The 227626-nt window shown below is 62.6% G+C and carries 204 protein-coding genes, 4 tRNA genes, 3 pseudogenes and 1 riboswitch (1 of these 212 cut by a window edge); of the genes and pseudogenes, 123 read left to right on the plus strand and 88 right to left on the minus strand.

Annotation, left to right across the window (positions count from 1 at the left end; all coding sequences use genetic code 11):
- The first annotated feature begins 1083 nt into the window (after window positions 1–1083).
- Window positions 1084–2967 (plus strand): caspase family protein, encoded by a 1884-nt coding sequence (locus AC1D05_RS08390; protein WP_477439970.1) that lies wholly within the window; start codon window positions 1084–1086, stop codon window positions 2965–2967.
- Between the two features lie 628 nt (window positions 2968–3595).
- On the opposite strand, the gene AC1D05_RS08395 is transcribed toward AC1D05_RS08390, so the two are convergent.
- Complete coding sequence (locus tag AC1D05_RS08395; protein WP_477439972.1) at window positions 3596–4318, minus strand: hypothetical protein; 723 nt, start codon at window positions 4316–4318, stop codon at window positions 3596–3598.
- 304 nt (window positions 4319–4622) lie between these two features.
- Window positions 4623–4697: transfer RNA gene (locus tag AC1D05_RS08400), tRNA-Asn, on the minus strand.
- Between the two features lie 222 nt (window positions 4698–4919).
- Between AC1D05_RS08400 and AC1D05_RS08405 the strand changes: the two genes are divergently transcribed.
- From AC1D05_RS08405 to AC1D05_RS08425, 5 genes are all read left to right on the plus strand, one after another.
- Complete coding sequence (locus tag AC1D05_RS08405; protein WP_477439974.1) at window positions 4920–5207, plus strand: hypothetical protein; 288 nt, start codon at window positions 4920–4922, stop codon at window positions 5205–5207.
- Window positions 5208–5697: 490 nt separating this feature from the next.
- Window positions 5698–5771, plus strand: a tRNA-Cys gene (locus tag AC1D05_RS08410).
- A 91-nt stretch (window positions 5772–5862) separates the two neighbouring features.
- A complete protein-coding gene (locus AC1D05_RS08415) occupies window positions 5863–6531 on the plus strand; it encodes a protein-L-isoaspartate O-methyltransferase family protein (RefSeq protein WP_477439976.1) in 669 nt (222 codons plus the stop codon).
- 187 nt (window positions 6532–6718) lie between these two features.
- Complete coding sequence (locus AC1D05_RS08420) at window positions 6719–8095, plus strand: TolC family outer membrane protein (protein ID WP_477439978.1); 1377 nt, start codon at window positions 6719–6721, stop codon at window positions 8093–8095.
- Between the two features lie 213 nt (window positions 8096–8308).
- Entirely contained in the window at window positions 8309–9202 is an 894-nt protein-coding gene (locus AC1D05_RS08425; RefSeq protein WP_477440555.1) for a PopZ family protein, read from the plus strand.
- A 59-nt stretch (window positions 9203–9261) separates the two neighbouring features.
- Here the strand turns inward: AC1D05_RS08425 and AC1D05_RS08430 are convergent, their stop codons facing one another.
- Window positions 9262–9894: a bleomycin resistance protein gene (locus AC1D05_RS08430; protein ID WP_477439980.1), complete on the minus strand. Its 633-nt coding sequence runs from the start codon at window positions 9892–9894 to the stop codon at window positions 9262–9264.
- A gap of 308 nt (window positions 9895–10202) precedes the next feature.
- Here AC1D05_RS08430 and AC1D05_RS08435 point away from each other — a divergent pair, with 308 nt between their 5' ends.
- From AC1D05_RS08435 to AC1D05_RS08450, 4 genes are all read left to right on the plus strand, one after another.
- Window positions 10203–12986: a valine--tRNA ligase gene (locus tag AC1D05_RS08435; protein ID WP_477439982.1), complete on the plus strand. Its 2784-nt coding sequence runs from the start codon at window positions 10203–10205 to the stop codon at window positions 12984–12986.
- 358 nt (window positions 12987–13344) lie between these two features.
- The gene (locus AC1D05_RS08440) at window positions 13345–14583 is read left to right on the plus strand and encodes an outer membrane protein transport protein (protein ID WP_477439984.1); all 1239 of its coding nucleotides are present in this window, start codon (window positions 13345–13347) and stop codon (window positions 14581–14583) included.
- 289 nt (window positions 14584–14872) lie between these two features.
- Window positions 14873–16597, plus strand: coding sequence for a dihydroxy-acid dehydratase (gene ilvD / locus AC1D05_RS08445; protein ID WP_477439986.1), 1725 nt, complete (start codon window positions 14873–14875; stop codon window positions 16595–16597).
- Window positions 16584–17435 carry a tetratricopeptide repeat protein gene (locus tag AC1D05_RS08450; protein ID WP_027043784.1) on the plus strand — a complete coding sequence of 284 codons (852 nt, stop codon included), beginning with the start codon at window positions 16584–16586 and terminating at the stop codon, window positions 17433–17435. Before ilvD ends, AC1D05_RS08450 begins: the two co-directional genes overlap by 14 nt.
- 179 nt (window positions 17436–17614) lie before the next feature.
- Here the strand turns inward: AC1D05_RS08450 and AC1D05_RS08455 are convergent, their stop codons facing one another.
- From AC1D05_RS08455 to erpA, 5 genes are all read right to left on the minus strand, one after another.
- Window positions 17615–17989: an endonuclease domain-containing protein gene (locus tag AC1D05_RS08455; RefSeq protein WP_477439988.1), complete on the minus strand. Its 375-nt coding sequence runs from the start codon at window positions 17987–17989 to the stop codon at window positions 17615–17617.
- 100 nt (window positions 17990–18089) lie between these two features.
- Window positions 18090–18407 (minus strand): hypothetical protein, encoded by a 318-nt coding sequence (locus tag AC1D05_RS08460; RefSeq protein ID WP_477439989.1) that lies wholly within the window; start codon window positions 18405–18407, stop codon window positions 18090–18092.
- A gap of 82 nt (window positions 18408–18489) precedes the next feature.
- Window positions 18490–19284 (minus strand): exodeoxyribonuclease III, encoded by a 795-nt coding sequence (xth, locus tag AC1D05_RS08465; RefSeq protein WP_477439991.1) that lies wholly within the window; start codon window positions 19282–19284, stop codon window positions 18490–18492.
- 6 nt (window positions 19285–19290) lie between these two features.
- Complete coding sequence (locus AC1D05_RS08470) at window positions 19291–19683, minus strand: VOC family protein (RefSeq protein WP_477439993.1); 393 nt, start codon at window positions 19681–19683, stop codon at window positions 19291–19293.
- Window positions 19684–19687: 4 nt separating this feature from the next.
- Window positions 19688–20035: an iron-sulfur cluster insertion protein ErpA gene (erpA, locus tag AC1D05_RS08475; RefSeq protein ID WP_172228236.1), complete on the minus strand. Its 348-nt coding sequence runs from the start codon at window positions 20033–20035 to the stop codon at window positions 19688–19690.
- 90 nt (window positions 20036–20125) lie between these two features.
- Between erpA and AC1D05_RS08480 the strand changes: the two genes are divergently transcribed.
- The 14 genes and pseudogenes from AC1D05_RS08480 (at window position 20126) to AC1D05_RS08545 (ending at window position 36198) form a co-directional block, all read left to right on the plus strand.
- Window positions 20126–21340 (plus strand): deoxyguanosinetriphosphate triphosphohydrolase, encoded by a 1215-nt coding sequence (locus AC1D05_RS08480; RefSeq protein WP_477439995.1) that lies wholly within the window; start codon window positions 20126–20128, stop codon window positions 21338–21340.
- Between the two features lie 62 nt (window positions 21341–21402).
- Window positions 21403–23160 carry an arginine--tRNA ligase gene (argS, locus tag AC1D05_RS08485; protein WP_477439997.1) on the plus strand — a complete coding sequence of 586 codons (1758 nt, stop codon included), beginning with the start codon at window positions 21403–21405 and terminating at the stop codon, window positions 23158–23160.
- 103 nt (window positions 23161–23263) lie between these two features.
- On the plus strand, window positions 23264–26623 hold the full coding sequence (locus AC1D05_RS08490; protein ID WP_477439999.1) for an SPOR domain-containing protein: 3360 nt from the start codon (window positions 23264–23266) through the stop codon (window positions 26621–26623).
- Between the two features lie 151 nt (window positions 26624–26774).
- Entirely contained in the window at window positions 26775–27794 is a 1020-nt protein-coding gene (nagZ, locus tag AC1D05_RS08495) for a beta-N-acetylhexosaminidase (RefSeq protein WP_172228244.1), read from the plus strand.
- Window positions 27795–27857: 63 nt separating this feature from the next.
- Window positions 27858–28658 carry a segregation and condensation protein A gene (locus AC1D05_RS08500; protein WP_477440557.1) on the plus strand — a complete coding sequence of 267 codons (801 nt, stop codon included), beginning with the start codon at window positions 27858–27860 and terminating at the stop codon, window positions 28656–28658.
- The gene (gene scpB / locus AC1D05_RS08505; RefSeq protein ID WP_477222263.1) at window positions 28655–29422 is read left to right on the plus strand and encodes an SMC-Scp complex subunit ScpB; all 768 of its coding nucleotides are present in this window, start codon (window positions 28655–28657) and stop codon (window positions 29420–29422) included. Before AC1D05_RS08500 ends, scpB begins: the two co-directional genes overlap by 4 nt.
- A 179-nt stretch (window positions 29423–29601) precedes the next feature.
- Window positions 29602–29823, plus strand: a complete 222-nt coding sequence (locus tag AC1D05_RS08510; protein ID WP_013895102.1) for a twin-arginine translocase TatA/TatE family subunit — start codon at window positions 29602–29604, stop codon at window positions 29821–29823.
- 29 nt (window positions 29824–29852) lie between these two features.
- Window positions 29853–30659: a Sec-independent protein translocase protein TatB gene (tatB, locus tag AC1D05_RS08515; protein ID WP_477440001.1), complete on the plus strand. Its 807-nt coding sequence runs from the start codon at window positions 29853–29855 to the stop codon at window positions 30657–30659.
- Window positions 30656–31531: a twin-arginine translocase subunit TatC gene (tatC, locus tag AC1D05_RS08520; protein WP_477440003.1), complete on the plus strand. Its 876-nt coding sequence runs from the start codon at window positions 30656–30658 to the stop codon at window positions 31529–31531. The genes tatB and tatC overlap by 4 nt, the downstream gene beginning before the upstream one ends.
- A 102-nt stretch (window positions 31532–31633) precedes the next feature.
- Window positions 31634–32362, plus strand: a pseudogene (locus AC1D05_RS08525) (serine--tRNA ligase); the annotation flags it as partial.
- Window positions 32363–32485: 123 nt separating this feature from the next.
- Window positions 32486–33088 (plus strand): annotated as a pseudogene (gene serS / locus AC1D05_RS08530) (serine--tRNA ligase); the annotation flags it as partial.
- Window positions 33088–33846, plus strand: coding sequence for a 5'/3'-nucleotidase SurE (surE, locus tag AC1D05_RS08535; protein ID WP_477440005.1), 759 nt, complete (start codon window positions 33088–33090; stop codon window positions 33844–33846). The pseudogene serS and the gene surE, both read left to right, overlap by 1 nt.
- Window positions 33843–34496, plus strand: coding sequence for a protein-L-isoaspartate(D-aspartate) O-methyltransferase (locus AC1D05_RS08540; RefSeq protein ID WP_477440007.1), 654 nt, complete (start codon window positions 33843–33845; stop codon window positions 34494–34496). The genes surE and AC1D05_RS08540 overlap by 4 nt, the downstream gene beginning before the upstream one ends.
- Before the next feature lie 181 nt (window positions 34497–34677).
- Window positions 34678–36198: a peptidoglycan DD-metalloendopeptidase family protein gene (locus AC1D05_RS08545; protein ID WP_477440009.1), complete on the plus strand. Its 1521-nt coding sequence runs from the start codon at window positions 34678–34680 to the stop codon at window positions 36196–36198.
- A gap of 116 nt (window positions 36199–36314) precedes the next feature.
- Here the strand turns inward: AC1D05_RS08545 and AC1D05_RS08550 are convergent, their stop codons facing one another.
- A complete protein-coding gene (locus AC1D05_RS08550; RefSeq protein WP_477440011.1) occupies window positions 36315–37205 on the minus strand; it encodes an NAD-dependent epimerase/dehydratase family protein in 891 nt (296 codons plus the stop codon).
- A gap of 111 nt (window positions 37206–37316) precedes the next feature.
- Here AC1D05_RS08550 and AC1D05_RS08555 point away from each other — a divergent pair, with 111 nt between their 5' ends.
- On the plus strand, window positions 37317–38138 hold the full coding sequence (locus AC1D05_RS08555) for a helix-turn-helix domain-containing protein (RefSeq protein WP_477440013.1): 822 nt from the start codon (window positions 37317–37319) through the stop codon (window positions 38136–38138).
- Between the two features lie 152 nt (window positions 38139–38290).
- Here the strand turns inward: AC1D05_RS08555 and AC1D05_RS08560 are convergent, their stop codons facing one another.
- Window positions 38291–39166 (minus strand): ATP-binding protein, encoded by an 876-nt coding sequence (locus AC1D05_RS08560; protein ID WP_477440015.1) that lies wholly within the window; start codon window positions 39164–39166, stop codon window positions 38291–38293.
- A gap of 289 nt (window positions 39167–39455) precedes the next feature.
- On the opposite strand from AC1D05_RS08560, the gene yajC reads away from it, so the two are divergent.
- From yajC to AC1D05_RS08590, 6 genes are all read left to right on the plus strand, one after another.
- Window positions 39456–39797 carry a preprotein translocase subunit YajC gene (gene yajC, locus AC1D05_RS08565; RefSeq protein ID WP_027043763.1) on the plus strand — a complete coding sequence of 114 codons (342 nt, stop codon included), beginning with the start codon at window positions 39456–39458 and terminating at the stop codon, window positions 39795–39797.
- A gap of 51 nt (window positions 39798–39848) precedes the next feature.
- Window positions 39849–42395, plus strand: a complete 2547-nt coding sequence (gene secDF / locus AC1D05_RS08570) for a protein translocase subunit SecDF (protein ID WP_477440017.1) — start codon at window positions 39849–39851, stop codon at window positions 42393–42395.
- A 28-nt stretch (window positions 42396–42423) separates the two neighbouring features.
- Window positions 42424–42816, plus strand: coding sequence for an Mth938-like domain-containing protein (locus tag AC1D05_RS08575; protein ID WP_477440559.1), 393 nt, complete (start codon window positions 42424–42426; stop codon window positions 42814–42816).
- 1 nt (window position 42817) lies between these two features.
- Complete coding sequence (locus AC1D05_RS08580) at window positions 42818–43669, plus strand: phytoene/squalene synthase family protein (protein WP_477440561.1); 852 nt, start codon at window positions 42818–42820, stop codon at window positions 43667–43669.
- A gap of 79 nt (window positions 43670–43748) precedes the next feature.
- Window positions 43749–44183 carry a hypothetical protein gene (locus tag AC1D05_RS08585; protein ID WP_477440019.1) on the plus strand — a complete coding sequence of 145 codons (435 nt, stop codon included), beginning with the start codon at window positions 43749–43751 and terminating at the stop codon, window positions 44181–44183.
- Window positions 44183–45133, plus strand: coding sequence for a sterol desaturase family protein (locus tag AC1D05_RS08590; protein WP_477440563.1), 951 nt, complete (start codon window positions 44183–44185; stop codon window positions 45131–45133). The genes AC1D05_RS08585 and AC1D05_RS08590 overlap by 1 nt, the downstream gene beginning before the upstream one ends.
- Before the next feature lie 12 nt (window positions 45134–45145).
- Here AC1D05_RS08590 and AC1D05_RS08595 read toward each other — a convergent pair whose 3' ends face one another.
- From AC1D05_RS08595 to AC1D05_RS08625, 7 genes are all read right to left on the minus strand, one after another.
- The gene (locus AC1D05_RS08595) at window positions 45146–45478 is read right to left on the minus strand and encodes a type II toxin-antitoxin system RelE/ParE family toxin (protein ID WP_477440565.1); all 333 of its coding nucleotides are present in this window, start codon (window positions 45476–45478) and stop codon (window positions 45146–45148) included.
- Window positions 45462–45752 (minus strand): type II toxin-antitoxin system ParD family antitoxin, encoded by a 291-nt coding sequence (locus AC1D05_RS08600; RefSeq protein ID WP_477440021.1) that lies wholly within the window; start codon window positions 45750–45752, stop codon window positions 45462–45464. Before AC1D05_RS08600 ends, AC1D05_RS08595 begins: the two co-directional genes overlap by 17 nt.
- 61 nt (window positions 45753–45813) lie before the next feature.
- Window positions 45814–46086, minus strand: a complete 273-nt coding sequence (locus tag AC1D05_RS08605; RefSeq protein ID WP_477440023.1) for a hypothetical protein — start codon at window positions 46084–46086, stop codon at window positions 45814–45816.
- Window positions 46083–46382, minus strand: coding sequence for a hypothetical protein (locus AC1D05_RS08610; RefSeq protein WP_477440025.1), 300 nt, complete (start codon window positions 46380–46382; stop codon window positions 46083–46085). Before AC1D05_RS08610 ends, AC1D05_RS08605 begins: the two co-directional genes overlap by 4 nt.
- Window positions 46383–46385: 3 nt before the next feature.
- Window positions 46386–47795 carry a methylenetetrahydrofolate--tRNA-(uracil(54)-C(5))-methyltransferase (FADH(2)-oxidizing) TrmFO gene (gene trmFO, locus AC1D05_RS08615; protein WP_477440027.1) on the minus strand — a complete coding sequence of 470 codons (1410 nt, stop codon included), beginning with the start codon at window positions 47793–47795 and terminating at the stop codon, window positions 46386–46388.
- Window positions 47796–48369: 574 nt separating this feature from the next.
- Window positions 48370–48510, minus strand: coding sequence for a DUF1127 domain-containing protein (locus AC1D05_RS08620; RefSeq protein ID WP_477440028.1), 141 nt, complete (start codon window positions 48508–48510; stop codon window positions 48370–48372).
- 49 nt (window positions 48511–48559) lie between these two features.
- Window positions 48560–48700 (minus strand): DUF1127 domain-containing protein, encoded by a 141-nt coding sequence (locus tag AC1D05_RS08625; protein ID WP_013531315.1) that lies wholly within the window; start codon window positions 48698–48700, stop codon window positions 48560–48562.
- Between the two features lie 236 nt (window positions 48701–48936).
- Between AC1D05_RS08625 and AC1D05_RS08630 the strand changes: the two genes are divergently transcribed.
- The gene (locus AC1D05_RS08630) at window positions 48937–50055 is read left to right on the plus strand and encodes a DUF2157 domain-containing protein (protein WP_477440030.1); all 1119 of its coding nucleotides are present in this window, start codon (window positions 48937–48939) and stop codon (window positions 50053–50055) included.
- Window positions 50052–50636 carry a GDYXXLXY domain-containing protein gene (locus tag AC1D05_RS08635; protein WP_477440032.1) on the plus strand — a complete coding sequence of 195 codons (585 nt, stop codon included), beginning with the start codon at window positions 50052–50054 and terminating at the stop codon, window positions 50634–50636. Before AC1D05_RS08630 ends, AC1D05_RS08635 begins: the two co-directional genes overlap by 4 nt.
- A gap of 181 nt (window positions 50637–50817) precedes the next feature.
- Here AC1D05_RS08635 and AC1D05_RS08640 read toward each other — a convergent pair whose 3' ends face one another.
- Window positions 50818–51858: a COG3904 family protein gene (locus AC1D05_RS08640; RefSeq protein WP_477440034.1), complete on the minus strand. Its 1041-nt coding sequence runs from the start codon at window positions 51856–51858 to the stop codon at window positions 50818–50820.
- Between the two features lie 114 nt (window positions 51859–51972).
- Window positions 51973–52057, minus strand: a tRNA-Leu gene (locus AC1D05_RS08645).
- Between the two features lie 377 nt (window positions 52058–52434).
- On the opposite strand from AC1D05_RS08645, the gene tig reads away from it, so the two are divergent.
- The 5 genes from tig to AC1D05_RS08670 all read left to right on the plus strand — a co-directional run bounded on the left by tig (window position 52435) and on the right by AC1D05_RS08670 (window position 57506).
- Window positions 52435–53916, plus strand: a complete 1482-nt coding sequence (gene tig, locus AC1D05_RS08650) for a trigger factor (protein WP_477440036.1) — start codon at window positions 52435–52437, stop codon at window positions 53914–53916.
- A 14-nt stretch (window positions 53917–53930) separates the two neighbouring features.
- Window positions 53931–54605, plus strand: coding sequence for a hypothetical protein (locus AC1D05_RS08655; RefSeq protein WP_477440038.1), 675 nt, complete (start codon window positions 53931–53933; stop codon window positions 54603–54605).
- A gap of 152 nt (window positions 54606–54757) precedes the next feature.
- A complete protein-coding gene (locus tag AC1D05_RS08660) occupies window positions 54758–55138 on the plus strand; it encodes a c-type cytochrome (protein ID WP_096446724.1) in 381 nt (126 codons plus the stop codon).
- Between the two features lie 160 nt (window positions 55139–55298).
- Entirely contained in the window at window positions 55299–56234 is a 936-nt protein-coding gene (locus AC1D05_RS08665; protein ID WP_477440040.1) for a heme o synthase, read from the plus strand.
- A 453-nt stretch (window positions 56235–56687) separates the two neighbouring features.
- Entirely contained in the window at window positions 56688–57506 is an 819-nt protein-coding gene (locus AC1D05_RS08670; protein WP_475450440.1) for a DUF2189 domain-containing protein, read from the plus strand.
- 56 nt (window positions 57507–57562) lie between these two features.
- Here AC1D05_RS08670 and AC1D05_RS08675 read toward each other — a convergent pair whose 3' ends face one another.
- The 11 genes from AC1D05_RS08675 to AC1D05_RS08725 form a co-directional block, all read right to left on the minus strand.
- Window positions 57563–58036, minus strand: a complete 474-nt coding sequence (locus tag AC1D05_RS08675; RefSeq protein WP_477440042.1) for an aminoacyl-tRNA deacylase — start codon at window positions 58034–58036, stop codon at window positions 57563–57565.
- A gap of 180 nt (window positions 58037–58216) precedes the next feature.
- A complete protein-coding gene (locus tag AC1D05_RS08680; RefSeq protein WP_477440044.1) occupies window positions 58217–58609 on the minus strand; it encodes a cytochrome C oxidase subunit IV family protein in 393 nt (130 codons plus the stop codon).
- Window positions 58610–58618: 9 nt separating this feature from the next.
- Window positions 58619–59341, minus strand: a complete 723-nt coding sequence (locus tag AC1D05_RS08685; protein ID WP_477440046.1) for a heme-copper oxidase subunit III family protein — start codon at window positions 59339–59341, stop codon at window positions 58619–58621.
- A gap of 9 nt (window positions 59342–59350) precedes the next feature.
- Window positions 59351–60055 (minus strand): cytochrome c oxidase subunit 3, encoded by a 705-nt coding sequence (locus AC1D05_RS08690; RefSeq protein WP_477440048.1) that lies wholly within the window; start codon window positions 60053–60055, stop codon window positions 59351–59353.
- Window positions 60052–61821, minus strand: coding sequence for a cytochrome c oxidase subunit I (gene ctaD, locus AC1D05_RS08695; RefSeq protein WP_477440050.1), 1770 nt, complete (start codon window positions 61819–61821; stop codon window positions 60052–60054). Before ctaD ends, AC1D05_RS08690 begins: the two co-directional genes overlap by 4 nt.
- A 21-nt stretch (window positions 61822–61842) precedes the next feature.
- The gene (locus tag AC1D05_RS08700; RefSeq protein ID WP_477440052.1) at window positions 61843–62727 is read right to left on the minus strand and encodes a cytochrome c oxidase subunit II; all 885 of its coding nucleotides are present in this window, start codon (window positions 62725–62727) and stop codon (window positions 61843–61845) included.
- 177 nt (window positions 62728–62904) lie between these two features.
- Complete coding sequence (locus AC1D05_RS08705; protein ID WP_477440054.1) at window positions 62905–64077, minus strand: NAD(P)/FAD-dependent oxidoreductase; 1173 nt, start codon at window positions 64075–64077, stop codon at window positions 62905–62907.
- A 58-nt stretch (window positions 64078–64135) separates the two neighbouring features.
- Window positions 64136–64918: an ABC transporter ATP-binding protein gene (locus AC1D05_RS08710; RefSeq protein ID WP_477440056.1), complete on the minus strand. Its 783-nt coding sequence runs from the start codon at window positions 64916–64918 to the stop codon at window positions 64136–64138.
- On the minus strand, window positions 64915–65637 hold the full coding sequence (locus AC1D05_RS08715) for an ABC transporter permease (protein ID WP_477440058.1): 723 nt from the start codon (window positions 65635–65637) through the stop codon (window positions 64915–64917). The genes AC1D05_RS08710 and AC1D05_RS08715 overlap by 4 nt, the downstream gene beginning before the upstream one ends.
- On the minus strand, window positions 65637–66350 hold the full coding sequence (locus AC1D05_RS08720) for an ABC transporter permease (RefSeq protein ID WP_477440060.1): 714 nt from the start codon (window positions 66348–66350) through the stop codon (window positions 65637–65639). Before AC1D05_RS08720 ends, AC1D05_RS08715 begins: the two co-directional genes overlap by 1 nt.
- Before the next feature lie 125 nt (window positions 66351–66475).
- Window positions 66476–67336: a transporter substrate-binding domain-containing protein gene (locus tag AC1D05_RS08725; RefSeq protein WP_477440062.1), complete on the minus strand. Its 861-nt coding sequence runs from the start codon at window positions 67334–67336 to the stop codon at window positions 66476–66478.
- 248 nt (window positions 67337–67584) lie between these two features.
- On the opposite strand from AC1D05_RS08725, the gene AC1D05_RS08730 reads away from it, so the two are divergent.
- Window positions 67585–68490, plus strand: a complete 906-nt coding sequence (locus AC1D05_RS08730) for a LysR substrate-binding domain-containing protein (RefSeq protein WP_477440064.1) — start codon at window positions 67585–67587, stop codon at window positions 68488–68490.
- 14 nt (window positions 68491–68504) lie between these two features.
- Here AC1D05_RS08730 and AC1D05_RS08735 read toward each other — a convergent pair whose 3' ends face one another.
- On the minus strand, window positions 68505–69185 hold the full coding sequence (locus AC1D05_RS08735) for a GntR family transcriptional regulator (RefSeq protein ID WP_477440066.1): 681 nt from the start codon (window positions 69183–69185) through the stop codon (window positions 68505–68507).
- Window positions 69186–69404: 219 nt separating this feature from the next.
- Here AC1D05_RS08735 and AC1D05_RS08740 point away from each other — a divergent pair, with 219 nt between their 5' ends.
- The 7 genes from AC1D05_RS08740 (at window position 69405) to AC1D05_RS08770 (ending at window position 77883) form a co-directional block, all read left to right on the plus strand.
- Window positions 69405–70532 (plus strand): sugar ABC transporter substrate-binding protein, encoded by a 1128-nt coding sequence (locus AC1D05_RS08740; protein ID WP_477440068.1) that lies wholly within the window; start codon window positions 69405–69407, stop codon window positions 70530–70532.
- A 94-nt stretch (window positions 70533–70626) separates the two neighbouring features.
- The gene (locus tag AC1D05_RS08745; protein WP_477440069.1) at window positions 70627–72159 is read left to right on the plus strand and encodes a sugar ABC transporter ATP-binding protein; all 1533 of its coding nucleotides are present in this window, start codon (window positions 70627–70629) and stop codon (window positions 72157–72159) included.
- A complete protein-coding gene (locus AC1D05_RS08750; RefSeq protein ID WP_477440071.1) occupies window positions 72156–74231 on the plus strand; it encodes an ABC transporter permease subunit in 2076 nt (691 codons plus the stop codon). Before AC1D05_RS08745 ends, AC1D05_RS08750 begins: the two co-directional genes overlap by 4 nt.
- Before the next feature lie 13 nt (window positions 74232–74244).
- Window positions 74245–75051 (plus strand): SDR family oxidoreductase, encoded by an 807-nt coding sequence (locus AC1D05_RS08755; protein ID WP_477440073.1) that lies wholly within the window; start codon window positions 74245–74247, stop codon window positions 75049–75051.
- 10 nt (window positions 75052–75061) lie between these two features.
- On the plus strand, window positions 75062–76009 hold the full coding sequence (locus AC1D05_RS08760; protein WP_477440075.1) for a 3-hydroxyacyl-CoA dehydrogenase: 948 nt from the start codon (window positions 75062–75064) through the stop codon (window positions 76007–76009).
- Window positions 76006–76968 carry a 3,5-dioxohexanoate:acetyl-CoA acetone transferase gene (gene kce, locus AC1D05_RS08765; protein WP_477440077.1) on the plus strand — a complete coding sequence of 321 codons (963 nt, stop codon included), beginning with the start codon at window positions 76006–76008 and terminating at the stop codon, window positions 76966–76968. The genes AC1D05_RS08760 and kce overlap by 4 nt, the downstream gene beginning before the upstream one ends.
- A gap of 36 nt (window positions 76969–77004) precedes the next feature.
- On the plus strand, window positions 77005–77883 hold the full coding sequence (locus AC1D05_RS08770; protein ID WP_477440079.1) for an SMP-30/gluconolactonase/LRE family protein: 879 nt from the start codon (window positions 77005–77007) through the stop codon (window positions 77881–77883).
- Between the two features lie 18 nt (window positions 77884–77901).
- Here the strand turns inward: AC1D05_RS08770 and AC1D05_RS08775 are convergent, their stop codons facing one another.
- The 7 genes from AC1D05_RS08775 to AC1D05_RS08805 are packed head-to-tail and all read right to left on the minus strand — an operon-like array spanning window position 77902 to window position 85012.
- Complete coding sequence (locus tag AC1D05_RS08775; RefSeq protein ID WP_477440081.1) at window positions 77902–79221, minus strand: M20 family metallopeptidase; 1320 nt, start codon at window positions 79219–79221, stop codon at window positions 77902–77904.
- Complete coding sequence (locus AC1D05_RS08780; RefSeq protein WP_477440083.1) at window positions 79218–80177, minus strand: ABC transporter permease; 960 nt, start codon at window positions 80175–80177, stop codon at window positions 79218–79220. Before AC1D05_RS08780 ends, AC1D05_RS08775 begins: the two co-directional genes overlap by 4 nt.
- The gene (locus tag AC1D05_RS08785) at window positions 80174–81121 is read right to left on the minus strand and encodes an ABC transporter permease (RefSeq protein ID WP_477440085.1); all 948 of its coding nucleotides are present in this window, start codon (window positions 81119–81121) and stop codon (window positions 80174–80176) included. The genes AC1D05_RS08780 and AC1D05_RS08785 overlap by 4 nt, the downstream gene beginning before the upstream one ends.
- Before the next feature lie 46 nt (window positions 81122–81167).
- A complete protein-coding gene (locus AC1D05_RS08790) occupies window positions 81168–82154 on the minus strand; it encodes an autoinducer 2 ABC transporter substrate-binding protein (RefSeq protein ID WP_477440087.1) in 987 nt (328 codons plus the stop codon).
- 34 nt (window positions 82155–82188) lie between these two features.
- Window positions 82189–82959: an ATP-binding cassette domain-containing protein gene (locus AC1D05_RS08795; RefSeq protein ID WP_477440089.1), complete on the minus strand. Its 771-nt coding sequence runs from the start codon at window positions 82957–82959 to the stop codon at window positions 82189–82191.
- Window positions 82960–82993: 34 nt separating this feature from the next.
- Entirely contained in the window at window positions 82994–83770 is a 777-nt protein-coding gene (locus tag AC1D05_RS08800; RefSeq protein ID WP_477440091.1) for a glutamine amidotransferase, read from the minus strand.
- A 60-nt stretch (window positions 83771–83830) separates the two neighbouring features.
- A complete protein-coding gene (locus tag AC1D05_RS08805; RefSeq protein ID WP_477440093.1) occupies window positions 83831–85012 on the minus strand; it encodes a carbohydrate kinase family protein in 1182 nt (393 codons plus the stop codon).
- A 566-nt stretch (window positions 85013–85578) separates the two neighbouring features.
- Between AC1D05_RS08805 and AC1D05_RS08810 the strand changes: the two genes are divergently transcribed.
- Window positions 85579–86670, plus strand: a complete 1092-nt coding sequence (locus AC1D05_RS08810; RefSeq protein WP_477440095.1) for a hypothetical protein — start codon at window positions 85579–85581, stop codon at window positions 86668–86670.
- A 217-nt stretch (window positions 86671–86887) separates the two neighbouring features.
- On the opposite strand, the gene AC1D05_RS08815 is transcribed toward AC1D05_RS08810, so the two are convergent.
- From AC1D05_RS08815 to map, 3 genes are all read right to left on the minus strand, one after another.
- Window positions 86888–87712: a hypothetical protein gene (locus tag AC1D05_RS08815; RefSeq protein WP_477440097.1), complete on the minus strand. Its 825-nt coding sequence runs from the start codon at window positions 87710–87712 to the stop codon at window positions 86888–86890.
- A gap of 301 nt (window positions 87713–88013) precedes the next feature.
- Window positions 88014–88775, minus strand: a complete 762-nt coding sequence (radC, locus tag AC1D05_RS08820; RefSeq protein WP_477440099.1) for a RadC family protein — start codon at window positions 88773–88775, stop codon at window positions 88014–88016.
- A gap of 56 nt (window positions 88776–88831) precedes the next feature.
- Window positions 88832–89659 carry a type I methionyl aminopeptidase gene (gene map / locus AC1D05_RS08825; protein WP_477440100.1) on the minus strand — a complete coding sequence of 276 codons (828 nt, stop codon included), beginning with the start codon at window positions 89657–89659 and terminating at the stop codon, window positions 88832–88834.
- A 195-nt stretch (window positions 89660–89854) separates the two neighbouring features.
- On the opposite strand from map, the gene AC1D05_RS08830 reads away from it, so the two are divergent.
- The 4 genes from AC1D05_RS08830 (at window position 89855) to AC1D05_RS08845 (ending at window position 91570) form a co-directional block, all read left to right on the plus strand.
- A complete protein-coding gene (locus tag AC1D05_RS08830) occupies window positions 89855–90271 on the plus strand; it encodes a hypothetical protein (protein ID WP_477440102.1) in 417 nt (138 codons plus the stop codon).
- 76 nt (window positions 90272–90347) lie between these two features.
- On the plus strand, window positions 90348–90623 hold the full coding sequence (locus tag AC1D05_RS08835) for a hypothetical protein (RefSeq protein WP_477440104.1): 276 nt from the start codon (window positions 90348–90350) through the stop codon (window positions 90621–90623).
- A 182-nt stretch (window positions 90624–90805) separates the two neighbouring features.
- Window positions 90806–91102: a DUF982 domain-containing protein gene (locus AC1D05_RS08840; RefSeq protein WP_202322056.1), complete on the plus strand. Its 297-nt coding sequence runs from the start codon at window positions 90806–90808 to the stop codon at window positions 91100–91102.
- Window positions 91103–91306: 204 nt separating this feature from the next.
- Complete coding sequence (locus AC1D05_RS08845) at window positions 91307–91570, plus strand: DUF6074 family protein (RefSeq protein WP_477440106.1); 264 nt, start codon at window positions 91307–91309, stop codon at window positions 91568–91570.
- Window positions 91571–91948: 378 nt separating this feature from the next.
- Here the strand turns inward: AC1D05_RS08845 and AC1D05_RS08850 are convergent, their stop codons facing one another.
- On the minus strand, window positions 91949–92428 hold the full coding sequence (locus AC1D05_RS08850; RefSeq protein WP_477440108.1) for a hypothetical protein: 480 nt from the start codon (window positions 92426–92428) through the stop codon (window positions 91949–91951).
- A 646-nt stretch (window positions 92429–93074) separates the two neighbouring features.
- Between AC1D05_RS08850 and AC1D05_RS08855 the strand changes: the two genes are divergently transcribed.
- Genes AC1D05_RS08855 through AC1D05_RS08865 form a run of 3 tightly spaced genes read left to right on the plus strand, consistent with a single transcriptional unit; the run spans window position 93075 to window position 95151 of the window.
- Window positions 93075–94304, plus strand: a complete 1230-nt coding sequence (locus tag AC1D05_RS08855) for a pilus assembly protein TadG-related protein (RefSeq protein WP_477440110.1) — start codon at window positions 93075–93077, stop codon at window positions 94302–94304.
- Window positions 94305–94325: 21 nt separating this feature from the next.
- On the plus strand, window positions 94326–94751 hold the full coding sequence (locus tag AC1D05_RS08860) for a TadE/TadG family type IV pilus assembly protein (protein ID WP_477440112.1): 426 nt from the start codon (window positions 94326–94328) through the stop codon (window positions 94749–94751).
- Window positions 94741–95151 (plus strand): TadE/TadG family type IV pilus assembly protein, encoded by a 411-nt coding sequence (locus tag AC1D05_RS08865; RefSeq protein WP_477440114.1) that lies wholly within the window; start codon window positions 94741–94743, stop codon window positions 95149–95151. Before AC1D05_RS08860 ends, AC1D05_RS08865 begins: the two co-directional genes overlap by 11 nt.
- 980 nt (window positions 95152–96131) lie before the next feature.
- Here the strand turns inward: AC1D05_RS08865 and AC1D05_RS08870 are convergent.
- The 3 genes from AC1D05_RS08870 to phaC all read right to left on the minus strand — a co-directional run bounded on the left by AC1D05_RS08870 (window position 96132) and on the right by phaC (window position 99944).
- Window positions 96132–96206 (minus strand) — tRNA-Glu (locus AC1D05_RS08870).
- A gap of 433 nt (window positions 96207–96639) precedes the next feature.
- Entirely contained in the window at window positions 96640–97893 is a 1254-nt protein-coding gene (locus tag AC1D05_RS08875) for a YcbK family protein (protein WP_477440116.1), read from the minus strand.
- 215 nt (window positions 97894–98108) lie between these two features.
- A complete protein-coding gene (gene phaC / locus AC1D05_RS08880; RefSeq protein WP_477440118.1) occupies window positions 98109–99944 on the minus strand; it encodes a class I poly(R)-hydroxyalkanoic acid synthase in 1836 nt (611 codons plus the stop codon).
- Between the two features lie 98 nt (window positions 99945–100042).
- Between phaC and AC1D05_RS08885 the strand changes: the two genes are divergently transcribed.
- The 8 genes from AC1D05_RS08885 to recJ all read left to right on the plus strand — a co-directional run bounded on the left by AC1D05_RS08885 (window position 100043) and on the right by recJ (window position 107191).
- A complete protein-coding gene (locus AC1D05_RS08885) occupies window positions 100043–100438 on the plus strand; it encodes a hypothetical protein (protein WP_477440120.1) in 396 nt (131 codons plus the stop codon).
- A 45-nt stretch (window positions 100439–100483) separates the two neighbouring features.
- Complete coding sequence (locus AC1D05_RS08890; RefSeq protein ID WP_027045888.1) at window positions 100484–101701, plus strand: LL-diaminopimelate aminotransferase; 1218 nt, start codon at window positions 100484–100486, stop codon at window positions 101699–101701.
- Window positions 101702–101737: 36 nt separating this feature from the next.
- The gene (locus AC1D05_RS08895; protein ID WP_477440122.1) at window positions 101738–103051 is read left to right on the plus strand and encodes a homoserine dehydrogenase; all 1314 of its coding nucleotides are present in this window, start codon (window positions 101738–101740) and stop codon (window positions 103049–103051) included.
- 126 nt (window positions 103052–103177) lie between these two features.
- Entirely contained in the window at window positions 103178–103537 is a 360-nt protein-coding gene (locus tag AC1D05_RS08900) for a hypothetical protein (protein WP_477440124.1), read from the plus strand.
- A 64-nt stretch (window positions 103538–103601) separates the two neighbouring features.
- A complete protein-coding gene (locus AC1D05_RS08905) occupies window positions 103602–103769 on the plus strand; it encodes a Thivi_2564 family membrane protein (RefSeq protein WP_172228433.1) in 168 nt (55 codons plus the stop codon).
- A gap of 204 nt (window positions 103770–103973) precedes the next feature.
- Window positions 103974–104957, plus strand: coding sequence for a class II fructose-bisphosphatase (gene glpX, locus AC1D05_RS08910; RefSeq protein ID WP_477440126.1), 984 nt, complete (start codon window positions 103974–103976; stop codon window positions 104955–104957).
- A gap of 73 nt (window positions 104958–105030) precedes the next feature.
- Complete coding sequence (locus AC1D05_RS08915; RefSeq protein WP_477440128.1) at window positions 105031–105255, plus strand: DUF6434 domain-containing protein; 225 nt, start codon at window positions 105031–105033, stop codon at window positions 105253–105255.
- A 154-nt stretch (window positions 105256–105409) separates the two neighbouring features.
- Window positions 105410–107191 (plus strand): single-stranded-DNA-specific exonuclease RecJ, encoded by a 1782-nt coding sequence (gene recJ, locus AC1D05_RS08920; RefSeq protein ID WP_477440567.1) that lies wholly within the window; start codon window positions 105410–105412, stop codon window positions 107189–107191.
- 7 nt (window positions 107192–107198) lie between these two features.
- On the opposite strand, the gene AC1D05_RS08925 is transcribed toward recJ, so the two are convergent.
- From AC1D05_RS08925 to folE, 3 genes are all read right to left on the minus strand, one after another.
- A complete protein-coding gene (locus AC1D05_RS08925; protein WP_477440130.1) occupies window positions 107199–108170 on the minus strand; it encodes a patatin family protein in 972 nt (323 codons plus the stop codon).
- A gap of 84 nt (window positions 108171–108254) precedes the next feature.
- Window positions 108255–108716, minus strand: coding sequence for a phosphoribosyl-AMP cyclohydrolase (hisI, locus tag AC1D05_RS08930; RefSeq protein ID WP_477440132.1), 462 nt, complete (start codon window positions 108714–108716; stop codon window positions 108255–108257).
- Window positions 108717–108758: 42 nt separating this feature from the next.
- Window positions 108759–109394: a GTP cyclohydrolase I FolE gene (gene folE, locus AC1D05_RS08935; RefSeq protein ID WP_183451676.1), complete on the minus strand. Its 636-nt coding sequence runs from the start codon at window positions 109392–109394 to the stop codon at window positions 108759–108761.
- A 240-nt stretch (window positions 109395–109634) separates the two neighbouring features.
- Between folE and AC1D05_RS08940 the strand changes: the two genes are divergently transcribed.
- Both AC1D05_RS08940 and AC1D05_RS08945 read left to right on the plus strand, forming a co-directional pair.
- Window positions 109635–110081 carry an iron-sulfur cluster assembly scaffold protein gene (locus tag AC1D05_RS08940; RefSeq protein WP_477440134.1) on the plus strand — a complete coding sequence of 149 codons (447 nt, stop codon included), beginning with the start codon at window positions 109635–109637 and terminating at the stop codon, window positions 110079–110081.
- Window positions 110082–110146: 65 nt separating this feature from the next.
- Window positions 110147–110572 carry a cell envelope integrity TolA family protein gene (locus AC1D05_RS08945; protein ID WP_477440136.1) on the plus strand — a complete coding sequence of 142 codons (426 nt, stop codon included), beginning with the start codon at window positions 110147–110149 and terminating at the stop codon, window positions 110570–110572.
- Between the two features lie 24 nt (window positions 110573–110596).
- Here the strand turns inward: AC1D05_RS08945 and AC1D05_RS08950 are convergent, their stop codons facing one another.
- Entirely contained in the window at window positions 110597–111514 is a 918-nt protein-coding gene (locus AC1D05_RS08950; RefSeq protein ID WP_477440138.1) for a LysR substrate-binding domain-containing protein, read from the minus strand.
- A 334-nt stretch (window positions 111515–111848) separates the two neighbouring features.
- Here AC1D05_RS08950 and yidD point away from each other — a divergent pair, with 334 nt between their 5' ends.
- Complete coding sequence (yidD, locus tag AC1D05_RS08955) at window positions 111849–112223, plus strand: membrane protein insertion efficiency factor YidD (RefSeq protein ID WP_477440569.1); 375 nt, start codon at window positions 111849–111851, stop codon at window positions 112221–112223.
- A 150-nt stretch (window positions 112224–112373) separates the two neighbouring features.
- A complete protein-coding gene (gene blaOXA, locus AC1D05_RS08960; RefSeq protein WP_477440140.1) occupies window positions 112374–113201 on the plus strand; it encodes a class D beta-lactamase in 828 nt (275 codons plus the stop codon).
- A gap of 5 nt (window positions 113202–113206) precedes the next feature.
- Here blaOXA and AC1D05_RS08965 read toward each other — a convergent pair whose 3' ends face one another.
- The gene (locus AC1D05_RS08965) at window positions 113207–114043 is read right to left on the minus strand and encodes an SAM-dependent methyltransferase (protein ID WP_477440571.1); all 837 of its coding nucleotides are present in this window, start codon (window positions 114041–114043) and stop codon (window positions 113207–113209) included.
- A 203-nt stretch (window positions 114044–114246) separates the two neighbouring features.
- Between AC1D05_RS08965 and thrS the strand changes: the two genes are divergently transcribed.
- Window positions 114247–116223, plus strand: coding sequence for a threonine--tRNA ligase (gene thrS, locus AC1D05_RS08970; protein WP_477440142.1), 1977 nt, complete (start codon window positions 114247–114249; stop codon window positions 116221–116223).
- A gap of 82 nt (window positions 116224–116305) precedes the next feature.
- Window positions 116306–117244: a lysophospholipid acyltransferase family protein gene (locus tag AC1D05_RS08975; RefSeq protein ID WP_477440144.1), complete on the plus strand. Its 939-nt coding sequence runs from the start codon at window positions 116306–116308 to the stop codon at window positions 117242–117244.
- A gap of 3 nt (window positions 117245–117247) precedes the next feature.
- Here AC1D05_RS08975 and AC1D05_RS08980 read toward each other — a convergent pair whose 3' ends face one another.
- The gene (locus AC1D05_RS08980) at window positions 117248–118210 is read right to left on the minus strand and encodes a hypothetical protein (protein WP_477440146.1); all 963 of its coding nucleotides are present in this window, start codon (window positions 118208–118210) and stop codon (window positions 117248–117250) included.
- Window positions 118211–118365: 155 nt separating this feature from the next.
- Between AC1D05_RS08980 and AC1D05_RS08985 the strand changes: the two genes are divergently transcribed.
- Both AC1D05_RS08985 and AC1D05_RS08990 read left to right on the plus strand, forming a co-directional pair.
- Complete coding sequence (locus AC1D05_RS08985) at window positions 118366–118950, plus strand: nitroreductase family protein (protein WP_477440148.1); 585 nt, start codon at window positions 118366–118368, stop codon at window positions 118948–118950.
- 1 nt (window position 118951) lies between these two features.
- Window positions 118952–119560, plus strand: coding sequence for a flavin reductase family protein (locus AC1D05_RS08990; RefSeq protein WP_477440150.1), 609 nt, complete (start codon window positions 118952–118954; stop codon window positions 119558–119560).
- Window positions 119561–119590: 30 nt separating this feature from the next.
- On the opposite strand, the gene AC1D05_RS08995 is transcribed toward AC1D05_RS08990, so the two are convergent.
- Window positions 119591–120289, minus strand: a complete 699-nt coding sequence (locus tag AC1D05_RS08995; protein WP_477440152.1) for a TetR/AcrR family transcriptional regulator — start codon at window positions 120287–120289, stop codon at window positions 119591–119593.
- A gap of 144 nt (window positions 120290–120433) precedes the next feature.
- Between AC1D05_RS08995 and AC1D05_RS09000 the strand changes: the two genes are divergently transcribed.
- The gene (locus tag AC1D05_RS09000; protein ID WP_477440154.1) at window positions 120434–121108 is read left to right on the plus strand and encodes a methyltransferase family protein; all 675 of its coding nucleotides are present in this window, start codon (window positions 120434–120436) and stop codon (window positions 121106–121108) included.
- Window positions 121109–121275: 167 nt separating this feature from the next.
- On the plus strand, window positions 121276–123177 hold the full coding sequence (locus tag AC1D05_RS09005; protein ID WP_477440156.1) for a CASTOR/POLLUX-related putative ion channel: 1902 nt from the start codon (window positions 121276–121278) through the stop codon (window positions 123175–123177).
- On the opposite strand, the gene AC1D05_RS09010 is transcribed toward AC1D05_RS09005, so the two are convergent.
- Both AC1D05_RS09010 and AC1D05_RS09015 read right to left on the minus strand, forming a co-directional pair.
- Window positions 123174–124055: an HpcH/HpaI aldolase/citrate lyase family protein gene (locus AC1D05_RS09010; protein WP_477440158.1), complete on the minus strand. Its 882-nt coding sequence runs from the start codon at window positions 124053–124055 to the stop codon at window positions 123174–123176. The two genes, AC1D05_RS09005 and AC1D05_RS09010, sit on opposite strands and share 4 nt — an antisense overlap.
- On the minus strand, window positions 124055–124549 hold the full coding sequence (locus tag AC1D05_RS09015) for a MaoC family dehydratase (protein ID WP_477440160.1): 495 nt from the start codon (window positions 124547–124549) through the stop codon (window positions 124055–124057). The genes AC1D05_RS09010 and AC1D05_RS09015 overlap by 1 nt, the downstream gene beginning before the upstream one ends.
- A 111-nt stretch (window positions 124550–124660) precedes the next feature.
- On the opposite strand from AC1D05_RS09015, the gene AC1D05_RS09020 reads away from it, so the two are divergent.
- Window positions 124661–125785 (plus strand): DUF2336 domain-containing protein, encoded by a 1125-nt coding sequence (locus AC1D05_RS09020; RefSeq protein WP_477440162.1) that lies wholly within the window; start codon window positions 124661–124663, stop codon window positions 125783–125785.
- Here the strand turns inward: AC1D05_RS09020 and AC1D05_RS09025 are convergent.
- Together AC1D05_RS09025 and parE are read right to left on the minus strand one after the other, a co-directional pair.
- The gene (locus AC1D05_RS09025; RefSeq protein ID WP_477440164.1) at window positions 125782–127848 is read right to left on the minus strand and encodes an FUSC family protein; all 2067 of its coding nucleotides are present in this window, start codon (window positions 127846–127848) and stop codon (window positions 125782–125784) included. The genes AC1D05_RS09020 and AC1D05_RS09025 overlap by 4 nt on opposite strands.
- A 45-nt stretch (window positions 127849–127893) precedes the next feature.
- Window positions 127894–129948, minus strand: a complete 2055-nt coding sequence (parE, locus tag AC1D05_RS09030) for a DNA topoisomerase IV subunit B (protein ID WP_477440166.1) — start codon at window positions 129946–129948, stop codon at window positions 127894–127896.
- 237 nt (window positions 129949–130185) lie between these two features.
- Here parE and cpaB point away from each other — a divergent pair, with 237 nt between their 5' ends.
- From cpaB to AC1D05_RS09085, 11 genes are all read left to right on the plus strand, one after another.
- On the plus strand, window positions 130186–131118 hold the full coding sequence (cpaB, locus tag AC1D05_RS09035) for a Flp pilus assembly protein CpaB (protein ID WP_477440168.1): 933 nt from the start codon (window positions 130186–130188) through the stop codon (window positions 131116–131118).
- A 30-nt stretch (window positions 131119–131148) separates the two neighbouring features.
- Window positions 131149–132594: a type II and III secretion system protein family protein gene (locus AC1D05_RS09040; RefSeq protein WP_477440170.1), complete on the plus strand. Its 1446-nt coding sequence runs from the start codon at window positions 131149–131151 to the stop codon at window positions 132592–132594.
- 4 nt (window positions 132595–132598) lie between these two features.
- On the plus strand, window positions 132599–132868 hold the full coding sequence (locus AC1D05_RS09045) for a hypothetical protein (protein ID WP_477440172.1): 270 nt from the start codon (window positions 132599–132601) through the stop codon (window positions 132866–132868).
- Window positions 132869–132904: 36 nt separating this feature from the next.
- Window positions 132905–134119, plus strand: coding sequence for a CpaE/TadZ family protein (locus tag AC1D05_RS09050; protein WP_477440174.1), 1215 nt, complete (start codon window positions 132905–132907; stop codon window positions 134117–134119).
- Window positions 134116–135537 carry a CpaF family protein gene (locus AC1D05_RS09055; RefSeq protein ID WP_477440176.1) on the plus strand — a complete coding sequence of 474 codons (1422 nt, stop codon included), beginning with the start codon at window positions 134116–134118 and terminating at the stop codon, window positions 135535–135537. Before AC1D05_RS09050 ends, AC1D05_RS09055 begins: the two co-directional genes overlap by 4 nt.
- 5 nt (window positions 135538–135542) lie before the next feature.
- Entirely contained in the window at window positions 135543–136508 is a 966-nt protein-coding gene (locus AC1D05_RS09060; protein ID WP_477440178.1) for a type II secretion system F family protein, read from the plus strand.
- 1 nt (window position 136509) lies between these two features.
- On the plus strand, window positions 136510–137475 hold the full coding sequence (locus AC1D05_RS09065) for a type II secretion system F family protein (RefSeq protein ID WP_477440180.1): 966 nt from the start codon (window positions 136510–136512) through the stop codon (window positions 137473–137475).
- 89 nt (window positions 137476–137564) lie between these two features.
- Window positions 137565–138389 carry a PA3715 family protein gene (locus AC1D05_RS09070; protein WP_477440182.1) on the plus strand — a complete coding sequence of 275 codons (825 nt, stop codon included), beginning with the start codon at window positions 137565–137567 and terminating at the stop codon, window positions 138387–138389.
- A 158-nt stretch (window positions 138390–138547) separates the two neighbouring features.
- The gene (locus AC1D05_RS09075) at window positions 138548–139648 is read left to right on the plus strand and encodes an acyltransferase family protein (RefSeq protein WP_477440184.1); all 1101 of its coding nucleotides are present in this window, start codon (window positions 138548–138550) and stop codon (window positions 139646–139648) included.
- Between the two features lie 115 nt (window positions 139649–139763).
- The gene (locus AC1D05_RS09080; protein WP_477440186.1) at window positions 139764–140237 is read left to right on the plus strand and encodes a hypothetical protein; all 474 of its coding nucleotides are present in this window, start codon (window positions 139764–139766) and stop codon (window positions 140235–140237) included.
- Between the two features lie 175 nt (window positions 140238–140412).
- Window positions 140413–141588, plus strand: a complete 1176-nt coding sequence (locus AC1D05_RS09085; RefSeq protein ID WP_477440188.1) for a GGDEF domain-containing protein — start codon at window positions 140413–140415, stop codon at window positions 141586–141588.
- 6 nt (window positions 141589–141594) lie between these two features.
- On the opposite strand, the gene gcvP is transcribed toward AC1D05_RS09085, so the two are convergent.
- From gcvP to gcvT, 3 genes are read right to left on the minus strand one after another with little or no spacing between them, the layout of a single operon-like run.
- Window positions 141595–144405, minus strand: a complete 2811-nt coding sequence (gene gcvP / locus AC1D05_RS09090; protein ID WP_477440190.1) for an aminomethyl-transferring glycine dehydrogenase — start codon at window positions 144403–144405, stop codon at window positions 141595–141597.
- A gap of 18 nt (window positions 144406–144423) precedes the next feature.
- On the minus strand, window positions 144424–144792 hold the full coding sequence (gene gcvH, locus AC1D05_RS09095) for a glycine cleavage system protein GcvH (RefSeq protein WP_172228497.1): 369 nt from the start codon (window positions 144790–144792) through the stop codon (window positions 144424–144426).
- A gap of 5 nt (window positions 144793–144797) precedes the next feature.
- Window positions 144798–145898, minus strand: coding sequence for a glycine cleavage system aminomethyltransferase GcvT (gene gcvT / locus AC1D05_RS09100; protein ID WP_477440192.1), 1101 nt, complete (start codon window positions 145896–145898; stop codon window positions 144798–144800).
- A gap of 149 nt (window positions 145899–146047) precedes the next feature.
- A riboswitch (glycine riboswitch) is annotated at window positions 146048–146135 on the minus strand.
- 196 nt (window positions 146136–146331) lie between these two features.
- On the opposite strand from gcvT, the gene AC1D05_RS09105 reads away from it, so the two are divergent.
- Window positions 146332–147333, plus strand: coding sequence for a hypothetical protein (locus AC1D05_RS09105; protein ID WP_477440194.1), 1002 nt, complete (start codon window positions 146332–146334; stop codon window positions 147331–147333).
- A 114-nt stretch (window positions 147334–147447) separates the two neighbouring features.
- Window positions 147448–147876 (plus strand): hypothetical protein, encoded by a 429-nt coding sequence (locus AC1D05_RS09110; protein ID WP_477440196.1) that lies wholly within the window; start codon window positions 147448–147450, stop codon window positions 147874–147876.
- 84 nt (window positions 147877–147960) lie between these two features.
- Here AC1D05_RS09110 and AC1D05_RS09115 read toward each other — a convergent pair whose 3' ends face one another.
- From AC1D05_RS09115 to AC1D05_RS09140, 6 genes are all read right to left on the minus strand, one after another.
- Complete coding sequence (locus tag AC1D05_RS09115; RefSeq protein ID WP_477440198.1) at window positions 147961–148752, minus strand: molybdopterin-binding protein; 792 nt, start codon at window positions 148750–148752, stop codon at window positions 147961–147963.
- Between the two features lies 1 nt (window position 148753).
- Window positions 148754–149635, minus strand: a complete 882-nt coding sequence (locus AC1D05_RS09120; RefSeq protein WP_477440200.1) for a cytochrome b/b6 domain-containing protein — start codon at window positions 149633–149635, stop codon at window positions 148754–148756.
- Between the two features lie 97 nt (window positions 149636–149732).
- The gene (locus AC1D05_RS09125) at window positions 149733–150410 is read right to left on the minus strand and encodes a DUF1345 domain-containing protein (protein ID WP_477440202.1); all 678 of its coding nucleotides are present in this window, start codon (window positions 150408–150410) and stop codon (window positions 149733–149735) included.
- A gap of 31 nt (window positions 150411–150441) precedes the next feature.
- Window positions 150442–150909, minus strand: a complete 468-nt coding sequence (locus AC1D05_RS09130; protein ID WP_477440204.1) for a YaiI/YqxD family protein — start codon at window positions 150907–150909, stop codon at window positions 150442–150444.
- Window positions 150910–150972: 63 nt separating this feature from the next.
- Window positions 150973–151542: an S-(hydroxymethyl)glutathione synthase gene (gene gfa / locus AC1D05_RS09135; RefSeq protein ID WP_477440206.1), complete on the minus strand. Its 570-nt coding sequence runs from the start codon at window positions 151540–151542 to the stop codon at window positions 150973–150975.
- 68 nt (window positions 151543–151610) lie between these two features.
- Complete coding sequence (locus tag AC1D05_RS09140; RefSeq protein WP_477440208.1) at window positions 151611–152738, minus strand: S-(hydroxymethyl)glutathione dehydrogenase/class III alcohol dehydrogenase; 1128 nt, start codon at window positions 152736–152738, stop codon at window positions 151611–151613.
- A 198-nt stretch (window positions 152739–152936) separates the two neighbouring features.
- Between AC1D05_RS09140 and AC1D05_RS09145 the strand changes: the two genes are divergently transcribed.
- Window positions 152937–154949 carry an acetyl-CoA carboxylase biotin carboxylase subunit gene (locus AC1D05_RS09145; RefSeq protein ID WP_477440210.1) on the plus strand — a complete coding sequence of 671 codons (2013 nt, stop codon included), beginning with the start codon at window positions 152937–152939 and terminating at the stop codon, window positions 154947–154949.
- 106 nt (window positions 154950–155055) lie between these two features.
- Window positions 155056–158583 carry a DNA polymerase III subunit alpha gene (gene dnaE / locus AC1D05_RS09150; RefSeq protein WP_477440212.1) on the plus strand — a complete coding sequence of 1176 codons (3528 nt, stop codon included), beginning with the start codon at window positions 155056–155058 and terminating at the stop codon, window positions 158581–158583.
- A gap of 107 nt (window positions 158584–158690) precedes the next feature.
- Here the strand turns inward: dnaE and AC1D05_RS09155 are convergent, their stop codons facing one another.
- Window positions 158691–159572: a DMT family transporter gene (locus AC1D05_RS09155; protein ID WP_477440214.1), complete on the minus strand. Its 882-nt coding sequence runs from the start codon at window positions 159570–159572 to the stop codon at window positions 158691–158693.
- Between the two features lie 189 nt (window positions 159573–159761).
- On the opposite strand from AC1D05_RS09155, the gene AC1D05_RS09160 reads away from it, so the two are divergent.
- Window positions 159762–160268: a hypothetical protein gene (locus tag AC1D05_RS09160; RefSeq protein ID WP_477440216.1), complete on the plus strand. Its 507-nt coding sequence runs from the start codon at window positions 159762–159764 to the stop codon at window positions 160266–160268.
- A gap of 13 nt (window positions 160269–160281) precedes the next feature.
- Here AC1D05_RS09160 and AC1D05_RS09165 read toward each other — a convergent pair whose 3' ends face one another.
- Entirely contained in the window at window positions 160282–161610 is a 1329-nt protein-coding gene (locus AC1D05_RS09165; protein WP_477440218.1) for a DNA polymerase IV, read from the minus strand.
- A gap of 66 nt (window positions 161611–161676) precedes the next feature.
- Between AC1D05_RS09165 and AC1D05_RS09170 the strand changes: the two genes are divergently transcribed.
- Window positions 161677–162264, plus strand: coding sequence for an N-acetyltransferase family protein (locus tag AC1D05_RS09170; protein ID WP_477440220.1), 588 nt, complete (start codon window positions 161677–161679; stop codon window positions 162262–162264).
- 93 nt (window positions 162265–162357) lie between these two features.
- Complete coding sequence (locus tag AC1D05_RS09175) at window positions 162358–163920, plus strand: hypothetical protein (protein WP_477440573.1); 1563 nt, start codon at window positions 162358–162360, stop codon at window positions 163918–163920.
- A 9-nt stretch (window positions 163921–163929) separates the two neighbouring features.
- On the opposite strand, the gene AC1D05_RS09180 is transcribed toward AC1D05_RS09175, so the two are convergent.
- Both AC1D05_RS09180 and AC1D05_RS09185 read right to left on the minus strand, forming a co-directional pair.
- Window positions 163930–164583: a hypothetical protein gene (locus AC1D05_RS09180; protein WP_477440222.1), complete on the minus strand. Its 654-nt coding sequence runs from the start codon at window positions 164581–164583 to the stop codon at window positions 163930–163932.
- Window positions 164580–164879: a DUF3572 domain-containing protein gene (locus AC1D05_RS09185; protein ID WP_172228527.1), complete on the minus strand. Its 300-nt coding sequence runs from the start codon at window positions 164877–164879 to the stop codon at window positions 164580–164582. Before AC1D05_RS09185 ends, AC1D05_RS09180 begins: the two co-directional genes overlap by 4 nt.
- 201 nt (window positions 164880–165080) lie before the next feature.
- On the opposite strand from AC1D05_RS09185, the gene AC1D05_RS09190 reads away from it, so the two are divergent.
- The 3 genes and pseudogenes from AC1D05_RS09190 to AC1D05_RS09200 all read left to right on the plus strand — a co-directional run bounded on the left by AC1D05_RS09190 (window position 165081) and on the right by AC1D05_RS09200 (window position 168933).
- A complete protein-coding gene (locus AC1D05_RS09190; RefSeq protein WP_477440575.1) occupies window positions 165081–165497 on the plus strand; it encodes a response regulator in 417 nt (138 codons plus the stop codon).
- Between the two features lie 33 nt (window positions 165498–165530).
- Entirely contained in the window at window positions 165531–166904 is a 1374-nt protein-coding gene (locus AC1D05_RS09195; RefSeq protein ID WP_477440224.1) for a PleD family two-component system response regulator, read from the plus strand.
- 533 nt (window positions 166905–167437) lie between these two features.
- A pseudogene (locus AC1D05_RS09200) lies at window positions 167438–168933 on the plus strand (FAD-dependent monooxygenase).
- 15 nt (window positions 168934–168948) lie between these two features.
- Here AC1D05_RS09200 and AC1D05_RS09205 read toward each other — a convergent pair.
- On the minus strand, window positions 168949–169896 hold the full coding sequence (locus AC1D05_RS09205; RefSeq protein ID WP_477440226.1) for a GlxA family transcriptional regulator: 948 nt from the start codon (window positions 169894–169896) through the stop codon (window positions 168949–168951).
- Window positions 169897–169984: 88 nt separating this feature from the next.
- On the opposite strand from AC1D05_RS09205, the gene AC1D05_RS09210 reads away from it, so the two are divergent.
- The 8 genes from AC1D05_RS09210 to AC1D05_RS09245 all read left to right on the plus strand — a co-directional run bounded on the left by AC1D05_RS09210 (window position 169985) and on the right by AC1D05_RS09245 (window position 177808).
- Window positions 169985–170680, plus strand: coding sequence for a DJ-1/PfpI family protein (locus tag AC1D05_RS09210; RefSeq protein ID WP_477440228.1), 696 nt, complete (start codon window positions 169985–169987; stop codon window positions 170678–170680).
- A gap of 139 nt (window positions 170681–170819) precedes the next feature.
- Window positions 170820–171554 (plus strand): FadR/GntR family transcriptional regulator, encoded by a 735-nt coding sequence (locus AC1D05_RS09215; protein ID WP_477440230.1) that lies wholly within the window; start codon window positions 170820–170822, stop codon window positions 171552–171554.
- Window positions 171551–172738, plus strand: a complete 1188-nt coding sequence (locus AC1D05_RS09220; RefSeq protein ID WP_477440232.1) for a PLP-dependent transferase — start codon at window positions 171551–171553, stop codon at window positions 172736–172738. The genes AC1D05_RS09215 and AC1D05_RS09220 overlap by 4 nt, the downstream gene beginning before the upstream one ends.
- A 29-nt stretch (window positions 172739–172767) precedes the next feature.
- Complete coding sequence (locus AC1D05_RS09225; protein ID WP_477440234.1) at window positions 172768–174045, plus strand: ABC transporter substrate-binding protein; 1278 nt, start codon at window positions 172768–172770, stop codon at window positions 174043–174045.
- A 182-nt stretch (window positions 174046–174227) separates the two neighbouring features.
- Entirely contained in the window at window positions 174228–175151 is a 924-nt protein-coding gene (locus AC1D05_RS09230) for a carbohydrate ABC transporter permease (RefSeq protein WP_475450581.1), read from the plus strand.
- Window positions 175151–175999 (plus strand): carbohydrate ABC transporter permease, encoded by an 849-nt coding sequence (locus tag AC1D05_RS09235; protein ID WP_477440236.1) that lies wholly within the window; start codon window positions 175151–175153, stop codon window positions 175997–175999. The genes AC1D05_RS09230 and AC1D05_RS09235 overlap by 1 nt, the downstream gene beginning before the upstream one ends.
- Window positions 176000–176003: 4 nt before the next feature.
- Window positions 176004–177071: an ABC transporter ATP-binding protein gene (locus tag AC1D05_RS09240; protein ID WP_477440238.1), complete on the plus strand. Its 1068-nt coding sequence runs from the start codon at window positions 176004–176006 to the stop codon at window positions 177069–177071.
- 428 nt (window positions 177072–177499) lie between these two features.
- Window positions 177500–177808 carry a hypothetical protein gene (locus AC1D05_RS09245; RefSeq protein WP_477440240.1) on the plus strand — a complete coding sequence of 103 codons (309 nt, stop codon included), beginning with the start codon at window positions 177500–177502 and terminating at the stop codon, window positions 177806–177808.
- A 791-nt stretch (window positions 177809–178599) separates the two neighbouring features.
- Here AC1D05_RS09245 and rpmG read toward each other — a convergent pair.
- From rpmG to AC1D05_RS09285, 8 genes are all read right to left on the minus strand, one after another.
- Entirely contained in the window at window positions 178600–178767 is a 168-nt protein-coding gene (gene rpmG, locus AC1D05_RS09250; protein WP_006201775.1) for a 50S ribosomal protein L33, read from the minus strand.
- A 154-nt stretch (window positions 178768–178921) separates the two neighbouring features.
- Window positions 178922–179380: a YqfO family protein gene (locus AC1D05_RS09255; RefSeq protein ID WP_477440242.1), complete on the minus strand. Its 459-nt coding sequence runs from the start codon at window positions 179378–179380 to the stop codon at window positions 178922–178924.
- A gap of 92 nt (window positions 179381–179472) precedes the next feature.
- Window positions 179473–180651: an MFS transporter gene (locus tag AC1D05_RS09260; RefSeq protein WP_477440244.1), complete on the minus strand. Its 1179-nt coding sequence runs from the start codon at window positions 180649–180651 to the stop codon at window positions 179473–179475.
- A 77-nt stretch (window positions 180652–180728) separates the two neighbouring features.
- Window positions 180729–181469, minus strand: a complete 741-nt coding sequence (locus tag AC1D05_RS09265; protein WP_477440246.1) for an NUDIX hydrolase — start codon at window positions 181467–181469, stop codon at window positions 180729–180731.
- A gap of 73 nt (window positions 181470–181542) precedes the next feature.
- Window positions 181543–181995 carry a DUF983 domain-containing protein gene (locus AC1D05_RS09270; RefSeq protein WP_477440247.1) on the minus strand — a complete coding sequence of 151 codons (453 nt, stop codon included), beginning with the start codon at window positions 181993–181995 and terminating at the stop codon, window positions 181543–181545.
- A complete protein-coding gene (gene rnr / locus AC1D05_RS09275; protein ID WP_477440249.1) occupies window positions 181995–184301 on the minus strand; it encodes a ribonuclease R in 2307 nt (768 codons plus the stop codon). The genes AC1D05_RS09270 and rnr overlap by 1 nt, the downstream gene beginning before the upstream one ends.
- Before the next feature lie 6 nt (window positions 184302–184307).
- Entirely contained in the window at window positions 184308–186929 is a 2622-nt protein-coding gene (topA, locus tag AC1D05_RS09280) for a type I DNA topoisomerase (RefSeq protein ID WP_477440251.1), read from the minus strand.
- Between the two features lie 372 nt (window positions 186930–187301).
- Entirely contained in the window at window positions 187302–187679 is a 378-nt protein-coding gene (locus tag AC1D05_RS09285) for a COG4315 family predicted lipoprotein (protein ID WP_477440253.1), read from the minus strand.
- A 179-nt stretch (window positions 187680–187858) separates the two neighbouring features.
- Between AC1D05_RS09285 and AC1D05_RS09290 the strand changes: the two genes are divergently transcribed.
- The 4 genes from AC1D05_RS09290 (at window position 187859) to AC1D05_RS09305 (ending at window position 193011) form a co-directional block, all read left to right on the plus strand.
- Complete coding sequence (locus AC1D05_RS09290) at window positions 187859–188605, plus strand: cytochrome c biogenesis CcdA family protein (protein WP_477440255.1); 747 nt, start codon at window positions 187859–187861, stop codon at window positions 188603–188605.
- Between the two features lie 156 nt (window positions 188606–188761).
- Complete coding sequence (gene glmU / locus AC1D05_RS09295; protein ID WP_477440257.1) at window positions 188762–190138, plus strand: bifunctional UDP-N-acetylglucosamine diphosphorylase/glucosamine-1-phosphate N-acetyltransferase GlmU; 1377 nt, start codon at window positions 188762–188764, stop codon at window positions 190136–190138.
- 201 nt (window positions 190139–190339) lie between these two features.
- Window positions 190340–192163: a glutamine--fructose-6-phosphate transaminase (isomerizing) gene (gene glmS / locus AC1D05_RS09300; RefSeq protein ID WP_477440259.1), complete on the plus strand. Its 1824-nt coding sequence runs from the start codon at window positions 190340–190342 to the stop codon at window positions 192161–192163.
- Between the two features lie 95 nt (window positions 192164–192258).
- Window positions 192259–193011, plus strand: coding sequence for a DUF502 domain-containing protein (locus AC1D05_RS09305; RefSeq protein ID WP_038647021.1), 753 nt, complete (start codon window positions 192259–192261; stop codon window positions 193009–193011).
- Here the strand turns inward: AC1D05_RS09305 and recG are convergent.
- Window positions 192963–195071 (minus strand): ATP-dependent DNA helicase RecG, encoded by a 2109-nt coding sequence (gene recG / locus AC1D05_RS09310; protein ID WP_477440262.1) that lies wholly within the window; start codon window positions 195069–195071, stop codon window positions 192963–192965. The genes AC1D05_RS09305 and recG overlap by 49 nt on opposite strands.
- A 92-nt stretch (window positions 195072–195163) precedes the next feature.
- Between recG and AC1D05_RS09315 the strand changes: the two genes are divergently transcribed.
- The 3 genes from AC1D05_RS09315 (at window position 195164) to AC1D05_RS09325 (ending at window position 200530) form a co-directional block, all read left to right on the plus strand.
- Window positions 195164–195451 (plus strand): succinate dehydrogenase assembly factor 2, encoded by a 288-nt coding sequence (locus AC1D05_RS09315; protein ID WP_477440264.1) that lies wholly within the window; start codon window positions 195164–195166, stop codon window positions 195449–195451.
- A 71-nt stretch (window positions 195452–195522) separates the two neighbouring features.
- Complete coding sequence (gene mfd, locus AC1D05_RS09320; RefSeq protein ID WP_477440266.1) at window positions 195523–199020, plus strand: transcription-repair coupling factor; 3498 nt, start codon at window positions 195523–195525, stop codon at window positions 199018–199020.
- 136 nt (window positions 199021–199156) lie between these two features.
- Window positions 199157–200530, plus strand: coding sequence for a class II 3-deoxy-7-phosphoheptulonate synthase (locus AC1D05_RS09325; protein WP_477440268.1), 1374 nt, complete (start codon window positions 199157–199159; stop codon window positions 200528–200530).
- A 110-nt stretch (window positions 200531–200640) separates the two neighbouring features.
- On the opposite strand, the gene AC1D05_RS09330 is transcribed toward AC1D05_RS09325, so the two are convergent.
- Entirely contained in the window at window positions 200641–201711 is a 1071-nt protein-coding gene (locus tag AC1D05_RS09330) for a diguanylate cyclase domain-containing protein (RefSeq protein ID WP_477440270.1), read from the minus strand.
- A 414-nt stretch (window positions 201712–202125) separates the two neighbouring features.
- Here AC1D05_RS09330 and AC1D05_RS09335 point away from each other — a divergent pair, with 414 nt between their 5' ends.
- From AC1D05_RS09335 to AC1D05_RS09345, 3 genes are all read left to right on the plus strand, one after another.
- Complete coding sequence (locus AC1D05_RS09335) at window positions 202126–202542, plus strand: GFA family protein (protein ID WP_477440577.1); 417 nt, start codon at window positions 202126–202128, stop codon at window positions 202540–202542.
- Between the two features lie 78 nt (window positions 202543–202620).
- On the plus strand, window positions 202621–202980 hold the full coding sequence (locus tag AC1D05_RS09340) for a diacylglycerol kinase (protein ID WP_027029167.1): 360 nt from the start codon (window positions 202621–202623) through the stop codon (window positions 202978–202980).
- A gap of 40 nt (window positions 202981–203020) precedes the next feature.
- Window positions 203021–203608, plus strand: a complete 588-nt coding sequence (locus tag AC1D05_RS09345) for a hemerythrin domain-containing protein (RefSeq protein WP_477440272.1) — start codon at window positions 203021–203023, stop codon at window positions 203606–203608.
- Window positions 203609–203611: 3 nt separating this feature from the next.
- Here the strand turns inward: AC1D05_RS09345 and AC1D05_RS09350 are convergent, their stop codons facing one another.
- Both AC1D05_RS09350 and AC1D05_RS09355 read right to left on the minus strand, forming a co-directional pair.
- Entirely contained in the window at window positions 203612–204199 is a 588-nt protein-coding gene (locus AC1D05_RS09350) for a DedA family protein (RefSeq protein WP_477440274.1), read from the minus strand.
- Window positions 204196–204759 (minus strand): DUF1003 domain-containing protein, encoded by a 564-nt coding sequence (locus AC1D05_RS09355; RefSeq protein ID WP_477440276.1) that lies wholly within the window; start codon window positions 204757–204759, stop codon window positions 204196–204198. The genes AC1D05_RS09350 and AC1D05_RS09355 overlap by 4 nt, the downstream gene beginning before the upstream one ends.
- 95 nt (window positions 204760–204854) lie before the next feature.
- Between AC1D05_RS09355 and AC1D05_RS09360 the strand changes: the two genes are divergently transcribed.
- The 5 genes from AC1D05_RS09360 to gltX all read left to right on the plus strand — a co-directional run bounded on the left by AC1D05_RS09360 (window position 204855) and on the right by gltX (window position 212686).
- Window positions 204855–205571 carry a DNA-3-methyladenine glycosylase I gene (locus AC1D05_RS09360; protein ID WP_477440278.1) on the plus strand — a complete coding sequence of 239 codons (717 nt, stop codon included), beginning with the start codon at window positions 204855–204857 and terminating at the stop codon, window positions 205569–205571.
- Between the two features lie 90 nt (window positions 205572–205661).
- Window positions 205662–207338 (plus strand): NAD+ synthase, encoded by a 1677-nt coding sequence (locus AC1D05_RS09365; protein ID WP_477440280.1) that lies wholly within the window; start codon window positions 205662–205664, stop codon window positions 207336–207338.
- 378 nt (window positions 207339–207716) lie between these two features.
- Complete coding sequence (locus AC1D05_RS09370) at window positions 207717–209522, plus strand: ABC transporter ATP-binding protein (protein WP_477440282.1); 1806 nt, start codon at window positions 207717–207719, stop codon at window positions 209520–209522.
- Between the two features lie 363 nt (window positions 209523–209885).
- Window positions 209886–211067 carry a hypothetical protein gene (locus AC1D05_RS09375; protein ID WP_477440284.1) on the plus strand — a complete coding sequence of 394 codons (1182 nt, stop codon included), beginning with the start codon at window positions 209886–209888 and terminating at the stop codon, window positions 211065–211067.
- Window positions 211068–211312: 245 nt separating this feature from the next.
- The gene (gene gltX / locus AC1D05_RS09380) at window positions 211313–212686 is read left to right on the plus strand and encodes a glutamate--tRNA ligase (protein WP_477440286.1); all 1374 of its coding nucleotides are present in this window, start codon (window positions 211313–211315) and stop codon (window positions 212684–212686) included.
- Here the strand turns inward: gltX and AC1D05_RS09385 are convergent.
- The 3 genes from AC1D05_RS09385 to AC1D05_RS09395 form a co-directional block, all read right to left on the minus strand.
- Window positions 212604–213809, minus strand: a complete 1206-nt coding sequence (locus AC1D05_RS09385) for a DUF2865 domain-containing protein (RefSeq protein ID WP_477440288.1) — start codon at window positions 213807–213809, stop codon at window positions 212604–212606. The two genes, gltX and AC1D05_RS09385, sit on opposite strands and share 83 nt — an antisense overlap.
- Window positions 213810–213866: 57 nt before the next feature.
- Window positions 213867–216209: an NADP-dependent malic enzyme gene (locus AC1D05_RS09390; RefSeq protein WP_477440290.1), complete on the minus strand. Its 2343-nt coding sequence runs from the start codon at window positions 216207–216209 to the stop codon at window positions 213867–213869.
- 176 nt (window positions 216210–216385) lie between these two features.
- Window positions 216386–217165 (minus strand): SDR family oxidoreductase, encoded by a 780-nt coding sequence (locus AC1D05_RS09395; RefSeq protein ID WP_477440292.1) that lies wholly within the window; start codon window positions 217163–217165, stop codon window positions 216386–216388.
- A gap of 119 nt (window positions 217166–217284) precedes the next feature.
- Here AC1D05_RS09395 and AC1D05_RS09400 point away from each other — a divergent pair, with 119 nt between their 5' ends.
- Both AC1D05_RS09400 and AC1D05_RS09405 read left to right on the plus strand, forming a co-directional pair.
- Window positions 217285–218100 (plus strand): UDP-2,3-diacylglucosamine diphosphatase, encoded by an 816-nt coding sequence (locus AC1D05_RS09400; RefSeq protein WP_477440294.1) that lies wholly within the window; start codon window positions 217285–217287, stop codon window positions 218098–218100.
- Window positions 218101–218224: 124 nt separating this feature from the next.
- On the plus strand, window positions 218225–219490 hold the full coding sequence (locus AC1D05_RS09405; RefSeq protein ID WP_477440295.1) for an MFS transporter: 1266 nt from the start codon (window positions 218225–218227) through the stop codon (window positions 219488–219490).
- On the opposite strand, the gene dgcA is transcribed toward AC1D05_RS09405, so the two are convergent.
- On the minus strand, window positions 219410–220393 hold the full coding sequence (dgcA, locus tag AC1D05_RS09410; RefSeq protein WP_477440297.1) for an N-acetyl-D-Glu racemase DgcA: 984 nt from the start codon (window positions 220391–220393) through the stop codon (window positions 219410–219412). The genes AC1D05_RS09405 and dgcA overlap by 81 nt on opposite strands.
- A gap of 76 nt (window positions 220394–220469) precedes the next feature.
- Between dgcA and AC1D05_RS09415 the strand changes: the two genes are divergently transcribed.
- The 4 genes from AC1D05_RS09415 to AC1D05_RS09430 are packed head-to-tail and all read left to right on the plus strand — an operon-like array spanning window position 220470 to window position 224546.
- Window positions 220470–221657 (plus strand): ABC transporter permease, encoded by a 1188-nt coding sequence (locus tag AC1D05_RS09415; RefSeq protein WP_258583542.1) that lies wholly within the window; start codon window positions 220470–220472, stop codon window positions 221655–221657.
- Between the two features lie 3 nt (window positions 221658–221660).
- The gene (locus AC1D05_RS09420; RefSeq protein WP_477440298.1) at window positions 221661–222470 is read left to right on the plus strand and encodes an ABC transporter ATP-binding protein; all 810 of its coding nucleotides are present in this window, start codon (window positions 221661–221663) and stop codon (window positions 222468–222470) included.
- A 14-nt stretch (window positions 222471–222484) separates the two neighbouring features.
- On the plus strand, window positions 222485–223858 hold the full coding sequence (locus AC1D05_RS09425) for an MlaD family protein (protein ID WP_477440300.1): 1374 nt from the start codon (window positions 222485–222487) through the stop codon (window positions 223856–223858).
- 37 nt (window positions 223859–223895) lie between these two features.
- Window positions 223896–224546 carry an ABC-type transport auxiliary lipoprotein family protein gene (locus tag AC1D05_RS09430; RefSeq protein WP_258583545.1) on the plus strand — a complete coding sequence of 217 codons (651 nt, stop codon included), beginning with the start codon at window positions 223896–223898 and terminating at the stop codon, window positions 224544–224546.
- Between the two features lie 37 nt (window positions 224547–224583).
- On the opposite strand, the gene AC1D05_RS09435 is transcribed toward AC1D05_RS09430, so the two are convergent.
- Together AC1D05_RS09435 and AC1D05_RS09440 are read right to left on the minus strand one after the other, a co-directional pair.
- Complete coding sequence (locus AC1D05_RS09435; protein ID WP_477440303.1) at window positions 224584–225198, minus strand: 3'-5' exonuclease; 615 nt, start codon at window positions 225196–225198, stop codon at window positions 224584–224586.
- 136 nt (window positions 225199–225334) lie between these two features.
- Window positions 225335–227626 carry the 3' end of a kinesin gene (locus AC1D05_RS09440; RefSeq protein ID WP_477440305.1) on the minus strand. The gene runs 4302 nt beyond the window's last position, so 2292 of the gene's 6594 nt are visible here — the last part of the coding sequence; its start codon lies beyond the right edge, outside the window; the stop codon is at window positions 225335–225337.

The raw sequence follows: 227626 nt of genomic DNA on the forward strand, positions 1-227626 counted from the left end.
TAATCGCGTCGAGCACGACATTGGGCGCCGTTTCGCCAAGTTGCAGCGGGCCTATGTTGAGACGTTCTGACATGCTGATCCCTCCTCGCGGGTTCAATCCACAACGGATGTGCGGGCGGGTGGCTTGAGCCCATGTGCTGCACATACGTCCTTGGGCATGCTAAAATGGCGGTCGGCCTTAGGACGCGTCGAGGTCGGCGTCGATAATCAAATTTATAGCACGGAGAGGGCGGACGCTAGTTCTTAGGGAGGGCAACGCTTTTACTAGRTGGCGCCCCACGAGCCGAGCAGGCTYTTGATACCCAGGTGCRCCAAGGTCYGGAAGTGCCCGACCGCTTATRGCCGAGCGTTACAGTGTAACCAACGGCAGCCTGCCGAGAAARACCCTAAGCGCCCTTAGCGGCGAACAGCCGCTTTGGGTCGSAAGCRGAACGTCTGCTTCCGAGATGATAGAGCCAGAAAGCCGACCTTTGTATTCAGCGTAGTGGGCCAACTGCAGGCACGACGAACGGAGCGACGGGCCTTACTTCACCGTGATGGCCATACCGCTGAGATCGGCATTGACTTGCAGGCCTACCTGCTTGCCTGAGAGTTCGAGTTGGGCGCCCTTTCATTGGTCCTGACGATCACCTGGGCCGCCTTGCCGAGCGCGCCGCCACCGCCCGCCGCACCGTAGAGCCAGTCGCTCCGGCATTCGCGGCGTTGGCTCCTGGCCAATAACCTATCGCTGTTTTGTCGCAAGTTGACGCACCAAGGCCAACGCTTGGCGTTTGCAACCGCTGCTCAGATGCGGCAATTCCACTCCGCTTCAGGCTCACGATCTGGCCAAGTGTCCGCACGCCGAAACACACCCCTCAGGCCAGGACAGCGCAGCTCGCGAGCAGCATACTCATTCACGTCAAGCAAGGAAATGCCTACCCGGTTTGGAATAGCAGAAATAGGCATGCACGGTCCGGTTGCACCTGCTGCATCCGCCAACGGCCATTGCGGAGCCGCTAATCGACGTGGCCGCAATCGGCAGGCCATGACCCTTTTCGGTTGCATTAGCCTCTGCTACAGTTCCCTTGGGGAGCCGTATCTGCCATGCGCAGCGCAGTCATCTTCCTCATTGTCGCGTTTGCTGCTGTTTCGGGACAAGCCTGGGCCGAAAAGCGCGTTGCGCTGGTCATTGGAAATTCGGCCTACCAGCACGCCGTCCAACTCGCCAATCCGAAAAACGATTCTTCCGACATGGCTGCCAAGCTGGAAAGCCTCGGCTTCGAGGTTGTCAGCGGCCAGGACCTCGACCTGGCAGGAATGCGTCGCACGGTGCGCGAGTTCTTGGAAAAGCTCGACGGTGCCGATATGGCGCTGTTCTTCTATGCTGGGCACGGCCTGCAGGTTAATGGCAACAACTACATGGTGCCGGTCGATGCCCAGTTATCCGGCTACAATGACCTCGACTTCGAGGCCCTTCCGATGGACCTCGTACTTTCGGCGATGGAACGCAGCACCAAGGTCAACCTCGTCTTCCTCGATGCCTGCCGGGACAATCCGTTCACCGAGAAGCTTTCCCGATCGATGGGGACGCGCTCCGGTTCCGTGAGTCGGGGTCTGGCCAGACTTGGGAGCGGCGTCGGTTCGCTCATAGCATTCGCAACGCAACCGGGTAACGTCGCCATGGACGGAGCAGGGCGGAACTCGCCGTTCACGACTGCACTGCTCGCTCACCTCGGCACGCCGGGGCAGGATATCACGCGCGACCTCATCGATGTGCGCCGCGATGTGCTGGCTGCGACGGAGGGCAAGCAAGTGCCATGGGAAAACTCCTCGCTCACGGGCGAGATCATATTGAAGCCTCTCGCGACCGAGCAACCGAAGGCGGTATCTGCTCCCACACCGCAGGTGGCGGCACCGGACAATGCGGTCGAGCTTGCATATTGGGAGTCGATCAAGGGAGAGCGATCACGGTCTTATTTCGAGACCTACGTTAGTCGGTTTCCGAAAGGGCTCTTTGTCGATATTGCAAAGCTTAAGATTACGGAACTCGAATCGGCCGAAAAATTCGGTGATGTAGCCAAGCCGAACACTACCTCGGAGACGCCTAAGCGGGAACTTGAGGCCTCGTTGGGCACAAATGATGGTCACTCGCTATCGAAGCCTGGCCAGGCGCAAGGTCAGATGGACGACAAAAAGCCCTACTATGATCCGGAAAAGGCGCGCAGGGTTGCGGTGTCCGAAATTCCTTCTGATGCCGACACTCGGCTGAAAGCAGCACTCAAAGCATTATATCCATATCAATACGAGATCCGGTACGGCTTCTTTCGCGGCAATCTGTACATTGCAGCTCTCGGCCTCGGCGGTACCGACTGGGAGACCGCGCGCGGATTGGCCGATGCGACAGGGGGGCATCTCGCAACGATTTCCGACGATGAGGAAAACAGATTTGTCTATGACTTGTTCGCGACTGACCATCGCTTTGTACAAGTTGGCCTGAAGGGAATGGATCTAAACGGTCCCTGGATAGGCCTCTTCCAGCCCGTTGGCTCCAGGGAACCGGGTGGCAACTGGATGTGGGTCACAGGTGAGGCGCTACGCTACAAGAACTGGAACAACGGCCAACCGAACAATTACGAAGGCAATGACAACGCCGCGCTATTCTATAGCTATGGTACCAGGGTACCGAAGGACGAGCAGCGTCCGATCAGATGGGATGACCAGCCGGGACAGCGACTCGGAACCGGATTCATTGTTGAGGTCGAAGGCGACGCCGACAAACAGCAGGCTTATCTGACTTTCGAAACTCAAACAGAACTGGTTCGCCTCGGGTGCCTGGTCGGCAAAATAGACGGCAGTTGGGGTTCGAGTAGTAAGAAGGCGTTGTTGAATTTTGAGGAAAGACGAGGCGTAGAGCCCTCTTCCAATGTACCAAGCAATGACACACTCGTGGATTTGCGAGCCATCAGGAAGCCGGTTTGTTCGCATTAGACAAAGCGCATCGTCGCGCGCTGCGCTCTTGCGGTGCATTCGGAAAACTGGAAAGCGCCTCACTGGGCGCGATCACGTCCAAATTCCTGTCAGTCACAGCTCAACGTCGTCATCTTCGCCTTGGTCTGCATCCTTCTCGCGCTTGGGCTCGGCTATGTCATCTCGTGGGCGCTGATCGAGCCGGTCAATCAGATCGAGGCGCGGCTTCACCGCATGGCAGCCCTTGGGACACTTGATAGCCCGCTGCCTCACGGTGGCGGGCTTTTTACTTTTTGTGCGGCACGATGTAGGTACTGCTGACGCCGTTGCCCCCAATGCCCCGCGTGACAACGACTGTTGAATAGGTGTTCGACAGCGAACCTGTCACTGTCGCGTCGATTCTGCGGCAGCGGCCGACAATTTCGCCCCTAGGAGCGCTAGCCAGCCTGCTCTTCAATGAAGCCCGGCACTCGTCAAGCGACGAATATACTACCGGAGGCACGTCAATTGGCTTGCAGACAAGAGGCGCGTTCGGGCTGCACGAAAGCAAAATCATCACTGCCGCAGTTGCCGGGTCCATCTCCGAAGCTCCCATGTTTTTGGACGAGACTTGAACGCTGAACGAGGGAGTTTGTTTCGTGTCGCGATCTTACAACGGGCTCGCGATGAACCGTAGGAACTCGTCGCCGACCCCGGTCGTCCTCTTGGCCAGGAAGACACCTGATGTGCCCATCCCCATCATACTTCCAGTTTCGGCGAGGCCTTCACGGGTTAAATCTGACAGGACACGACTCAAAGCCGCTTTCGAAACCGAAGTTTCTGGCAGGGCCGCTCGAAGAACGTCCATTTGTGCGCCCGCCGTCATCTCACTGGCCTTTTGCCTCATTTCTGGTGACGATGAAGGGTCGGCCAAGAGCTTGAGAACTCGCGTATGCGCGGGCGAAAACCTTTCAATATAACCAAAGAAAGCGCCGCGAAGAACATCCTCGATCTGGAGCCCTGCTGCGATATTAAGGACGCCGTTGCGGAGTGCTTCGACTTTTTCCTCCTTGGCGGTTTTCACTGCGGCTGTAGTGGCCTCAGCTACCGCAGATATGAAGTCGTCGTTTTCGGAGAGCGTCGAAGGGTCGAAGTCACCCAAGCGATCTTGCAGATCCCGAAGGCCTTCGCCTACCTTGGTGAACCACTGATCCCGTCTCTTCTGGAGCGGAGCAGCGACAAACCTCTCAACGATCTGTCCGATAGCATATCCGGCGCCTGGAATAAGCGTGACGGCCGCTCCCGCATCGATGGCTGTTCTCGCGACGTGATAGGCACCGGACCGCGTATCCTTTTCCGGGTAGGGCGGCAGGTGGTTCTTTTCGTCGCTCATTGGTGCCTCATATAGCATTCCGTGTCGAAGGCCCGTACCGTACCCATGTTCGCCAGGATACGCTGGCGTTTATTCGGCGGATATTCGACGGAATATGGGAGAGGACAGCTAAGTGCTTGAAATCGTTGGTACGCCCAAGGGGAATCGAACCCCTGTTACCGCCGTGAAAGGGCGTTGGGCGATGGTGAAGTTCGTCCAAAGCCTTCCGTCACGCTGATCGCGGCAATCATCAGAACAGGTCCGTTATGCTGTAGATCAGCCGTTTTCCGGCGCTTTTTAGGATCGTCTAAGTCTTTGATAAGATTGGCTCCCCGGGCCGGATTCGAACCAGCGACCAACCGGTTAACAGCCGGTTGCTCTACCACTGAGCTACCGGGGAACGGAGGCTCTTTGAGCAAGTGGCGCAGCCTATAGCAAACACCTTTCGGCTTTGCAAAGAAGCATTTCGTTTTTTTCCGAGACTTTTTCGCTCAAGCGTTTCTCGCAATCGGCGGCATCCGCCCTCATATTAGCCGTCTTGGCGATGGGCGCGGAACCGAAAGGGCGGTCGCGGCTTTCGTAAAATGATATTTTCGAGCGACCACACAGGCAGCCATTGGCGATGACGGCAGCAGACGAAAACCGGATACCGGCACGAAAGATCTCGATTTTCGGGCGCGAGTTCACCATGCCGCAGTCGCGTGGCCTCAGAATCGCGATCGGCATTCTTTTGACCATCGGCGGCATTCTCGGCTTTCTGCCGATTCTCGGCTTCTGGATGGTGCCGATCGGACTGCTGGTGCTCTCGTATGAATTCGCCATGGTGCGCCGCCACCGGCGCCGCTTCGTCGTCTGGTGGGAGCGGCGGCGACGGCCGGATGGAGTTGCGGGTACCAAGCCGCGCCTTTGACCGCGCCATCCTTCCTGTGCGTCATGCCCTTGTTCGGGTTTCGGATTTTCGCGAATCGGCTTTTCGGTTCGCACTTCTCCCAAGATCCTCGCGGATTTCCTTGAGAACGGCGGCGGCCGAAGCAAGGCGCGCACGGTCGCGCGGCGAAAGCCTGGCGGTGCCGTCTATTGCCAGGCAATCGATGGCATGGCGCAGCAAGGCCTCGCATCCCGCTCGCGACAGGCCGTCCCAGGCGCTCGCTCCGTCGTTCGGGCTTGCCGGCCGCATGGCGCAGTCCTCCTCGTTTCTCAACGGTGGTCGGGGCGTGGAGTTTCTCGTGATCGCCTGCTATCCTTAACGTTCTGCTAATACGCGTCGTGGCCGCAATGGTCGCGGCGCTGATGCGGAGGGTTAGATTCTTGCAGAGGAAACCGCGTGGAATGCGTGGTGGCCGCTTGACGCCATTTTCGCCGCAACCTATTGGAACCGGGTGGAACGCCGGGAGCAACGAGGCCTCGTGGCGGAGTGGTTACGCAGAGGACTGCAAATCCTTGCACCCCGGTTCGATTCCGGGCGAGGCCTCCAATACCCGGGCTCCCGCGCGCACAGCGCCGGAGCCTGACGTTCTCATCGAAATGAACCGCGGCTCTGACGCGGCAAGCGGATTGGTTGGAACATGAGCGCTGATTTTGTCGAGCTTCGCGTCAAGATGGTCGATGGCCAGGTTCGCACCACCGACGTGACCAGCGCCCCGTTGCTGGATGCCATGCTTTCCGTGCCGCGCGAGGTTTTCGTCGGCGAGCGCCAGCGCGATCTTGCCTATATCGACGAGGACATCCGCATTGGCGACGGCGCCGATGGCGCGCGCTATCTCATGGAAGCATCGCCGCTGGCCAAGCTGATGCAGCTGGCCGAGATCAACCCAACCGATTCGGCGCTCGATGTCGGCTGCGGCACCGGCTACGCCTCGGCCATCCTGTCGCGGCTGGCGGGGTCCGTCGTGGCGCTCGAGAACGATTCGGCGCTGGCGCAAACCGCGGCATCGACCCTTTCCGGCCTTGGCTGCGGCAATGTGACCGTGGTCCAGGGCGCGCTGCCGCAGGGGCATACGGCCAAGGCGCCTTATGACGTCATCTTTGTCGGCGGCAGCGTCGAGAAAGTGCCGGCGCCGCTGCTCGACCAGCTTGCCGAGGGCGGCCGACTCGTCGCGGTCGAAGGGCAGGGCAATTCCGGCGTGGCGCGACTTTTTTTTAAGGCTGGGGGGGTTGTAACCGGGAGACGGGCATTTAATGCGGCAATTAAGCCACTACCCGGGTTCGAACGTGAGCATGCTTTTGAATTCTGAATGATTTGGCCTTGCAGCAGAGGCTTTGTCATGGTCGCCTGCATTTGAACAATCGTTGCTGATCCCAGACTGGGGGCACTTTGGGACCGAGCGACAGGGAGCATTAAAAAACACGCCACTCCGGCTGCTCTAAACGAGAAGCTGGCGCGGCGCGGTTCCCATGGGAAAACGAATGAGGGATATACCCGTGCCGTCTGTATCCAAGACCCTTTTTGCCGCTGTCCTCGTTTCCGCGACCGCGCTGTCTCCCCTGACCGCCTCGGCGGAAACCATCTCCGGCGCACTCGCCAAGGCGTATCAGTACAATTCCTCGCTGAATTTATCCCGCGCCGGTGTGCGCGTTACCGACGAAGGCGTGGCCATCGCAAAGTCGGGTTGGCGCCCAACCATCAACGGATCCGCCGACGCGAACTATGTGAACACGCGCGCCAGCGGCGCCAACAGCAAGACATCGTCGGCCAGCGTCGGCATTGTCATCAACCAGACCCTGTTCGACGGATTTCAGACCAGGAACAATGTGGCGGCCGCGGAAGCCCAGGTGAAGGCGTCGGTGGAGAGCCTGCGCAACACCGAAGAGAACACGCTGTTCAATGCGGCCACCGCCTATATGGACGTGATCCGCGACCGGCAGATCGCGGTACTGACCGAACAGAACCTGCAGTTCCTAACTGAGCAGGCGCGCGCCGCGCGCTCGCGTTTCGAGGTTGGCGAGGGCACGCGCACCGACGTTGCGCAGGCCGACGCATCGCGCGCCTCGGCGGTGGCATCACTCAGCGCCGCCCGCGCTCAGGCATTGGCCAGCGCCGCAACCTATCACCAGGTGGTCGGCGACGAGCCGGGCAAGCTCAAGCCGGCTGCGCCGCTGGCGAAGCTGTTGCCGTCGAGCCTCGATTCGGCGATTGCCATTGGTTCGGCCGAACATCCGGCCATTCTTTCCACCCAGCATCTCGTCGACGCGGCCGCGTTTTCAGTGAAATCGTCTGAGGGCGCGCTGTTGCCGCAGCTTACCGCATCGGCCGGCATCTCGGATGACTATCTCAATCGCAATCCGAATGCCGGATCGAACGGCAATTCGACCTCGGCCAATATCGGCGCCACGCTGACGATTCCGATCTATTCTGGCGGCCGGACCTCGGCGCACGTGCGGCAGAACAAGGAATCGCTTGGCGAGGCCCGCATCCAGGTCGATGTCAGCCGCGACCAGGTGCGCCAGGCCGTTGCCACCGCATGGTCGCAATACACCGCGGCACAACAGAGCGTCTCCGCCAACAGGCAGGTTATCGACGCCGCGCAACTGGCGCTGAACGGCGTCATCGAAGAGCGTAATGTCGGCCAGCGCACCACGCTCGACGTGCTCAATGCGCAGGCTACTGTCATCACCGCCAAGATCAACCAGGCCAATTCCGAACATGATGTGGTCGTGGCGAGCTACGCCATCCTGTCGGCGGTGGGGCGCCTGTCGGTCGATCGGCTTGGCTTGGGGGTGACCAAGTACAAGCCCGAAGAGCACTACAACGCCGTCAAGGACAAGTGGATCGGCCTGCGCACGCCGGACGGCCGCTAGGCCGCAGGTTGGAATTCTCGCGCGACGCAGGACGCGATTTTTCGAAACCCGTCCCGTTTCTTCGGCTTCGCGCTCTAATCTGTTGAAATCCCACATGTCCCCAGATTGGGGATTCTCGTGCGGCGATCCGTCGGTTACGCTGTCGCCATGATTCGAACCCGGCCTGTGCCGGGGCGGAAGACCACAGAGGTCACAAGGGCGGCGGATGTGACGATGGCAACGGCAAGCAGCGCGCAGCGCGAACCTTCCATGGAAGAGATACTGGCTTCCATCAGGAGGATCATCGAGGACAGCGACAACGGCCGCAAGCAGCCGGGCGAGGCCGATGAGCTGCGCCAGGATCTGGAGCCATCGTCGAGCGAGGCTCCGGCCGCCGATGTCGACGCGTTTCGCGCCGAGCTGCATGCTGCCCCCGAAGTCAGGAAGCCGGTTGCGCTCGCGGAAATCCAGGTGCCGTCGCCCGAGCCCGCGCGCCCCGAGCCCATGCGCATGGAATCGCAGACGCGTGCCGATCCCGCGCCCGCCAAGCCGTCGATGACGCTTGCCGAGGTCAGCGCCAGGATCGCCGCTGAGCCGGTGCCCACCGTCAGGGCCGACGCGGCAATGGTCCCGCAGCCTGGGGTCCCGCAGGCTGGGGCCCCGCAGCCTGGTGTGACAAGCGATGCTATCGTTGCCGATTGGCGGCGCGAGATCGCGGCGGTCGGAGAGCAGGCAAAAGCGATACCGGACAGGAGCATCCGCAGGCCGGTCGCCCAACCCGAGGCGCCCCAATTCGAGTCGCTAACGAGCGAACCGGTGGTGGAGGCTGCGCTCGAGCGGCCTTCGTCAAGCGACGCTCCGGCAAGCACGGCTCAGGCACGTGCGACGGCAACGGAAGCGCCTGCGGTCCGCGCCGCAATCCTTTCCGAACATACGGGCCGGCAGGTCGCCGCGGCCTTCGGCGAGCTGTCCGACGCCTTTGCCAGCCGCAGCAAGAAGACATTCGACGAGATGGCCGAAGAGATGCTGCGGCCGATGCTGCAGGACTGGCTGGACAACAATCTGCCGACGCTGGTCGAAAGGCTGGTGCGCGAGGAGATCGAGCGCGTCGCGCGCGGCGCGCAGTAGTTTCCTCCAGCGATCACTCTCGAAACGCCGCCCGTGAGGCGGCGTTTTTGTCGATGAGGTCAGCCCGCGCTGGTCGCGAAGCAGATGAGGTTGGCGTCGGGATCCTTGACGATGAACGTGCGGGCGCCCCACGGTTCGGTCCGCAATGTCTGGTGGAACGGGGCTGTGGCCGCCTGATACTCCAGAAACAGAGCCTTGATGTTGTCTACAATGATCGTCGCCGCCAGTAGGTCATCGGTCGAATTGGCGGCGAGTGGAGGTTTGTCGACATGGCGCAGGTTGAGCCGTGCGCCATCGCGGATGATTTGGGCGTAGAAAGGCGGCTCGCCATAGGTGAAGCGCGTCTCGAAGCCGAGCTTTTGCCGATAGAAATTACAGGCCGCTGCGATGTCGCAGACAAAGAGCTGTGGCTCGGCAAAGGCGAGATGCGGTTTTGCGGCGTCTGCTGCTGCATGATCGGTCACGGTTTGAAAGCCTTCCTTCAGCGCCTGCCAGCTCTCGAAACCTGACTTCCTGGCGACGAGTTCCTGGGCATCGGCAAGCTTGAAGCCGTGATCAAGGATCTGGCTGTCGCTGAGATGGCTAAAACGCGGCAAGAGCCATCCAATCACAGCGGCGACGGGATAATACCGCTCGCGGTGCCATTTGAGATAGAGTTTGGCCTGTTTCTTGTGGTGTTCGAGGGTCGGCATGGGCGCATTGCGGTTGAGATGGCGTAGGCGGGCAATGCCCCTCCGGCCGGAAGCCGATGCGCCCTACAGCAGCGTTGGCAACCTAAGATGGCTGGGATCGGTGGTCAAGGCGCGAGTGACAAGGCTTCCTCCAGCGAATAGGGACTGCCATCGTTGATGAGTAGATCGCGAACTGCTCCTGCTTGATCCGATCCGCGCCACGCCTATTTGCTTCTCATGAACCGAGGCGGCCCTTGCGGTTGACTTGGCCCAGACCTTCCGATTTACACCGAACCAGCAAAAATCCCGACAGCGCGGACCATTTTCCCATGCTTGAAAAGACCTACGACGCAAAGACCGTCGAGCCGAAGATCGCCAAAATCTGGGAAGAGGCTGACGCCTTTCGTGCCGGCGCAGGCGCCGAGGAGGGCGCCGAGGCCTTCACCATCGTCATACCGCCGCCCAACGTCACCGGCTCGCTGCATATGGGCCACGCGCTCAACAACACGCTGCAGGACATTCTGGTGCGCTTCGAACGCATGCGCGGCAAGAACGTGCTGTGGCAGCCGGGCATGGATCATGCCGGCATCGCCACGCAGATGGTGGTCGAGCGCCAGCTGATGGAAAAGCAGATCCACCGCCGCGATCTCACACGCGAGCAGTTCATCGAGAAAGTGTGGGAGTGGAAGGCCGAATCCGGCGGCGCCATCTTCAACCAGCTGAAGCGGCTCGGCGCCTCGGCCGACTGGTCGCGCGAACGCTTCACCATGGACGAGGGCCTGTCCAAGGCCGTGCTCGAAGTGTTCGTCACCCTCTACAAGGAAGGCCTGATCTACAAGGACAAGCGCCTTGTGAACTGGGACCCGAAACTGTTGACCGCGATCTCCGACCTCGAGGTCGAGCAGCAGGAGGTCAATGGCAATCTCTGGCACTTCCGCTATCCAATCGAGGGTGAGACCTTCGACCCGGAAAATCGGAAAACCTTCATCACCGTGGCGACGACGCGCCCCGAGACGATGCTGGGCGATACGGCGGTGGCGGTGCATCCGGACGACGAGCGGTACCGGCATCTGGTCGGCAAGAACGTGGTGCTGCCGATCGTCGGCCGAAAAATCCCTATCGTGGCGGACGAGTATTCCGATCCGGAAAAAGGCTCCGGTGCGGTCAAGATCACGCCGGCGCATGATTTCAACGATTTCGAGGTCGGCAAGCGTCACAAGCTGCCGGCGATCAACATCCTCACCATCGAGGCTGCGATAAACCTCAAAGACAATGAGGATTTCCTCGCCGGGATCGAGGTGACGCCGGAGCGCCAGGCGGTCTGGGAAGAGCTCAACGGGCTCGATCGCTTCGTCGCGCGCAAGAAGATCGTCGAGCTGATGGAGGCCGGCGGCTTCCTTGAGAAGATCGAGCCGCACCGCCATGCCGTGCCGCATGGCGACCGCGGCGGCGTGCCGATCGAGCCGTTCCTGACCGAGCAGTGGTATGCCAATGCGGCGGAACTCGCCAAGCCGGCGATAGCCTCGGTGCGCGAGGGTCGTACGAATTTCGTGCCGAAGAACTGGGAAAAGACCTATTTCGACTGGATGGAGAACATCCAGCCCTGGTGCATTTCGCGCCAGCTGTGGTGGGGCCACCAGATCCCGGCCTGGTACGGACCGGACGGGCGCGTCTTCGTCGAAAAGACCGAGGAAGAGGCGCTGGGCGCGGCGATCGAGTACTATCTGGCATTGGAAGGGCCGTGGAAGGGCTGGGTCGAGGACAAGCTGGAGAACTACAAGCCGGGCGAGATCCTGACCCGTGACGAGGATGTGCTCGACACCTGGTTCTCGTCGGCGCTGTGGCCGTTCTCGACACTCGGCTGGCCGGACCAGACGCCGGAGCTGAAGACCTACTACCAGACCGACGTGCTGGTGACCGGCTTCGACATCATCTTCTTCTGGGTTGCCCGCATGATGATGATGGGCCTGCATTTCATGGACGAGGAGCCGTTCCACACCGTCTATGTGCACGCGCTGGTGCGCGACAAGAACGGGCAGAAGATGTCGAAGTCGAAAGGCAACGTCATCGATCCGCTCGATCTGATCGACGAGTTTGGCGCCGATGCGCTGCGCTTCACGCTGACGGTGATGGCGGCACAGGGGCGCGATGTGAAGCTCGACCCGGCGCGCATCGCCGGCTATCGCAATTTCGGCACCAAGCTGTGGAACGCGACACGCTTCGCCGAGATGAACGAAGTCGCGCGCAATGACGATTTCTGGCTGAACGACGCCAAGCTTGCGGTCAACCGCTGGATCCTGACCGAACTGACGCGGGCGGCGCGCGAGATCACGGACGGCATCACCTCATACCGCTTCAACGAGGCGGCCGGTGCTGCCTATCGCTTCGTCTGGAACCTGTTCTGCGACTGGTATCTGGAGCTGCTGAAGCCGGTGTTCATGGGCACGGACGAAGCGGCCAAAGCTGAAAGCCGCGCCTGCGTCGCCTTCGTGCTCGACGAGATCTACAAGCTCCTGCACCCGATGATGCCGTTCATGACGGAAGAGCTGTGGGCGCAGACGGCGGGCGAGGGCAATGAGCGCTCCTCGTTGCTTTGCCATGCCGCCTGGCCGTCGCCGGACTTCGAGGACGCCGAAGCTGCCGCCGACATCAACTGGCTGGTCGACCTCGTCTCCGGCATCCGCTCGGTGCGTTCCGAGATGAACGTGCCGCCGGCGGCGATCGCGCCGCTGGTCGTGGTCGGCGCCAATGATGTCACGCGCGAGCGGTTGGTTCGCGAGGACTCCGCGATCAAGCGGCTGGCGCGCGTCGGCGACATCTCGTTGGCTGACACAGCACCCAAAGGCTCGGCGCAGATCGTCCTCAATGAGGCGACGATCTGCCTGCCGCTCGGCAGCCTGATCGACCTCACCGCCGAGGCCGCCCGGCTGCAGAAGGAACTGGCCAAGGTGACCGAGGAAATAGCCCGGCTGCACAAGAAGCTGTCCAATGAACGCTTTGTCGCCAGCGCACCGGCCGAGATCGTCGACGCCGAGCGCGAAAAGCTCGCCGAATACCGCGACGCGCAGGACAAGCTTTCGGTGGCGTTGACCAGGGTTCGCGACGCCGGTTGAGGATAGATTCTCGAGGCTTTAGCTGCTTCTAAAATGCAGGTCTTTTGCCTCCAAACTGAGCATTCCGTTGCGTTAATGTTGACGTAAACGGAAGTTTTAACCCCATTGTTGCCATAATGTAACAATGGGGCAGTAAGCCCTTAAAAATAGCTGTTTTTGAGCCTTTTCAGCCGGTTTTTCTCTCCTTTTACCGCCAGCGCAGGCCCCGGAAGGCGATTTTCGGCGTCCTGGCGCTGCCTTGCATTTTGTCGAAAATGCGTTTGGCAACCATGTACATGTACGCCCCTTGAATTCGTTGTTGCAGCGTTAACCTGAATTGGTTCTAGCTTGGTGCAATAGTTATTCGGGGAGGACATCCATGAACAATTTGCGTCTGAAAGCACTGCTGGGGGCGGGGTGCTTTTCGCTGGCTTTGATCGGTGCGGTAATGCACCCGGCTCACGCGGGCGGCTTGGAACGCGGCGGCTACGACATCGATCTGCTGTTCGATCCGGCGCAGGTCGCGACCGAGGCGGAAGCGACCTATGTGATGCCGGATCGCAAGTACGAGAATGCGAAGGGGCCGGGCGGAGCCAATCTCGGCTGGGGCACCTCGGCCGACGGCGCGGAGGGCTATTGGGTACCCCGCATCGGCGTCAAGGCCCAGGTTGTGCAGGGCGTCGACTGCATGTTCGACTATTCGCAGCCTTGGGGCGCCCATGTTGCGCCCGGCGTCTGGAACGGTGCGTTTTCCAATATGGAAACTGACATCAAGAGCGACAACTACGCGGGCACCTGCTCGTACAAGATGGATGCGGGGAAGGGTCAACTTCGCTTCATCGGCGGCGTCTTTTACCAGAAGGTCTACGGCTACAAGGAAAGCCTTGTGTCGCCCTTTGTGCCCGATTTCGGGGGCACGGGTCGCGTCGACTTGACGAGCAATGGCTGGGGCTGGCGCGCCGGCCTTGCTTACGAGATACCAGACATCGCATTGCGGGCGAGCCTCGTCTACAATTCGAAGGTCAAGCTCGACAACATCTCGGGCACGCTCGATCTGACGAATGTCGGCGGCCCCGTCATCCCGATTTACGGCTCGACCCAGTACATGCCGGATGTGGTGGAGCTGAAATTGCAGTCGGGAATTGCGCCCGGATGGCTCGCCTTTGGCTCGATCAAGTGGGTCAATTGGAGCGTTTTGCAAAGCGTCCCGATTTGTGCGGTGGGTACTCCTTCCGCACTGTGCGTCACGGGCGACAAAGTTCATTCAGCCCAGTTGACCTCTCTCGACCTGATGTATCGTGACGGCTGGACGGTTACAGGCGGTATTGGCCACAAGTTCAACGATCAATGGGCGGCCGCCGGCCAGCTTTCCTGGGATCGTGGCACCTCGCACGGCTATGGCTCTCAGACCGATACCTGGACGTTGGGTGGCGGCGTGGCCTACACTCCGAAGCCCAATATCGAAATTCGTTTGGCAGGTGCGATCGGAGTGCTGACCAGCGGCCATTCCGGCATGGTGGTCGGAGAGAATGGTTATGTTGCTGGCGACGATGCTAGCTATGACTTCGGCAACGATCTGGTTACGGCGTTTTCCGGCGGCATCAAGATCAAGTTCTAACTATCTGGAAATTCGAGAAAAAGGCCGGGCATTGCCCGGCTTTTTTGTTTGAGCCGGGATCGCCGGCGATGCCGTCATTCAAGCTGCGTTGCATATTAGCCGCACTGGGACCGCCTCGTGCGATTGTGACGTTTCGGCAACACTTTCTGAACAACCCCTGCGCTAGAAGTCGGGTCGAGGAAATTGCCCATTTCCCGCCATAAACCCGGCGCACCTCGATCTTGTCTCGGGACACGCGCCAAAAGGCTCGGCGATGGGACAGGCCGCACCGCCCGCGGCAAGGATGAGAATGGACGCCAAGGTCATTTCAAAGGCTAAGCTCCCTAGCCGCCATGTGACTGTCGGTCCGGCGCGCGCGCCGCACCGGTCCTATCTCTATGCCATGGGGCTTTCCGCCGCCGAGATCGCGCAGCCGCTGGTCGGCGTCGCCTCCTGCTGGAACGAAGCCGCCCCCTGCAACATCTCGCTGATGCGCCAGGCGCAGGTGGTCAAGAAGGGGGTAGCCGCCGCCAACGGCACGCCGCGCGAATTCTGCACCATCACCGTCACTGACGGCATCGCCATGGGCCACCAGGGCATGAAGTCGTCGCTGGTGTCGCGTGAGGTCATTGCCGACTCGGTCGAACTCACCATGCGCGGCCATTGCTACGATGCGCTGGTCGGGCTGGCCGGCTGCGACAAGTCGCTGCCGGGCATGATGATGGCCATGGTGCGGCTCAACGTGCCGTCTATCTTCATCTATGGCGGCTCGATTCTGCCCGGCAGCTATCGCGGCCGCCAGATCACCGTGCAGGATGTGTTCGAGGCGGTTGGTCAGCACTCTGTCGGCACGATCGGTGATGCCGAGCTTCTTGAAATCGAGCAGGTGGCCTGTCCGTCGGCCGGTTCCTGCGGCGCCCAGTTCACCGCCAACACCATGGCCACCGTCGCCGAGGCGATTGGTCTGGCGCTGCCCTATTCCTGCGGTGCGCCGGCCCCTTACGAAATGCGCGATCGTTTCAATTTCGCCTCCGGCGAAAAGATCATGGAACTGATCGCGAAAAACATCCGGCCGCGCGACATCGTCACGCTGAAGGCGCTGGAGAATGCGGCGACCGTGGTTTCCGCCACCGGCGGCTCGACCAATGCTGCCCTGCATCTGCCGGCGATCGCGCATGAGGCGGGGATCAAATTCGATCTCTTCGACGTCGCAAAGATTTTCGAGAAGACGCCTTACATCGCCGACCTCAAGCCAGGCGGCAAATATGTCGCCAAGGATATGTTCGAGGCCGGCGGCATTCCGCTGTTGATGAAGACGCTGCTCGACCACGGCTATCTGCATGGCGATTGCCTGACGGTCACTGGCCGCACTTTGGCCGAAAACATGGAACATGTTGCCTGGAATGAACACCAGGATGTGGTCCGCCCGGCCAACAGACCAATTACCCAAACCGGCGGTGTCGTGGGGTTGAAGGGAAACCTCGCCCCCGAAGGCGCGATCGTGAAGGTCGCGGGCATGGCGGAGTTGAAATTCTCCGGCCCGGCGCGCTGCTTCGATTCGGAAGAGGAATGTTTCGAGGCGGTGTCGCATCGCAACTACAGGGAAGGCGAGGTTCTCGTCATTCGCTACGAAGGGCCTCGCGGCGGCCCGGGCATGCGCGAGATGCTGTCGACGACGGCGGCTCTGTATGGCCAGGGCATGGGCGGCAAGGTGGCGCTGATCACCGACGGTCGCTTCTCGGGCGCGACACGCGGCTTCTGCATCGGCCATGTCGGGCCGGAAGCAGCCGTGGGCGGTCCGATCGGTCTCATCCGGGACGGCGACGTGATCTCGATCGATGCCGTGAACGGCACGATAGAGGTGGCGCTGACCGAGGCTGAACTGGCGGCGCGGGCCAAGACATGGAAGGCGCGCACGACCGACTACCAGTCGGGCGCGATATGGAAATACGCACAGACGGTCGGATCTGCCCGCGACGGCGCGGTCACCCATCCGGGCGGTGCGAAAGAAACACACTGCTATGCGGATATCTGAGTTGTTGAAGTCAACACCAGAGTTGTTGAGGTCATCTGTCCTTCCGGCACTGGTCGCTGTCGCGATCTTTGGCGCCGTGGGCCAGGCTTTGGCCTTCGACGACAAGGTGTTCGACGACAAGACCGGCGTGAAGCCGCAGTCGAGCCCCTGGGCAGTGTTCCAGTTCGGCTTTTCCGCCTACAAGAACGGCCACAAGGAACAGGCAGCCGAAGCCTATAAATACGCCGCCGAAAACGGCCAGATCGGCGCCACCTGGAAGCTTGCCCGTATGTATGCCGAGGGCGACGGCGTGGCGCGCGACGACTATGAGGCGTTCAAGTTCTTCTCCGAGATCGTCGACCAGGATGTCGAGCCCGGCTCGCCCGAAGAAAGCTACGTCTCCGACGCGCTGGTGGCGCTCGGCGATTATCTGCGCACGGGCATTCCCGGCAGCCCGGTCACCGAAAACGAGGTGGCGGCGCAGGAATATTACATGCGCGCCGCCGCCAACTACCGCAACCCGAACGCCCAGTTCGAGATGGGACAGATGTTCCTGAAGGGTGAGGGCGGCGTGAAGGCCAGCGTCAAGCAGGCCGGGCGCTGGTTCCAGCTCGCCGCCGAGAAGGGCCATGCCGGCGCCCAGGCGACGCTTGGCCATCTCTTGTTCCAGAGCGGCAAGATCGTTCGCGGCCTGGCGATGATGACCGCGGCGCTCGAGCGCGCGTCGCCGGCCGACCAGCCCTGGATCCGCGGCATGCAGGAAGAGGCTTTTGCCGCGGCCGGCGAAGCCGACCGGCGCACGGCGATCTCGCTGGCGGATGACATCCTGACCAAGGGCACCGCCAACACGGACCAGTGAGTCGCCTGCCGATCTCTCCCCTTGTGGGGGTGTTTGGACCGGGGATTGGCAGCTTGGTTGCCGGCGCGTTTTCTTGCAACGTTGGAGATTGGCAAAAGCGGTTGCGACAGCCGATCTCCCCCCGTGTGGGGGAGATGTCCGGCAGGACAGAGGGGGGCGCTGTCCCGCCAGCCTTGCTGTTATTCTGACGTACCCGCAACCCCGGCCACGATTACAATATGTTGGCAGACATTGTCGATGTCGCGGATGACGTCGTCGTTCCAGAAGCGCAGGACAGCCCAACCGTCTTGCTCCAGGCGCAACGTCCTTGCTCCGTCGCTGTCTGCGGCGTCGGCTTCCGCATGCTGGGAGCCGTCGACTTCGACGACAAGTTTCTTCTCCGGGCAAGCGAAGTCGACAATGTACCCGGCGACCGGAAATTGTCGACGGAAGCCAAGCCCCATCAACCGGTGCGCGCGAAGCTCGTTCCAGAGCTTCAATTCGGCTGATGTCATGACCTTGCGCATCGATCTGGCGTTTGCGCGATGTCTTGGAGGCAATGGTGTATGAGGCATTGCGATGCTCGGTCGCTGTTGAGGCCGGCGCTCTACGGCGCCCCCCTCTGGCCTGCCGGCCATCTCCCCCACGAGGGGGGAGATCGGCTAATGGGCAAAATCAGTTCTCAGTCGGCTCCGTCGGCACCATGCTTGGTGCGGGCGTCGAGATCGGCGTGACATGCGGGTGCGGCGCCATCGTGTTTTCAGGGCAGCTGTCGCCGACCTTCGTCCAGGATGTGTTGTTGAGCACCATCTCGCAGCGAGCCAGATGGCTCTGGTCGGCAACCGTCAGGCAGGCGACCTGACCAACCGGATAGGATTTTCCATTGGCAAGACATTCCGGGGCGGCGAAAGCCGGCGCCATGGCAGCCGTGGCAAATGCCAAGCCGATCGGACAAACAACAAATCGAATGGTCATGGGAACCCCGGCCGCCATGATGATCTCCCATCATGCGCCTGAATGTGGCGATATGAGGTCCGGCATCGCCGTGCCCGGCCTCGGGGCGCAGAGCCTCCCGTCAGGCCGGCTGTAGCGCGAGATCGATCGCCACCGGCACGTGATCGGAGGGCTTTTCCCAGGCGCGCACATGCTTCTCGATCGAGGCCGACGAAAATCGGTTGGCGGCTTCCGGCGACAGCAGCAGATGGTCGATGCGGATGCCGTTGTTCTTCTGCCAGGCGCCGGCCTGATAGTCCCAGAAGGTGTAGGTGTCGGGCGCATCGGTGACCGCGCGCACCGCTTCGGTGAAACCGAGGTTGAGCAGCCGCCGGAAAGCCTGCCGCGTCTGCGGCTGGAACAGCGCGTCACCGAGCCAGTTCTCCGGAAAGCGCGCGTCGATCGGCTCGGGAATGACATTGTAGTCGCCGGCCAGCACCAGTGCCTCTTCCAGCCTCAGCCGGTCCTCGGCCCAGCGCTCCAGCCGCGCCATCCAGGACAGCTTGTAGGGGAATTTTTTCTCGTCATCGATCGGATTGCCGTTCGGCAGATAGAGCGAGGCGACGCGAAGCGCGCCCTTGTCGGTCGAGAACACGCCTTCGATGAAACGTGCCTGCTCGTCGGTGTCGTCGCCCGGCAGGCTGCGATTGACTTCGTCGAAGCGCAGCTTCGACAGCAGCGCCACGCCGTTGAAGCCCTTCTGGCCATGGGTTTCGACATTGTAGCCCAGCGCCTCGATCTCGGCGCGCGGGAACTGCTCGTCGACCGTCTTGATTTCCTGCAGGCAGACGATGTCGGGTGCGCTTTCGGTCAGCCAATGGGTGAGGTTGCCGATGCGGGCGCGCACGCCGTTGATGTTCCAGGTGACGATTTTCATGACGGTCTATTCTTCCTGCGGCGGGTGGCGTTCGACGAGGCCGATCGTATTGCCTGCCGGATCCTTTAGGAAGGCCATCCACTCGCTTTCCCCCGCCGGACCGAATGTGCCTTCGGTGTCGCGATGGACAAGCGCTGGCGGCGCGGTAAAGGGAACTCCCGATGCCTTTGCCTCGGCGTGGAAGGCTTCGAGGCCCGTTAAGTCGAGATAGACGGTCCCGGCCGGCACACCGTCCGTGAACAACAGACGCACATCGCCCGCCATGATGAAGGCGATACCGGGGGGATCATAGCGGGCGTGAACGCCCATACCGAGCACATCGCGCCAGAAGGCCAGCGTCGAATCAAGGTTGCGGCCGGCCGACAACGCGATCTGACGGACCGCGCCGATGCCAGGCATGCCGCTAGATGGAGAAGCTCGTGCCGCAGCCGCAGGAGGCGACAGCGTTCGGATTGCGGATCTGGAAGGACTGGCCCATCAGATCGTCGACGAAGTCGATCACCGAACCGCCCATATAGACCAGCGACAGATCGTCGATCAGCACCGTGGCGCCGTCCTTCTCGATGGCGACATCGTCGTCGTTGCGCGCATCGACCAGGTCGAACTTGTAGGAAAAGCCCGAGCAGCCGCCGCCTTCGACGGAAACGCGCAGCGCCGTCTTGCCGGCCTCGCCAGAGACAATTTTGGCGATCCGCTTGGCGGCGGCCTCGGTCATGTCGACTTTCATGGCAGTCTTGGCATCCGCGCCCATGGGCGTCACCTTGCTTTCGGTTTCACATGATAGGTATGAAGCGCGAGGGGCCAAGTCAACTAGATCAAGTCAACTGCGGCAGCATCAGCCATGACCAATGAGTTAGGCGACATCGGATTTGGCTATCGGCCGCGCGCGGCCTATGCGACCGATCCGGCGCTTTCGCGCGGCCGCCTGTTCGACGAGGTCGAAAGCCCGACTCGCACGCCGTTCCAGCGCGACCGTGACCGCATCATCCATTCGACGGCGTTCCGGCGGCTCAAGCACAAGACGCAGGTCTTCATTGCGCATGAAGGCGACCACTATCGCACAAGGCTGACCCATTCGATCGAGGTTGCGCAGATCGCGCGTGCGCTGGCGCGGGCGTTGCGCGGCGACGAGGATCTGGCTGAAGCGGTGGCGCTGGTGCATGATTTCGGCCACACGCCCTTCGGCCATACCGGTGAGGACGCGCTGAACGACAAAGTCGCGGCCTGGGGCGGTTTTGACCACAACGCGCAGTCGCTGCGCATCGTGACAAGGCTTGAGGCACGCTATGCTGAATTCGACGGGCTGAACCTGACCTGGGAGACGCTGGAGGGCCTGGTCAAGCACAATGGCCCGCTGACGGATAGCAGCGGCAAGGGCCTGAAAGGGCCGGTGCCGCAAGCAATCCGCGATTATTCGGAGCTGCAGGATCTCGAACTCGACCGGTTCGCCGGTATCGAGGCGCAGTGTGCTGCGATTGCCGACGACATCGCCTACAACACGCATGACATCGACGACGGGCTGCGGGCAGGGCTGCTGACGCTCGATATGCTGAAGGCGGTCTCGCTGCCGGGAACGATCCTGGCGGGTGTGCGCGAGCGCTACCCTGCACTCGATGACGTGCGCACCGGCCACGAACTGATGCGGCGGCAGATCACCGCCATGGTCGAGGATGTCATTGTCTCGGCGACCGCCAATCTGGAACGTGTCGGGCCGCGCAGCGCCGATGCGGTGAGGGCGGCGGGCGAGACGATGGTGACCTTTTCCGCCGAGATGGCCGCGGCCGAGAAGGAACTGAAGGCCTTTCTCTACAAGCACCTCTACCGGCACAAGGAGGTGATGCGGGTGCGCGCCGGCGCCGAGCAGATCGTCAGGGACCTCTTCGACGTCTATTTCGCCGATCCGCGCGCCATGCCGGACGGCTGGCGCGAGGGGCTGGACAGGGCCGACGATCGCATCAAGGCGCGCAGTGTGGCCGATTTCCTGGCCGGGATGACCGACACCTACGCGCTCAAGGAACACAGGCGTTTGTTTGACCGCACCCCGGATTTGAGCTAGGGCGGGCGCGATTTTGCCGGCCAACGAGCCGGATTCGCCATAAAGCCGCCAGAGCAATACCCATGAACATCTTCGCCGATTTCACCGCGCGAGTCACAAAGGCTGTCGAAGCGCTTGATCTGAAAGACAAGGACGGCGTTTCGCCTGACCTGTCGCGCATTGCCGTCGAACCGCCACGCGACCCCAGCCATGGCGATCTCGCGACCAATGCGGCAATGGTGCTGGCCAAGCCCACCGGCCAGAACCCCCGCGCGCTGGCCGAAAGGCTGGCGCTGGCGCTGCGGGATGACAAGGATGTCGCCGCCGTCGAGGTTGCCGGCCCCGGCTTCGTCAATCTCAGGCTCAAGGACGGCTTCTGGCAGGCGCATCTGACCGCGCTGCTCGAGCAGGGCCGCGATTATGGCCGCTCGACGATCGGCGCCGGCCGGAAAACCAATGTCGAGTATGTCTCCGCCAACCCGACGGGGCCGATGCATGTCGGCCATTGCCGGGGCGCGGTTGTCGGCGACGCGCTCGCCAACCTGATGGCGTTTGCCGGCTACGACGTGACCAAGGAATATGTCATCAACGATGCCGGCTCGCAGATCGATGTGCTCGGGCGCTCGGCCTTCCTTCGCTACCGCGAAGCGCTAGGCGATGACATCGGCGAAATACCGGCCGGACTCTATCCGGGCGACTACCTTGTGCCGGTCGGTCAGGCGCTGGTCGCGGAATTTGGCCGCAAGCTGCTGCAGATGCCCGATGACGAAGCGCTGGCCATCGTCAAGGACCGGACCATCGATGCGATGATGGCGATGATCCGCGAGGATCTGGCTCTGCTCAACGTGCATCACGACGTGTTCTTCTCCGAGCGCACGCTGCATGCCGACAATGCCAGGAAGATCCGCTCGGCGATCAACGACCTGACGCTGAAGGGCCATATCTACAAAGGGAAGCTGCCACCGCCCAAGGGCGAGAAGCCGGACGACTGGGAAGACCGCGAGCAGACCCTGTTCCGCTCCACCGCGGTCGGCGACGACATGGACCGGGCACTGGTCAAGTCCGATGGCGCGTTCACTTATTTCGCCGCCGATGTGGCGTATCTGAAGGACAAGGTCGATCGCGGCTTCGTCGACCTGATCTACGTGCTCGGCGCCGACCATGGCGGCTATGTCAAACGGCTGGAAGCGCTGGCGCGGGCAATTGCCGGTGACGACGTCAAACTAACCGTCCTGCTGTGCAATCTGGTCAAGCTGTTTCGCGAAGGCGAGCCGGTTCGCATGTCGAAGCGGTCCGGCGATTTTGTCACGCTTCGGGAAGTGGTGGAGGAGGTCGGCCGCGACGCGGTGCGCTTCATGATGCTGTTCCGCAAGAGTGATGCGCCGCTCGACTTCGACTTCGCCAAGGTCACCGAACAGTCGAAGGACAATCCAGTGTTTTATGTGCAGTACGCCTCGGCGCGCTGCCATTCGGTGTTCCGGCAGGCCAGCGAGCAACTGGGCGAGGCGAATTTCGATCGCAAAAGCCTGGCTGCCGCGGCGGCTTTGCTGACGGACGAGGGCGAGATCGGCCTGATCCGCAAGCTTGCGGAATATCCGCGCCTGATCGAGTCCGCCGCTCTTGCGCTGGAGCCCCATCGACTGGCATTTTATCTCTATGATCTGGCTTCCAGTCTCCACGGGCACTGGAACCGGGGCACGGATAATCCGGACTTACGTTTTGTTAAGGTTAACGACCGACAATTGACGCATGCCAGACTAGGGCTGGTGCAGGCTGTTTCGGACGTTCTCACGTCCGGCCTGACGCTGATCGGGGCCGCCGCGCCCAGCGAAATGCGTTAGGTTTGACTAAAAAACCTGTCACCTTTTGCCCACATTGCGCTGGTAAGGGCCAACCCTGCGCGACGTCCATGGCGTCCGAATGAGTGCGAGTTCGGGAACAATAATGGCAGACAGAACCCAGCTGAGAGTAGCCGACAACAACGACATCGCTGACGATGATCCGTTCGCGGAACTGACCAGGATCATGGGATTCGACCCACGCCAGCCGGTCAAGCAGCAGGCGCCGGCCCAGCCACAGGCCGCTAGTCAGTCCACGCAAGGGGACGATTTCGACATCGACCTCGAAAAGGAACTGATGGGCGAGTTCGACGCTGGCGACAGCGCTGCCGCGCCGGTTGTCGAGGCTCATGAGCCGGCATTCGAAACGGCGGCCACGCATTCTGCTGGCGACGATCTTGCGGCTGACGACGATCTTGCGCTGTCGCTCGATGATGATTTCCATCTGGACTTCACCGGTGCCGATGACCATGCGGTCGTCGCCAGCCATGCAATTCCGGGCGCTGCCGAAGCCGCGCCATCCGTCGAACCTGCCTTCGACGCCGATTTCGACAATGCCGTCGCCAGTTCGCTTGAGGACGTTTCGCCCTTCGAGGATGATCTGCCGATGGAGGACGAGCTTGCCGCGTCGCTCGATCGGGATTTCCACATCGAGGACCATGCCGTCCAGATCGAAGACGAGGCCGTCGAGCCCCAGCATGCCGTTGCCGAAGTGCCGGTGGCTGTCGAGCCCGAGCATGAATTCGATGATGCGGTCGCGCTTTCGCTCGAAGACGAGTTGATGCTGGACGACCATTCTCTGGACGACCATTCTGCGGATCAGCACCATGTGGCCGCGACCGCGCTCGACTATCCCGAGCCGGTGCTGGCCGCCGCGCATGAAGCCCAGGCGATTTCCGACGCGGATTTCGAGGGGCACTTCGACGACGCCATGGCTGATGTCGATATGGATTTTGCCGGTCAGGCGGACGAGCCGGTGGCCTCCGATGGCGCGGAAACGCCCGAAGTGCTCGCCGATGCCGTGGACGCTAGCGGCGACTTCTCAAGCCCTGAGGCCGTTTCGGATGATGCGTTCGACCTGAACTTGGACGACGCGTTCGCCGAGCCTGCCGAAGAGCCGGTCGCTGAGGTTGCCGCCGCCGCGGTCCAGCCGACAGCTCCGGCAATTCCGGCAGCCGAGCCGGTGCGGGTTCCCGTGGCGGACGAACGAAGCCTCGAAGATGAGTTGAACGCGCTTCTGGGCGCTATGACTGCGCGCACGCTGCCGTCGGCCAAGGAGCCTGTCGTGGCTCAGCCCTTTGTGGCCCAGCCGGCTGCCGCTCCCGTTCAGCAGTATGTTCCCGCGCCTGCAACGGCTGCCGAGGAACCTGCCGATCTCGACTGGGATCTCGACGAACAAGCGCCCGAGGATCTGCATCCCACCAGCGCGGCTCACGCCGCCGATGCCGATCTCGACAATCTGCTGCTCGATGAGCTTGAGGGCCAGGATCTAGGCTCTGATGCTACTGATCATGTCGACGTCGATTTCGACGATGATGCGTTCGATGCGGCCTTGGCGAGGAACCTCGATCCGCGTGACAAGGTCGCTTCCCAGCAGGATCAGGCCGATTCCCTTGATTGGCTGGCCGACCGCCCCGCGCCGACCGAGCCGACCCGGTCGTGGAGCCGCGTGACGCCGGTTCCCCAGCAGCCGGCATTCGCCGCGCAGCCGGCCACCTCGACGGCGGCCAGGGCCGCCGCGGCTGATGTGGCCCCAGCAGTGGCCGCTGTGCCGTCCTACCATGCGCCCGAGCCGGTTGCGGCTGCTGCCTATGCAGCCCCCGTATCCGCACTGCCGCCACGCCAGTCCTCGCGCTACGAGGAGATGCCTGATGTCGAAACGGTCGATGTGCCGGAGCGCGTCGTGGCGCTGGCGGACGATCTCGACATTCCGGAACTGCATTTCGAGGAAGATGAGCCGGCCTCGCCTGGCTATGACGATCTCGACGCCGAGTTCGCCAGCCTGCTGACGGAAATGAATTCGGTGGAGGTCGCGCCTGCTCCTGCTGCTCCCGCAAGCAGCGCTGCCTATGCCGACGAATCCTACAACGCTGGATACACCTCGGGCTATCAGGCGCCATCCTATGAAGAGCCCAAGCCGGCCTTGCAGCCGGAAGCGCGGACCTATGCGGCGCGTCCGGCGGAAATGCCGGCCCGCGCGGCGGCGAACACAGGCTATGCCGACGCTGCCGACGGCTTCGATCTCGACAATCTGCCCGGCAGCCAGCCGGTCTCGCAGGCGAACGATTTCACCGTCGATGAACTCGACTATGATCCCGAGCTGGACGAGGCGATGTCCGTTCCGGGTCTCGGCGAGCGGGAAGCGGCCAAGCCGTCGGGCCGCCGCGGCCTGTTCATCGCCGCGATCGTCGGTGCCGTGGCAATCGCAGGCGGCCTTGGTGCCTTTGCCCTGCATTTGGGCGGCAAGGGCGGCAGCGAAGCACCTGTGATCGTCAAGGCCGACAATTCACCGATCAAGGTGAAGCCGGAAAATCCGGGCGGCACCGTGGTGCCGAACCAGGACAACAAGGTCTATGACGCGGTGGTCAAGGGCGCCAAGCCCGCCGAACCCGTGCAGCAGAAGCTTGTCACCAACACCGAGGTCCCGGTGGATGTGCAGGCGAAGGATCCGGCCCGTGCCGTCGATCTTTCTGCTGATCAGAGTGCGGCCGCCGGCGCCACCGACGACGGCAATGCCGCGCCGACCGTAAGTGCCGCGCCGGCCGACAATGCGGCGCCCGCGCCCAAGTCCGAGGATCGCATCGCGCAGGTGCTGCAGGATGCCGACAAGGGCACCAACAGCGATGTCGTCGCCGTTGCGCCGCGCAAGGTGAGGACCATGGTGGTCAAGTCCGATGGTTCGCTGGTGCCGCGCGAGGATCCGGCACCGGCCGCGCCGCAGGTGGCGGCGGCCGAGCCGAGCGATCCGGCGCCGCAGCATGTCGCGCCGTCGGCCCAGGCCGATGCTGACCAGACCGGCACCGTGGCGCCCGCCGCTGCCCAGGCGGAAGACGAGCCGGCCCTCAAGCCAGCAGCCAAGCCGGCGAAGGCGCAGTCAGCCAACACTCCGGCCAAGGTTGCGATCGCGCCGCAGCGTCCGTCCGACCAGCCGGTCGACGTCGTCGGCGAGGTCAAGCCCGATCAGGTCGCTTCCATCGATCCGGCAACGACGGCGACCGGTGGCGGTTCGTGGTCGATGCAGGTTGCCTCGCAGCCGACGGTGGAAAGCGCCCAGTCGACCTACCAGGATCTGCAACGCCGCTACGGCAGCGTGCTTGCCGGCCGCACCGCCAACATCGTCAAGGCCGAGATTGCCGGCAAGGGCACGTTCTATCGTGTTCGTGTCGTGGCCCAGTCGCGCAACGATGCCATAAACCTGTGCACCAGCTACAAGGCCGCCGGCGGCAACTGCTTCGTCTCTCGCTAGACGCGTTTCAGTCAATCAAAGCCGGCGCGGCCCAAGGTCGCGCCGGCTTTTTCATGTGCCCAGCGTTTTTCATGTGGAAGCAAGTCACGTGCTTCCACGCATGTGCCCCGAGACGATTCCCTTTGATCGCTCGAAGCCCTAAACTCCTGATATGACCGAATCAAAAGCCATGATCCTCGGCTGTGCCGGGAAATCGCTCACCCGCGAAGAAATCAATTTCTATCGCAATGAATGCCCGTGGGCCTTCATCCTGTTTGCCCGCAACATCGGCGAGACCGAGCAGATCCGCGATCTGGTCGCCGAGATGCGCGATTGTATCGGCCGCCCGGACGCGCTGGTGTTCATCGACCAGGAAGGCGGCAGGGTGCAACGCCTGCGGCCGCCGCTGGCGCCGAACTATCCGGCGGGAGGGGCGCTTGGCGCGCTGTGGCGCGACGATCACGACGCCGGCGCCCGTGCTGCCTGGCTGATGGCGCGGCTGCACGCCTTCGACCTCTTACGCTACGGCATTACGGCGGATTGCCTGCCGGTGCTCGACGTGCCGATCGAAGGCGCCAGCGACGTCATCGGCGCTCGCGCCTATGGCAAGGAGCCGCGCCCGGTCATCGAACTCGGCCGTGCGGCGGCGGAAGGGCTGATGGCGGGCGGTGTGCTGCCGGTGATGAAGCACATTCCCGGCCATGGCCGGGCTTTCGCCGACACACATTTCGAGCTGCCGATAGTCAACGCCTCGCTCAGCGATCTGCAGCGGCATGATTTTGCCCCGTTCCGGGAGCTTAACGACCTGCCGATGGCGATGACGGCGCATGTCGTCTACAGCGCCATCGACCCCAACAACCCGGCAACCACCTCCGGCAAGGTCATCGACGAGATCATCCGCCGCGAAATCGGCTTCGACGGGTTGCTGATGAGCGACGACACCTCAATGAAGGCACTTTCTGGGGATTTCCCGACAAAGGCGGCCTCGATCCTTGCGGCGGGCTGCGATCTGGTCCTTCACTGCAATGGTGTTTTCGAGGAGATGGCGGGCATCGCATCGCGCACAAAGGGGCTTGAAGGCAAGTCTCTGGAGCGCGCAAAGCGGGCGCTGACCTATATTAAGAAACACGACGCGGTCGAGGAAACCGAGATACGCGCTGAATTCGCCACCTATTTCGATGCGGTGGCCTAGCAAAAGGAAGTGACAGGGACAGTGGCGGAAACATTGGAAAGCAAGGCCGCGAAGGCCGCACCGATGGACCGCCTGTGGGCCGAGAATGACGATTCGCGCGTTACCGGCGACCCCTCGCTGGTCGTCGATGTGGCCGGCTTCGAAGGTCCGCTCGATCTTCTCTTGCATCTTGCCCGGACGCAAAAGGTCGATCTGGCGCGCATCTCGATCCTGGCGCTGGTCGAGCAGTATCTGACCTTTGTCGAGACGGCGAGGGCGCTGCGGCTGGAGCTTGCGGCCGACTATCTGGTGATGGCGGCGTGGCTCGCCTTCCTCAAATCGAAGCTGTTGATCCCCAAGCTGCCGGGCGAAGAGGGTGAGAGCGGCGAGGAACTGGCTGCGGTGCTGCAATTCCGGCTGAAGCGGCTGGAAGCCATGCGCGACGCCGCGGCGCGTCTGGTCAACCGCAATCGGCTCGGCCGGGACGTGTTCGCGCGCGGCATGCCGGAAATGGTCATCATCGAGAAGCGCAACGCCTATTCGGCGTCGCTCTACGATCTCTTGACCGCCTACGCCCAGCAGCGGCAGAAGCAGGCGATCAACAATGTGACCATCGCCAGGCGTGGCGTCTGGTCGCTCAAGGACGCGCGCGACATCCTGACCCGGCTGGTCGGGGCTGTCAGCGACTGGACGACGCTGGAAAGTTTCCTGATCGTGTACATGACCAGTCCCGAGGAGAGGCGCACGGCGATCGCCAGTTCGTTTGCGGCAACATTGGAACTGGTGCGCGACGGCACGATGGATTTGCGGCAGGATCAGACGTTCGCGCCGATCTATCTGCGCGGCCGCGTGCAGGCAACCAAGGCAGTCGAGGTGGCACCATGAGCGAACGCGCCAACGCTTCGGTTATCCCCTTCAAGGTGGATGATGGGCCGGAAGAGGGCGATCTCGACGAGGCTTCCGTCCAGAATCCGGCACAGAACCCGGCCGAGCGCCTGCATATGGCGGAGGCCGTGCGCATGGCCGAGGCGATTGTCTTCGCCAGCGCCGAGCCGGTCAGCGAAAAACAGCTTGCCGCGCGCCTTCCCGACGGCATCAACATCGCCCTTGCCATGGCCGAGTTACAGCAGGTCTATGCGCGGCGCGGCGTCAATCTGGTGCGGGTCGGCGACGCCTGGGCGTTCCGCACCGCCGGCGATCTCGCCTTTCTGATGAGCCGCGACACGGTGCAGCAGCGCAAGCTGTCGCGGGCGGCGCTCGAAGTGCTGGCGATCATCGCCTATCACCAGCCGGTGACGCGGGCCGAGATCGAGGATATCCGCGGTGTCGAGACCTCGAAGGGTACGCTGGACACGCTGCTCGAGACGGAATGGGTGCGCATGCGCGGTCGCCGCAAAACGCCTGGCCGTCCCGTCACCTACGGCACCACCGAAACCTTCCTCGACCATTTTGCGCTCGAGGAAATCCGCGATCTTCCGGGCATGGAGGAATTGAAGGGGGCGGGCCTGCTTTCGGGCCGCATGCCGTCGAACTTCTCCATTCCGCAGCCGCCGGCCGACCCGGATGCGCTGACCGAGGACGAGGATCCGCTGACCGACATCGACCTCGAGGAGCTCGGCCTTTTGACGCCACGCGTCACGGAAGATTGACCGCAAGCGTCTATCAAAAGTGGCTTTACGTCTTTACATGCGCCTTTTGGTAGCGGACCGCCTTGCCGAAAATGCGTGACATCCGCCAGCCTTTCATAAACTCTGTCGCGGTTGTGTTTGAATCCCAACGCGAAAACGCATAGATCATCGCCAGGGAAAACATTCGAGAGAGATTTGCTATGGGTTCATTTTCGATTTGGCACTGGATGATCGTGCTGGTCATCGTGCTTTTGGTGTTCGGCCGCGGCAAGATCCCCGAGCTGATGGGCGACATGGCCAAGGGCATCAAGAGCTTCAAGAAGGGCATGGCCGACGACGACGTCGCCGAGGACAAGCGCACCGTCGAACACCGTGCCGATGAGACCGTTTCGGCTGTGAAGGAAAAGGCCAGCAAGAGCTGAGCCAAGAGTTCTAGTCGGAACAGATTGCCATGTTTGAAGTCGGCTGGACCGAAATGCTGGTGATTGCGATCGTTATGATCGTGGTCGTCGGGCCGAAGGATTTGCCCAACATGCTGCGCACCTTCGGGCGCACGACGGCGAAGCTGCGTGCCATGGCCGCCGACTTCCAGAAACAGTTCAACGAGGCGCTGAAGGAAGCCGAACTCGACGACGTCAAGAAGTCGGTCGACGAGCTCAGGGGCCTCAGCCCGGTTGCCGAAATCAAGAAGCAGCTCAATCCGTTCGAGCAGGCGGCGGCCGATGTACGCGCCGGTGTCGATGCGGCGATGAAGCCGAAGCCGGCCACCGATCCGGCAACGCCCGCCGCTTCGACGCCACAGGCCGCTGAGCCGCTGAAGAATGGCGCGACGGAAATGCCCGGCGTCAGCGGGCCGGAAGCTGCGCCGCCAGCCCCGATCTTCCCGGCGATGACCGATGAATCGATAGTGGCGACATCCACGGAGCCCGCCGTGGTGCCGAAGACATCCGCGGCCAGGAAAGCCGCCAAGGCACCGCCGGCAGCGAAAGCACGGCCCAAGGCCTCGGCATCTGCGAAGGTGGTGACGGCAAAAGCCGCACCAGCGGTGACGGCAAAAGCTGCGCTTGCGGTGACGGCGAAAGCGACACCAGCACCCAAGGCGTCGACAAAGGCCGCGACAGCGGCAAGGTCGGCAACCGCCGCTTCGACGAAGCCCGCCGCCAAGGCGACTGCCGCCAAGACCGTGGCGAAAGCCGAACCGAAGCCTGCCGCGGCGAAGAAGCCGGTGGCCAAAAAGACGGCTGGAGCCGCCAAGTGAGCGTTTCGGACAAGGAAAAGGACGAGATCGAGAAATCGTCGGCTCCCCTGATGGAGCATCTGATCGAGCTGCGCCGGCGACTGATCTGGTCGCTTGGCGGCTTCTTCGTCGCCTTCCTGGTTTGCTTCTTCTTCGCCAAGAGGCTGTTCAACCTTCTGGTCGTCCCCTTCAAATGGGCGACGAAATGGGCGGGTCTCGATCCGCACAAGGTCGAGCTGATCTACACCGCGCCGCAGGAATTCTTCTTCACGCAGGTCAAGCTCGCCATGTTCGGCGGCATGGTCATCGCCTTTCCGCTGATCGCCACGCAAATCTACAAGTTCATCGCGCCCGGCCTCTACAAGAACGAGCGCAACGCCTTCCTGCCGTTCCTGATCGCGTCGCCGATCCTGTTCCTGATGGGCGCTTCGCTGGTCTATTTCTTCTTCACCCCGATGGTGATGTGGTTCTTCCTCGCCATGCAGCAGGCGGGCACCGACGACCAGGTGCAGATTTCGCTGCTGCCGAAAGTCTCCGAATATCTCAGCCTCATCATGACGCTGATCTTCTCCTTCGGCCTGGTGTTCCAGTTGCCTGTGGTGACCAGCCTGATGACGCGCGTCGGCATGCTGTCGTCCAAGGCGCTGGCGGAAAAACGCAAATGGGCGATCGTCCTTGCCTTCATCGTCGCGGCAGTGCTGACGCCGCCGGATCCGATGAGCCAGATCGGTCTGGCCCTTCCGACCATCCTTCTCTACGAGGTCTCGATCTGGGCCGCCCGGTGGATCGAGCGGGATCAAGAAAAGCAGCGGCTGGCACGCGAGAAGCAGGACGCCGGGGAGACCGTGGCCGATAAAACGCCGGACGAGCCTCCAGCGCCGGCTGCTTCGTAAAACAACAGGCAGCGCCGGAAAGAGACCGTCGCTGCCCGGTCTATCTTGCATCAATCAAGGATGCGGTTTACGCCCTCTCGCATAGCTGAGGACGGATAAACCATGCTTGACATCAAATGGATTCGCGACAACCCGAAGGCCCTTGTCGAGGCGCTGGTGAAGCGCTCGTGGTCGGCCGGTGAGGCGCAGTCCACGGTCGACGGACTGATCGCCAAAGACGAGGCGCGGCGCGAACACGTCACCGAGCTGCAGACCAAGCAGGAGCGCCGCAACGCCGCCTCGAAGGAGATCGGCAACGCCATGCGTTCGGGCGATGCCGCCCTTGCCGAAAGGCTGAAGACCGAAGTCGGCGAGATCAAGACCTTCATCCAGAATGGCGAGGCGCGCGAGCGTGAGCTGGACAAGGCGCTGAACGATGCGCTGGCGGTGCTGCCCAATGTGCCGTTCGACGATGTGCCGGTCGGCAAGGATGAGCACGACAATGTGGTCAGACACATTGTCGGCACAGTGCCGACGCGGCCGAACTGGGTGAAGGAGCATTTCGAGATCGGTGAAGCGCTCGGCATGATGGATTTCGAGCGGGCAGCAAAGCTGTCGGGCTCGCGCTTCACCGTGCTGAAGGGCGGCTTGGCGCGGATGGAACGCGCGATCGGCCAGTTCATGCTCGACCTGCATACGACCGAGCATGGCTATGAGGAGATCCAGCCACCACTGATGGTGCGCGACCATGCGATGTTTGGCACCGGCCAGCTGCCAAAATTCAAAGAGGATTTGTTTCGAGCGTCGATTAATGACCTGAATCGCTTTTGGAAAGAGTACGAGGACGCACGCGACAAGCAGTTCGAGGATTTCAGAAACAGCAAAGCTAGCCTCGACAGAATAAAAGCCGAGGGAATGGCAAGGCAGCGTACATGGATGAACGACTTTGAAAGTGGGAAGTTTGCTGAGAATTTCTACCTCATCCCGACCGCCGAAGTGCCGCTCACCAACCTGGTGCGCGAAGAGATCACGGCGCATGAAAAACTGCCGCTGCGCTATACGGCGCTGACACCGTGTTTCCGCTCGGAAGCAGGCTCGGCTGGGCGCGACACGCGCGGCATGCTGCGCCAGCACCAGTTCTACAAGGTCGAGCTGGTGTCGATCACCGACCAGGAATCCTCGCTCGCCGAGCATGAGCGGATGACGCAATGCGCCGAGGAAATGCTGAAGCGGCTGGAACTGCCGTTCCGTACCATAGTGCTGTGCACTGGGGACATGGGCTTTGGCGCACGCAAAACCTATGACATCGAAGTCTGGCTGCCCGGCCAGAACGCCTATCGCGAAATCTCGTCCTGCTCGGTCTGCGGCGATTTTCAGGCGCGGCGCATGGATGCCCGCTACAAGGATCGGGATGGCAAGGGCAACCGCTTCGTCCATACGCTCAACGGTTCGGGCACCGCTGTCGGCCGCGCTCTCATAGCTGTCATCGAAAACTACCAGAATGAGGACGGCAGCGTAACCATTCCTGAAGTGCTGCGGCCCTACATGGGCGGTCTGGCAAAGATCGAAGCGAAATAATGCGCATTCTTCTGACCAATGACGACGGCATTCATGCCGAGGGGCTGGCGTCGCTCGAACGCGTCGCCCGCACGCTGTCCGACGATGTCTGGGTGGTGGCACCGGAGCAGGACCAGTCCGGCTATGCGCATTCGCTGTCGATCTCCGAGCCGTTGCGGCTGCGCAAGATCGGCGAGAAGCATTTCGCCGTCCGCGGCACGCCGACCGACTGCGTCATCATGGGGGTGAAGAAGATCCTGCCTGGCGCGCCGGACCTGATCCTGTCCGGCATCAATTCCGGCGCCAACATCGCCGACGACGTGACCTATTCGGGAACCGTCGCCGGCGCCATGGAAGGCGCGCTGCTCGGCATCCGCTCGATCGCGCTCAGCCAGGGCTACTCCTATGTCGGCGAGGATCGCATCGTTCCCTATGAGACCACCGAGGCGTTGGCGCCGGCGCTGCTGAAGAAGCTCGTCGCGACGCCGCTGCCCGACGGCGTGCTGCTCAACGTCAATTTTCCAAACTGCCTTCCCGAGGAGGTCGCCGGCACGGTCGTCACCTCTCAAGGCAAGCTCGTGCACAGCCTTTGGGTCGATGAGCGCCGTGACGGGCGCGGCCTGCCTTACTACTGGCTGCGTTTCGGCCGCGAGCCGGTCGAGGGCAAGCAAGGCACCGACCTCTACGCGCTGCGCAACCGTCTGGTGTCGGTGACGCCATTGCAGCTCGACCTCACCGCGCACGAAATCCGGGAACAGCTGAGCAAGGCGCTTGCATGAACCTGCCAATCGATGACCGCGAAGGATTTGCCGCCTTCCTGTTGCGCCTGCGGGGCAGGGGAACGGTGCCGAAGGCGCTGATCGCGGCGTTCGAGGCGACGCCACGGCGCGGTTTCCTGGCGCCCCACTTCCATCAGATCGCCTGGTCGGACCGCATGCTGCCGATCGAATGCGGCGAGGCGATCGAAGGCGCCGACATGCAGGCGGCGGTGATCGCGGCCCTTGCCCTCGAAGAGGGAAACCGTGTGCTCGAGATCGGCACCGGCTCCGGCTACACGGCAGCGGTGATGTCGCGGCTGGCGACGCGCATCGTGACCGTCGATCGCTACAAGACGCTGGTCGAACAGGCCAGGCAGCGTTTCGAGGCGCTGGGCATCGGCAATGTCATCGTGCGCCAGGCGGACGGCTCCGGCGGCCTGCCTGCCGAAGGGCCGTTCGACCGCATTGTCGTCTGGGCCGCCTTCGACAACCTGCCGCGATTCCTGCTCGACCAATTGTCGAGCGGCGGCATCGTCATCGCACCGATCGGGCCGGAGGAGGGCGAGCAGGTGCTGGCCAAGCTGACCAAGGTCGGCAGCCGTTTCGAGCGCGAGGATATCGGCCTGGTGCGGCTGCAGCCGATCTTGCGCAGCGTCGCGGCGGTGATCTAGCTTTCCAGCACGGCGCTGGCTCAAGGTCGAACATCTAATTCGACCTTGTGATCCACACCCGTCAACCGTCCCCAAATGTTTTAAGAAAATTTTCGTCGGATTCTAATGGGTTAACCGCCCAGTAACATTAACGCGCTTTAATCCTGTCTCAGTTGGTGCAGCGTTTGTGCGGGTTAGTGCGATGCAACTCAGTGTTTTGAAGACAAACAGTCGCAATCTGGCGCGGGGCTGCGCTGTTCTCATGATTGCGGGGGCCGCCGCCGGGTGCAGTTCCCAGGCCTCGCGGTTTAACAGCGTCGACGATGTCTTCACTTCCTCGACAAACAATCAGCGCGCCATCATCAACAAGCAGGATGCCGCGCAGCCCTATCCGGGCGATGTCTCCGCCGCTCCGCTCGACGGCAGCCACACGCAGTCGGTCAGCCGCTCCAGCCTCGAGCCGGTTTCGAGCCGGCCGTTGCCGCCGCCCGTTTCGGCCCAGGCGCAACCCGCGCCGGCCGCCAATCCGGTGCGTGTCGCGTCGGCGCCCGCCATGGTTCGGCCCGCTCCACACGTTGACAGGACGACAACCGGCACTGTCGAGCCGGCCGCGAAGCCGTTCAAGAATGCTCAGCCTGACGCACCGAAGATGGCCGAGGCGGGCAGGCCGCACGCGACCGAGATCGTCGTCAGGGACGGCGAAACGATCAATGGCATCGCTCAGCACTACAAGGTGCCGGCCGACGTCATCATGAAAGTGAACGGCCTGAGCGCAACCAAAGGGTTGAAGACCGGCCAGAAGCTGGTCATCCCTGCCTATGCCTATTCCAGCAAGGCAGAGCCTAAGGTTGCCGATGCCAAGCCGGCGAAGGATGGCAAGCACGATCTGCCGGCCACAGCGCCGGACAAGGTCGCCGTCCTGCCGCAGCAGCCGAAGCTCAAGGAAGGCAAGTCAGCTGCTCAGGTCGATGCTTCGGCTGCCGCAAGCCAGCCCAAGGAGCCCAAGCCCGCACAGGTGGCCAAGGCAACGGGTGCTGCCGGCACCTATACGGTCCAGTCGGGTGACACGATGTCCTCGATTGCCAGGAAGACCGGCGTCGGCGTCGTTGCGCTGAAGCAGGCCAACGGCATGAAGGACGGCTTGCTCAAGATCGGCCAGACCCTGAAGGTGCCGGCCGGCGGAACCGCGACGGTCGCCAGCGCCAAGCCGGCGAAGGTCGATCCGGTAACCACTGCCACTACGCAACCTGCCGCGAAGACCACGCCTGCGGAAACGCTGGCATCGTACACGCCGCCGAAGAAAGACGCGAAAGTCATCCAGCAGGCCGAGGACGACGATGCGGTAGCGCCGGATGCAACCGGGATTGGCAAGATGCGCTGGCCGGTGCGCGGCCGGGTGATCTCCGGTTTCGGATCCGGCAAGGACGGCGTCGATATCGCCGTGCCCACGGGCACGCCGATCAAGGCAGCCGAGAACGGCGTCGTCATCTATGCCGGCGACGGGCTCAAGGAATTCGGCAACACGGTGCTGGTGCGCCACGAGAACGGTCTGGTCACCGTCTATGGCCATGCCAGCTCGATCGAGGTGCAGCGCGGCCAGAAGGTCAAGCGCGGCCAGGAAATCGCATTGTCGGGCATGAGCGGCACCACGGACTCCCCGAAGCTGCACTTCGAAGTGCGCAAGAACTCGGCTCCGGTCGATCCCTCGACCTATCTCGAATAGAATAAAAAAAGCGATTTGCGGGCCGTCTGACCTCCAGTCCGGCCCGCCGGCTCAGCCCGTTCCGCAAGGAGCGGGCTTTTTCAGTTGCTGCAATATGTCTGCCCGCCAGGGCTAGTCTAGAGATGATCGCGGAGCGGATCGGCGATCATCTCCTCAAGGCTGCTGGCCTTCACGCCCAGGAGCGCCTCGGTGTCGGAGGAATCAACCAGCAGGGGGCTCTCGAAGAGGTAGCTCATCTCGATGAGCTCATGCATGCCCAAGGCTTCCATCTCGGCGACGGAATAGGAACGTATCCCTGAAACCTCTCGTGCGAGCATGGCGGCGGTTTTCTGGATGAGCTCCCGGGGGGAGGCGGATTGCGAGGGAACGTGAAATGCCCGTCCCCATTCACCCGTGTAGCGGGCTGCTGCGACCAGTGTGCTTGCGACGTCCTTGGTGAAGCTCCAGGCATGAGTTGCGTCGAGGTCTCCAATGAAGGCGGTGGGCTTGCCCTCGATGATGGAGGGCAGCGCGACCAGTGAGAAATAGCTGATCGCACCATGTCCGAGATAATCGCTGGAGCGTATTTCGATCGCCGGCACATCGGCACGGACCGCGCGCTGCCACATGATCGTCCTGGCGGTTCCCTTCTTCGAAGTCGGGTCCAGCGACAGGTCGGAGCGAAGCGGGCTATGGGCGTTTTCCCCATAACCATAGAGGTTTCCGAGCACGATGAGCTTGGCGCCGACCGTTTCGGCCGCGCGCACGGTACCGTCGATGATGGGGAAAAAGTCGGTCGGCCAGCGATGATATGTGGCCATGGCACACATGAAGATCGCTTCGGCGCCTTGGCAGATACGCGACAGTTCCGAGGCATCCGTGGCGTCGGCCTGTATGGCTCGCACGTTCCGCAACGCATTTGCACCGACGCTTCGGCTTGTGAGAACGACCTCATGTCCTTCTTCGCTAAGAAGGCGAGCGCACTCGCGACCAACCGGGCCTGCTCCAACAACAACATAGAAACTCATGGCAACCTCTCTTCCAAGCTTGATGGAGAGGCGTGAGTACAGGTTCACGGCATTGAAAATCGCGCGGGAATTGCCAAATCTTGAACAGGTTTCGCCATGAATCGAGAGAGCATGCGTCCGCAATTCGCTCCGGCCCGATCTCCGTCCGACGTGACAATGGTTTCCCGGCATATCGAGGCGGGCGTCCATCGTCTTGCCCGGGCGCCACACCATCGCATCATGGTGCACGCAAGCGCGGCGACGCGCTCCTATTGCAATCAGGTTGGACGATATTTCGTCAGGCGCGCCGGCGATATCGATTTGGTGCCGGCAGGCGAGGAGGCCGGTTTCGAAGCCGAGACCGCGTTCGAGACGATCGAGATCGGCTTGCAGCCAGCCTTGATGGAAAGGGTAGCGGCGGAGCTTGGCGGCAGGGCGCAGGCATCGCGGCTCGACACACGCCATTTGCTTCGTGACCAGCGCATAGAGCATCTTGCTCGAGCACTCGAGAGCGATTTCAATGCCAACGGGCCGAGTGACCCTCTGTTTGCGGACAGCATTGGTGCCGCACTCGCGGTCAGGCTGCTTGGCCTCGATGGTTCAGACATCGATCGAATGAACCGGCTGTCGGATACCCAGCTCAAGCGCGTGCTGGAGCATATTGAGGCCGCTCTCCATGAGCCGCTTTCGATCCATCGACTAAGCCGGGTTGCCGGCGCGAGCAGCTCGCATTTGCGGACATGGTTCAAGGTGGCGACGGGGGTCACCCTGCATCGCCACGTGTTGCGGCGTCGCGTCGAACGCGCGCGCGCCCTGCTGCAGCAGGGCGATCTCAGCACAAGCGAGGTTGCGGAATTGACGGGCTTCGCGCACCAGTCACATCTGGCGCATTGGATGCGCCGCGAGATTGGCCAAACGCCGCGCGACTTGCGACGGGCGCGGCCGCCCAAATGACATCCCGGAATTCGCGTTAGAGCATTTCACCGTTTCACGGAAACGGCGAACCGCTCTAACTCTTTGTTTTTGATCCAATTCCCAAGGGAAGCGCTACGCGCTTTTCCCGGGGAAACCGTTCATACCTTTCCTGGAATTGCTCCGGCGACGCTTCAATCCTTCAGCGGCTTGCCAAGCCGGCCGGCCAGGTCCTGGGTGAACTGCCAGGCGACGCGGCCCGAGCGGCTGCCGCGTGTCGTCGCCCATTCCAGTGCCTCGGCGCGCAGCTGCTCGGGGTCGATGTCGAGGCCGTGATGGCTGGCATAGCCGTTGATCATCTCGAGATATTCGTCCTGCGAACATTTGTGGAAGCCGAGCCAAAGTCCGAAACGATCGGACAGCGAGACTTTTTCCTCGACCGCTTCGGACGGGTTGATGGCGGTTGAGCGCTCATTGTCGATCATGTCGCGCGGCAACAGATGGCGGCGGTTTGAGGTGGCGTAGAAGATGACGTTGACCGGGCGGCCCTCGACGCCGCCTTCAAGCGCCGCCTTCAGCGACTTGTAGGAGGTGTCGTCATGATCGAAGGACAGATCGTCGCAAAACAGGATGACGCGGAAAGGGGCCGCCTTCAGCAAACCCATCAGTTTCGGCAGCGTGTCGATGTCTTCGCGGTGGATTTCGATCAGCTTCAGCGGCAGCTCGGATTTGGCCTTGGCATTGATCTCGGCATGCACGGCCTTGACCAGGGACGATTTGCCCATGCCGCGCGCGCCCCACAACAGCACGTTGTTGGCCGGGTGGCCGGCGGCGAAGCGCTCGGTGTTGTCGACCAATATGTCGCGGACACGGTCGACGCCGCGGATCAGGCCGATGTCGACACGGTTGACCTTGCGCACCGGCTCCAGATAGCCGGGATCGGCCTGCCAGACGAAGCAGTCGGCCTCGCCGAGGTCGGTTTCAGGCACCGGCGGCGGGGCGAGGCGGCCGACAGCCTCGATCAGGCGGTCGAGTTTCTTGTTGAGGGCGTCGATGCTGCTGTCGGTCATTTCAGGTCTTTTTGGTTCGTTTCCTGGGGCGGGCAGGTGGAGGCGTTCGATTCCGTCGGGTTCGAAACCGGTTCCAACCGTTTGTTCGAGCGTGATCTTTTCGGAAAACCGGCTCGCGCTTTTCGCGGTCATGCTCTAACACGGCCCGACAAGCCGGAAAAGCAGCCGATTTGGCTGGCGGCGCAGTTGCATTGACAACTTTACCGACTATATTCCGGCCAAATTTCAAGGGGCCGCCAAACTCCGCAGGACGGTTGGCGGCTGTTTTCAAAATTCAGGAGTACTCTCGATGTTCGTGACACCGGCATACGCCCAAGGCATCGGCGGCGCCTCTCCCGATATGCTCATCAGCATTTTGCCGTTTGTCCTGATTTTCGTGATCATGTATTTTCTGATCATCCGCCCGCAGCGCACGCAGCTGAAGAAGCGCGGCGAGATGCTGGCGGCGGTCCGTCGCGGCGACACGGTCGTCACTGGCGGCGGTTTCGTCGGCAAGGTGACGAAGGTGATCGACGATAACGAGCTCGAGATCGACCTCGGCGGTGGCACCAAGGTCACGGCGCTGCGCTCGACGATCGCCGATGTGCGCGTCAAGGGCGAACCGGTGGCCAACCAGAACGCCAAGAAATAATCCAATTCCAGGCGGAGCGATCCGCGGACACGCTCTGACGGACGACGCCATATGCTTTACTTTTCGCGCTTCAAGATGATCCTGATCTGGGTGGCCGTGGCCATCACAGTGATCCTCGCCGCGCCCAATCTGTTCCCGGCCAGCACGCTGGCCCAGCTGCCGAGCTGGGTGCCGAAGCGGCAGATGACGCTTGGTCTCGATTTGCAGGGCGGTTCGCACATCCTGCTCGAGATGAACCAGAACGATCTGATCAAGGATCGGCTGGAGACGACGCGCGACGAAATCCGCACGCTGCTGCGTGACGCCAAGATCGGCTATACCGGCCTTGCCGGCACCGGGCGGACCTTGCAGGTCCGCATCACGGATCCAGCCCAACTCGACGCCGCAAAGAAGGCGCTGAAGACCTTGACCGATCCTGTCGCCGCTGGCCTGTTCAGCGGCGGCTCCATCCAGGAAATGTCGCTGGACGAGTCCGAGCCGGGGCTACTCAAATTCACGGTCACCGACGCAGGCATCAAATACCGCACATCGACCGCGTTGGCGCAGTCGATCGAGGTGGTCGAGCGCCGCGTCAACGAACTCGGCACCACCGAGCCGATCGTGCAGCGGCAAGGCGACGACCGCATCCTTGTCCAGGTGCCTGGCCTGCAGGATCCGCAGCGGTTGAAGGAAATCCTCGGCCAGACCGCGAAGCTGACCTTCCAGATGGTCGACCAGTCGATGCCGGTGCAGGACGCGATGAAGGCCCGCCCGCCCGCGGGCTCGTCGGTGCTCTATTCGCAGGACGATCCGCCGGTTCCTTATCTGATCGAAAACCGTGTCATCGTATCGGGCGAAAACCTCGTTGACGCGCAAGCGACATACAATTCGCAGAACAACGAGCCGGTGGTTTCATTCCGCTTCGATTCGAAGGGCGCCGCCCGCTTCGGCCAGGCGACCTCGCAGAATGTCGGCAAGCTGTTCGCCATCATCCTCGACAACCAGGTGATCTCGGCGCCGCAGATCCGTGAACCGATCCTCGGCGGCACCGGCCAGATTTCCGGCAACTTCACCGCCCAGAGCGCCAACGATCTCGCCGTGCTGCTGCGCGCCGGCGCGCTGCCCGCGACATTGACGGTCATCGAGGAACGCACGGTCGGTCCGGGCCTCGGCCAGGATTCGATCCATGCCGGCAAGGTCGCGGGCATCATCGGCTCGATCCTCGTCGTTGCCTTCATGTTCGTCGCCTACGGCTTCCTCGGTTTCCTGGCCAACATCGCGCTGGCGGTGCACGTGGCGATGATCGTCGGTGTGTTGTCGCTGCTTGGGGCGACGCTGACCTTGCCCGGTATTGCCGGTATCGTGCTGACCATCGGCATGGCGGTCGATTCCAACGTGCTGATCTATGAGCGCATCCGCGAGGAACGACGTGCCGGCCGCTCGGTGATCCAGGCGATCGACACCGGTTTCACCAAGGCGCTGGCGACCATCGTCGATTCCAACGTCACCTCGCTGATCGCCACCGTGGTGCTGTTCTATCTCGGCACCGGGCCGGTGAAGGGCTTTGCCATCACCTACGCCATCGGCATCCTGACCACGGTCTTCACCGCCTTCACCTTCACCCGCCTGCTGGTGTCGATCTGGCTGCGTCGCGCCCGCCCGAAGGAGTTGCCGAAGGCGCCGGTGACCTTCATTCCGCCAGGCACCAAGATCCCCTTCATGGGCATTCGCCGCTGGACGTTCGCGCTGTCGAGCTTCCTGTCGGTGCTGTCCGTGGTGCTGTTCATGACGGTCGACATCAATTACGGCATCGACTTCAAGGGCGGCTCGATGATCGAGGTGAAGGCCAAGAGCGGCGATGCCAATATCGGCGATATCCGCAGCCGATTGATGGAGCTCAACATCGGCGAAGTGCAGGTGCAGCAGTTCGGTGCGCCGAACGACGTGCTGATCCGCGTCGGCACGCAGGATGGTGGCGAGAACGCCGAGCAGACGGTCATCGACAAGGTGCGCGGCGAGTTGCAGGACCAGTATGATTTCCGCCGCGTCGAAGTGGTGGGACCGACGGTCTCCGGCGAACTGGCCAAGCAAGGCACCATCGCCATGCTGGTCGCGCTGATCGGCATCCTGGTCTATGTCTGGTTCCGCTTCGAATGGCAGTTCGCGGTCGGCGCCATCGTGGCGACCGTGCACGACGTGGTCATGACGCTCGGTTTCTTCGTCATCACCGGGCTGGAGTTCAACCAGTCATCGCTGGCGGCGATCCTGACCATTATCGGCTATTCGTTGAACGATACGATCGTGGTCTATGACCGTGTCCGCGAGGATCTGCGAAAATACAAGCGAATGCCGCTGCCGCAGCTGTTGAACAACGCCATCAACGAGACGCTGTCGCGAACGACGCTGACCTCGGTGACGACGATCCTGGCGCTGTTGGCGCTGGTGCTGTTCGGCGGCGAAGTCATCCGTTCCTTCACCATGGCGATGCTGTTCGGCGTCGTGTTCGGCACCTATTCGTCGATCTTTATCGCCGCACCACTACTGATCCTGTTCAAGCTGCGGCCGCAGGCTTCGGCCGATGAGGAGAAGCCGGTTAGCGGCAAGGCGGTCGCGACCTGACGCGCGGCCCCGAAGGGGTGACAGAGTGGTGACCGGCAAAGGCATCGTCATCCGCGAGGCGCATTTCCCCGGCCGCGCGCCGATCGAGGCCTATGGCAATGGCGGGTTCCGCTTTGCCGACATGTCGCATCGCGGCTCGCTGCTATGCCTGCCCACAGGCATCCATGGCTGGGAGCCGGCGGACGCTACAGCGCTGACAGTTGCGGATTTCGACAGGCTGCTGGCCGAGGCCGATAAGGTCGAGATCCTGCTGGTCGGCATGGGCAAGGATTTGAGGCCTTTGCCGGCGGCGCTGCGCGCGGCGTTGAAAGAAGCGGGCATTGCGTCCGACCCGATGTCGACGGGCGCTGCGGTGCGGACCTACAATGTCCTTCTGGCGGAAGACCGCGCCGTGGCTGCCGCGCTCATCGCCGTCGACTGATATGTCGCAGAATGCCAAAATCGTCATGGACGCGGTGCGCGCCGCCGACCACGACCGCTATCTCACGGCACTCTACGCGCCGGCCGACAAGCGCGATGCGGTGTTTTCGCTTTACGCTTTCAATGCTGAAATCGCCGGCATCCGCGACCGCATCCATGAAGCTTTGCCCGGCGAAGTACGGCTGCAATGGTGGCGTGACCTCATCGCCGCCGACAATGATGGCGCAAGCATCGGCCATCCCGTCGGGGACGCGCTGAAGGCGATAATTTCCACCCATCGCCTACCAAAGCTGGCGTTCGACAACATGCTCGAAGCGCGCATCTTCGATCTCTACGACGATCCGATGCCGTCGCGAACCGATCTCGAAGGCTATTGCGGCGAGACGGCGGCCGCGCTCATCCAGCTTGCGGCGATGGTGCTCGATCCCGTCGAGGCGCCTCGCTTTGCCGAACTGGCGGGCAGGGCGGGTTGTGCGCAGGCCATGACCGGCCTGTTGCTGCTGTTGCCGCTGCACCGCAAGCGCGGGCAGTGTTTTATCCCAGCCGATCTCCTGGCGGCGGCTGGATCGTCGCCGGAAGAGTTTGTTGCCGGCGATGGCGGGCCTGGGGCGCAGCGCGCCGTGACGGCGATGATCGCACTGGCGCGCGAACACCTTTCGGCTTTCGAGCGGGGCGCAGCTGGGCTGCCGGTAGCCTTGCGTCCGGCATTCCTGCCGCTGGCGCTGTCGCGCGCCTATCTCGACAAGATGGAAGGCTCGCGCCATTCGCCGCTCGAAGGAGTCGTGAGGCTGTCGGCCTTACGCCGGCATTGGCTGCTGTTGCGGCACGCGGGCAAGGGCTGGCCGGCACTTTGACGTAAACGTCAATCGTGCTAAGGATTCGGCCGTGCCGGGAACTGTCGCCGCAGACGACAGGCCGGCCCGGAGGAAATCCATGAGCTTGCCCGTACTGGTTGCGATCGTCGCCCTTGGCATAGCGCTGTCGGTTGCCGCCGTGCATTTCACCGGTGGCAGCAAGACGGCCACGCTGGCCGATCCGGATCAGGCGTTGAGCCGTTTTGCGGAGGATTACCCTGACGAGATGGCTGCGACAGTCCGCCTGACGGCGGACGCCAAGACAGCATTTCTGGACCTTGGACGAGGGCGCATCGGCATCGTTCACAGCGTTGGCGACTGCTTTTTGACCCGCATCGTCACGCCTGCCGACACAAAGGTGTCCAGCGCTGATGAGGCCAACACAATTTTGATGCGGCTGACGGACTTCACCTGGAAGGGCGGCCGCTTCCGCTTTGCCGATGCCGGCGATGCCCAGGCCTTGCTGAAGGCTCTTGAAGCACGCCACTCAGATGCCGCCAGGGAGGCCGCATGATGGACAGTTATGATTTTCCGCAGGTCACTCAACTGGCCATTCCATTCTTTGTCGCCGCCATCCTGATCGAGCTCTGGCTCGTGCGCAGCGGTCGCGCCAAGGGCTCGTTCGAGACGCGCGACACGCTGGCCAGCCTGATGATGGGCACTGGCAATGTCGTTGCCGGGCTGCTGCTTGGCGTCGTGTCCTACTGGGCGCTGCTGTGGCTGTGGCAGTTCCGCGTCTTCAATCTCAGCCTGTCAGTCTGGGTCTTTTTGACCGCCTTCCTGCTCGATGATCTACGCTACTACGTCTACCACCGCATCGCGCACCGGGTGCGCTGGGTGTGGGCCGAGCACGTCAACCATCATTCCAGCCAGCACTACAATCTGTCGACGGCGCTCAGGCAAAGCTGGACCGGCCTGTTCACCTTCATGTTCGTGCTGCAGGCGCCGCTGGTGCTGCTCGGCTTCCATCCGGCGGTGATTGCCTTCACCTTCGGCTTCAATCTGGTCTGGCAGTTCTGGATCCACACCGAGACGATCGGCAAGATGTGGGGCTGGTTCGAGCTTATCTTCAACACGCCATCGCACCACCGCGTCCACCACGCCACCAATCCGCGCTATCTCGACGCCAATTATGCCGGCACGCTGATCATCTGGGACCGCATGTTCGGCACCTTCGTCGAGGAACTGGAGGAGGACCGGCCGCGCTACGGCATCGTCAAGAATCTCGGCACCTTCAACCCGCTGAAAGTGGCGTTCCACGAGTGGATCGGCATGTTCAGGGATGCCTTCGCGCCGGGGCTGACGCTCAGCGATCGCCTAAACTATCTGATCAAGCCGCCAGGCTGGAGCCATGATGGCTCGCGCGAGACATCGGAAAGCCTGAAGGCGGCCTATGTCAGGCGGAATCCTGGTGAGGCCGGGAAGCCGGGTCTGCCGATGGCGGGCGCTGAGCCGGCGGAGTAGCTGCTTTGGCTGCTAAGAAAGGTCGCTCGAACCACCATCCCGCATCAGCGCCTCGTAATCGCGGCCGCCATAGAAGATATTGACGATGCGGACGAGATCGTCGTCGACGATGTAAGTGATGACGGCGGAATGCTCGAACGGAACTGTTCGCAGTCCGGGCACGATGTCGTCGCGGGAACGGCCACCTCGAGGCGCGTTGCCGATGCTCTGGCAGCGGTCTTCGATACGCAAAACGAATTTCAGTGCGACGTCAGGACTTCCGCTGGCCTCGACGATGTGTCTGAAAATGTCGGCCAGGTCATTCCTGGCGTCGTCTTGATACTCGACTTCAAGCCGCTGAATCATCAGCGCGGCTTGAATACTGGTCAAAGAGACCCCGGAGGTGTGTGCGAACCTCTTCTCCCGAGTGGCTTTGCCTCGTACCCTCGATCGACGCCTTCACCCGCGCCCGGATCGACGCCATCCGCTCGGCGTGCTCTTCCTCTTCGCGCTGGAAGGCGCGGAGCGCTGCGCGGATGACTTCGCTGGCCGAGCCGAAGGAGCCGTCCTCGACCTTCTCGCGGATCATGCGCGCCATGGCGGGCGTGACGGTGACAGACAGTTTTTCGGCGGATTCCATGAACGGCTCCGTTAGCGAGTAAGATAGTATCCTACTCTATCCGCACTGCCAACTAAAGCTGTTACTGACCGGATTTCGTCTCCCCGGCGGCCGCTGTGTGCCCCCGCACGGTGGCGCCGATACGTCGTGTTATGCCGAAACTTCTCCTGATCGTACGGCCCTGCGCATCTGTGGAATTGGCTTGCAGTTCGACCAGCGCGTCGACGATTGCGGGCGCTTCCGAGCCGGGGTTTTCTCGCTCGAACCGCGCGCTGACGTCGACGCCCTGAGGATGCGACGGATTGAGACGAGCTTGGATGGCCCAGAAGGATGACAGTGAATAGAGCGTCTTCAAGAAATCGAGGAGGAACCGGTCATTGTAGGGCCGTCAAGGCCCTGCACGGCAATAATCCGCCTCAGGCTTCGGTCGCGGTTTTCATTGTAATTTTCATTTTCGTACAACCAACCTTCGCCGCCATGCGGCTGGCCGATCAGCGCCTCAAGCGCGGGTATGTGAACCTCACGCAGTTTTTGCAGGTTGTTGCATCTGACGTAGATGCTCCAAACAATCTCGTAGTTGCCGGCGAAAGGCTTCTCGCTTGTCGGCGAACCCGGCGGTAGAAGCTGGGGCAGACTGGAGCGTTTGGCCACGGACTACTCTGCTGCCTCGGCCCGCGCCGGCAGCCCCAGCCACTCGCGGCAATCGCTCAGCGCACGCGATGTGATGGCGTGCCTTTTGGCGACCGTTTTATCCTTGCCGCGCAGACGCTTGCCTTCGATCTTCACCGCTTCGACAGGCGGGAACAGGCCGAAATTGACATTCATAGGCTGGAAGGAGCGCTTTCCCGGCTCGTCATCGGAGACGATGTGGCCGCCGGTGATGTGGTTGAGCAGGGCGCCGAAGGCCGTGGTGAGCGGCGGCAGCGAGGGTGTCTGGCCGAGCCGCTCGGCGGCGGCGAAGCGGCCGGCGAGCAGGCCGATGGCAGCACTTTCGACATAGCCCTCGCAGCCGGTGATTTGGCCGGCGAAACGCAAGCCCGGACGCGACTTCAGCTGCAGGGATTGGTCCAGCAAGGTCGGTGAATTGATGTAGGTGTTGCGATGCAAGCCGCCGAGGCGGGCGAAGTCGGCGTTTTCCAGGCCTGGAATGGTGCGGAACACACGCACCTGTTCCGCGTGCTTGAGCTTGGTCTGGAAGCCGACCATGTTGTAGAGCGTGCCCAGCGCATTGTCCTGGCGCAGCTGGACGACGGCATAGGCTTTCACCGTTGGGTTGTGCGCGTTGGTCAGGCCCATCGGCTTCATCGGCCCGTAGCGCAGCGTCTCGACGCCGCGTTCGGCCATGATCTCGATCGGCAGGCAGCCGTCGAAATAGGGCGTGCCTTCCCATTGCTTGAATTCGGTTTTCTGGCCGTCGACCAGCGCCTGCACGAAGGCAAGGTACTGGTCCTTGTCCATCGGACAGTTGATGTAGTCCTTGCCGGTGCCGCCCGGTCCGACCTTGTCGTAGCGCGACTGGAACCAGCAGGTATCCATGTCGATCGTGTCGAAATGGATGATCGGGGCGATGGCGTCGAAGAAGGCCAGCGCATCGGCACCGGTCGCCTCGGCGATCGACTGGGCGAGCGACGGTGCGGTCAGCGGCCCGGTGGCGATGATCACCTGGTCCCAGTCCGCCGGCGGCAGGCCGGGAACTTCCTCGCGCTGTATGGTGATCAGCGGGTGCGCTTCGAGCCTCTTTGTCACGGCTTCAGAAAAACCGTCGCGGTCGACGGCGAGCGCACCGCCCGCCGGCACCTGGTTGGCGTCGCCGGCGCTCATGATCAAAGAGCCGGCCAGACGCATTTCGGCATGCAGCAGGCCGACCGCGTTGTTTTCGGCGTCGTCTGAGCGGAAGGAATTGGAACAGACGAGCTCGGCCAGGCTATCGGTCTTGTGGGCGTCGGTGCCGCGAACCGGGCGCATTTCATGCAGCACAACGGGAACGCCGGCTTGCGCTGCCTGCCATGCGGCTTCTGAACCGGCGAGACCGCCGCCAATGATATGGATAGGGTTTTTGCTCATGAGCGCCGGAATAATCGCTTGCCGCCGCGATTGCAATTGTCGCGCTTGGTGTGGGGCAAACCGCAGAGGGCGAAACCAGCCGCCGAAAACAACATCACCCGCCGGGGGAGGAGGTCCGGCGGGTGTCGTTTTTGGGGTCGATCCTCGGGAGGAGGTGAAGATCGACCGTATTCGTCATTGCCGGGGAGGAGGTCGGCTTTGACGAAATCTCTTTCGCGTTTTGAAAAGGGGCGAAACCCTTTGGAGCAAAGTTCATTTTGCCCCGGAGAAACAGCGCCCGCCGCGGGAGGAGGTGCGGCGGGCGCCGTTTGGTTGGCCAACCCTCGGGAGGAGGTGAAGGTCGGGCCTATTCGTCATTGCCGGGGAGGAGGTCGGCTTTGACGAAATCTCTTTCGCCATTTTTAAAAGGGGCGAAACCCTTTGGAGCAAAGTTCATTTTGCCCCGGGGAAACAACGCCCGCCGCGGGAGGAGGTGCGGCGGGCGCCGTTTGGGTGGTCAACCCTCGGGAGGAGGATAAGGGCTGACCGTTCGCTGGAGGTCGGGGAGGAGGTCGACCCCAGCGAAATTCCGTTGTTAGATCGCCCGGCGGGCGACGATCTTGATTTCGTCGCGGACGATACCAAGATCATGCAGCTGGCGGTTCGAAAGGCGACCCAGCTCGGTAACCGTATCGCGATAAACGCGCCAGTTACGATAGTTGCGGATCAGGTTCATTGTCGTTCTCTCTTCAGAAACTTGTTCGGACCATTCGCGGTCCGAAGGATTAGACCGCCTTGCGAGCGACGTAAGGAATGTCGCTGCGGCTGATGCCGAGGTCGGTCAGTTCACGGTTGCTCAGGCGGCTCAGCTCGGACACGGTGTCCCTGTAGCGGCGCCAGTTGCGGTAGTTGCGGATCAGGTTCATGGTAGTTCTCGTTTCGTCTTTTCTTGCGGATCATTCCGTTTGTGTACGAACCATAAATAGGCGGGGTCATATCGATTTAAAAGCGCTATGGCTGCATGGCAGCAATGCAAATTGTGCAATGCAACATTAACGCGCCTTCACGGACCTGACACAAAGAAGCCAGAATCAGAAAGTGCCGTGACGTCAACGGTTTGGCTGGTTCGGCTGAAAAAACGACCTAGCGGGGGAGGCAGGACATGGCGGGCTACTCGACACGGGTCAGGTCCGATATTGCGCGGTGGCTTCAGGCAGGCCTGATCGACGCCGCGACAGCCGATTCCCTGACACGTGACGTCGAGGCCAACGCGCGCAAATCACTGAGCTTCGGTTCGATCCTGGCGATGATGGCGGCACTGCTGTTTGGCGCGGCCATCCTGATCTTCGTCGCTGCCAACTGGGACGCCATCCCGCGGCTGGCGCGGGTGGCAGCGCTGTTTGCCATCATCCTTGGCGGCTATGTCGGCGGCGCGGTGCTGAAGACGCGCGACCATGCGGCGATCGGCGAGGCGCTCTGGATCGTGGCCGCGGCGGCGTTCGGCGGTTCGATCGCGCTGATCGGCCAGATGTATCATTTGTCCGGCGACGAGGCTTCCGCGCTTGTCACCTGGGGCGCCGGTACGGCACTAGCGGCGGTCGCGCTGCGGTCGAACCCGCTCACCGTCGCTTCGGTCGGCATCGCCGATGCCTGGTTGTTCCTGAAAGGGTTCGATTATTACAGCCGTAGCAACTTTCCGTATGCCTTCGTCGTCATGGCGATCGTGCTGTTTGCCGTCTCATTCTGGACCCGCAGCCAGCCGGCGCGGCACCTGATCATCCTGTCGCTGCTCTTCTATCTCGTGCTGTTGGCCGGGAATCACGCGACGCTGCCGGTGGCGATCCCCTTGGTCATCGTTTCTGTCGCGCTCTTCGCTGCTGCCGTCTTCGCGCCGGAGCCGGTCGACCGGCTCGTGCAGCTTAGCGGCCGCTTGCCGCTGCACGCGCTGCTTGGCTTCCTCACCGGCCTCGCCATCATCCAGTTCGAACTGGCCGACGAAAGCACCTACAACAGCGGTTTCACCATCGCCTCGGTCGTCGCGCTTGCCGGCATCGTTGCCGCTATCGTGCTGGCAGGAAGGGAGAGCCGAGGCCTGCGCTGGCTTGCCTATCTCGGCTTCGCCTTCGAACTCGCCATGATCTATGTCGTGACTCTGCAATCGATGCTCGACACGGCCGGCTTCTTCCTGGCCGCCGCGGTGCTGCTCGGTATTCTGGCGATCGTCATTATCCGCGTCGAAAAACGCATGAAGGGTCCGGCCACCGGAGGAGCCACGGCATGATGACCGGAAGGAGGCTTGTTATCTCGGCGCTGGTGCTGGCGCTCGTCCAGATAGGCTTCCTGAGCTGGATCATCGCCGGCCGGGCGGCGATCCTGCGCAATGGCAAGGAAGTGCTGTTGAAGATTGAACCCGTCGATCCGCGCGACCTGCTGCGCGGCGACTATATCATCCTCGGTTATGACATCTCGCGTATACCGGTGAAGATGATCGCCAACATTCCTGTCGGCAAGTTCTCCAGCGACGACACCTCGATCGTTGTAAGGCTAAAGAAGGGCGCCGACGGCTACTGGACGCCGACCACCGCCTGGTTCGGCAAGGCGCCGACCCCTGCCGGGGGCGACGAGGCCGATATATCAGGCCATGTCGCCGAAGGCTGGGATCTGCGCAGCGAGGGCATGACGATCGCGCCAGACTACGGCATTGAACGGTTCTACCTGCCGGAAGGCCAGGGGATGGCGATCCAGAACGACATGCGCGTGCGCCCGTTCGGCATACGGCTTGCCCTTGCCAGCGACGGCACCGCGCAGATCAAGGCGCTGGTCGACGGCGACAAGACGCTATTCGAGGAACCGCTATATTAATAACGACGTATGCCGGTGATCGGTGCGAATCAGGAGACCAGAACCCCCTTAAATCAAGTGTAAGGGCCTTGCCGTACAAGCGTTGCGGCACCCACCGGGGGGGCGCGTGCTACTATACGAAATAGCCAAACAGATTTTTCGCAAGAAAGTTCACCGACTCAGGGATGGAGAACTCTGCGGATCAACTCCGGACCTTACTCGTCTCGGCGACGATTTTTGGATAGGGACCAATCGATATTGTGTAGCTGAAGTCTGCTACGCCTTTTTCCTGCTTGTGTATCGAGGGGCTGCGCACAACCCAGTCATAGACGCCAGAAACCATGCAGCGATCGTCTGCACAGGTGACCGCAATGCTGTCATTGCGGACGTTATATACGCGTTCGGGCCATCGCCGGTAATAGCTCCTCTTGTCCTGAATGATCGAACTCAGGTTCGTCAACTTGCCATAATAGTCGACCGTCCGAGCGTAGGACGCCTGAACTTGAGCAAGAGCGAAATCGTCGTTGTCGCCATGATGCTCGATGAAATCCTTGACGAAGGCGACCGCAACGCTCTCCGCCTGTTGCCTTACGTCGGGTGCATGCACTGGCGCGGGCACGGGATCTGGCCTCGTCGACACCTGCGATGTATCTGCGGGCGATTGGTTCGCTGCGACATTGGTCACACGCAACTCTGCCATTTCGCTGGCCGATAGGTATCTTATGTCATTCTTGTCATAGCTCGAAGCCAATTCCATCAGCTTGGGGTCCACTCCCATCTCGACTACATAGGATGTGATTGCGGCCGTTCCGAGCTGAACACGGGCCTTTGCTTCTTCTCTGGACATCCCGTCAGCCGGTTTCAACCAAGCCCGATGAACGCCGATAGAACCTGGTTCGGCAACACGGTGGACGCCACCCAAGAAGGCCAGTGAGCAGGCTGAAGCGCACTGCAATTGACGAACCTGAAGCGTATCCAAGCCTGCCGCGCGGATCATACGCCCCAACCGAAGCGCGCTGCCGACATTGCCGCCGGGGGAGTTGAATACGATCATCCGGACCCGGCTGCTCACAACCGCGTTGCCAAAAGCGTTCAGGGGTTCATTGTCTTTGAATTCGCCGGAAACAACAAGAAACGGCTGCTGCCCTGGAGACGAAACAGGCGTGTATTCTAGGGCCTCAACCTTGCATGTTGCTGCCGCGACAATTGACGCCACCGCCAGAACTAGAGAAACTACACGCACAGCACGACAGAGCCCCAACCTGCCTGCTGCAAGTAAGAACCTGTCAAGGAATTATTTCAAGGGCCTTCTTTGAAAGTTGGATTTCATTCGAAGCGGTCATTGGCCGAAAAAAATTGGTGCGGATGAAGGGACTCGAACCCCCACGCCTTTCGGCACTGGAACCTAAATCCAGGGCGTCTACCAGTTCCGCCACATCCGCATGCTCCGGCAATCCCATGTAGCCATCATTCTGTCAATGTCAGGTTCGACATGTTGGCTCAGGTCCAAAATGCCGGGTGAGGGCCAAAATGTTGGTTATTCGCCTAAATGCGAAGACTGTTGAAAATTGGCCTCGCCTGTGACAAAAGGCGTGTCAAATGTGACGGGACGCGACGATCCGCTTCTACAGAATGTGATAAGAAGTAGGAAAAACAAGAACTTATTCACATTTTGGAACGCAGTTTGGGAGAGTTTGAGCCGTAATTTCGGTCAAATCGCCAGGTTCCGTACCAAAAGCCATTCCCGGCAAGATTATACCGGCAGGCTGTAAACGGCAGAGGCCGTGGCAGTCTCATTGGTGAAAACAAAGGTTTTACGATGCAGGTCACCGAAACGCTCAACTCCGGTCTCAAGCGCGAGATCAAGATCACCGTGCCGGCCGGTGACATGGAAGCCAAGCTGATGGCGCGGCTGTCGGACGCCCGCAACAAGGTCCGCATCAACGGCTTCCGGCCGGGCAAGGTGCCGGTGCAGCACCTGCGCAAGGTCTATGGCAAGTCGTTCATGGCCGAAGTGGTCAACGAGATTCTCAACGATTCGACCCGTTCGATCATCACGGGCCGCGGCGAAAAGGCCGCCATGCAGCCCGAAGTCATCATGACCGAGGACGAGAAGGAAGCCGAGAAGATCCTGGCCGGTGGCACCGACTTCGAGTTCCGCCTCAACTACGAGATCATTCCGGCGATCGAGATCAAGGATTTCTCCGACATCAAGGTGACGCGTCAGGTGTTCGACGTGCCGGACACCGAGATCGACGACCAGGTCAAGCGCGTTGCCGAATCGGCGCGCAGCTACGAGCCGAAGACCGGCAAGGCCGCTGAAGGCGACCGCGTCAGCATCGACTATGTCGGCAAGATCGACGGCGAGGCCTTTGCCGGCGGCGCCGGCACCGACCAGCCGCTGGTGCTGGGCTCCAAGGAGTTCATTCCAGGCTTCGAGGACCAGCTGGTCGGCAGCAAGGCCGGCGACGAAAAGCAGGTCACCGTGACCTTCCCGGAAAACTACCAGGCGGCCCATCTGGCCGGCAAGGAAGCCACCTTCGACGTCACCGTCAAGGAAGTGTCGAAGCCGGGCGAACTGGAAATCAACGACGAGACCGCCAAGAACCTTGGCCTGGAATCGCTGGAGCGCCTGCGTGAGATCGTGCGCGGCCAGATCGAGAACCAATTCGGCTCGATGACGCGCCAGAAGGTCAAGCGCCAGCTGCTCGACCAACTGGATGCTGCCTATTCGTTCGAGGCGCCGTCGAAGCTCATCGAGGCCGAGTTCAACAATATCTGGGCGCAGGTCAACCGCGATCTGGAAGCCGCCGGCCGCACCTTCGCCGATGAAGAGACGACCGAAGAAGAAGCCCGCGCCGAATATCTGCGTCTTGCCGAACGCCGCGTGCGCCTCGGCCTGGTGCTGGCCGAGATCGGCGAGAAGGCCGGTGTCACCGTATCGGACGAGGAATTGCAGCGCGGCCTGTTCGAGCAGGTTCGCCGCTTCCCGGCCAACCAGCAGCAGGAAGCCTTCGAGTTCTACCGCAACAATCCCGAGGCGCTGAATGCGCTGCGCGCGCCGATGTTCGAAGAGAAGGTCGTCGATCATCTGCTCGGCCAGATCTCGGTAACCGACGTCAAGGTCAGCAAGGAAGAGCTGATGGCCGACGACGAGGACGCGGAAACCACGACCAAGGCGAAGCCGGCGAAGAAGGCCGCGGCCAAGAAGGCTGAAGCCAAGGCGGAGGCGGGCGACGAGGCGGAAGAGCCGAAGAAAAAGGCTGCGCCGAAGAAAAAAGCCGCCAAGGACGCCGAATAAGTTTCCGGCACTTGATGGAATCGACGAAGGCCGCCCTAGGGGCGGCCTTTTTCGTTGCGAAACTGCAACAGCCGGCTCGCTTCGCGGCAGTCGGTACTTGGCTATACCAAGCGCTAATCACTATCTGCGTTGTTGCTGCAAACCGTGTGGTTCCTGGAGGGGCGTTGAGCCTATTCTTCGAAACGGGGCGTGCCGTCGCCCTGGCGCTGGTTCTGGCCTTCGCCTGTGATCTTGCCCAAGCCGACGCGCTTGCCGGCCAGTGGCGCTTCGGCACGGACGACGGTGGCTTTGTCACCGCTTCGCTTCATGGCACCAACAAACTGATCACGGGTGGCGGCGCTTTGAGCTACAGCCCGGTGCTGACCATTGCCTGCCGGGCAGACGGCGAACCGCGCTGGACCGAATGGCTGCAATTGAATGACGGGGTTTCGGCCAGCCGTAAGATCACCATGTCGGTCACCGTCGACGGCGGTGGCAAGTTCGACGAGAGTTGGTCGGTCGGATCGCGCGGCCGGATGCTGATGCGCGACGGCGCCGACAGCATCAAGCGCCTTGTTCCCGCAAGCCGGCTGTCGCTTTCCTGGCGGTTCGGATTGTTGTCAGGCCGCGGCCAAGCGGATTTCGACCTTGCGGGGCTTGAAGAGGCGGTCGAGCAGATCGCCGGGACCTGCCGGACCGCTCCACCATGAGCGCGCCGAGGTTCTAAACCTTCGCAATGCTTGGCTTTTTCTACCCGCCGCCTGGATTCTGTGGTATGTAAGTACTGCAATTCCACCGGGGAGAGATATTCTTCCCAGGCGCGATCGTCCGAGGCATAAATGGCGATCAGGGAGGAAATGCCATGCGCGCTATAGCGTTTTTCGCTGCGGTGTCCGTTACGATCTTTATCGCGCATCCGTCGCGGGCACAGGATGCCGCAGCTGGTGAGAAGGTCTTCACCAAATGCCAAGTCTGCCACATTGCAAACGAGGACAAGAACAAGATCGGTCCATCGCTGCATGGCGTCATCGGCCGCACGGCCGGTACGCATCCGGATTTTAAATATTCCGATGCCATGATTGCGGCAGGCAAATCCGGCATCAAATGGGACGAGCCAACGCTGACGACCTACCTTCACGATCCCAAAGCCATGGTCAAAGGCACCAAGATGACGTTTCCCGGCCTCAAGAACGATGCAGACGTGGCCAACGTCATTGCCTATCTGAAAACGTTCTCCAAGTGACCTGGCTCCTCCGCCATTCGTCTAACGCCTTGTTTTACCGTGATCTTATTGGAATCAAAGGGACAGCGTAAGCAACAACAGGGTTCCGTTTTCGCCTACGTGGGCGTTCAGTTAGGGATCATGGCCCAGCTTGCCTGCTTCCATCGGTGGTTCGCCTGCAATGTCGACTAAGGAAAGCCGTCTCGGGGACACCGCCATCCGCCTCTCGGAAGCGACGGCGGGCGATTTCTTCGCGCTGCTGAAGCCGCGCGTCATGGCGCTCTCCATCTTCACCGCTTTCGTCGGCCTGATGGTGGCTCCCGTTGTGATGAATCCGATCATCGCCGTGATCGCTATCGGTGCAATTGCGATCGGGGCAGGGGCGGCCGGGGCTCTCAATATGTGGTATGACGCGGACATCGATGCGCTGATGTCACGAACATCAAAGCGGCCGGTTCCGTCCGGCCGCGTCATGCCGGGCGAAGCGCTCGGCTTCGGCCTCGTGCTTGCCGGTCTTTCGGTCATGACGCTCGGCTTGTTGGTTGGATGGCTCGCCGCATCGCTGCTGGCCTTCACCATCTTCTTCTACGTCGTCATATACACGATGTGGCTGAAACGCTCGACGCCGCAGAACATCGTCATTGGCGGTGCCGCCGGCGCTCTTCCTCCAGTCATCGGCTGGGCGGCGGCCACCGGCGCCGTCGGCGTCGAAAGCCTTGTCCTGTTCCTGATCATCTTCCTGTGGACGCCACCGCATTTCTGGGCGCTGGCGCTGTTCAAGGTCGGCGACTACGCCGCCGCCGGCATTCCAATGATGCCGAATGTGGCCGGCCCGGCTTCGACGAAGAAGCAGATCCTTGCCTATGCGCTGCTTCTGGCGCCGGCCGGCGTGCTGCCTTGGGCCTTCGGATTCGCCAGCGGTTATTACGGAATTGTCTCGGCCGTATTGGGCGCGGGTTTTATCTGGCACGCCTGGAAGGTCCTGGCCACCGCCGAAAAGGAGCTGAAGCCCGCCAAGGCGCTGTTTGCCTACTCGATCATCTATCTTTTCGCGATCTTCGCCGCGCTGCTTGCCGACACCGTCATCATGCGCGCGCTGGTTTCAGCCGGCGCTTGAACGGTTGATAAGTGCCATGCTGAAGGCCGCACGCTGATCCGTCACGCCGGCAGCGCACAAAATCCCAGCAGCAGCAGAATGACTATGCCGAGGCCAAGTATGAGAACCGTCCTTGCGTCCATGACCTTCACCTTCGATCTGGCGCATGGCTGCGAAAACCGGGATCGATTTTCGCTTCGCTGACCTCCGCCGGGGGATCACGCGCCAATCAAAGTGCCTGCAGCGTCCCGGGCGCGCCAAAAAGGGGCGCGCGGCACCGTATGAGAATATCGAAGAAAGACTTCCGGGGCCAGCGTCCCGCCCCGCCGCCACCAACTCCCCACCAACAAGGCGACAAGTCCCGCACAAGAGAGTATGTTAAGGACAGTGCAGGTCGCGTTTGCGTGGCCAGCCATGCCCATCGGTGGCACCGTGAACCCCCGACCTTGCCGGACCTGATCCGGAGGAACGGTTATGGCGAGCTTTCACGTGATTGCAGGTGCCAGCGAGACGCTGGAGCATACGAGAATTAGAAAGATCGGTGTTTCCGATCTCCTCGACGCGCTCAGGCGCGGCGTCGACGATTTCATGGTCAAGCCCTCGCATATCGTCTTTCTCTGCCTGATCTACCCGCTCGTCGGCGTCGTGCTCGCCGCCTGGACATCGGGCGCCAATGCGCTGCCCTTGCTGTTTCCGCTGGTGTCCGGCTTTGCGCTGATTGGGCCGTTCGCGGCGATCGGCCTCTATGAGATCAGCCGCAGGCGGGAGGCCGGGCTCGATACGTCCTGGCGGCACGCTTTCGAGGTCAGGAACTCCCCGGCTTTGCCGGCGATCGCGGCTGTCGGGATCATGCTGTTTGCGATCTTCATCGCGTGGCTCCTGACTGCGCAGATGTTCTACCAATATCTGTTTGGCCCGGCGCCGCCGGAATCGATATCCGGCTTCATCAATCAGATATTCGCCACCGGGCGCGGCTGGACGCTGATCATCATCGGGCACGCCATCGGCTTCGTCTTCGCCGTCGTGGTGTTGTGCACGACGGTCGTTGCTTTCCCGCTGCTGCTCGACCGCGATGTGGGCGCCTACGAGGCTATCCACACCTCGGTTCGGGCGGTGATGGCGAACCCGATCACCATGGCTGTCTGGGGATTGATCGTCGCTGTCGCGCTGATCATCGGCTCTGTGCCGGTGTTTGTGGGACTGGCGGTCGTGCTGCCGATCCTCGGTCACGCCACCTGGCATGTCTACCGCAAGGTCGTGGAGCCGCCGGCCTCCGCCAGACCGGTGAACTGAGCACGTTCCAGCCTTTGTCGCGTCGGCGAGGGCGCGCCGGCGCGACAGGATCAGGTTCAGTAGGCAGCGTGGCTGAAGCGGGCCTGGCGTGCATCCCTCGTCAGATTGCGGAAGTCCTTGCCGCTTACATGCACCAGCGTCCTGTGGTCGCCGCCCTCGAAATAGATGTCGGCGGCGTCGCCGAGGCTTTCATCGAGGATCACCGGCACATCGTAGGCCGCACCGATCGGTGGGACGGCGCCGATGTCGCAATCGCTGAAGAGCGAAACCACCTCATCTTCGGAGGCAAGGCCGAGGCGTCTGTCCATGACGTCCTGCAACCTGCCGAGCTCGATCCTGTGCGTGCTTGGAACCACGGCCAGCGCATAGCCAAGTTCGTGGTGAACGACCACTGACTTGGCCATGATGCTGCCGGGCACATGCGCGGCTATTGCCGACTGCCTGCTGGTGGATGTGCGATGGTGCGGGACGGTGTCGTAGGAAATTCCCTTGCCGTCGATAAATTCCCTAAGTCTGTTTGCGATGGTCATTTTTGGCGTCCCTCCTGCTTGAGTTCGCGACGCATGCGGAAACGAGGTAATTCGTTCCTCCTGTCGTTTCCGGCACCAGGAGAAATGCACCAGCGGCCGCTTGTTTCAAGGCCATCGACTGGCAAGCGGCGCGGGCGATTTCCGGCCACGGATTTCGCCCGGCTGAACCCGCAGTGCCGGTCAGGGGCCAGCGCCGAAAAACGTCATCCGGGTCAAAAGCGTGTAATCGGCCTCGAAAAGCATCATCACCACGAACACCACGATCAGTATCGGCGGCAGGATGATCGCATAGGCGAGTGCCAGCCGTTCCCAGGCCATATGCATGAAGACAGCGACAATCAGCCCAGCCTTGAGGATCATGAAGATCAGGATCAGCGACCATCTGAGATAGCCGTGCAGGCCGAAATAATCGACCAGATAGGAGCAGGTGCTGAGGATGAACAGCCACGCCCAGACCACCAGGTAGAGCTTGATCGGGTGTTCCTGGTGAACTTCGGCATGGGCGGCTGCAACCGGCGCATCATGCGCGTGAAGTGCGTGTTGTCCGAGGCCGTTTGCGGTTGCTTCAGCCATATCTGCCTCTCACCAAAGATAGAAGAAAGCGAAGATGAACACCCAGACCAGATCGACGAAATGCCAGTACAGCCCCATGATCTCGACGTTCTCGTAGCGGCCCTTGCGGCTGGTGAAGAAACCGGGCCGCCCGGTGTCATAGTCTCCGCGCCAGACTTTGCGCGCCACGATGATCAGGAAGATCACCCCGATCGTCACATGCGTACCGTGGAAGCCGGTGATCATGAAGAAGCATGAACCGAACTGCGCCGCGCCCCAGGGGTTGCCCCAGGGCCGTACCCCTTCGGTGATCAGCTTGGTCCATTCGAATGCCTGCATGCCGACGAAGGTCGCGCCCAGTGCCGCGGTCAGAAGCATGAGGATGGCCGTCTTGCGGCGGTCGCGGCGATAGCCGAAATTCACCGCCATTGCCATGGTTCCGCTGCTCGAGATCAGCACGAAGGTCATGATCGCGATCAGGATCAGGGGGATTTCCTGGCCGCCGATGCGCAGCGCGAAGACCTCGCTCGGATTTGGCCACGGCACGCGCGTGGAGATGCGCGCGGTCATATAGGAGAGCAGGAAGCAGCCGAAGATGAAGGTGTCGCTGAGCAGGAAAATCCACATCATGGCCTTGCCCCAGGACACGTTCTTGAACGCGCGCTGGTCGGAGGCCCAGTCGGCGGCAATGCCATGCCAGCCAGCTGGTCTCGGCCCCATTTGGCCGGTGTGCGTCACTGTCGTCTCAGCCATCCCTATCTCCTAGGTCAGCAGTTGCCGGCAAATATCGATGAACGTCGCAGCCCAGCCGGCCAAAAGGGCGAAGATGGCCAGCCAGACGAAGAGGAGGAAATGCCAGTACATGGCGCAGAGCTCGACGCTGAGGCGCAGCCGCTGCGGCCGCACTCCGTTCCAGGCGCCGGCGGTCGTCCTGCCGAGACCGATCAGACCGCCCAATATGTGCAGGCCATGCATCCCGGTGATCAGGTAGAAAAAGCTGTTGGCTGGATTGGCGCTCAGCAGGTAGCCGTCTTCGGTCAGTTGCCGCCACGCCACGAGCTGTCCGACCAGGAAGGCGAGCGCGGTCAGCCCGGCCGTGGCAAGGCCGAGCCGGACGTTGTCGATCTGGCCTTTGCGCGCGGCGAATACGGCGCATTGCAACGCGACGCTGCTCAGCACCAGCACGCCTGTGTTCAGCCAGAGCAGACGCGGCAGCGGCAGCGGCTGCCAGTCCGACACCGCCATCCGCATGAAATAAGCGCTGGTGAAGAGCGAAAACAGGCAGCCGACGACGGCGAGGAAAACGCCGAGGCCGATCTTGGCGGTGGGTAGCGCCGACCGGTCGAAGCCGACGAGATCCCCGGCCAAGCCTTGCTCCAGCCATGGCTTGGCCGTCAGCCGCTGGTGCGAAAGCCACCAGCCGGCAAAGCCGGCGATCACCAGCAAGAAGACCAGGATCACGCTCATGCTGGCTCCCTGGAGGGGGCGAAGGCGCCCGGCACGTTCTGCGGGATGAAGTCTTCCTTGGCACCCGGCACGCTGTAGTCGTAGGCCCAGCGGTAGACGATGGGCAGGTCCTTGCCGAAATTGCCATGCGGCGGCGGTGTTTGCGGCGTCTGCCATTCCAGCGTCGTAGCCCGCCACGGGTTGCCGCCGGCCTCGCGGCCATGGCGGATGCTCCAGATCAAATTGAACAGGAAGACCATCTGGGCGAAGCCGACGATGAAGGCCATGATGCTGATGAACGAGTTCAGGTGATGGGCAGACTCCGTCATGATGGTCATGTCGGTCAGTTCGGCATAGCGCCGCGGCACGCCCATCAGGCCGAGATAGTGCATGGGGAAGAAAATCAGGTAGGCGCCGAGGAACGTGACCCAGAAATGGAACCGGCCCAGCGTCTCGTCGAGCATGCGGCCGGTGACCTTCGGGTACCAATGGTATATCGCGCCGAACACCACGGTGATCGGGGCGACACCCATGACCATATGGAAATGGGCGACGACGAACATCGTATCGGACAGGGGAACATCGACGACGACGTTGCCGAGAAACAACCCGGTCAGCCCGCCATTGACGAAGGTGACGATGAAGGCCAGAGCGAACAGCATCGGTATGGTGAGATGGATGTCGCCGCGCCATAAGGTCAGCACCCAATTGTATACCTTGATGGCGGTCGGAACGGCGATGATCAATGTCGTGGTGGCGAAGAAGAAGCCGAAATAGGGGTTCATGCCACTGACATACATGTGGTGCGCCCAGACCACGAAGCTCAGCGCGCCAATGCCGACGATGGCCCAGACCATCATCCGGTAGCCGAAGATGTTCTTGCGCGCATGGGTGCTGATCAGGTCGGATACGATGCCGAAGGCCGGCAGCGCCACGATGTAGACTTCGGGATGGCCGAAGAACCAGAACAGATGCTGGAACAGGATCGGGCTGCCGCCATTGTGCGGCAGTTGCTCGCCCATCTCGGAGATCGCCGGCATGAAGAAGGAGGTGCCGAGCGTGCGGTCAAGCAGCATCATCACGCAGGCGACGAACAGTGCCGGGAAGGCGAGCAGCGCCATGACGGTCGCGGTGAAGATGCCCCAGACCGTCAGTGGCAGACGCATCATTGTCATGCCGCGCGTGCGGCCCTGCAGCACCGTCACGACATAGTTCAGGCCGCCCATGGTAAAGCCGATGATGAACAGGATCAGCGAGGAAAGCATCAGGATGATGCCCCAGTCCTGACCGCCTGGTGTGCCGCTCATGATGGCTTGCGGCGGGTAGAGCGTCCAGCCGGCACCTGTCGGTCCGCCCGGCGCGAAGAAGCTCGACACCAGAACCAGGACGGCGAGCAGGTAGATCCAGTAGCTCAGCATGTTGACATAGGGAAAGACCATGTCGCGCGCGCCGACCATCAGCGGAATGAGATAGTTGCCGAAGCCGCCGAGGAAGAGCGCGGTGAGCAGGTAGATCACCATGATCATGCCGTGCATGGTGATGAACTGGTAGTAGGCCTCCGGGGTGATGAAGTCGAATGTGCCGGGAAAGCCGAGCTGCAGCCGCATCAGCCAGGACAGCACCAGCGCCACAAGGCCGATCGACGTTGCCGTCGCCGAATACTGGATGGCGATGACCTTGGCGTCTTGCGAGAAGATGTACTTCGTCCACCAGCTGTGCGGATGGTAGAGTTCCACTTCCGCGACTTCGGCCGGCGGGATGCCATCTGCAGGGGTGATGTCGACCATAGGAACACCTCCGTGTTCTTTTCAGCGAGACCCGACCGTTTCGAGCTGTGCTGCAACCTTCAAACCCGACGGCATCGTCGTGCCCGGCGTCTGGTCTGCCGAGCCTGTTTTCTGGGGCGCCGACAGTTGCGCGAAAGTCTGCTGCTGGCCGAGCCAGGCCAGGTAGTCCTGTTCGGTGTCGACCATGACGACGCCGTGCATCAGGGGATGGCCCTGGCCACACAATTCGGCGCACAGGACCTGGAAGCTTCCGGTCCTGGTCGGGGTGAACCAGAAATAGGTGACCGAACCCGGGATCATGTCCATCTTGGCGCGGAATTCCGGTATGTAGAAATCATGCAGCACGTCGATCGAGCGCAGCAGCACCTTGACCGGCTTGCCGACCGGCAGATGCAGGTCGGCCGCTTCGACCACGACATCGTCCTGGCCGTTGGGATCGCCGGGGATAACACCGAGCGGGTTTTCAGCTGATACGTCGCGGGTGTCCGACGTGCCGAGCTTGCCGTCCTTGCCGGGCAAGCGGAAGCTCCACTGCCATTGCTGGCCGATAACCTCGATCTCGGTGGCGTCGCTCGGAACGTTGACGAAGCGGCTCCAGACGAACAGGCCAGGAACCAGCAAGGAGGTTACGCCGACCGCGGTGACGATCGTCAGCCACGATTCCAGCCGCTTGTTCTCCGGTTCATAGGCGGCGCGACTGCCTTCCTTGTGTCGGAAGCGGAAGACACAATAGGCCATGAAGAGAACGACGGCGGCGAAGACGACGCCGGTGATCCAGAACGTGATGATGATGGTGTGGTCGATATAGTCCCAGTTCGAGGCAATAGGCGTCCACCACCATGGGCTCAGGAAGTGGAACAGCACCGAGCCCACGACGATCAAAACGAGTACAAGCGCAATGGCCATGTCCCGTTCCTCCGGATATTTCGCGGCGCGCGAAGCAGGCTTGCGAAATACCAAGCCGCATCATGCTCGCTTTCCGGTTGAAATTCCAGAGCCGTCTATTTGATGTGCAAAACGTTGCTTTCGCCGGCCGGACGTGTGTCGGGTGTTTGCGGCAGCGCGTTACAAGAACGAGACGTCCTAGCTGGAGCGCGGCCCCCGAAGCCGTTTTCCCGAAAAGACTTCGAGCGCTCGCGGCTTTTCACCGCCGACAATCCAGTCCGTGAGGTATTTGGTGAAGCCAAGGGCGATGGCGAAGCCATGGCCGGTCCAGGCGAACCCATAGATGGTGTTGTCCAAGGCAGCGGGCGTGTCGACAATCGGGATGCCATCGACCGCACAGCTTTCGACGCGGGACGCATCGACCTTCAGGAAGGTGGACTCGTCGATGAAGGGCAAGGTCGCGATGGCATCGGTCAGGCCGAGAGCTGTCGCGCTGAGCGACCCCTTCCAACGGCCCTCCGGCGTATAGGCGACGCTCTGGCCGCCTGAAAGCATCAACGTCCCATCCTGGATCTGCTTCACGGACAGCGTGCGGTGGGCATGGCCGAGAAGATGATTGATCTTTTTGTCGTGCGGGTTGGTGACAAACATCATCTGCGGCATCAGCGTGGTGACGGGCATGATTTCTTGCAGCTGGAGAACCGGTTTCAGCAACGGCAGGACGCCGTTGTTGGCCAGGAGAACGAGCTTATCGCCAACCAGCACAACTTCGCCGCTCGCCAGCCTCACTCCTGTTGCCCGCCCTTTGTCGTGGAGGATTTCGGTGACGCGCGTGCCGGTGCGCAGGTTCGCGCCAGCCTTGCGCGCCTGTTTGGCGAAGGCCAGCGTGGCGAAGGTGTGGTCGCACACACCGTCATCTGGGCAGTAGATCGAGCCGATCAGATCCCCCGACAATTCCGGCTCACGTTCCAGCGTTTCGTCACGGTTGAGAAGCTGAGAGGGAGCGCCAAGCGCGTTCTGTGCCATGGCCATGGCTTCCATGGTGCCGCGCACTTCATGTTCATGGCCGCCATGGGGGATATTGAAGAGATGAAGGCCGCCGATCCGGCGGTAGCCGACGCCGCCTTCGAATTGTTCCTGATATCTCGCCCAGAGCGGAAAGCCGACAGTCGCCATCGGCAGTTCGCGCAAGTCGCGGCTGTTTGCGCGCACGCCCCGTTCACCGGAACCGCCCGATGCGCCGGCCGCGATGTCGTCGGCCTCGAGCAGCATAACGGTCCTGCCGACCTGCGCCAGGTTGTAGGCAAGGCTCGTACCGTAGATGCCGCCTCCGACGATCACGATTTCAGACGCGGGGGCCTGTGTAGTCATGCTGTCAGTTCCTTCTCAGATATTTTGTCGTGTGTATCGCATGCGTGGAAAGGTCGGCTCACTTCAAGCCGTTGCCGCCGGACAGGAATTGCCGGAAGCATTCGGACCGGCCGGCAGCGAACATTTCGCGGGGAGAGCCTTCCGCTTCGACCTCGCCCTTGTGCAGGAACACGACCTTGCTGGAGACGTCCCGGGCGAAGCCCATTTCATGGGTAACGACCAGCATCGTCCTGCCTTCCTCGGCGAGCGCGCGCATGACACGCAGGACCTCGCCGACAAGCTCAGGGTCGAGTGCGGAGGTCGGCTCATCGAAAAGCATGACCTTCGGCTGCTGGGCCAGCGCGCGGGCGATGGCCGCCCGCTGCTGCTGACCGCCGGACAGATGGGCAGGATAATGATTGCGCTTCTCAGCAATGCCGACCTTTTCCAACAGCGCTTCAGCCTCCTCCACGCAATCGGCGCGGGGACGCTTCTGGACATGGATTGGGGCCTCGATCAGGTTTTCCAGGATCGTCATATGAGACCACAGATTAAAGCTTTGAAACACCATGCCGATGCTCGCGCGCATGCGCTGCAACTGGGGCCTGTCGGCCGGCCGCGTCCTGCCGCTCCCCTGCTTCAGCCGGATGGTCTCTCCGCCGACTTCGATCCGGCCGCTATCGGGCGTTTCCAGCATGTTGATGCAGCGCAGCATGGTCGACTTGCCGGAGCCGGAGGAGCCGAGGATGGAGACGACATGACCTTCCATCGCTTCGAGCGAGATGCCTTTGAGCACCTCGAAGGCACCGAAGCTCTTGCGGAGTTCCGTCAGGCGCACGGCCGGCTTGAGCTGGTCGGTCATAGGGTGGTTCCTCCTTGCCTGGGGGCCGCAGCCGGCGGCGGCCTCAGATCGGCGCTCAGCGCGTATTCGGCCCACTGAACGAGCCGCGTGACGGTAAAATTGAGGAAGAGATAGATCGCAGCCGCGACGATCAGGATTTCGATGGCACGGAAGGATTCGGAAATGAGCTGCGCCGCCAGGCCGGTCACCTCCATCAGGGTGATGATGGAGGCCAGCGCCGTCGATTTTATCATCAGGATGAACTCATTGCCGTATCCTGGTAGCGCATGGCGCAAGGCAAGCGGGAAGTCGATGCGGCGGTGAAGCGTGAAGGTCGACATGCCGCAGGCCCGCGCGGCCTCGATCTGACCTGATTGAACCGACAGCAATGCACCGCGAATGATTTCACTGGAATAGGCGGCGGTGTTCAAGGTCAAGGCGATGAGCGCGCACCAATAGGGTTCGCGCAGGAGAGGCCAGAGAAAACTGGCCCGCACGACATGGAACTGGCCAAGACCATGATAGATCAGGAAAATCTGCACAAGCAGCGGCGTGGAGCGGAAGATGAAGACGTAGAAGGACGCGGGCCAAACCAGGAGCCGCAGACCCGACAACCGCGCCAGGGCGAGCATGACGGCCAGAACGGCACCCAGCCCCACGGAGGATATTGCGAGCTGCAATGTCAGCGGCACCCCGGTCAGAAGCTTCAGCAGTGTCTCGTACAGGAATGGAAGATCCATCAGGCCCGCCTCGCGCCGAATGTAAGCCGTCCCTCGGTCCACCGTAGAAGCCATGTCGAGAACGATGAGATGGCCAGATACAGGACGGCGGCGGCAAAGAAGAATGTGAAGGGCTGGCCGGTCGATCCCGCGCCGATCTGCGCCTGCCGCAGAATTTCCACGAGCCCGGTGACCGAGACCAAGGCAGATTCCTTGAGCACCAGCTGCCACACATTGCCGAGACCCGGCAGTGCATGCCGCAGCACCAGCGGCGCGACGATGCGGCGAAACATCGTCATGCGGGACATGCCGGCGGCGATCGCCGCTTCGATCTCTCCGGGTGAAACCGCGCGATAGGCACCGCGCATGACTTCAGCCTGATAGGCACCGGACACCAGCCCGATCGCCAGCGCTCCGGCCATGAATCCCGGCAGGCTGACGAAACCCGAAATGCCGAACAGGCCGGCCAGCGGTGTCAGGACCGCGCTTGACCCGAAGTAGAAGAGATAGATGACGAGGATGTCCGGTATGCCTCGAAGCACGGTAGTGTAGGCTTCGGCGAGCAACCGCGGAAGAACGCCACCCCTGATCTTCGCCCTCGCCCCGAAGCTGCCCACCAGGAGGCCGAAGGCGTAGCCGGTCAATGCCACGGCGAGCGTCGTCATCGCGGCTTGAAGCAGTGCCGCTCCCCAGCCGCCCTCACCAAATCCCAGAACGAAATCGGAAGCTGTCATTGCGGTCTGACATCCCTGAAACGAGCTGCATGAGAGGTACGAAGTGAGCGACCCGGCGCCGGGTCGCTCATTGCGTCAAGAGGCGACAATCGGGGAAAGACGCGAAGCGCTCTCGCTCGTTCGTCTCAATTCTTCACGGAGATATCGACGCCGAACCATTTCTCCGTCAGCGCCTTGTTGAAACCGTCGGCGTTGACCTCGTGGATCACGGCGTTGAACTTGTCCTTCAACGCGGTGTCGCTCTTGCGAAAGGCCACGCTTGTTCCGCTGGCCAGGAGAAAAGTCGGTCCCACGAGTTCCGCCTCAGCCATGTCAGGCCTTTTCAGCGCCTCGGCGAGAACCGTGATGTTGGCCATGGTGAGATCGATTCGACCCGCCAGAAGATCGAGATTGGCTTCGTCCTGCGTTTTGTAGGATCTGACCGTGACCGCGTCCTTCAGATATTCCTCGACGAATTTGCCGGCGGTCGTCGATCCCTGGATGCCGAGGACTTTTCCCTTGAGCGCCACGTCGAGCTTTTCGACAATGTCCTTTGATCCGGAGGCCCCGTTCAATCCCGCCGCATTGTCGCGGAGATCGAATTTGTCATGCCAGGGCAGGGCCTGCGCCAAACCGCTGCCCTTCAGCGCCAGGAAAGCATTGGGTGCCGTGGAGTAGGGATCCGAAAAAGCGGCCACTTCCGCTCGCTCAGGCGTGACGCCCATGGAGGCGATGATCGCATCGAATTTTCCGGCGTTCAGCGCCGGCAGCATTCCGTCCCAGTTCTGCGCGACGATCTCGCATTGCGCCTTCATGCGCTTGCACAATTCCTTGGCGAGGTCGATCTCATAGCCGGCAAGCGTGCCATCGGGGAGCGTATAGTTCCACGGCGCATAAGCGCCTTCTGTTGCAATGCGGATATGGAGCGCGTCCTGCGCCAACGCCTCACCATTTGAGTAAAGGCCGGCCAGCGATAGCGCTGCCGCCAGGATGATATTTCTGATCATGCGAAGCTCCCACTCTTGTTTTTGAAACGCCCGCAGCCTCACCGCCGAGGATAGGAAAAACCGATATCCTCACACAGGGCAGGCGAGGTATCGATCTTTTTCGCCGTCGGCGAATGTCTATCCAGAACTGACTGGAGCGGGTATTCGCTTGACTAGAAAGGAATCTTGCGACGCATTCCAATATGAAATGTTGCGCGGAATATAGCTTTTTCCTATAGATTTTAAGCCACTCGATCTGGGGATTGCTGATGAACTACAAGCAGCTTGAAGCATTCCGGGCGGTCATGGAGGCGGGGACGGTGACCGGTGCGAGCGAGATTCTGCACATCGCCCAGCCTTCAGTCAGCGCGCATATCTCGAACCTGGAACATGCGCTGAAAATCCCGCTCTTCATTCGTCGGGCGGGGCGTCTCGTTCCGACGGCGGAAGCCATGCTTCTCAACGAAGAGGTCGGGCGGATCGTCAAGGGAATGGCAAGGATACGGCGCCTGGCCGGAGATATCAGGCAACTGGAAGCCGGGCGACTGATGATCGGTGTCTATCCGGCGCTTGCCAGCATCGTCTTGCCTCGTTTCCTGAAATCGTTTGCCGGGCATCACCCGAAGGCGCGCATGAGCATCTTTCCGGCGGCCTCGCTGCGGATCGCGGAATTGACGGCAAACAAGGAGATCGACATCGGCCTCATTCAGATGCCGGTGGTCGATCCGGCCATCGCCTGCGATCTGATTTTCCAGACAGAATGCGTCTGCGTAGCGCCGCTTGACCATGCATTCGCCAATGACAGCGTGATTTTCGCACCCCGGCTGGAAGGGCAGGAATTCATCGCGCTTGGCCGCGAGGACCGCACGCGGCAGGATATCGAGCGTGTCCTGGATCATGCCGGCGTTGCCGTCGACCACCGTTTCGAAACACCATTCGCCGATACGGCGTGCGCCCTGGTCGCACAGGGTCTGGGCGTGTCGATCGTCGATCCGTTCTCGGCGGCTCGATGGGCAGGCAAATTGACGATACGCCCCTTCAGCCCCGATCTTCTCTGCGACATCTACATGGTCAGAAACAGGGCTCAGGTCTCTTCCATGCTGCAGCAGGCGTTCGAGCGGGAATTCCGGACCGCGCTCGAGGAGAATGTGAGCGGAGGCACACGTCTATTTTAGCTGGCTTATCAAGCCTATTTCAGCAGGTCGACCAGGACGTCGAAGGCGGCGTCGATATCGGCGCGGATGGCCTGGCGGACGGCTTCGGCGTCGCGGCTGCGCAGCGCCGCATACATCGCCTGGTGATGCTCGTTGGCGGTCGAATAGTTTCCGGAATCATGCAGCATGTTGAAATAGGGGCTGATCTGCAGCCACAAATTCTCGATGATGTTGAGGATGTTTTCGGAGCCGGCCGCCCGGTAGATGGAGAAATGAAAGGCGTAGTTGGCGCGCAGATAGGATTTGACGTCACCCGCCGCATTGGCCTGTTCGAGCGCGGCCAAATGCTGGCCGAGCTGCACGATGCCCTGATCGTCGATGCGCTCTGCCGCCCATGCGGCGGCGATTGCTTCGATCTCGAAGCGGACATTCCTGAGATCGACGAGGCGCGCGCGGCTGAGTGCGGGAATGCCGATCGAGCGGCCTGAAACAACCATCAAGGCATTGGCCGCCGTCAGCCGCCGCAACGCCTCCCTGACCGGCATAGGACTGACCCCGAAGGCGTCGGCCAGGCTTTGCACCGTCACCATCTCGCCAGGCACGATGCTGCCGTCGAGGATCAATTCGGTGACATGGCGATAGACCCTGTCCTGCAGGGTCTCCCTGGACAGGGGCACGATCTCGACACCAGGCTTCCTGAACGCCGCTCCGGCCATCTCCCATCAACCTTTCCGCGCAAAGGCCGCGCCACAACCCGTTCCCGGAATGCAGGGTTCCGGCTGCCGCGTCAAGCGTATGCGACCGGCGGCTTGGTATAAAGATATTTCATCATTGATCTTTGATCAAATGATGTTAGGGTTATCGACATCGGATGGCGAGGGCTACGTTTCGTGCCCTCGGGAGGCATTCGGTCGTTCGTTTCGGGAGGAATTCACATGGGTATCGGATTGAAAGTCCGGCGGCTCGCGCTGCTGGCGGGCATGGCTGCTTGCGCCTTTGGCATGTCGGGCGCGCAAGCCGCCGAAAAGCACAAGATCTTTCTCAGCATGAGCTACATCGGCAATGATTGGCAGGCCGAGGCGGCAAACATGGTCAAGGCCATGGCCGGTTACAAGAGCCTTGCCGACAAGGTCGACCTGCAGGTCCAGGTCGCCGGGCCCAACGCACAACGCCAGATCCAGCAGATCAACGCCATGGTGCAAAGCGGCGCCGAGGCGATCGTCGTCTATCCGATCTCGCCGACCGCGCTCAATCAGGTCGTGAAGAATGCCTGCGACAAGGGCGTGAAGGTCTTCGCCTACGACGCCGAGATCACTGAACCTTGTGCCTACAACGTTCATATCGACCAGCTGGAAGCGGGCAGGGTGACCGCCGAATGGCTGGTGAAGAAGCTCAACGGCAAGGGCAACATCATCGCCATCACCGGCGTTCCAGGAACATCCGTCGACGACCAGCGGACCAAGGCCGCCAAGGAAGTCTTTGCCAAATATCCCGACATCAAGATTGTCGGCGAGGCTGTCGGCATGTGGAGCCAGGCGGTTGCCCGCACCGAGCTCTCCAAGATTCTGGCTACGCGCAACTGGAACGACATCAACGGGCTGTGGATGCAGGTCGGTTGCTTCACCGCCAACTCGATGCAGCTCGAGGCCGGCAAAAAGGCCAGCGAACTCCTGCCTTGCGCCGGTGAAGGATCCAATGGCGGCCGCATCCAGATGCTGCCGGAGGGCACCGAAGTCGAGGGGGCGGCTCCGCCCTATGCCCCTGCAGGTGCGCAGCGCATTTCCTATGCCTCGCCGCCTTATTCCGGGGCGCTGGCGCTAAAACTTGCCGTCGAGGCGATCGAGGGCAAGGACGTGCCGAAGACCACGATCCTGCCGCTGCCGCTCGTCACCAATGAGACGATCAAGCTGTGCGATGAAGGCACCTGGGCGGAGATGAAGGCCGGCTGCAACGTCTTCAAGCCGTCACTGGTGTCCAACCCCGGCTGGTTCGCCTCGATCTTTTCGGACCAGACACCCGAGGTCGGCCTCAATGCCGCACTCGTCGGCCAGCCCGAAAACTGAGCCTCCCAAGGCAATCCTGACGATGCGCGGACTTGTCCGCGCATCGTCGATCCGCCCTAATGCATGTCGATCAAAAGCCCGGCGATCCAGGACAATGACAGACCCCTCCGAGCTTCCCGCCATCGAGATCGACGGCATCAGCAAGGCGTTCGGTGCCACCGTCGCGCTGGACGACGTGTCGTTCAGGATCGAGCCCGGCAGCGTTCATGCGTTGCTGGGTGAAAACGGAGCCGGCAAGTCGACGCTGGTGAAACTGCTGTCGGGACTGGTGCGACCGAGCGCCGGTCAAATCAGGGTCTTCGGCAAGGAGATCGGCTATGGCGCGCCGCGCACGGCCCATGCGCTAGGCGTGCAGACGGCGTTCCAGGAGATGACCCTGGTGCGCGATCTCTCCGTCCTCGACAACATGCTGTTGCCCTACGCTCCCGTCGGCATCTCCGGTCTGATCCGCCGCAATGCCGCCCGCAATGCGGTCCGCCGCCACATCGACGAGCTCGGTTTTTCCGTCGATCTCGACGCCGAGGTGAGCGAACTCGAGCTTTCGGTGCGGCAGAAGATCGAGATCGCGCGCGCCGTCTATCGCAAGCCGCGCATCCTTTTGCTCGACGAGCCGACCTCGACGCTTGCCGGCCGCGATGTCGACTGGCTGGGCGACATCATCGCCAGGCTGAAGGCGGCGGGCACGACCATCGTCTTCATCACCCATCGCATGCGCGAGGTGCGCGCCTTTTGCGACACGCTGACGATCCTGAGAAACGGCCGCCACATCGTCACCGCGCCGGTTGCCGATGTCACCGACGGCGACGTCATCGAGAAGATCATCGGCCGCAGCATCGAGCAGACTTTCCCGCCCAAGCCTGATAGCGCCCAGGCCTTCGGTCCAGCGGTTCTGGGCGTGCGCGACCTCAAGGTCGGGCGCAAGCTCGATGGCGCGCACTTCGACCTGCGCCGGGGTGAGATCCTCGGCGTTGCCGGACTGCAAGGCATGGGCCAGCAGGATTTGTTCCTGGCCTGTTTCGGCATGGCCGAAATCATCCGTGGCGACGTCCTTGTCGACGGCCGCAAGGTCTGGCTCGGCTCACCGGCGGATGCCTTGCGGTCCAACATGGCCATCGGCCTGGTGCCGGAGGACCGCAAATCCGAAGGCCTGTTCCTGAAACTGTCGGGCAGCCAGAACGCCACTTTGCCCGTGGTGTCGCGCTTCACGCGCTTCGGCCTTGTCGATGCCGCTGCCGAGACCCGCTCCGTCGAGGAGGCTTTCGCCACTGTCGAGGTCGACCGCCGGGCGCTGTGGACACGGGCCGGGGCGTTTTCGGGCGGCAACCAGCAGAAGATCGCCATCGCCAAATGGCTGGTGGCGCAGAGCCGCATCCTGCTTCTGTTCGATCCCACACGCGGCATCGATGTCGGCACCAAGCATGAGCTCTATGTGATGATGCGAAACTACGTCGTCGCCGGTGGCTCGATCCTGCTGCACTCGACGGAAATTCCCGAACTGGTCCACCAATGCGACCGGGTCCTTGTTCTTTACGATGGGCGTATCGCGGCCGAGCTCGAAGGTGACGCCATCACCGAGCCCGCCATCATGCGTCCGGCGCTCGGCCATGCCGGAGAAGCAGCCGCATGAGCAGCGTTTCACCTCCTGCTTCCGCTGGTTTCGGGCTGCGCCGCGCGCTGATGCGCAATCGCGGCGCGCTGATTGCCGCGGCCGTGCTTGCGATCCTGCTTTTCATTGTTGACGGGATCAGTGCCGGGCCGCTGACCTATTTCGACGTGTCGTTCCTGTCGAGCGGCGGCGCGACCTCGGCGCTGGCGGCGATCGGCCAGACCATCGTCATCCTGTCGGGTGGCTTCGACCTCTCCGCCGGTGCGGTGATTTCGCTGGTCAATGCTGTGCTGGCATCGAGCATGGACCCGATGGCGCCGGGCGCCAGCATCCTGCTGTGGACGGCGGTCGGCATCGGCGTCGGCATGGCGGTCGGTGCCTTCAACGGCTTCTTCATCGCCGTGCTGCGCATGCAGCCCATCGTGGTGACTCTGTCCACCATGTTCATCCTGCAAGGTGTCACGCTGCTGGTGATGGACAAGCCAGGTGGCTTCGTGTCGCCCGATCTCGGCACCTTCTATCTGGGTAACGCGATCACCGGCTGGCTGCCAATGCCGCTGGTCGTGATCGGCGTCGTCCTGCTCGCCTGGTTCTGGCTGAAGGGAACCCGTTTCGGCACAGCACTCTATGCCGTTGGCAGTGACCCGGATTCGGCGGCTGCCGTCGGCATCAATGTCGTGCTGGTACGCTTTGCCGTCTATGTGATCGCCGGCGGCTGCTACGGCCTTGCCGGCGTGTTCATCAGCGCGCAGACCGGCAGCGGCGACCCGCTGGTCGGCAATCCGTTGCTGCTGTCGATGTTCGCGGCGGTGGTGGTCGGTGGCACGCGGCTTGGCGGCGGGCAGGGTGGTCCGGTGGGCACCGTCTTCGGCGCCTATATCCTGATGATGGTGGTGAACATCCTGCTGGTGCTCAATGTGTCGGCTTACTATGCGACCATCGCGGAAGGCACCATTCTGGTGCTGGCGGCCCTGGCCGGATCCTTGTCTCACGCATCGGTGCTTGCCGTGCAACTGCGCGCGGCGCGCGCCCGGCTCGCCGCCTGGCGCGCCGGCATCTTGCCCTCGCAGCTTGAACCGGTCGACAGGCGGCTGAAGATCACTGGGCCTTCGCAAGGCCAGCGCGGTCCGGCAGCGCCGCGCCCGGCTTTCCGCCTGCGCAACGCCGAGACGTTGCGCTATGCGCTGCCCGCCTATGTCTGCCTGCTCATCATCGTGGTCGTCACGCAGGTCTGGCTCGGCCGCGCCATCCTCAATCCGGGTTACTGGAACTCCCTGCTGGTGCTGTCGTCCTTCCTCGCCGTCCTGGCGCTGGGGCAGGGAACGGTCATCCTGACCGGCGGCCTCGATCTCTCCGTGCCGTGGACGATCGGCATTTCCGGCATCATCCTGGCCGGCATGGTCAATGGCTCCGACGCGGCGCTTGTCTATGCCTTGCCGGTCGTGCTGGTGATGGCCTGCGCCATCGGCTTCGCCAATGGCTTCGGCATCGCCTATCTCGGCATCTCGCCGATCGTCATGACGCTTGCCACGAACGGCATCCTGCAGGGCTTCGCGCTCATCTATTCGCAAGGAACGCCGGCCGGTTTCTCCTCGCCGATGCTGCGCTGGTTCATGACAGCCAAGCTCGGTTTCGTGACGCCGATCGTCCTGCTGATGGTCGTCTTCGTCGTCGGGGCGGTGCTGCTGCTTGGACGCACGGCGTTCGGGCGCCGGGTCTACGGCATTGGCAACGGGCTGCGCGCGGCGCGCCTGTCAGGCATCGGCGTCGAGCGTACGCTGATCCTGGTCTACATGTTGTCGGCCGTTTGTGCTGCTATCGTCGGCATCATGCTGACCGGTTTTTCCGGTCAGGCGAGCCTAGGCATGGGCGACGATTATCTGTTGCCGTCGATCGCGGTCGTGGTGGTCGGCGGCGCGCTGATCACCGGCGGGCGCGGCCACTATCTCGGCATGCTCGGCGGCGTGCTGCTTTTGACCGCGCTGCAGATGCTGCTGGCCGGCACCACGCTGCCCTACGCTACGAGGGCAATTCTTTACGGGCTGGTCGTTCTGGGTGCCGTCATGGCGCTGCGCGAACGGCGGCTGCAATAAAAAGGACAGGACGATGAGCACAAAGGCACCCGCATCGGCGGACGAATTTCTGGCCGGGCTGAAAGGACAGCGCGTACTGGTGACGGCGGGCGCCGGCGGCATCGGCTTCGCCATCGCCGACACGCTTTCGCGGCTCGGCGCCCGCATCGTCGTCTGCGATATTTCCGACGAGGCGCTGGCCGCGGCTCCCGGCAAGATCGATTTGGTCGCAGCGGTCAAGGCGGATGTCTCGCGCGACGACGACGTCGACCGGCTGTTCGAGACGGTCAAGGAAAAACTCGGCGGGCTCGACGCGCTGATCAACAATGCCGGCATTGCCGGGCCGACCGGTGGCGTCGACGAGATCGAGCCGGACGACTGGCGACGCTGCATCGACATCTGTCTCACCGGCCAGTTCCTCTGCGCCCGGCGCGCCGTGCCGCTGATCAAGGTGGCGGGCGGCGGCTCGATCGTCTCGATGTCCTCGGCGGCCGGCCGTCACGGCTACGCGTTCCGCACGCCCTATTCGGCGGCCAAGTTCGGCGTCATCGGTTTCACGCAGAGCCTCGCCAAGGAGCTTGGGCCACACGGCATCAGGGTCAACGCCATCCTGCCCGGCATCATCGAGGGACCGCGCATCGAAGGCGTCATCTCGGCACGCGCCAAGCAAGTCGGCATCAGTCATGAGGAGATGACCGGGCGCTATCTGCAGAACATCTCGCTGCGCCGCATGACCAGTCCTTATGACGTCGCCTCAATGGTCGCATTCCTGTTGTCCGACGCGGGCATCAACATTTCGGGCCAGTCGCTTGGCGTCGACGGCAACGTCGAAACACTCTGAGGAACACTCCATGGCTAATGTCGCGATTGTCGGAACCGGGTTCATCGGGCGGGCCTGGGCGATCAGCTTCGCCCGCGCCGGCCATGATGTACGGATGTGGGACCAGTCGCCTGCCGCGACAGGTGGCGCGCGCGACTATATAGAAGGTGTGCTGGGCGATCTTGCCGCGAGCGATCTGCTGCGTGGGCAGTCCGTCGACATCGTACTTGGCCGCATAGCCATCGTCGCCGAGCTGGCGGAGGCGCTGGCCGATGCAGCCCATGTCCAGGAGAACACACCTGAAAACCTCGATGTGAAGCGGCAGGTGTATTCCCTGATCGACAGCCTTGCTGGCCCGCAAACTGTCATCGCCAGTTCCACCTCGGCGCTGTTGCCGTCGAAATTCACCGACCATCTGCAAGGGCGGCACCGTTGCCTGGTCGTGCATCCGATCAACCCGCCCTATCTCATTCCGGCGGCCGAGGTGGTGCCGGCGCCGTGGACATCGGCCGAGACGCTTGAAAGAACCCGTGCCTTCCTCATCGATGCCGGCCATGCGCCGCTGGTGATGAAGCGCGAGCTCGACGGCTTCATCATGAACCGCTTGCAGGGCGCCTTGCTGGAGGAAGCTTTCCGGCTTGTCGCGGATGGCTACGCCAGCGTTGAGGATGTCGACATCGGCATCCGTGACGGGCTGGCGCTCCGCTGGTCGTTCATGGGACCGTTCGAGACCATCGACCTCAATGCGCCCGGCGGTGTGCGCGATTATGTCGAGCGCTACCAGGGCATCTATTCCAACATTTTTCCGCAGATGCTGCGCCGGGTCGACTGGGCGGGCGAGGTCATGAAAACCGTCGAGGCCGAGCGCAGCAAGCGCTTGCCTAGGGAGAGCCTGGGCGACCGGCAGGTCTGGCGGGATCGCCGGCTGATGGCGCTGGCGGCACACAAGAAGAAATCGGATCAGGAGTTCGGACAATGAAAGAAACCAGCCGCAAATCAGGCGCCACGGCGGCCAAAGGCAAGGTTATCATCACCTGCGCGGTGACGGGCGCGATCCATACGCCGACCATGTCGCCCTATCTGCCGATCACGCCGGACCAGATCGCTTCGGAGGCGATCGCCGCGGCAGAGGCCGGTGCGGCGATCCTGCACCTGCATGCGCGCGACCCGGAAACCGGCAAACCCGACCAGACGCCGGAGGCCTTCGCCCGCTTCCTGCCGCGCGTCAAGCAAGGCACCAATGCCGCCATCAACATCACCACCGGCGGCAGCCCCTACATGAAGGTCGAGGAGCGCGTGCGCCCGGCCGCCCAGTTCAAGCCGGAAGTGGCTTCCCTCAACATGGGCTCGATCAATTTCGGGCTCTATCATCTCGCCGACAAATACGAGACCTTCCAGTTCGACTGGGAAAAGCCCCATCTGGAGGCGACGCGCGACCTCGTTTTCCGCAACTCGTTCAAGGACATCGAGTACATTCTGGCGACTTGCTACGACAATGGCACGCGCTTCGAGTTCGAGTGCTATGACATTGCCCATCTCTACAACCTCTCCCACTTCGCCGACCGCGGGCTGGTGAAGCCGCCGTTCTTCGTGCAGTCGGTGTTCGGCCTGCTCGGCGGCATCGGCACCCATCCCGAAGACGTCGCCCATATGAAGCGCACCGCGGACCGGCTGTTCGGCGACCAGTTCCGCTGGTCGGTGCTCGGCGCCGGCGCCAGCCAGTTGCGCATCGCCGCGCAATCGGCAGCGCTCGGCGGCAACATTCGGGTCGGGCTGGAGGACAGCCTTTGGGCCGGCAAGGGCAAACTCGCCAAGTCGAATGCCGAGCAAGTTCTCCTGGCGCGCAAGATCATCGAGGGGATTGGCATGGCGGTGGCGACGCCGGACGAGGCGCGCGAGATCCTGTCACTGAAGGGCGGCGACAAGGTCGCCTTCTGACCAGGCGCTGCAGTCGTCGAAACAGAGGAGGATGGCATGAAGATCGAAGTCGTGGTGGACGTGAAGACGACGCTGGGCGAAGGCCCGCTCTGGGACGTCGAGCAGGAGCGCCTGTACTGGATCGACAGTTTCGACGGGCGTGTGTTTCGTGCCACCGCCGATGGGCGCGAGATCCGCTGCTGGGACGTGCCGATGAAGATCGGCTCGATGGCGCTGCGCAAGGATGGCAGCGGCGCGGTCGTCTCGCTGCAGCGCGGCTTCCATCTGCTCGATTTCGCCTCTGGCGATGTGACCTTGATCCATGATCCGGAGCCGGACAGGCCGATGAACCGTCTCAATGACGGCAAGGTCGACCGACGCGGCCGCTTCTTCGCCGGCTCGATGGACACGATGGAGGAGGGGCCATCCGGCGGACTCTACCGGCTCGATCCGGATTTCTCCGTCACCCGGATCGATTCCGGCATCATCTGCTCCAACGGTCCGTGCTGGAGCCCCGACGACCGCACCTTCTATTTCGCCGACACCTGGACCGGCGAGATCTGGGCCTACGATTACGACATCGACACCGGGGCTGCCACCAACCGCCGCACCTTCGTGCGCGTCGATACCAGCAAGGGCGGGGCCGCCGATGGCTCGACCGTGGATGCCGAGGGCTATCTGTGGAATGCGCTGGTCTATGACGGACGCCTGGTGCGCTATGCGCCTGACGGCAGCGTCGATCGCATCATCGACATGCCGGTGAAGAAGATCACCAGCGTCATGTTCGGCGGGCCGAAGCTCGACACGCTCTATGTCACCTCGATGGCCAAGCCGCCGCTGCCGCGCTTTCCCGGCGACGGTGTCCTGCGCGGCAGCCTGTTCGCCATATCAGGCCTCGGCGTGACCGGCGTTCCGGAGCCGCGGTTTGGCGGCTGACTTCGGCCCGCTGCAAGTTCAGCGGCACCATTTCTCGACAGCAATCGCAATCGCCTTTGTGCAATCGACGAGATCGCGCACCGAAACGCGTTCGTTCGGCTGATGCGCCTGCGCCGGATCGCCGGGGCCGAAATTGACGGTCGGCGTGTTGCCAAGGCCGGTCGGCAGGCCGATGTCGCTGTGCGCGCCGAAACCGCTGAGAATGGGCGATAGATTGGCTTCCTCGACCGCCTGCTGAAAGACGCCGACGAACGGATTGTCCGACGGGATTTCGGCGCAGTCCGCGTCGAGGATCCACTCTATGCGGGCCGGGTGCTTTCGCAGATAGGGATCTGCCTGGCAGACATTGGCGATATGCTCTTCGATTTCGCGTTTGACGTTGCCGCCCAGCCTGAACTCGTCATGCTCGCTCGGCAGATATTGCGCGTCGATGATGATCTCGCCGCGTCCTGCCATCGAGGAGGGGTGTTCGCCGGCGTTGATCTGGGTGACGATGATCTGGTTGGGCAGATCCATCAGCGGATGGTTCTTCCTGGGGTCGAACATCCAGCGCCGGTTGAGGATGTCGATGCCGTCGAGGATTTGCCGGCAAAGCTGGACGGCATCGACCGGGCCGCTCGAATACCAGGCATTCGGCGTGAGTTCGGCATGGCCGCCTATGCCGTCGATGATGATCCTGCCCCACAATATGCCGTGGCAGAGCGGCGCGATCTTGTTTGCCGTCGGTTCGGTCATGATGCCGGCGTCGGCGTGAAAGCCGCGATCGACCATGGCGAGCGACCCCATGCCGCCAATCTCCTCATCGACGACGGTCGTGAAGACGATATCGCCGGACAGGGGAATGTCGAGCTCCTTCAAGATCTCGACGGCCATCAGCATGCAGGCGACGCCGCCTTTCATGTCGACCGTGCCGCGGCCGTGCAGAAATCCCTCCTTGAGGACGGGCTGGAACGGGTCGGTCGCCCAGTGGCTGGCGGCGCCCGGTGGCACGACGTCGATATGGCCGGTGAGCATGATGGAGCGCCCGCCGCCGGTGCCTTTCAGGATGCCGCCGAGATTGGGCCGGCCCGAAAAAGTCCTGCCCTTGTTGGCGCCGGCGCGCCCCTTGTACTTTTCGTAGAGCGCGGGCCCATCCGGATCCCAGAGGTCGGTCGTGAAGCCGAGCGCTTCGATGCGCTTCTGCAGATAGAGCTGGCAATCACGCTCGCCGGGCCCGGCCTCCTTCGGATTGGATTTCACGATGGAGGGGAAGGCGACGAGATCGCTCAGCGTTGCGACGATGCGGTCGGCGGCTGCCTCGACGCGCGCGGCGATGATCTCTTCTTTGGACGGCATCATGATCTCCAACGTTGGGAAAGTCGGTCGGCGAGAAGGACGAACACCAGAAGGGCGCCGACAATCCCCACCTGCCAAACCGTGTTGATGTTCAATTGCAGAAGGCCGGTCTTCAGCGTGACCAGCAGCAGGACGGCCGCGAACACACCGCCGACGCCACCGCGTCCGCCGGTGATGACGATGCCTCCGAGCATGGCCGCGGTGAGCGATTCGAGTTCGAGGTTCTGGCCGATATTAGGCCTGCCGCTGCCGAGCCAGGCGAGTGAAACCAGACCAGCAGCACCAGCGAGCGCGCCGCTCAAGCAATAGAGGATGAAGCGCACGCGATCGACCGGAATGCCGACCAGTTTGGCCGAGCGTTCGTTGAAGCCCATGGCGTAGATCCAGCGCCCCCAAGCCGTCGAGATCAGCATCAGGCCGGCCAGGACGAAACATGGGATGGCGAGCGTCAGGAAAGGCAAGGGAATGCCCATGACGACGCCACGGCCCCAGACAAGCAGCCATGACGGCACGCCAGCCTGGGCGGCACCTCCGGTAACAGCGAGTGCCGCGCCGGAATAGACGAAGAATGTTCCCAGCGTCGCGATGAAGGGCAGAAGGGCAAGCCCGTTGACCAGCCATCCGTTCAACGCACCGAGCGTTGCGCCTGCCAGGATGCAGACGGCCGGCAGCAGGACAGGCGGCAAGCCCAGCTTGATGCAAAGCATGGCCACGATGGCCGAAAGTGAGACCGCGCCGCCGACCGACAGGTCGATGCCGGCGCCGCCGGCCAGGATGACCAGCGCCTGGCCAAGGCCGACCAGCGCCAGGATCGTCGAGAACTGAAGGATGGTGGTGACGGTGCCGAGGTTGAAGACCGAAGGTCTGAGCGCCAGCAGGCCGACAATCACGATCAGCCAGAGCGCGCAGAGCAAAGCCAGGGTGAGGGCTGGGCCCTGCAGGTTGCGGAGCGTTTTCATGCGCGGGCCCGCTGGATCAGGCCAAGCGGCAGCCGGTTGGAGACTGCCTCGAAGCCAAGCACGCCGATGATGAGAACCCCAGTGACGACAGGCTGCCAGAGCGAGGGGACGCCGATCAACAGCAGTCCGTTCTGGAGAATGCGCAGGAGAAGCACGCCGAGCACGGTACCGATCAGGCTGCATTTGCCGCCCAATATGCTGGTGCCGCCGAGAATGACCGCGGCAATGGCATCGAGCGCCAGTGTGCTGCCGATCGTCATTTCGACATTGCGGTAGGTGGCGACATAGAAAGTGGCGGCGATGCCGGTCAGAAAGCCGCTGATGAGGAAGGTCATGAAGCGGGTCTTGATGACCGGTATGCCAGACAGCCGCGCCTTCTCTTCCGAATTGCCGATCGCCAGCAGATGCAGCCCATAGGGCGTTCGCCGCAACGCCAGCCAGACGATGAGATAAGCGACCGCGATCACCAGGGCAGGAACCGGAATACCGAATACGGTCGTTGCAAGAACATTGGTGAGGCTCGAGGGCAGGCCGGAAAGCCATTGCCCGCCGAGCAGGACGAAGACGGCGGTGCGGTAGACGCCGAGCAGGCCAAGCGTTCCGACGATGGCCGGAACGCGGCCCAGCACGACGACGGTTGCCGTCACGCATCCCAGCAGTGCCCCGACCAGCGGGCCGACAATGATCGCCAGCGCCGGGTTGCCATCGGCACCGAGCACGCGGCCGATGGCGATGGCCGCGAGCCCCATGACGATGCCGATCGACACGTCGATGCCGCCCATGGCCAGAAGCAAGGTCATGCCGAGGCCGATCAGCAACAGTTCGACGCTGTTGCGCAGGACCGTCGCCGCATTGCCTGACGTGGCGTAGTGGGGCGATGCGACAGAAAAGATGATGATCGCCAACAAACAGGCGACAAGCAGAGACCACTCGCGTCCGTTCATGGAGAAGACCCCGTTTGCAGACTGTCGCACCGCGCTCATGTCAGGCTCAGAAATTGAACTTGTCGACATTGTCCTTGGTGAAGACAGCCGGCGGTCCGAGCAGCAGGATGCCCTTGGCGGCATCGTAGGTGACGGGCTTCTCCAGGCCGGCGATCTTGTTCTCCGCCTCGAAGGCCTTGCCGTCGATCAACTGCTTGCCGGCCCAGACCGTGAGATAGCCGAGCTGCTCGGGATCCCACAGCACGGTGAAGCCGAAGGCGCCACTCTTCAGGTAGGAGCGCGCCGTGTTCGGGCTGCAGTAGCCGGCACCGATGACGGAGCCGATCTTGCCGGCGGTTTCAATGGCCTGGGCAACGCCGGGGCAGGTCGAGGAAGCAACGGCAATGATGGCCTTGATGTCGGGATTGGCGGCCATGAGATCGCCTGATATTTGCGCGGCGCGCTCGGCCGTGCCACCGGCGAATTGCGGCGCGAGCAGCTTCAGCTTCGGATATTTGGCGGTGGCCTGCTTCTGCATGAAGCCGATCCAGGCGTTGAGATTGGACGCTGTCGCCTCGCCGGAGACGATGCCGATCGTTGCGTCCTCGCCGACGCGCTTGACGAGTTCGTCGACGATCGTGGTGCCGAGGCCTTCGTCGGTCGCCTGCGCCACATAGACAGCGCGGCCGCTGTCGGGCGCATCGCTGTCGCTGGTGAACAGTTTGATGCCCTTCGCCTTGGCGCTCTCGACCACGGGGGCGATGCTGGAGGCATCAAGCACGCTGACCGAAATCGCCTCGACGCCTTGGTCGATCAGGTTCTGGACGATCTGCAACTGGTCGACCGGGTTGGTGTCGACAGGGCCGGAATAGATGAAATCGACGCCAAGATCCTTGGCGGCGCGATTGCCACCGGCTTCCATGGCGTTGAAATAGGGGATGCCGATCAACTGCGGGACGAAGGCGACCTTGTGTTTGTCGGCGGCGTGCGCTGCCGTGGCAATGACGAGTGACAATGCGGAGGCGGCGAGCACTTTCTTGAACTGTGAAAGCATTGTGGTTTGATCCTCTCTGGAAATGACGTGCGTTTCAGTTTGTTTTTTCGAGCGCCCGCACGTCGGGATGAGCGCCTGTTATGAGCGAAACGACTTCCTCGTGATTGGTCTCGGTCGCCAGCCGTTCGGCCACCTTGCGGCCGCGCCGGAACACGACGATGCGGTCGGCAACCTCGAAGACTTCGGAAATGTTGTGGCTGATGAGGACGACGGCACAGCCGCGCGCGGCAAGCCGCCGGGTCAGCGCCAGCACCTTGCGGGTCTCGGCAACGGCAAGAGCCGCCGTCGGCTCGTCCATGATGACCAGTTTGGCGTTCAGATTGAGCGCCCTGCAGATGGCAACGGCTTGACGCTGGCCGCCAGACAGGCTGCCAACGGGCGCTTCCGGATCGGAAATATGAGCGTCGAGCTCCTTCAGCAGGCCATCGACGCGCTGGCGCATTTCCTGACGCTTCAGAAACGGAATGCCCAAAATGGAGCGTTTCAATTCACGGCCGAGAAACACGTTTTCGGCGATCGACAGGTTCTCCGAGAGTGCCAGTTCCTGGAAGATCGTCGCGATCCCCGATGACGCCGCATCCTTGGGCGAGGAGAAGGCAACCGGATTGCCCTCGATGACGAGTTCGCCATCGCTCGGCGCATGGGCGCCCGCCAGGATCTTGATGAAGGTCGATTTGCCCGCGCCATTGTCGCCGAGCAGTGCCAGCACCTCGCCGGAGCGGATCTCCAGGTCGACATTTGAAAGCGCCGTCAGCGCGCCGAAGCGCTTGGCGATGTTCCTGGCGACAAGAAAGGGTTCTGTCATAACGGGTTCCCCGGCGGTCGATCGGGCTAAGTGGCTAAACGGTCTTGCTCACCCAGCGCAGCACGTTGGTCCAAAGGCGCGCATAGCCGGGCCATTCGACGAAGCTGTTGGGCAGCCAGTGCGGGCCGATATCCGACGTCCAGACCAGGGTGCGACCCTCGCCATGGCGTCCCGTGACCAGCAGCGGGTGACCGCCCTGGTCCCGCGGCAGCCGAGCCAGGACTTCGACATCGTCCCGGTCGCGGGCAACGACTTCGTTGGCGCCGAGAAGAATGGGCCACTCGCCGTCGATGCCGGCAAAGAGCGGGTGATCCCCGGGGCCGATGATCTCAGGCCGAAAGCCCTCGGGAATTTCCAACCGGTCATCGTTGGGCAGGCAGGTCACGGGCAGCGCATCCTCGACCGCCGTGCGATGCCAGCGCGCCTTGCCGTCGATGCCCTGGAAGGAGAGGTAGCCGCCGATCATGATCAGGCCGCCGCCGGCCAGCGTCCAGTCGCGCAGCAACTTGAGCCGGTTGGGCACCGTCTTGCCGTGCAGCCAGACATCGGGATGCAGCAGCAGCGAGTTCGCGCCGATGTCGGAGAGGATGATCGCCTTGTATTGCGACAGACCCTCCATGGTGAAAGGCAGCTTTTCGACGGCCTCATGGGCGGGCATGTAGTCAAGATCGAATTCGCTGTCCTTCAAGGCATTGACGAGCGGTGTTGCGCCCAGATGAAAGGTGACGCTGCCGAACTGGTCGAAGCCCTTGTAGTGGGTCGCCGAACTCATCCAGCTCTCGCCGACCAGAAGGACTTTTGCTTTCGCCATGATCATATTCTCCTGATTTCGCCAGATGGGCCGATGCCCAGAAAACGATAAGTATTTGATTTAACTTGCCATCGCAGCGTCGTTCGCCAAGGCGGTGGCCTTCAGGGTCGCAAAATCCGCGATGTAGCCCTGCGCGCCTTCGACGGTGGTCGTCAGGCTCGCGCCGATCGCGGCATAGCGGGCGGCGGCATCCAGCGACGCGCCATGCAGCCAGAGGCTGAGGAAAATGCCGGCAAAACTGTCGCCGGCGCCGGTGGCGTCGACGCGGTTGACCGGCAGCGCCGGCACCTCGATCTGTGGGCCGCCACCCGACGGGAAGACGACCGCGCCAAACTCACCAAGGGTGAGCACGACCGACCCGCGCGGCTTGATGCGCGACAGCATCAGCCGCACCTCTTCGATCATGCTCGCCATCCCGGTGCGAAAGCCGAAAATCTCCCGCATCATCACGTCGTTGATGAAGGTCAGGTCGATCTGCCTGACCATCTGCGTAAAAGCTTCCGGCGTGCGCGCGCTCTTGGGCAGGCCGGCCGAATGCAGGCTCACCTTCCAACCCGCCTGATGAAAGCGCTCTATCGAGGCGATCATCGTCTCATAGTGAAAGCCCTCGATATGCAGGCAGGCCGGGCGCTGTTCGGGCTGGATGTCCAGATTGGCGGTCAGGTCGACCTCACCCAGTTCGAATGGTTCGCTGATGATAGTGCGGCTGCCATTGCGCTCGATGATGACGATCGCTTGCGAAAGCCGGTTGTTGGGCGTGCTGCGGATGGGGAGGGCGTGGACACCCAGTTTGGCGAGCTCGCCCAGCGCCCAGTCGCTCTCGGCATCCCTGCCGACCGCCGTCGCCAGTTCCACGTCAAGGGCATAGGGCACCCCGACGCCTGCCGCGGCAACCGCGAGATTGGCCGCCGGTCCGCCCAGTGCCTTTTCGATATGGCTGGCGGTGATGCGGTCGTCGCGATGCGGCAGCACGTCGACGCGGCACAGGAAGTCGACGCTGACGCGTCCGGCGACCAGAAGCCTTGGCAGGTGATCGAGATTATTTGGCCTGCGCGGCGCGCGGCCGGGCAGCGAGCGGGCGAAGGAACTCGGCCGGTACATCAGCGCGGCAACCGCCTTCTCGATGCGGTCGCGCGTGTCTTCCCTGAGGCCGGCGGTGCCATTGATGAAGTTCGACACCGTGCCGATGGAGACACCGGCGGTTCGTGCGACATCCGCTATGGTAGGGCGCTTGCGTTGCAATTGCCTGGTTCCGATTGAAGCGTTTCAAACGGTAGCAGCGAAGATGCGATGCCTCAACGGAATTATCTTCCAAAGAATTGATGCTGTTGCTCTGGACTTGGAAATCAAAACCATGACGCGGCCGAAATTCGAATTCGCGTTACCAAATTTGAACGATTTTCAATTTTTGGCTAAAGGTTTGTGCATTCGCATTTTCTGCACTTTGTTTGGCCGATCGGCCTGATTGGTGCTCGGCGCAGTTGCCATTTCGTCGGCCGCGAGCGGCTGACAGAATCCGACACGCGGCGTGTTTTTGCGGGCAAGGCGCCTTGTTTGGTTTCGACGCCTGACACTGGAGTTTGAGGGCGTTGCCACATTCAAATCCGGTTGGTACGTAGCTGACAAATTCCAGTTGCTGCAATTGCCGTAGCGTTTCTTGTTTCCAACGGATCGGCTTCTCATGACACTGCTGCTGAAGGTTTGCCGTCCGGAGTCGACCCATGACGGCTCCAGCGTCGATAAGTCGATAAAATGACGCCGGAGAACGGTCTGGCGATTCACAACAGACGTGAGATCGGAATTTCGTGATGACCGAGACCTCTACCAGTTCAGGTGCTGGACCAGCGTCGCCCCGGCGTCATCTCCTGATTGCTGGAACAGGCCGGGCTGGGACAAGCTTTCTCGTCAAGTATCTAACTGCCCTTGGTCTGGACACCAGCTTCGGGCGCTACGGTGAAGAGGGGGCTGGCTGGTCTTCTTCCGCCAATGCCGGTTTGGAACAGATGCTGCTGGTCCAGCCGGACCAGGATTTGCCCTATGTCCTCAAGTCGCCGTGGGCCGGGGAATATATTGAGGAGATCCTGGGCAGCAAGCGATTTGCGATCGATGCGCTGGTGGTTCCCATTCGCGATCTTGTCGAGGCCGCTACCAGCCGCGCCGTGGCGGAGTATCGATCGGTTCATCAGACCCAGCCGTGGGTTGCGGACAAGCTGGATCGAACCTGGGAGGTAGCCGGGGTGACCCCCGGCGGGCTCGTTTTTTCACTCAATCCGCTCGATCAGGCCAGGCTGCTGGCCGTCAGCTTCCACAGGTTGGTTCATCGTGCCGCCGAGGCCCAAATTCCACTTGTTTTTCCAGTCTTCCCGCGGATGGTTGAAGACTGGGAATATCTCTACCACACGCTGAAACCCATCCTACCCATAGACGTGTCTCCGCAAACTGCTCGGGAGGCACACGCCAGCGTTGCTTCGCTTGCCAAGGTCAGGATCGGCGACGAAGTTGCAACACAGAAAGGGCTATCGGCGGCGGATACAGTGATTCCCCAACCGCAAATCCGATACCCGAGCCCTGTGGAGGTGGACAATATTGCGTTACGCCGCGAGCTCCGCGGCGTTCGAGAGGAAAAGCTCGCCGCGGATGCAGCGCTCGAGCGCGCCAGGATCAACCAGGAAAAGCTGGCCGCGGATGCGGCGATCCAGAACGCAGGGATCAATGAGGAAAAGCTCGCCGCGGATGCGGCGCTCGATCGGGCCAGGGTCAGTCAGGAAGCGCTGAGTGCGGCCGTAGCGGCGCACGCCGAAGAGCGGACCAGACTCGACGCCGAAATCGACCGCCTTCGTCGTCAAGTAATTGCAATGAGCTTGCGTCGACGCCTGAGGCGGCTGGTCGGGTTGAAGTGATACGAGGCTAGATCAGCAACAGGCCCTTCATGCTGGAATGGCCTTTCCGGCCGACGATGATGTCGTGCGCGCCGATCTTCATTTTCGTGCCGGGCAGGACCGAGGGCGCCGGAGATCGCAAACAGGCCGGCTTTCTTCAATGGTCAAGAAATAGCAGAGCCGTCGGGTGGTGCCCGGCGGCTCTTCTTCGATCGGCTGCTGCCGTTTTAGCCGGTGCCTAAGGCGTTGTCTCCGCTTCGATCTTGGTAGCCATCTGATCGATCTTGCCGGCAAGGACGCCTTGGGCCCAGGCCGTGACATCGGCATCGACGGGCTTGTTGGCCATGTCCGCCAGCGCTGCGTCGAGTGATGCCGGATCGGTGCCGGCGGTAGCCGCGGTAGCCGCTGCCTCGGCCTGGTCGGCTGCCGTGTTGTCGGCGGTGACCACTGCCTGCTGAGCAGTGACCTCGGCCTGCAGAGCCGATATCTTCCCGGGCAGGGCCGCCTGGTCTGCGGGCGACATGGCGGCAATCTGAGCGGCCGTGAGCGACGTCAGCGCGCTCAGTTGCGAATTCAGGGTATCCAGTTGCGCCTGGGCGGCGGCCGCCGTGGCGGCTGCCTCGTCTGCCGCGGCTTGGGCGACCTTGGCTTTCGCCGACTGCGTCACAAATGCCTGGATGGCAGCGAACTTCTTGCTCTTGGAGTTCATGTAGGCGTTGATGTTGCGCTGCAGCGAGTTCAGCCGGCCAAGCTTGGCGTGGATGTTCTTCTCCTTGGGCACGGACGAGACCTCAGTCGTATCGACCGTGGTGTCCGTTTCCGACTTGGCCACCTGTCCCGGGGCTGACGACGACTTGCCGTGCGAAGCGCCGCTTTTGCCATGCGAGGCGCCAGCATTGCCGTTGCCATTGCCGCCGCCGTTACCGCCACCATTGCCACCACCGTTACCGCCACCATTGCCACCACCGCCCCCGTGCCCATTGCCGCCGGCTCCGGCGAGCGCAGGGGACGCCAGAAGCGTCAATGCGGCAAGCGCCGCGAACAGTGTTTTTCGGTTTGTCATGGGTAACCTCCTCGGGGAATCGCCATCCGCCCCGACAGCTAAGGAAGCGTCGTATGAGGAATTGCTAACTGTACAGAGTAAACTTTAGACAAATGCGGTCTCAATACGCGATCTGGAAACCAGAAGGCGCCATAACCTTTTGTTATTTCACAAAAATTATTGCCATGAAGCTGCTGCAGTACTGAAGTCCCATGTCGGCCGGACTATGGTCCTAGTTGCCAATCCGCGGCACGGCAACGGCCACGCAGGCGCCTGGTTTCATCCCGGCGAAGACGACTTCGACGGCATGCGGGTCGTTGCCCTAGATCAGCAGCAGGCCCTTCATGCTGGCGTAGCCCTTGCGCCCGATGATGATGTGGTCGTGCACGGCGATGCCCAGCCGCTTGCCCGCTTCGATGATCTCCTTCGTCATCTCGATGTCGGCGCGCGAAGGCGTCGGGTCGCCTGATGGGTGGTTGTGGACAAGGATGATGGCGGTGGCCGAGAGTTCGAGCGCCCGCTTGACCACTTCCCGGGGATAGACGGGCGTGTGGTCGACAGTGCCGGTCTGCTGCACTTCGTCGGCAATCAGTGCGTTCTTCTTGTCGAGGAACAGGATGCGGAACTGCTCGCGCGCTTCGAAGGCCATGGCCGAGCGGCAATAGGCGAGAAGCTGCGTCCAGGACGAAAGGACCTCGCGGCCATGGACCTCGCCGTGCGCCATGCGCTGGGCCGTCGCCGCGACAACCTTCAGGTCGAACGCCACCGCCGGGCCGATACCCGTGACCTCCTGCAGCAGGTTGACGGGCGCGCCAAGCACTTCGGCCAGCGTGCCGAAGCGCGCCAGGAGCGCCTTGGCGGCTGGCTTGGTGTCGGCGCGCGGGATCAGCCGGAAGAGCAAGAGCTCGAGGAGTTCATAGTCGGGCAGGGCGTCTGGACCCGCCGAGGCAAAGCGCTCGCGCAAGCGGTCGCGATGACCGAGATAGCCAGGTTTTTCGGCTGGAGCCGGCCTGGCCTTCGCCGCTGGCCGGATCGGCACCTCGGAGAAGAAACTCCGCTCGTCGTCGTCGCTGGCTTTCCCCATCTGCCCCCGCATCCGGCCAATCAGTCGGGCAAAGCCGTCGCCCGGTGTATCAAATACTAGGCCGGCAGACCGGGACGGTCGAGGTTGTTGGGCGAGAGCGTGAAAATCTCGCAGCCGGTGTCGGTCACGCCGATCGTGTGCTCGTACTGCGCCGACAGCGAACGGTCGCGCGTCACCGCCGTCCAGCCATCCGACAGCACTTTCACATGCGGGCGGCCGAGGTTGATCATCGGCTCGATGGTGAAGATCATGCCGGGCCGCATCTCGACGCCCTCATTGGCGCTGCCATAGTGCAGGATGTTCGGAGCGTCGTGGAAGAGCTGGCCGACGCCGTGGCCGCAGAAATCACGCACCACCGAGCAGCGCTCCGCCTCCGCAAAAGTCTGGATGGCGGCGCCGATGGCGCCGGTGCGGGCACCCGGCCTGACCACGGCAATGCCGCGCATCAGGCATTCATGGGTGACCTCGAGCAGCCGCTCGGCGGCGCGCTTGATCGTGCCGACCGGATACATGCGCGAGGAATCGCCGTGCCAGCCATCGAGGATATAGGTGACGTCGATGTTGACGATGTCGCCATCCTTCAGCGGCTTGTTGTCGGGAATGCCGTGACAGACGACGTGGTTGATAGAGGTGCAGGACGATTTCGTGTAGCCGCGATAGTTGAGCGTCGCCGGCAGTGCGCCGTGATCCATGCCGAACTCGAAGACGAAACGGTCGATGGTGTCCGTGGTGACGCCGGGCGCGACCATCGGCACCAGCGCGTCCAGGCAACGCGCGGTGAGGTCGCATGCTTTGCGCATGCCGGCAAAACCATCCTCGCCATAGAGGCGGATCTGGCCGGTGTTTCGGAGAGGGGCCGTGGCGGCGTCGAGATAGGTGACCATTTTGTCCGTATAGAAGGGTGGGCGCTGAGCGGGCGTGAAAATCCCACCAGATTTGGCACTTGAGGGCAAAAGGTTCAAGGAAGAACTGCCTGATGCAACCCAAGCCGTCGCGATATTCGTCGCGTCGGGGCGATCTCTCGTCGGTTTTTACACGGTTTGCTTTCCTTTCCAGCCATCGTGCGCTAGGGCGGGACGATGTTTTGGAGATCGCGTCCAGCCCAAAAGCGCGCCAGATCGCTTGAAGCGCCGCTGACGGCAGCCTGCTCCTGTCTGATGGGCCTGGTGCTGCTGGCGATGCTGTGCCTCGGCCGGCCTGATGTGCCCGCCTTCGCGGACCCTGCCCAGGGCGGCGCCAGCGTTGGCCTGGAACGGTCGGGCGAAGTCGCGGCGCTGCTGAGCGTCACCAACAAGGCCCAGGCCCTGGAGGTTCGCAGCGCCCGGCCGGTGCTGGCCAAGCTCGTCGGCGGTCATCCGGCGCTGCCGGCCCCGCAAGCTGTTTTCCTTTGGCTCGCTCCGATGTCGCCGGCGGTTGTTGTTGCCGGATCTGGCACGGTCTCCGCCGCTAGCGCGAGTACCAACCAGCCGCGTGCGCCGCCGTCTGCGCAGGCCTGAGCGGTCCAGGACCGCACGTTCACCACCATTTCCAAGCCATTCGCGTCGCAACCCGTGCGGCGGCCAGGAGCCGCGCATGGGTGGCGCGGCGCGTCATTTTCGGATGATTGCAATGCAACAACGTATCAAGACATTCAAAAGCCTGTCGCGTGCGGCCTCGGCTGCTTCCTTCCTGTCCGTCCAGGCGTTCATCTGCATCGGAACCGTTTATTGGGCGATCGCCGAGACGCTCTATCTGTCGGGAAGCGGAGCGCTCGTCCTTGGCGCCTTGTTCGCCCTGCCGTCGGCCTATGTTCTGCTGACGGCGGTGCGCATGGCCTTCGACGCGGAGACCGATCCGGCCAACCAGTAATCGCGTCGCCAACTTGGAAAGTGCTGCCGGACTACCTGGTGCCGGCAGAACTTTCCTCGGCGCGTTTGCAGCAAAAATGGCCGTTTTCGCAGTGACGACACATTTGCGTGCCACAAATCGGGTAACGCAACTTTTGACGACGAACGGCGTTGCTTGGGCGACGCCAGTTCGGGAGATGTCTGATGGACAGATTGCAATTCGAGGTGCCGGTGCGCATTGCGCAAGGCCCCGGCTTGCCCGTCGAGGAGATTTACAGCGTCGAGCAGGCGCTGGATTTTCTCCAGGACTGGCCGGCGCGCCGGCAGGGGCCGGTGTATCAGAAAGCTTTCAATGCCTGCTTTGGCGCCACGGTGGACGTGGTCAAGACCGAGGATGCCTGCCGCGCGTTCATGGCGTTCTGCCGTGTCACCGGACTGATGGCCAGCGACATGATGGCGCCGCGCAAGCGTGGCGGCGAGGCGAGGGCGCTGCAGGCCTGACGGCTGCTTCGCCTGTCATCGACCAACTCCGCCTCTCAACCAACTTCGCTTGAACGCGTGATGATCTCGCGTGCGGATCATTGCGTGTGTCCTTCCATGATGACGCATCGATGGCGGCGTTAAGCTTCCGTTTCCACCTTGGCGGCTACGCCATTGCTTGTTCGGCGATGGTTGATTCGTTGCGTCAGTCTCAGGGTTTGGAAGATGTCCCCAGAAAAAGTCCGTGCATTCCCAATCGACCGTCAGCTGTTCCTAGTCAGAGAAGTTGCAGCCAAGCTCGACAATCTGCATGGCGAACCTGCAGCCTCGTTCTGGAGGGCTAAGGCAGCCGAGTTGCTTGACCTCGTTGTAGGGTCAGGCAGGGACAGAGCAACAGCCAGTGATGAAGTACGCAGGTTTTTCCTGGCCGTGCAAAGAGAGCTTTCGGCTGGACTGGCGGCTGAGGCGGCTCCAGTTCTTTCCGCCTGAAGAAAAGACTATTTTGTATTACGCTACGTCGTTTACGCCAATGGCGCGTAAACGACGCCTTTTGTTGCGTGTTTCTGTGCTTTAACTGTACCGAATTTACATGGCAGCCGAGTCTCGCGTTGTTTCTGGATGGCTGAAACAGAGATTTCCCGGCCTTTCAGGGGGGGCGGCGGTAGCGGCCATTCTCATGGCGCTGACGCTCTTCGTCGGTTCGACGGGCCCTGTCGAAACGACCTGCACGGGGCCAAGTGGCGGCGTCGAGAATCGCGCGGGGGCCGGAACACAGTTTGATATCAGCTAAAGACCTGATCCGCGAAGCGGGATATTGAAGAGGCGGGGTCCCTTGATGGACCAACCCCGCCTCAAGGTATTTTGGGCTTAGGCGCCCTGCAGACGGGCTATGTCGGCAGGAGTGGCAGGGCGCTCGACGATGGTGCGGCCCGTTGCATCCTTCATCTCGAACTTGCCGTTCTCGACCTGCTCCTTGGTTCCGTCGGGATGAGTGACCTCGACCTTGTTGCCGTCCACTTCGACCTTATCGCCGGTCGTCGGATTCACATGCTCGTGGCCTTCATCGTTGGCGTCATGGTTGTCGCCCGCCCCATTGTCATGGCCGCTGGACCCGGAATTGCCACCGTCATCTCCCCCGCCGCCGGGGCCGGAATTGCCGCCTGAACCGGAGCCGCCGCCATGGCCCTCTCCGCCACCACCGCCACCTTCCCCCTTCGCGTAGGCTGCGGCGGGGCCGATCTTGGCCACGGCGTGAAGGTTCAGTTGATAGGGGGCTGCCGTCAGAGCCAACGCTGTCGAGGCACGCAATGCCAGACGGATGAATCGCCTTGAAGTCAAATTATGCATGATGGTCCTCCTTGCTAACCTGGAGGCAACGTGGCCGTCGCTCGATTATTCCGGCATTGGCCGGGAAGAAGCTGATGAAGCGATATCTAAGACCTATGTCGCAGATATCTCGGACCAACATCCTGCCTGACCGGTGCTTGCAATCGCCAATGGAACACCGAACCCGATGAGGCCGACAATCGAGCGGCATTGCGCCGCTTCGATATGTCAAAGTTAAATGCGGAGAGGTTGCTTCGTTGCTAATTAAGTGGTGGCGGGGGGCTGCTCGGGAGGAGCGCCCATGGATATACGAGATCTCGTTGCGAAGATGTCAGCCAAGCTGTTGAAGGGCCGTGGCAAGTCCCTTTCGCTGTCCACCAAGCCGATTCGTACATCCTTGGCCGACATTCCCCTTAAACCGCGGCAGGGGATTGTGCATCGCCCATCGCCTCCGGTTCGTCCGGCCAGCAACATGTAGCTCCAAGGCTGTCGCGAGCGAAGGTTGCCTCACACTGCTGGGGGGCGGGAGCACGGCCGCCGCGAGTTTTGTTCATCGCGATGTCGCGTGCACCGGTCTAACAGCGGGCCGCTGTTTGAAGCCAATTCAAAAAATGAACGGAACTTTTTTAGCCGTTCCTTCATATATGCGTGCTTTCTAATTTAAACTATGACTTTCAATTGCTTCACCCTAATTCGAGTCATGGCGACCGGCATACGCCGGAGTACAAGGGCGAATGTTGCCACCATCTTCGCCCTAAGCCTGCCGATCGTTGTCGGCGCCGCCGGCTTCGGTGTGGAGACCTCCTACTGGTACTACAACAGCCTGAAACTGCAGGCGACGGCCGATGCCGCGGCCTATGCCGGCGCGCTGGAGAAAATCTCGGGTTCCGACACGCCGACGATCGTCGCGGCAGCGACCCAGTCGGCAGCGACGAACGGGCTTGGCTCGGGTACGATCGTCGTCAACACGCCGCCGGCGTCTGGACCGAACACGGCGAAGAAAGCGGTCGAGGTCATCGTCGGCCAGAAGCTCGACCGGATCTTCACCTCGATCTTCACGCAAGGCCAGGTTCCCGAGCAGGCGAGGGCGGTGGCCCTTATCACCGACGCTTCGAAAGCTTGCGTGCTCGCGCTCGATCCGTCCGCTTCGCAGGCCGCGCTTTTTTCGGGCAACACCAGCGTGAAGCTCATCGGCTGCTCGGTCATGGCCAATTCGATCGCCTCGGATGCCATCAAGCTTCAGGGCTCGGCGGGCCTTCAGGCCGATTGCCTGATATCAGGAGGCGGTGTCTCTCTCAGCAATCCCGTCACGACCGTTTGCGCGGCCCCGATCACGCAGGCGCTGCCCGCCGCCGATCCATTTGCAGACGTTCCGGCGCCGGCGGCCTCGAACCCCTGCCAGAATGCCAACAAGTCGCCGCTGAAACCCGGCACCTACTGCAATGGGCTCAGCCTTAGCGGGACAGTCACGATGCAGCCTGGCGTCTATGTCATCCAGAGCGGCGATTTCAAAGTGAATGCGAACGCCAACGTCTCCGGTGACGGCGTCACCATCTACCTCGCCGGTGCCTCGCGTGTCTCGATGAACGGCAACGCCACCGTCACTCTGAGCGCGCCGACTTCCGGCATCTATTCCGGCGTGCTGATGTATGGCGACAGAACGAGCACCGGCGGACAGAGCACCTTCAACGGCACGGCCGATTCGCTGCTGACGGGGGCGCTCTATTTCCCCAGGCAGCAGGTCAACTATCTCGGCAATTTCTCCGGTGTAAACGGGTGCACCCAGGTCGTTGCGGACTTGATCCAATGGTCAGGGAATTCAACCATCAATCAGGATTGCTCGAGCCTCGGAATGCGCAACATTCCGGCTGCGCAGTCCGTTGAGCTGGTCGAGTAAGCGTCCGTGGAACGCCGATCGATGCCGATCCTGAACGATGATGCGGGGGTTGCCGCGGTCGAGTTTGCGTTGGTCTTGCCTTTCCTGTGTGTGGCGCTGCTCGGCATCGTCGACGGCTGGTCCTATGTGACGAGTTCGCTGTCGATGCGCGCCGGGGTGAAGACCGCCGCGAACCTGGTCATGGAAGGATCGACCAGCGATACGGCGACGCAGGCTGTTGCCATTTCGAGCTGGGAGAAGCGACCGGCGGACGGCCAGGTCACGCTAAGCCGCATCTACATGTGCGGGACGACCGTGGTTGACGCTTCCACCTTGTGCAGTGGGCCGAAGGTGCCGTCGGTCTTTGTCCAGATCCAGGCATCGGCCACCTGGACACCGCCCTTCACCTTCGGTGTCTTTTCTGCTCCAAGTGTCATTGGCCACCTGGAGGTGATCCGTGTCCGCTAGCTCTTGGGCAAGCGCCTTCAGGCGGGATCGATCGGGCGGGGCCGGGTTGGAGTTCGCGCTGATCGCGCCGTTCCTGATCATACTGCTGTTCGGGATCTTCGCTCTGGGCTGGTCGATGCACTCCGTCTCCAGCGTCCGCTATACGCTGGAGACGTCATCGCGCTCGCTGCAGCTTCAGAACACGCTGACCCAGGCCGACATCCAAGCGATTGCCACGCAGAAATTGCAGGCCCTGGGTTTGCAGGATGTGAACGTGACGATCGCCATCGACCCGGCGAGCGGCGGCTTCCGCATGGCGCATCTGACCGCCACCTATGCCTTCGTTGTCGACTTCCCTTATCTCAGCGCCTTCCCGATCAACTACGCCACCACCGTTACCGTGCCGCTGGTTGGCAGTTAGGCTCGCGGGCCGCTCAGGATGTTCGCTATTCGAGACCCTTGGCATGATCCGAGGCTTTCGACCACATCCTCAGCGCTTTCTGGTCGAGCGCTTTTGGTGGAAGCTCAGGCCGCGCCAAATCGAGGCGATGGCGGCCCGCTCGCCGCATCGTGACAGCACCATGGTTGCGGAACTGCGTCATAAGATGCGAATTTGGATGTTACCAGATTTGCGAGGATGCCACGATGCCCACATGCAGGACTATGCTTTGCACGGCAGCGATGGTGATTGCCGCCACAAGTTTCGCCAACGCTCGGCCTGACACGCGGAAGATGACGTGTACACAGACTCAGGCCCTGATCCGGAGCCAACATGCCGCTGTGCTGAGCACCGGACCGAACACCTATGATCGCTATGTCCGCCAGTTCGGCAATGAGTGCGATGCTCCTTCTGTGCCAATGGTTGATTATGTCCCGGCCAGTGACGGTCAGTGCATGGTGTATCGGTGCGAAGAACCGTCGCCAATGGTTCCGGATTGATCCAAGGCCAGTGCGGTTTCCCAAGTTCTCACGGAAGCTCAGAAACTGGCTGATGCCATCTACTTGACCTTTTGGATTTCCGGGCCCGGCGTCTGGTCGGTCGCCGGCGCCGGCTTGCAATCCTGGCCCTTGCAGTCGAGGACGGGGTCCTTGATGGGAGGCAGGCAATTTTGCCCCTCGCAATGGACTGGCGGCTGCGGTGGCGTTCCTTCGCCGTTTGGCGGAACAGGCTTATCTTCAGCGTGTACGGCCGATAGTCCTACCAGGGCGACGATGGCTGTGCCCAAAAGCGATATTCGCAGCAAGTTCATTCCCGCCTCTACGGCTGAGAGCATGCAGAACTTACACTTTCGAGCCGGGACCGACATACTGCCACCCGCCAACGACGTTAACGGCGCGTTTCCACCAAACTCGACGCGGATACGTCGCGGACGTTGTCGATGGTAAGTCTTTGGGAAGATCTGGTACGCCCAAGGGGAATCGAACCCCTGTTACCGCCGTGAAAGGGCGGTGTCCTAACCGCTAGACGATGGGCGCGCTCAGACGAAGCGGCTTATACTGACGTTGTGCGCAACCGGCAACCCGTCAGTTGCCGCCTTGGACAACTTTTTTGCGGGCTTTGGAAACACGGCTGTTTCGTCACGGCTACCGGCCTGATCATTAGCGGCGATATCCCATCGCTTCGTCATTCTAGGGCGGTGCAAGGAGCGAAGCGACGCGGCGCAGACCCTAGAATCCATGCCGCGACTTTTGAAACGCCGCAGCGGTGCAGAATTCGGTTCCGCAGCACTCTTTGGCCAGGGCGCGGCATGGATCCTCGGGTCTTCACGACGGAGCTTCGCTCCTGCTCCGCCCGTGGATGACGAAGTTGGGGACGCTTCGGCCAATCTCGAATGTTCAGGAGGCTGGAACGACATTGACGGAACGGCCTTGACTGCCAGTAGGCTCCGGTCCCCGCCAAAACGTGCGGTTAGCCGTCGTCACCACCGCCGCTGCGCCGGCGGCAGCGCCAGTTCCAGTCGCGCTCGGGGCCGACGTCGACGTGGACCGATTCGGTGTGGCAATAGGTGCCGACGCCGCCGCGGCCGGGCATGGTCCTGATATAGTTCGCCAGCTCCCATTTGGAGACGCCGGGCACCTGGATGTCGGCGGCGGCGCAGTACATGTGCAGCGAATTCTTGGCGCCGTTGGCGCGGCGGTTGCGGGCCGGGTCGCGATAGCCCGAGGTGACCACCATCTTGCGGCCGTAATGGCCTTCGATCGTCTTCAGCACGCGCACCAGCGACGGTTTCAGGCAGGCGACATCGACGGTCTCGTTCTGCTTGAGCAGCCCGTTGGGCGCCAGCCGGGCCATGCCGGCGGCGGACGCAACCTGATAGCTGCCGCCGATTGGGCCCTCGTCCTCATTGAGGTCGACGTCGCTTTCGTCGTCGAGGCCGGATTTGCGCTTGATCTCGAACAGGGCGGTCTGGCGCACGCCGGGCAAGGCATCGCCGCCCGTGATGTGACCGGCTTCGTCACCGGTCGAGGCCAGCTGTATCGGCTTTGCCGTGGAGTCGGCCGAGGCCAGCGTGATGATCGGCTTTGCCGCCGTTGCCGGCTTGGCTTGCGCGGCCGGCTGTTCGCCCGACCTGGTGGTGACCAGGGGCGCTGGCGTTGCCGAAGCGGGCGTGGCGCCAAACATCGAGGCCAGGAAGCCTTTCTTCTTCGGCGCCTCGGCTGGCAGTGCCTCGCCTGATGTCACATAGACCGGATTGTTCATCACCGGAGCGGCGGCCGGCTTCGGGGTCGTCACGGTGGCATCGGCGGCAGCGATCTTCTGGGCGACCGCGTCGGTCTGTTGCGCCGTCTGGGCCGGCTGCTGCAAGGCCTGCGGCGTTTGTCCCGCGATCGTTTCAACGCCGGCCGGCGTTGTCAGTGGAAAGGCGGCTTGCGGCTTGGCCACAGGTACGTAGGCGACCTTTTCGGGCAGCGCCGTGTCGCCTTCGCTCATCACGGTCGTTTGCGTGGTCGTCGTCTGCGATGTCGAATCGGCGGTGGTGATCGCCTTTCCGGTGGCGGCCGCATTGATGTTCGAGGCGGAGGCATTGTAGCCGGGCATGCCGACCGACATTGTCTGGTCGCCGGCCGAGGTGCAGGAGGCTAGGAGCACAGAGCAGAGCGCTGCCACGATGGCGCGGCGTTCTCCCTTTGCGAGGCTCCATCCTGCTGATTTCAAAGTCAAATTCCCCCTCGATGTCCGGTCGGTATATCCTTGCCGCAGCCTAAGACGTCTGCGTCGAGGTGACCTTTGTCTCCGATCCGGAAACGAGACCTGTGTCAAATCCGCAAGCCTGAAAGTATTTTTGCAGTGATTGCCGAATTGCGGCTGCTTGATGGTTGACGACACCATTTCGCCCGCTTTTACCGGGCCGTCAACTCACCAGACATTACAGTCCGTTACACACGCACCTTCACATAGCTGCCGGGAGCATCCCCCAAGGTTTTCATATGCTTGCCGGGTTTGCGGGCAGGCACGCGGGTGTTGTCCTTGGCCTCTATCCAGCTTTGCCAGTGCGGCCACCATGAGCCCGGATGGTCGGTTGCGCTGGCTATCCACTGGTTGAAATCGCCTGTTGGCGTGCCGCCGGTCCAATACTGGTATTTGTTGGATGCGGGCGGATTGACGACGCCGGCGATATGGCCGGATCCCGCCATCACATAGTCGACCTTGCCGCCGAAATATTTCGAACCGAGGAAGACGGACAGCGCCGGCGCGATGTGATCTTCCTTCGAGGCGAGGTTGTAGACCGGGATGGTGATGTCGCCCAACGAGACCGTGTGGCCGGCGAGTTCCATCGTGCCCTGCGATAGCGTGTTATCGAGGTAGCAGTTGCGCAGGTAGAAAGAATGGTTGGCCGCAGCCATGCGGGTCGAATCGGCGTTCCAGTAGAGCAGGTCGAAGGGCAGGGGATCCTTGCCGCGCATGTAGTTGTTGATGACATAGGGCCAGATCAGGTCGCCGGAGCGCAACATGTTGAAGGCGGTCGCCATTTTGGTGCCGTCGAGATAGCCCTTTTCGTTCATCGACTTTTCCACCGCCGCGACCTGGTCCTCGTCGACGAACACTTTCAGGTCACCGGCATAGGTGAAGTCGACTTGCGTGGTGAAGAAGGTCGCCGACTTGATGCGGTCGTCGCCCTCCTGCGCCATCAGCGCCAGTGCCGCCGCCAAAAGCGTGCCGCCGACGCAATAACCGATCGCGTTGACGTCGCGTTCACCGATGGCCCTCTCGATCGTGTCGAGGCCGTATTGCAGGCCCTCGCGGATATAGGCCTCCCAACCCTTGGCGCCGTGGCGTTCATCCGGATTGATCCAGGAGATGACGAAGACCGTGTGGCCTTGCTCGATGGCCCAGCGGATGAAGGATTTCTGCGGGTTGAGATCGAGTATGTAGAACTTGTTGATCCAGGGCGGGCAGATCAGCAGCGGGCGTTTCAGCACCGTCTCGGTGGTGGGATCATACTGGATGATTTCGGCGACATCGCTGCGGCCGACCACCTTGCCGGGCGTGGTGGCGATGTTCCTGCCGATCTCGAAGGGCGAATAGTCCGCCTGGCGCATTTTCAGATCGCCCTTGCCGGCGGCGATGTCCTCGGCCAGCATCTTCATGCCGCGCACCAGGTTCTCGCCGTTCGAAGCGACGGTTTCGCGAAACAGTTCCGGATTGGTCAGGATGAAATTCGACGGCGAGATGGCATTGGACACCTGCTTGACGTAGAAGCTCGCCTTGTGGCGGGTGTGCTCGTCCAGACCTTCGGCGTGATCGACCAGTTCGGACGCCCAGCGCGAGGTGACGAGATAGGCCTGCTTGAGGAAATCGAAGAAGGCGTTGCGGCCCCATTCAGGGTCCTGGAAGCGCTTGTCGCCGCGTTCCGGCTTGACCGCATCGTCTGGGCCCTCGGCGTTGGGACTGACACGCTGGATGGCGTTTGCCCACACGGTCATATAGCCGGCGAACAGCCGCGTCTGCGCTTCGAGTGCGCGCTGCGGGTCGGCAAGCCAGTATTCGCTGAGCTTGGAGAAGGTCTTGACCATGTCGACGACCGGCTCGGCGACGTGGTCGCGCACTTCGCCGCGTTCGCGCGGTTCGGCCCAAGCGGACGCCGCCTTGCCGGCCTGCTCGACCATGCGCGCCATATTCAACGCGAAACGTTCCGGGTCCTTAACCAGATATTGCTCGACGGTCGAAGGCTCGTCATCTTCCGTTTTGCCCGAATCGGGTGTTTTGGACATGGTTCGCGGGGTTCCTCCCGAAGCGTTTTCTTGACATATTAACATGGGACATCCGACAGGGTCCAATCTCGCTCTACCTCGGCTGCCAAGGAAACAATATGACGATTAATATTGGCGAGACTGTTTTTTTTGGCGCCGCACGCTTTTGCCGCATCAGCGCGGCGATCGTCCTGTTGGGGATCGCCGGGTGTTCAAGCACGAACAGCAGCGGTCCGGTGCCCATGGCCGACAATGCAGGCCCGAAGGATACCGGCACGTTTCCGAACCTGAATATCCCGCCCAAAGTGGCGAACAAACAATTCACGCCAGCCGAGACGAGCGCCAAGCTCGCCGAACTCAAGGCCGATGAGAATGGGCAGGGCGCCAAAAGAGGCGGTGGCGCAGCGGTCGCCAACCAGGCGGCGCTGACGGATCTGGCCAAGAAGCACGGTCCGCAGACGCTGAAGCAGATCGAAGGCAAATGCGACCCCGCCCTCGACCCTACCTGCAAATGAGTATATAGCGCGCGCCCAACACCCCTTTTGCTGTCTGGAACTGCCATGGAAGAGTTTCACAAGGTTCGCCGGCTTCCGCCTTACGTGTTCGAGCAGGTCAACCGGCTCAAGGCCAGCGCCCGTTCGCGCGGCGCCGACATCATCGACCTCGGCATGGGCAATCCGGATCTGCCGACGCCGAAGGCCATCGTCGACAAATTGTGCGAAGTGGTGCGCGATCCGCGCACGCACCGCTATTCCTCCTCGCGTGGCATTCCGGGCCTGCGCCGCGCCCAGGCCGCCTATTATCAGCGCCGCTTCGGCGTGAAGCTCAACCCCGACACGCAAGTGGTGGCCACGCTTGGCTCGAAGGAAGGCTTCGCCAACATGGCGCAGGCGATCACCGCGCCCGGCGACGTCATTCTGTGTCCGAACCCGACCTATCCGATCCATGCCTTCGGCTTCATCATGTCCGGCGGTGTCATCCGCTCGCTGCAGGTCGAGCCGGACGATGGTTTCATTCCGGCGCTGGAACGCGGTGTTCGCCACTCGATCCCGAAACCGCTGGCGCTGATCCTCAACTATCCGTCGAACCCGACGGCGCTGGTCGCTTCGCTCGATTTCTACAAGGACGTGGTGGCGTTCGCGAAGAAGAACGACATCATCATCCTGTCCGACCTTGCCTATTCCGAAATCTATTTCGATGGCAATCCGCCGCCTTCGGTGTTGCAGGTGCCGGGCGCGATCGATGTCTGCGTCGAGTTCACCTCAATGTCGAAGACCTTCTCCATGCCTGGATGGCGCATGGGCTTTGCGGTCGGCAATGAGCGGCTGATCTCGGCGCTGACCCGGGTGAAATCCTATCTCGACTACGGCGCCTTCACGCCGATTCAGGTGGCGGCTGCGCACGCGCTCAATGGCGACGGCGCCGATATCGCCGAGGTGCGCGACATCTACCACAAGCGCCGCGACGTGATGGTCGATGCCTTCGGCCGCGCCGGCTGGACCATTCCGGCCCCTGCGGCCTCGATGTTCGCCTGGGCGCCGATCCCCGAGCCGTTCAAGCATCTCGGCTCGCTCGAATTCTCCAAGTTGCTCATCGAGCACGCCGACGTGGCGGTGGCGCCCGGTGTCGGCTTCGGCGAACATGGCGATGATTTCGTGCGCGTGGCGCTGGTGGAGAATGAGCACCGGATCCGCCAGGCGGCGCGCAACATCAAGCGCTTCCTGTCGACCAGCGCTAAGCAGCCCAACAATGTGGTGCCGCTGTCCGCCCACCGGTAAGCAAAATTCGATCTGATTTGAGGGACGTCGCCTTCCATGGCTGAAGCACTGCGTGTTGGAATTGCCGGTCTTGGCACGGTCGGTGCGTCGGTGGCGCGCGTGCTGCGCGACAAGGCGGCTGAGCTGACCCGGCAATGCGGTCGCGACATTGTCGTGTCAGCGGTTTCCGCGCGCGACCCGAAACGCGATCGTGGCGTCGATGTCAGTTCGGCAAAATGGTTCGACGACCCGGTCAAGATGGCGCAGACCGCCGATATCGACGTGTTCATCGAACTGATCGGCGGCGACGAAGGGCCGGCGCGGTTGTCGGTGAAGGCCGCACTCGAAGCCGGCCGCCATGTCGTGACCGCCAACAAGGCGCTGCTCGCCAAGCATGGCGTGGCGCTGGCCGAGATCGCCGAGAAGAAGGGCGTGCTGCTCAACTACGAGGCGGCGGTGGCTGGCGGAATTCCCGTCATCAAGACGATGCGCGAGGCGATGGCCGGCAATTCGGTCACGCGCGTGTTCGGTATTCTCAACGGCACCTGCAACTACATCCTGACGCGCATGGAGGCCGAGGGCATCTCGTTCGATGCCTGCCTGAAGGACGCGCAGCGGTTGGGTTACGCCGAGGCCGACCCGACCTTCGACATCGAGGGCCATGACACGGCGCACAAGCTGTCGATCCTGACCAGCCTTGCCTTCGGCACCAAGATCGCCGCCAACGACATCTACATGGAAGGCATTTCCAACATCACCCAGGCCGACATCCGCGCGGCCGGCGATCTCGGTTACCGGATCAAGCTGCTCGGCGTTGCCCAGCGCACCGAAAGCGGTATCGAGCAGCGCGTGCATCCGACCATGGTGCCGACAGCCTCCGTCATCGCGCAGGTGCATGGCGTCACCAATGCGGTGGCGATCGAGACCGACATTCTCGGCGAACTGCTGCTCTCCGGCCCCGGCGCCGGTGGCAACGCCACCGCCTCGGCCGTCATTGGCGACGTCGCGGATATCGCCAAGAGCCGGCCCGGCTTCCAGCATGGCCCGGTCTTCGGCCGCCCAGCGAAGGAGTTGCGACCCTACAAGAAGGCGCAGATGCGCAGCCACGCCGGCGGCTACTTCATCCGGCTGACCGTGCATGATCGCATCGGCGTCTTTGCTGCGATCGCCAAGCGCATGGCCGACAACGATATTTCGCTGGAATCGATCGTCCAGCACGCAATCAGCGGCGAGGCGGCGGCGCAGAAGACGGTGATCCTCGTGACGCACGAGACCACCGAGGCCGCCGTGCGCAAGGCCGTGGACGGCATCACCAAGGACGGTCACCTGACCGACAAGCCGCAGGTCATCCGCATCGAGCGGGCAGGGTAGCTCCGTCCCCGGGGGAAGAATCCCCGCCGGCCTCGCGGTCGATCCGATTGGCTACCAGCCGCGAATAGGCCGGAACGAAATCGTTGCGGCGCCGTTCTCTTGGTCAGCAACCAAGGGAGCCACTTCATGGCCGATACCAACAAGTCCGACACCCCTCACATCGACGACATCCAGAAAACGCTGGAAAAACAGATCGCTGAACTGCGCAAGGAGATCACCAAGATCAACAAGAGCATTTCGGCGCGGGGCGCGGAAATGCTCGATGACGCCAGCGAGCAGGCTTCTGATTTCTACGATACCGCGGCGGCGCGTGCATCGCGGACGGCACAACAGCTGCGCAGCCAGGCTCAGGCGGTTTCGGACGTCGCCCGCGACAATCCGGGCACGACGACCGCCGTGGTCGGCGTCATCGGCCTGCTCGGCTTCCTGGCCGGAATTGCCGTCGGCCAGTCGTTGAACAACGACACGTCGCGCCGCTGGTATTGAGCGTGTCGGCCTTGAGCCGGCGTTGCCGGCTCCCGTTTCAAGAAATCATTTTTAGGAGGGCACCGTGGCTTCATCCATGCTGATCGGCATTCTGATCACATTTCTCGTCATCATTCTCGTTCTCTATCTCGTCCAGCGGCTGCCGCTCGACGCCAAGATGCGACAGATCGTGCAGGTCATCGTCATCATCATCGGCATCATTTCGCTGCTCAAATATCTAGCGGTTTTCTAGATCGCGACAGCAACAATTTGCGCGTCTTCAAGGCGGGCCGGTCGTTTCCGACCGGGCCGCCTTCTTGTTGGGAATTGGGTTCAATCGATTGATATTGCTGGCCTTTCGATAAAACATCCGGCAGGTCTTGCCGTTGTCATGCTCGTTTGACAAAACAGGCGCGCCTCCGGCGGGAGGCGACGTGCGAACGAGGATTTCCCGAAAATGAATGTGGCCCAGAACATTGTCGCCGGCCTTGACCGGATACTCACCATGGAACTGGTGCGCGTCACCGAAAGGGCCGCCGTCGCCGCCGCCAGGCTGCGCGGGCGCGGCGACGAGAAGGCGGCCGACCAGGTCGCTGTCGACGCCATGCGCCAGGAGCTCAACCGCCTTGCCATCAAGGGCACGGTGGTGATCGGCGAGGGCGAGCGCGACGAGGCGCCAATGCTCTATATCGGCGAGGAGGTCGGCACCGGCAAAGGTCCGGCAGTCGATATCGCGCTCGATCCGCTCGAAGGCACGACGATCTGCGCCAAGAACCTGCCCAACGCGCTTGCCGTCATCGCCATTGCCGAGAAGGGCAGCCTGCTGTTCGCGCCCGACGTCTATATGGACAAGATCGCCATTGGTCCGGGCTATGCCGAGGGCGTCATCGATATCGATGCCTCGCCGGCCGAAAACATCGCCAGCCTCGCCCGCGCCAAGGGCGTCCCGGTGTCTGACATCACCACCTGTATCCTCGACCGGCCGCGCCACGCCAAGCTGATCGATGCCGTGCGCGCCACGGGTGCCGCCATCCGGCTGATCGGCGATGGCGACGTCGCCGGCGTCATCCACACCACCGACCCGGAAGAAACCGGCATCGATATCTATCTCGGCACCGGCGGCGCGCCGGAAGGCGTGCTGGCGGCGGCTGCGCTACGCTGTACCGGCGGCCAGATGCAAGGCCGGCTGATCCTCGATACACCCGAGAAGATGGCCCGCGCGGCGAAGATGGGCATTTCCAATCCGAAGCGGATCTATCATGCGGAAGACATGGCGCGCGGTGACGTGCTGTTCGCCGCCACCGGCGTCACCGACGGCAACATGCTGGCCGGCGTCAAGTTCGGCCGCACCTTCATCACCACGCACACGATCGTGCTGCGCTCCTCGTCACGGACCGTGCGCGAGATCAAGGCCCGGCACCAGGACCTGGATAAGTTCTAGATCTGCTTGCGAAGCGGCACCGCAGTTGCTAGCGCTTGGCTGCATCTGAACCCTGGCCGCGCAAGGATTGACGATGAATGCGTTCGACTGGCACGCGGATCCGATTTCGCGTGCCACGCCCATCACGAAATCCTACCGCAACACCCAGCATGTGCGCCGCTTTCTCACCGGCGAATGCGGCGATGCGTTCAGGTTCGATCGACCTTTCATGGCCTGGCTCAAGGACGGTCGGGAAAAGACGATGGGGGATGCAGCCGACGAATGGATCCGGCACCAGGCTGAAAAGCGGAAAGCGTAGTTTTTCTTGAATTTTCCCGCGATGCCACCCGCCGCGAACCGCTTGGCTTTGCCTGGCTTCAGGCCGTTGTTTGTGCATGTCGTTGTCCCGAAACCGCTGCGCAATTGTGGGCGACATGCATTATCCTGCGGCCAACCATGAATTGGCAAAGCGCATGATGGGGGACAAGCGCCTCTTCCTCGATGTCAGGCAGTCGGCGACCGGTCTCTCCTGGGAGCATCGGCTGACCGAACGGCAGGATATGGTTGCGCTTGCCATCGCGCAGGGCCACGGCGTGCCCGACATCGTCGCGCGCGTGCTTGCCGGACGCGGCGTGACCGCCGATGAGACCGAGCGCTTCCTCGATCCGACGATCCGCGACCTGTTGCCGAATCCGGCCTCGCTGACCGACATGGACAAAGCCGCCACCCGCATCGCCGCGGCAGTGATGGCCAGGGAGAAGGTGGCGATCTTCGGCGACTACGATGTCGACGGCGCCGCCTCGTCGGCCTTGCTGAAGCGGTTCCTGGCGCATTTCTCCATACCGTCGGAAATCTATATTCCAGACCGTATCTTCGAGGGCTACGGCCCCAATCCCGACGCCATGCGCGAGCTCGTCTCGCGCGGCGCGTCGCTGATCGTCACCGTCGATTGCGGCACCAACAGCGCCGTTTCCGTCGATGCTGCCAATGAAGCCGGCGCCGATGTCGTGGTGCTCGACCACCATCAGGTCGGCGGCGCCTTGCCGGCGGCAATTGCCGTCGTCAATCCAAACCGTGACGACGATCTTTCCGGGCAGGGCCGTCTCTGCGCCGCCGGTGTCGTCTTCCTCACCCTGGTGCAGACCGCAAAGATCCTGCGTGGCCTGAGCGATGTCGCGCCGCCCGACCTGCTTTCGCTGCTTGATCTCGTGGCGCTTGCCACCGTTTGCGACGTGGTGCCGCTCACCGGCGTCAACCGTGCCTTCGTCGTCAAAGGGCTGCAAGTGGCGCGCCAGCAGAAGAATGAAGGGCTGGCCGCATTGGCGCGGGTTTCGCGTATTGGCGAGCCGATCAGCACCTTCCATCTCGCCTATCTGATCGGTCCGCGCATCAATGCCGGTGGGCGTATCGGCGATGCGGCGCTTGGCAGCCGGCTGCTTGCGACGGACGATCCGGTCGAGGCGCGGACCATCGCCGAGACGCTCGACCGGCTGAACCAGGAACGGCAACAGATGGAGCAGGAGATGCTGGCCGCGGCGCGAGCCGAGGCAGATGCCGAACTCGCTGGCGGCAACGGACCGGCGATCGTCGTCACCGCCAGCAACAATTGGCATCCCGGCATCGTCGGCCTGCTCGCCTCGAGGCTGAAGGATCATGCACGTCGGCCAGCTTTCGCCATCGCGTTCAACTCTATGGGCATCGGTACCGGTTCGGGCCGTTCGGTGTCGGGCTTCGATCTCGGCCGATTGGTGCGCGAAGCCGCCGATGCCGGGCTGATCGTCAAGGGCGGCGGCCATGGCATGGCGGCCGGCATCACGGTGGAGCGCGCCAAGCTGGGCGAACTCAGGGCGTTCTTCGAGCAACGGGCGGCTGCCGACGTGTTTCGGCTGCAGGACGAGGAAAGCCTGGCAATCGACGGCGCGCTTGCCGCCGAAGGCGCGACGCTCAGCCTGCTCGATGCGCTGGAAAAGGCAGGCCCCTTCGGCGCCGGCCACGTCGCGCCGGTCTTCGTGCTGCCGCGCCATCGGCTGGCCGACGCCCGGCCGGTCGGCACCAACCACATCCGCTGCGAATTGCAGTCGGACAGCGGTGGCCGCATCCAGGCGATCGCCTTTCGCGCCGTCGACACCGCACTTGGCGAATTCCTGTTCAAGAACCGGGGCAAGACCGTGCATGTCGCCGGCTCGCTGTCGGGCAACTACTGGAATGGCAACCGCACGGTGCAATTCCGCATGATCGACGCGGCGCGGGCGTGAGGTTTGATCAGGCCAAAACGGTCTGCAGCCGGCTGAGTTCGCCGATCTGCGCCATCGTCGCATGGTAGCCGAGCTGGATCGCCTCGTCGGCGCGATGGAACTCGGTGAGGCCGATATGGCTGAGCTTGGGCTGCAGCGACATGTCGGGCGGATCGCCGGCCAGCCTGGCGCGCGAGATGCGATCCTGGATGATGTTGAAGGCTTCGACCATGACGCCGGTGATGCCGAGGCGCGTCTGATGCGACTGGTGGTTTGGGTCGACATGGCCGGGGCGCGGCGCGTCCTTTTCGACGACCAGTTCGCCGGCGCTGTGCTTGATCACGGCGGCGCGGCCGAACAAATCGTAGTGAAGGTTGACCGCCACGACGAGCGGCTGCTCGTAGGCGCGGCAGACCGATACCGGCACCGGATTGACCAGGGCGCCGTCGACCAGCACACGGCCGTTGCAGTTCACGGGCTCGAACACGCCAGGCAGTGCATAGGAGGCGCGCATGGCGGTGATCAGCGAGCCGCTCGATAGCCAGATTTCGTGGCCGGTGCGAATTTCGGATGTGACGGCGACGAACGGCTTGGGCAGATCCTCGAAACGGATTCCGGCCATATGCTCGCGCAGTCGTGCATCGAGCTTCATGCCGCCGAAGAGGCCACTGCCGCGCAGATTGAGGTCGAGCAGACCGAAGATGCGCCGCTTGGTCAGGCTGCGGGCGAACTCTTCCAGCTCATCCAGTTTGCCGGCGAGATAACAGCCGCCGACCAGCGCGCCGATCGAGGTACCGGCGATCATCGAAACTTCAATGCCGGCTTCATCGAGCGCGCGCAGCACGCCGATATGGGCCCAGCCTCGGGCGCAGCCACCGCCAAGGGCGAGCGAAATGCCTGTTTTCTTTGCCGGTTTCTGCTCGGACGCGCCGCCGGACGAAGCGGGACCGTTGGCCTCCCTTACGTCCGGTCTGTTACGCAATGACGCCCACTCGAGCATCACGATCTCCCTTGTCCCAAGGCTAATATACGGATGGGCCGTATCGAAATGATGAATCTGTGTGGTTGGTGTGAGGCAGAAGGTTCAAGACGATGGCTTCCGATACGTGATTTCCGCATCGAACAGCGGTTTGCTGCCGTCGTCAACAAGCGTCCCCTTGCCGTCGACCAGCCCCACCGTCCGATAAAAGCATGAACGCCGGCCCGTGTGACAGGTTGCGTCGTGGCCCAACACTTTTACGCGAAGCCACAATGCGTCCTGGTCGCAGTCGGTGCGCATCTCGACGACGTGCTGGAAATTGCCCGAGGTTTCGCCCTTTTTCCAAAGCGCATTGCGCGAACGCGACCAGTAGTGGGCGATGCCGGTTTCCAGCGTCAACGCCAGGGCCTGCGCATTCATATGCGCAACCATCAACAGCATGCCGTCTTCGGCATCGGTGACGACGACGGTGACAAGACCGGCGGCGTCGAAGCGCGGTGAGAACACCGCGCCTTCTTCCTGGGCCTTCTTGTCTGATGAAGCTTTGAGAAATTCCAGTGCCGACATCGCCGGTCTATTTTCCTGTTGACCGTGACGCCGGCGAGGGGCTTACGCCCCGCCGCCGCGCACCATGGTGACAAAACGAACCTGCTCCTCGGGCGTGTCCTTGAAGACGCCGGTGAAGGTGGAGGTCAATGTGGTAGAGCCCTGCTTGCGGATGCCGCGCATCGCCATGCACATGTGCTCGGCCTCGATCATAACGGCGACGCCGCGAGGGTTGAGCACATCCTGGATGACGCCGGCGATCTGCGCGGTGAGCGCCTCCTGCGTCTGCAGGCGATGGGCAAAGATATCGACCACGCGCGCGATCTTCGACAGGCCGACGACCTTACCGTCAGGCAGATAGCCGACATGCGCCTTGCCGATGATCGGCACCATGTGGTGCTCGCAATGCGAATGGAATGTGATGTCCTTGACGATAACGAGATCGTCGTAGCCGGCGACTTCCTCGAAAGTGCGGCCGAGTTCCTCCGCCGGGCACATGTCGTAGCCGCCGAACATTTCGCGATAGGCCTTAGCCACGCGCTTGGGCGTGTCGATCAACCCTTCGCGATCCGGATTGTCGCCTGTCCAGCGCAGCAACGTGCGCACGGCGGCCTCGACTTCGGCTTCGCTTGGCCGGTCGGTGACCGGCTTTTCCATGTAGGCGGACTGGGGCATGAGTTTCTTGATGACGGCATCCATAAAAGGCGTCTCCCGTAGTTCCTCTCCAAGGAGGAACGAGTTGAACGGACCACGACCTTTCGGTGTCGGAAACTCGCCCCGTTTCCAGCCCCGTAAGCGGCGTGAACTTCCCGGCCAGGACAGCGGCGCTCATCGCCTTGTCGTTACCGGACTGCCCGCATTATATAAGATCGTAGCGAGCGAAAGGAAGACGCAGCAGCGGCAATCGCTGTTCGCTTGGCGGCGACGGATTGGAAAAATATGATCAACGACGTCTACAATGCGAAAATTCTCGGTTTTGCCGGAAACATCGCCCGCATCGGCCGCCTCGATCATGCTGACGCGACCGCCAAGGCGCATTCCAAGCTGTGCGGTTCGACCGTTACCGTCGACCTCAAGATGGAAGACGGCGTGGTCACCGACTTTGCCCATGATGTGAAGGCCTGCGCGCTTGGCCAGGCATCGTCCTCGATCATGGCGCAGCATGTCGTCGGCGCGAGTGCCGAGGAATTGCGGGCGGTGCGCGACACCATGCTGAAGATGCTGAAGGAAAATGGCGAGCCGCCTCAGGGCCGCTTCGCCGATCTGAAGTACCTGGAGCCGGTGCGCGATTACAAGGCGCGCCATGCCTCGACCATGCTGACCTTCGACGCCGTGATCGACGCCATCGGCCAGATCGAGAAGAAGCGCGCCGAAGAAGCAGCCTGACCTTGCGTTTTTTCACCATGCGCGGACTTCGCGACCGCTCGCAACACAGTTCTTTCCGCGGCTTGGTGTTCGTCTGGAGCCTTGCCGGTGCGCTCGTGTCGAGCGGCAGCACGAGCCGGGCCGACGTGGCAGTTACGCGCGATATCGGCGACTATCTCATGAAGGCCATCCAGGTCTGCTGGAACATGCCTGCAAATACCACGAGGGTTGCACGGGTTCAGGTCAGCCTGAACAAGGACGGATCGCTCGCTGGCCCGCCAAAAATCCTCGGTCCCGTGACGCCGCCTCCGGACAAGGTTGCCGAGGCCGCCGTTCGAGCGATCACGCGCTGCGCGCCGTTTCCCGGGCTGATATCTTACGCGGCCCACTATGATCTGTGGCGCGATGCCGTCCTCACATTCAACCCGGCAGAAGCCCCGCCGGCTGGGCCTTCGAAGATGGATGCGAACGACATCGACAAATTTCTCGAAAAATACAAGAAGGCAAAGTAGCTGGAGCCAGGCTCGGGAACCGGTTCAAGCCGTTGGTTCCAGGGTCCGTCTGCTTTCGGCAAATTCGCTTCTCAGCCAGTCTGCGAAAGCCGCGGCTGGTTCGGAAAGATCCTTCAAGCTCCTGGCCACCAACCAGTAGGCGCCGGACGCAACGTCGATGTCGAACGGCTTGATCAACGCGCCGGCTGCGACTTCCCCACCGATTTGCAGGAGGTCGCCCAGCGCCACGCCATGTCCGAGCAGGGCGGCCTGTTTCGACAGCGAGGCGTCGGCTAGCATCGGGCCGCGGGCGGGCACGGCATCCGCCGGCACGCCGGCCGCTTCGAACCAGCGTGCCCATCCCTGGCGATTTTCCTCGTGCAAAAGTGTGTAGCGGGCAAGGTCGATCGGCTTCTCAAGGGCAGGGCCCGAGGCGAGCAGTGCTGGCGACAGAACCGGTGAATCGACGGTCGAGGCAAGCCGCTCGGCCTGACTGCGAGGCCAAGAGATGGCATGGGCGCTGAAGCGCAGGGCAAGCTCAGGCTGATCGCTGCGGAATTCGATCAGCCTGGGGTCGACTTCGAGCGAGACGTCGATGTCGGGCCGCAATTGGCGAAACCGGTTGAGCCGGGGCACCAGCCACACGGAAGCAAGCGACGGCTCGACGCTGACCCGAACCACTGACTGCGCGGGGACAGCGACCAATTCCGAAAGCAGTTTGTCGATGTCATCGAAACTCCTGACCAATTGGGGGAGCAACCGGCGGCCCGCATCCGTCAGTTCGACGCGGCGGTGGTGACGTTCGAACAAGGGCTGGCGCAGGAAGGTTTCGAGCTCGCGGATCTGCCGGCTGATCGCCGCCTGCGAGACGAAAAGCTCTTCGGCGGCCCGGCTAAAGCTCAGATGCCGGCCCGCTGCCTCAAAACTCCTCAAAGCCGTCAATGGCAGGCGTCCGCGCTTCATTTCGCATAATCCAAGGTTATCCGAAGTGGAAATTATACTCGTTTGAAGGCCAAGGCCAGCGGCGGTCTAATCGCGTCAAAGGAGACCGACCATGATCCAGTTCCTGAGCATCTTTGGCGATGTCATGCGGATCGCAACGTTTCAATGGCGTGACGAAAGGCATCATGCAAAGTGCAGCGAGGAGCCGGCCAGCCCCGGCCGCTGGGCGCCTCCGGTTGACAGGCAGCCATGTCGCCGCTCCCGCCCATGACAGCACGGCGGATAGGGGTCGGGGTTGCGTTCTCCTGACAAAGCTCACATCTATCGCGAGACAGAACGCGATACGGAGACCGCGGTGCACGACCCGCATGGGCATGCCCATACTGCCAGACCGCCGGTGCGCGGCCGCAACTGGCCCGGCCCGTGGCGCAAGACGCCTGGCCGTCTCCTCGGCACGTCGTTCGTGCGCCTTTACCAGCTGACGCTGTCCGGCTTTGTCGGCAATTCCTGCCGGCATTTGCCGACCTGTTCGGAATACGCGCATGAGGCGATCGCCCGCCATGGCCTGTGGGCCGGCGGCTGGATGGGATTTTTCCGCGTGCTGCGCTGCGGACCCTTCGGCACGCATGGCATCGACCTGGTGCCGGAAGTACTGGCCGATCGCTATGTCTGGTTCATGCCGTGGCGGTACTGGCGGATCGGCCGCAAGCACGCCGAAACGAAGGCATGATTGCGCCGCTCACGTCTCGGGCGGCAGTGCGCGTTTACGATCCGGTAGGGTTAACGCAAGCCTGCACAAAGACTGCGCATTTGAGACAAAATCGAGACAAGAGACCTCGCTAAGCCCGCTCGCGAACACCCCCTTCTGGAGCGAGCATCAATGCGTAACATCGACCGTCTTCCCTTTATCCTGGCTGGAGTCCTGTTCCTGCTCGCCTGGTTGCTGGGGTTCCCGATGCGCGCGCAATCGGCGCCGCTTGGAGATGTGCAGTGCACGCTGATCGCCGATGCGACGAGCGGCAAGACGCTCTATCAGGACGGCACCTGCGACCAGCGGTTCAGCCCGGCCTCGACGTTCAAGGTCCCGCTCTCGCTGATCGGCTATGATGCCGGGATCCTGAGCGACGAGCACACGCCGAGCTGGGATTACAAACCCGAATTCAATGCGGTTAAGCGGGATCAGAAGACCGTCGATCCGGTGATCTGGGAACGCGATTCGATTATCTGGTATTCCCGCGAGATCACGCGCCGGCTCGGTGGTGAAAAGTTTTCCGGCTATGTCTCGAAACTCGACTACGGCAACAACGACGTCTCCGGCAATCCCGGCAAGGATGACGGCCTGACCCATTCCTGGGTGAATTCCTCGCTCAAGATCACGCCGGTCGAGCAGGTCGATTTCCTGCGCAAGCTGCTGGCCCGCAAGCTGCCGGTCTCGGCCAAGGCCTACGACATGACGTCAGCCATCATCCCGACATTCAAGGCCGGAGGCTGGACGGTGCAAGGCAAGACCGGCAGCACAAGGCTGGCCAACGATACCGACAAGATCAGGGACACGCGCTCGCTCGGCTGGTTCGTCGGCTGGGCGAAAAAGGATGGTCAGCAGATCGTCTTCGCCCGTCTTATCGTCGATACAAAGCGCACCGATGTGCCGAAAGGCTGGAGCACACGCTCCGGATTTCTGAAGGACCTGCCGCTGCTGATGAAATAATCTGGTCAGGCGGTTCGGCGGGCGCGGATGATGTGGCCGCCGGAATTGCTCGTCATTCCCCTCGGTGCTCCGGAAAAACGGGCGGCAATATCGCCGCTCTCGATATCTTCGATCTCGTCGAAGCCGAGCTCGGTCAGGGATTCCGCCAGGTCGGCTGGAACAAAAAAGCTGATCCATGGCTCTCCGACTGCCGCGACGCGCGCGGCATGGAAGGCGAGGGCCGCCTGTCCCGCCGCATCGCGGTTCTCAGCCGGTTCGCTGTAGTCGAACACGACCTCCGAGCCGGGGATGCCGGCAATCCAGGACAGCGTTTTAAAGATCGCTTCTTTCGTCAGGTAGGGCACGACCCCCAGCCACATGAAGAAGCTGGGCTCGGTCGACCGCAAACCGGCCGCAGCCAGTTCCGTAGGCAGGCTTTGCCGCTCGAAATCGACTGGCACGAATGTCGTGGCGGGTGGCTCGGCAAGCCCGCTATCGGCAATGCATTTGCGTTTCCAGGCTTGCGTCGCCGGGTGGTCGACTTCGAATATCCTGAGATCCGGATACGGATTGCGCAGCGAGAACGTATCGAGGCCGGCGCCAAGCACGACGAGCTGCCGGATGCCGCGATGGACCGCCGCCGCCAGCCAGTCCTCGGCGAAGCGGGCGCGCGCGGTGACGAACAGGCGCATGCGCCGGCGGCGCTCGTCTTCCTGCTCGAGCTCCTGTGCCGTGGGCGCAGCTTCACCCAGAATCGCGATCGCGTAGGGATCGCGAAACAGCCCTGCCTGCGGTGAAAACTGATGCAGGGCTCTCATGCGTGCGACGCCAAGGGCGGTTCGGCTGGGTGTTGCGTGTTCCATATCGACAATTCCAGACGATTGCGGCGATGTTCGCAAGCCCGGGCGACGGACCTGCGACATCTCTGGCGACATTTCCTGACGGCCAGGCCAATCAGCGCTCTTTACCTGACGCGGCACTGCCTCTAAAACCCGCCCGCTTGCCGGACGCATCCGGCCCCCCACGACCACCCGCGCTCGTTTGCGGGACTGGATAGGAGATACAAATGCTGAATTCCGTTTCCCTGACATTTCCCGATGGTTCCGTCCGCGACTACGACGCGGCGATGACCGGTTCTGGCCTTGCCGAATCGATCTCGAAGTCGCTGGCCAAGAAGGCCGTCGCCTACGCCATCGATGGCACCGTGCGCGATCTCTCCGACCCGCTCGGCAAGTCCGGCAAGGTCGAGATCATCACCCGCGACAACGCGCGCGCTCTTGAGCTTATCCGTCACGACACCGCGCATGTGCTGGCGGAAGCCGTGCAGGAGATATGGCCGGGAACGCAGGTGACCATCGGGCCGGTGATCGAGAACGGATTCTATTACGACTTCGCCCGCAACGAGCCGTTCACCCCAGACGATTTTCCAGTGATCGAGAAGAAGATGCGCGAGATCATTGCGCGCAACAAGCCGTTCACCAAGGAGGTCTGGTCGCGCGACAGGGCGAAAAAGGTGTTCGCCGACAAGGGGGAGCGCTACAAGCTCGAGCTGATCGACGCCATTCCCGAGGACCAGGATCTCAAGATCTATGCGCAGGGCGACTGGTTCGATCTCTGCCGTGGCCCGCACATGGCCTCGACCGGCCAGATCGGCAACGCCTTCAAGCTGATGAAGGTGGCCGGCGCCTATTGGCGCGGCGATTCCAACAACCCGATGCTGACGCGCATCTACGGCACGGCCTGGGCCGACCAGGCGCAGCTCGACGCCTACCAGACGATGCTGGAGGAGGCCGAGAAACGCGATCACCGCAAGGTCGGCCGCGAAATGGACCTGTTCCATTTCCAGGAAGAGGGACCGGGCGTCGTCTTCTGGCACGCCAAGGGCTGGAAGATGTTCCAGAACCTGGTCAACTACATGCGCCGCCGTCTCGACGAGCAGGGCTACCAGGAGGTCAACGCGCCTCAGGTTCTGGACAAGAGCCTGTGGGAAACGTCGGGCCATTGGGGCTGGTATCGCGATGCCATGTTCAAGGTGACGGTTGCCGGCGACGACACCGACGATGACCGCGTCTTCGCGCTCAAGCCGATGAACTGCCCGGGCCATGTGCAGATTTTCAAGCATGGGTTGAAGTCCTATCGCGATCTGCCCGTAAAACTTGCAGAATTTGGCAATGTGCATCGCTACGAGCCGTCGGGTGCGCTGCATGGGCTGATGCGCGTGCGCGGCTTCACGCAGGACGATGCGCATATCTTCTGCACCGAGGAGCAGCTCGCGGCGGAATGCCTGCGCATCAACGATTTGATCCTGTCGACCTATGCCGATTTCGGTTTTGAAGAGGTCAGCGTCAAGCTGTCGACACGGCCTGACAAGCGCGTCGGCACCGACGAGGCGTGGGATCATGCCGAGGCGATCATGGGCAATGTCCTGGAGACGATCAGGACGCGGTCAGGCAACCGGATCAAGACCTCGATCAATCCGGGCGAGGGCGCCTTTTATGGGCCGAAGTTCGAATATGTGCTGAAGGATGCCATCGGCCGCGAATGGCAATGCGGTACGACGCAGGTCGACTTCAACCTGCCGGAACGCTTTGGCGCCTTCTATATCGGCTCGGATTCGGAGAAGAAGCAGCCTGTCATGGTGCATCGCGCCATCTGCGGTTCGATGGAACGTTTCCTCGGCATCCTGATCGAGAACTATTCCGGCCATTTCCCGCTGTGGTTCGCGCCGCTGCAGGTGGTGGTGGCGACGATCACCTCCGAGGCGGACGGCTATGCGACCGAAGTGGTGGCAAAGCTGAAGGCTGCCGGGCTTCTGGCGGAAGCCGATCTGCGCAACGAGAAGATCAACTACAAGGTCCGTGAGCACTCGCTGGCCAAGGTGCCGGTCATCCTCGTCTGCGGCAAACGCGAGGCGGAGGAACAGACGGTCAATATGCGCCGGCTTGGCTCGCGCGACCAGGAATCGCTTGGCCTTGCCGAGGCGATCGCGCAGCTGACCGAGGAAGCGGTGACGCCGGACCGCAGGCGCAAACGCGCTGCCTGATCCGCATAGCCCCAGGAATGGCGGTGGAGCGATCCACCGCCATCTTCATATCCCTGTCACGCCGATCTTGTAACGAATCGCTATGCTCAAGCTGAAATTGCGCGAAAAACCATTTCCCGAACTTTCCTACGCCAATCCGCACCAACCGGTGCTAACGCGCTGGGTCATCCATTCCATTGAAGGCCTGTCGGGGCGCGACCGTTATGCCGCGCTCTATGATTTCTGGCGCCGCCAGGTGGTGCCATCAGGCGAGCGTGTGTTCAGCCGCATGCTCGACCTGATCGACGTGCGGATACGCACCGCCGACCAATGGCCGCCCGCGCCATTGCCGGACACACCGCTGGTGATCGTGGCCAACCATCCGTTCGGCATCGGCGACGGCATCGCGGTGCTGTCGCTGGTGGAGCAGCTCCGGCGGCCGTTCCGGGTGATGATCCACAAGGATCTGCTCAAGATCCGCGAGATGGAGCCCTATTCGCTGCCAATCGACTTTTCCGAGACCAAGGACGCGCTGAAGAACAACATGGCCGTGCGCCATGAGGCGGTGCGTCTACTCAGGGAAGGCGTCACCATCGTGGTGTTCCCCGCCGGTGGCGTCGCCACCGCGCCGAAGGGCTTCGGCCGGGCACGCGACCTGCCATGGAAGATGTTTCCGGCACGCCTGGTCCAGGATGCCAAGGCGTCCGTCATTCCGATGCATTTTTCCGGACAGAATGGCAGGCTGTTCCATCTGATCAGCGGGCCGATGAACATGGCCGAACGCGACGGCCGCGTGGCCAAATTCGTCGGCAAAGCCTCGCTGACGCTGCGCCTTTCGATGCTCATCCACGAATTCGCGCGGCTGTCCGGGAAGGCGATCGACGTGCGCGTCGGCGATGTGCTGAGCTGGAGCGAACTGGAGCCGCTGCGCGACCGCAAGGCATTGCTCGACCGGCTTTACCGTGGTGTGTTCGACCTGGAGCCGCAGCTGCCGCGCCGTCGCATTCCTTTCCTGCCGGCACGAACAAAGCTGGCAGCCTGAAGGCTAATCCGCGCCTTCTTCAGGATCCATCGCCGCCGCTTCGGTCGCCAGAACCTCGATTTCCTGGTTCTGTCCGGCCACGACCGTGAAATCCTTCTGGTAGATGCGGTCGCGGTTCTTGGCGATGATGGTGTAGTCGCCTTCGGCAAGCACCATCGAGGCAAAGGCGCCGACGGTCTCCTTGATCGGATCACCGGATTCGTTGAGCAGCGACCACGACGTGTCGGCGATGGCCTCGCCGCCGGTCTCGCGCACCAGTTTCATGGTGATCTCGGCGGCGTGATGCTCGACGGTGGCTTCGGTCAGCTTGCCGGCCTCGACGCGGATGTCGGAGCGGATGACCGCGTTGACCGCGCCGTAGGTCGAAACGACGTGGTAGATGCCGGCATTGAGCCGCACGACACTGTTGGGCTCTACATCGGGAATGATCAGCGCGCGGTCGCCATTGGCCTCGGCGGTGCCCTCATAGATCGAGAAGCGCAGTTTTTTCGGCGGAATGCGCACGCCGCCGGACAGAACGGCGTCGAGTTTCAGGCCGCCGGCGTCGAGCACGAGGCTTTCCCGCTTGGCTTCCTTGCCGACAGTGATGCGCTTGGTGGCACCGGCGCGGCCATAGGAGGCATGGACGAGGTAGCTGCCGGGTTCGAGCTGGAAGACGGCGCTGCCGCCATGCGCGGAGGCAACCATCGGCAATTTGCCGTTGACGGCTTCCGGTTTGAAGACACGCCAGACGAGGCCGCGGGTGATGTCGGTGCCTTTGTCGGTCAGCTGGGCCGACAAGGTGATGGCGCCACCGCCGCCAAGCGCCAGCGGGGTTTCGCTCTTCGGCGTCGCATAGCTCGAAATTCCGGGAAGTTTAAGGTCGCTGACGCCGTCCTTTTCCTGCGCAGCAGCCATGGAGGCCGGCAGCAGGAACAGTGCGGCGCAGAGCCAGACCAGGAAAAGACGCAGTCGCCCCTCAAACATGCCTTGCGTTGAAGCCCATGGCGGTGGCAATTTCAAGGCTTAAGAGTCCAATCGAAGACTCTTCAGCCCGGCGCTTGCGCGCCTTTGCCCGAGCCGCCCGAATTCCCGATGGTGCGCTTCAGCTCAAAACAGGGTGTTTCAGGAGACTTGCGCCCATGGCGTCGCCGATCATCGACTTCCTGCTGACCCGAAATTCAGCGCCGATTCCCGACCTCAAGGAGCCGGCGCCGAGCGACGCCGATATCGCAACGATGATCGCCGCCGCCACGCGCGTGCCCGACCACGGCCGGCTCGAGCCGTGGCGCTTCATCCTCTATCGCGGTGATGTCCGCATTGAGATCGGCAGACAACTGGCGGCGCTTGCCGAACAGCGGGAAGGGCCGCTACCCGAGGGCCGCCGCAACCAGGAACTGGCGCGTTTTTCGCGCGCGCCGCTGGTGATCGGCGTGGTGTCGGTGCCGAAAGAGAATCCCAAGATCCCGCAATGGGAAATGTTCCTGTCGGGCGGCATGGCGGCGATGAACCTGATGATTGCAGCCAATGCGCTAGGCTATGGCACCAACATGATCAGCAACTGGTATTCCGACGTGCCGGAGGGCAGGGCGACCCTCGGACTGGCGCCGCAGGAGCGTGTCGTCGGTTTCGTTCACATCGGCTCTTATGCCGGCCCGGCGCCGGAACGGCCACGGCCCGATCCGGCAAAGCTCTATGCCGATTACGCAGGGCCCTGGGCGGGCTGAAATGTTCTACGAGCCGTCCAAGGGGCACGGGCTGCCGCATGATCCGTCGAAGGCAATCGTGGCGCCGCGCCCGATCGGCTGGATATCGACATTGAACGGGGCAGGCGAGATCAATCTGGCGCCATACTCCTTCTTCAACGCCGTTTCGACACGGCCGTTCATCGTCTGGTTTTCTTCGGAGGGCGAGAAGGACAGCGCCTCCTTCGCCCAGGAGACCGGCGAGTTCGTTGCCAATCTGGTCGGCCGCGATCTTGTGGAGAAGATGAATTACACCTCCGTCAATGCGCCGCGCGGCGTCAACGAGTTCGTCTATGCAGATCTCGCCATGGCACCATCGCGTCTCGTCAGGCCGCCGCGCGTGGCGGCAGCGCCTGCCGCGCTCGAATGCCGTGTGACGGAGGTGTTTCGCCCAAAGGCGCTGGACGGAATGCCGACCAGCGCCGTCGTCGTCGCCGGCGAAGTGGTCGGCGTCCACATCGACGATGCCTTCTTGAAAGACGGCCTGTTCGATATCACCAAGGCAGGCAATGTCGCTCGTCTCGGCTATATGGACTATGCCAGCGTCAGTGACGTCTTTTCGATGCGCCGGCCACGCTGGGGCAAGGAGTAGGCTCCAGATTCGGCAGATCACCCCAGCTTGTCAGCTTTTGCGTCGCGCCGTCATGACGGTTCTGATATAGCCGGGCTCTCCGATCCGGATGCTTCCATCGGGGAGGCCGAGGATGCGGTCGAGAGCGATCTCGTAGAGCCTGACGCGTTTTTCCAGCACTTTGATCGCAATCTCCATATCGGCGTCGCTGCCGCCGGTAATCGCCTTGGCGACGACGTCATGCGTGGCCAAGCCGAACTGCATGACAATGTCGGCGACACCTTCCGGGTCGAAGGTCCTGAAGGTTCCGTCTTCGACGCCTTGCCGGATGATCTTGACCAGCAGGGGGGAAAACGACGCGCTAGCCGCCAGGTTGATGCGATGGAAAAGCACCAGATTTTCGGGCCGGAACATCGTCTCGAAAAGAGCCCAGGCCTCCGCTGCGGTCTCGATCTTGGCCTGCCGCGACTGGCTGAGCAGGCCATTCAGGCGGCCAAGCGGGTCGAGGCCGGGGTCGTCCAGTATCTCCTGGACCCCAGCCAGTGCTTGTCTGGCGAAGCGGTCGGCCAAGGCTTCGAGCAGTGCCTCCTTGGAGGCGAAGTAGTGATAGAAGGCGCCCTTGGAGATGCCGGCGGAGGCAATCACCTCGTTGAGGCTCGCCCTGTCATAGCCCTGCGTCAGAAACAGGGCCTGGGCATGGTCCAGGATGTCTTCTCGTCTGATCTCTGGATGCTTGATGACACGGGGCATGACGAACCTTCTGCACGCGATGGCCGTTCCCGTCCAGCACGGGATATAGGATCATCCGCTTGAACTATAGACCACTGGTCGGTATGATAGACCATTGGTCTGTTTCGGCCAATGCCGCGGGGGGCATACCGTGGAAGGTCGATCATGATCGCGAAAATGGTTCTTCAGACATTCATCTGGTTCGGCGTCATGGGCACCTTGCTCTTCGTGTCGGCCGGCACGCTGCACTGGTCGGGAGCCTGGATCTATCTGGTGGTCATGGTGGGGCTCAGTCTTACCCTCGGCATGGCGCTGGCTCGGCGGGACCCCGGCCTGATGAATGAGCGACTGAGTTCTCCCATCCAGAAGAAGCAGACCCCTGCCGACAAGGTGCTGCTGTCCATACTTCTCATCGCCATCTTTGGCTGGCAGGTCTTCATGGGGCTGGACGTCCGTTTCGGCTGGTCGATGGTTCCCGTCTGGGCGCAGGTGGTCGGCGCGCTGGTCCTGCTGGTCGGCATCTGGATCTGCTACCTGACCATGCTGGAGAACAGTTTCGCGGCACCGGTGGTGAAGATCCAGGACGAGCGCGGACAGCGCGTGATCAGCACGGGGCCCTACAGCTATGTCCGCCATCCGATGTATGCCGGCACCATCCTCTTCTTCGCCGGCACGGCACTCCTGCTTGGCTCCTGGTGGGGACTGGTATTGGTGCTCGTGTTCGTGGTTCTCCTGGCCATTCGCACCTTCATCGAAGAGAAAACGCTTCGTACCGGCCTGCGCGGCTATGACGATTACGCGGCTGAGGTTCGCTACCGCCTGATCCCGATGGTCTGGTAGCGGCCAGGCGAAATGGCTAGCGCCTCGCGCGGTTCGCCATCGCCGCAGATTCCTTAGCTGTGAACACGCGAATAGCGATTCCCCTTCATCCAAACACAGGCTAAGAGAGCGACTTCGGCGTTGCGTTGGCGCATCGACCTTGGGGATAGTGCGGGGGCACCGGCGACATGAAGAAACGAGACTCGCTGGGAACCCGGCTGCGCTACGGCTTCGACAAGAGCATGGCCGCCGGCCCGATCGCGCTGATTGGCTGGCTCGCTGTTGTTTCCCTGCTGATCATCATCGCCGCCGCGGCTTTCCTTGCGGCGACCCGCATCGCACCGGAGGGCGGCGAGCCGCTGAACTTTTTCGAAGCGTTCTGGGAATCGCTGATGCGCACGCTCGATTCCGGCACGATGGGCGGCGACACCGGCTGGGCCTTCCGCCTCGTCATGCTGGTCGTCACGCTTGCCGGCATCTTCGTCGTTTCGGCTCTCATCGGCGTGCTCAGCGCCGGCGTCGATGGCAAGCTCGATGAATTGCGCAAGGGCCGTTCACGGGTGCTGGAGGCCGATCACACCATCATCCTCAACTGGTCGCCGTCGATCTTCGACGTCATCTCCGAACTCGTCATCGCCAATGCCAGCCGCCGCCGTCCGCGCATCGTCGTCATGGCCAATATGGACAAGGTCGCGATGGAGGACGAGATCGCGGCCAAGGTCGGCAAACTGGGCAATACGCGCATCATCTGCCGCAGCGGCGACCCGACCGATCTCTATGACCTGGCGATCGTCAATCCGCAGAGCTCGCGGTCGGTCATCGTCTTGTCGCCGGACGGCGACGATCCGGATTCGCAGGTCATCAAGACAGTGCTGGCGCTGGTCAACGATCCGAACCGGCGCACCGACCCCTACAACATCGCCGCCGAGATCCGCGATGGCAAGAATGCCGAGGTTGCCCGCGTCGTCGGCGGGACCGAGGTGCAACTCGTGCTGGCTGACCAGCTGATCTCGCGCATCGTCGTGCATTCGAGCCGGCAATCCGGCCTCAGCGGTGTCTATTCAGAGCTGCTCGATTTCGACGGCTGCGAAATCTACACGACCGAGCAGCCTGATCTCACCGGCAAGACCTTTGGCGAGGCCGTGATGGCGTATGAGCACTGCGCGCTGATCGGGCTTTGCGACCAAAAGGGGCGCGTCAATCTCAACCCGTCGTCGGAGCTGGTGATCGGTGGGGATATGCGCGCCATTGTCATCGCCGAGGACGATGCGGCGATTAAGCTCGGAAGCACGGGGATCAAGATCGATGCGGCGGCGATCCGCGGGCCACGGTCCGTCGAGGCGAAGCCGGAGCGCACGCTGATCCTCGGCTGGAACCGGCGCGGCCCGATCATCACCTATGAACTGTCGCGCTACGTCGCGCCTGGTTCGATCCTGACCATCGCCGCCGACACACCTGGCCTCGAGCAGGAAGTTGCCGGATTGCCGGTTGCCGGCGACAATCTGTCCGTTACCTGCCGCATCACCGACACCTCGAGCAGCAAAGCACTGGAAAGCCTGGACGTGCCTTCCTACGACCATGTGCTCGTCCTCGGCTACAGCGAAACCATGGCAGCGCAACCGGCCGATACGCGCACGCTGGTGACGCTGCTGCATCTGCGCAAGATCGCCGATGATGCCGGCCTGCACATCTCCATCGTCAGCGAGATGATCGACGTGCGCAACCGGGAGCTTGCGGCAGTGACCAAGGCCGATGATTTCGTCGTCAGCAACCGGCTGGTCAGCCTGATGTTGGCTCAGGCGTCCGAGAACCAGCACCTGGCCGCGATCTTCGATGACCTGCTCGACGAGCAGGGTTCTGAAATCTACATGCGTGCGGTCGCCGACTATGTCGCCATCGACCAGCCATTGACCTTCTGGACAATCGCGGAATCGGCGCGGCTGCGTGGCGAGATCGCCATAGGATATCGGCGCATCCGCGCCGGAGACACCGATCAGCGGGCACTGGGCGGCGTCACCGTCAATCCGCTGAAGTCGGAAGCGTTGGCCTACCTGCCGGAAGACCGTATCATCGTGCTGGCACGGGATTAGGCGGAAATCCCAGCTGCTCTCGCACGCGCCAGAAGCCGTTCGGCCAGCCGCAGATGCGGGCGGTCGAACATCTTGCCGTCGATGCCGACGACGCCGGGATTCCCGGCCGCCTCGAACGCCGCGACGATTGCCGCCGACTGTTTCACGGCCTCGGCCGAAGGCGTGAAGGCGGCGTTGATGACCGGTACCTGATCAGGGTGGATCGCCATCTTGCCAGTGAAGCCGTCGCGCTCGGCCTCCGCGCATTCCGCGGCGAAGGCCGCCATGTCGCGAAAGTTCGGGAACACGGTGTCGATCGCCGCGACCTCCGCCCCACCGGCGGCGAGGATGGTCGTCAGGCGAGCGTGGCGGAACACGTCGGTGTAGCGGCCGTTCTCGTCGCGGGCAGAGCGCGCGCCAATCGCCGCCGAGAGGTCTTCCGCGCCCCAGGTGAGACCGGCCAGCCGTGCGCTCGCGCCGGCATAGGTCGCGGCGGCGAGCACACCCGCCGGCGTTTCGGTGATGATCGGCAGGATTTTGATCGCACCGTCGGGCAAGCCGTTCTCGGCCTCGCGAACCCTGAGCTTTGCCGAGAGCTGTTGGACGTCCTGGCCGCTGTTGGACTTGGGCAGCATGATGCCATCCGGCTTTGCCGGAACGAGCGCGGCAAGATCGTCGTCCGTCAGCCCGGTCGAGAGGTCGTTGACCCTGATGTAGATCGCCGAGTTGGTTTGCCCCCTGCGTTCGACGATAAAGCGTGCCGCGATCGCGCGCGCCAGCACCTTGTTCTGCGGCGCCACGGAATCCTCGAGATCGACGATGACCACGTCGGCGCCGGCGCCAAAACCCTTCTCCAGCTTGCGCTCGGAATCACCGGGGACGAACAGCAGCGAGCGCATCAGGCGACCTTCTTCAGCATCATCGCTTGCCTTGTGCATTTGGCGACGAGATCGCCATGCTGGTTGTAGGCACGGTGTTCGAATTCGACGATGCCGCGATCGGGCTTCGATTTGGACTCGCGCACCGAGACGACTGTGGTCTCGACGCGGATGGTGTCGCCGTGGAAGACCGGATGCGGAAACACGGTTTCCTTCATGCCGAGATTGGCGACGGTCGTGCCGACCGTGATGTCGTTGACCGAAATGCCGATCATCAACCCGAGCGTGAACAGCGAGTTGACCAGCGGCTTGCCCCATTCGCTCTTGGCGGCGAAATCGAAGTCGATATGCAGCGGTTGCGGGTTCAGCGTCATCACCGAAAACAGCATGTTGTCACTCTCGGTGACGGTCTTGCGCAGCGTGTGCTGGAAGACATGGCCGACGACAAACTCCTCGAGATATAGCCCGGCCATTTCTGGTCTCCTGCGCTGATTGACGGTTGATAGGCGCTGCATCCAGCGCTCGCAAGCCAGTTAATGAACATGGTGAACCGTTCGTAAACCATTTCTGCCTACCGTCTCCAGCGGGGCCGGAAACCTTCCGGCAAGGGGCGTAAGCAGACGGGCATGGTTGTTGTTTCGCATTTCCTGAAGTGGATCTACACGGCAAGGGTGTCCGAGCGCGCCGCCGCGGCTAATGCGCTGGCCCGGGCCTATGTCAATTCCGAATTGCCGTTCGAGGACCGCTGCGCCGCCGAAGCGGCGCTGACGCTGCTGCTCGACGATGCCTCGTCGAAAGTGCGGCTGGCGATGGCCGAAGCGCTCTCGATGAGCCACCACGCGCCGCTGCAGATCATCAGTGCACTGGCCTCGGACCAGCCGGAAGTCGCCGGTGTCGTGCTGGCGCGCTCGCCGCTGCTCACCGATGCCGACCTGATCAACCGCGTGGCGTCGAGCCAGAAGGCAACGCAGAAGCTGATCGCCGACCGTCCGCTTGTCTCGATGGCACTGTCGGCCGCCATCGCCGAGATCGGCGAGGCGGAAGCCTGCGCCGTGCTGCTGGCCAATAGCGGTGCCGACATTGCTTCGCTGAGCTTCCGCCGTATGGCCGAACGCCATGGGCATTTGCCGCTGGTGCGCGAGGCATTGATATCGGATATCAGGCTGCCTGCCGACTGCCGGCACATGCTCCTTATCAAGCTCGGTGAGACATTGAAGACATCGCCGCTGGTCATGGCATTGATGGGCGCCGCACGGGCCGACCGCGTCATGCGCGATGCTTGCGTCAAGGCCTCGGTGACGCTGATCGAGGGCACGCGCCAGGAAGAACATTCGGCGCTGATCGAGCATCTCAGGCTGCGCGGCGATCTCACCGCAAGCTTCCTCATCCGCACCATCGCGCATGGCAAGGTCGATTTCTTTGGCTCCACGCTGGTCGCGCTCAGCCAGCAATCCGAGCCGCGGGTAAGGACGCTGCTCGCCGGCGGGCACGATGTCGCCTTGCAGGCGCTGTTCCGCAGCGCCGGCTTGGCTGCTGCCACCCATGCCATCATCCTGCGCGCGCTGAAAATCTGGCGCGAGGTCGCCAATGGCAAGCGCGTCGCCGGCGTGCAGGAAGTCAGTTGGCTGATGCTGAAAGAGGTGGGCGGGCAATCCGCCGAAGGCGATCTTGCCGCCCTGATCAAGTCGATCCATCTCGATGCGCTGCGCGAGAACGCGCGTGGGCACGCGCTGGCGATCGCGGCGGCTTAGCCCTTATCCCTCGCGAAAAAATCCGGAAAATCTTCTATCGCGGCGGCGACAATGCGCAATGACGCCGCGATCTGCAGCATGTCGCCGGAGGCGTTTCGCTGGGCGATGGTCGTCGCATATTGGCGAGCGACGGCGACGGTCGCTGTCTGCGGGTCGCCAGGGGCGCGGAAGAGCAGTTCGCGTGCCAATCCCCTCAGGAAATTGGCGATCGAAAGCGCGGTTTCGGACGGAACGGCATGCGCCTGTTGCGCCTCGCGCAGCCGCAGGATCTCCAGGCCGACCGTGACGGCGGCGACGCCGCCACCCAGGACCGCATCGCCCTTCCTGCCGGAATTCTGCACCAGTGGCATTAGCTGGTTGATGCGGTCATAGGCGAGGCTCTCGAAGGCCGAACGCTTCGGCACGCGCTCGTGCAGGCAAAGCCGCGCCAGATCCTCGCGCATGGCGCGCACGATCCGGTTTGCCGCCAGCCACGGATCGGCGGGTAACACGACAATGAAGACGCCGATCGCCAGCAGGATACCAACCAGCACCGACGCCGAGCCGGCGAAGAATGGGCCAGGATCGTAGGTCATCGCCTGATGCGGGCTGAGGAACGCAAGGAAGTTGATGGCGAAGGCCGTGGCCACGCCGACATAGCGCGGATTGGCCATGCCCAGCGCCGTTGGCACCAGGATCGGCACGACAAACAAGACGAACCAGCCGAAGCCGGGCAGGGCAGGCATCGCGATCTGGCCGACCAGAAAGGCAAAGGGCAAAGCCAGAAGCGTTCCCTTGAAGAAGCCCCAGGACACCTGCACCGGATCGGGGCGAGCGGCGAAAAGGCTGGATACCACGGCAACGAGAATGACCGTGCCCGCCGCCTCGGACCATTTCGTCGTCAACCAGAAGGCCGCGACCAGCAAGGTGGCAAGCGCAGCGCGCACCGCATTGCGCGATGCGCCGGGGTAATCGCGGTGGACCACCAAAGCAGGCTGCCTGCTGCCGCGGATCGGGCGCGTGACGGGTGCGCGCAAGGCGTCGAGACCACGCAGCACCTGCTTGAAAGCCTCGGCGAAATCGGCGGCGATGGTGAGACGGGTGATGGTGCCGACCCTGTCGTCACCTTGGTCGACCGAGACATCGGGAATTTGCCGAGCCTTGACCGAGATCGCGTCGAGCCGTGTCACCCAGGGGGCCGTATCGTCCAGTGCGACGGGCTTTGCTGCCAATTCGGTGACAAGGGCGTGCAATTCCGAACGCACCGGGATAAGCGCGGCGTTTTTCGGAGCGGCGTGCGAATGCAGCGCCCGCGCCGCTGACAGGGCCGAGAGCAATTGTCCAATGGTGCGCCGCACCGGGTGGGCACGCGGCGCGAAGCTCGGCGCTTCCAGCCTGGCATAAGCGCGCATTTCGCCCAGTGTCTGGGTGTCCGCGACGAGTTTACGATGCAGTGTGGAAAGCGTCGCTGCATCACCTCCGGAGAAGGCGCCTGCGGCATAGGTGGCCAGGTCGAGAATGCAGCGTTTCAGCCGCGAGATGATGGCGTCGCTGGCCAGTTTTGGCAGGATCAGCCGGCTGGTCAGCCCGGCGCAGACAATGCCGAGCACGATCTCCGCACAGCGCGCGACCGCGAGGTCGACGACGAGGTGTGGTTGTCCGAAGGCCGGCAGGCCGATGATCATCGCGGTGTAGCCGGCAAGGGCGGCACCATACGCTTCGGGATTGCGCAGCAGTGACGAGACAAAGGTGCAAATGCCGATCCAGACGGCAAGCACGGTCACCAGCACCCATGGGTTGGTGCCGAACACCGTGGTGATGCCGATCGCCGCGACGCCGCCGGCCAGAGTGCCGAGCAACCGGTAGAAGCCCTTCGCCAGCACCATGCCAGCGACGGGCTGGGCAACGATGAACACCGTCATCATCGCCCATTGCGGGTGGTCGAGCTTCAGCGCGTAGGCGGCCAGCAGCGCGATCAGGCCGGCCGAAACGGTGCGCAGGGCGAAAATCCAGTCCGAGCGCGTCGGCTGTGTCAGCCCGGCCAAGCTCGTCTCGAAATAGGCTTTCAGCCGTGCCCAGGTCACATTGCTTATCTCCGCAAGCTGAGCCTGTTATGGACCGGCGGGTAGCTAGATATCCAGCACTTCCGTCGCTGCGAATTCGGCGCGTTCCTGGATAAAGCGGAAGCGAGCTTCCGGCTTGGTGCCCATCAGCTCATCGACCCTGTCCTTGGTGGCTGAATCGATTTCGTTCACATCGACCCTCAGCAGCGTGCGCTTCCTCGGGTCCATGGTGGTCTCCTTGAGCTGCGCGGCCATCATCTCGCCCAGACCCTTGAAACGGCCAAGCTCGACCTTGCCGCGCCCGGTGAACTCGGTGCGCAAAAGCTCGTCCTTGTGTGCATCGTCACGGGCATACGCGACCTTGCCGCCTTGTCGGATCGAGTAAAGCGGCGGCACCGCCAGATAGAGATGGCCGCCACGCACCAGCCCCGGCATCTCCTGGTAGAAGAAGGTGATCAGCAGTGAGGCGATGTGGGCGCCGTCGACGTCGGCGTCGGTCATGATGATGACGCGGTCGTAGCGCAAATCCTCGTCGCGGTACTTTGAGCGCGTGCCGCAGCCGAGCGCCTGGATCAGATCCGATATCTGCTGGTTGGCGGCCAGCTTGTCATTGCCGGCACTGGCGACGTTGAGGATTTTTCCGCGCAGTGGCAACACGGCCTGGCTGGCGCGGTCGCGCGCCTGCTTGGCCGAGCCGCCGGCCGAGTCACCTTCGACGATGAAGAGTTCGGCGCCGGCCGCGGCGTTCTGCGTGCAGTCGGCGAGCTTGCCCGGCAGGCGCAATTTGCGCACCGCGCTCTTGCGCGACACTTCCTTTTCCTGGCGCCGGCGCACCCGCTCGTCGGCGCGCGCGATCACCCATTCAAGCAGCTTCGAGGCTTCCTGCGGATTGTCGGCCAGCCAATGGTCGAACGGATCGCGAATCGCGGTCTCGACAATGCGAATGGCCTCGATCGTCGCCAGCCTGTCCTTGGTCTGGCCGACGAATTCCGGTTCGCGGATGAACACAGACAGCATGCCCGCCGCCGAGATCATGACGTCTTCCGAGGTGACGATCGAGGCGCGCTTGTTGCCGACAAGATCGGCATAGGCGCGCAGACCGCGCGTCAGCACGTTGCGGAAACCGGCTTCGTGCGTGCCGCCTTCACCGGTCGGGATGGTGTTGCAGTAGGAATTGATGAAGCCGTCGCCGCCGAACCAGGTCACCGCCCATTCGAGCGAGCCATGGCCGCCTTGTTTTTCGCTTTTTCCGGCGAAGATTTCGCGCGTCACCTGGAAGTCGTCGCCGAGCGATGCTTTGAGATAATCCTTGAGGCCGCCGGGGAAATGGAATTCCGCTTTGGCCGGCGTCTGGTCCTTTTCCTTGATCAGCGAGGGATCGCAGGTCCAGCGGATCTCGACGCCACCGAACAGATAGGCCTTCGAACGCGTCATGCGGTAGAGCCGCGCCGGTTCGAAGGCCGCGCCCTTGCCGAAAATCTGCTCGTCGGGATGGAAGCGGATTTTTGTTCCGCGCCGGTTATGGACCTCGCCGAGGTGCTCCAGGCCGGTCACCGGGACGCCGCGCGAAAAGCGCTGGCGATAGAGCTGGCGGCCACGTGCGACCTCGACCTCGAGATGATCCGACAGCGCGTTGACCACCGACACACCGACGCCATGCAAGCCGCCCGAGGTCTCGTAGACCTTGGAGTCGAACTTGCCGCCCGAATGCAGCGTCGTCATGATGACTTCGAGCGCCGGCTTCTTGAATTTCGGATGCGGGTCGACCGGAATGCCGCGGCCATTGTCGGTGACTGCCAGATAGCCGTCGGCCGAGAGCTCGACATCGATGAAGGTGGCGTGGCCGGCGACCGCCTCGTCCATCGAATTGTCGATGACCTCGGCGAACAGATGGTGCATCGCCTTGTCGTCGGTGCCGCCAATATACATGCCCGGCCGGCGGCGCACCGGCTCCAGGCCTTCGAGCACCTCGATGTCGGCGGCGCTATAGCCCTCGCTGCCATCCTTGGTCGCGGCCGGACGTTTGGCGGCCTGCACCAGCGGGTCCGCCGGGCGCGCGGGTGTGCGAACCGGCTGTGGCTGCTTGTCCATATTGCCGAAGAGATCGTTGTTGTCGTCCATGCCTGCCATCGGGTCCGATGCTGCGAATCACCCGTCGATACTGCCACGCTTTGCGGCGCCAAGCGACGGAGGTTCCTGTTACGTTCGGGGATTTGACCCGTCTTATCCTAAAACCATTCGATAACCAAGCGGGCGGAAATACGTCGAATGCAGCCGCACAAGATTCCTGATTCTTTAACAATGCGGCCTAGCGTGAGCCCAACATAATAAGAAACTGCGGGCATCAGGGGTTTCGGCGTGAGGGGCAAGGCCATAACGATGATCGGCATCGCCGCCGTTTTCGGCGCGATCTCGATCTTTGCCGCGGATTTCTGGGTCAAGAGCCAGGCCAGGCCCGACGCCGAGGAGAAGACGGCATCGATCGCTGCTCCGGCACCGCCCAGGATCGAGTTCAAGACCATCGTGGTGGCGAACGCGCCGTTGCGCTACGGCATGGAACTCGACCGCGCCAAGCTGAGCGAAATCCCGTGGCCGCAGGATTCGCTGCCGCAAGGGGCATTTCCCACCATCGATGGGTTGCTTGGCGAAGGCAGCCGCGTGGTGCTGTCGCCGATCGAGGTCAACGAACCGGTGCTGCTCAGCAAGCTGTCGGGTCCGAACGGCCGCGCGACGCTCTCCAACATGATGACGCCCGGAATGCGGGCAGTCACCATCCGCACCGACGAGATCGCCGGTGTCGGCGGCTTCGTGACGCCGGGCGACCGCGTCGATGTCGTGCTGACGCGCGATGCCGGCGAAATCCAGGAAGTCGCTAAGAACGCGCAAGGCGCCGCCGGTTCCACCATCACTTCCGAGATCGTCGTCGCCGATGCCAAGGTGTTGAGCGTCGGCCAGGGCGCCGACGTGCGCCAGACGACGCCGCAGGTGACCAATTCCGTGACCATCGAGGTGACGACCGAGGGCGCGCAGAAAGTGGCGCTTGCCCGCACCGTCGGCACGCTGTCGCTGTCGCTGCGCTCCTCCAGCGAAGGCGGCGACGGCAACAACGGCGTCACCACCATCTCTTCCTTCGGTGGATCGGTGGCGGCCAAGGCTCAGGCCGCGGCCGGCTCGCTGTTCGATGCGATGACCAAGGAGCCGGAGAAGCCGAAATTCAAGACGGTCATCGTGACGCGCGGCACGAAGGCCGAGGAATATCAGGTTCCTGCGCGGGACCAGAACCAGAAGTAAAGGCCGGTGGGGACCGGACGGGACAGGGCAATGTTGATGCGTACCCTCTATCGAATGACAGGCCGGTCGCGCTTCGTGCGCACGCTGGCAATGGCGGTTGCTCTGGCGGCGAGTGGCATGCTCGCCATGCCCGGCGCGGCCAAGGCGGACAATGACATCGTCTATGTTTCGGCGACCAAGAATGCGTCGATCAAGGTTGCCAAGGGCAAGCCCAAGACGATCATAACGAGTGCCGCTTTCTACCAGATCGTCATCGGCGATCCGGAGATCGCCAACGTCAATCCACTGACCGACAAATCCTTCTATGTGCTCGGCAACAATCTCGGCACCACCGGCATTGCGCTGTTCGACGACAAAAAGCAGCTTGTCGGCACGGTGGATATCGAAGTGACGCTCGACACTGATCAGCTGGCCAGCACCATCCGCGCCAGCGTGCCGGACGCCAAGATCAAGGTCGGCTCCGCCAATGGCCGTGTGGTGCTGTCGGGCGAGGCGGATGACGCGGTCGCCGCCGAGAAAGCAAACAAGATCGCCACCCGCTTTTCCGGCAATGAGGAGGTGATCAACTCGGTCAACATCTCGTCGTCGCAGCAGGTCCAGCTCAATGTCCGCTTCGTCGAGATCAACCGTCAGGCAGGGCAGGATCTGGGTGCGAAATACAGCGCCAATTTCGCCTATGGCTTCGGCGGACGCGATGTTACGCTCGACCCGGGCTCGGTGACGGCGGCCGGAACCGGCGAGATCATCGGCCGGCTGCTGTCCAATGGCCTCTCGATCGACGTCGCCGTCAAGGCGCTGGAGGAGCGCGGCCTGGCCCGCATGCTGGCCGAACCCAACCTGATCGCCCGCTCCGGTGAGACGGCGAGCTTTCTCGCCGGCGGCGAATTCCCGATCCCGGTTTCGGAGGACAATGGCAAGATCTCCGTTACCTACAAGAAATACGGCGTCAGCCTGGATTTCACGCCGACCGTGCTCAAGGGCGGGCTGGTCAGCCTCGACATCGCACCGGAAGTCTCTTCGATCGATGCTTCGGCGTCCTACAACATCGGCAACATTTCGGTGCCGGGCTTCACCGTGCGCCGTGCCAAGACTTCGGTCGACCTGAAGAACGGCCAGAGCTTCATGATCGCAGGGCTATTGCAGTCGCAAAACGACATCACCACGTCGCGCGTGCCCGGCCTCGGCAAGATGCCCGTCCTTGGATCGCTGTTCTCGTCGAAATCCTACCAGCGGCGCGAGACCGACCTGGTCATCCTCGTCACGCCCTATCTGGTCAAGCCGGTCGATCCGTCGAAGAAAATGGCCGAGCCGACCGATGGTTCGCAGCCGGCCAGCAATGTCGACTACTTCCTCAACAACACCGAGGAAGTGAAGACGTCGGACAGCGGTCGCGCGCTGGCGATGGCCGATGGCAGCGCCGCACGAACCGCTCCCGCCACCACGGTCGGGCACTTCCTCGACCTGCCGAAGGACTGAAGCCATGCGACTGGTCCTGAAATCGAGCATCGCCTTGCTTCTTGCCGGTCTGGCCGGCGGCTGCACCAGCGACGATTACACGCGCAGCGAAGGGGTGACGACCGGCCCAGGCAACGCGCAGGCCGCCAACACCGTCATGCAGATGGTCGATCCGTGGAAATACGGCGTCCAGAATACGAGGCTTCTCGTACCTGCCAAGCGCGGCGACGCCGGACCTGTCACGCCCGATCAGGCCGCCGCTTCGAAGGCATCTCAGGCGACCGCGGGCAACTGACCCCAACGGGCGATCAAGCCCACAGGCTGACAAAAAATGGCTAACGGCATCAAGACCAAGAAGATCCTGCTTGTATCGACGGACAGGACCTTCGTGCAGGACACGCGGACCGCATTCGCCGCCTCCGAGATCATCCAGCTTTCGGCGGTGGAGAAGAGTGTCTCGGAGTTGCGTGGCGAGATCCAGGAGACCGACTTCGGCGCCATCATCGTCGACATGGACGCGGCGAAGCTGGAGGAGGTCGAGTCGCTGCAGCGCATCATGCGCCGGCTGGAGGGCAAGGCGCCCGTGGTCGTGGTCACCCAGGAGTTCAACGCCGCCGCCGTGCGCATCCTGGTGCAGCTCAAGGTCGCGGACTTCCTGGTCAAGCCGATCACCACGGCCGATTTGGTGCGCTCGGTGGTGCGGGCGCTGCAAGGGCCGGGGCGTGAGGAAAACACCGAGTCGCAGATCTACACCTTCATGCCGGCCGCCGGCGGCGTCGGCACCACGACGCTGGCGCTGCAGACCGCCTTCCAGCTGCATCACTCGGTGACGCGCGGCGCCTCGACCTGCGTGGTCGACCTCAATTTCCAGCAGGGCGCCTGTGCCGAATATCTCGACCTCGAGCCGCGTTTCGACATCACCGAGATCGAGAACCAGCCCGAACGCCTCGACCGGCAATTGCTCGACGTGATGCTGTCCAAGCATGCCAGCGGACTTTGCGTGCTGGCGGCACCGACGCATCCCTCGGAGATGCGTTCGTTCAAGACCGATGTCGTGGTGCGCATGCTGGACCTCGTTTCGGCCTATTTCGACAATGTCGTCATCGACATGCCGCGCACCTGGTTTCCCTGGACAGAGACCGTGCTGCTCGGCTCCAACAAGCTCTATATCGTCGCCGAGATGACGGTGCCGTGCCTGCGCCACACGCAGAGGCTGATCCAGGCGGTCTATGAGACCGCTGGCAAGGAAGTGAAGCCGAACGTCATCGTCAACCGTTTCGAGCAGAAGATGTTCGACAACGGCATCAAGCAGGCGGACGTCCAGGAGATCCTCGGCGAACATTTCGTCGGCGGCATCGCCAACAATTACCGGCTGGTGCGCGAGGCGGTCGATCGCGGCGTACCGCTGCACGAGATCGACCCGAACGCCAATGTCATCAACGACCTGAAGAAGATCATCCTTCCGGAAGAGGCGGTCGCGACCGGGGTCAAGTCGAAGTCGCTGTTCAGCTTCGGCAAGGGTCTGTTGAAGAGGAAGGCCGGATGACCAGTCGTTTTTCCACCCTGCAGAACCGCGACGCGCGCCCGCTCCGTCCGGCTGATACAACCCCGGTGGCGCATCATGCGGTCGTCATCCCGACCAACCGAAAGGCTTTGTCGGTAAAGCCGGACATCGCACCGGCAAAGAGCGCCAACAAGGTGCTCGATGCGCGCGTGCGCATCCACCGGATGCTGCTGGAAGAAATCAATCTCGTTGCGCTGGAGCGTTTGCCCAAGGAGGAGATGCGCCGGCAAGTCCATGATTTCGTTTCGGAAAAAACCCGCCAGGAGCGGATGGCGATCAACACCGTCGAACTCGAAGCGCTGGTCGACGACATCGTCGACGAGATGGTCGGTCTCGGTCCGCTCGAGCCGCTGCTCAAGGATCCCGACATCAACGATATCCTGATCAACGGCCACGAGAACTGCTTCATCGAAAAGAAGGGCAAGCTGCAGAAGGTCCATATCCCGTTCAAGGATGAGGCCCATCTGCTCAGAATCGTCAACAAGATCGTCGCCGCGGTTGGCCGCCGGGTCGACGAATCGCAGCCGATGGTCGATGCCCGCATGCTGGACGGCTCGCGCTTCAACGCGGCCATCCGCCCGGTGGCCGTCGACGGGCCGCTGGTGTCGATCCGCAAATTCTCCAAGAACAAGCTTGGCCTGCACAGACTGGTCGAATTCGGCGCCATCACCCAGAACATGGCCGAAGTGCTGGCGGCTGCCGTGCACGCCCGCAAGACGACGATCATCTCGGGCGGTACCGGCACCGGCAAGACGACGATGCTCAACGCGCTGTCGGCCTTCATTCCCGAAGACGAGCGCTTGATCACCATCGAGGACGCGGCCGAACTGCAGCTGCAGCAGCCGCATGTCGCGCGCATGGAGACGCGCCCGGCCAACATAGAGGGCCATGGCGAACTGAAGCAGCGCGATCTCGTCAAGAACGCGCTGCGCATGCGCCCCGACCGCGTCATCCTCGGCGAGTGCCGCGGCGAGGAGGCTTTCGACATGCTGCAGGCGATGAACACCGGCCACGAAGGGTCGATGGCGACCATCCACGCCAACACGCCGCGCGATGCCATTTCGCGCCTCGAACAGATGCTGGGCATGACCGGCATGCCGATGACGGTGCAGTCGATCCGCAGCCAGATCGCCAGCGCCATCGACATCATCGTCCAGCTGACCCGGCTTTCCGACGGCAAGCGCAAGGTGACAAGCGTTGCCGAGGTGACCGGCATGGAAGGCGACGTCATCCAGATGCAGGAGATCTTCCGCTTCGTGCGCACCGGCATGGATGCCGATGGCGGCATTCTCGGCTATTTCGAGGCGACGGGCATACGGCCGCGCTTCCTGGAGGATCTGCGCGCCATGGGCATCGAGTTTCCCGGGCGATATTTCGAACCCGGCCGGCCGCAGGAGTAAGCCAGGTGTTCGACGGGCTGAGCGTAATCTATGTCGTCTATGCCGGAGCGGCACTCACCGGCATCATGATCGCCGAGGCCTGCTATCTCCTCTATGCCGGCCGCAGCGACAAGCGCACCGCCATCAACCGGCGCATGAAGCTGCAGGAAAACAAGATCAGCCAGGAACAGGTGCTGATCCAGCTGCGCAAGGAGCGCGGGCTCGACGCAGGCACCTCGCTGTTCTCGCCGGACCGGTTCCGCGCGCTGCGCACGCAATCTGGCATGATCATGCCGCTGCCGAAATTCCTGATGATCACCTCGGGCGTGGCGATGGGCATGACCCTGGTCGCCATCTGGTATGGCTTGCCGCTGCTGATGGGGCTTCTGCTGTTCGTCGTGCTGATGCCGCTGGTGCCGGTGATGGTGATGCGCTTCAAGCGCAAGCGCCGGCTCAAGCGCTTCGGCATGCAACTGCCCGAGGCATTGGAGCTGATCACGCGCGGCCTCAAGGCCGGTCACCCCGTGCCGGTGGCCATTGCCATGGTGTCGCGCGAGATGCCCGATCCGATCGGCACCGAATTCGGCGTCATCGCCGATGAGGTCACCTATGGTTCCGATCTGGTCTCGGCGTTGAATTCGCTGTTCGACAGGGTTGGCCATGAGGATCTGCCGCTGTTCATCACCGCCGTCTCGATCCAGTCCAGTTCGGGCGGCAATCTGCGCGAGATTCTCGACGGCCTGGCGTTGACGATACGCGAGCGCGGCAAGCTGCGCCGCAAGGTGCGCGCCATTTCGACCGAAGGCCGCATGTCGGCCTACATCCTGACGGCGATACCGGCGCTGCTGTTTGCCGCCATCATGGCGCTGATGCCGGGCTTCTACCGCGATGTCTGGGACGAGCCGAAGACCTGGTATCTGATCGGCGGGTCGGTGACCTGGCTGATGCTGGGCAATCTGATGATGTTCAAAATGTCGAATTTCAGGTTCTGACATGCAGGGCCTCATCGAATTCCTCGCCTCGCTTGCACCGACCTCCCTGATGCCGGTGGCCATCCTGCTGTTGGCCCTGGGCTCCATTGCGGTCGCCTGGCCGATGGTCATGGCGAAGGGCGACCGCAACGACGTGAAGCGCCGGCTCAAGGTCGACCATGGCGCCGTGGCCGCGAAGGCCGAGCCGCTGCAGAAGAAGAACACCAACGTCGTGCGCGAGAAGGCGGTGAAGCGGGCGCAGGAATTCTACGCCAGGAGCGATCCGGAAAATGTCGCCCGGCTGCGCATGAAGCTGATCCAGGCCGGCTATATGGAGCCGCGTGCCGTCGGCACGTTCTTCATCATACGCTTCTCGGCGCTGGTCGTCGGCGCGATCGGCGCCTTTGTCCTCAACCAGTGGCTGGCCAGTGCCGAAGCAACGATGACCAGCCGCTGGGCGTTCGTCATCCTGTCGGGCGTTGCCGGCTATTTCCTGCCTGGCCTGGTGCTGACCCAGAAGGTGCGGGAAAAGATGCGCGAATACCGCAACGGCTTTCCCGATTTCATGGATCTGATGATCGTCTGCTCGGACGCCGGCATGAGCATGGAGGCCGGCATCGAGCGCGTTTCGAAGGAACTCGCCAAGACCTATCCCGCGCTCAGCCAGAACCTGCAGCTGGTGTCGCTGGAACTGCGGGCCGGGCGCAGCCTCGACGACGCGCTGAAGGCACTCGCCGACCGCCTCAGCCTGGACGAGGTCCGCTCCTTCGCCACGCTGTTGCAACAGTCGAAAGAACTCGGCACCAGCCTGTCGGGCGCGCTGCGCGTCTTCTCCGACGAAATGCGCCACAAGCGCATGTCGCTGGCGGAGGAAAAGGCGCACGCACTGCCGGCCAAGATGTCGATACCGGTGACGGTGTGCATCCTGCCGGTGGTGCTGATGATCGCGATCATTCCGATCATCGTCAAAATGACGGGTCACCACTAAGCTGTACTGGTATTCAGGTGAGGTCGACCTGCAAGTGACAGGCTTTCTGCGTTCAATTCCTGAACGCGGTCCTCCGACGGGAGAACCCCATGCGAATAGTGTTGTGTGCCGTCGCTCTCGCCGCTGCCCTGTGGCCCACCTGGGCCATGGCCGACGATTGCGGCGATGCTGTCGCGCTGTTGCGGCAGGCCTATCCCAAGGTTCAGAAAAGCGCCGACGGCGGCTCCTTTACGCTCGAACCCCATACCAGCATTGCGCTGGCGGTCCCGCAGGACCTTACGCCGGGCCTGGTCTGCAAGGTCTGGCCTGCCCATGACGATCTGCTGCTGGTTGCGGTGCCGCTGATCGACAGCGCCAAGTCCAGCGACGGCGAGCATTTTGGCGACATCGAGCTTCTGGTCGTCGACAGGAAGACCCTGCAGGTGCGCCAGCGCCTGCTCCAGCCCGGATTGATGAATGACGATGCCATCGCCATCCGCGGCATCGAATTCGATACCGGCCGTTATGGGCTGGCGCCCGGCGTCACCGCCTTCGGCGTGCGTATCGACATGGCCAACCATTCGCAGCCCAATCCCTTCAACGAAACCGACCTGCGGCTCTACGCCATAACAGGCAATGCGCTGCACGTGGTGCTCGACGGCCTCGTCGTGGCCGGCTTTGGCGGCGAAGGCGACACCAGCTGCGCGGGATCCTTTCATTCCAGCCGGGTCAGCCTGGCGATGAGCCCGACGATCCATCGCGGCTACCACGACATCATCGCGGTCGAGCGCAAGGATACCGACGAGCCGGCTCCCGACAAGGATGGCGAGTGCCAGTCGCATCCCGGCAAGTCGGTGAGCCGAACCTACCGGCTGCGCTTTGACGGCAGCCGCTATCCGGTCCCAGTCGCGCTCAAGGTCCTGGACACGCCGTGAGAGCGCCGCTTGCGCTGAGATTTGAGACGTCCTGACCGCCCGGCTGTCTCAGCCCAATGTAAAGGTTAGTTATCGAACTTGTGTTAGCTACCAACTGTTGGCGCTTCACTTTGCCGGTTGGCGTGCTTCGTTCGTGAATCCATCTCAGGTCCTGAAACATGTCGCCTTCGAGAAGCAACATTGGCGAACTTCGAACCGACCAGCTTGATGGCTTGAGATGTCTGGCGTTCGCAATGGTGTTTTTTTCCCATTTCAAGGCGCCTGCCGATTATACCACACTTGTCATGATCCAGACCCAGGGGTGGGTTGGGGTCGAAGTATTCTTTGCCCTGTCCAGCTTCCTGCTCTTTCGGCTGTTCGAGCAGGAACAGGTACGAACAGGAACAATTTCCATCTCGCAATTCTTCGTGCGAAGGCTGTTGCGCATCTATCCGTTGATGGTGCTTTTCCCGCTTGCGATGCTGCTCATCTACGGCGCCGACAATTCTGCCGCCTACGGATGGCTTCTCGGTGTGGTCTCGTTTGTCGGCAACTATATCTACTGGTTTCCGGAGGTCGGATGGTCGCTCAGATACACGGGCCAGCTCTGGTCGCTATGCTATGAATTCCAGATCTATCTGTTTTTGCCCTTTTTGTTTCTCATGTACCTCAAGGTCGGCCAGCGCGCCCTTGCCACCGGCCTGCTTGGCATTCTGCCCTTGTGCCTGCTTGGGCGAGCGGCATTCGTCCTGAGCGGGCTGTCCTTTCAGATGATCTATATGACACCGCTTCTGAGGCCCGAATCGACGATCGTCGGGATTCTCATCGCCATGGGCCTGACCAGAAAATTCCCTCTGCCGATGGTCGCCACTGCATTCCTGGCAAGCGGCATCGGACTGGTCGTCCTTCCTCATGACCAGATTCCCGGCGGGCCGGTCTACGTCTTTCTCCTGGCGGGCATTTTTGCTGGTTCGCTGCTGCATTTGGCGCTGTATGCGAAAAACGTCGCCAGCGTGCTGCGCTGGCCGCCATTGGCGTATCTTGGAACGATTTCCTTCGGCCTCTATGTTTTCCACCCCTGGTCATTTGAGGAAGGCAAGGTCCTGCTGGGGTTGGTCCGTATTCCGGAAACCTACACCACGACCTGCCTGGCGGGCCTGGCGCACTGCATTCTGCTGGCAACGTTGAGCTACCGGATGCTGGAACAGCCGCTGTTGAGACTAAAGCCGCGTCAACCAGCGCGTCTGCCGGGGTTTGAGGCGTTGCGGACCAATGGTTAATGGCCGGTATTCCTGAAACCAAATCTTAGGTGCATTTCGGCACCGAAGTTTAATCGCTTTTCTGTACCGTGACTTCCTGAAGAACGACCCGACAAATCGGGCGACGGGGCAGGGCATGCGTCAGATAAAATTTGCGGCGGTGGCCACGATGGCGGCCGTCTTGATGATCACCGGGTGCACGACGAACAACAACGTCGACACGACCAAGACCACGGCCATTCCGCCGGCGGCAAAGACCGTCGACACCTCTGATCTGGCGCAAGGCAAGGCGCAGTTTCGCGACGCCAATTACGGTCTCGCAGAACAGCATTTCCGCAAGGCGGTCGAGCTGAAGGCCGACAATGCGGAGGCCTGGATGGGGCTGGCCGCCTCCTATGACGAGCTCGGCCGCTTCGACTTTGCCGACCGCGCCTACGGCCAGCTCTTGAAGGTCGCCGGCCGCAAACCGCAGATCGTCAACAATATGGGCTATTCGCAACTGCTGCGCGGCAACAAGAAAAAGGCCAGGGCGCTGCTGCTCGAGGCGAAGGCCGGCATGGCTGACCCCACGGTCGTCAACGCCAACCTCGCCTTGCTCAACAAGGGTTGATGCCCGCTTTGATCCTCGTGCCGATCATGGGCGCGATTTCGGGACAGGTGGTATCGACGCTTTGTAAACCCTAAACGCAGCTTGGGTCGAAAGATCGGCTGAAAACCATGTCCGAGGGCTGCCGCTAACCTAGAATGCGGCGTAACCGCCGACGCTCGAGAGGCCGCCGCCCGATATGCTGGATTTCAGTTCGCTCCTGCTTGCGGCCGCGCTGTCGGGTACTTGTCTGGCCGTCACCATGTTTGCCATCTGGTTGACCGCGCCGCGGGCGCGTTTCGTGCTGACGGTGGCGTGCGGCATTCTCGTGCTTGTCGCGCATGTGATCCTGTTCTGGCGCTACACCAAGGAGCCTGATCCGCTGCTTTGCCAGATCGCGCTGGCGCTGCTCAGCCTGGGCTTCCTGATCCTCTGCATTTCGGCCATGCAGTATCTCGGCGTACCGGACTACAAGCGCGCGGTTGTGCCGACATTTGCCGCCATGGCTGTCTGCGCGGCGGTGACCTTCGTCGGCCTTGACGGTATCGGCTTCGTGGTCACCTACGTGACGGTCACCGTGCTGCTGTCGACGATCGGGGCCATGTTCTGGGTCAATGGCAGTCACGATCGCCGGATCCTGCTGGTGGTTTCGTTCCTGAGCGGCACTTGTGCGGTGTCGTTTGCCCTTTGCGGCGTGGTTCTGATGGCCAAGGGGCAATGGACGCTCGGCGCGGCGCCCGACAATTGGGCCGAACGTCTGAATTCCGTCGTTGCGGTGGCCTGCATGACCGGTCTCGGCGCCTTGACGCTATCGCTGCACCATCTGCAGGCGCAGATCGAGCTGAAGGCCGAGACGATGACCGATCCATTGACCGGGCTGATGAACCGTCGCGGGTTGACGTCGCACTATGGCGAGCGGCCCTTCGGGCCCTTCATGGCGGTCGTCATGTTCGACCTCGATCACTTCAAGAGAACGAACGACGTGTACGGTCACCCGGTCGGAGACCAGGTTCTGTGCCGTTTCGCAGCCGTCATCAGGAAGTATGCCAGGACTGGCGTCGATGCCTTTCGCCTGGGCGGCGAGGAGTTCGCGATCGTCATGTCGCGGATGACGGAAGAGCGGGCGCATGATCTCGCCAGCAAGATCGGCGTTGCCTTCGGCACCGAAATCGTCCCCACCCCGCTCGGTCCGTTGCGCAGCACTGTCAGCGGCGGCATAGGCTTTGGCGGCGCCGACGGCAGCAGCCTCGACGAGGTGCTGGCCGAGGCGGACGCAGCACTCTACGCGGCCAAGCGTGCCGGCCGAAATTGCGTCATCAGCCATAAAAGGATGGGCAAGGCCGAACCCGTCAAGCCGGCCTTGCGCTCAGCGTAGAGCGGGCTACTCCGCCGCCCCCAGATAGTCCTCCAGCGGCGGGCAGGAGCAGACCAGGTTGCGGTCGCCGGCGACATTGTCGATGCGCGACACGGGCGGCCAGTATTTGGCTGCCGTGTCGGCGTCGCCGGCGGGATAGGCCGCTTCCAGGCGCGAATAGGGGTGGTTCCACTGGCCGGCCAGCACCTCCGCGGCGGTGTGCGGTGCGTTGACCAGCGGATTGTCGGCCAACGGCCACTCGCCCTTCGCCACCTTGGCTGCCTCACCGGCGATGGCGATCATCGCCTCGCAGAAGCGATCCAGTTCGCGCTTGGGCTCGGACTCCGTCGGCTCGACCATCAGCGTGCCGGCAACCGGAAACGACATGGTCGGCGCGTGGAAGCCGTAGTCGATCAGGCGCTTGGCGATGTCATCAACGCTGATGCCGGCGCTCTCCTTGAGCACGCGAGTGTCGAGGATGCATTCATGCGCGATGCGATCGTGCCGGCCCTTGTAGAGCAGCGGGAAGTGCGGCGCGAGCCGTGTCGCCACGTAGTTGGCCGAGATGATGGCGGTCTCCGTTGCCTGCTTTAGGCCGGTGGCGCCCATCATGCGGATATACATCCAGGTGATCGGCAGGATGGAGGCGCTGCCGAAGGGTGCCGCCGACACGGCATGCGCCGAGCCTTCGGTGACATGGCCCGGCAGATAGGGCTTCAGATGCGCCTTGACGCCGATCGGACCGACGCCCGGGCCGCCGCCGCCATGCGGAATGCAGAAGGTCTTGTGCAGGTTCATGTGGCAGACGTCGGCGCCGATATCGGCGGGGCGGGCAAGTGCTACCAGCGCATTGAGGTTGGCGCCGTCGAAATAGACCTGGCCGCCATGCTCATGAATGAGGGCGCAGAGGTGGCGCGCGCCTTCTTCGTAGACGCCGTGCGTCGAGGGATAGGTGAACATCAGCGCCGCGAGATTTTTTGAATGCTCGTTGGCCTTGGCGCGCATATCGTCCATGTCGATATTGCCGTCCTCCAGGCAGCGCACGACGACAACGCTCATACCGGCCATCGCAGCACTTGCCGGATTGGTGCCATGCGCGGAGGAGGGGATCAGGCAGACGGTGCGATGGCCTTCGCCGCGCGAGCGGTGGTAGGCGCGGATGGCGAGCAGGCCGGCATATTCGCCCTGGCTGCCGGCATTGGGCTGCAGGCTGACCGCGTCGAAGCCGGTGATTTCCGACAGCCAGCCTTCCAGCTCGCCGATCATGGCGCGGTAACCGGCAGAGTGCGCCGATGGCGCGAAGGGATGCAGATTGGCGATGCTTGGCCAGCTCACCGGCATCATTTCGGCCGCCGCGTTGAGCTTCATGGTGCAGGATCCGAGCGGGATCATTGAGCGGTCGAGCGCCAGGTCCTTGTCGGCCAGCCGGCGCAGCAAGCGCATCATGTCGGTTTCCGACTTGTTCTCGTTGAAGACCGGCTGGGTCAGAAACTCTTTTCCGCGCGGCTTGCCGGGCACGGTGATGCTGGTTGAAGCTTCAGTCTTGGCGCCGAATAGGGCCGCGATCGCGTCGAGATCGGCGTCTGTCGAGGTCTCGTCGAAGCTGATGCCGACATGGTCGGCGTCGATGACGCGCAGCAGCCGGCCGGTCTTTTCGGCGGCGGCGGCAATCTGCGCGGCCTTGCCCTTCGCCTCCACCGTCACCGTGTCGAAGCGGCTGGCGCCCAGCACCGAAACGCCTGCGGCCTTGAGGCCGCTTGCCAGGCGGTTGGCCAGCGCGTGGATGCGCCCGGCAATCGCCTGCAGCCCGGCGGGGCCGTGCCAGATGGCGTAGGCCGTCGCCATGTTGGCGAGCAGCGCCTGCGCGGTGCAGATGTTGGACGTCGCCTTGTCGCGGCGGATATGCTGTTCGCGCGTCTGCAGCGCCAGCCGGAAGCCGGGCCGGCCCTTGCTGTCGGTCGACTGACCGACAAGGCGGCCGGGCATCAGGCGCGTCAGTCTGTCTGACACAGCGCAATAGGCGGCGTGCGGGCCGCCAAAGCCCATCGGCACGCCAAAGCGCTGCATTGGACCGACGGCGATGTCGGCGCCAAGCTTCGCCGGCGCATCGGTCAGCGTCAGGCCAAGCGGATCGGCGATGAAGACGACAATGGCGCCGGTGGCGCGGGCCTTGTCGATCGCCGCCTTGTGGTCGCCATAGACGCCAAAGGTGTCGGGCCAGGAGACGAGCAGGGCAGCGGTGTTGTCGTCGATCGTCTCGCCGTCGATCTCGATGCCGAGCGGCTCGGCGCGGGTGCGCACGACATCCAGCGTCTGCGGATGCGGTGTGCCGGCAAGCGCCACCTTGGTGCGCTTGTCGCGGTGGTGGCGCAGCGCAATGCCGACCGCTTCGGCGACCGCGGTCGCCTCATCGAGCAGCGACGCCGAGGCCACCGGCAGGCCGGTCAATTCGGTGACCAGGGTCTGGAAATTGAACAGCATTTCCAGCCGGCCCTGGCTGATCTCTGCCTGATAGGGCGTGTAGGCCGTGTACCAGGCCGGGTTCTCGAACAGATTGCGCTGGATGACCGGCGGCACGTGGACGCCGTGATAGCCAGCGCCGATGAAGCTTTTCAGCACCGTATTTTTCGCCATGGTCGCCGACAATTCGGCCAGCGCTTCGGCCTCGCTGGCTGGCGCGGGCAGGGCCAGCGGCACGTCGAGGCGAATCGACTGCGGCACGGCCTGGCTGATCAGCGTTTCGACCGAGGGAACGCCGATCACCGCAAGCATGGCTCTGACGTCGCTGACATCAGGACCGATATGGCGGGCCGAAAAGGGGGTAAGTGCTGTGCTCATCGTTTTTAAGTCCTGTAATCAGGCGATATGGGCTTTGTAGGCGGCTTCATCCATGAGGCCGGCAAGCTGGCTTTCGTCGGCAAGCTTCATCTTCCACAGCCAGCCGGCGCCGGTTGCCGCCGAGTTGACCAGCGACGGGTCGGACGACAGCGTGCCGTTGGCCTCGGTGATCTCGCCATCGACCGGCGCATAGACATCCGAGGCCGCCTTGACGGATTCGACCACGACGGCGGTATCGCCTTTGCTCAGCTTCTTGCCGATCTCGGGCAGCTCGACGAAAACGAGATCGCCGAGCTGTTCCTGCGCGTAATCGGTGATGCCGACGGTGGCGATGCCGCCTTCGACGCGGAGCCATTCGTGATCTGATGTGAAATAGGTCGTTGCCATCGGGATTATCCTTTGCGGTAGCGATGAGGAGTGAAGGGCAGGGAACTGATATCGACGGGGATTTTCGTGCCGCGCACGTCGGCGAAAACCCTTGTGCCGGGCTTTGCCAGCGGTGCAGCGACATAGCCCATGGCGACCGGATGGCCGGCCGAGGGACCGAAGCCGCCCGATGTGACATGGCCGGCGGGGTTGCCGTCGGCGTCGAACAGAGCAGCACCGGCGCGCACCGGCTGGCGGCCTTCCGGCTTCAGCCCGACGCGCTTTTGCGTCGGGCCACGCTCCACGGCGGCGCGCAGCGCATCGGCGCCGATGAAGGCGCCTGAAGCGCGGACATCCTTGGGGATCGCCCACATCAGCGCGGCCGCAGCCGGGTCGGTCTCCGGCGTGATGTCCTGGCCATGCAGGCACAGTCCCGCCTCCAGCCGCAGGCTGTCGCGCGCGGCGAGGCCGATCCACAGCACGCGCTCATCCTCGAGCAGCTTCGTGACCAAATCCCGCGCGTCCGCTTCCGGCAGGCCGATCTCGAAACCGTCCTCGCCGGTATAGCCGGAGCGGCTCATGAACCAGTTTTTTCGGGGCTCGACACCGTGCATGAACAGCAGCGACCCGGTCTCGATGCCGGCGCGGGAGAGGGCTGCCCAGGCCTCAGGTCCCTGGATGGCGAGGAAGACACGGTCGAGCGGCTCAACCTTCACATCGAAATCAGCGGCCAGCGTGCGCAAATGCTTTTCGTCGGCGACGGCGTTGCCGGCATTGGCGACCACCATGAAGCGCTCGTTGCCGAGGCGGGTGACGATCAGGTCGTCCAGGATGCCGCTGGCCTCATTGAGGAAGAAGGACAGTTTCGACTGCGAGATTTCGAGCGCGCCGGCATCCAGCGGGCAGGCGCGGTTGAGCAAGGCAATCGCGCCTGGTCCGCTGACCTCGAACAGTTTCATGTGCGAGATGTCGAACAGGCCGGCATGTTCGCGGGTGTGAAGATGTTCCTTCATGACGCCGGCCGGATAGGTCAGCGGCATCGACCAGCCGGCGAAGGCGCCGAAGCGCGCACCGGCGGCTGTGTGGATATCTTCAAGGGGAAGGTGTCTGCTGTCGTCGCCCGTCATGTCATCTCCAGAGTCGCACGCAATCGGCCGCTGATGGCGACCAGTCCGTGCCCCTCTGTCTGAAGCCTGAGAGACTCGCGCAGCCGGAACTCTGTCAGCGGCGCTTACACCTTCGGCGCGGGGGCAAGCCCCGACTTTCCAGAGTGTCTTTCCCGTCTACGGTTCTTGTTGCCTGAGAGATTTCGGGCGATTTCCCCTTCGGCGGCAGCTCTCGCTGCTCTCTCCCGCAAACAGGTAGGACTCAAAACCTCAAGTCCTCGACGCGCCATCCATAGCCCGTCGGCGACACCTTGTCACCTCCCAGCGACATCAAAGGTGCGTTGGTATTCAGGTGATGCCGGCAAGTCTTCGCTAACCACGCCGTTTGCCGGTTTTTCAAGACACTCCTGATATAGGAGGCCGATGTAACGCTTCGGGGCGGACGGGGACGACAATGGGCGAATTGATCATGAGCGCGCCGGTGGCGGGGCTGACCTCGAAGAATCGCATTGCCCCGGAAGATGTGGTGATGCTGCGCCGCGACGTGTTCGCCGATGGCGTGGTGACCCGAGGCGAGGCCGAGGCGCTGTTCGCGCTCGACCAGACGGCCAAGGACAAGTGCGCGGATTGGGCGCCGTTCTTCGTCGAGGCGGTGACCGACTACATCGTCCATCAGGAAAAACCGTCCGGCTACATCTCGCAGGACAATGCCGATTGGCTGGTCCGCACGATCTCGCGCGACGGCATGGTCGACAGCCGCACCGAGCTCGAATTGCTGGTCCATGTGCTGGAAGAAGCAAGATCCTCGCCGAGCAAGCTTTGCGTCTATGCGCTGGAGCAGGTCGCCCATGCCGTCATCGACGGCAAGGGGCCGCTGATGCTGGGTGGCGCGCTGGTGCCCGGGCTGATCGCCAAGGCCGAGGTCGAGCTGCTGCGCCGAATCCTCCACGCCCATGGCGGCGACGGCAACATCGCCATCACCCGTGGCGAGGCCGAGGTGCTGTTCCGGATCAACGAGCAGACTGCCCAGGCCAAGAACGACCCGTCCTGGAATGATCTGTTCGTCAAGGCGATCGCTAATTTCGTCATGTGCTCGGCCGGCTATGAAGCCCCGACCCGCGATGTGGCGCTGCGACAGGAAAGCTTCCTCGAACACGCCGATCCGGAAATCGGCGGCTTCTTCAGCCGCATGGTCTCCGGCGGTCTTGCCGGCATCATCGAGGCCTACCGGTCCCCGGATGATATCGAGGCCGAGTGGGAAGCCAAGAACAGGGCGGCCGAGGCCTTGGCCCGCCGTGCCGAGACGATCGATGCCGGCGAAGCCAAATGGCTGGTAGGACATATCGGCGTGGACAGACCTCTCTACGAAAACGAACGCGCGCTGCTGACCCTGATCAAGCATGCTTCGCCGGAGATCCATCCGGCGCTGAGGCCGTTGCTCGACAAGGTCGCCTGAAAGAACAAGCGTCCGCTTCGCGGCATTCCCCCTCTCGGTTTCGATAGGGTTCGTCGGCGATGAAACTCCTCTAGTGTCGGGTGGGGACGTCCACTCTCAGGGGGAGAACAACACATGACCCCTCTTCGCAAGATGCTTTCTCTAGCCTTCGCCGCTGGCCTTGGCTCGACGACGCTGGCCTTTGCCGGCGGGATGACGCCGCAACAACAGGCTGATGCGCGCACCAAGGTCGAAACAGCCGTGTGGCTGGCCAACATCGCCAAGGCTGACAAGGACGGCGAGGCGATGCTCGTCGCCGCAAGAATGCTGGCCGAGGCCGGCCCGGTCGCCGAGCAAGGCGCCAAGATGAAGGACGGCAAGACGACGCTGATGGACACCGGCAAGATGGCCAAGATGGCCAAGGAGATGGGCGCCGATGCCAAGAAGGCCGATGCCGTCGCCAGCATGGCGACGTCGAACGGCGAAACGGCGCGCAGCGACGGCTACTGGTACTACAGCTGCGATTCCTACAACAACTGCCAGTGGATCTACGCCGGCTATTGAGTGGGGTCGGGGGGCTCAAATCGTAGCACGGCATTGGCGATCGGTCCGTGGCTCCCACGGGCCGATCATCATTTTGTGGCGAGGCTAGATGCCGCCATACCAGTCGTAGCCATTGTCTTCCCAATAGCCGCCGCGACCGCCGCCGACATTGGCGAAGCCGTCGACCAGCTCGATCTTGTAGAGATATTTCGGCATCTTGTAGCCGAGCTGGCGCTCGACGCGGACGCGCAACGGTGCGCCGTTCTCGACCGGCAACGGCTTGCCATTCAGGCCATAGGCCAGGATCGTTTGCGGGTGGCGGGCGTCGATGAGGTCGATCGTGCCGTAATATTTGATGTCACCGGACAGGCTGCGGTCGATCGTGTCGAGGCAATGGAACATGACATAGCGCGCCTGCGGCTTGACCACGGCCTGGTCTAGCACCAGCGACAGCGGCGTGCCGGTCCATTTGGCGATGCAGCTCCAGCCCTCGACGCAGTCGTGGCGAGTGATCTGCGTGCGGCTCGGCATGTTCTGAAGCTGCTCGCGGGTCAGCGACAGCGGCTTTTCGACCAGTCCCGAGACTTCCAGCCGCCAGTCGGCGAAATTGTTGGCGAGCAGGCCCTTGTAGGTGTCATCGTCGGGGGCGGTGACGCCATTCGGCCGCTGCGGCTGGCGGATGTCGGCTTCGGTAAATTCCGGCGCCAGTGCGTCGCGTCCGGCCAGGAAGCGTTGCGCCCGGTATGTCAGGCCATTGGCGTTTTCGAGGAAACTGCGCAAGCCGCTGCCTATGCTCAGCTGGCTATCGAAGGCGTCGCAGCCCGACAGCATGATGCCGGAGGCGCCGAGGCTGGCTGCGGTCAGGAATTTCCTGCGGCTGATTTCGAATTTTGCCATGTCACGCACTCCTCTCGGTCGTCTTGTCGTCATGCGCGGGAGGGTCGGTGCGGTACCAGCCGGTGATGATCGAGCGCAGTTCGTTGATCGGGCCGGCGGCGAGGATCATCAGGATGTGGATGATGAAGAAGCCAACCAGCAGCAGCATGACGGTGAAATGGATAGTGCGCGCCGTCTGCCGGCCGCCGAGCAGATCGTTGAGGAAGGGCAGCACCGAATTCATGCTGGGCGACATGGCAAGGCCGGTGATGATCATCAGCGGCAACAGCACGAACAGCACCCCGCCATAGGCCATCTTCTGCAAGGTGTTGTATTCGCGTGTGTGGTGGAATTTCAGCTTCGCGTGGTCGATGATGTCCCGCGGCAGCCGCTTGAGGTCATCGAGGCGCGGCGCCAGATCGTGCCTGATATGGCCGTTGATCAGGCTGGCGACCAACCAGACGATCAGGGTCGTCGTAAGGATCCAGGCGAAGAAGAAATGCACGACGCGGGCGGTGCCGAGATCATAGTAGGACGGGATGGTCGCCCAGGACGGGAAGCCGCGCGCCGTCTCGTTGCCTGGCGGACCTGACCAGCCAAGCACGCCGGTCGTGTCGAAGCGATGCCCGAAGATTTCGGTGTAGCCACGTGGCCCGGCGTTCGTGTTCTCGGCGCCGATCTCGAAGATCGTGTTGTTGTAGCCGAAGCCGGATTGCTTGCCGATATAGAGCTGCGGCCGGGCGTTGAAGATTTGCAAGCCGGAAAGCAGCATGAAGAACAGCGAGATGGCCCAGAGCCAGTGCGTCAGCCGCGTCCAGCGCGACTGCCGGTAGATCAACGTTTTGTCATTCGAAGCGGGAACGCCCGGTCCAATTTCGGATTGGCTTCTGGCAACCGATTCCATCTTGTCTTGTCTCCCGGCCTTGCGGCGCGACCTGCGCGTTCATTGTCCTCCTGATACGTCGCGATCCAAACCGATGTTTCACCCGATCACGGATTTATTATGGGCCGCCCAGGCTGACGGCGAGATTGACGGCGGCGGCGACGATGACGGTGTTGAAGAAGAAGGACAGGATCGAATGGACAAGCACGACACAACGCATATGCGTCGTCGAGATGTTGGTGTCGGCGGTCTGCGCCGTCATGCCGATGACCGTCGAAAAGTAGAGGAAATCCCAGCCTTCCGGCCGCTTGTCGCCTGGAAACAGCAATCCGCCGACCGGGATTTTCTTCTTGGTCGTGGTGTCGACCTCGTCGCCGTCCATCCAGTAGACATGGGCATAATGGAGTGCCGCCATGGCATGGATGGTGAACCAGCCGAGCGGGATCGACAGCAGCGCGAAGACGAGCTCGATGGGATGGCCTCTGTCCTTCTGATTGATCAGCAGGAACAACGAGATAAGGGCAAAGCCTACGACAACAAGCGTCACCGCGAAGATGACCAGCACCGGCATGTCGGTGGCGCGTGCATTCTTGCTCAGATACTTACCGGTGAATGTTGGCATCTGGCTGACGACAAGAATGACGTAAGCGGCGAAAAATGCGTTGGCGCCGATCGAGTAGGCGAGCGGGGCGTGCAGCAGCAACGCCACAACAAGCGCCACAGCGCCAAAGCAGGCCGACATTGCGAACAGCATGTGGCGCTGCATGGGGGTCGTGATCGGGGTTTCGGCGGCCATGGCGGTCTCCACCCTGGATGGCGCTCGGTTTCTAGCTGGGTGTGGCGGATTTCAGCGCGCGCCGCAAGATACGGTCAAGTTCACCGAGGAATCGCGAACGGTCCTGCGGCGCGAAGCTGGCGTTGTAGCCCTTGCTTTCGCCGGTCTCGCGCAAATGCTGTTTGAGGTCGCGCATGGCGACGGCCATGCCGATGGTTTCCGGTGTGAACGGGCGCCCGGTAGGCCCAAGCACATGCGCGCCGAGCGCCACCGCGCGGGCAGCAAGCGGGATGTCGGCGGTGATCACGATGTCGTTGGATTTTGCGTTCTCAACAATCCAGTCGTCGGCGGCGTCGGCGCCCTTGGAGACCACGACATTGCGGATCATCGGGTCGCGCGATGGCCGCAGACCGCCGTTGGAGACATAGGTGACGGCGACGCCGAGGCGCTCGGCGACTTTCTCGACCTCGGCCTTGACCGGGCAGGCGTCTGCATCGACGTAAATGGCAGGTGCGGGCATTGTCTCTCCGAAACGGACAGGGGCCGGAAACATGTCCGGCCCCTGCCTGAAATCCTACAGTGTTCAGGCCGGCAAGGCGCCGGACTTCTTCGCCGTCCAGGTGGCGATATAGTCCATCAGGCCCGGGTTGAGGCAGTCATAGGGCTCCAGCCCGATTGACTTCAGTTGCGCCCGGATGCCGTCCATCCGCTTCGGGTCGACGCCGGATTCGATGATCGACGAGACAAAGGCGGTGAAACCCGGCGGCGACCAGCCGTCTTCGACGAAGCGCTCGGGGTGGATGAAGGACAAGCCCTTGAACGGATGGTCGCGCTCGACCGGGCCGTGCATGTGGACGCCGCAGCCGGTGCAGGCATGGCGCTGGATCAGTGCTGAGGGGTCGACCACTTTGAGCTTGTCGCCGTTCTCGGTGACGGTGACATCGCCGGTGCCGGCAACGGCAACCACCGAGAACACAGCACCGTCCGGCTTCCAGCATTTGGTGCAGCCGCAGGCATGGTTGTGAGCGATCTGCCCCTTGACCTTCACCTTGACCGGCTTGCTGGTGCAGGCGCAGACCAACGTGCCGCCGGCAAAGCTCGCGCTTTCCTTGGGCAGGCCATTGTCGATTTTCGGATGCAGTTTCTCCGCCATTCTTTTCTCCTCCCAGTTGTGAACCACAGAGGTCGCTGGCCGGTCGGTCGGCGGCGTGTGGCCTTCCTTCAGTAAACGACGACGCTTCGGATCGACTTGCCCTCATGCATGAGGTCGAACCCCTTGTTGATGTCCTCGAGCTTCAGCGTGTGGGTGATCATCGGATCGATCTGGATCTTGCCGTCCATGTACCAGTCGACGATTTTTGGCACATCGGTGCGGCCACGTGCGCCGCCGAAGGCGGTGCCCATCCAGGTCCGCCCGGTGACCAGTTGGAACGGCCTGGTCGAGATTTCCTGGCCAGCACCCGCAACGCCGATGACGACCGACTTGCCCCAGCCGCGATGCGAGGCTTCCAGCGCCTGACGCATCACCTTGGTGTTGCCGGTGCAGTCGAAGGTGTAATCGGCGCCGCCGATCTGGTCGGCGCCACGCTTGGTCATGTTGACCAGGTGCGGCACGACATCGCCGTCGATCTCCTTCGGATTGACGAAATGCGTCATGCCGAACCGCTCGCCCCACGCCTTCTTGTCGTTGTTGAGGTCGACGCCGATGATCATATCGGCGCCCGCAAGCTTCAGGCCCTGGATGACGTTGAGGCCGATGCCGCCGAGACCGAAGACGACAGCCGTGGCGCCTTGCTCGACCTTGGCGGTGTTGATGACGGCACCGATGCCGGTGGTGACGCCGCAGCCGATGTAGCAGATCTTGTCGAAGGGGGCGTCGGGATTGACTTTGGCGACCGCGATCTCGGGCAGCACGGTGAAATTGGAGAAGGTCGAGCAGCCCATATAGTGAAAGATCTTGTCCTTGCCGATCGAGAAGCGCGACGAACCGTCCGGCATCAGGCCCTGGCCCTGCGTGGCGCGGATCGCCGTGCACAGATTGGTCTTTCTCGACAGGCAGGACGGGCACTGCCGGCATTCCGGCGTGTAGAGCGGGATGACATGGTCGCCCTTCTTGACCGAGGTGACGCCCTTGCCGACATCGACCACCACGCCGGCGCCCTCATGGCCGAGGATGGCCGGAAACAGCCCTTCAGGATCGGCGCCCGACAGAGTGAACTCATCGGTGTGGCAGATACCGGTCGCCTTGATCTCGACCAGCACCTCGCCATCGCGCGGACCGTCGAGGTCGACCTCCATGATCTCCAGCGGCTTTCCGGCGGCGACAGCGACAGCGGCGCGGGTTTTCATCAGGCGTCCTCCAATGCGATTTTTTTCCAAGGTTTCAGGTTTTATCGACACGATCAACTGGAAGCTGGTGCCGAGACTGGGCCACAGCGATGAATTGGAATCGCAAATCGATTGAAAGGCAGTGATTTGCATGGTCGGCTTGACCCCGCAAGCACAGGCCATAAAAGGAACGACCGACCGGAGGGGAATGACCTCAGCATGTTCACGAAAATCCTGATCGCCAATCGTGGCGAGATCGCCTGTCGCGTCATCAAGACGGCGCGCAAGATGGGGATTGCCACGGTCGCGGTCTATTCCGACGCCGATCGCGACGCCGTGCATGTCGAGATGGCCGACGAGGCGGTGCATATCGGGCCTTCGCCCGCCGCGCAGAGTTATTTGCTGCCGGAAAAGATCATCGCCGCCTGCAAGCAAACCGGCGCGCAGGCCGTGCATCCCGGTTATGGCTTCCTGTCCGAGCGCGCCGCCTTCTGCGAAGCTCTGGAAGCGGAAGGCATCGTCTTCATCGGCCCAAAGCCGAAGGCGATCAAGGCGATGGGCGACAAGATCGAATCGAAAAAATTCGCCAACGCCGCCAAGGTTTCCACCGTGCCCGGCTGGCTCGGCGTCATCGAGAATGCCGACCATGCCGAAAAGATCGCCGGCGAGATCGGCTATCCCGTGATGATCAAGGCCTCGGCCGGTGGCGGCGGCAAGGGTATGCGTATCGCCTGGAACCAGTCGGAAGTGCGCGACGGCTTCGACCGGGCGCGCTCGGAGGCCAAGAGCTCGTTCGGCGACGACCGCGTGTTCATCGAGAAATTCGTCGTCGATCCGCGCCATATCGAGATCCAGGTGCTGGCTGACGCGCATGGCAATGCGCTCTATCTCGGCGAGCGCGAATGCTCGATCCAGCGCCGCAACCAGAAGGTCGCGGAAGAGGCACCGTCGCCGTTTCTCGATGCCAAGACGCGCGAGGCCATGGGCGAGCAGTCGGTGGCGCTGGCCAGAGCTGTCGACTACCAGAGCGCCGGCACGGTCGAGTTCATCGTCGACAAGGACAAGAACTTCTATTTCCTTGAAATGAATACACGATTGCAGGTCGAGCACCCGGTGACCGAGCTCATCACCGGCATCGACCTGGTCGAACAGATGATCCGCGTCGCCGCCGGCGAAAAGCTTGGCCTGAAGCAAAGCGACATCAAGCTGAATGGCTGGGCGGTGGAAAGCCGGCTTTATGCCGAGGACCCATACCGGAACTTCCTGCCGTCGATCGGCCGGCTGACGCGCTACCGGCCGCCGGAGGAAGGGCAATTCGGCGATGTCGTCATCCGCAACGACACCGGCGTCACCGAGGGCTCCGAGATTTCGATGTTCTACGACCCGATGCTCGCCAAGCTGTGCACCTGGGCGCCGACGCGCATCGAAGCCATCGATGCCATGTCGGAAGCGCTCGATAGCTTTGTCGTCGACGGCATCGAGCACAACATCCCGTTCCTGGCGGCGCTGATGCAGCATCCGCGTTGGCGGAAAGGACAGATATCGACAGCGTTCATCGCCGAGGAGTATCCCAACGGCTTCGCGCCGATCGTACCCAACAGCGAGGAAAGGGCCGTTCTGGCGTCGATCGCCACAGCGGTGGAACTGCTGCGCCGCGACCGACTCGACCGGCTGGGCGGGCGCCTGGCGCCGCATTCGGGAGCGCTCAAGCGCGACTGGGTAGTGAAGATCGGCGAGGACTATCTCCAGGCGGCCATCCTCGAAGGCATGATTTCCATTCCGATGGAGATCGACCTGTCGATCGACGGCGGCAAGGCGCTGACCGTTTCATCCGACTGGCGGCCGGGCGACCTGATCTGGCGCGGCACGGTTGGCAAGCGCAGGGTTGCCGCCCAGATCCGGCCGGTCGCCAACGGTCTTCGCATCGCCTGGAAAGGCATGTCGGTGACCGCGCGCGCCATGCTGCCGCGCACCGCCGAGCTGGAACGGCTGATGCCGGAAAAGGTGGCGCCGGACACTTCGAACCTGCTGCTTTGCCCGATGCCCGGCCTCGTCGTGTCGATCGCCGTTACCGAAGGCCAGGAGGTCAAGGCCGGCGAGACTTTGGCCGTGGTCGAGGCGATGAAGATGGAAAACGTGCTGCGCGCCGAACGCGACCTTGTCGTATCGAAGCTCAACGCCAAGCCCGGCGACAGCCTGGCGGTCGATGCGGTGATCATGGAATTCGCCTGACCAGGCTGGAACTCTGTGGTCGGCGGTCGTTTGTGCTGGACTGGTATCGCCCGGTCCCGGACAATACATCTCCATCGACTCAGAGCCCCAGGCAGCGCGAGAAATCATGGCGGATGACAGACTTCCACGCGATCCGTTGAAGCGCGAAGCCGCGATTGCGGCGGCGCGTCCGGAGGTGCCGGCGCGGCCGTTTGTCCATCTGCGCGTGCATTCGGCCTATTCGCTGCTGGAAGGTGCGCTTCAGCTCGCCAAGATCGTCGGCCACGCCGTGAAAGACGAAGCACCGGCGATCGCCGTCACCGACACCAACAATCTGTTCGGCGCGCTGGAGTTCGCGCAGAAGGCGGTCAAGGACGGCATACAGCCGATCATCGGCTGCCAGATCGCGCTCGCCTTTTCCGGCGAAAACAGCGACGGCCAGCGCGACCGCCGGCGGCAAGGCCCGGAGATGCGGCCGGTCGTCCTGCTCGCGGCGACGGAAGCCGGCTATTCCAATCTGGTTCGGCTTGTCAGCGGCGTCTACCTGGAAACACCCCCCGGCGAGGCGGTGCACCTGACCACCGAGACGCTGACTGGACAGAGCGATGGGCTGATCTGCCTCAGCGGCGGACCGCGCGGCCCGATCGGCAACGCCTTGAAGGAGGATCGCCGCGATCTGGCCGAGGTGCGGCTTTTGACGCTCAAGGCGTTGTTCGGCGACCGGCTTTATGTCGAATTGGATCGGGTCGCGGGCTACGACCGGGTCATCGAACATCAGACGATCGATCTCGCCTACGCGCACGAACTTCCGCTCGTTGCCACCAATGAGGCATTTTTCTCCTCGCGCGACGACTATGAGGCGCATGACGCGCTGATCGCCATTGCCGAGGGCACCGTCGTTGCCGTCGACAACAGACGCCGGCTGTCGCCGGACAATTTCCTGCGCAGCCAGGCCGACATGGCAAAGCTGTTCGCCGACCTGCCGGAAGCGATCGACAACACGGTCGAGATCGCACTGCGCTGTTCCTACTATCCAAAGACCCGAAGCCCGATCCTGCCGCGCTTCACCGGCGGCGATGCCTCCGACAAGGACGCTGCCGAAAAGGCCGAGGCCGCGGAACTCGCCCGCCAGGCGCGCGAGGGGCTCGACGCGCGGCTCGCTTTGCACGGACCGACACCGGGTTACACGATCGAGCAATATCGCGAGCGGCTCGAATTCGAGCTCGGCATCATCGAGAAGATGAAATTCCCCGGCTACTTCCTGATCGTTGCCGACTTCATCAAATGGGCCAAGGCGCAAGGCATTCCGGTCGGGCCGGGCCGTGGTTCCGGCGCTGGATCGCTGGTCGCCTATTCGACGACCATCACCGACATCGATCCGCTGCGCTTCTCGCTGCTGTTCGAGCGCTTCCTCAATCCCGACCGCGTGTCGATGCCCGACTTCGACATCGACTTCTGCCAGGATCGCCGCGAAGAGGTGATCCGCTACGTCCAGCAGAAATATGGCCGCGACCAGGTCGGACAGATCATCACCTTCGGTACGCTGCAGGCGCGCGCCGTGCTGCGTGACGTCGGCCGCGTGCTGCAGATGCCCTATGGCCAGGTCGACAAGCTGTCGAAAATGGTGCCGCAGAATCCGGCCAATCCGGTCAAGCTGGCGGACGCCATCGCCAACGAACCGCGCTTTGCCGAAGAGGCCGAGAAGGAGCCGATCGTCCAGACGCTGCTCGACATGGCGCAGAAGCTGGAAGGGCTCTATCGCCACGCTTCGACGCACGCCGCCGGTATCGTCATCGGCGACCGGCCTTTGTCGGAACTGGTGCCGATGTACCGCGATCCCCGCTCGGACATGCCGGTCACCCAGTTCAACATGAAATATGTCGAGCAGGCCGGGCTGGTGAAGTTCGACTTCCTCGGCCTGAAGACGCTGACCGTGCTGGAGACGGCGGTGAAACTGATCCGCCGCCGCGGCATCGACATCGATCTGGCGACGATCCCGCTCGACGACCCCGACACCTATGCCATGCTGTCGCGTGGCGAAGTGGTCGGCGTGTTCCAGGTGGAAAGTGCCGGCATGCGCAAGGCGCTGATCGGCATGCGCCCCGACTGCATCGAGGACATCATCGCGCTGGTCGCGCTCTACCGGCCGGGCCCGATGGAGAACATCCCGACCTACAATGCCCGCAAGCATGGCGAAGAGGAGATGGCGTCGATCCATCCGAAGATCGACCATCTAGTGAAAGAGACGCAAGGCGTCATCGTCTACCAGGAACAGGTGATGCAGATCGCGCAGGAGCTGTCCGGCTATTCGCTCGGCGAAGCCGATCTTCTGCGCCGCGCCATGGGCAAGAAGATCCGCGCCGAGATGGACAAGCAGCGCGAGCGCTTCGTCACCGGCGCTGTCGAGCGCGGCGTCAGCAAGCCGCAAGCCGACTTCATTTTCGACCTGTTGGCCAAGTTCGCCGACTATGGTTTCAACAAGTCGCATGCTGCGGCCTACGCCGTCGTCTCGTACCAGACCGCTTATCTCAAGGCGCATTATCCGGTCGAGTTCCTGGCGGCGTCGATGACGCTCGACATGGGCAACACCGACAAGCTCGCCGATTTCCGCCAGGATGCGTTGCGCCTCGGCATCGAGGTTCTGGCACCGTCGGTGATGACGAGTTTTCGGCCTTTCGAGGTCGGCGAGAACCGCATCTATTATTCGATGGCGGCGCTCAAGGGTGTCGGCGATGCGGCGGTCGAGCACATCGTCGCCATGCGGGGCGAAAAGCCGTTCAAGAATCTCGCCGATTTCTGCGAGCGGGTCGATCCCAAGACCGTGGGCAAGCGCGTCTTCGAAAGCCTGATCATGGCTGGCGCGCTCGACTGTTTCGGTCACGACCGCGCCCAGATGCTGGCCGGCGTCGAGCGGATGATGGGCCTGGCTTCTCTTGCCCAGCAGAATGCCGTTTCCGGCCAGGCCGATATTTTCGGTGCTTCGCTCGGCGCTCAGTCGCAGGCGCTCAATCTGCCGGCGACGGATCCCTGGCTCGCCGCGGACCGGTTGCATCGCGAATTCCAGGTCGTCGGATTCTATCTCTCGGCCCATCCGCTCGACGAATACAAGGCGGCGCTGCAGAAGATGCGGGTGCAGAACTGGGCGGAGTTCTCGGCAGCCGTCAAGCGTGGCGCCACCGCCGGCCGGCTGGCCGGCACAGTGACCAGCAAGCAGGAGCGCAAGACGCGCACCGGCAACAAGATGGGCGTGGTGGCCTTTTCCGATACCTCCGGCCAGTACGAGGCCGTGCTGTTTTCAGAAGCGTTGGCCCAGTACCGCGACCTCCTGGAAGCCGGCCGCTCCGTCGTCATCACTGTCGCGGCGGAGGACAGGCCCGAGGGCGTCAATCTGCGGATCAACTCCGTGCAGTCGCTGGAAGACGAGGCAAGCCGCATCCAGAAGGCGCTGCGCATTTTCGTCAGGAACGATGGGCCTGCCTCGATGATCCAATCCCAGCTCACCCAGCGCGGTGAAAGCCAGGTGAGCATTATCGTTCTCAAGGAAGAGGCGCAGGGCGAGGTTGAGATCGCCTTGCAGGGCGGCTACCGCGTCTCGCCACAGATCGCCTCGGCGATGCGCGCGGTGCCTGGGGTGGTCGAAGTGGAGCTTGTATAGAGCCGATTCGCTGGTAGCTGGTGGGCCATGGACGCGCGGACGGCGGCTTTGGCATCGCAAGGCCTGCGGGCATGTTCTCAACATACCGGATGCTGATTGGCGGGGCGCTAAGACGCCGCCACTTCAGCCGGCTCTGCCGGCTTGCGCTGCAGATTGAGCAGATTGCCCATCAGGATCAGCAGCGCGCCACCGGCGGTGAAGGCGTCGATCTGTTCCTGATAGAGCAGCCAACCGACCAGCGCCGACAAGGGCACGCGCAGGAAATCCATCGGTGAGATGACGGTCGCGTCGGCATAGGTGAGCGCGCGGGCCATGCAAAAATGCGACGACATGCCGGTGAAGGCGATCAGCAGGATCCATGGCCAGAGTTCGAGCGACGGGGTGCGCCATACGTAGAGTGCGGGGATCAGGCCGACCGCGGACTGGATGATCAGCATCCAGAAGATGATGCGTACGACGCTGTCCGTCCGCGTCAACGACTTTACCAGCACCAACGAGATGCCAAAGCAGACTGCGGCGCCCAGCACGACGAGATGCCCCGGATCAATCGAGCCAACGCCAGGGCGCACGATGACCACGACTCCAATCAGGCCAAGTACCACTGCCGCCAGTTTCGGTCGGCTCAGCCTTTCGCCAAGAAACGTCACCGCCAGGATCGCCGTCCAGATCGGGGTGGTGAATTCGATCGAGATCAGCACCGCCAGCGGAATCAGCGTCAAGGCGTAGAGCCATGCCGCCTGGCCGGTGTAGTGGACGACGTTGCGGGCGATATGGGCGAGGGGACGCCGCGTTAGCATCGCGGCAAAGCCGCCGCTCGTCAGCACCAGCGGCAAGAGGATGAAGAAGCCGATCACCGAGCGCAATTCCAGAACCTGGAAGACGTTGAGTTCGGCTGTCGTGGCGCGGCCGGCGACCGACATTCCCAGGAACGAGGTAATCGATAGCGCCATCCAGAACGCGGCCTTGGGGATCGAAGGGGTGGGTGCCATGGCAGCTATCTCGCAGGCCGTGTCTTTTGCCGCAATCGCTAGCTGATCTATTCTTCTGGGCCAGTTGCGGTGACCAGCTTGCGAAACCGTCATGGTGCTGGCGGAACCTGAGACGGCCGGGGGCGTTGAGTCGCGATATTTTGTCCGTGGTTGCAAAACCTGCCTTTCAATATCGACAAGGAGAGTCTCATGAGACCATTCGCGCAAGTCGCGCTCGCTGGCTGCCTGGTGATCGCCGCCGGCGCTGCTCGTGCCGACGAGACCAAGTTTCTCCAGTCGTTCAAGGGTAATTTCGCCGGCAAGGGCACTGTCCAGGTGACCACGGACGTGCCGAACGTCGGTGTATCCTGCAGCTTCAAGTCGAATGCGACCTCAACCTCGCTCTCGCTGGATGGCAATTGCCGCGGTCTCGTTGTGGTGTCGCGGGCCATCAGCGCCAATCTGAAGGTGACAGGTGCGAAATACAGCGGCATCTATGTCGGGTCCCGCACCGGACCGGCACAGCTCAACGGCAGCCGTTCGGGCAACGCGATCAATCTTGGCATCCGCTGGGCTCAGGAGGTCAATGGCGATCGCAAGGCACGGATGACGGTCGAGAAGCGAGGCGAGAACGGCATCCGGCTGACGGTCATCGATACCGATCCGAAAACCGGCAAGAGCGTTGTGACGAGCCGTATCGATTTGACCAGAGTCTAGCGTTCGGGAAGGATCAGTCTTCCAGCGGCTCCGGCGGGTGGGCATCGCGGCCCCTGCCGAACGTATAGCCGGTTTCCACTGCCTTGCGGCCGAACTTGTCGCGCAGCGCATCGATGGCGCCTTCGGCCATGGCGCGCTTGCGCGATTGCACGTCGACCAGATCCGGCGGGTCCGCCTTGTCGTCATCCGAGAGGTCACTGACGCCGATGCCGAGCAACCGGAATTTCGTTCCGTCGGTTTCCTTGCGCAAAAGGTCTACGCCGGTCTGAAAGATACGGTCCGCGAGACGGGTCGGATCGCCGAGCTGACGATTGCGCGTGCGCAGCTTGAAATCCTGGGTCTTCAGCTTCAACACCACGGTGCGTCCGGCAATGCCCGACTTTTTCAGCCGCGCCGAGACCTTTTCCGAGAGGCCCCTCAGCACCGCGACCAGTTCATCCAGCGATGCGATATCGGTGTCGAAGGTGGTTTCGGCCGATACGCTCTTGGCGTCCTGGTCGGGGTCGACGCGGCGGACGTCCTCGCCGCGCGAAAGCCGGTAGAGCCGGTCGCCCATCGTGCCGTAGCGGCGCATCAGGTCGGCACGCTCCATCTTTTGGAGCTGGCCGATGGTGCGGATACCGTCGCGCTCGAGCGTGGCGTTGAACGCCTTGCCGACGCCCCAGATCATGGTCACTGGCTGCACCGCCAGGAAGCCGACCGCCTCGGCCTCACCGATGACCGAAAAACCGCGCGGCTTGCGGAAGTCCGAAGCGATCTTGGCTAGGAATTTGCAATAGGAGAGGCCGGCTGAAACGGTGATGCCGACCTCCTTCTCGACGGCCAGCGCAAAGCGCGCCAGCACCACCGCCGGCGGCAGGCCGTGCAGCCGTTCAGTGCCGGCGAGGTCGAGAAACGCCTCGTCGATCGACAGCGGCTCGACCAGCGGCGTCAGCGCCTGCATCATGGCGCGCACCTCGCGGCCGACGCGTACGTATTTTTCCATGTTGGGCGGGATCACGACCGCCTCGGGGCAGGCCTCGAGCGCCTTGAACATCGGCATGGCCGAGCGCACGCCCCGGATGCGGGCGATGTAGCATGCGGTAGAGACAACCCCGCGCTTGCCGCCGCCGATGATCAGCGGCTTGTCCTTGAGCGCCGGGTTGTCGCGCTTTTCGATCGCCGCGTAGAAGGCGTCGCAATCGATGTGGGCCAGATGTAGCCGGTACAACTCGGGATGGCGGGCAAGGCGAGGGCTGCCGCAGCGCTCACAGCGGCGCGTTTCACTGCGCTGAAACGTCAGGCAGTCACGGCAAAAACCGTGATCGGGATTGTTGACAGGGGCCGCCATCGCTGCGAACATAAAGAGAACAGAAGCAATGGTACGACAGTGCAGGGTCAGCGACAAGCTTGGCCTGGGGAGAACCGCATGAGCACGACCATAGTGCCGCTGGCGCCTGAGCTTTGGCCCGACTTCGAGGACCTTTTCGGCAAGCAGGGCGCCTGCTACGGCTGCTGGTGCACGCATTTCAGGCTGGCGCCGGCGGCGCGGCGCGAGAGCAGCCGCGAACGCAACAAGGACCACATCAAGGCGCGCATCGAAGCCGGCCCGCCGCCTGGCCTGCTGGCCTTCGAGGACGGCAAGGCGGTTGGCTGGATGCAGATCGGGCCACGCGCCGACGTGCCCGAGTGGAACAACAAGGGCAGGGGCTCGGCACCGATCGATCCCGCCGAAGCTTCCGATCCGGCGGTCTGGGCGATCTCTTGCTTTTTCATCCGCGCCAAGGCGCGCGGTCAGGGCATCACCCACCGCCTCGTCGAGGGCGGCATCGATTTCGCCCGCAGCAACGGGGCACGGCTTGTCGAGGCCTGCCCGATCGACCTGTCGCGCGATTCGCGTTCGATAGGTTTGTTCGTCGGCTCGTCGGGGGTGTTCGAGAAGGCCGGTTTCGAGCGGCTTGTCGAACGCAAGGCGGGCCGGCCGCTGATGCGGCTGGTGCTCAAGCCGGCTGCCTGACTGTCACCATCTTGCAGTTGTGATGGTATTTCCCTACCAGAAGTACGAAACGTTTTTGCCTTTTCGATCCAACGGAGAATTGCCGTGAACCGTATGTTGCCAACTGCCTTTACCGCGCTGCTGTTCTGCGCGCCCGCTTTCGGCCAGACCGTCGACAGCCAGGGGGCGAAGCAATTGTCCGATGACCTGTCGCGCTATGTCGGCAAGCAGGCGCTCGACAAGGGCATTCTGAAGGTTTCGGCCGAAGGCAGCGCTTACAAGATCGTGTTCGATTTCAAGGCGTTGGCCGCGAGCTTTCCAGACCAGAAGCTGGGGAAATTCGACTTTGCCCCTTACGCCTTGATGGTCAAGCCGCGCAGCGACGGCACCTGGGATGTCTCGATGGACTTTTCGCAAAGCGCGTCCTTCGAGTTCAACGGCCCCGAGGGGCTGCAAAGCACGCAGTTTTCGATCAAGGACGGCAAGGGTTCCGGCGTCTACGATCCCAAGCTGGCGGCCTTCATCAGCGGCGCCAGTTCGATGGCTGGCATGACGATCGCATCGAAGGACGGCAAGCAGCAGGTGGACGCCAGTGCGGGCGCGGGCACCGCGACGATTGCCGCCACCAAGGCCGCCAATGGCGGCGTCGATTTCACGACGTCGCAGAAAGTTTCGAATTTCGTCGAAGCGATCAAATTCAATGATCCCGAGAGCGGACTGAATTTTCCGGTCACCGTGAAGTCGCCGGAATTGTCGGTGGAAGCCAGCGGCAAGGGCGTGCAGACCAGGCCGCTGCTCGACCTCCTGGCATTTGCCGTGGCCAATGAGGACGAGAAGACGCTGAAGGCGAACCAGGCGCAGCTGAAGTCGCTTCTGCTCGCCGCGCTTCCGGTGTGGGAGCGCATCGACGGCACCTATGGCTTCAAGGATTTCGCGGTCGACAGCCCGATCGGCACTTTCGGGGCGACCCAGCTCAGCACCGTGTTCGGCAGCGACGGCATTTCCCAGAGCGGCAAGGTCACCTACGGTATCAAGGCCTCGGGGCTGACCGTGCCGCAGCAGCTTTTGCCGAGCTGGAGCGTGGCGCTGCTGCCCACCGATATCGACCTCAACTTCGGCGGCGCCAACATCGATCTCGACAGCATGGCGAAGAAGGCGATCGAAGCCTTTGATCTCAATCAGGATCCGCCGCTGTCGGCCGAGTTCGGCGACCAGCTCAAAGTCGACTTCCTGGCCAAGGCGCCGAAGGTCATCGTCGGCCACAGCACCGTGAAGAACAAGGACATGGAGATCGCGCTGGAAGGCGAGATGACAAGCTTCGGTGAGAAGCCCGACGCCAGTCTCACGGTCGATGTCGCCGGCTTCGACAAGATCATGGAGCATCTGCAGGAAGCGGCGAAGGCGGAGCCAGAGCTGGGGCAGTACGTGCCTGTCGCTCTCATGGCCAAGGGTTTTGCCAAGACGCTGCCGGACGGCCGGCTGGAATGGGCTGTCAGCACCAAGGCTGACGGCTCTGTCACCGTCAACGGCGTCATGCTGAAGCCCGCCGATCCGGCGGTGGACGACAGCGTCGACGATGGTGACGGCGCCGACGATAGCAGTGGTGGCGATAATGGTGGTGGCGCCAATAGCGGCAGCGGCGATAATGGCGGGGCCGGTGCGAAACTGAACCCTTGAGGATTTAACCTACAGTCCCAGCGCGCCCACGATCTTCGGCGCGGCTTCATGCCAGTCCTGGACGACGATGACATCGTCCGGGACCGGTGGCAGGAATGCGCGTAGCGAATTGTCAGCCATCAGGTGGAAAAGATTGGCGTCGGTGACCGATTCCCGCACCGACGCCAGATTGTGCGGCTGATCGTCAACGAAGACCACCGGCCGGCCGTTCTTGCCGCGCAGCCTGGCCACCGCCGGTCCCTTGGCCATCTCGGTGGTCAGCAGCGGATAGTTCAGACCCAGGGCATCGAGATGGGCGCGGCGTACGGCACGATGCCTGTGCGGCATGGCCGTCAGCAATATGATTTCCGCGCGGTCGCCGAGCCTTGCCAAGGCTTCCGCGGCGCCGTCGGTGATGCTCTGCCAATCGGCTTGCGCGTCGAAGAAATCGCCGAGGAGCGTCGTGACTTCGGGCTGTTCGATCAGCCGGCCGCTGGCCGTTTCGGCAATGTTGCCTGTCAGCCGGAAGGACGCCAGCGTCAGGCCATAGCCGCGCGACTTGAGGAAATGCGGGAAGGGGCGGATGAATTCGAGCACGACGTCGTCGACGTCGAGCACCAGCAGCGGCCGGTCGTCGTCGGCCAGTTCCTCGATCTGGCGCGCGGTCTCTGGATCATCGCTCATATGGAGTGCTCATGGTTGTCGTCGCCGAGCGGCAGGGCCCGCAACGCCTTGCCGACGGCGGCGGGCGGCGTGCCAGTCTCCTCGGCAAAGCGCATCAGCGTCGGCTCGTGGGCGAGAATGAACTGCAGGACGCCGGCCAAAAAGCCAGGCTCGCCGGCGGCCCTGCGGATCGAATGCGCCTCTATTCCGGTGATCGCCAGAAAGCGCGGCAACAGTTCCGGATCCGAGGCGACGAAACCCAGCGCCTTCACGGCAAGGGTTTCCGCCTCTTCGCGCATTGACGTCGCGTTTGCCATCACTACCTTCGGTATGTGGAATGAGTCTCTTCCGCAGTAATGGCAAGAATTGCTTGCGGCAAGCATTTACAGCACGGCGCGCCGTTTGGACGCGCAGGCAAGCGAGGTGGAATTCGCGCTGCTTTGCAGCCTTGGGTTTCCGTTTCGTCAATCATATTGCCGTACAGTGAAGCAGGGTTTGGTGCGTTCAACCAGGGGCGCATGACGGCCACCTTCGAGCGGAGGGACGGCCGGGACGGGATGTCGATGCCTAAGAAGGTCATGATCGTCGAGGACAATGAGCTCAACATGAAGCTCTTTCGGGACCTCATCGAAGCGAGCGGCTACGAGACGGTGCGCACCCGCAATGGTCTGGAAGCGCTGGATCTGGCGCGCAAGCACCGGCCCGATCTCATCCTAATGGACATCCAGCTGCCTGAAGTGTCGGGGCTGGAGGTGACCAAATGGCTGAAGGAAGATGACGATCTGCACGTCATCCCGGTCATCGCGGTGACCGCCTTCGCCATGAAGGGCGACGAGGAACGCATTCGCCAAGGCGGCTGCGAGGCCTATATTTCGAAGCCGATCTCGGTGCCGCGTTTCATCGAAACCATCAAATCCTATCTGGGCGATGCCTGATGTGCCATTCCAGCCGAGCCGGAGCCTTGTGAAATGACTGCGCGGATCCTCGTCGTCGACGACATCCCTGCCAATGTGAGGCTGCTGGAGGTTCGGCTGCTGGCCGAATATTTCGAGGTGCTGACCGCCACCAACGGGCCCGACGCGATCGAGACCTGCGAGAACGGCAAGGTCGATGTCGTGCTGCTCGACGTGATGATGCCCGACATGGACGGGTTCGAGGTCTGCCGGCGGCTGAAGAGCGATCCGGCGACATCGCACATCCCGGTGGTGATGATCACCGCGCTCGACCAGGTGTCCGACCGCGTGCGCGGGCTGGAAGCTGGTGCTGACGATTTCCTCACCAAGCCGGTCAACGACCTGCAGCTGATGACGCGGGTCAAGAGCCTGGTCCGGTTGAAGTCTCTCACCGACGAACTCAGGCTGCGTGCCTCGACGACACGCAACATCGGCATCGAAGAGCTGCTCAGCCGCAATTTCGCGTCCGAAGACACGACGCCGAAAGTGCTTTTGATCGATGAGCGCAAATCGTCGGTCGAGCGCATGCAGAAGATGTTGCGTGATCGCGCCGATCTTGACGTCAACAGCGATCCGCATGCCGGCTTCTTCCAGGCCGCCGAAACATCCTATGAATGCGTGATGATTTCGACGGCGTTCGCCGATTTCGATCCGCTCAGGCTCTGTTCGCAATTGCGCTCGCTCGACCGCACCCGTTTCGTGCCGATCATCCTTTTGGCGGATGAGGGCGAGGAGGAGCGCATTATCCGCGGCCTCGAACTCGGCATCAACGACTATCTGATGCGGCCGATCGACCAGCAGGAGCTGACGGCGCGGCTGCGCACCCAGGTGCGCCGTAAGCGCTACAACGACCAATTGCGCGCCAGCGTGACCCAGACCATCGAGATGGCGGTCACCGACGGGCTGACCGGGCTGCACAACCGCCGCTATCTCGACAGCCATCTGCAGACGCTGTTTGACCGCGCCGTGGCGCGGCGCCGGCCGCTATCGGTGATGATCACCGATCTCGACCGCTTCAAGTCGATCAACGACGCACACGGCCATGATGGCGGCGACGAGGTGCTGCGGGAATTCGCGCGGCGGCTGCGCAAGAATGTCAGGGGTATCGACCTTGCCTGCCGGTTCGGCGGCGAGGAGTTCGTGGTGGTGATGCCGGACACTGATGGTGCGGTGGCCGAAAAAGTGGCCGAACGCATCCGCGCCGAAATCGCCCAGCAGCCGTTTGCCATCGGTACCGATGGCAAGACGATCGAGGTCACCGTCAGCGTTGGCGTGTCGTCGGTGCTGAAGGGGGTGGATACGGTGGCGGCGCTGATGAAGCGCGCCGATCTCGCGCTTTACGAAGCCAAGAGCGGCGGCCGCAACCGCGTGGTTGCCAAGGCGGCGTAGTCCTCCGCGCCTGATTGTCCGGTCAATCCAACAAGGTTAGCTATTTACCTTAATCCAAGCGATTCGCGAGCCTTGGTTAAGAAACTGTTGATTTTCATAAGCTCTTGCGCAAATGTGAAGGCCAAGACGAAGCCGGCACGAGGATAGATAGCCGGCTCGATCCCTAGAAATACCCCATGATGCTCAGGTCCGCCGCATCTCCTGGGTCCGTGGGGTCGGCCGGCCGGCGCTGGCACATAGTGGCCTCCTCGTACCGCTGCCAAACGCCGACCGGCCCCCTTATGTTTCAAGCCTGCGAAAAAGCCCCGAAAGGGGCTTTTTTCTTGCTCGGTAAAATCTGAATGGGGCTTCCTGGATCAGGGTGGCTTCTATTGCCGCGGCGCGACTGTGAACTGCCATTTTTGGCTGTCGTTCATCCAGGGCGAGGAGAGCACCTCTCTCCACTACGTACATATGGCGCACAAGGGGCTTGCGGCAAGACCCGCCTGTTCCCGTAAAACCGCGGCTCCAGCCAGCGGAAACGGGAGATGAGAATGGGTGTTGTGTCGCCTATAGACGGAGTGCGTCGGGATCATGCGGTGGTCATTGTCGGGCCGGTCCGACCGGGCTGATGCTGGCCGGCGAACTGGCTTTGGCCGGCATCGATGTCGCCATCGTTGAGCGGCGCCCGAACCAGCAACTGATCGGCTTGCGCGCGGGTGGCTTGCACGCTCGCACCATCGAGGTGCTCGATCAACGCGGAATTGCCGATCGAGTTCTGGCGCAGGGGCAGCGCTTTCCGACCGTCGGCTTCCACATGACCCGGTTGGACATCGGCGATTTTCCCAGCCGGCACAACTGTCTGCTGGCGCTGCGGCAAAACCATATCGAGCGGATATTGGCTGACTGGATCAGCGAATTGGAGGTGCCGATCTACCGTGGACAGGACGTCACTGACTTCGCGCAGGATGATGACGGCGTCGACCTGGATTTGTCCGGTGGCCAACGGTTGACGGCGCAATACCTCGTCGGTTGCGACGGAGGACGCAGCACGATCCGCAAGGCGGCGGGCATCGAGTTCGCGGGACACGATCCGACGATGAGCTGGATGATCGCCGAGGTCGAAATGTCTGGGGAGCCGGCATTAGGCTTTCGCAGCGACGCCTGCGGAATTCATGCGATGGGCAAGATCGAGGAAAGCGACCGGGTGGGTATCGTGCTAACCGAGAGGCAACTGACCGTCGGCGGCGAACCGACGCTGGGCGATCTCAGCGAGGCGCTCGTCGCGGTCTACGGTACCGATTTCGGGGTCCACAGCCCGACCTGGCTCTCCCGGTTCACGGACACAACGCGCCAGGCTGTCGCTTACCGCGACAGACGCGTCCTGTTGGCCGGCGACGCCGCCCATATCCATCCGCCGATGGGCGGGCAGGGGCTCAACATTGGCGTGCAGGACGCGGTCAATCTGGGTTGGAAATTGGCCCAGGTGGTCAAGCGGATATCGCCGGAAACCCTTCTCGACAGCTATCATATCGAGCGTCATCCGATCGCCGCCCGCGTCCTGCGCAACGCGATGGCGCAGGTTGCGCTTCGTCGCATGGATGCCAGCACTAAGGCATTGAACGACATCTTTACCGAGTTGCTTGGCATGGAAGAGCCGCGCAAACGGATCGCCGCGGAGATGTCGGGCCTGGGTATCCATTATGATCTCGGCGTGGGACATCCGTCGCTTGGGCGGCGAATGCCCGACCTCGACCTGGCCACGACAGGCGGCCCGGTGCGGGTTTTCAGCTTGCTGCACGATGCCCTGCCGGTGCTTCTCAACCTCGGTGCACCAGGCAGGCTGGACGTTGCGCCCTGGGCCGATCGGGTCCGGCAGATCGACGCTTTGTATGCCGGCGCCTGGGAGCTTCCGGTCCTCGGCACGGTCGCCGCGCCCGACGCCGTCTTGATCCGGCCGGATGGCTATGTGGCCTGGGTTGGGATTGGAACCCAACAGGGACTGGCTGACGCGTTGACCACTTGGTTCGGGCCACCCGCCGCGCGTTAGCGACGCACTTTAGCGTCAGAAGCGTTCGCGATAATCGCGCGGGTTTGTGCCGAGGACGCGCAGAAAGCCGCGCCGCATCGTCTCTTCCGATCCGAAGCCGCAGCGGCGGGCCGTCCGGTTGACGGCCTGGCCCTGTTCCAGCATTCGGCGTGCCGCCTCGATCCGGATTTCCTCGATCGCGCGCGCAGGCGTGCGTCCCGTGGCCTCCCGATAGTGCCTGGAGAAACTGCGCGGGCTCATATTGGCGCGCTCGGCGAGGTTCGGCAGCGAAAGGTCGCCGTCCAGATTGTCCTGAATCCAGCCATGCAGCCGGTCGAAGCGCTCGTCGCCTTGCTGCAGCTTGAGCGTCTGGCTGAACTGCGCCTGGCCACCGGGCCGTTTCAGGAAGACCACCAGCTCGCGCGCCACCGCAAGCGCCACGCGCCGGCCAAGGTCGGCCTCGACGAAGGAAAGGGCGAGATCTATGCCCGCCGTGACGCCTGCCGACGTCCAGACATTGCCGTCACGGATGAAGATCGGGTCGGGCTCGAGGCGGACCGCTGGAAAGCGCCGCGCGAATTCGGCGCAGCGTCCCCAGTGGGTGACCGCACGCCGGCCGTCGAGCAGTCCTGCCGTCGCCAGCAGCATGGCGCCACTGCACACGGAAGCTGTTCGCGTGGCGTCGCGCGAGCGGCCGATGATCCATTGGACGAGTTCGGAATCCTCGCAGGCCGCGTTGACGCCCCATCCGCCAGGCACGATCAGCGTGTCGATCTCCAGCCCGTGCACCGGCAGCGCCGCTGCCTCCAGCACGAGACCGGCCGATGTCCTGATCTGCGATGAGGCGGCGACGACCGTGACCTCGTAGGGAGCCGGTTCGCCGGCCTGCGTCCTGAAGTCGTTGGCGCTGGCGAAGACCTGAAGCGGCCCGCTGACATCGAGGAGCTGGATGTCGGGATAGGCGAGAATTTCGATATGGCGCATGGCGATTTGGCTTGAAACGAGGGATGATTGGCGATCGTGCCAAAACATGATCCCTTAGATTGGCTGGAGTCAACCTATGGAGAGTTCCATGACCCTTCGTTTCGGCATCCTCGTCTTCCCCAATGTCCAGCAGCTCGACCTCACCGGCCCTTACGAAGTCCTGGCATCTGCAAAGGGCGCCGAGGTGGAATTGATCTGGAAGGATCGCAATCCGGTGATGTCGTCGACGCGGCTGTCGCTCAACCCGACGGTGACCTTCGACGATTGCCCGCCTCTCGATGTGCTGTGCATTCCGGGTGGTGGCGGCGTCAATCCGCTGCTGGAGGACCAGGCCGTCCTCGATTTCGTGCGGGCGCGGGCAGCGCAGGCACGCTATGTCACCTCGGTATGCAGCGGCGCCCTGGTGCTTGGTGCCGCCGGCCTGCTCAAAGGCAAGCGGGCGACGACGCATTGGTACGCGCATGATTTCCTCGCCGAGTTCGGCGCCATTCCAGTCGACGAGCGAATTGTCGAGGACGGAAACCTGATAACCGCCGGCGGCGTCACCTCGGGGATCGATTTCGGTCTCGCTCTGGTCGCCAGGCTTCTCGGTCGGTCCGAGGCCGAAACGGTGCAGCTCTCGCTCGAATATGCCCCGGCTCCTCCGTTCCAATCGGGCACGCCCGCACAGGCTTCGCCTTCCGTGCTGGCGGAAGCAAAGAAGCGGCTCGCGGGTTCGAGGCGGGTTCGCGAGGACATGTTCGCGCGCTGGCGCGCCACGCGCGCAGCCGTCACGCCAGCGTGACGCCAAGCATGGACTGACGGGCCGAACGGCGCCATGGCGCGCCGTTCGGCCCGTCGTCGTTTCGGCTGTTGACACGTCTCCCCGTCCGTGCAGAATTGGTTGGACCATTGGACCACTTGTGCGGCTTCGGGGAGGATTTGTGGACCAGAACAGCCTGCCACCCATTCAGACGACGGCGCGCGATGACGCCGTGCTGAAGGCGTTGGTGGGCTTTGTTCGCGCCGAGGCCCTTCAGCCAGGCGAGCGGCTTCCGACCGAGCGTATTCTGGCCGAGCGGCTGAAGGTCAGCCGCAACACGGTGCGCGAGGCGCTGACGCGCTGGGAAGGGCTTGGTCTGGTCGAGCGCCGGCAAGGCAGCGGCACTTACCTCAAGGCAGCTGTGTCGCCCGACATGCTGCACATGCCGCTGACCCTGGCCGGCGGCAACGATTTTACGTCGCTTATGCAGACACTGGAGATCCGCCGCGCGCTGGAGGCGGAAGCGGCGGCTCTTTGCGCCGAGCGCGCCAGCCCGGCCGACATTGCCGAGATCGAGCGCAAGCTCGACATCATGGAGCAGGCGTTTCGCACCCGCGACGGCATGTCGTCGGAAGAGGACTGGGAGTTCCACCAGGCGATCTACCGCGTCTCCGGCAATCCGCTGTTCGAGCAGATCATCGCCGCCATGCACGAGCTGTTCCATCGCTTCTGGGAGCATCCGCTCGGCGTGCGTGATTTCGGTCATGCCAGCTTTCCCTACCACCGCACCATTTACCAGTGCATCGCAGCGCGCGATCCGCAAGGCGCCCGTGCCGAAGCGCTCAAGCTGATCGCCACCGTCGAGGACGATCTGAAGCGCGGTGCGGCCAAACTCAAACTTTCGAGCCAGACATGAACGAGCATCCAACCGGTTTCGATCACGATTATCTTGCCGAGGCCGCAACGCTTTTGGCACATGACGAACCGTTTCCTGGCGGCGCGGTGGTGCCGCCGATCTACCAGACGTCGCTGTTCACCTTCGCCAATTATTCCGAGATGGCCGACACCTTTGCCGGCAAACGAAAGCAGCCGATCTATTCGCGCGGCGACAATCCAACGGTGATGGAGTTCGAGGCGCGCGTCGCCGCGCTCGAGGGCGCCGAGGCCGCGCGCGGCTTTTCCAGCGGCATGGCGGCGATCAGCGCCACCGTGCTTGCCTTCGTCGGCGCTGGCGAGCGCATCGTTGCGGTGCGCAATTGCTACGGCGATGCCTATCGGCTGTTCGAGCGGTTGTTGCCGCGGCTCAACATCGAGGTCGACTATGTCGACGGCTCCGACCCGGATGCGGTGGCGGCGGCACTTCCCGGCGCCAAGCTGCTTTACTTGGAAAGCCCGACCTCGATGATGTTCGAGCTGCAGGACATCGCGCACCTGACCCGGTTGGCGAAAGAGCAGGGCATCATCACCACGATCGATAATTCCTGGGCCTCACCGGTGTTCCAGAAGCCGATCTCGCATGGCGTCGACCTGGTGCTTCACTCGGCCTCGAAATATCTCGGCGGCCATAGCGACACCGTCGCCGGCGTGGTGGCGGGTTCGGCCGCGCACATCAAGCACATCAACGAGCAGACCTATTCCTATCTTGGCGGCAAGCTGTCGCCGTTCGAGGCCTGGCTGCTGCTGCGCGGCCTGCGCACGCTGCCGCTGCGCCTGCCGCACCACATGAAGAGCGGGCTCACCATCGCCGAACGGCTGAAGGCGCATGCCAATGTCGAGCGCGTCAACCATCCCGTCTATTCGAACCATCCGGGCAAGGCGACGCTGGCGGGTTATGCCGGGCTGTTCTCCTTCGAGGTGACGGACGATATCGACATTCCCGTCTTCGTCGACGCGCTGAAATATTTCCGCATCGGCGTCAGCTGGGGCGGGCATGAGAGCCTGGTCGTGCCGGCCAAGGCGTCGCTGGAGCAGACGCCGGGACTGAATTCGATGGCGCGCTTCGGCGTCAGCCCCCGAACCATCCGCTTCAATGTCGGATTGGAAAGTGTCGAAGACCTCTGGGCCGATGTGGCCCAGGCCTTCGAAAAAGCCAGAAAATAACAAGCGGGTTCAAAATGGGAGTCTTGAACATGAAAAAACTGACCGTCATGCTTGCCACCGTTGCGGGGCTGGCGATTTCCGCCGGGAGCGCGTTGGCCGATTCGACCCTGAAAATGGTCGAAGTCATCACCAGCCCGCCGCGCACTGAGTTCCTGAAGAAGCAGATCGCCGAGTTCGAGGCCGCCAATCCCGGCGTCAAGGTCGAGCTGATCTCGCTGCCCTGGGGTCAGGCCTTCGAAAAGTTCCTGACCATGGTGCAGGCCGGCGATACACCCGACGTGGTCGAGATGCCGGAACGCTGGATGGGCCTCTATGCCAACAACGCCCAGCTCGAGGATCTCGGTCCCTACATGGCCAAGTGGGATGACGCCAAGACGCTGGGCGACCGCGCCAAGCAGTTCGGCTCGACCGTCAACAACACCCAGTTCATGATCCCTTACGGCTACTATGTGAATGCGCTGTTCTGGAACAAGAAGCTGTTCAAGCAAGCCGGTCTCGATGGCCCGCCGGCGACGCTCGACGAATTTATCGCCGATTCCAAGAAGATTTCGGCAATCCCCGGCAAATACGGCTACTGCCTGCGCGGCGGCCCCGGCGCCTTCAACGGCATGCACATGTTCATGAACATTGCCGCCGGCAAGGGCGGCTACTTCAACGAAGACGGCACCTCGACCATCAATGATGAGGGTTCGGTCAAGGGCCTGCAGATGCTGGCCGACATGTACAAGGACGGCCTGGCGCCGAAGGATGCGGTGAGTTGGGGCTTCAACGAGACCGTCACCGGCTTCTATTCCGGCACCTGCGCCATGCTCAACCAGGATCCGGACGCGCTGCTCGGCATCGCCGACAAGATGAGCGCCGACGATTTCGCCGTGGCGCCGCTTCCCGTTGGTCCGAGCGGCAAGTCCTATCCGACGCTGGGCTATGCCGGCTGGGCGATGTTCGCCAATTCCCAGCACAAGGATGATGCCTGGAAGCTGATGGCGACGCTCCTGTCGCCGAAGGACAATCTGGAATGGGCCAAGGAAGTCGGTGTCGTCCCGATCCACAACGGTGCCGACCAGGATCCCCATTTCAAGACCGAGCAGTTCAAGGGCTGGTTCACCGAGCTCAGCGACACCTCCAAATATGAAATGGTGACACCTCCCACACACCTGGAAAACCTCGGCAACTTCGTCGACCAGGTGGCGATCAAGAACTTCCAGGAAGTGCTGCTTGGCCAGAAGACGGCCAAGGAGGCGGCCGACGCATGGGCCACGTTCCTGACCAAGGAGCAGCAGGACTGGCTGGCGAAGAACAAGAAGTAGTTTTTCTTCCCTTCTCCCCGTTCACGGGGAGAAGGTGGCCCGAAAGGGCCGGATGAGGGGCGGCGCCAGCACCCCAAGGCTCGCGCTGCCCCTCATCTGCCTGCCGGCATCTTCTCCCCGTGGACGGGGAGAAGGACGCTCGTTGCTTATCCCGACGCTTTCCTGGAGCCGTTCCACAGCCAATGACCTATGCCGTGTCCGAAATACGATCCGCCGGTAAGCCGCGACGAAAGCGGCTGTCGCACGCCGCCATCGAGCCCTGGCTCTATCTCAGCCCGGCGATCATCCTGCTGGTCGTGGTGCTGTTGGTGCCGCTGGTCATCGGCATCAGCTATTCGTTCCGCAAGTTCTCGGCCTTCAAGTCGGAATATGTCGGGCTTGGCCAGTATCAAGCGATGTTTTCGGACCAGGTTCTTGGGCAGGCGCTGGTCAACACGCTGTGGTGGACGGTCGCCAGCCTGTTCTTCCAGTTCTTCCTCGGCCTTGGCCTGGCCCTGCTGCTCGACAAGCCGTTCTGGGGCCGCAAGGTGGTGCAGGCGCTGGTGTTCCTGCCCTGGGCGGTGCCGTCCTTCCTGTCGGGCCTGACCTGGGCCTGGCTGTTCAACCCGATCGTCGGGCCGCTGCCGCACTGGCTTTTCGCGCTGGGGCTGAAAGCCGAGCCGACCAATGTGCTCTCCGATCCTGCCACGGCGATGTGGGGGCCGATCATTGCCAACGTCTGGTTCGGCATTCCGTTCTTCGCCATCACGCTTCTGGCGGCGCTGAAATCCATTCCATCGGAACTACATGAAGCGGCGGCGATCGACGGCGCTTCGCCCTGGCAGCGCTTCACCAAGGTGACGCTGCCGTTCCTGGCGCCGACCATCGCCATTACGGTGATGCTGCGCACCATCTGGATCGCCACCTTCGCCGACCTGATCTTTGTCATGACCGAGGGCGGACCGGCCGGCTCGACCAACACGGTGCCGGTCTACATCTATGTCAGCGCCTTCAAATCGCTGGACAAGGGCTATGCCTCGGCGGTGGCCGTGCTGCTGCTCGTCCTGCTCATTGCCTATGCGATCGCGCTGATCGCCATCCGCCGCTCACTGGTGAGGCACGTCTGATGATCGCGGGACGTTCTACTTCACAACGGTTCTTCGGCGGCGTCGGCCTCTATGCGGCAATCGCCGCCTATGTGGTCTTCGCCCTGTTCCCGATCTACTGGACGCTGAAGATCTCGGTCACACCGGAGCGGCTGCTCTATTCCGAAGGTATCACCTTCTGGCCGTCACACATGACGTTGCAGAACTTCATCACCGTGCTCGAAGCCACCGATTTCCCACGTTATTTCCTCAACAGCGTCATCGTCTCGGTATCGACCGCCGCATTGGTGACGATCATCGCCACGCTTGCCGGCTACGCCATGTCGCGCTTCACCTTTCGCGGCAAGGCGGCACTGGCTCTGATGCTGCTTTTGACCCAGACTTTTCCGCTGGTGATGGTCATTCCGCCGATCTACCGCGTCATGGGGCAGATCGGCCTGATCAACAGCCTGACCGGGCTGATCATCATCTACACCGCCTTCAACACTGCCTTTGCCACCTTCCTGATGCAATCCTTCTTCGATGGCATTCCGAAGGATCTGGAAGAAGCGGCGATGATCGACGGCTGCACGCGTGCGCAGGCGATGCGCAAGGTGATCGTGCCGCTGACGCTGCCCGGCATGGGGGCGACGCTCGGTTTCGTCTTCACCGCCGCCTGGAGCGAGCTTCTGTTCGCCTTGATGCTGATTTCCAGCGACGACCAGAAGACTTTTGCCGTCGGCCTGCTCACCTTTATCGGCAAATTCGCCGTCGACTGGGGACAGATGATGGCGGCGTCGATCCTGGCGCTGATCCCGGTCTGCATCTTCTTCGCTTTCCTGCAACGCTATCTCGTCACCGGCCTGACCGCCGGCGCCGTCAAAGGATAGATCGATGGCCTCTGTTACGCTCGATAAGGTCCGCAAGGATTATGGCGCCGTCCGCGTCCTGCACGCGGTCGACCTTGAAATCGCCGACGGCGAGTTCGTCGTCCTGGTCGGTCCTTCCGGCTGCGGAAAGTCGACGCTTTTGCGCATGATCGCGGGGCTGGAGGAGGCTTCCGGCGGCGAGATTCGTATCGGCGAACGGCTGGTCAATGACGTCGCACCCAAGGACCGCGACATCGCGATGGTGTTCCAGTCCTATGCGCTCTATCCGCATATGGACGTGTCGAAGAACATGGGCTTCAGCCTGCTGTTGAAGAAGGCTGAGAAGACCACGATTGACGCCAGGGTGGACGGCGCGGCCAAGCGGCTGGGCCTGGACAATTTCCTGCAACGCCTGCCGCGCCAATTGTCCGGCGGTCAACGCCAGCGCGTCGCCATGGGCCGCGCCATCGTGCGCGATCCCAAGGTCTTCCTGTTCGACGAGCCGCTGTCCAACCTCGACGCCAAGCTGCGCGTGCATATGCGGGCCGAGATCAAGGCGCTGCACCAGCAATTGAAGACCACCTCCGTCTACGTCACCCACGACCAGATCGAGGCGATGACCATGGCTGACCGGATCGTCGTCATGCATGACGGACTGATCCAGCAGGTCGGCGCGCCGCTCGATCTCTACGACCGTCCGGCCAACATGTTCGTCGCCGGCTTCATCGGCTCACCAGGCATGAACTTTTTGCCGGCGACTGTTCGCAAGGGTGCCACTTCGGAGGCCGTGCTTGCCGATGGTCAGGCGTTGAAACTGCCGGACGGCCTGCCGCTGCAGGACGGCGACACGATCACCGTCGGTCTACGGCCCGAGCACATCAGGCTGGCCAATAACGGTGCGCTGCAAGGCGAGGTGGGGGTGGTGGAACCGCTCGGCCTGTCGACGCAGTTCTATGTCAAACTGGCCGACCAGCAGCTCTGCGTCTTTGCCATGGGCCGCGCCGGCGTGAAGCCCGGCGATACTGTGCGGCTGTCGGCCGATCCGGCGTCGCTGCATCTGTTCGATCCCAAAAGCGGCGATCGCATCGGCTGAAGGAAATTCAGCCCGTAGCCTTCTGTCTTGCAAACAAAAACGCCGTCCGATGGGCGGAAAATAGCCCTTCTGAATCAATGCGATATCTGTCGCAATCCTTATGATTGCTGCATAGTTTACGCTATGGATATCATCCCCCTGTTCAATCAAAGTCTAACGGCTAGGGAAGCGCACTGGAAAGCACAGTGGGTAACGGTTAATTCAACCATTGCTGGTATCTTCGAAGAGTGAGGTAGCGGCTCCGACAGTGCGGCGGGGGCTGGAGTGCCGGAGCCGCCCACGCAGTCATGATGGGACTTGACCGCGCTGTTCCAAAATAGGACAGCGCGGTCAACGATTCGTTAAAATGCTCCCGAGATAATTCAGCATGTGCTAATTGAATGCCGGTCTTGCGAGTCAGTGCCTGCCTCGCCAGATTTTAGGAAAGAATGAGCAAGCGCGGCGGTGATTTTCTCTATCATTGGATATCGGACCATTTGCCGGACGATCCGATTATCGACCCGGTCCTGATGGTGATCGATATGGCTGTAGACGCAAAATGGGCGGTGGAAGCCCAGGGCATCCCGGGCAGAGAGATCGATGAAGAAATTGGCACGATCTACGAATTCATCATGCAAGGGTTGCGTTGGCCCTTGCCAGTGACAAGGCGAGGAATACAATTCTCCCGTTGCGGCGACCCCTTTCATCGGAGATCGCCATGCTTTTCTAGAGATCGTCGGGGCGCTTCTGGCCTTTAGGTCCGGTGGTATCGGCACGCTTCTCCTGTGCGTTCTTACAGAGATCATCTAATTTGTCGCGGACTCGATCGTTATTAAGCAGTAGCTTGGCGCGCGGAAAACCTTTGCTACGAAGCTCCCGTTCAATCGCTTGCCACCCTTCATAGTCACCCGACAAAGCAAGTTTCCCAGCTTCGCGCCACATACGCACGTCACGCCCTCGGGACACGCCTTTTCCCATGCTTTGCACTGCCTACCCAACCCCTATAAGCCCCAGCACCGGTTGGATCGGCCGCGCACCTCCGAGGCGGGTGCCATGCGGCCCGGCATCCCTGCATCGGCGGGGGTGCGGCAGAGCGCCGGGCCCGGCCGGCGTGGGGCATATGGCGGAGCCCGCCGGCTGGCCTGTATATATGCTGCTACTAATATAATAGGGACTCATCCCTATGATCAGGACTCATCCATATGAACGATGAAAGCAGCAAAAGGCGGAGCACAAACCGGCCACAACCTACGTCGTGAGTGTGTTCGAGAAATCGGATAGGCGCACCGTGATCACGACCAAGGACAAGCAGGCGGCTCTCAATATGGCAAAGGAGATCGGCGACCAGGTTCGGGTCGAGGAGAGGCGCTAGACTGAATCACGACGTTGTGGCGATTGGAGCGGCCTACCAGCGCTGCATCTGTTCGATCCGAAAAGCGGCGATCGCATCGGCTGACGGAATTTCAGCCCGGGCTGAGGGCAGGCTCTGTCTTGCAAACAAAAACGCCGCCCATCGGGCGGCGTTTTTGTTTTCCAAGGGAAACCCAGATTACTTGATCTTGGTTTCCTTGAATTCCACGTGCTTCTTGGCGACCGGGTCGTACTTGCGGAACGACAGCTTGTCGGTCTTGGTACGGCTGTTCTTGCTGGTCACGTAGAAGAAACCGGTGTCGGCGGTCGACAGAAGCTTAATCTTGATGTTTGCGGCTTTGGCCATGATCTCAGTCCGTTATGTTCGTGGGGTTTTGGCCGCTGGAGCACGGGAAAACACCCGGACGCGGGAAACTTGGCGCGACACATAAAGAACGTGCCTGGAAAGTCAAGCCCGGCGAACCCGATGTGGCCCGCGCGGGTTGCCCATTACGCGTAAATCAGGCGTTTTCCGCCGCCGATACCGCAACCTTCTTCCAGTCTCCGGTCGTGTTCCACCAGCGATTCGGATTGGCGCGGTCGTCCAGTCCCTTGGAGCGGCTGGCGAGGATCGGCTGGATGCGGATCACTGGCTCCTGATAGGAATGGGCCTGGAAAATCGCCTCGACGACGCGGCTGGCCAGCGCCTGGTCATCGGGCAATTCGAATGAAACCTCGACGGTACCCGGGCGGCGGCGCAATTCGGTTTCGGCGCCGGCCGCGGCCCCTTCAAGTGGCCTGTAGCGCTCGATGCCGTGTGCCGACTGATAGGCGTTGCGGTCATATTTGCCCATGGCCAGCGGGGCGATCGCAACCACCGCATCCATGATGCGGTCGACATCCGCGGCCGGGGCCTGGAAGGTCACGAGCAGCAGGAGCGTCATGCGCAGGGATGTGGTTTCAAAGCCGCTGTCGATCATGGGAGTGTCCTCAACTTCCGATGTTTTGGGACACTCTTTTAACCCAGCGCTCCTGACACGCTTCTGTCAGCAGCGGACGCTGCGTCAAAGGGTCAAAGAAGAATCTTGCGGACGAGCCTGATGCCGACCAGCGCCATATAGGCGGCGAAGAACAGGCCGAGCGACCAGCCGAAACCGGACGGACCGAACGCATCCATGCCGATGCCGATCGCCTGCGGGCCAAGCACCATGCCGACGCCGTAGCAGAGCACGAAAGCGGCGTTGGCGGATGCCAGTTCATGGCCGGAAAGCTGCGAGCCGAGATGGGCAAGGCCGATCGTGTACATGGCAGCGACCACGCCACCCCAGACGAACAGAAGGGCGGCCATCAAGTGCCAGTTCTGGGCGAAGAAGGGCATGAACACCGTGCCGGCGAGGCCGACGGTGGCGCAGGCAAGCAGCAGATAGCGGCGATCGCTGACGCGGTCGCTGATCATGCCGATCGGGATTTGCAGCAGCACGTTGCCGAGACCGATCATAGTCAGCAGCAAGGCCGCGTCGGCTTCGGAATAGCCGATGCGATTGCCGTAAATGGGGAACAGCGCGAAGCCGCCGGTTTCGACCGCACCGAAGACCAGCACGGCAGCGGTCGCCGAAGGCACCAGCCAGATGTAGCGCAGGAAATTGCTGGTTTCGCCGTCGGAGGCGATGCTCGGGCTCTCGTTGCGTGCCGCTAGCACCGGTATCGCGGCCAGCGTCACCAGGCCGATGATGACACCGAACGGCCTGAAGCCGGAGCTGCCGAGATGGGCGAACAGCCACGGCCCCGCGGCAAAACCGAGCGACAGGACGGTGGCGTAGATGCCAAGGACAAGGCCGCGCCGGTGCGGCGGCGCGGAGGTGCTGATCCAGAATTCCGACAGGATGAACAGCACCGTCAGCGCGATATGCAGCACGATGCGCAGCGGGAACCACATCCAGAAGTCGGGCGCGAAATGGAAGCCGACGAAGGCGAGCGCGCCGGCGGCGATCATGGCGACCATGGTCCAGGCGACGCCAAAGCGCATGGCGAGCGGTGTCGCCAGCGGCGCGCCGGCGATCGAAGCCAGGCCGGCGACAGCCGTGTTGAGGCCGATCATCGAAGCCGAGTGGCCACGCGTTTCCAGGATGACGCTGAGCAAGGGCATGCCGAGGCCGATGGCGATGCCGACGACGCTGATCGACGAGATCGCCGCCACCATCGGCAGCCAGTGTACGCGTTCGTCGCCCTGTGGTTGGGTATCGACCGTCATGGGATGCTGAATACTCTGTCTCTTTGATCTTAGGCAATTCAGGGCGGAAAACCGCGTCACACTTTCCTGGAATTGCTCTACAGAAGTTCGCGGGTGAAGCGGTTGCGGACAAGCCGGTAGAAGGGAACGGGACCGCCCGGACGCAGCAGCGGATCATGGGCAAGGCGCTTTTCCAGCTCGTCCAGGATCATTCGGGTGATGTCGGGTATGTCGGCTTCCCTGGCCTTGGCAAGTGGCAGCCAGACCAGTTCCTCGAGTTCGTTGGTCGGTCCGCCATCAGGCAGTTCGACGGCGACATCGCTGCGCCAGGCGCTGAAGAAACGCGTGTCGAAGCGGCGTACCCGGTTGGGTGGGGTGATGGCGCGCGCGATGAAACGCAGCGTCTCGAGCGAAGGGCTCACGCCGTGTTCGACAAAACCTTGCCAGTCACGCTTGTCGGTGGCAAAGGCGGCCTTCTGGCCGATCAGCAGACCGGCTTCCTCATAGGTCTCGCGGATTGCGGACAAGGCGACAGCGCGGGCTCGCGCCGAACTTGTGCGGCCGGGACCTGCGAGCAGCTTTGCTTCCTCGTCGCGATGCAATGCGGTGGCTGTCGCGATGCGGCTGTCGGCCGGATCGGTGCGGCCGCCGGGGAACACGAATTTTCCAGGCATGAAGGCGTGGCCGGCGTGACGGCGGCCCATCAGCACCAGCACCTCGTCGCCCTTGCGGTCGAGAAGAATCAAGGTCGCGGCGTCACGCGGACGCAGGGACCGGCCGCTATGCGCGGCAAGACCCTTGTCGAGCTTGTCGACGGCCGCCTTGGTCATTGCTTCCATGCGCTGGACCTAGCGGAAACTTCTTGCAAACGAAAGTGGCCTTCCACGGTCGGTATGTTGCGCCAGCGGCGCTTCAGGCGCCGTGGTGGGACTCCGTCCCATCCTTTTCGCCACCGAATCCGTGCATATAGAACGCCCATTGCAGTCCGATGACGGCGCCTTTGACAGGCTGCAGCAGCGCAACCGACAAAACGATGGTCAGCGGCACCCAAATGGCGATGTGCTGCCAGGTGGAGAGCGTCGAGGTCGCCTCGACACCCATGAAGGCGCCGAGAACGATGTGGCCGACGATGACGATGACCAGATAGGCCGGCAGGTCGTCGGCGCGATGATGGTGGATTTCCTCGCCGCAGACGCTGCAGGTTTCGACGGTCTTGGTGAAGCCGCGAAACAGCTTGCCTTCACCGCAATTCGGGCAGCGGCTCAAGAGGCCGCGCTTCATGGCCGTCCACAGTGGGCGGGCAACTCGGCCCGAGTGATGTTCGCCGCCGAAAACCTGTTCCTGTATCCCTAATTCTTTTGGCATCATCGTCTCCTGCCGCGCGAACCCGGTCGCGATTGCGACGCACGGGCGCGGCCCTTAGCCTTGTGAAACGACTTGCTGGAGCCTGGCAGGGGCTTCGGGTCGGTCAACATCTCGAAGCGCATCGCGCCGGCCATCGGTGCCACCTCGACGAGCCGGACCTCGACGCGGTCTGCGAGCTGGTAGCCTTTGCCCGAGCGTTCTCCGAACAGGGAGCGAGCCGTTTCGTCGTATATATAGTAATCGCCGCCCAGAGTTGACACCGGGATGAAGCCATCGGCGCCATATTGCGGCAATTGGACAAATAGTCCTGATTTGGTGACGCCGGAGATGCGGGCGTCGAAGCGGTCGTCGATACGCTCGGCGAGATAGGCCGCGATCAGCCGGTCGACCGTGTCGCGCTCGGCGGCCATGGCGCGCCTTTCCGTGCCGGAGATCAGGACCGCGACGTCTTCGAGCCGAGTTGCTTCGTCCTGCGTCAGACCTCCCGGACCGAGGCCTAGTGCGGCAATAAGCCCGCGATGCACGATCAGGTCGGCATAGCGGCGGATCGGCGAGGTGAAATGCGCGTAGCGCTTCAGATTGAGGCCGAAATGGCCAATGTTCCCAGGCGAATATTCGGCCTGGCTCTGCGAACGCAGCACCACCTCGTTGACCAGCCCTTCATTGTCGGCGCCGCGCACGCGCTCCAGAATGCCGTTGAACTGGCTGGGCCGCATCTGCGCGCCGCGCGCCAGCGACAGGCCGAGCGTCTGCAGGAATTCGCGCAGCGATTCCTGCTTGGCGAGCGACGGCGCATCGTGGACGCGGTAGACCAGCGCGTGCTTCTTCGCCTCCAGCGTCTCGGCGGCGGCGACATTGGCCTGGATCATGAATTCTTCGATCAGCTTGTGGGCATCGAGCCGTTCCGGCACGATGACGCGATCGACCGTGCCGTCCGGCTTGAGCAGGATCTTGCGCTCCGGCAGGTCGAGTTCCAGCGGCTGGCGGCCGTCGCGGCCGCGCTTGAGGATCGCATAGGCATCCCATAGCGGCTTCAGCACCGTATCGAGGATCGGGCCGGTCTTGTCGTCGGGCACGCCGTCGATGGCCGCCTGCGCCTGCGGATAGGCAAGTTTCGCCGCGGATTTCATCATCACGCGGTGGAAGGAGTGCCGGATCTTGTGGCCATCGGCGGAGAAGGTCATGCGCACGGCGAGCGCCGGCCGATCCTGGCCCTCGCGCAGCGAACAGAGGTCGTTGGAGATGCGTTCAGGCAGCATCGGCACGACACGATCCGGGAAATAGACCGAATTGCCGCGCTTCAGTGCTTCGCGGTCGAGTGCCGTGCCATAGCGCACATAGGCGGCGACATCGGCGATCGCCACGGTGGCGATCACGCCCCCGGGATTTTTCTCGTCGAGGTCAGGGGTGGCGAAGACCGCGTCGTCATGGTCCTTGGCGTCGGCCGGATCGATGGTGACCAGCGGCAGGTCGCGCCAGTCCTCGCGATGATCCATCGTTGCCGGCTTGACCGCTTCGGATTCAGCGATGACATCGGCCGGGAAAATGTGCGGAATGTCGTGGGCGTGGATGGCGATCATCGAGACCGCCTTTTCGCTGGTCAGCGAGCCCAGCACGTTGAGCACCTTGGCGCGCGGCAACCCATAGCGGGAAGCGCGCGCCGGCTCGACCTCGACCAGGTCGCCGTTCTTGGCACCGTTCTGGAATTCCTTGTCGACGATCAGCTCCGGCTGGCGCCGCTCGACTGGCTCGATGCGGAAAGTGCCGTCCTGCAGCACACGGAAGACACCGAGAACGGCATCTGTGCGCTTTTCGAAGATCTTCATCACCCGGCCGGTATAGGCGGGGCCAGACGGGTCATCGGTCGGGAAGGTCTTGGCCAAGACGCGGTCGCCAATGCCTGGCGCTGGTCCGTTGCCGCTGCGTGAGACGCGGATCGAGACCACGGGCGGTTCGCCGGTGCCGACGGACTCCGCCGGATGCGCCAGCAGGATGCCGTCGCCGTCACGGCCGAAAATATCGAGCACGGCGACATGGGGCAGGGCGCCGACGCGGGCCAGCCGCTTGCGCTCCTTGGTGAGCACGCCTTCATCCTGCAGGTCGCGCAGAATGTCCTTCAGCCAGATGCGGTCGTCACCGCGCAGCGCGAACGCCTTGGCGATGTCGCGCTTTCCGGCACGGTCGGGATTTTCGGCGATGTAGCGCAGGATTTCGTCGCGCGAGGGCCTGTAGTCGTCCTTGACCTTGGCCCTGGTATCGGCGGTGCGTGGATCGCCGTGGCTTCGTCCGGTGATCCTGCGCGCCACGCCGTCCTACCCTTTTTTCTTCGCCGCCGGCTTCTTGGCCGCTGTTTTCTTCGCTGCAGGCGCCTTGGCTGCTGCTGCCTTGCGGAACGGCTTCTTACCGCCACCGCCCTTGGCTTCCTTCTCGGCAATCAGCGCCAGCGCGTCCTCGACGGTCACCGATTGCGGGTCCTTGCCCTTGGGCAGGGTGGCATTGACCTTGCCGAAATTCACGTAAGGTCCGTATTTGCCGTCGCGCACGACGATCTTGCCGCCGCCGTCGGGATGGTCGCCGAGTTCCTTGAGCGCGGCAGCAGTGCCGCCATTGCGGCCGCCCTTGCCCTTCGATTGCTTCTCGGCAATCACGGTGACGGCGCGGTTGAGGCCGATCGAGAACACATCCTCGATGCTGTCGAGATTGGCATAGGTGCCGTCATGCAGCACGAACGGGCCGTAGCGGCCGAGCCCAGCCGAGATCATCTTGGCGGTTTCCGGATGCTTGCCGATATCGCGCGGCAGCGCCAGCAGGGCCAGCGCCTTTTCATGGTCGATGGAGTCCGGCGTCCAGCCCTTGGGCAGGCTCGAGCGCTTGGCTTCCTTGCCGTCGCCACGCTGGAGGTAGGGGCCGAAGCGGCCTGAGCGCAGCGTGATTTCCTCCGCCGTGTAGGGATCCTTGCCGAGCACCTTGGTGCCGTCCTCGCCGCCGCCATTCTCGCCATTCGGGTTGGCGGCGTCGCCGAGCTGGCGGGTGAAGGAGCATTCGGGATAGTTCGAGCAACCGACAAAGGCGCCGAACTTGCCGAGCTTCAGCGACAGATTGCCGGTGCCGCATTTCGGGCAGATGCGGGGGTTCGAACCGTCTTCCCTTGTGGGGAACACCAGCGGCGCCAATTCCTCGTTGAGCGCATCGAGCACGTCGGTGACGCGCAGTTCCTTGATGTCGGCGACCGCGCCGGAAAAATCCTTCCAGAAATCGCGCAGCACGTCTTTCCAGGCGAGCTTGCCGTCCGAAATCTCGTCCAGCTTTTCCTCGAGCGATGCGGTGAAGTCGTATTCAACATAGCGCTCGAAGAAGCTTTCCAGGAAGGCCGACAGCAGCCGACCCTTGGCCTGCGGCACCAGCCGGCGCTTGTCGATGGTGACGTAGTCGCGGTCTTCGAGCGTCTTCAGGATTGCGGTGTAGGTCGACGGGCGGCCGATGCCGAGCTCCTCCAGCTTCTTGATCAGCGTCGCCTCGGAATAGCGCGGCGGCGGTTCGGTGGTGTGCTGGGTGGCGTTGATCGCCTGGCGGGCAAGCTGCTCGCCGGCGCGGATTTCGGGCAGACGACGGTTTTCCTCGTCTTCCGCATCGTCTTCCTTCTGGTCGGTATAAGCGGCGATGAAACCGTCGAAGCGAACGACCGAACCGACAGCGCGAAGCTCGGCGGTGCGGGCGCCGTTCACCGCCTCGATCTCGACCGTGGTGCGCTCGATTTCGGCCGGCTGCATCTGGCTGGCGATGGCGCGCTTCCAGATCAGCTCATAGAGCCGCATCTGGTCGGAATCGAGATATTGCCGGACCGATGCCGGAGTACGCATGAAATCCGTCGGGCGGATCGCTTCGTGCGCTTCCTGGGCGTTCTTGGCTTTTGCCGTGTACTGGCGCGGCTTTTCGGGCAGATATTTCGGGCCGAATTCCTTGGCGATGGCGTCGCGGGCAGCGTCGATCGCTTCGGGTGCCATCTGCACGCCGTCGGTTCGCATATAGGTGATCAGGCCGGTGGTTTCGCCACCGATCTCCATGCCTTCATAGAGCCGCTGCGCCACCTGCATGGTGCGCGTGGCGGAGAAGCCAAGGCCCGACGAGGCGGCCTGCTGCAGCGTCGAGGTGGTGAAGGGCGGACCGGGATTGCGCTTGGTCGGCTTGGCTTCGACGGACAGCGCCTTGAAGGTCGCGCCTTCAAGCATTCCCTTGATGTCGTCGGCCTGCGCCTTGTTGGCAATGTCGAGCTTTTGCAGCTTCTTGCGCTCGAAGGCGGTCAGCCGCGCTTCGAATGTATCGTTGCGCGGCGTGCCGAGGAGGGCGGCAATCTGCCAATATTCCTCGCGGATGAAGCGTTCGATCTCGGATTCGCGGTCGCAGACCAGGCGCAGCGCCACCGACTGGACGCGGCCTGCCGAGCGGGCGCCCGGCAGTTTGCGCCACAGCACCGGCGACAGCGTGAAGCCGACGAGATAGTCGAGCGCCCGGCGGGCGAGGTAGGCATCGACCAGCGGCGCATCGATCTGACGCGGATTGGCCATCGCTTCCAGCACCGACGATTTGGTGATGGCGTTGAAGACGACGCGGCTGACCGACTTGTCCTTCAGCACGCGCTTCTGCTTCAGCACTTCCAGCACATGCCATGAAATGGCTTCGCCCTCACGATCCGGGTCGGTGGCGAGGATCAGGCCATCGGCATCCTTGACCGCCTTGGCGATGTCGGCGAGGCGCTTGCCTGACGCGGTGTCGACCGCCCAGGACATGGCGAAATCCTCATCCGGACGCACCGAGCCGTCCTTGGCCGGCAAATCACGGACATGGCCGAACGAGGCCAGAACCTTGTAGTTCCTGCCGAGGTATTTGTTGATTGTCTTCGCCTTGGCCGGCGATTCGACGACGACGACGTCCATGAGGTCTCATATCAGCTGTGATGCGGCAGAAGAATTCCGCTGCGCGCGACGAAATCTCGGTTCTGTATGTCGCTCACATGGCCGCGCTTTTGCATCCGGTCAAGGGGAAGCGCCCAAATTGCAGGGCTCTCCGCAGCAATACACTCTAAGAGTGTATGGAGAAAATCACAGAATTTCAGCTTGAGGTGATGAAGGTGTGGTGTCGGCCGAAACGTCCTGCTTTCGTTTTCGGCCGAGTCGCGAAAAGCCGGCACGTCGGCGCATGCAGGCCATGCCGTGACGGGCTGATTGGTGCTGGCCGCCGGACTTGCTTAGAAAGATGCACGGCGGCCAGCACTTGTCCCGCCAACAAGCGGGAATAGGCATGAAGGCTCAGTCGGCCTTGACGATGTGCCAGACGCCAGCGACGCCATCGCCGTTCACATCGCCGGCTTTCTTGTCCTTGATGAAGGTGTAGACCGGCTTGCCGTCATAGGCCCACATCTTGGTGCCGTCAGTGCGGTCGACAACGCTCCATTCGTCGTCCGCCTTGGCGCCGGCCTCGGCCTTCAGCGGCGGCCAGTTGGTGGCGCACTTGTCGTAGCAGTTGGTCTTGCCCTTCTCGTCCTTGTCATAGGTGTAAAGCGTCATGCCCATGGCGTCGGTGTAGATCTTGGTGCCGTTGACTTCGGCTTCCTTCCACGCCTCGGCGGCGAAGGATGCGGCGGTGCTGAGCAGGAGTGCGGCCAGCCCTATGGTTATGGTTTTCATGGAAATCTCCCTGGCTGATATTTGGAGACGCGCAGGAAATCGCGGCCTCTTTGTATCAACGTCCCATGCAGGTGCTTTCGTCCCCGAAGTCCGCATGCGGCGATGCCTTTCCACACAATGGTGATTGGCAGACATGCTTGACCATCGCTATATCGTCGCCAAACAGTCGGAGCTTGGGAATGGCATTGGACATCGGCTATGTCAGCGCGATCGGGGCGGGGGCGATATCGTTCCTGTCGCCTTGCGTGCTGCCTCTGGTGCCGCCCTATCTCTGCTATATGGCCGGCGTTTCGGTCGATGATTTTCGCGGCAATGCGGGCGTGACGGCCCGCGAAGGTACGCGCGGTGCACTGCTCTATTCCTCTATTGCTTTCGTGCTCGGCTTCTCGACCGTGTTCGTGGCGCTCGGCGCCGGTGCCTCGACCATCGGCCGGCTGCTGCGCGTCTGGCAGGAGCCGCTGGCGATGGCCGCCGGCGTGCTGATCATCCTGATGGGGCTGAATTTCCTCGGCATCCTGCGCATTCCGCTGTTGTCGCGCGAGGCGCGCTTCCAGTCGCAGGGCAAGCCTGCAAGTGCCGTCGCCGCCTATGTCATGGGGCTCGCCTTCGCCTTTGGCTGGACGCCGTGCATCGGCCCGGTGCTGGGGCCGATCCTGACGCTGGCCGGCGGCCGCGAAACCGTGGGCGAGGGCGCGCTTTTGCTCGCCGCCTACTCGCTTGGCCTCGGCATCCCGTTCCTGATCGCGGCGCTGTTCTCAGGCGCCTTCATGCGCTTTCTCGGCAAATTCCGCGTCCATCTCGGCCGCGTCGAAAAGGCCATCGGCGCGCTTCTGGTGGTCGCCGGCGTGTTTTTCCTGACTGGAGGCGTGCAGACAGTGTCTTACTGGCTGCTGGAGAATTTCCCGGTGCTGGGACGGCTGGGGTAGGGCTTACACCCTTTCTTGGCGCAGGATTGAACCGCGGACCCGCTGATTAAGAGTCAGCTGCTCCACCGTCTCACCGGAATTTAACCGCATTGGTGCAGCATGGCGCCGCTGCTAGCATGATTTGATTCCCAACCCTTTTCATATGGTTGTCCTTCCATGAGCCAGAGATCCTGCCTGTCCGTCATTCTCGCCGCCGGTGAAGGCACGCGCATGAAGAGCGCACTGCCGAAGGTGTTGCACCATATCGCCGGGCTGCCGATGGTTGCCCATGTGGTGAAGGCCGCTGAAGCCGCCGGCGCCGGCGACCAGGCGCTGGTGATCGGGCATGGCGCCGATGAGATGCGCAAGGCGGCGGCGAAGTTCGCACCGAAGGCAGAGACCTTCGTACAGGAAAAGCGTCTTGGCACGGCGCATGCCGTTCTGGCTGCTCGCGAAGCGATATCAAAGGGTTATGACGATGTGCTGGTGATGTTCGGCGACACGCCGCTGATCGACGCGGATGCTCTGACGGTGGCGCGGCTGAGGTTGGCGGAAGGTGCCGCCGTAGTGGTCATCGGCTTCCGGACACCCAATCCAACCGGTTACGGCCGGCTGATCGAAAAGGGCGGCAAGCTCGTCGCCATCCGCGAGGAGAAAGACTGCAGCGAGGAAGAGAAGCAGATCACCTTCTGCAATGGCGGGCTGATGGCGGTGGCTGGCGCCCACGCGCTGAAGCTGCTCGATGCGGTCGGCAACAAGAATGCCAAGGGCGAGTATTATCTCACCGACATCGTCGAGATCGCCAGCGGGCGCGGCCTTGATGTGGTTGCGACCGAAGCCAGCTTCGAAAATGCGCTCGGCATTAACAACCGGGCAGAACTGGCGCAGGCCGAAGGTATCTGGCAGCAGCGCCGCCGGCACGAGGCGATGCTTTCGGGTGTGACGCTGATCGCGCCGGAGACCGTGTATTTCTCGCATGACACCGAGATCGGCGCCGACACGCTCGTCGAACCCAATGTCTGGTTCGGCCCAGGGGTGAAGATTGCCACGGGCGCCAAGATCCATGCCTTCAGCCATATCGAAGGCGCAATCATCGCCGCGAACTGCGATGTCGGGCCGTTCGCGCGGCTGCGGCCGGGTGCCGATCTCCGGGACAAAGCAAAAGTCGGCAACTTCTGCGAGGTCAAGCAGGCAGTCATCGAGGAGGGCGCCAAGGTCAACCATCTGACCTATATCGGCGATGCCCGCGTTGGCGCGGGCGCCAATATCGGCGCCGGCACAATCACCTGCAACTATGACGGATACTCGAAGTTCTTCACCGACATCGGCGAGGGCGCCTTTGTCGGCTCGAACTCCTCGCTGGTGGCTCCGGTGTCGATTGGCAAGGGCGGCTACATCGCGTCGGGCAGCGTCATCACCGAAAGTGTGCCGGACGATGCGCTGGCTTTCGGCCGCGCCCGCCAGAAGACGATCCCCGGCAAGGGCAAGGAATTGCGCGAGCGTTTTGCCTCGGCCGCGGCGGCCAAGAAGAAGGCTGCCGGCGCCGACCACTAGTGGTTGATCGGCAGGGTTGCTTCCTTCCCGAAGCAATCGAAAAACCGAACAATTGCGGTAACCGGATTGCAAGAGCGGTCTGGCATGGTGCATGCGTGCGCAAGCGTCCGTTACACCGGACGAAATGCAATGTGACTTTCGCGGCGGGCCGGCCATCCCTAAATAGCGCTGGTTTGGCATGGGGAATCGGGGACTGTCTGCATGTGCGGTATCGTTGGAATCATCGGCCATTCGCAGGTTGCGCCGCTCATCGTCGACGCGCTGAAGCGGCTCGAATATCGCGGCTATGACTCGGCCGGCGTCGCCACCATCGAAAACGGACAGCTCGGCCGTCGCCGCGCCGAAGGCAAGCTGATCAACCTCGAGCGTCGACTCAAGGAGGAGCCGCTCGATGGCACGATCGGCATCGGCCACACGCGCTGGGCGACCCATGGCGTGCCCAACGAGACCAATGCGCACCCGCATTTTTCCGACGGCGTCGCCATCGTCCATAATGGCATCATCGAGAATTTCGCCGAGCTGCGCGACGAGCTGATCCGCGACGGCTACTCTTTCTCGTCGCAGACCGACACCGAGGTCGTGGCGCATCTGGTGGCGCGCGAACTGGCCAAGGGGCTGAAGCCGGTCGAGGCCGCGCACCAGGCACTGAAGCGGCTGGAAGGCGCCTTTGCATTGGCGATCATGTTCAAGGGCGACGAGGACCTGATCGTCGGCGCCCGCAATGGTCCGCCTCTGGCCGTCGGCCATGGTGATGGCGAGATGTTTTTGGGCTCCGACGCCATCGCGCTCGCCCCGTTCACCAATTCGATCACCTATCTCGAAGACGGCGACTGGGCGGTGGTGCGCCGCGACAGCGTCGCCATCTTCGACATCGACGGCAAGAAGGTCGAGCGCAAGCGCCAGCAGTCGCTGTCGACCAGTTTTATGGTCGACAAGGGCAACCGGCGTCATTTCATGGAGAAGGAAATCCATGAACAGCCCGAAGTGATCTCGCACACGCTGGCGCATTATGTGGATTTCGTCTCCGGCGTCTCGAAGCCGCTCGATCTGCCGTTCGACTTTGCCAAGATCGGCCGTCTGGCGATCTCAGCTTGCGGCACTGCGTATCTCGCCGGCCTGATCGGCAAATACTGGTTCGAGCGCTATGCGCGGCTGCCGGTCGACATCGATGTCGCCTCGGAATTCCGCTACCGCGAGATGCCGCTGTCGGCTGATGATGCCGCTTTCTTCATCTCGCAGTCGGGCGAAACCGCCGACACGCTGGCCTCGTTGCGCTACTGCCGCAAGGCCGGCATGAAGATCGGCGCCATCGTCAATGTGCGCGAATCGACCATGGCGCGCGAATCCGACGTGGTGTTGCCGACGCTCGCCGGCCCCGAGATCGGCGTCGCCTCGACCAAGGCCTTTACCTGCCAGCTCTCGGTGTTGGCGTCTCTCGCTGTGCGCGCCGGCGTGGCACGCGGCACGATCTCGAAAGACCAGGAAAAGACCCTGGTGCGCGCGCTTTCGGAAGCGCCGCGCTATGCCAACCAGGTGCTCAAGCTCGAGGAGCAGATCGAACGGATCGCGCGCGAACTGTCGCGCTACAAGGACGTGCTCTATCTCGGCCGTGACACCAATTTCCCGCTGGCCATGGAAGGCGCGCTAAAGCTCAAGGAAATCTCCTATATCCACGCCGAAGGCTATGCGGCCGGCGAACTGAAGCACGGGCCGATCGCGCTGATCGACGAGAACATGCCGGTCATCGTCATTGCCCCGCATGACCGCATCTTTGAGAAAACCGTGTCCAACATGCAGGAAGTGGCGGCGCGTGGCGGCAAGATCATCCTGATTACCGACAGCAAGGGTGCGGCACAGGTGAGCGTGAAGACGATGGAGACGATCATCCTGCCGGATGTGCCGGAAATCATCTCGCCGATCATCTATGCCCTGCCGATCCAGATGCTGGCCTATTTCGCCGCCGTGTTCATGGGCACCGACGTCGACCAGCCGCGCAATCTGGCGAAATCGGTGACGGTGGAGTAGCGCGTCCGCACAACGGCGCTCTTTAAAAACTTCGCAGTTCCAAAGCGCCTTCCGGTTCACTAATGTTGCGCTGCAACCCGCGCCCCCGGTGAACCATGTCCGATGCTCCCAAGACCTCTGGCATGACCCGGCTGAGGAACTATTTCCTCACGGGCTTCGTCGTCTGCGCGCCGCTGGCAATCACCGCCTATATCGCCTGGTCGTTCATCGGCTGGGTCGATTCCTGGGTAAAGCCTTATATTCCAGCGCGTTACAGCCCCGACACCTATCTGCCATTTCCGGTTCCGGGGTTCGGGCTGATCGTCGCGCTGATCCTGATCACGCTGATCGGGTTTCTCACCGCCAACATTGTCGGCCGCGCCATTGTCGGTTTCGGCGAACGTCTGCTTGGCCGCATGCCGCTGGTGCGCGGCATCTATGGCTCGCTGAAGCAGATTTTCGAGACCGTGCTGTCGAACAAGGGCGACATGTTCCGCCAGGTCGGGCTGGTCGAATATCCGCGCAAGGGCGTGTGGTCGCTGGTGTTCGTCGCCAGCGAAAAGGAAACCGAGATCAATGAGAAGCTCGACCAGGAAGGCGATCCGCTGATCGCGGTGTTCATGCCTTGCACGCCGAACCCGACCACAGGGTTCCTGATGTATGTGCTGAAGTCGGACATCGTGCTGCTCGACATGACGATCGAGGACGGCGCCAAGCTGATTGTCTCGGCCGGGCTTGTGGCGCCCGAGGTGAAAAGCAAGATGGTGACGCTGAATGGCGAGCCGATCAACGGAACGGTCGCCAATCCGCCACTAGGGCCTCATCCGGCGCGCAAAAGTCGCACAGCTTCGTCGCGGCCGAACAAATAGAGCAACAGGCGCAGCGCCTCGCCGCGGTCGGATTGCAGCTCCGGGTCGCGTGACAGGATCAGCCTGGCATCATCGCGGGCAGCTTCCAGAAGATCGGCATGCGCCTCGATGCGCGCCACCTGGAAACCCGGCGTGCCGGACTGGCGGGTGCCCAAAAGCTCGCCTTCGCCGCGCAGTTTGAGGTCTTCCTCGGCGATCAAAAAGCCGTCCTCGGTCTCGCGCATCACCGACAGCCGGCGTTTTGCAGTCTCGCCGAGCGGATCCTTGTAGAGCAGCACGCAGGAGGAGGGCTTGTCGCCGCGCCCGACCCGGCCGCGCAGCTGGTGCAACTGTGCAAGGCCAAAACGCTCGGCATGTTCGATGACCATGACGGTGGCGTCGGGAACATCGACGCCGACCTCGATGACCGTGGTGGCGATCAGGATGCGGGTCTCGCCCTCCTTGAAGGCGCGCATCGCCTCGTCCTTCTCGGCGCCCTTCATGCGGCCATGGACAAGGCCGATGCGGTCGCCGAACAGCGGTTTCAGCGAGGCAAAACGATCCTCTGCCGACATCAGCTTGATCTCTTCGGATTCCTCGACCAGCGGGCAGATCCAGTAGATCTTCTGGCCGCCGGCGACGGCGTCCTCCATGCGGCCGACCAGCTCGTCGAGCCGCTCCAAGGGCAGCGTGACGGTGCGGATCGGCTGGCGGCCGGCCGGTTTCTCCGTCAGCTTCGACACGTCCATGTCGCCAAAGGCGGTCAGCACCAGTGTGCGCGGGATGGGTGTGGCCGTCATCACCAGCATGTCGGGCGCATCGCCCTTGGCGGTGATGGCAAGCCGCTGGTGGACGCCGAAGCGATGCTGCTCGTCGATCACGGCGAAGACCAGGTCGTGGAAAGTGACCGTCTCCTGGAACAGCGCGTGGGTGCCGACGACGATGTCGATCTCGCCGCTGGCCAGGCCGGCCAGCGTATCGGTGCGCTCGCGGCCTTTCTCGCGGCCGGTCAGGATGGCGATGCGCAGCCCGACCTTGGCAGCGAGCGGTGCGATGGTTGCCAGATGCTGGCGGGCCAGGATTTCGGTCGGCGCCATCAGAGCCGCCTGGCCGCCGGCCTCGACGGCGCGCGCCATGGCAAGCAGCGCGACGACAGTCTTGCCGGAGCCTACATCGCCCTGCAGCAGCCGCAGCATGCGCTCAGGGTCGGCAAGGTCGGCATTGATTTCGGCCAGCGCGAATTCCTGGCTTGATGTCAGCGAATAGGGAAGGGCGGCGCGTAGCTTCTCGACGATGCTGCCGTCGCCGACCAGCGGACGACCGGACAGGCGGCGGATCTTTGACCGCACCAGCGCCAGCGAGACCTGGCCCGCCAGCAACTCGTCATAGGCCAGACGCCGCCACGCGGCACCGTCGATGGAAACATCGATCGGGTCGGCCGGATTGTGGATGCGGGCGAGCGCATCGCCAAAGCTGGGAAAGGTATGCCGGCGCATGAAGGCGCCGTCCTGCCATTCGGGGAATTCGGGCACGCGGACGAGCGCCTGGCCGATCGCCCGGCGCAACACCTTGCCGGACAGCCCGGCGGTAAGGGGATAGACCGGTTCGACCAGCGGCAGGTTCTCCGCCTCGCTGACCAGCGCGATGTGGTCGGGGTGCACCATGGTCGGGCGGCCGTTGAACCATTCCATGCGGCCCGAGACCACGACATGCTCGCCCACCGGCATTGCCTTTTCGAGATAGGCGGCATGCGCATGGAAGAAGGTCAGACCGATTTCGCCGGTGTCGTCATGGGCGTAGACTCGGTAGGGCACTGACCGGTTGCCGCGCGGCGGCGGCTGGTGACGATCGATGCGCACCTCGAGCGTGACGATCGCGCCTTCGGCGGCAAGGGCTATGCCTGGTCGGTTGCGGCGGTCGATGACGGTATGCGGCAGCACGAACAGAAGATCGCCCGCGCGGGCCGCGCGATCACCAAGGTCAGCCGTGACAACCTTCTCGATCAGCGCGCCGACCTTCGGCCCGACGCCGGCAAGCGAAGTGATCGGAACAAACAGCGGATCGAGGATGGAAGGACGCATGATGTCAGCTTATGTCGCGACGGCCGCAGCGCAAGGCTGACAGCCCCTTCTATCCACGCTATATGCGCCGCAGCAAGTGAGGATGCGGCACGATGACCGGAACGAAACGATCAAGCGAGGGGCTGGACGCCCACCGCCGCAAACTCTTGTTCCGCTCCTGGCATCGCGGCATGCGCGAGATGGATCTCATCCTCGGCACCTTCGCCGACGCCGAGATCGGTTCCTTGACGGCTGAGGAAATCGACCAATATGAAGGGCTTCTCGACATTCCCGACACCGACTTCCTGCCGCTGATCACGGGCGAACGCCCGGTGCCGGCGGATATCGACTGCGCCGTCCTGCAAAAGATCCTGGCGTCCCGCCGGACCATGACTTTCTGAACAAAAGCAATTCCAGGAAAAGTGCGAAGCGGTTTTCCCACGGGAATTGCGACAAACAAGACCGTGATTTTATGAGCCTCATTCCCACCATTGGTTTGCCGAAAGGCCGTGCCGGCCAGTTCATCGTCGACGGTGTCGCCGATGGCTATGAAGCCTTTGCGCTGGTGCAGGCCGCGCTGGAGATCGCGCCCGACAAGCCGGTGCTGTTCGTGGCGCGCGACGGGCAGCGCCTGCCGGTGATCATCGAGGCGCTGGCCTTCGCCGCGCCCAGCCTGCCGGTGCTGGAACTGCCGGCCTGGGACTGCCTGCCCTACGATCGCGTCTCGCCCGGCTCGGATGCCGCCGCCAAGCGCCTCGATGCGCTGACCGCGATGATCGCGCTGGCGAAGAAGCCGCATCGTGCCGTCATCCTCACCACCGCCAATGCGCTGCTTCAGCGCATTCCGCCGGCCGATCTTGTCGAGTCGCAGACGTTTCATGCCAAGCCGGGCAACCAGATCGACATGAACGCGCTGGTGTCGCGGCTGGAAACGTCAGGCTTCGAACGCGTGCCCACGGTGCGCGGCGTCGGCGAATTCGCGGTGCGCGGCGGCATTCTCGACCTCTTCGCCCCCGGCTGGACCGAGGCGCTCAGGCTCGACTTTTTCGGCGATACGCTGGAATCGATCCGCGTCTTCGATGCCGCCACGCAGCGCACCACCGGCCAGCGCAAGTCTATGGCCTTGCAGGCGATGAGCGAAGTGGCGTTGACGCCCGAAACCATCAGCCGCTTCCGCCGCTCCTATATCGAAGCCTTTGGCGCGCCCCAGCGCGATGACGGGCTCTATGCGGCGGTCAGCGAAGGACGGCGCTTCGCCGGCATGGAGCACTGGCTGCCGTTCTTCTACGAGCGGCTGGAGACCGTGTTCGACTATCTGCCTGACACGCCTGTCATCTTCGACCACCTGGCGCATGAGGCGCTTGCCGAACGCCATACGCTGATCCTCGACCATTATGAGGCGCGCAAGAAGCAGGCCGACGCCGCATTGAAGGATGCCGTGCCCTACAAGCCGGTGGCGCCGGACCTGCTTTACCTCTCGCCGGAAAACCTGATCGCCTCGCTCGGGCCGCGCGAAGCGATCGACTTCACGCCCTTCGACGCACCCGACGCCGGTGCCAAAAAAGTCTACCACGCCGGCTCACGCCATGGCCGCAGCTTCGTCGAGGAGCGCGCCGACCCCAACGTCAATGTCTTCGACGTCGTTGTCAGACACATTGCCGACGAGCGCGCGGCACGCCGCCGCGTCGTCATCGCCGGCTGGACCGAAGGCTCTCTCGACCGGCTTGGCCAGATCCTCGCCGAACATCATCTCGGCAACCTCAAGCAGGTCGAAACGCTTGCGGAAGCCGAACAGCTCGAGCCGGGGCAGGCGGCATTGGCCGTGTTGCCGCTCGAATCCGGCTTCGAGACTGAAAAACTGGTTGTCGTTGCCGAACAGGACATTTTGGGCGACCGGCTCATCCGGCGTTCGAAGCGCAAGAAGCGGGCCTCCGATTTCATTGCCGAAGCCTCGGCCTTGTCGGCCGGCGATATCGTCGTCCATGCCGACCATGGCATTGGCCGCTTCATCGGCCTGCGCACCATCGAAGCGGTCGGTGCGCCGCATGATTGCCTTGAGATCCACTATGCCGGCGATGACCGGTTGTTCCTGCCGGTGGAAAACATCGAGCTCCTGTCGCGCTACGGCTCTGACACAGCCGAAGCGACGCTGGACAAGCTTGGCGGCGGCGCCTGGCAGTCACGCAAGGCGAAACTGAAGAAGCGCCTGCTCGACATGGCCGGGCAGTTGATCCGCATTGCCGCGGAACGGCAGATGCGTGCGGCGCCGGCGCTGGTGCCGGCCGAAGGCCTCTATGACGAATTCTCAGCTCGTTTCCCCTATGAGGAGACCGACGACCAGCAGACGGCGATCGACTCGGTGCGCGACGATCTTGGCGCCGGCAAGCCGATGGATCGGCTGATCTGCGGCGATGTCGGCTTCGGCAAGACCGAAGTGGCGCTGCGCGCCGCCTTCATCGCGGCCATGGAAGGGTTCCAGGTCGCCGTGGTGGTGCCGACGACGCTGTTGTCGCGCCAGCATTTCAAGACGTTTTCGCAGCGCTTCTCCGGCCTGCCGATCCGCGTCGCCCAGGCCTCGCGGCTGGTCGGTGCCAAGGAACTCGCCGAAACCAAGAAGGGCATCGCCGAAGGCCAGGTCGACATTGTCATCGGCACCCATGCGCTGCTTGGTTCCGCCATCTCGTTCAAGAATCTCGGCCTGCTCATCATCGACGAGGAGCAGCATTTTGGCGTCAAGCACAAGGAACGGCTGAAGGACCTCAAGACCGATGTCCATGTGCTGACGCTGTCGGCGACGCCGATCCCGCGTACCTTGCAGCTGGCTCTGACCGGCGTGCGCGAACTGTCGCTGATCGCCACGCCGCCGGTCGACCGTATGGCGGTGCGCACCTTCATCTCGCCCTTCGATCCGCTGGTCATTCGCGAGACGCTGCTTCGCGAACGTTATCGTGGTGGGCATTCTTTCTACGTGGTGCCGCGTATCAGTGATCTCGCGGAAATCCATGATTTCCTGAAGGAATCTGTCCCGGAGCTAAAGGTGGCGGTGGCCCATGGCCAGATGCCGCCGGGCGAACTCGACGACATCATGAACGCCTTCTACGACGGCCAGTATGATGTGCTTCTGTCGACGACAATCGTTGAATCCGGCCTCGACATCCCGACCGCCAACACGCTGATCATCCATCGCGCCGACATGTTCGGCCTGTCGCAGCTCTATCAGCTGCGCGGCCGCGTCGGCCGTTCCAAGGTGCGCGCCTATGCGCTGTTCACGCTGCCCGCCAACCGCAAGCTCACCGACACCGCCGAGCGCCGTCTGAAGGTGCTGCAATCGCTCGACACGCTGGGCGCCGGCTTCCAGCTCGCCAGCCACGATCTCGACATCCGGGGCGCCGGCAATCTTTTGGGCGAAGAGCAGTCGGGCCATATCAAGGAGGTCGGCTTCGAACTCTACCAGCAGATGCTGGAGGAGGCGGTGGCCGAAGTGAAGGATTCCGGCGAGGTCCAGGATGGCGGCTGGTCGCCGCAGATCGCCGTCGGTACCGCGGTGATGATCCCGGAAAGCTATGTGCCCGACCTGCAACTCAGGCTGGCGCTCTACCGCCGTCTCGGCGATCTCGAAAACACCGAGGAGATCGACGCGTTCGGCGCCGAACTGATCGACCGGTTCGGCCCGCTGCCGGACGAGGTGAAGCACCTGCTCAAGATCGTCTTCATCAAGGCGCTCTGCCGCAAAGCCAATGTCGAAAAACTCGATGCCGGGCCGAAGGGCGTCGTCATCCATTTCCGCAAGCGCGAATTCTCCAACCCGGTCGGGCTGGTCAAGTTCATCGGCGAACAGGGCTCCCTGGCCAAGATCCGACCGGACCACAGCGTCGTCTTCGTGCGCGATTGGCCGACACCGGACAAGCGCCTGGCGGGTTCGGCGGTGGTGATGACACAGCTCGCGCGGTTGGTGGAGAAGGCGGCTTAGCCGCCGGCCACCATTCGCCAGCGCTGAAATTCCGGTCTAGAATAGGAAATCGGCTTCGTGTATGGAGCCGCCACCCCATATAGGGGCGGGAAATGGCGGGTGAGGGTACTCGCCGGAAAGAGCGTTGGGTGCAGCGATGACGAAATGGTCGCCGAATTCGTGGAGAGCAAAGCCGATCAAGCAGGTTCCCGCCTATCCGGACCTTGCCGCGCTCAAGAACACGGAAGCCCAGCTCGCCACCTTTCCGCCGCTGGTTTTTGCCGGTGAGGCGCGCAAGCTGAAGAAGCAACTGGCGGCTGTCGCAAACGGCGACGCCTTCCTGCTCCAGGGCGGCGATTGCGCCGAGAGCTTTGCTGAGCACGGCGCCGACAACATCCGCGACTTCTTCCGCGTCTTCCTGCAGATGTCGGTCGTGCTGACCTTTGCCGGCGCACAGCCGGTGGTGAAGGTCGGCCGCGTTGCCGGCCAGTTCGCCAAGCCGCGCTCGTCCGACAATGAGACCAAGGGCGAGGTGACCCTGCCGAGCTATCGCGGCGACATCATCAACGGCATCGAATTCGACCAGAAGTCCCGTATTCCCGATCCCGCCCGCCAGGAAATGGCTTACCGCCAGTCGGCGGCGACGCTCAACCTTCTGCGCGCCTTCGCGCAGGGTGGTTACGCCAGCCTGGAGAACGTGCATCGCTGGATGCTCGGCTTCGTCTCCGACAGCCCGCAAGGCGAGAAATACGAGTCGCTGGCCAACCGCATCACCGAGACGATGGACTTCATGAAGGCCGTCGGCATCACCTCGGAGACCAACTACGCGCTGCGCGAGACCGATTTCTACACCAGCCATGAGGCGCTGCTGCTCGGCTATGAGGAGGCGCTGACCCGTGTCGATTCGACCTCTGGTGACTGGTACGCCACCTCAGGCCACATGATCTGGATCGGTGACCGCACCCGCCAGCCCGACCATGCCCATGTCGAATATTGCCGCGGCATCAAGAACCCACTCGGCCTGAAATGCGGCCCGTCGCTGACCGCTGACGGCCTGCTGGAGCTTATCGACCTGCTCAATCCCGAGAACGAGCCCGGCCGGTTGACGCTGATCGCCCGCTTTGGTTCGGACAAGGTCGCCGACCACCTGCCGAAGCTGGTGCGCGCGGTGCAGAAGGAAGGCCGCAGTGTCGTCTGGTCGTCGGACCCGATGCATGGCAACACCATCGAGGCAGCCGGCTACAAGACGCGGCCGTTCGACCGTATCCTGAAGGAGGTGCAGACCTTCTTCGAAGTGCATCGCGCCGAAGGTACGCATCCGGGCGGCATCCATGTCGAGATGACCGGCAAGAACGTCACCGAATGCACCGGTGGCGCGCGTGCCATCACCGCCGAGGAACTGCAGGATCGCTACCACACCCATTGCGACCCGCGCCTCAATGCCGACCAGGCGATCGAACTGGCCTTCCTGGTGTCGGATCTGCTCAAGAAAAGCCACCCGGTGCAGCACAAGCAGGCCGTCAACGGCTGATCCCAACCAATTGGACCGATAAAGAAAAGGCGCCTGGGAAACCCGGCGCCTTTCCTTTTTCAGCTCATCGTTTGCGCTCCCGCCTAAGCCGGCGCGATCGGCAAAAGCCATCAGTCCTTCTTGTAGAGCAGCCAGCTCTTGCCGGCGCGACCGGCCATCGTCGAATGCTTGGTCACACGGTTGCGGCCGCTGACCTTCGAACGGTAGAGCGCCCGGTCGGCCTTGGTGTAGAGGTCTTCCGGCCCTTCGGCCTCGGACGCCATGCAGATGCCCATCGACACCGTCACGGTGCCATAATTCATGCCGGTCTGGCTGCTGGTGAACGGCGTCTGCTCGATCAGGGCGCGAATGCGCTCCGCGATCTCATAGGTGGCGTCTTCGCTGGCACCCTCGATGATCAGCGCGAATTCCTCGCCGCCGGTGCGGGCGACGAACATGTCGCCGCGAATGCTGGTCTGGAAAATCTCGGCGATGATCTGGATGATCTTGTCGCCGACAGGATGGCCGTAGCGGTCATTGATATCCTTGAACCGATCGATGTCGGCAAGGATCAGGGCGTTGAACAGGATACCCTTGTTGCTGGTGTAGATACTGGTGATTTGCTTGTCGAAGGCGCGCCGGTTCCAGATGTGGGTCAAGGGATCGGTGTCGGCCAACCGCTTGTATTCCTCGAGCTTCGACTTGACGCTCTCGAGTTCAGCCGTCTTGTCACTCAGCGTCGAGGCGATCTGTCGACCGTGATCGATGGTCGAATTGGTGGCAACCGCCATGGCATTGGCGATCTTCTGCAGGAGGTCCTGCGAGAGCAGGCTGCGATTGCTCAAGCCGCTCGATGTTTCATCCAGGATCCTGCCGTATTTCTCGATGTGGCTGCGCTCGCTTCGCAACAGCGACGCAACCTCCTCGAGCTCCCTGGCGATGACGTCTCGGGCATGCTCGACGATGCTGGGACCGTGATTCTGGGCGAAGAAAGCGCGCCCGATCTTATCCAGCTCGTCCTGTGTCGGCCGACTGTTCAGCGCAAGGACGGCGAGGCTGAGCTCGCGATTGGTGCCGCTCAATGCCTCGTAGAAGATTTCGTAGTTGCGCGGCAGGCCGAGCACGCCCAATTGACGCATGGTGGCGACGACGGCGGACGCAATGTCGGTATTTTTGTCGGTTGGGGCGGCTGCCGGCTGCATGTCTGGTTCACTCTTCCCCTCGGATCCCGGCACAGAATTTGCGGGTTCCATCGATCGCCGACCTGGGGAGCGCGACCCGACAGTCCAGAACATCTTGCAAAGAGGCGCGTCCCCACCCGCGACCTTCGCTTACGGAGACCATAAATGCGGCGACGCTAAAGTTTCCTTAATTCGCACGACTTCCACAGGTTTTTCTCTACCTGTGGCTGTAGAAGCATAAACTTTGGCGCCAAACTCGCGGGACAACAGCCAGTTAGTGGCTTTGAATTCGAAATCCGCGCGGCGCGCTGCTGAAAATGAAACTGAATTTCGAATTCCGAGCGCCAGTCGATGTCGTGTTTGCTTGCGCGTAACCACCGCAAAGCTGGAATCCTGACCACGATGCTGGACGAGCTTTCTTCAAGGGGTGCCGAAATGAGCGACAGTCACCAGGGATCATGCCTTTGCGGAGCGGTCCGGTTCCGGACAAGTGGAGCGCTGCGGGGGGTCGTCTACTGCCATTGCTCGCAATGCAGGAAACAGAGTGGGCATTTCTATGCCGCGACCAACGTTGCCGACGCCGACATCGTGATCGAAGGCACTGAAAGCATCACCTGGTATGAAGCGTCCGCGTTCGCCCGGCGCGGCTTCTGCAAGGCATGCGGGTCAGTGCTTTTCTGGAAGCCAAGGGATCAAGGCTACATTTCGGTCATGGCGGGATCGTTCGACAGGCCGACCGGTCTCAAGGGCGACTGCCATATCTTCGTCGGCGACAAGGGCGACTATTATTCGATCGACGACGGATTGCCGCAGTTTGAAAAGTCTACGCCTTCGATAGCGGTTGCTGAATGAATTTTGGAAGAGACGCCTTATTCCCTTGATCGTGCCGTTGCTTTATCTCGTGCCGGTAATTCGGAAAGAGGTTTGGGCATGCAGCGGCTGATCGATGCTTTTATCAATTCGGTGCGGGCGTTCCGCAAGCTGGCTGCCAGCGAGAAGGCATTCCAGCAGGAACTGATGCTGCTCGCACTCGCCTTGCCGGCCGGGTGGTTTGTTTCGGTGTCGTGGCGTGGCTATGCCCTGCTGATCGGCGCGGTGCTGCTGCTGATCATGGTCGAGGTGCTGAACACCGGCATCGAGGCGGCCTGCGATGCGTTCAGCCGCGAGTTCAATGTCGACATCCAGCTGGCCAAGGATTGCGGTTCGCTGGCGGTGCTGATCTCGGTGGTCATCGTTGCCGGCGTCTGGGGCATCGCGCTCATCGAGCGGATCACCGGACTACCGATCTAGCGTTGCCATTCTTATATGACGGTAACTAAAGGAAACCGTCATGCCCGAAGCCACGAATCTTCTGCTTCTCGAACGCAAAGGCCTGCCGGACGATTTGCGCTGGCTGGTCGAAAAATACCCGCGTGAAGAATGGCAGGGCCACGCCAACATCCACGGTATCGCCAACATGTGGCTGCAGCGGCACGACATGTTCCGTGAACTCGGCGGCATGCTGACCAACGGTATTGGCGACTATCGCGAGGGCAAGCTGACGGCGCCTGACTTTGCGCGCTGGTTCGCGCCGCGCCTCAACCATTTTCTCGGCAATCTCGACGGTCACCACAATGTCGAGGATCATCATTATTTTCCGGTCTTCGCCAAAGCAGAGGCGCGGCTGAAGCGCGGTTTTGAGATTCTCGATACCGACCACCACACCATCCATGAAGGATTGGAGCGCAATGCCGAGGCGGCCAATGCCTTCATCAAGACGCTTCAGGAGAGCGAGGACAAACAGCGCTTCGCGGCGGATACCTATGCCGACGAAAACAGCCGGCTGATCGCCATGCTGACCCGGCATCTTGCCGATGAGGAAGACCTGATCATCCCGCTGATCCTCGATCGAGGTGATCAGGCGCTCGGTATCGACTAACGGTCAAAGCTCCTTGGCGCGCTCCCGCCTGGCAATGTGTCGGGCGATGAGCCAGGCAAGGATCGCCACCGTCAGGCCGATGCCAAGCCCGATCAGGAGCCGCTCGTGGCGCAGCAAGGCCTGGCCGACGAAATGCTCGGCGCCCAACCCGAAAACATAGCCGATTGAGCTGAACAGCACCGCCCAGATCACCGATGAGATGGCGTTGAGGATGACGAAGCGGGGTGCTGCTATGGTCGACAGGCCGGCCGCGATGCCGCCGACCAGGCGCATGCCGTAGACATAGCGGTTCGACAGCACGAAGATGTTGGGATGGGTGTTGAGCAGGCGATAGGCGCGGCGGAAGCCAGGTCGCCTGCGCAGCCTGACGACATGGCGGTTATCGGCGAAACTTCTGCCGAGGATGAAGAAGAAGGTGTCGCCGACGAAGGCGCCGAGCGCTGCCGCGACAAAGGCATGCCACAGCACGAAAACATGCTGGTGGGCGAAGAAGCCGCCGAGGATGGCGGCACTTTCCCCCTCGGCCACGCAGCCGAGGAAGACGGCAAGCAGACCGTATTGTTCGATGAAATGGTGGATCGCTTCGGTCATGAGGGCTGGGTCTGGGGAGCGAGCCGTTCGTCGATCCGCTTCAGCTGTTCGGCTATTTGCGCGATCTCGTCGCGCATGCCGATGATCTGGCTGTGGCGCAATTCGTCCAGCTTTTCGTGCAGCGCCATGATCTCGATTTCGGCCTTGAGGTTGACCTCATAGTCATGGGCTGCGTCGATGCGGTCGCGCGCTGCCTGGCGGTTCTGCGACATCATGATCACCGGCGCCTGCAGGGCAGCGATCATCGACAGCACCAGGTTGAGGAAAATGAAGGGGTAGGGGTCGAACGACTTTTGCCCCAGCAGCCACCAGTTGGCACCGATCCACAGGATCAGGAAGGCGATGAATGACAGGATGAACGTCCACGAGCCACCGACACGCGCGATGGCATCGGCGATGCGATCGCCCGCGCCCTGAAGGCCGGCCAGATTGTCGTTGATGTCCTGTGATATGGGTTTGCGGTCGACAGTGCTTTGCAGCACCCGCCTCTCAAGCTCGCTCAAATTCTCTGGGTTTCGCCTCAGCCATCGATTGGCCAGTTCGGGCACTGTCTTGTTCATGGACGTCTCCACACCAAAGCGTCGGCTTGGCAGTCTCGTCTCCATATAGGAAGATGCCGTACCTTCAAAAGCGCGGCATGGAGATGGAAGCAAAAATGCCAGATTTCGCCAAAATCCGCGCCCGTGCAGCCAAACGCAAGGGCGGCGAGACGGAGCTTTCGTCCCTTCTGGGGCCGGCGCCCGACAATGCAGCGGTGGCTGACATCACCGACGACCGCATTCTCTCGACCATGGCCGAGCGCGTCTTCGCCGCCGGTTTTGTCTGGCGCGTCATCGAGCAGAAATGGCCCGGTTTCGAGGAAGCATTTCTGCGCTTCGAGCCGAAGCGGCTGTTGTTCCAGCCTGACGATTTCTGGCACGATCTGGCTTCCGACCAGCGCATTGTGCGCAACCCGCAGAAAATCAGATCCGTGCGCGACAACGCCGCCTTCGTCGAACGCGTCTCCAAGGAGCATGGCGGCTTCGGCGAGTTCCTCGCCAACTGGCCAGCCGACGACCAAGTCGGGCTGATGGCCTATCTCGGCAAGCACGGCAGTCGGCTGGGCGGCAACACCGGCCAGTATTTCCTGCGCTGGCTGGGCTGGGATGCCTTTGTGATTTCGGCCGACATGGCGGCAGCCCTTCGCGATGCAGGTCTCGACATCGCCGAAAGCCCGACCTCGAAGAAAGACCTCGACAAGATCCAGGCGCAGATCAATCAATGGGTGGCGGACACGAGGCTGCCGCGCCGGCACATCTCGCGCATCCTGGCGATGTCGATCGGCGAGAACCATTCGCCGCAGTCGTTGCGCGAGTATATGGGCGACGACTGATCGTCGACCATACTCACGGATAATATCGGTCCGAATTGGTCCAAACGAACGCCATTGCCCGGCGAATTTTGCCGCGCTAAACCGGCAGGCATGACCAAGAAGCTCGACATCCTGCGCATCGCCATCGCCCAGCTCAACCCGACCGTCGGCGATGTCGCCGGCAACCTTGCCAAGGCGCGTGAGGCGAGGGCGGATGCCGCGCGCCAGGGCGCCGATCTCGTGCTCTACACCGAGCTTTTCCTTGCCGGTTACCCGCCGGAGGATCTGGTGCTGAAGCCGGCCTTCCTGAAAGCCTGCGAAAAGGCGGCGCAGGACTTTGCCGCCGATACGTCGGATGGCGGTCCGGGCGTCATCATCGGCACGCCGTTGAAGCGCAAAAGCGGTACGCACAATTCCATCATTTTCGCCGATGGCGGCAAGATCATCGCCGAGCGCTACAAGCTCGACCTGCCGAACTACGGCGAGTTCGATGAAAAGCGCGTCTTCCAGGCCGGGCTCGAGATCCAGGGCCCGGTCAATTTCCGCGGCGTGCGCATCGGAGTTCCGATTTGCGAGGACATCTGGGGCGATGTCGGCATTTGCGAATCGCTGGCGGAGAGCGGCGCCGAAATCCTGCTGGTGCCGAACGGCTCGCCCTATTATCGCGCCAAGATCGACGTGCGCCATCAGGTGGTCATCAAGCAAGTCATCGAATGCGGGCTGCCGATGATCTACGCCAACCAGCTTGGCGGCCAGGACGAGCTGATCTTCGACGGTGCGTCGTTTGCCATCGGCGCCGACAAGACACTGGCTTTCCAGATGAGCCAGTTCGAGGACGCGGTCGACGTCACGACGTGGAAACGCACGGAGGACGGCTGGGTCTGCTCGCAAGGGCCGATGTCGAAAATCCCGGAGCGGGAAGAGGCCGACTATCGCGCCTGCATGCTGGGCCTGCGCGACTACGTCAACAAGAACGGCTTCAAGAACGTCGTGCTCGGCCTGTCCGGTGGTATCGATTCGGCGATTTGCGCTGCCCTTGCCGTGGACGCGCTCGGCGAGGAGCGGCTGCGCGCCGTCATGATGCCCTATCGCTACACCTCGAAGGATTCGCTCAAGGACGCCGAGGACTGCGCCCGCGCGCTCGGCTGCCGCTATGACATCGTGCCGATCTTCGAGCCTGTCGAAGGTTTTCTGCACGCGCTGACCCAGCTTTTCGAGGGCACCAAGGAAGGCATCACCGAGGAAAACCTGCAAAGCCGTGCGCGCGGCACCATCCTGATGGCGATCTCCAACAAGTTCGGCTCGATGGTCGTCACGACAGGCAACAAGAGCGAGATGTCGGTCGGCTACGCCACGCTCTATGGCGACATGAATGGCGGCTTCAATCCGATAAAAGACCTCTACAAGATGCAGGTCTATGCGCTGTCGCGCTGGCGCAACAACCATGTGCCGCCGGGCGCGCTCGGGCCTTCGGGCGAGGTCATCCCGAAGAACATCATCGACAAGGCGCCGTCGGCCGAGCTGCGCGAGAACCAGACCGACCAGGATTCGCTGCCGCCCTATCCAGTGCTGGACGACATCCTCGAATGCCTGGTCGAAAACGAGATGGGCGTCGACGACATCGTCGCGCGCGGCCATGACCGGGCCACGGTGACGCGCATCGAGCATCTGCTCTACATCGCCGAATACAAGCGCCGGCAGGCGGCGCCGGGCGTCAAGATCACCCGGAAGAACTTTGGCCGCGACCGCCGCTATCCCATCACCAACCGTTTCAGGGATCGCGGGTAAAGCGCAGGTCGCCCTTTGTTGCAAAATAACCTCAGTACTTGGACCAGATAGGCTTTTGGGTATGGCCTATCTTGGCGACGCATCAGGCCCTCTCTATAAGGACCGTTCCGCGATTCATTTGCGGGAGGTCCGAATGGCAGTATTTGAAATGGTAATGCGAGGCCGCGAAGCTTAGGTCTCTGCCGGCGCTCCGCGAAGGTCGATCCTTCGCATCGGAGCCGGTTTGAGCACAGGCTTATGCCGATGCCGGTCGCCGCCCGATTACGGGCGTGACGCCAAAATATGCCACTCCGCTTCTGGGCAGCCATTCGCCCCTTGCGTGGCTTCTTCAATTTTCGACCTTACTGGGATCGGGCTCGTTTGCGCCCGAATGACATCATGGCTCGTTTCAAGATCGATTTGCGCGCAAGCGCCTTTCGCAGCGTTCTTGGTTTCACGCTCATCCATTGGCGGCGCCAGCCCTGGCGGCTTTCGCTGATCATGGGTGGTTTCCTGCTGTCGACGCTCGCCGACGTCCTGACGCCGCTCTATTCCGGCCGGCTGGTCGATGCCGTCGCCAGCAGCGTCGGCGCGGACGCCATTGCCTGGAATGCCGCGATGTCGGCGTTCTTCATCCTTATGGCGCTGGCCCTGACCGGCCTCGTGTTGCGCAACCTTGCCTTCATGGGCATCGTCGAGCTGACGCTGAAGATGATGGCCGACATCGCCGCCGATGCCTTCCATCGCGTCCAGCGCTTTTCCACCGACTGGCACGCCAACTCGTTTGCCGGCTCGACCGTGCGCAAGGTGACGCGCGGCATGTGGGCGCTCGACCTGCTCAACGACACCATCCTGATCGCGCTGCTGCCGTCGGTCGTCATGCTCGTCGGCTCGACGCTGCTGCTTGGCTGGTTCTGGCCGCTGATGGGTGTGGTCGTTGCCGCCGGTTCAGTGCTGTTCATCATGGTGACGGCGATGCTGTCGCTTGGCTATGTCGCGCCGGCGGCAAGGCTCGCCAACACCTGGGACACGCGCCTTGGCGGTTCGCTCGCCGATGCGGTGAGCTGCAACGCCGTGGTCAAGGGCTTTGGCGCCGAGGAGCGCGAGGAGGGCCGCCTTGCCAGGGTGGTCGCCAAATGGCGGGCGCGCACGCGGCGCACCTGGGTGCGCGGCACCATCAACGGCACCACGCAAGGGGCGCTGTTGCTGGTCATGCGCGCCGCGGTCATCGGCTTGGCGCTGATGCTGTGGTCGTGGGGGCAGGCGAGCGCCGGCGACGTCGCCTTCGTGCTGACCTCGTTCTTCGTGCTGCAAGGCTATTTGCGCGATATCGGCACGCATATCCGCAATTTGCAGCGTTCGATCAACGACATGGAGGAACTGGTCGATTTCCAGTCCGAACCGCTCGGTATCGAGGACCGGCCCGGCGCCAAGCCGAGCCGGATCACGCAAGGGGCCATCAGCTTCGACAACGTCACCTTCCATTACGGCAATCACCGTTCGCCGCTCTATCGCGACTTTTCGGTCGATATCGCACCGGGGGAGCGGGTCGGGCTCGTCGGTCACTCCGGCTCGGGCAAGACGACTTTCGTCAAGCTCATCCAGCGCCTCTACGACGTGAATGCGGGCAAGATCCTGATTGATGGCCAGGACATCGCGCAGGTCGCGCAAGCGTCGCTGCGCGGGCAGATCGCCATCGTCCAGCAGGAGCCGATCCTGTTCCACCGGTCACTGGCCGAGAACATCGCCTATGCCAGGCCGGCCGCGACGCAGGAGGAGATCGAGCATGCTGCGAAGCTGGCAAGCGCGCACGACTTCATCACCAGCCTGCCGAAGGGTTATGGCACGCTGGTCGGCGAGCGCGGTGTGAAACTGTCGGGCGGCGAGCGGCAGCGCGTGGCGATCGCGCGCGCTTTCCTGGCCGATGCGCGCATCCTGATCCTGGACGAGGCGACATCGAGCCTCGATTCGGAATCGGAGGTGCTGATCCAGCAGGCGATGGAACGGCTGATGGTCGGCCGCACCACGCTGGTCATCGCACACCGACTGTCGACGGTGCGGGCGCTCGACAGGCTGTTGGTCTTCGATCGCGGCAACATCGTCGAGGAAGGCTCGCATGACGAGCTGATCCGGCTGAAGGGCGGCATCTACCGCCGCCTGTTCGAGCGTCAGGCGCTCGAGCTGACCAAAGGGCTGGTCATCTGAGCTCCAGGTGGCCTCCGGTTTCGGCCGGAGGCCAGCCGGGCAGGCTGCTGGAGCAGGGTACGGCAATCACAGGGCGGAGCCGAGCAGATGCGAGGGCATCGGCGGGGTGTGAGATGTTCGAAATCCCTGCCGCTCGCGTTCGCCTGCCGAGCAAATCCGTGATGCCAAGCGGTATCGAATTCTTTTCCGGATCCTGAATCTCGAGACGCCTGTTTACGATACCGAGCGAGATACGTTGTTTCAGCCATTGATTGATATACATTTTACTCCGAGCAACCCAGGGATGGTCGATGCAGATGCTGGGATCCGATTGATTCAGCGCAGGATTTCGCCCTGCGGCAGACGACCTCCATAGGCTCCACGATGCATCTTGTTTCTGAAAATACCGGTGTGGAAAAGGTGGCTGCGCCGGCGGTGCAGGAGTCTCCCCACGGCTCGGTTCGGCCGCTTGCTGCCGAGGACCTCGAGCGCGTCGCCGCACTCTTCCTGACGAAGTTTCGCCGGCGGCGGCGTCACCTCCTCGACCGTGCGATCGTGGAGACGGCCGAGTATATGAGAAAGATCTATCTTGACCCTGCCGGCCAGCCCGGCGCGAGCCACGCTCTTGTCCAGATCAACCCGCACGGCGATCTGGGTGGCTTCCTCGGTGTCCTGAAAGCTCGCTACGAGCTCAACGGCGCGACATTGAATGCGGCGATCATCGGTCCACTGATGGCCGACCCCGGCACCGATCACGGCTCGGCCGGACCGCAATTGCTGCGTGCCCTGCATCAAGGCGAATTCGATCTGTATCTGACCGATTCGGCCAACCGGGTATCTCTGGCCTTCGCACGTCCGATGAAATACCAGCTCCTGCCGGCGCATTGTCTGGGATGGACACGCATTTTCCGCCCGGCCGCGGTGGCCGCCGCCGTGGTGCGCGGTAAATGGCCGGGCCTGTCCCGTTTCGTATTCGATCCTTGCGCCAAGGTATTCGATCCCTTTACGAAAAAAAGGTTCGAGCCGCCCGTCCAGCATTCCTCGTCACACCGGGCCCATCGCGAGCCGATGGATGCCGCGCAATTTGCGGAGCGGTTGCCGACGCTTACGTCCGATTACGCGCTTCGGCCGCGTTGGCAGGATGGCGAGCTGCCACGGCTGCTCGCACTGGCGGCCGAGAAGCGGGCCGACGGCCCCCTTCATTTCGGTGGGACCTACGACGAGGCTGGTAAAATGCTCGGCTGCTACGCTTTCTACGGTCAAGCTGGCGGCATCGCGAACCTGTTGCAAATCCAGGCCTCCGGATCTCACTGGGGCGCGACGCTGGACAGCCTCATCGCGGACGCGTGGAATATGGGCTGCGCGGGCATCATCGGGCAGACGCAGACCAGATTCATGCCGCAGCTCTTCAGCTACAAGAATGTTTTCTTCCGCTATGCCGGGGGGACGATGGTGCGCTCGCGCATCCCCGAGGTAACGCAAGCGGTCCGCTCCGGCGACATCTTCATCGGTGGGTTGATGGGCGACCGCTGGACCCGCCTCAGTTCGGATGATTTCGGCCGCTGATCGCCTTCGACGATCTGATCTGACAAGGTCCATGCACGTCGCTTGGCCCTTAGAGCAGTTCACCGTTTCACGAAAACGGCGAACCGCTCTAACTGTTTGTTTTAACGCAATTCCGGACGGAAAACCGTTTCACACTTTTCCTGGAATTGCTTAAGTCTTTTCATTGTCCGCGTCATGTTCTATGTGTGCCGACCGGCGCGGGGGCGCGTCTTGTCAATTAGAAAAGCATCCGGTACGCCCCGTTCATGACAGTTACCGTTCGTTTCGCCCCGTCACCGACCGGCCGCATCCATATCGGCAATGCGCGCACCGCTCTGTTCAACTGGCTGTTTGCGCTCAACAACAAGGGCCGCTTCATCCAGCGCTTCGATGACACCGACATCGCCCGCTCGAAGCAGGAATTCGCCGATGCCATCCTCTACGACCTGCATTGGCTGGGCATTTTTCCCGACGCCACCGAGTATCAGTCGCGGCGCTTCGAGGTCTATGACGCGGCGGTCGAGCGGCTGAAGGCGGCGGGCGTTCTATACGCCTGCTACGAAACCCCGGAGGAACTCGATCTCCGGCGAAAAGTGCGCCGTACGCGCGGCCTGCCACCGGTCTATGGCCGCGAGGCGCTGGCGCTGACGCGAGAGCAGGTCGCCGAATACCAGGCTGACGGGCGCCGGCCACACTGGCGCTTCCTGCTGCCCAATTTCACTGGGGATGCGCAGCAGCCGGAGCGCACCGAGGTCCATTGGACCGATCTGGTGCGCGGCGAGGAAACGGTCGATCTCGCTTCGCTCTCCGACCCTGTCCTGGTGCGCGAGGACGGCACCTATCTCTACACGCTGCCGTCCGTCGTCGATGACATCGAGATGGGCGTCAGCCACGTCATCCGTGGTGACGACCACGTCACCAACACCGGCGTGCAGATCGCCCTGTTCAAGGCGCTGGGAGCCGAGCCGCCGGTCTTCGGCCACCACAATCTTTTGACCACCGTCTCGGGCGAGGGGCTGTCGAAGCGCACCGGCGCGCTCTCCATCGAAAGCCTGCGCGAGGATGGCATCGAGCCGATGGCCGTCGCTTCGCTGGCCGTGCTGGTCGGCACCTCGGAGAATGTCGCGGCCGCGCATGATTTGACCGAACTCGCCGGCCATTTCGACCCCGCCGCGACCTCGAAATCATCGGCCAAGTTCGATCCGGACGAGCTTTTCGTGCTCAACCGCGTGCTGCTGCACCATGTTCCGTTCGACGAGGCACGGGACAGGCTGATGGTGCAGGGCGTCTCCGGCGAACAGGCCGAGCCGTTCTGGCTGGCGGTGCGCGGCAATCTCGACCGGCTTGCCGATGCGGTGGGCTGGTGGCGTATCCTGCGCGAGGGGCCGCAGGACAGACCGGAGTTCTCCGATGATGATCGCGAGTTCCTCGGACAGGCGTTCGATCTGCTGCCGGAGGAGCCTTGGAACGGGACGGTCTGGAAGGACTGGACCGGCAAGATCAGGGAAGCGACCGGGCGCAAGGGCAAGGGGCTGTTCATGCCGCTGAGGCTCGCGCTTACTGGACTGCCTTCGGGGCCGGAGCTTGCAGATTTATTGCCGCTGATGGGTCGGGAAGGAACGTTGGCCCGACGACCCTGACCTTGCGCTGTTCCGGCGGCAAGGCGGACACGGGCGACGTCACCGGCTTGGCGGAAAGCCGCTTGATGGCCTCGCGGTCGAGCCCGCCTTCCCTGTTGGCCAGCGTTTCCGGATCGGCGCTCGGATCGGGCTTCGAGGCCGGCACGGGAACCAACGGTGCTGCGTCCGTTTCCGGCTGCGACTGTTGTGGGTTTGGCGGATTGCCGCCAATGATCTGGAAGTTCTGCGCGGCGTTGCAGCCGCAGGCCGGCGGCCGTGACATGTTGGATTGCTTGTAGAGATAGGCGGTCGGCAATTCGCTATAAGGCTTGCCGGTGACCGATGACGTCATCGCGGCCGAGTCGTCGTCCATGCCGCGCGAATAGAAGACCTGCATCTCGGTGCCGGGGCAGCTCGATTCGCAATTCTTCTGATCGCGCTCGAAGTCGCCGACCGAGGCTGCGTTCGACATCGGGAAGAAATAGCCGTCGCAGGTGCGCACGCAGCTGGTGTGGAACTCGCCGCCGGTGCTCGGAAAGTCCGGAATGCCGGGCAGGTTCACGACGCGGCGGACATTGCGTTCCTCGCCGGGATCCTCCGGCTGGTCAAGCGTGTCGCTCGGCTGGCTGTCGTTACCGAAAAGCTGATCGAACAGGTTTGCGTTGCCGTCGTCTTCGCCACGGTCTGCTTCCTGCAGCGGTGCGCGGCGTGGCGCAACCGTGTCGTCGCGGCAGCCATTGGCATCGAGCGCGGCCAGGATGCGGCCACGGTCGCGACGTGATCCGCCACCGGCGAGTTGGGCGCGCTTGGCCTGCAGACTATCCAGATTGGCGTTCATGCGGTCGATGGTGGCGTTGAGGCCTGCGCATCGATTGATGTTGCGGGAAAACAGCGAAAACCCGCAACCGGAGTTGCTTGCCTGGTCGCGGGCCTTAGAGATCTGTTCGCGTTGCCGGTCGATCGCGGCATCGTATTTCCGGACCATCGCCGGGCCACCGCCACCGCCGCGCGAAGCCGCGGCAAGATCGGCCTCCAACTGACGGCAGACCCGCGAGGCAGCCTCGGACCCGGTGATGGTGGCGCCGGACAGCAGGAGGCCAAGCAGCATGGCAGCATGCGCCCGCTTCAACCCTGCGCTTGTCATCCGCCTCAATCCCGCCTGTTCGTCCGCGAGGCTACCGTGTCCGCGGTTAACCGCAGTTTACTGCGAAACCTGTGTTCCGCCCAGATCGACCACCGCCTGCGCCTTGTGCGCGGCCTCGACCACGGCCAGCGCCGTCATGTTGACGACACCGCGCGAGGTGACCGAGGGCGTCAGTATGTGCGCCGGCATGTCGGTGCCGAGCAGGATCGGCCCGACATGCAGCGCATCCATCATGGCGCGCAGCGCCGTCAGCGTGATGTTGGCCGAATCGAGGTTCGGGAACACCAGCAAATTGGCTTCGCCCTTCAGGCGCGAATGCGGGTAGACGCGCTGGCGCAGATGCTCTGACAGCGCGGAATCGGCATGCATTTCGCCGTCGCACTGCAGGTCCGGCGCGATGCGCGCCAGGATCGCCGCCGCCTGCCGCATCTTCAATGCGCTTGGCGAATCGCGCGACCCGAAATCCGAATGCGACAAAAGGGCTGCCTTCGGCTCGATGCCGAAGCGCTGGATTTCCTCGGCCGCCAGCACGGTCATCTCGGCGATTTCCTCGGCCGTCGGGTCGACGGAGACGTGCGTGTCGGTCAGGAAGATGATGCCGCGTTGCGAGATCAGCATGGAAAGCGTCGACAGGTCGTGGTCCTTGATGCCCGCGCGAGGGCCAATGATAAGGGTCACATTCCGCAGATGCCGCTCGAAGCGTCCTTCGAGGCCGCAGACCATGGCGTCGGCATCGCCGCGCTTCAGGGCAAGTGCCGCGATCACCGTGTTGTCGGTGCGCACCATCGTGCGCGCGGCTTCGGTCGTCACGCCGCGCCGGCCGGCGAGTTCGATCAGCAGGTCGACATAGTGGCGGTAGCGCGGATCGTCCTCCGGGTTGATCAGACCGAAATCGACGCCCGGCTTGATGCGCAAGCCATAGCGCTTCAGCCTGACCTCGATGACATGCGGGCGGCCGATCAGGATCGGCTGGGCAATGCCTTCCTCGAGCACCACCTGGGCGGCGCGCAGCACGCGCTCATCCTCGCCATCGGCGTAGATGACGCGCTTGGCGCTCGATGCCTTAGCGGACGAGAACACCGGCTTCATCACCAGGCCGGAGCGGAAGACGAAACGGTTGAGCTTGTCGATATAGGCGGCGAAGTCGGTGATCGGCCGCGTCGCCACACCGGTGTCGCAGGCTGCCTTGGCAACGGCCGGCGCGATGCGCAGGATCAGCCTGGGATCGAAGGGCGAGGGGATCAGGAATTCGGGTCCGAAGATCGGCGTCTCGCCCGAATAGGCGCGCGCGGCGACGTCCGATGGCTCTTCGCGGGCGAGGGCGGCAATGGCCCGCACGGCGGCCATCTTCATCTCTTCGTTGATGGCGCTGGCACCACAATCAAGGGCGCCGCGGAAGATGTAGGGGAAGCACAGGACATTGTTGACCTGATTGGGAAAATCGGACCGGCCGGTGCAGATCATGGCATCGGGACGCGCCGCGCGCGCCTCTTCCGGCATGATCTCCGGATTGGGGTTGGCCAGTGCCAGGATCAATGGTTTCGGCGCCATGTGCTGCAGCAGTTCCGGCTTCAGCACGCCCGCGGCCGAAAGGCCGAGGAAGACGTCGGCGCCGGGGATGACATCGGCCAGCGTGCGCGCCTCGGTGTCCTTGACATAGGGGTCTTTCCAGCGATCCATCTCGTCTACACGGCCCTTGTAGGCGACGCCGAAGCGGTCGGTGACCCAGATGTTTTCGACGCGTACACCAAGCGAGACCAGAAGGTTGAGGCAGGCAAGAGCGGCCGCACCGGCGCCGGATGTGACGACCTTGATGTCCGAAATGGTCTTGCCGGCGAATTCCAGACCGTTGAGCACGGCGGCGGCGACGATGATGGCGGTGCCATGCTGGTCGTCGTGGAACACCGGTATCTTCATACGCGCCTTGAGCTGTTCCTCGACCTCGAAACACTCAGGCGCCTTGATGTCCTCGAGGTTGATGCCGCCGAAGGTCGGCTCCAGCGCCGAGATCGTCTCGACCATGCGTTCGATGCCAGGTGCGTCGATCTCGATGTCGAAGACGTCGATGCCGGCGAACTTCTTGAACAGCACCGCCTTGCCTTCCATGACCGGCTTGGAGGCCAGCGGGCCGATATTGCCGAGACCAAGCACGGCCGAGCCGTTGGAGACGACACCGACCAGGTTGGCGCGCGCCGTGTAATCGGCGGCGGTTGCCGGATTGTCGCGAATCTCCAAGCAAGGGGCCGCCACGCCGGGCGAATAGGCCAGCGCCAGGTCACGCTGGTTGCCGAGCGGCTTGGTCGCCTGGATCTCGAGCTTTCCTGGCGTCGGGTGCTTGTGGAAGTAAAGGGCGGCTTCGTCGAGGTCCGAACGTGCCGTTTTCTTGTTCTCGCCTTCCATGCGGCCGCTCCCTCGAAACCTGTGTCGAGAGACCTTTTAGCATGCGACCAAGGTTTTTCGCGACGCTAATTGACGCGCCGGCAGCTTTAAACGACGGCGCGTTGAAAATCGCTAGATGTCAGATGCTTACGGCTGTTTCATGCTACATGAGTCCGGCCGTTTCGCCGACCTTTCAATCAGAAGGCGCTGACGTAGAGACCGCCGTCGACTGGGATGTTCTGCCCCGTCAGGTAGCCGGCATGGACCGAGCAGAGGAAGGCGCAGATCTGGCCGAATTCCTCCGGCGTACCGAGCCGCTTGGCCGGCACATCGGCACTGATGCGGGTCTTGCGCGCCGCAGCCGCAGTGGGGTCCTCGACGGTGCCGGCCTCATGCGGGCCGCGCAGACGGTCGGTGTCGAGCTTGCCCGGCAAGAGACTGTTGATGGTGACGTTGCGGTCGATCACCGTTCGCGCCACGCCGGCCAGGAACGAAGTCAGGCCGGCGCGCGCGCCCGACGACAGATCGAGACCGGGAATGGGGACATAAACCGACAGAGAGGTGATGTTGACGATGCGGCCGAAGCCGCGCTTGGCCATGCCGTCGAGTACGGCCTGCACCAGTTCGATCGGCGTCACCATGTTCTGGGTGACGCCTTCAAGGATCTTGGCACGGTCGAGTTCGCGGAAATCGCGCAGCGGCGGACCGCCATTGTTGTTGACCAGGATGTCGGGTTCGGGACAGGCCGCAAGCAGCGCCTTCTGCACCTCGGGCTTCGAAACGTCGCCGACGACTGCCGTTACCGTCACGCCATAACGCGCGCGCAGCTCCGCGGCGGTTTTCGCCACCAGCTCGGCGTTGCGGCCGTTGACGACGATATCGCAACCGGCCTCGGCCAGCGCCATCGCGCAGCCTTTTCCAAGACCCTTGCTCGAAGCGCAGACGATGGCTTTCTTCCCGCTGATACCGAGATCCATGACGATTTCTCCTGTGATTTGCCCGGCAAGCTAGTCCTTAGGCTGGACCAATCGCAACCGTCATACGGTTGTTGCATGAATCGGGGCATAGCCTGCGCGAAAGCAAGGGTGAAATCGCGATGTCTGGCCAAGAGCCCCGCACTTTCCGCAGCATGTTCATTTCCGACGTCCATCTCGGCTCGAAGGCGGCCAAGGCCGAGTTCCTGATCGATTTCCTGCGCTATCACGACGCGGACATCATCTATCTGGTCGGTGATATCGTCGATGGCTGGCGGCTCCGGCGGAGCTGGCACTGGCCGCAAAGTCACAATGACGTCGTGCAGAAATTGCTGCGCAAGGCGCGCAAGGGCGCCAACATCACCTATATCGCCGGCAACCACGACGAATTCGCCCGCCAGTTCCAGGGCGTGCATTTCGGTGGCATCGTTGTCGCCGACCGCGCCATCCATGAGACGGCCGACGGCAAGCGCCTGCTCGTCATCCATGGCGACCAGTTCGACACCGTCGTCCATAACGCGCGCTGGCTCGCCTATCTCGGCGACCACGCCTATGACGCCGCGATGATCGTCAATCGCGTGGTGACGCGGCTGCGCCAATTGCTCGGCTTGCCTTACTGGTCGTTTTCGTCCTGGGCCAAGGTCAACGTCAAGAAAGCAGTGAACTTCATCGGCTCGTTCCAGACCATGCTTGCGGAAGAAGCGCGCCGCTCGCATGTCGACGGCATCATCTGCGGCCATATCCACCATGCCGCCATCGAGAACTTCGGCGATGTCCAGTACATCAATACAGGCGACTGGGTGGAAAGCTGCACGGCCGTGGTCGAGCATTTCGATGGCCGGATGGAAATCCTGACCTGGGCGCAGGTGCTGCCGGAATCGCTGGACGAGCCTTTCATCCCCATGCTCATCGAAGATCGCGTGGGGGAGGCGGCCTGACGCGAAGGTAGCGACGTTTTTAGCGTTGATCGATTGGTCCAGCCGGTTTCGTCTGGTTTTCCGCCATGTTAAGGGATCGATCACCATCGCCGACCGATCGTACGCGGCGTAATTGGATCGATTCATGTCCCTGCCGCCGCTTTCGCCAGAACAGCTCGTCAAGCCGCGCCATTTCGAACTGCGCATGAGTCTGATCTTCGGCACGTTGTTCATATCGCTCGGCACGCATCTGCCCTATTTCCCGCTCTGGCTGCAGGCCAAGGGGTTTCACGCCGAGCAGATCGCGGTCATCCTGGCGGCGCCGATGTTCCTGCGCGTGGTGGCGACACCGCTGCTGACGACGCTCGCCGATCGGGCGAGGGACCGCGCCAATGTCTATGTCGCGCTGGTGGCAGCCTCGCTGTTGCTCTCGGCGGGTTATTTCCTCACCCCGACCTACGCGATGGTGCTGGCGGTGTCGCTGGCGCTGACCATTGTCTGGACGCCACAATCGCCGATCGCCGATTCGCTGGCGCTTTCGGGTGTGCGTCGCTTCGGCTCGAACTACGCAAGCATGCGCAAGTGGGGGTCGATCTGCTATCTCTGCGCCAATGTGGCGGGCGGCTTCATCCTGGCGGCTACCGGTCCCCAGGCCGTGCCGGTGATCATATTCCTTGCCCTTGGCGCGGCACTCGTCGCAGGGCTGCTGGCGCCGCGCATGGGGAGGCCGCGAAAAGCCTCGCCGCTGTCGGCGGCGGAAATCCAGCACGCGGCGCCGAGCCTGTTCAACGCCTATTTTCTCTATTTCACCTTTGGCGTCGGCATCATCACCGCCAGTCACGCCTTCCTCTACGGTTTCGTTTCCATCTACTGGAAATCGATCGGCATCGGCGATTCCGTCGTCGGCCTTCTATGGGCATGGGGCGTGGTGTCCGAAGTCTGCATGTTCTTGTTTTTCAATCGCATTTTCGCCTCCGTGTCCGTCGTCAGGGTGATGGTGATCGCCGGCATCGGGTCGATCGTGCGCTGGATCCTCTTTCCACTGGTATGGCCGCTCGGCCTTGGCATCCCCGGCTTCTTCGCCGTGCAGTCGCTGCATTCGGTGTCTGTCGCAATGGTGCTCATAGGCCTGCAGAGAATGATCGCTGAGACCGTCTCCGAAGAGCGCACGGGTGCCGCGCAAGGCATCGCCTATTTCTTCAACGGCTTCTTCATGGCCGCCGTTACGCTGGCTTCCGGCCCGCTCTATGACCGTCTCGGCGTCGATGGTTTCCTGGTGATGATCCCGATCGCGATCGTCGGCCTCGTGCTGATCGGGCTTGCCGCGCGCTCAGCCCCAAAGCGCCCGGTCCGGGGGGGAGACGAGCGAACCCTGGTAGACGAGGCCGGGCACACGGTCGCGGGCAAGTAGCAGCGGACCGTCAAGGTCGACGAAATCGGCGCCTTGCGCCAGAAGCACCGCAGGCGCCATGGCGAGCGACGTGCCGACCATGCAGCCGACCATCACGCCAAAGTCCAATTCCCAGGCGCGCTCCCGGAGCCTGAGCGCCTCCGTGAGGCCACCCGACTTGTCGAGCTTAATGTTGACGGCGTCATAGAGGCCGACCAGTGAATCGAGGTCTTTCGTCTCATGCACGCTTTCGTCGGCGCAGATCGGCACCGGATGCGCAATGCGGCGCAGGACTTCGTCGTGGCCTGCCGGCAGCGGCTGTTCGATGAGCGCAATGCCTTGCTCCGCGGCGAAAGCGAGGTTTGCGACGATGTTGTCGTCGGTCCAGCCCTCATTGGCATCAAGGATGATTCGGCTCCGAGGCGCGGCCTGCCTCACCGCCTGGATCCGGGCGATGTCGTTGTCGCCGCCGATCTTGACCTTCAGCAGTGGCCGGCCCGCATTGGCACGGGCTTGTGCAGCCATCGCCTCGGGTTCACCGAGCGACAGTGTGTAGGCGGTTTCGAGCCGACGCAGCGGGGCCGGCCAGATTGCGTTCGCCACCGGGTTGCCGCTGATCTTGGCTTCGAGGTCCCACAGCGCACAATCGACGGCGTTGCGGGCGGCTCCCGCCGGCATTGCGTCGAGCAGGGCGGTCCGGTCGATGCCGCCGGCGATCCGGTCGCGCATTGCCTCGATCGCGGCGTGCACGCCGTCCATGGTCTCGCCATAGCGCTTGTAGGGAACGCATTCGCCGCGACCGACATGCCCGTTTTCGCCGATCGTGCAGGTGATGATTTCGGCCTCGGTCTTGGAGCCGCGCGAAATGGTGAAGGTGCCGGCGATGGGAAAACGCTCGGCCTCAACCGAAATGACACGCGCCATATTTTTCTGCTCCGGCTATGCGACAAGCGTGGTCGGCAAATCGACAGGTCAGACCCGTCAGGCTAAACAGGACGCCATGTTGACCATCGGCAAGCGCGACGCAAGCGGTACGACCGCCTCGGAGGCTGACCACCAACCACACGTGGCGGTCGGCGAGGAGGGCGGCGTTCTCGGCTGCGCGTTCTCCGGAATCTGGACGACACGGACCGTAGCGCTGATCGACGCCGACATGCGCAAAATCGAGAAACGAAGCGGTTTCAAGACCTTGGCGCTTGATCTTTCGAAAATCGAGAAGATCGATACCGCCGGCGCGTGGCTGATCGACCGGCTGGTCAGCGCCTTCGAGAAGAAGAACGTCGAGGTCCGGCTGCAAGGCCAAAGCGAGATCGCTTCCATCCTGCTCGATGCGGTGAGCGAGGCTGTCCGGCGCGAGCCCGAATCCGCACCGGCGCGGCCGCCCAACATCGTCATTCGCGCCCTGGAGGCGGTTGGCCGGCGCGTCTATGAGATGCGCGATGATTTCCTCGCTTCGATGAATATTTTGGGCGCCACCATCCGTGGTGCGCAAATGAAGCTCGGCCGCGGCCATGCCGTCAACCCGGCGGCGATCTTCAACCAGATCGATCGCATGGGCGTCGGCGCCATTCCTGTGGTGGTGCTGATGTCGGCGATTGTCGGCGCCATCGTTGCCCAGCAGGGCGCCTACCAGCTCAGCTATTTCGGTGCCGACCTCCTTGTCGTCGATCTGGTCGGCGTGCTGATCCTGCGCGAACTCGGTGTGCTGATGACGGCAATCATGATCGCCGGCCGCTCCGGTAGCGCGATCACCGCCGAGATCGGCTCGATGAAGATGCGCGAGGAGGTCGACGCGCTGAAGGTTATCGGCCTCAACCCGATCGGCGTTCTGGTGTTTCCACGGCTGGTTGCGCTTGTCATCGCGCTGCCTTGCCTGACCATCATCGCCAATTTCGCGGCGCTTGGCGGCGGTATGGCCGCCGCCTGGCTTTATTCAGGCATTACACCAGCGGCGTTTATTGACCGGCTGCGCATCGCCATCGACCTCAGCACCATCTTTGCCGGCCTGATCAAGGCGCCTTTCATGGCCATGATCATCGGCACGATCGCCTCGGTCGAAGGCATGAAGGTCGGCGGCAGCGCCGAATCGCTGGGGCAGCACGTGACCGCCTCGGTGGTGAAGTCGATCTTCGTCGTCATCATCCTGGATGGGCTTTTCGCTATCTTCTACGCAGCGATCGCGTTCTGACAGATGGCGCAGGGCAATGGCATCAAAATGAAGGACGTGGACGACAGCGAAATCGTTCTTTCGGTGCGTGACGTCACCGTTGCTATCGACGGAAAGCTGATCCTCGACAAACTTTCGCTCGATATCAGACGCGGCGAGATTCTAGGCTTTGTCGGCGCCTCGGGCGCTGGCAAATCGGTGCTTTTGCGCACCATCCTTGGCCTGCTGCGCAAGCAATCCGGAACGATCAAGTTGTTCGGCGTTGATGTCGATAAAGCGAGCGACATGGAACGTCTTCGCGTCGACATGCGGCTTGGTGTGCTGTTCCAGCATGGCGCGCTGTTTTCGGCTCTGACCGTGCAGGAAAACGTGCAGGTGCCGATGCGCGAATATCTCGACCTGCCGAAAAAGCTGATGGACGAGCTGGCGCTGCTCAAGATCGAGTTGGTCGGGCTGCCGCCGGACGCGGCGCAGAAATTTCCCTCCGAACTTTCCGGCGGCATGATCAAGCGCGCCGCACTGGCACGCGCGCTTGCGCTCGACCCTGACATCGTCTTTCTCGACGAGCCGACGTCCGGCCTCGATCCTATCAGTGCGGCCGAATTCGACGAACTCGTCGTCAAGCTGCGCGACACCATGGATTTGACCGTCTATATGGTCACGCATGACCTTGATACGCTGTTTACTGCTTGCGACCATGTGGCGGTGCTCGGCAAGAAGAGAGTATTGGTCGAGGGCACTATCGACGACATGCTGAAGAGCGAGGAACCGTGGGTGAAATCCTATTTCCGCGGAAAACGCGCCCGGCAACTTGATCTTGCCGCACGTGCATAGCCATAAGTGAAGCCATGGAAACCAGAGCCAACTACGTCATTGTCGGCATTTTCACGCTGGTTGCGATCCTGGCGGCGTTCGCTTTCGTCTATTGGACTGCCGCGATCGGCGACAGGGGCGAGACCACGCTGCTGCGCGTGCGTATTCCAGGTTCGGCTTCCGGCCTCGGCCCAGGCAGTCTGGTGCTGTTCAACGGCGTCAAGGTCGGTGTGGTCAAACGCGTCTATCTCGACCTCGACAATCCGACGGTCGCCATCGCCGACACCGAAGTCGACCGGCTGACACCGATCACCAAGTCGACGCAGGCCGATCTCGGCCTTGCCAACCTCACCGGCCAAGCCAATATCGAACTCAAGGGTGCCGATCCCAAGGAAGTCAAGCTTCTCGACCAGGCCGAGAAGGAAGGCAAGGTTGCCGAGATCGTCGCCAACCCCTCGGCCGTGACCAACCTGCTGCAGACGGCGCAGAACATCTTCACTCGTGCCGACAAGGTGCTTTCGGAGCTCGAAGGCTTCACCAAGGATGTTCGCGGGCCGCTGACGCAGACCGTCCAGAACGCGCAGACATTCTCCGATGCACTTGCCAAGAATGCCGATGGCATCGACAAGTTCCTGTCCGCCGTCAGTGCGCTGTCCGATGAGCTGAAAGGCGTTTCCGGCAAGCTGGACGGCACGCTGAAGGCCGCCGAAGGGATTCTCAATGCTGTCGACAAGGACAAGATCAAGAGCATCGTTGCCAATGTCGACACTGTGACCGCGAATCTCAAGGAAACATCGCAGCAGCTCGACGGCGTGATCAAGAACGTCGACACCGCGGTCGGATCCGTCAATGATTTCGCCAAGCACACGCAAGGCACGCTGGCCAAGGTGGACGGCGTGCTCGACGGCATCGACCCGGCGCAGGTGCGCACAGCTCTCGCCAACATCCAGAAGGCGAGTGAAAGCGCCGACAAGGCCGCCGCCGACATCGCGGTCGTGACCAACAAGTTCGCCAACCGCGCCGACGATATCGACCAGACGATCAAGGACGCCAAGCAACTGGCGCAGCGGCTCAACGACGCCTCGGTGCGAGTCGACGGCATCCTCGCCAAGGTCGATACCTTGCTTGGGTCGGGACAGGCCGACGGCGTGATGGCCGACGCCCGGGATACGCTGAAGTCGTTCAAGCAGGTCGCCGATACGTTGAATGCGCGGCTTGGCGTCATCACCGACAATCTGGCGCGCTTCTCGGGCCAGGGGCTGTCGAACGTCGAGGCGCTCGTACAGGACAGCCGCCGCTCGATCAGCCGCATCGAGGAGGCGGTCACGGATCTCAGCCGCAATCCGCAACGCATTCTTTCGGGTGGCGACGGCGAGGTTCGGCAATTCGACGGCAGGGCGCGGCGTTGACTTCGGCATCGGCGCGCCCCAAGAACATGAGTTGCGGATGCGGGTTGATCTTACGATCCGGGGACAACGGGGATCGCGCGTGAAGTCGGTGTGGGTGAGAACGGGTGGGTTGACACCGGCTGCGGCGCTGCTTGCGCTATCGCTTGCCGGCTGTGCGGTACTGGGCGGCAAGCCTGCGCCGCTCGACACATTCGAGCTTTCGGCGCCGTCGGTCGATGCCCATGGCCACAGCCGCAAGCAAATCCTGATCGCCCAGCCTTCGGCGCTCAAGGCGCTGGACAGCCAGAACATCGTCATCAAGCCTTCCGACCGCTCGATCCAGTATCTGAAGGGTGCGCAATGGGCCGACCGTCTGCCGCTGATCGTGCAGGCGCGGCTGGCCGAGACCTTCCAGCGCTCGGGCAGCTTTGCCGGTGTCGGCAAGCCGGGCGAGGGCCTGGCGATCGATTACCAGGTGATCGTCGAGATACGGTCCTTCGAGGTGCGCGTCGAAGGCGGCGAACACGCCGAGGTCGACCTGTTCGTACGCATCCTCAACGACCGCAACGGCGAGGTGCGCGCATCCAAGAGCTTTACGGCTTCCGCGCCTGTTTCGGGCAGTGGCAACCCTGCCTATGTCAGCGCGCTCGACAGCGCTTTCGGCGATGCAGCCAAGCAGATCGTGCGTTGGACCGATTCGGTGATCTGAGCGCCGGGCGCACTGAATCCCGCCAGGCTCTTTCAAGCTACAAGCGGTCGAAGACATCAGGCCGCAGCTTTCCAGTCTTCATCAGGTGCTGCAGGGTGTAGGTTACGGATAGCGCGTCGTCGAGTGCGTCATGGCCCTGCAACGGTGGGTGTTCGACGCCATAATACTCCGCAAGCTTGTTGCTCGGCGTCCTCGCCAAATCCTCGATCGGCATGCCGGCCGCGATCAGCAGCTTTACGGCATTGTCGAACCGAGTGGCCGGGATGGAAGGCTGAATGCCGGCGACATAGCAACTGACGGCGATCATGTTCAGCTCGTCCTTGCCCCAGGACCAGAACCGCGCCCCGCCGGAAAAACGATCGACGTCGGCAAGGGCATCTCCCAGCGCGACCCCCTCGGTCTCGATATCGTCTTCGGTGATGCCGGTCAGTTTGGTGAAGAACGGGTCGAGTGCGTATCTCCGGCCAAACCGGTCGATCGGCCTGACATAGGCCTTGTGTGTAGCGAGCAGCGGAAAGTCGTCTTCAAGCCCAAGCCTCACCGCGCCGATCTGCGCGATGACCGGGTCGGGATCGTGGGCCGCGCACCAGAATCGGCGTTGCGAGCCCTCAAGGCAGAGAAACTCGCAGTCGAATATGATCGCCGTCTTCACGGTCGGCACCCTTTTTTATCGAGGGTTTGGCCAGCGGGTTCGCTTCTCGAACGCGTCCGGCCGATGTGGGAAAGTTTCAGTGTGCAGAGGAGGTTTGGAACAGGCCGGGCCATGGCCCCGCCTGTTCCATCCTGGCTTAGTGCAGGCGGCCGCTGGCGTGGGCCAGCATGGTGTAGACCTTGCCGGTGTCCGACGTCAGGTAGGTCTGTGCCATGATGTTGTCGCGGTCGTTGCGCGAGACATCCTTGAGCAGCTTCTCGAAGTCGTCGCAGTAACGGTCGACGGCGGCGCGGAACTCGGCCTCGCCCTGATACTTGCGGCGGATTTCGTCGAATGTCTGCTGGCCCTTCAGCGTGTAAAGCCGGCGCGTGAAGACGTCCCGCTCGCCGCGCCGATAGCGGTTCCACAACTCGATCGAAGCGTCGTGGTCGATGGCCCGCGCGATGTCGACGGAGAGCGAGTTCAGCGATTCCACGACATGCAGCGGCGAGCGCTGGGCAGGGGCCGCGCGCGGTGCTTCAGCAGGCGCCGAAGGCGGTGCTGCCGGCCTGAGCTCCGCGTCGTTCGACGCCGCGGTCAGCAGGTCACGCACCCAGCCGCCTTGCGGCGTGCGGGCGTTGGCGTCAGGACGCTGGCGCGGTGCCGCCTCGGCCGGACGCTCGAGATCGAGCGTGCCTCGCAGCGCGGTGCCGCCCAGCGGCGCCTGGGGTGTGCGAAGCTCCGGCTGCGGCGCGGGCGCACGACGCGGCGGCTCGGCGGGACGTGCCGCCGGGGCTTGCGGTGCCGGGCGCAGATTGCGTGGCTCCGCGGTATCGCCGCCACCGCGACCGGACTTGGCAACGATGTCCGAAAGCTCCTTCAGGGCGTTGATCTGCTCGGAGACCGCGCGGCGGATGGCAGAGGTCGATTCCTTTGCCTCTTCCGGCATCTCGATGACGCCTTTCTTGAGCTCGGCGCGGGTGAGGTCGAGTTCGCTCTTGATCGAGCTCGCGGTGCGCCGCATCTCATCGGTGGCATCGGCGAAGCGCTTGGTCGCCGAATCGACGACGTCGGTGATGGCGTTGCGGATCTTGTCGGCCGACTCCATCGTCTTGCCTTCGGCGTTCTGCAGCGTCTGGCCGACGAGATTTTCGAACGAGCGCATGACCCTTTCGAGATCTTCCGACTTCTTGACCAGGCCGACGGCGAGGTCTTCAAGCGACGACTGCCTTTCCAGCGTGTGCTCGAGGTTGCTCTGGGCCGAGCTCAACAGATCCGAGGCGCTGGCCAGCAGACGGCTGTGTTCATCGAACTTGGTGGCGATCGAGGCCACTTCGCGCAAGGTCGACGATGACAGTTCCGTCAGCCTCGTGGTGTTCGAATCGACCAGGCGCGCTGAGCTGGCGAAGGTCTGCGCCGCCTTTTCGGTGGTCGCCGCGAAGCTTTGCGTGCTGCCGCTCAGGCGTTCGTCGACCTGGCCGAGGTTGACCGCGGCCTGCTCGATCAGCTGACCGAGCTGCGAGCTGGACGTGGTCATGCGGCCGATCAGATCGGCAACGCTGTCGGACAGCGACGAGCGGGCGCCTTCGACCGCCGACAAGGTCTCGGCGGTGCGGCTGGCGAGCGCGTTGACCAGGGCAGCATTCTCGCTGCGCAGCTTCTCGGTGGCGCGTTCGGTGACCTCTTCCATGCTCTTCTGCAGTTCTGAGCCGCCCTGGGCGAAGCGCTCGACCAGAGGCCGCGCGGTCTCGTCGAGGATTTTGGACATTTCGGCCGACCGCGCCGCGAGCATGGTGTTGAGTTCGCGGGTGTTGGCGCCGATCGTCTTGGCGGCATCGTTGGTGCTCTGGCCGATATGCTGGCCAACCGCGGTGAAGGTCTCTGCGATCACATTGGCACGCGAAACAAGCTGCGCCTCGGCGGTTGACACCTGCTCGTTGAGCCTCTGGCCCATTGCCTCCGTGGTGTTGGCGAGCCGGTTCTCGACGCTGGTGATCTGCTCCTCGACACGGGCGGCCGCGGCCGCCGCGCTCGATGCAAGACGCTCGTCGGCGCCGGCAAGTGCCTGCTCGATTTCGCGGGCGTGCACGGCCATCTCCTGGCCGGTCTGGCGCGCACGGTCGGCAACCCTCTGCTCGGTGCTGGCGAAAGCACCGACGATGGTCTGCGCATGTTCGCCGATCGTCGACGTGCTGTCGGCGATGCGCGAGACCAGGCGCTGGTCGGCATCGTCGAAGATGCGGCCGATTTCCGAAGCACGGTTGGACAGCGCGTCCGAGCCTTCCGCGATGCGTGAAACCAGTTGCTGGTCGGCGGCATCGAAGATGCGGCCGAGGTCCGATGCGCGGGCGGCCAGCGCCTCGGCGGATTCGCCGATGCGCACGCCGAGCCGCTGGTCGGCGCTTTCGAAGTTGCGCAGGATGTCGCCGGCGCGGGCGGCCAGCGACTG

It is taken from the genome of Mesorhizobium sp. P2_E9 (genome assembly GCF_056403815.1).

What these genes read in the sequence shown, in the direction of transcription:
- AC1D05_RS08735 (WP_477440066.1), bottom strand. Translation starts at nt 69,185, where the DNA reads ATGGCCGGAGCGGCGTTCAGGAAGCCTGGTGTCGAGATCGTGCCCCTG.
- AC1D05_RS08580 (WP_477440561.1), top strand. Translation starts at nt 42,818, where the DNA reads ATGTCGCAGAATGCCAAAATCGTCATGGACGCGGTGCGCGCCGCCGAC.
- AC1D05_RS08590 (WP_477440563.1), top strand. Translation starts at nt 44,183, where the DNA reads ATGGACAGTTATGATTTTCCGCAGGTCACTCAACTGGCCATTCCATTC.
- folE (WP_183451676.1), bottom strand. Translation starts at nt 109,394, where the DNA reads ATGGATGCCGTCATCAAGAAACTCATGCCCCAGTCCGCCTACATGGAA.
- AC1D05_RS08700 (WP_477440052.1), bottom strand. Translation starts at nt 62,727, where the DNA reads ATGGCCATTGCGCTTGTACTCGTTTTGATCGTCGTGGGCTCGGTGCTG.
- AC1D05_RS09145 (WP_477440210.1), top strand. Translation starts at nt 152,937, where the DNA reads ATGTTCACGAAAATCCTGATCGCCAATCGTGGCGAGATCGCCTGTCGC.
- map (WP_477440100.1), bottom strand. Translation starts at nt 89,659, where the DNA reads ATGGTCACCTATCTCGACGCCGCCACGGCCCCTCTCCGAAACACCGGC.
- AC1D05_RS09110 (WP_477440196.1), top strand. Translation starts at nt 147,448, where the DNA reads ATGACCCCTCTTCGCAAGATGCTTTCTCTAGCCTTCGCCGCTGGCCTT.
- AC1D05_RS09390 (WP_477440290.1), bottom strand. Translation starts at nt 216,209, where the DNA reads ATGGAAGGCGAGAACAAGAAAACGGCACGTTCGGACCTCGACGAAGCC.
- AC1D05_RS08950 (WP_477440138.1), bottom strand. Translation starts at nt 111,514, where the DNA reads ATGAAGCGCGGACGCCTGCCATTGACGGCTTTGAGGAGTTTTGAGGCA.
- AC1D05_RS09125 (WP_477440202.1), bottom strand. Translation starts at nt 150,410, where the DNA reads ATGGCCGCCGAAACCCCGATCACGACCCCCATGCAGCGCCACATGCTG.
- AC1D05_RS08770 (WP_477440079.1), top strand. Translation starts at nt 77,005, where the DNA reads ATGAAGATCGAAGTCGTGGTGGACGTGAAGACGACGCTGGGCGAAGGC.
- AC1D05_RS08750 (WP_477440071.1), top strand. Translation starts at nt 72,156, where the DNA reads ATGAGCAGCGTTTCACCTCCTGCTTCCGCTGGTTTCGGGCTGCGCCGC.
- AC1D05_RS09225 (WP_477440234.1), top strand. Translation starts at nt 172,768, where the DNA reads ATGAAAAAACTGACCGTCATGCTTGCCACCGTTGCGGGGCTGGCGATT.
- mfd (WP_477440266.1), top strand. Translation starts at nt 195,523, where the DNA reads ATGAGCCTCATTCCCACCATTGGTTTGCCGAAAGGCCGTGCCGGCCAG.
- AC1D05_RS08460 (WP_477439989.1), bottom strand. Translation starts at nt 18,407, where the DNA reads ATGGCGGCCGGGGTTCCCATGACCATTCGATTTGTTGTTTGTCCGATC.
- AC1D05_RS08635 (WP_477440032.1), top strand. Translation starts at nt 50,052, where the DNA reads ATGATGACCGGAAGGAGGCTTGTTATCTCGGCGCTGGTGCTGGCGCTC.
- AC1D05_RS08720 (WP_477440060.1), bottom strand. Translation starts at nt 66,350, where the DNA reads ATGACAGCTTCCGATTTCGTTCTGGGATTTGGTGAGGGCGGCTGGGGA.
- AC1D05_RS09365 (WP_477440280.1), top strand. Translation starts at nt 205,662, where the DNA reads ATGACCAAGAAGCTCGACATCCTGCGCATCGCCATCGCCCAGCTCAAC.
- radC (WP_477440099.1), bottom strand. Translation starts at nt 88,775, where the DNA reads ATGGGGAAAGCCAGCGACGACGACGAGCGGAGTTTCTTCTCCGAGGTG.
- recG (WP_477440262.1), bottom strand. Translation starts at nt 195,071, where the DNA reads ATGCGTCCTTCCATCCTCGATCCGCTGTTTGTTCCGATCACTTCGCTT.
- AC1D05_RS08630 (WP_477440030.1), top strand. Translation starts at nt 48,937, where the DNA reads ATGGCGGGCTACTCGACACGGGTCAGGTCCGATATTGCGCGGTGGCTT.
- AC1D05_RS08670 (WP_475450440.1), top strand. Translation starts at nt 56,688, where the DNA reads ATGGCGAGCTTTCACGTGATTGCAGGTGCCAGCGAGACGCTGGAGCAT.
- AC1D05_RS08470 (WP_477439993.1), bottom strand. Translation starts at nt 19,683, where the DNA reads ATGCCTGGCATCGGCGCGGTCCGTCAGATCGCGTTGTCGGCCGGCCGC.
- gltX (WP_477440286.1), top strand. Translation starts at nt 211,313, where the DNA reads ATGACAGTTACCGTTCGTTTCGCCCCGTCACCGACCGGCCGCATCCAT.
- AC1D05_RS09335 (WP_477440577.1), top strand. Translation starts at nt 202,126, where the DNA reads ATGAGCGACAGTCACCAGGGATCATGCCTTTGCGGAGCGGTCCGGTTC.
- AC1D05_RS08740 (WP_477440068.1), top strand. Translation starts at nt 69,405, where the DNA reads ATGGGTATCGGATTGAAAGTCCGGCGGCTCGCGCTGCTGGCGGGCATG.
- AC1D05_RS08685 (WP_477440046.1), bottom strand. Translation starts at nt 59,341, where the DNA reads ATGGCTGAGACGACAGTGACGCACACCGGCCAAATGGGGCCGAGACCA.
- AC1D05_RS09260 (WP_477440244.1), bottom strand. Translation starts at nt 180,651, where the DNA reads ATGACGGTCGATACCCAACCACAGGGCGACGAACGCGTACACTGGCTG.
- AC1D05_RS08815 (WP_477440097.1), bottom strand. Translation starts at nt 87,712, where the DNA reads ATGACAAACCGAAAAACACTGTTCGCGGCGCTTGCCGCATTGACGCTT.
- topA (WP_477440251.1), bottom strand. Translation starts at nt 186,929, where the DNA reads ATGGACGTCGTCGTCGTCGAATCGCCGGCCAAGGCGAAGACAATCAAC.
- AC1D05_RS08690 (WP_477440048.1), bottom strand. Translation starts at nt 60,055, where the DNA reads ATGAGCGTGATCCTGGTCTTCTTGCTGGTGATCGCCGGCTTTGCCGGC.
- AC1D05_RS09415 (WP_258583542.1), top strand. Translation starts at nt 220,470, where the DNA reads ATGTTGACCATCGGCAAGCGCGACGCAAGCGGTACGACCGCCTCGGAG.
- AC1D05_RS09245 (WP_477440240.1), top strand. Translation starts at nt 177,500, where the DNA reads ATGAGCAAGCGCGGCGGTGATTTTCTCTATCATTGGATATCGGACCAT.
- AC1D05_RS08405 (WP_477439974.1), top strand. Translation starts at nt 4,920, where the DNA reads ATGACGGCAGCAGACGAAAACCGGATACCGGCACGAAAGATCTCGATT.
- AC1D05_RS08395 (WP_477439972.1), bottom strand. Translation starts at nt 4,318, where the DNA reads ATGAGCGACGAAAAGAACCACCTGCCGCCCTACCCGGAAAAGGATACG.
- AC1D05_RS09240 (WP_477440238.1), top strand. Translation starts at nt 176,004, where the DNA reads ATGGCCTCTGTTACGCTCGATAAGGTCCGCAAGGATTATGGCGCCGTC.
- AC1D05_RS08500 (WP_477440557.1), top strand. Translation starts at nt 27,858, where the DNA reads ATGGACCGCCTGTGGGCCGAGAATGACGATTCGCGCGTTACCGGCGAC.
- recJ (WP_477440567.1), top strand. Translation starts at nt 105,410, where the DNA reads ATGATGGGGGACAAGCGCCTCTTCCTCGATGTCAGGCAGTCGGCGACC.
- AC1D05_RS09115 (WP_477440198.1), bottom strand. Translation starts at nt 148,752, where the DNA reads ATGGCAAAATTCGAAATCAGCCGCAGGAAATTCCTGACCGCAGCCAGC.
- AC1D05_RS09015 (WP_477440160.1), bottom strand. Translation starts at nt 124,549, where the DNA reads ATGCAGCGCCTATCAACCGTCAATCAGCGCAGGAGACCAGAAATGGCC.
- AC1D05_RS08995 (WP_477440152.1), bottom strand. Translation starts at nt 120,289, where the DNA reads ATGCCCCGTGTCATCAAGCATCCAGAGATCAGACGAGAAGACATCCTG.
- AC1D05_RS08985 (WP_477440148.1), top strand. Translation starts at nt 118,366, where the DNA reads ATGGCGTCGCCGATCATCGACTTCCTGCTGACCCGAAATTCAGCGCCG.
- nagZ (WP_172228244.1), top strand. Translation starts at nt 26,775, where the DNA reads ATGACCGAATCAAAAGCCATGATCCTCGGCTGTGCCGGGAAATCGCTC.
- AC1D05_RS08890 (WP_027045888.1), top strand. Translation starts at nt 100,484, where the DNA reads ATGGAAGAGTTTCACAAGGTTCGCCGGCTTCCGCCTTACGTGTTCGAG.
- AC1D05_RS08555 (WP_477440013.1), top strand. Translation starts at nt 37,317, where the DNA reads ATGCGTCCGCAATTCGCTCCGGCCCGATCTCCGTCCGACGTGACAATG.
- AC1D05_RS09370 (WP_477440282.1), top strand. Translation starts at nt 207,717, where the DNA reads ATGGCTCGTTTCAAGATCGATTTGCGCGCAAGCGCCTTTCGCAGCGTT.
- AC1D05_RS09070 (WP_477440182.1), top strand. Translation starts at nt 137,565, where the DNA reads ATGCGAATAGTGTTGTGTGCCGTCGCTCTCGCCGCTGCCCTGTGGCCC.
- glmS (WP_477440259.1), top strand. Translation starts at nt 190,340, where the DNA reads ATGTGCGGTATCGTTGGAATCATCGGCCATTCGCAGGTTGCGCCGCTC.
- AC1D05_RS08790 (WP_477440087.1), bottom strand. Translation starts at nt 82,154, where the DNA reads ATGCTTTCACAGTTCAAGAAAGTGCTCGCCGCCTCCGCATTGTCACTC.
- AC1D05_RS08990 (WP_477440150.1), top strand. Translation starts at nt 118,952, where the DNA reads ATGTTCTACGAGCCGTCCAAGGGGCACGGGCTGCCGCATGATCCGTCG.
- AC1D05_RS08855 (WP_477440110.1), top strand. Translation starts at nt 93,075, where the DNA reads ATGACTTTCAATTGCTTCACCCTAATTCGAGTCATGGCGACCGGCATA.
- AC1D05_RS09195 (WP_477440224.1), top strand. Translation starts at nt 165,531, where the DNA reads ATGACTGCGCGGATCCTCGTCGTCGACGACATCCCTGCCAATGTGAGG.
- AC1D05_RS09120 (WP_477440200.1), bottom strand. Translation starts at nt 149,635, where the DNA reads ATGGAATCGGTTGCCAGAAGCCAATCCGAAATTGGACCGGGCGTTCCC.
- AC1D05_RS08540 (WP_477440007.1), top strand. Translation starts at nt 33,843, where the DNA reads ATGAACCTGCCAATCGATGACCGCGAAGGATTTGCCGCCTTCCTGTTG.
- AC1D05_RS08895 (WP_477440122.1), top strand. Translation starts at nt 101,738, where the DNA reads ATGGCTGAAGCACTGCGTGTTGGAATTGCCGGTCTTGGCACGGTCGGT.
- AC1D05_RS09255 (WP_477440242.1), bottom strand. Translation starts at nt 179,380, where the DNA reads ATGATCGACAGCGGCTTTGAAACCACATCCCTGCGCATGACGCTCCTG.
- AC1D05_RS09185 (WP_172228527.1), bottom strand. Translation starts at nt 164,879, where the DNA reads ATGGCAAACGCGACGTCAATGCGCGAAGAGGCGGAAACCCTTGCCGTG.
- AC1D05_RS08480 (WP_477439995.1), top strand. Translation starts at nt 20,126, where the DNA reads ATGACCAATGAGTTAGGCGACATCGGATTTGGCTATCGGCCGCGCGCG.
- trmFO (WP_477440027.1), bottom strand. Translation starts at nt 47,795, where the DNA reads ATGAGCAAAAACCCTATCCATATCATTGGCGGCGGTCTCGCCGGTTCA.
- AC1D05_RS09355 (WP_477440276.1), bottom strand. Translation starts at nt 204,759, where the DNA reads ATGAACAAGACAGTGCCCGAACTGGCCAATCGATGGCTGAGGCGAAAC.
- AC1D05_RS09325 (WP_477440268.1), top strand. Translation starts at nt 199,157, where the DNA reads ATGACGAAATGGTCGCCGAATTCGTGGAGAGCAAAGCCGATCAAGCAG.
- gfa (WP_477440206.1), bottom strand. Translation starts at nt 151,542, where the DNA reads ATGGCGGAGAAACTGCATCCGAAAATCGACAATGGCCTGCCCAAGGAA.
- AC1D05_RS08840 (WP_202322056.1), top strand. Translation starts at nt 90,806, where the DNA reads ATGGACAGATTGCAATTCGAGGTGCCGGTGCGCATTGCGCAAGGCCCC.
- AC1D05_RS09360 (WP_477440278.1), top strand. Translation starts at nt 204,855, where the DNA reads ATGCCAGATTTCGCCAAAATCCGCGCCCGTGCAGCCAAACGCAAGGGC.
- AC1D05_RS08900 (WP_477440124.1), top strand. Translation starts at nt 103,178, where the DNA reads ATGGCCGATACCAACAAGTCCGACACCCCTCACATCGACGACATCCAG.
- AC1D05_RS09375 (WP_477440284.1), top strand. Translation starts at nt 209,886, where the DNA reads ATGCATCTTGTTTCTGAAAATACCGGTGTGGAAAAGGTGGCTGCGCCG.
- AC1D05_RS09140 (WP_477440208.1), bottom strand. Translation starts at nt 152,738, where the DNA reads ATGAAAACCCGCGCCGCTGTCGCTGTCGCCGCCGGAAAGCCGCTGGAG.
- AC1D05_RS08425 (WP_477440555.1), top strand. Translation starts at nt 8,309, where the DNA reads ATGGCAACGGCAAGCAGCGCGCAGCGCGAACCTTCCATGGAAGAGATA.
- AC1D05_RS09205 (WP_477440226.1), bottom strand. Translation starts at nt 169,896, where the DNA reads ATGCGCCATATCGAAATTCTCGCCTATCCCGACATCCAGCTCCTCGAT.
- AC1D05_RS08725 (WP_477440062.1), bottom strand. Translation starts at nt 67,336, where the DNA reads ATGATCAGAAATATCATCCTGGCGGCAGCGCTATCGCTGGCCGGCCTT.
- AC1D05_RS08455 (WP_477439988.1), bottom strand. Translation starts at nt 17,989, where the DNA reads ATGCCTCATACACCATTGCCTCCAAGACATCGCGCAAACGCCAGATCG.
- AC1D05_RS08435 (WP_477439982.1), top strand. Translation starts at nt 10,203, where the DNA reads ATGCTTGAAAAGACCTACGACGCAAAGACCGTCGAGCCGAAGATCGCC.
- AC1D05_RS09130 (WP_477440204.1), bottom strand. Translation starts at nt 150,909, where the DNA reads ATGCCCGCACCTGCCATTTACGTCGATGCAGACGCCTGCCCGGTCAAG.
- gcvT (WP_477440192.1), bottom strand. Translation starts at nt 145,898, where the DNA reads ATGACGGGCGACGACAGCAGACACCTTCCCCTTGAAGATATCCACACA.
- hisI (WP_477440132.1), bottom strand. Translation starts at nt 108,716, where the DNA reads ATGTCGGCACTGGAATTTCTCAAAGCTTCATCAGACAAGAAGGCCCAG.
- AC1D05_RS08885 (WP_477440120.1), top strand. Translation starts at nt 100,043, where the DNA reads ATGACGATTAATATTGGCGAGACTGTTTTTTTTGGCGCCGCACGCTTT.
- blaOXA (WP_477440140.1), top strand. Translation starts at nt 112,374, where the DNA reads ATGCGTAACATCGACCGTCTTCCCTTTATCCTGGCTGGAGTCCTGTTC.
- AC1D05_RS09230 (WP_475450581.1), top strand. Translation starts at nt 174,228, where the DNA reads ATGACCTATGCCGTGTCCGAAATACGATCCGCCGGTAAGCCGCGACGA.
- dnaE (WP_477440212.1), top strand. Translation starts at nt 155,056, where the DNA reads ATGGCGGATGACAGACTTCCACGCGATCCGTTGAAGCGCGAAGCCGCG.
- AC1D05_RS09080 (WP_477440186.1), top strand. Translation starts at nt 139,764, where the DNA reads ATGCGTCAGATAAAATTTGCGGCGGTGGCCACGATGGCGGCCGTCTTG.
- AC1D05_RS08850 (WP_477440108.1), bottom strand. Translation starts at nt 92,428, where the DNA reads ATGCATAATTTGACTTCAAGGCGATTCATCCGTCTGGCATTGCGTGCC.
- AC1D05_RS08980 (WP_477440146.1), bottom strand. Translation starts at nt 118,210, where the DNA reads ATGTTTGAGGGGCGACTGCGTCTTTTCCTGGTCTGGCTCTGCGCCGCA.
- AC1D05_RS08830 (WP_477440102.1), top strand. Translation starts at nt 89,855, where the DNA reads ATGTTTTGGAGATCGCGTCCAGCCCAAAAGCGCGCCAGATCGCTTGAA.
- AC1D05_RS09340 (WP_027029167.1), top strand. Translation starts at nt 202,621, where the DNA reads ATGCAGCGGCTGATCGATGCTTTTATCAATTCGGTGCGGGCGTTCCGC.
- parE (WP_477440166.1), bottom strand. Translation starts at nt 129,948, where the DNA reads ATGGACGACAACAACGATCTCTTCGGCAATATGGACAAGCAGCCACAG.
- AC1D05_RS09105 (WP_477440194.1), top strand. Translation starts at nt 146,332, where the DNA reads ATGGGCGAATTGATCATGAGCGCGCCGGTGGCGGGGCTGACCTCGAAG.
- AC1D05_RS08845 (WP_477440106.1), top strand. Translation starts at nt 91,307, where the DNA reads ATGTCCCCAGAAAAAGTCCGTGCATTCCCAATCGACCGTCAGCTGTTC.
- AC1D05_RS09385 (WP_477440288.1), bottom strand. Translation starts at nt 213,809, where the DNA reads ATGACAAGCGCAGGGTTGAAGCGGGCGCATGCTGCCATGCTGCTTGGC.
- AC1D05_RS09165 (WP_477440218.1), bottom strand. Translation starts at nt 161,610, where the DNA reads ATGTTCGCAGCGATGGCGGCCCCTGTCAACAATCCCGATCACGGTTTT.
- AC1D05_RS09050 (WP_477440174.1), top strand. Translation starts at nt 132,905, where the DNA reads ATGGCTAACGGCATCAAGACCAAGAAGATCCTGCTTGTATCGACGGAC.
- AC1D05_RS09000 (WP_477440154.1), top strand. Translation starts at nt 120,434, where the DNA reads ATGATCGCGAAAATGGTTCTTCAGACATTCATCTGGTTCGGCGTCATG.
- scpB (WP_477222263.1), top strand. Translation starts at nt 28,655, where the DNA reads ATGAGCGAACGCGCCAACGCTTCGGTTATCCCCTTCAAGGTGGATGAT.
- AC1D05_RS08440 (WP_477439984.1), top strand. Translation starts at nt 13,345, where the DNA reads ATGAACAATTTGCGTCTGAAAGCACTGCTGGGGGCGGGGTGCTTTTCG.
- AC1D05_RS08745 (WP_477440069.1), top strand. Translation starts at nt 70,627, where the DNA reads ATGACAGACCCCTCCGAGCTTCCCGCCATCGAGATCGACGGCATCAGC.
- AC1D05_RS09085 (WP_477440188.1), top strand. Translation starts at nt 140,413, where the DNA reads ATGCTGGATTTCAGTTCGCTCCTGCTTGCGGCCGCGCTGTCGGGTACT.
- AC1D05_RS08800 (WP_477440091.1), bottom strand. Translation starts at nt 83,770, where the DNA reads ATGGCGAAAGCAAAAGTCCTTCTGGTCGGCGAGAGCTGGATGAGTTCG.
- AC1D05_RS08675 (WP_477440042.1), bottom strand. Translation starts at nt 58,036, where the DNA reads ATGACCATCGCAAACAGACTTAGGGAATTTATCGACGGCAAGGGAATT.
- AC1D05_RS08585 (WP_477440019.1), top strand. Translation starts at nt 43,749, where the DNA reads ATGAGCTTGCCCGTACTGGTTGCGATCGTCGCCCTTGGCATAGCGCTG.
- AC1D05_RS09010 (WP_477440158.1), bottom strand. Translation starts at nt 124,055, where the DNA reads ATGCGCTCGCTGCTGTTCGTCCCCGGTGATTCCGAGCGCAAGCTGGAG.
- AC1D05_RS09285 (WP_477440253.1), bottom strand. Translation starts at nt 187,679, where the DNA reads ATGAAAACCATAACCATAGGGCTGGCCGCACTCCTGCTCAGCACCGCC.
- dgcA (WP_477440297.1), bottom strand. Translation starts at nt 220,393, where the DNA reads ATGGCGCGTGTCATTTCGGTTGAGGCCGAGCGTTTTCCCATCGCCGGC.
- AC1D05_RS08450 (WP_027043784.1), top strand. Translation starts at nt 16,584, where the DNA reads ATGCGGATATCTGAGTTGTTGAAGTCAACACCAGAGTTGTTGAGGTCA.
- AC1D05_RS08390 (WP_477439970.1), top strand. Translation starts at nt 1,084, where the DNA reads ATGCGCAGCGCAGTCATCTTCCTCATTGTCGCGTTTGCTGCTGTTTCG.
- AC1D05_RS09270 (WP_477440247.1), bottom strand. Translation starts at nt 181,995, where the DNA reads ATGCCAAAAGAATTAGGGATACAGGAACAGGTTTTCGGCGGCGAACAT.
- AC1D05_RS09350 (WP_477440274.1), bottom strand. Translation starts at nt 204,199, where the DNA reads ATGACCGAAGCGATCCACCATTTCATCGAACAATACGGTCTGCTTGCC.
- AC1D05_RS08550 (WP_477440011.1), bottom strand. Translation starts at nt 37,205, where the DNA reads ATGAGTTTCTATGTTGTTGTTGGAGCAGGCCCGGTTGGTCGCGAGTGC.
- AC1D05_RS08600 (WP_477440021.1), bottom strand. Translation starts at nt 45,752, where the DNA reads ATGGAATCCGCCGAAAAACTGTCTGTCACCGTCACGCCCGCCATGGCG.
- AC1D05_RS09345 (WP_477440272.1), top strand. Translation starts at nt 203,021, where the DNA reads ATGCCCGAAGCCACGAATCTTCTGCTTCTCGAACGCAAAGGCCTGCCG.
- AC1D05_RS08940 (WP_477440134.1), top strand. Translation starts at nt 109,635, where the DNA reads ATGATCAACGACGTCTACAATGCGAAAATTCTCGGTTTTGCCGGAAAC.
- AC1D05_RS09315 (WP_477440264.1), top strand. Translation starts at nt 195,164, where the DNA reads ATGACCGGAACGAAACGATCAAGCGAGGGGCTGGACGCCCACCGCCGC.
- AC1D05_RS08775 (WP_477440081.1), bottom strand. Translation starts at nt 79,221, where the DNA reads ATGATGCCGTCCAAAGAAGAGATCATCGCCGCGCGCGTCGAGGCAGCC.
- AC1D05_RS08595 (WP_477440565.1), bottom strand. Translation starts at nt 45,478, where the DNA reads ATGATTCAGCGGCTTGAAGTCGAGTATCAAGACGACGCCAGGAATGAC.
- AC1D05_RS08860 (WP_477440112.1), top strand. Translation starts at nt 94,326, where the DNA reads ATGCCGATCCTGAACGATGATGCGGGGGTTGCCGCGGTCGAGTTTGCG.
- AC1D05_RS08560 (WP_477440015.1), bottom strand. Translation starts at nt 39,166, where the DNA reads ATGACCGACAGCAGCATCGACGCCCTCAACAAGAAACTCGACCGCCTG.
- AC1D05_RS08430 (WP_477439980.1), bottom strand. Translation starts at nt 9,894, where the DNA reads ATGCCGACCCTCGAACACCACAAGAAACAGGCCAAACTCTATCTCAAA.
- yajC (WP_027043763.1), top strand. Translation starts at nt 39,456, where the DNA reads ATGTTCGTGACACCGGCATACGCCCAAGGCATCGGCGGCGCCTCTCCC.
- AC1D05_RS08965 (WP_477440571.1), bottom strand. Translation starts at nt 114,043, where the DNA reads ATGGAACACGCAACACCCAGCCGAACCGCCCTTGGCGTCGCACGCATG.
- ilvD (WP_477439986.1), top strand. Translation starts at nt 14,873, where the DNA reads ATGGACGCCAAGGTCATTTCAAAGGCTAAGCTCCCTAGCCGCCATGTG.
- AC1D05_RS09420 (WP_477440298.1), top strand. Translation starts at nt 221,661, where the DNA reads ATGGCGCAGGGCAATGGCATCAAAATGAAGGACGTGGACGACAGCGAA.
- thrS (WP_477440142.1), top strand. Translation starts at nt 114,247, where the DNA reads ATGCTGAATTCCGTTTCCCTGACATTTCCCGATGGTTCCGTCCGCGAC.
- AC1D05_RS08665 (WP_477440040.1), top strand. Translation starts at nt 55,299, where the DNA reads ATGTCGACTAAGGAAAGCCGTCTCGGGGACACCGCCATCCGCCTCTCG.
- AC1D05_RS09065 (WP_477440180.1), top strand. Translation starts at nt 136,510, where the DNA reads ATGCAGGGCCTCATCGAATTCCTCGCCTCGCTTGCACCGACCTCCCTG.
- kce (WP_477440077.1), top strand. Translation starts at nt 76,006, where the DNA reads ATGAAAGAAACCAGCCGCAAATCAGGCGCCACGGCGGCCAAAGGCAAG.
- AC1D05_RS08415 (WP_477439976.1), top strand. Translation starts at nt 5,863, where the DNA reads ATGAGCGCTGATTTTGTCGAGCTTCGCGTCAAGATGGTCGATGGCCAG.
- AC1D05_RS09405 (WP_477440295.1), top strand. Translation starts at nt 218,225, where the DNA reads ATGTCCCTGCCGCCGCTTTCGCCAGAACAGCTCGTCAAGCCGCGCCAT.
- AC1D05_RS09210 (WP_477440228.1), top strand. Translation starts at nt 169,985, where the DNA reads ATGACCCTTCGTTTCGGCATCCTCGTCTTCCCCAATGTCCAGCAGCTC.
- AC1D05_RS08545 (WP_477440009.1), top strand. Translation starts at nt 34,678, where the DNA reads ATGCAACTCAGTGTTTTGAAGACAAACAGTCGCAATCTGGCGCGGGGC.
- AC1D05_RS09235 (WP_477440236.1), top strand. Translation starts at nt 175,151, where the DNA reads ATGATCGCGGGACGTTCTACTTCACAACGGTTCTTCGGCGGCGTCGGC.
- AC1D05_RS09190 (WP_477440575.1), top strand. Translation starts at nt 165,081, where the DNA reads ATGACGGCCACCTTCGAGCGGAGGGACGGCCGGGACGGGATGTCGATG.
- AC1D05_RS09425 (WP_477440300.1), top strand. Translation starts at nt 222,485, where the DNA reads ATGGAAACCAGAGCCAACTACGTCATTGTCGGCATTTTCACGCTGGTT.
- AC1D05_RS08655 (WP_477440038.1), top strand. Translation starts at nt 53,931, where the DNA reads ATGGAATCGACGAAGGCCGCCCTAGGGGCGGCCTTTTTCGTTGCGAAA.
- gcvH (WP_172228497.1), bottom strand. Translation starts at nt 144,792, where the DNA reads ATGGCAACGACCTATTTCACATCAGATCACGAATGGCTCCGCGTCGAA.
- AC1D05_RS09020 (WP_477440162.1), top strand. Translation starts at nt 124,661, where the DNA reads ATGGTTGTTGTTTCGCATTTCCTGAAGTGGATCTACACGGCAAGGGTG.
- secDF (WP_477440017.1), top strand. Translation starts at nt 39,849, where the DNA reads ATGCTTTACTTTTCGCGCTTCAAGATGATCCTGATCTGGGTGGCCGTG.
- phaC (WP_477440118.1), bottom strand. Translation starts at nt 99,944, where the DNA reads ATGTCCAAAACACCCGATTCGGGCAAAACGGAAGATGACGAGCCTTCG.
- AC1D05_RS09180 (WP_477440222.1), bottom strand. Translation starts at nt 164,583, where the DNA reads ATGAGCGATGATCCAGAGACCGCGCGCCAGATCGAGGAACTGGCCGAC.
- AC1D05_RS09175 (WP_477440573.1), top strand. Translation starts at nt 162,358, where the DNA reads ATGTTGCCAACTGCCTTTACCGCGCTGCTGTTCTGCGCGCCCGCTTTC.
- AC1D05_RS09430 (WP_258583545.1), top strand. Translation starts at nt 223,896, where the DNA reads ATGCGGGTTGATCTTACGATCCGGGGACAACGGGGATCGCGCGTGAAG.
- AC1D05_RS09395 (WP_477440292.1), bottom strand. Translation starts at nt 217,165, where the DNA reads ATGGATCTCGGTATCAGCGGGAAGAAAGCCATCGTCTGCGCTTCGAGC.
- AC1D05_RS09170 (WP_477440220.1), top strand. Translation starts at nt 161,677, where the DNA reads ATGAGCACGACCATAGTGCCGCTGGCGCCTGAGCTTTGGCCCGACTTC.
- AC1D05_RS08785 (WP_477440085.1), bottom strand. Translation starts at nt 81,121, where the DNA reads ATGAACGGACGCGAGTGGTCTCTGCTTGTCGCCTGTTTGTTGGCGATC.
- AC1D05_RS08975 (WP_477440144.1), top strand. Translation starts at nt 116,306, where the DNA reads ATGCTCAAGCTGAAATTGCGCGAAAAACCATTTCCCGAACTTTCCTAC.
- AC1D05_RS09005 (WP_477440156.1), top strand. Translation starts at nt 121,276, where the DNA reads ATGAAGAAACGAGACTCGCTGGGAACCCGGCTGCGCTACGGCTTCGAC.
- erpA (WP_172228236.1), bottom strand. Translation starts at nt 20,035, where the DNA reads ATGGGCGCGGATGCCAAGACTGCCATGAAAGTCGACATGACCGAGGCC.
- AC1D05_RS08760 (WP_477440075.1), top strand. Translation starts at nt 75,062, where the DNA reads ATGGCTAATGTCGCGATTGTCGGAACCGGGTTCATCGGGCGGGCCTGG.
- AC1D05_RS08795 (WP_477440089.1), bottom strand. Translation starts at nt 82,959, where the DNA reads ATGACAGAACCCTTTCTTGTCGCCAGGAACATCGCCAAGCGCTTCGGC.
- AC1D05_RS08680 (WP_477440044.1), bottom strand. Translation starts at nt 58,609, where the DNA reads ATGGCTGAAGCAACCGCAAACGGCCTCGGACAACACGCACTTCACGCG.
- xth (WP_477439991.1), bottom strand. Translation starts at nt 19,284, where the DNA reads ATGAAAATCGTCACCTGGAACATCAACGGCGTGCGCGCCCGCATCGGC.
- AC1D05_RS08780 (WP_477440083.1), bottom strand. Translation starts at nt 80,177, where the DNA reads ATGAAAACGCTCCGCAACCTGCAGGGCCCAGCCCTCACCCTGGCTTTG.
- AC1D05_RS08660 (WP_096446724.1), top strand. Translation starts at nt 54,758, where the DNA reads ATGCGCGCTATAGCGTTTTTCGCTGCGGTGTCCGTTACGATCTTTATC.
- argS (WP_477439997.1), top strand. Translation starts at nt 21,403, where the DNA reads ATGAACATCTTCGCCGATTTCACCGCGCGAGTCACAAAGGCTGTCGAA.
- AC1D05_RS08915 (WP_477440128.1), top strand. Translation starts at nt 105,031, where the DNA reads ATGAATGCGTTCGACTGGCACGCGGATCCGATTTCGCGTGCCACGCCC.
- rpmG (WP_006201775.1), bottom strand. Translation starts at nt 178,767, where the DNA reads ATGGCCAAAGCCGCAAACATCAAGATTAAGCTTCTGTCGACCGCCGAC.
- AC1D05_RS08625 (WP_013531315.1), bottom strand. Translation starts at nt 48,700, where the DNA reads ATGAACCTGATCCGCAACTACCGCAACTGGCGCCGCTACAGGGACACC.
- AC1D05_RS08705 (WP_477440054.1), bottom strand. Translation starts at nt 64,077, where the DNA reads ATGACTACACAGGCCCCCGCGTCTGAAATCGTGATCGTCGGAGGCGGC.
- AC1D05_RS09155 (WP_477440214.1), bottom strand. Translation starts at nt 159,572, where the DNA reads ATGGCACCCACCCCTTCGATCCCCAAGGCCGCGTTCTGGATGGCGCTA.
- tig (WP_477440036.1), top strand. Translation starts at nt 52,435, where the DNA reads ATGCAGGTCACCGAAACGCTCAACTCCGGTCTCAAGCGCGAGATCAAG.
- AC1D05_RS09400 (WP_477440294.1), top strand. Translation starts at nt 217,285, where the DNA reads ATGTCTGGCCAAGAGCCCCGCACTTTCCGCAGCATGTTCATTTCCGAC.
- AC1D05_RS09075 (WP_477440184.1), top strand. Translation starts at nt 138,548, where the DNA reads ATGTCGCCTTCGAGAAGCAACATTGGCGAACTTCGAACCGACCAGCTT.
- AC1D05_RS09330 (WP_477440270.1), bottom strand. Translation starts at nt 201,711, where the DNA reads ATGCAGCCGGCAGCCGCCCCAACCGACAAAAATACCGACATTGCGTCC.
- AC1D05_RS08755 (WP_477440073.1), top strand. Translation starts at nt 74,245, where the DNA reads ATGAGCACAAAGGCACCCGCATCGGCGGACGAATTTCTGGCCGGGCTG.
- tatB (WP_477440001.1), top strand. Translation starts at nt 29,853, where the DNA reads ATGTTTGAAGTCGGCTGGACCGAAATGCTGGTGATTGCGATCGTTATG.
- AC1D05_RS08715 (WP_477440058.1), bottom strand. Translation starts at nt 65,637, where the DNA reads ATGGATCTTCCATTCCTGTACGAGACACTGCTGAAGCTTCTGACCGGG.
- AC1D05_RS09160 (WP_477440216.1), top strand. Translation starts at nt 159,762, where the DNA reads ATGAGACCATTCGCGCAAGTCGCGCTCGCTGGCTGCCTGGTGATCGCC.
- AC1D05_RS08620 (WP_477440028.1), bottom strand. Translation starts at nt 48,510, where the DNA reads ATGAACCTGATCCGCAACTATCGTAACTGGCGCGTTTATCGCGATACG.
- glmU (WP_477440257.1), top strand. Translation starts at nt 188,762, where the DNA reads ATGAGCCAGAGATCCTGCCTGTCCGTCATTCTCGCCGCCGGTGAAGGC.
- AC1D05_RS09265 (WP_477440246.1), bottom strand. Translation starts at nt 181,469, where the DNA reads ATGGAAGCAATGACCAAGGCGGCCGTCGACAAGCTCGACAAGGGTCTT.
- gcvP (WP_477440190.1), bottom strand. Translation starts at nt 144,405, where the DNA reads ATGAGCACAGCACTTACCCCCTTTTCGGCCCGCCATATCGGTCCTGAT.
- AC1D05_RS08710 (WP_477440056.1), bottom strand. Translation starts at nt 64,918, where the DNA reads ATGACCGACCAGCTCAAGCCGGCCGTGCGCCTGACGGAACTCCGCAAG.
- AC1D05_RS09045 (WP_477440172.1), top strand. Translation starts at nt 132,599, where the DNA reads ATGCGACTGGTCCTGAAATCGAGCATCGCCTTGCTTCTTGCCGGTCTG.
- AC1D05_RS09040 (WP_477440170.1), top strand. Translation starts at nt 131,149, where the DNA reads ATGTTGATGCGTACCCTCTATCGAATGACAGGCCGGTCGCGCTTCGTG.
- AC1D05_RS09305 (WP_038647021.1), top strand. Translation starts at nt 192,259, where the DNA reads ATGTCCGATGCTCCCAAGACCTCTGGCATGACCCGGCTGAGGAACTAT.
- AC1D05_RS09055 (WP_477440176.1), top strand. Translation starts at nt 134,116, where the DNA reads ATGACCAGTCGTTTTTCCACCCTGCAGAACCGCGACGCGCGCCCGCTC.
- AC1D05_RS08835 (WP_477440104.1), top strand. Translation starts at nt 90,348, where the DNA reads ATGGGTGGCGCGGCGCGTCATTTTCGGATGATTGCAATGCAACAACGT.
- AC1D05_RS08925 (WP_477440130.1), bottom strand. Translation starts at nt 108,170, where the DNA reads ATGCTCGAGTGGGCGTCATTGCGTAACAGACCGGACGTAAGGGAGGCC.
- AC1D05_RS08490 (WP_477439999.1), top strand. Translation starts at nt 23,264, where the DNA reads ATGGCAGACAGAACCCAGCTGAGAGTAGCCGACAACAACGACATCGCT.
- glpX (WP_477440126.1), top strand. Translation starts at nt 103,974, where the DNA reads ATGAATGTGGCCCAGAACATTGTCGCCGGCCTTGACCGGATACTCACC.
- AC1D05_RS09220 (WP_477440232.1), top strand. Translation starts at nt 171,551, where the DNA reads ATGAACGAGCATCCAACCGGTTTCGATCACGATTATCTTGCCGAGGCC.
- AC1D05_RS08730 (WP_477440064.1), top strand. Translation starts at nt 67,585, where the DNA reads ATGAACTACAAGCAGCTTGAAGCATTCCGGGCGGTCATGGAGGCGGGG.
- AC1D05_RS08510 (WP_013895102.1), top strand. Translation starts at nt 29,602, where the DNA reads ATGGGTTCATTTTCGATTTGGCACTGGATGATCGTGCTGGTCATCGTG.
- AC1D05_RS08810 (WP_477440095.1), top strand. Translation starts at nt 85,579, where the DNA reads ATGACCGAGACCTCTACCAGTTCAGGTGCTGGACCAGCGTCGCCCCGG.
- ctaD (WP_477440050.1), bottom strand. Translation starts at nt 61,821, where the DNA reads ATGGTCGACATCACCCCTGCAGATGGCATCCCGCCGGCCGAAGTCGCG.
- surE (WP_477440005.1), top strand. Translation starts at nt 33,088, where the DNA reads ATGCGCATTCTTCTGACCAATGACGACGGCATTCATGCCGAGGGGCTG.
- AC1D05_RS09290 (WP_477440255.1), top strand. Translation starts at nt 187,859, where the DNA reads ATGGCATTGGACATCGGCTATGTCAGCGCGATCGGGGCGGGGGCGATA.